206 protein-coding genes, 1 other RNA gene, 2 pseudogenes and 1 CRISPR repeat array (2 of these 210 running past the window's edge) are annotated in these 230,686 nt (G+C 33.3%); of the genes and pseudogenes, 128 read left to right on the forward strand and 81 right to left on the reverse strand.

What is annotated here, in order from left to right:
* From AC2H4K_RS14035 to AC2H4K_RS14045, 3 genes are all read left to right on the forward strand, one after another.
* Window positions 1-1,948 carry the 3' portion of an Eco57I restriction-modification methylase domain-containing protein gene (locus tag AC2H4K_RS14035; protein ID WP_493742520.1) on the forward strand. 1,325 nt of this gene lie to the left of the window's left edge, so the window shows 1,948 of its 3,273 coding nt (coding positions 1,326-3,273); its start codon lies off the left edge, out of view; the stop codon is at window positions 1,946-1,948.
* A 1-nt stretch (window position 1,949) separates the two neighbouring features.
* Window positions 1,950-2,693 carry a hypothetical protein gene (locus AC2H4K_RS14040; protein ID WP_493742521.1) on the forward strand — a complete coding sequence of 248 codons (744 nt, stop codon included), beginning with the start codon at window positions 1,950-1,952 and terminating at the stop codon, window positions 2,691-2,693.
* A 590-nt stretch (window positions 2,694-3,283) separates the two neighbouring features.
* Window positions 3,284-5,983 (forward strand): endonuclease, encoded by a 2,700-nt coding sequence (locus AC2H4K_RS14045; RefSeq protein WP_493742522.1) that lies wholly within the window; start codon window positions 3,284-3,286, stop codon window positions 5,981-5,983.
* A gap of 362 nt (window positions 5,984-6,345) precedes the next feature.
* Here AC2H4K_RS14045 and AC2H4K_RS14050 read toward each other — a convergent pair whose 3' ends face one another.
* The 5 genes from AC2H4K_RS14050 to AC2H4K_RS14070 form a co-directional block, all read right to left on the reverse strand.
* Window positions 6,346-6,672 carry a YegP family protein gene (locus AC2H4K_RS14050; protein WP_493742523.1) on the reverse strand — a complete coding sequence of 109 codons (327 nt, stop codon included), beginning with the start codon at window positions 6,670-6,672 and terminating at the stop codon, window positions 6,346-6,348.
* 65 nt (window positions 6,673-6,737) lie between these two features.
* Window positions 6,738-6,926 (reverse strand): hypothetical protein, encoded by a 189-nt coding sequence (locus tag AC2H4K_RS14055; RefSeq protein WP_493742524.1) that lies wholly within the window; start codon window positions 6,924-6,926, stop codon window positions 6,738-6,740.
* A complete protein-coding gene (locus AC2H4K_RS14060) occupies window positions 6,910-7,152 on the reverse strand; it encodes a hypothetical protein (RefSeq protein WP_493742525.1) in 243 nt (80 codons plus the stop codon). The genes AC2H4K_RS14055 and AC2H4K_RS14060 overlap by 17 nt, the downstream gene beginning before the upstream one ends.
* Entirely contained in the window at window positions 7,139-7,552 is a 414-nt protein-coding gene (locus AC2H4K_RS14065; RefSeq protein WP_493742526.1) for a DUF5675 family protein, read from the reverse strand. Before AC2H4K_RS14065 ends, AC2H4K_RS14060 begins: the two co-directional genes overlap by 14 nt.
* 2 nt (window positions 7,553-7,554) lie before the next feature.
* Window positions 7,555-8,310: a hypothetical protein gene (locus AC2H4K_RS14070; RefSeq protein WP_493742527.1), complete on the reverse strand. Its 756-nt coding sequence runs from the start codon at window positions 8,308-8,310 to the stop codon at window positions 7,555-7,557.
* A gap of 220 nt (window positions 8,311-8,530) precedes the next feature.
* Between AC2H4K_RS14070 and AC2H4K_RS14075 the strand changes: the two genes are divergently transcribed.
* Window positions 8,531-8,731 (forward strand): hypothetical protein, encoded by a 201-nt coding sequence (locus AC2H4K_RS14075; protein WP_229730285.1) that lies wholly within the window; start codon window positions 8,531-8,533, stop codon window positions 8,729-8,731.
* A 295-nt stretch (window positions 8,732-9,026) separates the two neighbouring features.
* Here the strand turns inward: AC2H4K_RS14075 and AC2H4K_RS14080 are convergent, their stop codons facing one another.
* The 3 genes from AC2H4K_RS14080 to AC2H4K_RS14090 all read right to left on the reverse strand — a co-directional run bounded on the left by AC2H4K_RS14080 (window position 9,027) and on the right by AC2H4K_RS14090 (window position 13,331).
* Window positions 9,027-11,657 (reverse strand): glycoside hydrolase family 3 protein, encoded by a 2,631-nt coding sequence (locus tag AC2H4K_RS14080; protein ID WP_281139916.1) that lies wholly within the window; start codon window positions 11,655-11,657, stop codon window positions 9,027-9,029.
* Window positions 11,658-11,799: 142 nt separating this feature from the next.
* A complete protein-coding gene (locus AC2H4K_RS14085; RefSeq protein ID WP_281139915.1) occupies window positions 11,800-11,952 on the reverse strand; it encodes a hypothetical protein in 153 nt (50 codons plus the stop codon).
* A gap of 11 nt (window positions 11,953-11,963) precedes the next feature.
* Entirely contained in the window at window positions 11,964-13,331 is a 1,368-nt protein-coding gene (locus tag AC2H4K_RS14090) for an NAD-dependent succinate-semialdehyde dehydrogenase (protein ID WP_281139914.1), read from the reverse strand.
* A gap of 188 nt (window positions 13,332-13,519) precedes the next feature.
* On the opposite strand from AC2H4K_RS14090, the gene AC2H4K_RS14095 reads away from it, so the two are divergent.
* From AC2H4K_RS14095 to AC2H4K_RS14105, 3 genes are read left to right on the forward strand one after another with little or no spacing between them, the layout of a single operon-like run.
* Entirely contained in the window at window positions 13,520-13,852 is a 333-nt protein-coding gene (locus tag AC2H4K_RS14095; protein WP_281139913.1) for a YtxH domain-containing protein, read from the forward strand.
* 3 nt (window positions 13,853-13,855) lie between these two features.
* Entirely contained in the window at window positions 13,856-14,203 is a 348-nt protein-coding gene (locus tag AC2H4K_RS14100; RefSeq protein WP_493742528.1) for a hypothetical protein, read from the forward strand.
* A gap of 2 nt (window positions 14,204-14,205) precedes the next feature.
* Complete coding sequence (locus AC2H4K_RS14105; protein ID WP_281139911.1) at window positions 14,206-14,409, forward strand: DUF6327 family protein; 204 nt, start codon at window positions 14,206-14,208, stop codon at window positions 14,407-14,409.
* 61 nt (window positions 14,410-14,470) lie between these two features.
* Here AC2H4K_RS14105 and AC2H4K_RS14110 read toward each other — a convergent pair whose 3' ends face one another.
* Window positions 14,471-15,502 (reverse strand): helix-turn-helix domain-containing protein, encoded by a 1,032-nt coding sequence (locus AC2H4K_RS14110; protein WP_493742529.1) that lies wholly within the window; start codon window positions 15,500-15,502, stop codon window positions 14,471-14,473.
* Between the two features lie 504 nt (window positions 15,503-16,006).
* Here AC2H4K_RS14110 and AC2H4K_RS14115 point away from each other — a divergent pair.
* On the forward strand, window positions 16,007-16,456 hold the full coding sequence (locus AC2H4K_RS14115; RefSeq protein WP_493742530.1) for a ferritin-like domain-containing protein: 450 nt from the start codon (window positions 16,007-16,009) through the stop codon (window positions 16,454-16,456).
* A gap of 54 nt (window positions 16,457-16,510) precedes the next feature.
* Here the strand turns inward: AC2H4K_RS14115 and AC2H4K_RS14120 are convergent, their stop codons facing one another.
* Window positions 16,511-17,524: a helix-turn-helix domain-containing protein gene (locus AC2H4K_RS14120; RefSeq protein ID WP_493742531.1), complete on the reverse strand. Its 1,014-nt coding sequence runs from the start codon at window positions 17,522-17,524 to the stop codon at window positions 16,511-16,513.
* A 222-nt stretch (window positions 17,525-17,746) separates the two neighbouring features.
* On the opposite strand from AC2H4K_RS14120, the gene AC2H4K_RS14125 reads away from it, so the two are divergent.
* On the forward strand, window positions 17,747-18,451 hold the full coding sequence (locus tag AC2H4K_RS14125) for an SOS response-associated peptidase family protein (RefSeq protein WP_493742532.1): 705 nt from the start codon (window positions 17,747-17,749) through the stop codon (window positions 18,449-18,451).
* Here AC2H4K_RS14125 and AC2H4K_RS14130 read toward each other — a convergent pair.
* From AC2H4K_RS14130 to AC2H4K_RS14140, 3 genes are all read right to left on the reverse strand, one after another.
* Window positions 18,432-19,481, reverse strand: coding sequence for an AraC family transcriptional regulator (locus AC2H4K_RS14130; protein WP_493742533.1), 1,050 nt, complete (start codon window positions 19,479-19,481; stop codon window positions 18,432-18,434). The genes AC2H4K_RS14125 and AC2H4K_RS14130 overlap by 20 nt on opposite strands.
* Window positions 19,482-19,669: 188 nt before the next feature.
* A complete protein-coding gene (locus AC2H4K_RS14135) occupies window positions 19,670-20,701 on the reverse strand; it encodes a helix-turn-helix domain-containing protein (protein ID WP_493742534.1) in 1,032 nt (343 codons plus the stop codon).
* Window positions 20,702-20,953: 252 nt separating this feature from the next.
* Window positions 20,954-21,424 carry a hypothetical protein gene (locus tag AC2H4K_RS14140; protein WP_281139904.1) on the reverse strand — a complete coding sequence of 157 codons (471 nt, stop codon included), beginning with the start codon at window positions 21,422-21,424 and terminating at the stop codon, window positions 20,954-20,956.
* 163 nt (window positions 21,425-21,587) lie between these two features.
* On the opposite strand from AC2H4K_RS14140, the gene trxB reads away from it, so the two are divergent.
* The 4 genes from trxB (at window position 21,588) to AC2H4K_RS14160 (ending at window position 25,272) form a co-directional block, all read left to right on the forward strand.
* Window positions 21,588-22,571, forward strand: coding sequence for a thioredoxin-disulfide reductase (trxB, locus tag AC2H4K_RS14145; protein WP_281139903.1), 984 nt, complete (start codon window positions 21,588-21,590; stop codon window positions 22,569-22,571).
* 147 nt (window positions 22,572-22,718) lie between these two features.
* Window positions 22,719-23,309, forward strand: coding sequence for a YceI family protein (locus tag AC2H4K_RS14150; protein WP_281139902.1), 591 nt, complete (start codon window positions 22,719-22,721; stop codon window positions 23,307-23,309).
* A 26-nt stretch (window positions 23,310-23,335) separates the two neighbouring features.
* Window positions 23,336-24,613, forward strand: a complete 1,278-nt coding sequence (locus tag AC2H4K_RS14155) for a hypothetical protein (RefSeq protein WP_281139901.1) — start codon at window positions 23,336-23,338, stop codon at window positions 24,611-24,613.
* Window positions 24,614-24,678: 65 nt separating this feature from the next.
* Window positions 24,679-25,272 (forward strand): YceI family protein, encoded by a 594-nt coding sequence (locus tag AC2H4K_RS14160; protein WP_281139900.1) that lies wholly within the window; start codon window positions 24,679-24,681, stop codon window positions 25,270-25,272.
* A 13-nt stretch (window positions 25,273-25,285) separates the two neighbouring features.
* Here the strand turns inward: AC2H4K_RS14160 and AC2H4K_RS14165 are convergent, their stop codons facing one another.
* The 5 genes from AC2H4K_RS14165 to AC2H4K_RS14185 form a co-directional block, all read right to left on the reverse strand.
* Complete coding sequence (locus AC2H4K_RS14165; RefSeq protein ID WP_281139899.1) at window positions 25,286-26,122, reverse strand: GIN domain-containing protein; 837 nt, start codon at window positions 26,120-26,122, stop codon at window positions 25,286-25,288.
* Between the two features lie 251 nt (window positions 26,123-26,373).
* Window positions 26,374-27,102, reverse strand: a complete 729-nt coding sequence (locus AC2H4K_RS14170; RefSeq protein WP_281139898.1) for a head GIN domain-containing protein — start codon at window positions 27,100-27,102, stop codon at window positions 26,374-26,376.
* A gap of 87 nt (window positions 27,103-27,189) precedes the next feature.
* A complete protein-coding gene (locus tag AC2H4K_RS14175) occupies window positions 27,190-28,956 on the reverse strand; it encodes a PspC domain-containing protein (protein ID WP_281139897.1) in 1,767 nt (588 codons plus the stop codon).
* Window positions 28,953-29,294 carry a PadR family transcriptional regulator gene (locus AC2H4K_RS14180; protein WP_281139896.1) on the reverse strand — a complete coding sequence of 114 codons (342 nt, stop codon included), beginning with the start codon at window positions 29,292-29,294 and terminating at the stop codon, window positions 28,953-28,955. The genes AC2H4K_RS14175 and AC2H4K_RS14180 overlap by 4 nt, the downstream gene beginning before the upstream one ends.
* Window positions 29,295-29,414: 120 nt before the next feature.
* The gene (locus tag AC2H4K_RS14185; RefSeq protein WP_281139895.1) at window positions 29,415-29,861 is read right to left on the reverse strand and encodes a DUF4870 domain-containing protein; all 447 of its coding nucleotides are present in this window, start codon (window positions 29,859-29,861) and stop codon (window positions 29,415-29,417) included.
* A 146-nt stretch (window positions 29,862-30,007) separates the two neighbouring features.
* Here AC2H4K_RS14185 and AC2H4K_RS14190 point away from each other — a divergent pair, with 146 nt between their 5' ends.
* The 3 genes from AC2H4K_RS14190 to AC2H4K_RS14200 all read left to right on the forward strand — a co-directional run bounded on the left by AC2H4K_RS14190 (window position 30,008) and on the right by AC2H4K_RS14200 (window position 31,826).
* Window positions 30,008-30,463: a DUF4442 domain-containing protein gene (locus AC2H4K_RS14190; protein WP_281139894.1), complete on the forward strand. Its 456-nt coding sequence runs from the start codon at window positions 30,008-30,010 to the stop codon at window positions 30,461-30,463.
* A 181-nt stretch (window positions 30,464-30,644) separates the two neighbouring features.
* Entirely contained in the window at window positions 30,645-31,472 is an 828-nt protein-coding gene (locus tag AC2H4K_RS14195; protein WP_281139893.1) for a TIGR00266 family protein, read from the forward strand.
* Window positions 31,473-31,628: 156 nt separating this feature from the next.
* A complete protein-coding gene (locus AC2H4K_RS14200) occupies window positions 31,629-31,826 on the forward strand; it encodes a hypothetical protein (protein ID WP_229719255.1) in 198 nt (65 codons plus the stop codon).
* Between the two features lie 27 nt (window positions 31,827-31,853).
* On the opposite strand, the gene AC2H4K_RS14205 is transcribed toward AC2H4K_RS14200, so the two are convergent.
* The gene (locus AC2H4K_RS14205) at window positions 31,854-32,792 is read right to left on the reverse strand and encodes a LysR substrate-binding domain-containing protein (protein ID WP_281139892.1); all 939 of its coding nucleotides are present in this window, start codon (window positions 32,790-32,792) and stop codon (window positions 31,854-31,856) included.
* A gap of 103 nt (window positions 32,793-32,895) precedes the next feature.
* Between AC2H4K_RS14205 and AC2H4K_RS14210 the strand changes: the two genes are divergently transcribed.
* On the forward strand, window positions 32,896-33,375 hold the full coding sequence (locus AC2H4K_RS14210) for a Dps family protein (RefSeq protein ID WP_281139891.1): 480 nt from the start codon (window positions 32,896-32,898) through the stop codon (window positions 33,373-33,375).
* 78 nt (window positions 33,376-33,453) lie between these two features.
* On the opposite strand, the gene AC2H4K_RS14215 is transcribed toward AC2H4K_RS14210, so the two are convergent.
* A complete protein-coding gene (locus tag AC2H4K_RS14215; protein ID WP_281139890.1) occupies window positions 33,454-34,791 on the reverse strand; it encodes a hypothetical protein in 1,338 nt (445 codons plus the stop codon).
* 131 nt (window positions 34,792-34,922) lie between these two features.
* On the opposite strand from AC2H4K_RS14215, the gene AC2H4K_RS14220 reads away from it, so the two are divergent.
* From AC2H4K_RS14220 to AC2H4K_RS14230, 3 genes are read left to right on the forward strand one after another with little or no spacing between them, the layout of a single operon-like run.
* Complete coding sequence (locus AC2H4K_RS14220; protein WP_281139889.1) at window positions 34,923-35,435, forward strand: RNA polymerase sigma factor; 513 nt, start codon at window positions 34,923-34,925, stop codon at window positions 35,433-35,435.
* 49 nt (window positions 35,436-35,484) lie between these two features.
* The gene (locus tag AC2H4K_RS14225) at window positions 35,485-36,411 is read left to right on the forward strand and encodes a FecR family protein (RefSeq protein ID WP_281139888.1); all 927 of its coding nucleotides are present in this window, start codon (window positions 35,485-35,487) and stop codon (window positions 36,409-36,411) included.
* A 2-nt stretch (window positions 36,412-36,413) separates the two neighbouring features.
* The gene (locus tag AC2H4K_RS14230; protein WP_281139887.1) at window positions 36,414-38,717 is read left to right on the forward strand and encodes a FecR domain-containing protein; all 2,304 of its coding nucleotides are present in this window, start codon (window positions 36,414-36,416) and stop codon (window positions 38,715-38,717) included.
* Between the two features lie 55 nt (window positions 38,718-38,772).
* On the opposite strand, the gene AC2H4K_RS14235 is transcribed toward AC2H4K_RS14230, so the two are convergent.
* The 7 genes from AC2H4K_RS14235 to AC2H4K_RS14265 all read right to left on the reverse strand — a co-directional run bounded on the left by AC2H4K_RS14235 (window position 38,773) and on the right by AC2H4K_RS14265 (window position 45,527).
* Complete coding sequence (locus AC2H4K_RS14235) at window positions 38,773-39,195, reverse strand: DUF2141 domain-containing protein (protein WP_281139886.1); 423 nt, start codon at window positions 39,193-39,195, stop codon at window positions 38,773-38,775.
* A 155-nt stretch (window positions 39,196-39,350) separates the two neighbouring features.
* Complete coding sequence (locus AC2H4K_RS14240) at window positions 39,351-40,682, reverse strand: DUF58 domain-containing protein (protein ID WP_281139885.1); 1,332 nt, start codon at window positions 40,680-40,682, stop codon at window positions 39,351-39,353.
* Window positions 40,683-40,704: 22 nt separating this feature from the next.
* Window positions 40,705-41,700, reverse strand: coding sequence for an AAA family ATPase (locus AC2H4K_RS14245; protein WP_281139884.1), 996 nt, complete (start codon window positions 41,698-41,700; stop codon window positions 40,705-40,707).
* Window positions 41,682-42,905 carry a DUF4350 domain-containing protein gene (locus AC2H4K_RS14250; protein ID WP_493742535.1) on the reverse strand — a complete coding sequence of 408 codons (1,224 nt, stop codon included), beginning with the start codon at window positions 42,903-42,905 and terminating at the stop codon, window positions 41,682-41,684. The genes AC2H4K_RS14245 and AC2H4K_RS14250 overlap by 19 nt, the downstream gene beginning before the upstream one ends.
* Complete coding sequence (locus AC2H4K_RS14255) at window positions 42,902-43,636, reverse strand: DUF4129 domain-containing protein (RefSeq protein ID WP_281139882.1); 735 nt, start codon at window positions 43,634-43,636, stop codon at window positions 42,902-42,904. The genes AC2H4K_RS14250 and AC2H4K_RS14255 overlap by 4 nt, the downstream gene beginning before the upstream one ends.
* Window positions 43,637-44,521 carry a hypothetical protein gene (locus tag AC2H4K_RS14260; RefSeq protein ID WP_281139881.1) on the reverse strand — a complete coding sequence of 295 codons (885 nt, stop codon included), beginning with the start codon at window positions 44,519-44,521 and terminating at the stop codon, window positions 43,637-43,639. It abuts the gene before it with no gap.
* Between the two features lie 31 nt (window positions 44,522-44,552).
* A complete protein-coding gene (locus AC2H4K_RS14265; protein WP_281139880.1) occupies window positions 44,553-45,527 on the reverse strand; it encodes a stage II sporulation protein M in 975 nt (324 codons plus the stop codon).
* A 37-nt stretch (window positions 45,528-45,564) separates the two neighbouring features.
* Between AC2H4K_RS14265 and AC2H4K_RS14270 the strand changes: the two genes are divergently transcribed.
* Together AC2H4K_RS14270 and AC2H4K_RS14275 are read left to right on the forward strand one after the other, a co-directional pair.
* Window positions 45,565-46,281, forward strand: coding sequence for an RDD family protein (locus AC2H4K_RS14270; RefSeq protein WP_281139879.1), 717 nt, complete (start codon window positions 45,565-45,567; stop codon window positions 46,279-46,281).
* Between the two features lie 76 nt (window positions 46,282-46,357).
* A complete protein-coding gene (locus tag AC2H4K_RS14275) occupies window positions 46,358-46,969 on the forward strand; it encodes a trimeric intracellular cation channel family protein (protein ID WP_281139878.1) in 612 nt (203 codons plus the stop codon).
* Between the two features lie 16 nt (window positions 46,970-46,985).
* Here the strand turns inward: AC2H4K_RS14275 and AC2H4K_RS14280 are convergent, their stop codons facing one another.
* The 7 genes from AC2H4K_RS14280 to AC2H4K_RS14310 all read right to left on the reverse strand — a co-directional run bounded on the left by AC2H4K_RS14280 (window position 46,986) and on the right by AC2H4K_RS14310 (window position 51,905).
* Window positions 46,986-47,555: a hypothetical protein gene (locus tag AC2H4K_RS14280; RefSeq protein WP_281139877.1), complete on the reverse strand. Its 570-nt coding sequence runs from the start codon at window positions 47,553-47,555 to the stop codon at window positions 46,986-46,988.
* Between the two features lie 59 nt (window positions 47,556-47,614).
* Window positions 47,615-48,187, reverse strand: coding sequence for a hypothetical protein (locus AC2H4K_RS14285; RefSeq protein WP_281139876.1), 573 nt, complete (start codon window positions 48,185-48,187; stop codon window positions 47,615-47,617).
* A gap of 158 nt (window positions 48,188-48,345) precedes the next feature.
* On the reverse strand, window positions 48,346-48,855 hold the full coding sequence (locus tag AC2H4K_RS14290) for a hypothetical protein (RefSeq protein WP_281140287.1): 510 nt from the start codon (window positions 48,853-48,855) through the stop codon (window positions 48,346-48,348).
* A 181-nt stretch (window positions 48,856-49,036) separates the two neighbouring features.
* Window positions 49,037-49,933, reverse strand: coding sequence for a hypothetical protein (locus AC2H4K_RS14295; RefSeq protein WP_281139875.1), 897 nt, complete (start codon window positions 49,931-49,933; stop codon window positions 49,037-49,039).
* Window positions 49,934-50,059: 126 nt separating this feature from the next.
* Window positions 50,060-50,488, reverse strand: coding sequence for a DUF4268 domain-containing protein (locus AC2H4K_RS14300; protein WP_281139874.1), 429 nt, complete (start codon window positions 50,486-50,488; stop codon window positions 50,060-50,062).
* Between the two features lies 1 nt (window position 50,489).
* On the reverse strand, window positions 50,490-51,164 hold the full coding sequence (locus tag AC2H4K_RS14305; RefSeq protein WP_281139873.1) for a ZIP family metal transporter: 675 nt from the start codon (window positions 51,162-51,164) through the stop codon (window positions 50,490-50,492).
* A gap of 9 nt (window positions 51,165-51,173) precedes the next feature.
* On the reverse strand, window positions 51,174-51,905 hold the full coding sequence (locus AC2H4K_RS14310; protein ID WP_281139872.1) for a class I SAM-dependent methyltransferase: 732 nt from the start codon (window positions 51,903-51,905) through the stop codon (window positions 51,174-51,176).
* A 55-nt stretch (window positions 51,906-51,960) separates the two neighbouring features.
* On the opposite strand from AC2H4K_RS14310, the gene AC2H4K_RS14315 reads away from it, so the two are divergent.
* Entirely contained in the window at window positions 51,961-53,118 is a 1,158-nt protein-coding gene (locus AC2H4K_RS14315; protein WP_281139871.1) for a THUMP domain-containing class I SAM-dependent RNA methyltransferase, read from the forward strand.
* A gap of 22 nt (window positions 53,119-53,140) precedes the next feature.
* Here AC2H4K_RS14315 and AC2H4K_RS14320 read toward each other — a convergent pair whose 3' ends face one another.
* The 9 genes from AC2H4K_RS14320 to uvrA form a co-directional block, all read right to left on the reverse strand.
* Window positions 53,141-53,617: a hypothetical protein gene (locus AC2H4K_RS14320; RefSeq protein ID WP_281139870.1), complete on the reverse strand. Its 477-nt coding sequence runs from the start codon at window positions 53,615-53,617 to the stop codon at window positions 53,141-53,143.
* Between the two features lie 76 nt (window positions 53,618-53,693).
* The gene (locus AC2H4K_RS14325; RefSeq protein WP_281139869.1) at window positions 53,694-55,124 is read right to left on the reverse strand and encodes a hypothetical protein; all 1,431 of its coding nucleotides are present in this window, start codon (window positions 55,122-55,124) and stop codon (window positions 53,694-53,696) included.
* 60 nt (window positions 55,125-55,184) lie between these two features.
* Window positions 55,185-56,795, reverse strand: coding sequence for a class I SAM-dependent methyltransferase (locus AC2H4K_RS14330; RefSeq protein ID WP_281139868.1), 1,611 nt, complete (start codon window positions 56,793-56,795; stop codon window positions 55,185-55,187).
* 78 nt (window positions 56,796-56,873) lie between these two features.
* Window positions 56,874-59,285, reverse strand: a complete 2,412-nt coding sequence (locus AC2H4K_RS14335; RefSeq protein WP_281139867.1) for an alpha-ketoacid dehydrogenase subunit alpha/beta — start codon at window positions 59,283-59,285, stop codon at window positions 56,874-56,876.
* 154 nt (window positions 59,286-59,439) lie between these two features.
* Entirely contained in the window at window positions 59,440-62,211 is a 2,772-nt protein-coding gene (locus AC2H4K_RS14340; protein WP_493742536.1) for a gluzincin family metallopeptidase, read from the reverse strand.
* Window positions 62,212-62,276: 65 nt separating this feature from the next.
* Entirely contained in the window at window positions 62,277-63,470 is a 1,194-nt protein-coding gene (locus AC2H4K_RS14345) for a T9SS type A sorting domain-containing protein (RefSeq protein WP_281139865.1), read from the reverse strand.
* Window positions 63,471-63,575: 105 nt separating this feature from the next.
* Window positions 63,576-64,265: an LOG family protein gene (locus AC2H4K_RS14350; RefSeq protein WP_281139864.1), complete on the reverse strand. Its 690-nt coding sequence runs from the start codon at window positions 64,263-64,265 to the stop codon at window positions 63,576-63,578.
* A gap of 167 nt (window positions 64,266-64,432) precedes the next feature.
* Entirely contained in the window at window positions 64,433-64,600 is a 168-nt protein-coding gene (locus tag AC2H4K_RS14355) for a lmo0937 family membrane protein (RefSeq protein ID WP_281139863.1), read from the reverse strand.
* A 124-nt stretch (window positions 64,601-64,724) separates the two neighbouring features.
* Window positions 64,725-67,553, reverse strand: coding sequence for an excinuclease ABC subunit UvrA (gene uvrA / locus AC2H4K_RS14360; RefSeq protein WP_493742537.1), 2,829 nt, complete (start codon window positions 67,551-67,553; stop codon window positions 64,725-64,727).
* A gap of 1,717 nt (window positions 67,554-69,270) precedes the next feature.
* Between uvrA and AC2H4K_RS14365 the strand changes: the two genes are divergently transcribed.
* The 9 genes from AC2H4K_RS14365 (at window position 69,271) to AC2H4K_RS14405 (ending at window position 89,053) form a co-directional block, all read left to right on the forward strand.
* Window positions 69,271-70,356: an adenylate/guanylate cyclase domain-containing protein gene (locus AC2H4K_RS14365; RefSeq protein ID WP_281141645.1), complete on the forward strand. Its 1,086-nt coding sequence runs from the start codon at window positions 69,271-69,273 to the stop codon at window positions 70,354-70,356.
* Between the two features lie 1,755 nt (window positions 70,357-72,111).
* Window positions 72,112-73,449: a hypothetical protein gene (locus AC2H4K_RS14370; RefSeq protein ID WP_281141638.1), complete on the forward strand. Its 1,338-nt coding sequence runs from the start codon at window positions 72,112-72,114 to the stop codon at window positions 73,447-73,449.
* Window positions 73,450-77,860: 4,411 nt separating this feature from the next.
* Window positions 77,861-78,475: a fumarylacetoacetate hydrolase family protein gene (locus AC2H4K_RS14375; protein ID WP_493742538.1), complete on the forward strand. Its 615-nt coding sequence runs from the start codon at window positions 77,861-77,863 to the stop codon at window positions 78,473-78,475.
* A 482-nt stretch (window positions 78,476-78,957) separates the two neighbouring features.
* The gene (cas9, locus tag AC2H4K_RS14380) at window positions 78,958-83,274 is read left to right on the forward strand and encodes a type II CRISPR RNA-guided endonuclease Cas9 (RefSeq protein ID WP_281139850.1); all 4,317 of its coding nucleotides are present in this window, start codon (window positions 78,958-78,960) and stop codon (window positions 83,272-83,274) included.
* On the forward strand, window positions 83,271-84,191 hold the full coding sequence (gene cas1 / locus AC2H4K_RS14385) for a type II CRISPR-associated endonuclease Cas1 (protein ID WP_281139849.1): 921 nt from the start codon (window positions 83,271-83,273) through the stop codon (window positions 84,189-84,191). The genes cas9 and cas1 overlap by 4 nt, the downstream gene beginning before the upstream one ends.
* Window positions 84,192-84,205: 14 nt before the next feature.
* On the forward strand, window positions 84,206-84,550 hold the full coding sequence (gene cas2 / locus AC2H4K_RS14390; RefSeq protein ID WP_493742539.1) for a CRISPR-associated endonuclease Cas2: 345 nt from the start codon (window positions 84,206-84,208) through the stop codon (window positions 84,548-84,550).
* Between the two features lie 96 nt (window positions 84,551-84,646).
* Window positions 84,647-87,348: direct repeats of the CRISPR family, unit length 46 nt; unit sequence CCTGTGAATCATCCATAAAATTAAGGAACTGAAAGCAATTCACAAC.
* A gap of 373 nt (window positions 87,349-87,721) precedes the next feature.
* Window positions 87,722-88,051 carry a YegP family protein gene (locus AC2H4K_RS14395; RefSeq protein WP_281139847.1) on the forward strand — a complete coding sequence of 110 codons (330 nt, stop codon included), beginning with the start codon at window positions 87,722-87,724 and terminating at the stop codon, window positions 88,049-88,051.
* Between the two features lie 281 nt (window positions 88,052-88,332).
* Entirely contained in the window at window positions 88,333-88,479 is a 147-nt protein-coding gene (locus AC2H4K_RS14400; RefSeq protein ID WP_281139846.1) for a hypothetical protein, read from the forward strand.
* 106 nt (window positions 88,480-88,585) lie between these two features.
* Complete coding sequence (locus tag AC2H4K_RS14405; protein ID WP_493742540.1) at window positions 88,586-89,053, forward strand: hypothetical protein; 468 nt, start codon at window positions 88,586-88,588, stop codon at window positions 89,051-89,053.
* A 713-nt stretch (window positions 89,054-89,766) separates the two neighbouring features.
* Here AC2H4K_RS14405 and AC2H4K_RS14410 read toward each other — a convergent pair.
* The 3 genes from AC2H4K_RS14410 to AC2H4K_RS14420 are packed head-to-tail and all read right to left on the reverse strand — an operon-like array spanning window position 89,767 to window position 90,675.
* Window positions 89,767-89,943 carry a hypothetical protein gene (locus AC2H4K_RS14410; protein WP_281139844.1) on the reverse strand — a complete coding sequence of 59 codons (177 nt, stop codon included), beginning with the start codon at window positions 89,941-89,943 and terminating at the stop codon, window positions 89,767-89,769.
* Window positions 89,944-90,002: 59 nt separating this feature from the next.
* Window positions 90,003-90,206 (reverse strand): hypothetical protein, encoded by a 204-nt coding sequence (locus AC2H4K_RS14415; protein WP_281139843.1) that lies wholly within the window; start codon window positions 90,204-90,206, stop codon window positions 90,003-90,005.
* A gap of 52 nt (window positions 90,207-90,258) precedes the next feature.
* Window positions 90,259-90,675, reverse strand: coding sequence for a hypothetical protein (locus AC2H4K_RS14420; protein WP_281139842.1), 417 nt, complete (start codon window positions 90,673-90,675; stop codon window positions 90,259-90,261).
* Between the two features lie 492 nt (window positions 90,676-91,167).
* Here AC2H4K_RS14420 and AC2H4K_RS14425 point away from each other — a divergent pair, with 492 nt between their 5' ends.
* Both AC2H4K_RS14425 and AC2H4K_RS14430 read left to right on the forward strand, forming a co-directional pair.
* A complete protein-coding gene (locus AC2H4K_RS14425) occupies window positions 91,168-91,968 on the forward strand; it encodes a hypothetical protein (RefSeq protein ID WP_281139841.1) in 801 nt (266 codons plus the stop codon).
* A 363-nt stretch (window positions 91,969-92,331) separates the two neighbouring features.
* Window positions 92,332-92,859: a DUF8685 domain-containing protein gene (locus AC2H4K_RS14430; protein WP_281139840.1), complete on the forward strand. Its 528-nt coding sequence runs from the start codon at window positions 92,332-92,334 to the stop codon at window positions 92,857-92,859.
* Between the two features lie 3 nt (window positions 92,860-92,862).
* Here AC2H4K_RS14430 and AC2H4K_RS14435 read toward each other — a convergent pair whose 3' ends face one another.
* The 4 genes and pseudogenes from AC2H4K_RS14435 to AC2H4K_RS14450 all read right to left on the reverse strand — a co-directional run bounded on the left by AC2H4K_RS14435 (window position 92,863) and on the right by AC2H4K_RS14450 (window position 99,340).
* Window positions 92,863-93,594 carry a hypothetical protein gene (locus AC2H4K_RS14435; protein ID WP_281139839.1) on the reverse strand — a complete coding sequence of 244 codons (732 nt, stop codon included), beginning with the start codon at window positions 93,592-93,594 and terminating at the stop codon, window positions 92,863-92,865.
* A 104-nt stretch (window positions 93,595-93,698) separates the two neighbouring features.
* Window positions 93,699-96,958: pseudogene (locus AC2H4K_RS14440) on the reverse strand (S41 family peptidase).
* An 85-nt stretch (window positions 96,959-97,043) separates the two neighbouring features.
* Window positions 97,044-98,741, reverse strand: coding sequence for a gamma-glutamyltransferase (gene ggt / locus AC2H4K_RS14445; protein ID WP_281139837.1), 1,698 nt, complete (start codon window positions 98,739-98,741; stop codon window positions 97,044-97,046).
* Entirely contained in the window at window positions 98,738-99,340 is a 603-nt protein-coding gene (locus AC2H4K_RS14450; protein ID WP_281139836.1) for an acyl carrier protein phosphodiesterase, read from the reverse strand. Before AC2H4K_RS14450 ends, ggt begins: the two co-directional genes overlap by 4 nt.
* Before the next feature lie 74 nt (window positions 99,341-99,414).
* Here AC2H4K_RS14450 and glmM point away from each other — a divergent pair, with 74 nt between their 5' ends.
* Together glmM and AC2H4K_RS14460 are read left to right on the forward strand one after the other, a co-directional pair.
* Window positions 99,415-100,803, forward strand: a complete 1,389-nt coding sequence (gene glmM, locus AC2H4K_RS14455) for a phosphoglucosamine mutase (protein WP_281139835.1) — start codon at window positions 99,415-99,417, stop codon at window positions 100,801-100,803.
* A gap of 23 nt (window positions 100,804-100,826) precedes the next feature.
* Window positions 100,827-102,341 (forward strand): aminotransferase class V-fold PLP-dependent enzyme, encoded by a 1,515-nt coding sequence (locus AC2H4K_RS14460; RefSeq protein ID WP_493742541.1) that lies wholly within the window; start codon window positions 100,827-100,829, stop codon window positions 102,339-102,341.
* A gap of 12 nt (window positions 102,342-102,353) precedes the next feature.
* On the opposite strand, the gene AC2H4K_RS14465 is transcribed toward AC2H4K_RS14460, so the two are convergent.
* Entirely contained in the window at window positions 102,354-103,244 is an 891-nt protein-coding gene (locus tag AC2H4K_RS14465; protein ID WP_493742542.1) for a lysophospholipid acyltransferase family protein, read from the reverse strand.
* Between the two features lie 62 nt (window positions 103,245-103,306).
* Between AC2H4K_RS14465 and AC2H4K_RS14470 the strand changes: the two genes are divergently transcribed.
* Window positions 103,307-103,960 (forward strand): rhomboid family intramembrane serine protease, encoded by a 654-nt coding sequence (locus AC2H4K_RS14470; protein WP_493742543.1) that lies wholly within the window; start codon window positions 103,307-103,309, stop codon window positions 103,958-103,960.
* Here AC2H4K_RS14470 and AC2H4K_RS14475 read toward each other — a convergent pair.
* On the reverse strand, window positions 103,957-105,120 hold the full coding sequence (locus tag AC2H4K_RS14475) for a redoxin domain-containing protein (protein WP_493742544.1): 1,164 nt from the start codon (window positions 105,118-105,120) through the stop codon (window positions 103,957-103,959). The two genes, AC2H4K_RS14470 and AC2H4K_RS14475, sit on opposite strands and share 4 nt — an antisense overlap.
* A gap of 165 nt (window positions 105,121-105,285) precedes the next feature.
* Between AC2H4K_RS14475 and mnmE the strand changes: the two genes are divergently transcribed.
* From mnmE to AC2H4K_RS14695, 44 genes and pseudogenes are all read left to right on the forward strand, one after another.
* A complete protein-coding gene (gene mnmE, locus AC2H4K_RS14480) occupies window positions 105,286-106,671 on the forward strand; it encodes a tRNA uridine-5-carboxymethylaminomethyl(34) synthesis GTPase MnmE (protein WP_281139831.1) in 1,386 nt (461 codons plus the stop codon).
* A gap of 163 nt (window positions 106,672-106,834) precedes the next feature.
* Window positions 106,835-107,254: a helix-turn-helix domain-containing protein gene (locus AC2H4K_RS14485; RefSeq protein WP_255572931.1), complete on the forward strand. Its 420-nt coding sequence runs from the start codon at window positions 106,835-106,837 to the stop codon at window positions 107,252-107,254.
* Between the two features lie 6 nt (window positions 107,255-107,260).
* On the forward strand, window positions 107,261-108,355 hold the full coding sequence (locus AC2H4K_RS14490; protein ID WP_417238079.1) for a phage integrase SAM-like domain-containing protein: 1,095 nt from the start codon (window positions 107,261-107,263) through the stop codon (window positions 108,353-108,355).
* Window positions 108,355-108,699 carry a DUF6617 family protein gene (locus tag AC2H4K_RS14495; protein ID WP_493742545.1) on the forward strand — a complete coding sequence of 115 codons (345 nt, stop codon included), beginning with the start codon at window positions 108,355-108,357 and terminating at the stop codon, window positions 108,697-108,699. Before AC2H4K_RS14490 ends, AC2H4K_RS14495 begins: the two co-directional genes overlap by 1 nt.
* Window positions 108,700-108,731: 32 nt before the next feature.
* Window positions 108,732-109,307 carry a DUF6617 family protein gene (locus tag AC2H4K_RS14500; RefSeq protein ID WP_493743072.1) on the forward strand — a complete coding sequence of 192 codons (576 nt, stop codon included), beginning with the start codon at window positions 108,732-108,734 and terminating at the stop codon, window positions 109,305-109,307.
* A gap of 156 nt (window positions 109,308-109,463) precedes the next feature.
* Window positions 109,464-109,766 carry a helix-turn-helix domain-containing protein gene (locus AC2H4K_RS14505; RefSeq protein ID WP_417238081.1) on the forward strand — a complete coding sequence of 101 codons (303 nt, stop codon included), beginning with the start codon at window positions 109,464-109,466 and terminating at the stop codon, window positions 109,764-109,766.
* Window positions 109,763-110,059, forward strand: a complete 297-nt coding sequence (locus AC2H4K_RS14510; protein ID WP_134200242.1) for a helix-turn-helix domain-containing protein — start codon at window positions 109,763-109,765, stop codon at window positions 110,057-110,059. Before AC2H4K_RS14505 ends, AC2H4K_RS14510 begins: the two co-directional genes overlap by 4 nt.
* A 412-nt stretch (window positions 110,060-110,471) precedes the next feature.
* Window positions 110,472-110,955 (forward strand): annotated as a pseudogene (locus AC2H4K_RS14515) (BT4734/BF3469 family protein).
* Entirely contained in the window at window positions 110,952-111,206 is a 255-nt protein-coding gene (locus tag AC2H4K_RS14520) for a PriCT-2 domain-containing protein (RefSeq protein ID WP_493742546.1), read from the forward strand. The pseudogene AC2H4K_RS14515 and the gene AC2H4K_RS14520 overlap by 4 nt, the downstream one beginning before the upstream one ends.
* Before the next feature lie 182 nt (window positions 111,207-111,388).
* Window positions 111,389-111,715, forward strand: coding sequence for a DUF3987 domain-containing protein (locus AC2H4K_RS14525; protein ID WP_493742547.1), 327 nt, complete (start codon window positions 111,389-111,391; stop codon window positions 111,713-111,715).
* Window positions 111,697-112,704: a DUF3987 domain-containing protein gene (locus AC2H4K_RS14530; protein WP_493742548.1), complete on the forward strand. Its 1,008-nt coding sequence runs from the start codon at window positions 111,697-111,699 to the stop codon at window positions 112,702-112,704. Before AC2H4K_RS14525 ends, AC2H4K_RS14530 begins: the two co-directional genes overlap by 19 nt.
* Window positions 112,705-112,855: 151 nt before the next feature.
* Complete coding sequence (locus AC2H4K_RS14535; protein WP_062618757.1) at window positions 112,856-113,152, forward strand: helix-turn-helix domain-containing protein; 297 nt, start codon at window positions 112,856-112,858, stop codon at window positions 113,150-113,152.
* A 7-nt stretch (window positions 113,153-113,159) separates the two neighbouring features.
* Window positions 113,160-114,389, forward strand: a complete 1,230-nt coding sequence (locus AC2H4K_RS14540; protein ID WP_493742549.1) for an ApeA N-terminal domain 1-containing protein — start codon at window positions 113,160-113,162, stop codon at window positions 114,387-114,389.
* A gap of 163 nt (window positions 114,390-114,552) precedes the next feature.
* Entirely contained in the window at window positions 114,553-115,236 is a 684-nt protein-coding gene (locus tag AC2H4K_RS14545) for an Abi family protein (RefSeq protein WP_493742550.1), read from the forward strand.
* A 95-nt stretch (window positions 115,237-115,331) separates the two neighbouring features.
* On the forward strand, window positions 115,332-115,472 hold the full coding sequence (locus AC2H4K_RS14550) for a hypothetical protein (RefSeq protein WP_493742551.1): 141 nt from the start codon (window positions 115,332-115,334) through the stop codon (window positions 115,470-115,472).
* Complete coding sequence (locus tag AC2H4K_RS14555; RefSeq protein WP_493742552.1) at window positions 115,463-117,265, forward strand: argonaute/piwi family protein; 1,803 nt, start codon at window positions 115,463-115,465, stop codon at window positions 117,263-117,265. The genes AC2H4K_RS14550 and AC2H4K_RS14555 overlap by 10 nt, the downstream gene beginning before the upstream one ends.
* Window positions 117,234-117,608 carry a hypothetical protein gene (locus AC2H4K_RS14560; RefSeq protein WP_493742553.1) on the forward strand — a complete coding sequence of 125 codons (375 nt, stop codon included), beginning with the start codon at window positions 117,234-117,236 and terminating at the stop codon, window positions 117,606-117,608. Before AC2H4K_RS14555 ends, AC2H4K_RS14560 begins: the two co-directional genes overlap by 32 nt.
* A gap of 87 nt (window positions 117,609-117,695) precedes the next feature.
* Window positions 117,696-118,067, forward strand: coding sequence for a hypothetical protein (locus AC2H4K_RS14565; RefSeq protein ID WP_493742554.1), 372 nt, complete (start codon window positions 117,696-117,698; stop codon window positions 118,065-118,067).
* 110 nt (window positions 118,068-118,177) lie between these two features.
* Window positions 118,178-122,593: a CusA/CzcA family heavy metal efflux RND transporter gene (locus tag AC2H4K_RS14570; protein ID WP_493742555.1), complete on the forward strand. Its 4,416-nt coding sequence runs from the start codon at window positions 118,178-118,180 to the stop codon at window positions 122,591-122,593.
* Window positions 122,594-122,609: 16 nt separating this feature from the next.
* Window positions 122,610-123,872, forward strand: a complete 1,263-nt coding sequence (locus AC2H4K_RS14575) for an efflux RND transporter periplasmic adaptor subunit (RefSeq protein ID WP_493742556.1) — start codon at window positions 122,610-122,612, stop codon at window positions 123,870-123,872.
* 114 nt (window positions 123,873-123,986) lie between these two features.
* On the forward strand, window positions 123,987-124,325 hold the full coding sequence (locus AC2H4K_RS14580) for a P-II family nitrogen regulator (RefSeq protein ID WP_493742557.1): 339 nt from the start codon (window positions 123,987-123,989) through the stop codon (window positions 124,323-124,325).
* A 4-nt stretch (window positions 124,326-124,329) separates the two neighbouring features.
* A complete protein-coding gene (locus AC2H4K_RS14585) occupies window positions 124,330-124,743 on the forward strand; it encodes a Fur family transcriptional regulator (RefSeq protein WP_493742558.1) in 414 nt (137 codons plus the stop codon).
* A 58-nt stretch (window positions 124,744-124,801) separates the two neighbouring features.
* Window positions 124,802-126,754: a heavy metal translocating P-type ATPase gene (locus AC2H4K_RS14590; protein WP_493742559.1), complete on the forward strand. Its 1,953-nt coding sequence runs from the start codon at window positions 124,802-124,804 to the stop codon at window positions 126,752-126,754.
* A gap of 1,505 nt (window positions 126,755-128,259) precedes the next feature.
* Window positions 128,260-128,994 (forward strand): hypothetical protein, encoded by a 735-nt coding sequence (locus tag AC2H4K_RS14595; RefSeq protein ID WP_493742560.1) that lies wholly within the window; start codon window positions 128,260-128,262, stop codon window positions 128,992-128,994.
* 361 nt (window positions 128,995-129,355) lie between these two features.
* On the forward strand, window positions 129,356-129,997 hold the full coding sequence (locus AC2H4K_RS14600) for a DUF6266 family protein (protein WP_493742561.1): 642 nt from the start codon (window positions 129,356-129,358) through the stop codon (window positions 129,995-129,997).
* A gap of 239 nt (window positions 129,998-130,236) precedes the next feature.
* Window positions 130,237-131,214, forward strand: coding sequence for an AraC family transcriptional regulator (locus tag AC2H4K_RS14605; RefSeq protein ID WP_281139796.1), 978 nt, complete (start codon window positions 130,237-130,239; stop codon window positions 131,212-131,214).
* A 149-nt stretch (window positions 131,215-131,363) separates the two neighbouring features.
* Entirely contained in the window at window positions 131,364-132,497 is a 1,134-nt protein-coding gene (locus AC2H4K_RS14610) for a type 1 glutamine amidotransferase domain-containing protein (RefSeq protein ID WP_281139795.1), read from the forward strand.
* An 88-nt stretch (window positions 132,498-132,585) separates the two neighbouring features.
* Entirely contained in the window at window positions 132,586-133,311 is a 726-nt protein-coding gene (locus AC2H4K_RS14615; RefSeq protein WP_281139794.1) for a DUF4386 domain-containing protein, read from the forward strand.
* The gene (locus AC2H4K_RS14620) at window positions 133,308-134,531 is read left to right on the forward strand and encodes an alpha/beta hydrolase-fold protein (protein ID WP_281139793.1); all 1,224 of its coding nucleotides are present in this window, start codon (window positions 133,308-133,310) and stop codon (window positions 134,529-134,531) included. The genes AC2H4K_RS14615 and AC2H4K_RS14620 overlap by 4 nt, the downstream gene beginning before the upstream one ends.
* Window positions 134,532-134,541: 10 nt before the next feature.
* Window positions 134,542-134,886 carry a 5-carboxymethyl-2-hydroxymuconate Delta-isomerase gene (locus tag AC2H4K_RS14625; protein ID WP_281139792.1) on the forward strand — a complete coding sequence of 115 codons (345 nt, stop codon included), beginning with the start codon at window positions 134,542-134,544 and terminating at the stop codon, window positions 134,884-134,886.
* A 29-nt stretch (window positions 134,887-134,915) separates the two neighbouring features.
* Window positions 134,916-135,794, forward strand: coding sequence for an ABC transporter ATP-binding protein (locus tag AC2H4K_RS14630; protein WP_281139791.1), 879 nt, complete (start codon window positions 134,916-134,918; stop codon window positions 135,792-135,794).
* Window positions 135,791-138,958 carry a M1 family aminopeptidase gene (locus tag AC2H4K_RS14635; RefSeq protein ID WP_281139790.1) on the forward strand — a complete coding sequence of 1,056 codons (3,168 nt, stop codon included), beginning with the start codon at window positions 135,791-135,793 and terminating at the stop codon, window positions 138,956-138,958. The genes AC2H4K_RS14630 and AC2H4K_RS14635 overlap by 4 nt, the downstream gene beginning before the upstream one ends.
* Before the next feature lie 20 nt (window positions 138,959-138,978).
* Window positions 138,979-140,067 (forward strand): alpha/beta hydrolase family protein, encoded by a 1,089-nt coding sequence (locus tag AC2H4K_RS14640; protein ID WP_281139789.1) that lies wholly within the window; start codon window positions 138,979-138,981, stop codon window positions 140,065-140,067.
* A gap of 139 nt (window positions 140,068-140,206) precedes the next feature.
* Entirely contained in the window at window positions 140,207-140,794 is a 588-nt protein-coding gene (locus tag AC2H4K_RS14645; protein ID WP_281139788.1) for a Crp/Fnr family transcriptional regulator, read from the forward strand.
* 53 nt (window positions 140,795-140,847) lie between these two features.
* On the forward strand, window positions 140,848-141,492 hold the full coding sequence (locus AC2H4K_RS14650; protein ID WP_281139787.1) for a hypothetical protein: 645 nt from the start codon (window positions 140,848-140,850) through the stop codon (window positions 141,490-141,492).
* A 21-nt stretch (window positions 141,493-141,513) separates the two neighbouring features.
* Window positions 141,514-141,885: a DoxX family protein gene (locus tag AC2H4K_RS14655; RefSeq protein WP_281139786.1), complete on the forward strand. Its 372-nt coding sequence runs from the start codon at window positions 141,514-141,516 to the stop codon at window positions 141,883-141,885.
* A gap of 177 nt (window positions 141,886-142,062) precedes the next feature.
* A complete protein-coding gene (locus tag AC2H4K_RS14660) occupies window positions 142,063-142,596 on the forward strand; it encodes an NADPH-dependent FMN reductase (RefSeq protein ID WP_281139785.1) in 534 nt (177 codons plus the stop codon).
* A gap of 199 nt (window positions 142,597-142,795) precedes the next feature.
* Complete coding sequence (locus AC2H4K_RS14665) at window positions 142,796-143,593, forward strand: sulfite exporter TauE/SafE family protein (protein ID WP_281139784.1); 798 nt, start codon at window positions 142,796-142,798, stop codon at window positions 143,591-143,593.
* A 64-nt stretch (window positions 143,594-143,657) separates the two neighbouring features.
* A complete protein-coding gene (locus AC2H4K_RS14670) occupies window positions 143,658-145,073 on the forward strand; it encodes an MBL fold metallo-hydrolase (RefSeq protein ID WP_281139783.1) in 1,416 nt (471 codons plus the stop codon).
* Window positions 145,074-145,208: 135 nt separating this feature from the next.
* Window positions 145,209-145,550, forward strand: a complete 342-nt coding sequence (locus AC2H4K_RS14675) for a rhodanese-like domain-containing protein (protein WP_281139782.1) — start codon at window positions 145,209-145,211, stop codon at window positions 145,548-145,550.
* 6 nt (window positions 145,551-145,556) lie between these two features.
* The gene (locus AC2H4K_RS14680) at window positions 145,557-145,826 is read left to right on the forward strand and encodes a heavy-metal-associated domain-containing protein (protein ID WP_281139781.1); all 270 of its coding nucleotides are present in this window, start codon (window positions 145,557-145,559) and stop codon (window positions 145,824-145,826) included.
* The gene (locus tag AC2H4K_RS14685) at window positions 145,826-146,854 is read left to right on the forward strand and encodes a c-type heme family protein (protein WP_281139780.1); all 1,029 of its coding nucleotides are present in this window, start codon (window positions 145,826-145,828) and stop codon (window positions 146,852-146,854) included. The genes AC2H4K_RS14680 and AC2H4K_RS14685 overlap by 1 nt, the downstream gene beginning before the upstream one ends.
* Before the next feature lie 7 nt (window positions 146,855-146,861).
* A complete protein-coding gene (gene trxA, locus AC2H4K_RS14690) occupies window positions 146,862-147,158 on the forward strand; it encodes a thioredoxin (RefSeq protein ID WP_281139779.1) in 297 nt (98 codons plus the stop codon).
* Between the two features lie 247 nt (window positions 147,159-147,405).
* Window positions 147,406-147,549: a hypothetical protein gene (locus AC2H4K_RS14695; protein WP_281139778.1), complete on the forward strand. Its 144-nt coding sequence runs from the start codon at window positions 147,406-147,408 to the stop codon at window positions 147,547-147,549.
* 66 nt (window positions 147,550-147,615) lie between these two features.
* On the opposite strand, the gene AC2H4K_RS14700 is transcribed toward AC2H4K_RS14695, so the two are convergent.
* Both AC2H4K_RS14700 and AC2H4K_RS14705 read right to left on the reverse strand, forming a co-directional pair.
* A complete protein-coding gene (locus AC2H4K_RS14700) occupies window positions 147,616-149,712 on the reverse strand; it encodes a TonB-dependent receptor domain-containing protein (protein WP_281139777.1) in 2,097 nt (698 codons plus the stop codon).
* A 64-nt stretch (window positions 149,713-149,776) separates the two neighbouring features.
* Window positions 149,777-150,154: a hypothetical protein gene (locus tag AC2H4K_RS14705; protein ID WP_281139776.1), complete on the reverse strand. Its 378-nt coding sequence runs from the start codon at window positions 150,152-150,154 to the stop codon at window positions 149,777-149,779.
* 167 nt (window positions 150,155-150,321) lie between these two features.
* Between AC2H4K_RS14705 and AC2H4K_RS14710 the strand changes: the two genes are divergently transcribed.
* The 20 genes from AC2H4K_RS14710 to AC2H4K_RS14805 all read left to right on the forward strand — a co-directional run bounded on the left by AC2H4K_RS14710 (window position 150,322) and on the right by AC2H4K_RS14805 (window position 176,209).
* Window positions 150,322-150,981, forward strand: a complete 660-nt coding sequence (locus AC2H4K_RS14710; protein ID WP_281139775.1) for a peroxiredoxin — start codon at window positions 150,322-150,324, stop codon at window positions 150,979-150,981.
* Between the two features lie 80 nt (window positions 150,982-151,061).
* Window positions 151,062-152,402, forward strand: coding sequence for an MBL fold metallo-hydrolase (locus AC2H4K_RS14715; RefSeq protein WP_281139774.1), 1,341 nt, complete (start codon window positions 151,062-151,064; stop codon window positions 152,400-152,402).
* An 80-nt stretch (window positions 152,403-152,482) separates the two neighbouring features.
* Window positions 152,483-153,838: a cytochrome ubiquinol oxidase subunit I gene (locus tag AC2H4K_RS14720; RefSeq protein WP_281139773.1), complete on the forward strand. Its 1,356-nt coding sequence runs from the start codon at window positions 152,483-152,485 to the stop codon at window positions 153,836-153,838.
* Between the two features lie 10 nt (window positions 153,839-153,848).
* A complete protein-coding gene (cydB, locus tag AC2H4K_RS14725) occupies window positions 153,849-154,886 on the forward strand; it encodes a cytochrome d ubiquinol oxidase subunit II (RefSeq protein ID WP_281139772.1) in 1,038 nt (345 codons plus the stop codon).
* Window positions 154,887-154,987: 101 nt separating this feature from the next.
* Entirely contained in the window at window positions 154,988-156,463 is a 1,476-nt protein-coding gene (locus tag AC2H4K_RS14730; RefSeq protein WP_281139771.1) for an NAD(P)/FAD-dependent oxidoreductase, read from the forward strand.
* A gap of 45 nt (window positions 156,464-156,508) precedes the next feature.
* Window positions 156,509-156,646 (forward strand): hypothetical protein, encoded by a 138-nt coding sequence (locus tag AC2H4K_RS14735; RefSeq protein WP_162835789.1) that lies wholly within the window; start codon window positions 156,509-156,511, stop codon window positions 156,644-156,646.
* Between the two features lie 160 nt (window positions 156,647-156,806).
* Window positions 156,807-157,439: a DUF2202 domain-containing protein gene (locus tag AC2H4K_RS14740; protein WP_281139770.1), complete on the forward strand. Its 633-nt coding sequence runs from the start codon at window positions 156,807-156,809 to the stop codon at window positions 157,437-157,439.
* Window positions 157,440-157,561: 122 nt separating this feature from the next.
* Window positions 157,562-158,863 carry a TolC family protein gene (locus AC2H4K_RS14745; protein WP_281139769.1) on the forward strand — a complete coding sequence of 434 codons (1,302 nt, stop codon included), beginning with the start codon at window positions 157,562-157,564 and terminating at the stop codon, window positions 158,861-158,863.
* A 4-nt stretch (window positions 158,864-158,867) separates the two neighbouring features.
* Window positions 158,868-159,998 carry an efflux RND transporter periplasmic adaptor subunit gene (locus tag AC2H4K_RS14750; protein ID WP_281139768.1) on the forward strand — a complete coding sequence of 377 codons (1,131 nt, stop codon included), beginning with the start codon at window positions 158,868-158,870 and terminating at the stop codon, window positions 159,996-159,998.
* 64 nt (window positions 159,999-160,062) lie between these two features.
* Window positions 160,063-163,263 carry an efflux RND transporter permease subunit gene (locus AC2H4K_RS14755; protein WP_281139767.1) on the forward strand — a complete coding sequence of 1,067 codons (3,201 nt, stop codon included), beginning with the start codon at window positions 160,063-160,065 and terminating at the stop codon, window positions 163,261-163,263.
* A 12-nt stretch (window positions 163,264-163,275) separates the two neighbouring features.
* Window positions 163,276-163,581 carry a hypothetical protein gene (locus AC2H4K_RS14760; RefSeq protein WP_281139766.1) on the forward strand — a complete coding sequence of 102 codons (306 nt, stop codon included), beginning with the start codon at window positions 163,276-163,278 and terminating at the stop codon, window positions 163,579-163,581.
* Window positions 163,582-163,593: 12 nt separating this feature from the next.
* On the forward strand, window positions 163,594-163,797 hold the full coding sequence (locus AC2H4K_RS14765) for a YgaP family membrane protein (protein WP_281139765.1): 204 nt from the start codon (window positions 163,594-163,596) through the stop codon (window positions 163,795-163,797).
* A gap of 170 nt (window positions 163,798-163,967) precedes the next feature.
* Window positions 163,968-166,700 (forward strand): pyruvate, phosphate dikinase, encoded by a 2,733-nt coding sequence (gene ppdK / locus AC2H4K_RS14770; protein WP_281139764.1) that lies wholly within the window; start codon window positions 163,968-163,970, stop codon window positions 166,698-166,700.
* Between the two features lie 114 nt (window positions 166,701-166,814).
* Entirely contained in the window at window positions 166,815-167,177 is a 363-nt protein-coding gene (locus AC2H4K_RS14775) for a DUF4870 domain-containing protein (RefSeq protein ID WP_281139763.1), read from the forward strand.
* A gap of 237 nt (window positions 167,178-167,414) precedes the next feature.
* Window positions 167,415-170,246 (forward strand): sensor histidine kinase, encoded by a 2,832-nt coding sequence (locus tag AC2H4K_RS14780; RefSeq protein ID WP_281139762.1) that lies wholly within the window; start codon window positions 167,415-167,417, stop codon window positions 170,244-170,246.
* A 3-nt stretch (window positions 170,247-170,249) separates the two neighbouring features.
* Complete coding sequence (locus AC2H4K_RS14785; protein WP_281139761.1) at window positions 170,250-171,002, forward strand: LytR/AlgR family response regulator transcription factor; 753 nt, start codon at window positions 170,250-170,252, stop codon at window positions 171,000-171,002.
* 140 nt (window positions 171,003-171,142) lie between these two features.
* The gene (locus AC2H4K_RS14790) at window positions 171,143-172,375 is read left to right on the forward strand and encodes a hypothetical protein (RefSeq protein WP_493742562.1); all 1,233 of its coding nucleotides are present in this window, start codon (window positions 171,143-171,145) and stop codon (window positions 172,373-172,375) included.
* A 33-nt stretch (window positions 172,376-172,408) separates the two neighbouring features.
* Window positions 172,409-172,915 carry a hypothetical protein gene (locus AC2H4K_RS14795; protein WP_281139759.1) on the forward strand — a complete coding sequence of 169 codons (507 nt, stop codon included), beginning with the start codon at window positions 172,409-172,411 and terminating at the stop codon, window positions 172,913-172,915.
* 163 nt (window positions 172,916-173,078) lie between these two features.
* Window positions 173,079-175,613 carry a T9SS type A sorting domain-containing protein gene (locus AC2H4K_RS14800; RefSeq protein ID WP_281139758.1) on the forward strand — a complete coding sequence of 845 codons (2,535 nt, stop codon included), beginning with the start codon at window positions 173,079-173,081 and terminating at the stop codon, window positions 175,611-175,613.
* Between the two features lie 56 nt (window positions 175,614-175,669).
* Window positions 175,670-176,209: a hypothetical protein gene (locus tag AC2H4K_RS14805; protein WP_281139757.1), complete on the forward strand. Its 540-nt coding sequence runs from the start codon at window positions 175,670-175,672 to the stop codon at window positions 176,207-176,209.
* A gap of 92 nt (window positions 176,210-176,301) precedes the next feature.
* Here AC2H4K_RS14805 and dnaN read toward each other — a convergent pair whose 3' ends face one another.
* The 6 genes from dnaN to AC2H4K_RS14835 all read right to left on the reverse strand — a co-directional run bounded on the left by dnaN (window position 176,302) and on the right by AC2H4K_RS14835 (window position 181,694).
* Complete coding sequence (gene dnaN / locus AC2H4K_RS14810) at window positions 176,302-177,420, reverse strand: DNA polymerase III subunit beta (RefSeq protein WP_281139756.1); 1,119 nt, start codon at window positions 177,418-177,420, stop codon at window positions 176,302-176,304.
* 89 nt (window positions 177,421-177,509) lie between these two features.
* A complete protein-coding gene (gene gldG, locus AC2H4K_RS14815) occupies window positions 177,510-179,177 on the reverse strand; it encodes a gliding motility-associated ABC transporter substrate-binding protein GldG (RefSeq protein WP_493742563.1) in 1,668 nt (555 codons plus the stop codon).
* Window positions 179,164-179,664: a hypothetical protein gene (locus AC2H4K_RS14820; protein WP_281139754.1), complete on the reverse strand. Its 501-nt coding sequence runs from the start codon at window positions 179,662-179,664 to the stop codon at window positions 179,164-179,166. Before AC2H4K_RS14820 ends, gldG begins: the two co-directional genes overlap by 14 nt.
* Before the next feature lie 2 nt (window positions 179,665-179,666).
* Window positions 179,667-180,389, reverse strand: a complete 723-nt coding sequence (gene gldF, locus AC2H4K_RS14825) for a gliding motility-associated ABC transporter permease subunit GldF (RefSeq protein WP_281139753.1) — start codon at window positions 180,387-180,389, stop codon at window positions 179,667-179,669.
* A gap of 122 nt (window positions 180,390-180,511) precedes the next feature.
* Window positions 180,512-180,808, reverse strand: coding sequence for a putative quinol monooxygenase (locus AC2H4K_RS14830; RefSeq protein WP_281139752.1), 297 nt, complete (start codon window positions 180,806-180,808; stop codon window positions 180,512-180,514).
* A gap of 19 nt (window positions 180,809-180,827) precedes the next feature.
* Window positions 180,828-181,694, reverse strand: coding sequence for an SAM hydrolase/SAM-dependent halogenase family protein (locus tag AC2H4K_RS14835; RefSeq protein ID WP_281139751.1), 867 nt, complete (start codon window positions 181,692-181,694; stop codon window positions 180,828-180,830).
* Between the two features lie 110 nt (window positions 181,695-181,804).
* Here AC2H4K_RS14835 and AC2H4K_RS14840 point away from each other — a divergent pair, with 110 nt between their 5' ends.
* Together AC2H4K_RS14840 and AC2H4K_RS14845 are read left to right on the forward strand one after the other, a co-directional pair.
* Entirely contained in the window at window positions 181,805-182,758 is a 954-nt protein-coding gene (locus AC2H4K_RS14840) for a PhoH family protein (RefSeq protein ID WP_281139750.1), read from the forward strand.
* A 93-nt stretch (window positions 182,759-182,851) separates the two neighbouring features.
* Window positions 182,852-183,805 carry a phosphoribosylaminoimidazolesuccinocarboxamide synthase gene (locus AC2H4K_RS14845; protein ID WP_281139749.1) on the forward strand — a complete coding sequence of 318 codons (954 nt, stop codon included), beginning with the start codon at window positions 182,852-182,854 and terminating at the stop codon, window positions 183,803-183,805.
* Here the strand turns inward: AC2H4K_RS14845 and AC2H4K_RS14850 are convergent, their stop codons facing one another.
* The 4 genes from AC2H4K_RS14850 to rlmD all read right to left on the reverse strand — a co-directional run bounded on the left by AC2H4K_RS14850 (window position 183,806) and on the right by rlmD (window position 187,571).
* Window positions 183,806-184,723 (reverse strand): ExbD/TolR family protein, encoded by a 918-nt coding sequence (locus AC2H4K_RS14850; protein ID WP_493742564.1) that lies wholly within the window; start codon window positions 184,721-184,723, stop codon window positions 183,806-183,808.
* Window positions 184,724-184,843: 120 nt separating this feature from the next.
* Window positions 184,844-185,605: a DUF6048 family protein gene (locus tag AC2H4K_RS14855; RefSeq protein ID WP_281139747.1), complete on the reverse strand. Its 762-nt coding sequence runs from the start codon at window positions 185,603-185,605 to the stop codon at window positions 184,844-184,846.
* Window positions 185,571-186,116, reverse strand: a complete 546-nt coding sequence (locus AC2H4K_RS14860; protein ID WP_281139746.1) for a DUF6452 family protein — start codon at window positions 186,114-186,116, stop codon at window positions 185,571-185,573. Before AC2H4K_RS14860 ends, AC2H4K_RS14855 begins: the two co-directional genes overlap by 35 nt.
* 3 nt (window positions 186,117-186,119) lie before the next feature.
* Window positions 186,120-187,571, reverse strand: coding sequence for a 23S rRNA (uracil(1939)-C(5))-methyltransferase RlmD (gene rlmD / locus AC2H4K_RS14865; protein WP_281139745.1), 1,452 nt, complete (start codon window positions 187,569-187,571; stop codon window positions 186,120-186,122).
* Window positions 187,572-187,808: 237 nt separating this feature from the next.
* Here rlmD and rocD point away from each other — a divergent pair, with 237 nt between their 5' ends.
* Complete coding sequence (rocD, locus tag AC2H4K_RS14870) at window positions 187,809-189,053, forward strand: ornithine--oxo-acid transaminase (RefSeq protein WP_281139744.1); 1,245 nt, start codon at window positions 187,809-187,811, stop codon at window positions 189,051-189,053.
* A 70-nt stretch (window positions 189,054-189,123) separates the two neighbouring features.
* Here the strand turns inward: rocD and AC2H4K_RS14875 are convergent, their stop codons facing one another.
* Together AC2H4K_RS14875 and AC2H4K_RS14880 are read right to left on the reverse strand one after the other, a co-directional pair.
* A complete protein-coding gene (locus AC2H4K_RS14875) occupies window positions 189,124-189,456 on the reverse strand; it encodes a CCC motif membrane protein (RefSeq protein WP_281139743.1) in 333 nt (110 codons plus the stop codon).
* 16 nt (window positions 189,457-189,472) lie between these two features.
* Window positions 189,473-189,778 (reverse strand): DUF2752 domain-containing protein, encoded by a 306-nt coding sequence (locus AC2H4K_RS14880; RefSeq protein ID WP_493742565.1) that lies wholly within the window; start codon window positions 189,776-189,778, stop codon window positions 189,473-189,475.
* A gap of 88 nt (window positions 189,779-189,866) precedes the next feature.
* Between AC2H4K_RS14880 and AC2H4K_RS14885 the strand changes: the two genes are divergently transcribed.
* Together AC2H4K_RS14885 and AC2H4K_RS14890 are read left to right on the forward strand one after the other, a co-directional pair.
* Window positions 189,867-190,079, forward strand: a complete 213-nt coding sequence (locus AC2H4K_RS14885) for a hypothetical protein (RefSeq protein WP_281139742.1) — start codon at window positions 189,867-189,869, stop codon at window positions 190,077-190,079.
* Complete coding sequence (locus AC2H4K_RS14890) at window positions 190,069-190,626, forward strand: DUF8465 domain-containing protein (RefSeq protein ID WP_281139741.1); 558 nt, start codon at window positions 190,069-190,071, stop codon at window positions 190,624-190,626. The genes AC2H4K_RS14885 and AC2H4K_RS14890 overlap by 11 nt, the downstream gene beginning before the upstream one ends.
* Here AC2H4K_RS14890 and AC2H4K_RS14895 read toward each other — a convergent pair.
* Window positions 190,623-191,630, reverse strand: a complete 1,008-nt coding sequence (locus AC2H4K_RS14895; protein WP_281139740.1) for a hypothetical protein — start codon at window positions 191,628-191,630, stop codon at window positions 190,623-190,625. The genes AC2H4K_RS14890 and AC2H4K_RS14895 overlap by 4 nt on opposite strands.
* Before the next feature lie 35 nt (window positions 191,631-191,665).
* On the opposite strand from AC2H4K_RS14895, the gene AC2H4K_RS14900 reads away from it, so the two are divergent.
* The gene (locus tag AC2H4K_RS14900) at window positions 191,666-192,811 is read left to right on the forward strand and encodes a cysteine desulfurase family protein (protein WP_281139739.1); all 1,146 of its coding nucleotides are present in this window, start codon (window positions 191,666-191,668) and stop codon (window positions 192,809-192,811) included.
* Here AC2H4K_RS14900 and AC2H4K_RS14905 read toward each other — a convergent pair.
* Complete coding sequence (locus AC2H4K_RS14905) at window positions 192,801-194,642, reverse strand: DUF8693 domain-containing protein (RefSeq protein WP_281139738.1); 1,842 nt, start codon at window positions 194,640-194,642, stop codon at window positions 192,801-192,803. The two genes, AC2H4K_RS14900 and AC2H4K_RS14905, sit on opposite strands and share 11 nt — an antisense overlap.
* Before the next feature lie 189 nt (window positions 194,643-194,831).
* On the opposite strand from AC2H4K_RS14905, the gene AC2H4K_RS14910 reads away from it, so the two are divergent.
* Window positions 194,832-195,503 (forward strand): phage tail-like protein, encoded by a 672-nt coding sequence (locus AC2H4K_RS14910; RefSeq protein ID WP_493743073.1) that lies wholly within the window; start codon window positions 194,832-194,834, stop codon window positions 195,501-195,503.
* Window positions 195,504-195,513: 10 nt separating this feature from the next.
* Here AC2H4K_RS14910 and AC2H4K_RS14915 read toward each other — a convergent pair whose 3' ends face one another.
* Both AC2H4K_RS14915 and AC2H4K_RS14920 read right to left on the reverse strand, forming a co-directional pair.
* Window positions 195,514-197,979 (reverse strand): carboxypeptidase-like regulatory domain-containing protein, encoded by a 2,466-nt coding sequence (locus tag AC2H4K_RS14915; protein WP_493742566.1) that lies wholly within the window; start codon window positions 197,977-197,979, stop codon window positions 195,514-195,516.
* 11 nt (window positions 197,980-197,990) lie between these two features.
* On the reverse strand, window positions 197,991-199,679 hold the full coding sequence (locus tag AC2H4K_RS14920; protein ID WP_493742567.1) for a M23 family metallopeptidase: 1,689 nt from the start codon (window positions 199,677-199,679) through the stop codon (window positions 197,991-197,993).
* Window positions 199,680-199,859: 180 nt separating this feature from the next.
* Between AC2H4K_RS14920 and AC2H4K_RS14925 the strand changes: the two genes are divergently transcribed.
* From AC2H4K_RS14925 to rny, 4 genes are all read left to right on the forward strand, one after another.
* Entirely contained in the window at window positions 199,860-200,150 is a 291-nt protein-coding gene (locus tag AC2H4K_RS14925) for a coiled-coil domain-containing protein (protein WP_281139734.1), read from the forward strand.
* Window positions 200,151-200,174: 24 nt separating this feature from the next.
* A complete protein-coding gene (locus tag AC2H4K_RS14930; RefSeq protein WP_493742568.1) occupies window positions 200,175-200,462 on the forward strand; it encodes a cell division protein ZapA in 288 nt (95 codons plus the stop codon).
* Between the two features lie 62 nt (window positions 200,463-200,524).
* Window positions 200,525-200,654: non-coding RNA, 6S RNA (gene ssrS, locus AC2H4K_RS14935), on the forward strand.
* Window positions 200,655-200,711: 57 nt separating this feature from the next.
* The gene (rny, locus tag AC2H4K_RS14940; RefSeq protein WP_281139859.1) at window positions 200,712-202,289 is read left to right on the forward strand and encodes a ribonuclease Y; all 1,578 of its coding nucleotides are present in this window, start codon (window positions 200,712-200,714) and stop codon (window positions 202,287-202,289) included.
* A 55-nt stretch (window positions 202,290-202,344) separates the two neighbouring features.
* Here the strand turns inward: rny and xerA are convergent, their stop codons facing one another.
* Together xerA and AC2H4K_RS14950 are read right to left on the reverse strand one after the other, a co-directional pair.
* Window positions 202,345-203,253, reverse strand: coding sequence for a site-specific tyrosine recombinase/integron integrase (gene xerA, locus AC2H4K_RS14945; RefSeq protein WP_281139732.1), 909 nt, complete (start codon window positions 203,251-203,253; stop codon window positions 202,345-202,347).
* A gap of 71 nt (window positions 203,254-203,324) precedes the next feature.
* A complete protein-coding gene (locus AC2H4K_RS14950; RefSeq protein ID WP_281139731.1) occupies window positions 203,325-203,672 on the reverse strand; it encodes a TM2 domain-containing protein in 348 nt (115 codons plus the stop codon).
* 223 nt (window positions 203,673-203,895) lie between these two features.
* On the opposite strand from AC2H4K_RS14950, the gene AC2H4K_RS14955 reads away from it, so the two are divergent.
* From AC2H4K_RS14955 to AC2H4K_RS14970, 4 genes are all read left to right on the forward strand, one after another.
* Entirely contained in the window at window positions 203,896-204,666 is a 771-nt protein-coding gene (locus tag AC2H4K_RS14955; protein ID WP_281139730.1) for a hypothetical protein, read from the forward strand.
* Window positions 204,667-204,905: 239 nt separating this feature from the next.
* On the forward strand, window positions 204,906-205,502 hold the full coding sequence (locus tag AC2H4K_RS14960; protein ID WP_281139729.1) for an outer membrane beta-barrel protein: 597 nt from the start codon (window positions 204,906-204,908) through the stop codon (window positions 205,500-205,502).
* A gap of 83 nt (window positions 205,503-205,585) precedes the next feature.
* On the forward strand, window positions 205,586-206,002 hold the full coding sequence (gene aroQ, locus AC2H4K_RS14965; protein WP_281139728.1) for a type II 3-dehydroquinate dehydratase: 417 nt from the start codon (window positions 205,586-205,588) through the stop codon (window positions 206,000-206,002).
* A 183-nt stretch (window positions 206,003-206,185) separates the two neighbouring features.
* Window positions 206,186-206,824, forward strand: coding sequence for a porin family protein (locus AC2H4K_RS14970; protein ID WP_281139727.1), 639 nt, complete (start codon window positions 206,186-206,188; stop codon window positions 206,822-206,824).
* Between the two features lie 77 nt (window positions 206,825-206,901).
* Here AC2H4K_RS14970 and lpdA read toward each other — a convergent pair whose 3' ends face one another.
* The 3 genes from lpdA to msrB all read right to left on the reverse strand — a co-directional run bounded on the left by lpdA (window position 206,902) and on the right by msrB (window position 209,438).
* Window positions 206,902-208,278 (reverse strand): dihydrolipoyl dehydrogenase, encoded by a 1,377-nt coding sequence (gene lpdA / locus AC2H4K_RS14975; RefSeq protein WP_281139726.1) that lies wholly within the window; start codon window positions 208,276-208,278, stop codon window positions 206,902-206,904.
* A 126-nt stretch (window positions 208,279-208,404) separates the two neighbouring features.
* Window positions 208,405-208,956, reverse strand: coding sequence for a DUF1572 family protein (locus AC2H4K_RS14980; protein WP_493742569.1), 552 nt, complete (start codon window positions 208,954-208,956; stop codon window positions 208,405-208,407).
* Window positions 208,953-209,438 carry a peptide-methionine (R)-S-oxide reductase MsrB gene (msrB, locus tag AC2H4K_RS14985; RefSeq protein WP_493742570.1) on the reverse strand — a complete coding sequence of 162 codons (486 nt, stop codon included), beginning with the start codon at window positions 209,436-209,438 and terminating at the stop codon, window positions 208,953-208,955. Before msrB ends, AC2H4K_RS14980 begins: the two co-directional genes overlap by 4 nt.
* A gap of 153 nt (window positions 209,439-209,591) precedes the next feature.
* Between msrB and AC2H4K_RS14990 the strand changes: the two genes are divergently transcribed.
* From AC2H4K_RS14990 to speD, 8 genes are all read left to right on the forward strand, one after another.
* Complete coding sequence (locus AC2H4K_RS14990; RefSeq protein WP_493742571.1) at window positions 209,592-210,998, forward strand: glycogen synthase; 1,407 nt, start codon at window positions 209,592-209,594, stop codon at window positions 210,996-210,998.
* Window positions 210,999-211,006: 8 nt separating this feature from the next.
* Window positions 211,007-212,272 carry a glucose-1-phosphate adenylyltransferase gene (locus AC2H4K_RS14995; RefSeq protein ID WP_281139722.1) on the forward strand — a complete coding sequence of 422 codons (1,266 nt, stop codon included), beginning with the start codon at window positions 211,007-211,009 and terminating at the stop codon, window positions 212,270-212,272.
* Window positions 212,273-212,275: 3 nt separating this feature from the next.
* The gene (gene glgB, locus AC2H4K_RS15000) at window positions 212,276-214,186 is read left to right on the forward strand and encodes a 1,4-alpha-glucan branching protein GlgB (protein ID WP_281139721.1); all 1,911 of its coding nucleotides are present in this window, start codon (window positions 212,276-212,278) and stop codon (window positions 214,184-214,186) included.
* 160 nt (window positions 214,187-214,346) lie between these two features.
* Window positions 214,347-216,764: a glycoside hydrolase family 31 protein gene (locus tag AC2H4K_RS15005; protein ID WP_493742572.1), complete on the forward strand. Its 2,418-nt coding sequence runs from the start codon at window positions 214,347-214,349 to the stop codon at window positions 216,762-216,764.
* 78 nt (window positions 216,765-216,842) lie between these two features.
* Entirely contained in the window at window positions 216,843-217,670 is an 828-nt protein-coding gene (locus AC2H4K_RS15010; protein WP_493742573.1) for a M48 family metallopeptidase, read from the forward strand.
* 70 nt (window positions 217,671-217,740) lie between these two features.
* A complete protein-coding gene (locus AC2H4K_RS15015) occupies window positions 217,741-219,036 on the forward strand; it encodes an MFS transporter (RefSeq protein WP_281139718.1) in 1,296 nt (431 codons plus the stop codon).
* A gap of 69 nt (window positions 219,037-219,105) precedes the next feature.
* A complete protein-coding gene (locus AC2H4K_RS15020) occupies window positions 219,106-219,660 on the forward strand; it encodes a hypothetical protein (protein ID WP_281139717.1) in 555 nt (184 codons plus the stop codon).
* Window positions 219,661-219,678: 18 nt separating this feature from the next.
* Window positions 219,679-220,053, forward strand: coding sequence for an adenosylmethionine decarboxylase (gene speD / locus AC2H4K_RS15025; protein ID WP_281139716.1), 375 nt, complete (start codon window positions 219,679-219,681; stop codon window positions 220,051-220,053).
* On the opposite strand, the gene AC2H4K_RS15030 is transcribed toward speD, so the two are convergent.
* On the reverse strand, window positions 220,046-221,227 hold the full coding sequence (locus AC2H4K_RS15030) for a glutathionylspermidine synthase family protein (protein WP_281139715.1): 1,182 nt from the start codon (window positions 221,225-221,227) through the stop codon (window positions 220,046-220,048). The two genes, speD and AC2H4K_RS15030, sit on opposite strands and share 8 nt — an antisense overlap.
* The gene (locus AC2H4K_RS15035) at window positions 221,190-221,750 is read right to left on the reverse strand and encodes a Cj0371 family chemotaxis-regulating polar lipoprotein (protein ID WP_281139714.1); all 561 of its coding nucleotides are present in this window, start codon (window positions 221,748-221,750) and stop codon (window positions 221,190-221,192) included. Before AC2H4K_RS15035 ends, AC2H4K_RS15030 begins: the two co-directional genes overlap by 38 nt.
* 40 nt (window positions 221,751-221,790) lie before the next feature.
* On the opposite strand from AC2H4K_RS15035, the gene AC2H4K_RS15040 reads away from it, so the two are divergent.
* Window positions 221,791-223,317 carry a polyamine aminopropyltransferase gene (locus AC2H4K_RS15040; RefSeq protein WP_281139713.1) on the forward strand — a complete coding sequence of 509 codons (1,527 nt, stop codon included), beginning with the start codon at window positions 221,791-221,793 and terminating at the stop codon, window positions 223,315-223,317.
* Between the two features lie 91 nt (window positions 223,318-223,408).
* The gene (locus tag AC2H4K_RS15045) at window positions 223,409-224,425 is read left to right on the forward strand and encodes a hypothetical protein (RefSeq protein ID WP_281139712.1); all 1,017 of its coding nucleotides are present in this window, start codon (window positions 223,409-223,411) and stop codon (window positions 224,423-224,425) included.
* A 76-nt stretch (window positions 224,426-224,501) separates the two neighbouring features.
* On the opposite strand, the gene AC2H4K_RS15050 is transcribed toward AC2H4K_RS15045, so the two are convergent.
* From AC2H4K_RS15050 to AC2H4K_RS15065, 4 genes are all read right to left on the reverse strand, one after another.
* Complete coding sequence (locus AC2H4K_RS15050) at window positions 224,502-225,227, reverse strand: head GIN domain-containing protein (protein ID WP_281139711.1); 726 nt, start codon at window positions 225,225-225,227, stop codon at window positions 224,502-224,504.
* A gap of 67 nt (window positions 225,228-225,294) precedes the next feature.
* Window positions 225,295-226,380: a hypothetical protein gene (locus tag AC2H4K_RS15055; RefSeq protein ID WP_281139710.1), complete on the reverse strand. Its 1,086-nt coding sequence runs from the start codon at window positions 226,378-226,380 to the stop codon at window positions 225,295-225,297.
* Window positions 226,358-226,918, reverse strand: coding sequence for a coiled-coil domain-containing protein (locus tag AC2H4K_RS15060; RefSeq protein ID WP_281139709.1), 561 nt, complete (start codon window positions 226,916-226,918; stop codon window positions 226,358-226,360). Before AC2H4K_RS15060 ends, AC2H4K_RS15055 begins: the two co-directional genes overlap by 23 nt.
* An 11-nt stretch (window positions 226,919-226,929) precedes the next feature.
* A complete protein-coding gene (locus AC2H4K_RS15065) occupies window positions 226,930-227,481 on the reverse strand; it encodes an RNA polymerase sigma factor (protein ID WP_281139708.1) in 552 nt (183 codons plus the stop codon).
* A gap of 228 nt (window positions 227,482-227,709) precedes the next feature.
* Between AC2H4K_RS15065 and lon the strand changes: the two genes are divergently transcribed.
* Window positions 227,710-230,163: an endopeptidase La gene (gene lon / locus AC2H4K_RS15070; protein WP_281139707.1), complete on the forward strand. Its 2,454-nt coding sequence runs from the start codon at window positions 227,710-227,712 to the stop codon at window positions 230,161-230,163.
* A protein-coding gene (locus tag AC2H4K_RS15075; RefSeq protein WP_281139706.1) for a LysM peptidoglycan-binding domain-containing protein crosses the window boundary here: on the forward strand, window positions 230,147-230,686 show its 5' portion. 237 nt of this gene lie beyond the right edge of the window; 540 of the gene's 777 nt are visible here — the first part of the coding sequence; its start codon is at window positions 230,147-230,149; its stop codon lies off the right edge, out of view. Before lon ends, AC2H4K_RS15075 begins: the two co-directional genes overlap by 17 nt.

Consider the following 230,686-nt stretch of genomic DNA (forward strand, 5'->3'; position numbering starts at 1 on the left):
TCTTTACATAACATTGCTAGATTACAAAACACATCCAAAAGAAATTGAAAACTTTGAATTTAGGCCATTAAAGAATAGAAACCTATTTGGAGGACACAAAGCAGATTTCTTTAATGAAAACAATGCTTTCAATACATTATTTAAGAAACAAGTTAAATTAGATTTCATTGTTGGTAATCCGCCTTGGGGTATTGTAAAAACATCAAGGTATGTAGACTATATTTCAGAAAGAAGTAGGAAAGAATTATCAAGAAACTTAAAAGAGGGCATATCATTATCTATAGGTAACAAGGAAATATCTCAAGCCTTTATAGTAAGGGTAAGTGATTTAATTCAGAAAGGTTCTAAAACAAAAATTTGTTTTATCGTAACAGGTAAGAACTTATACAATTCCGATGAAAGTGCTTTAAAATGGAGAAAGTACTTCCTTTCAAAATTTAATGTGCACCAGTGTTTCGATTTATTTGGTGTAAATAATAAAGTAGCTGGAGGTAAACAGATATTTGACAATGCCAATCAACCACCTGCTATACTATTGTATAGCATGAAGGACAATATAATTGCTAATAATAAAATAAAACATATTGTAGCCAGAGCTAACAAGTATTATCATTATTTCAAAACTATAGTTATTGAAAAAAATGATGTTAAGCTAATAGATCAAAGCTTATTTATTAAAGATGATAAGTTATGGAAGATAATGCTATATGGTAACACTTTAGATTATTTGTTCATCAAAAAATTAAGAGATGACGGCTTAACTATATCTGAAATAATTAGCAAATTCAATTTAACTATAAAAGGAGGTTTTAAATCCAAAGATTCTGGTGTACCGATTAACAAGAGAAAATCAACAGAACAATATTGGAGTTATGATTATATAGAAGTAGAAAAAAGCAAAGATTTAAGACAGTTTCAAGTAATCTCAAATAAAACTTTCAAACAAAAATTAGATGAGCTCTATCTTAAAGGAGATATACAGGAAGATCTAAAAGTACCTCAAATAACAGAAAGTTCAGCATTTAAAGGAAAAAAACTATTAATAAAAAAAGGTCTCGACAAGTATTTGAATCATAGAGCAGTAAGTGCTTTTTATGATAGAGATTGTGTTTTTTCATCAACTATAGCTTCAATAGTGCCTGTTAACGGAGAAATGTCAGATGAAGTAGAGAATTCACTTCTTTGTATGTCTGCAATATTTAATTCTAAATTATTTACATATTTCCTTTTAATGACAAGTTCTTCATTTGGTGCAGATAGAAACAGAGTTAATTTTGTTGAATTTTTAGAAATGCCATTTAAAGAAGATATTGAGTTATCACATCTGACAAGGGAATTACATGATTTAAAAAAGGATGATTTTTTCAATGAAAATAGAGAAAAGATTTATTCAATCGAAGATCAAATTGAATATAAAATATATGAATTATTCAATGTAAATTCTATTGAGAAAGAATTGATAAATTATGCTTTAAATATCAGTATACCTGTTATGAAGAGAGCTGATAGATTAAATAGTGATCATCTTTCAATTTTTAAAAAAATAACAGAAAAAAATCTAGAGTCTATAGAAAAATATTGTCAAATATTTATCAATCATTTTAGTTCTAGATTTAATAAAACGAATAAGTACTTTATTGTAGATGTATATATCAATAAAAACTTTATTGCCGTTCATTTTGTTGTTTCAAGTAAAGTGAGAAAGGAAATAATAAAATACTTTTTTAATTCTAGTTTAGAAGATTCAATAAATAAAATAGGCGGATTAGGCATGAATAAAGTCAGTACTTGCTTGTTTGCTCAACAAGATATTAGAGGATTTAATAAAAGTTCATTTTATGTAATAAAGCCTAATATATTGAAAAATTGGCACAGTGCTATTGCTCATTTAGATTTATCAGAATTTATTGAGGCTATAGCAAAATCAGAAATAAAAAAAACTAATTAAGATGAACGCAGACAGTTTTATTTATTCTGAAGAACCGTATTATCAGACAAAACTATTTAATCTAGTAGGGTATTCTTATTCTGAATTAAAAAAAGAAAAAAAAATATCCAAATATTCTAGAAAAGAAATTTTAAATAAGCATGTTCAATTTAAAGGAAATAAAGGTGCTAAAACCAAATTAGAACTTGAAGATTATTTAAGAAATGATTTCCTTAAAAATTATATTAACAACAATAAATCAAAATTTAATTTAGATTATTTCCATTTTGAACCTGGTGTTGACGAAATAAAAGATGGTGTAACAATAGGTAGTTTAGATATTAAAGTTTCATTACCAACTAATAAATCGTTGACTGGTGACGAATATTTTGCTATAGAATGCAAAAGAATTAATAAACTAGCAAAAACAAAAAAATATTATATAGATCATGGAGTTAATCGCTTTTTAACTAGACAATATTATCCAGAATCTAATTCTAAAATAGCTTTTATGTTATCATTTATGGAGTGTGAAAAACCATCACATAGAGAGGATTCTAATTCAATAATAATGTCTTTTAATGAGATATTGAATAAAAATTATCAGAAAAGTATTTTGTACTCAATAGGAGATGTAGATTTAGATATCAATATTGATAAAAAATATGAAATAGATATTTATAATTCATATTTCAGAAGAGATGATGGTACCAGTATTCAGATTTATCATATTTTTTTAGATTATTATGACATAATAGATATTTAATCCACACAAACCAAAACCCAGTTTGTTGCAAAAGCAAAAATCCTCTGTCTTTTGGTTTGTTCCGCTCGCCAACGCTAATGTAGTTTTTGGCTGCCATCCCTCACACAGCACATTACTTGTTTTGCTTAAAGTGTTATTTGCAATCATTGGATAAGCAAAAAAGTAAAGAGCTGTTTCCAGCGCTCACGCCAAAAACTACCCAAAGCTATGTTTACATAACGGGTAGTTATAGTAGCATTCATTCACTTTCTGTACTATAACGCCATTATGTAAAATAGCCACCTTGCAGCCGCCTAATTCGGAACTTAAAAGAATAATTGTGGCTATTCATGAGCACTTTTAAAAACAATAAAAAACGAAGCGAACTAAATATCCGCTCACCAGCCGCCAATTACGAACTGACATTGAAGTATAGAACTCACAATTTAGTCACATTGCATGCTATGTTATATAGTTTATGCTATTATTTATCTAGAAACATGGGTTTTTCATAACCTTTACATAAAGGTTTGATAATGTAGCCATAACCACTTAAAGCAGGGATGTTTAATAATTTTACGTCGCTTTTTTAATATCGTAAAACTAAAACAATGTCAAAAAAAATACAGCTCTTAATAGTACTTTCCCTTATAAGTATCAAAACTCTTTGGTCACAATCTGATGTTTTCATCTCAGAATTATGTGACCCACAATCCAATTATGCCAATGACAGGTTTATTGAAATTTATAATGCGGGCTCATCACAGATAGATTTGACGGGATGGACTATTGTGGCAATTGGAAATGGGAATGATATCTTTACTTGGGATTTATCTGGAAATATCCAACCAAATGAAGCATTAGTAGCAGGAAATATTACTACTACAGCAACCTTTAATGTTGATTTTGCGGATGATGGTTGGTCAGGGAGCAATGGTTCTTGGAATGGAAAGGTTGGTGATGGAGCTAAACTATTGGATAATTCAGGGACAATCGTGGATTACATAGAGGTGCCTTCAACCGTTTTTGAAAACAAGGATTTAGTCAGAAATCCTGATATTTTAACTGGCAATACAACATACACTAGCAGTGAGTGGGCATCAGCATCGGTTACCTTAGCTTCAGATGCAAGTCCTGGTGCACATTATGTAGATCAAGAGGAAGAAAATCCTAGTATAACGGACATATTATTTACACCAACTACACCCATTGAAGGAGATGACATTAGTATTTCCGCTACGGTGATAGATACGGATACGACTATTTCAGAGGTGGTTTTGAATTGGGGTCTATCTTCCACTAATTTAAATAACACAATCAATCTATCCATAGATTCAGGTAATATTTATACAACAGATTCAACCATACCTTCTCAAACAGGCGGAACAACAATTTATTATAGTATTACAGCCACAAACGCAAATTCAGATTCAACAACGACAAACATTTTTGAAATATATATTCCCTTAAGTTTGGATATAAATGTAGTACAAGGAGGAGCACAATCCAGTTATGTGAACCAAGAGGTGGTTATTACTGGGGTAGTCATGTCAACATATAATGACTACTATACTGTGCAGGACAATACAGGTGAAAAGGATGGGATTTGGATTGTTTCCTCAACCATACCAAGTATAGGGAATTCTGTACAGCTAAAAGGTAGAGTTTCCGAAAGTGTTGAAGACTATGCTCTAACAACGTTTTTGACCCAAACCGAAATTTTAAGCGAGACAACATCCAGTACTTACAGTCCAACAAACGTTACGATTCCTGAAGTGTTAAGCAATGATGATTATGAGGGCGTTACAGTAACATTAAGTAATGTAGTATGTTCTTCGATTGAAAATTCCTATTGGACAGCTGAAGACCTAGGTGGCACTACAATCAAAATTGGAGATTTGGGAATTGTTTCACAGCCAGTCTTGGGGACAGAATACAATATTACAGGGGCAATTATAGAATCTAATGGCGAATATTATTTACAACCTAGAACATTAAGTGATATAGTATGGGTAAGCGATACTTTTGCACCTGTAATCAACAATATTTCCATATTAAGCAGTAATGACATTGAAGTTGAATTTTCAGAAGAGTTAGAACCTGTTTCAGCGGAAACAGCTACAAATTATTCTATAACAGGACAAAGTGTAATTAGCAGTACGCTTTCACCAGATGGAACAAGAGTAGTTCTTGAGATAAGCACCCTTTCGAATGGGGAACATACATTGACCGTTGACCAAGTAGATGATATTTATGGCAATACATTGCTAAACGAAACCTTTACTTTTAACTATGTCGCTAGTAATTACCCAGATGGGTATTATGACCCTGCAATAGGTTTGCAAGGCCAAGTGCTGAGACAGGCTTTACATGATATTATAGATAACCATACTGTAAAAAGTTATGATTTTGCTTGGACAGCTTATTATACTACTGATATCAAACCTAATGGAAAAGTTTGGGATATTTATTCAGATACACCTGGTCAAACACCACCTTATGAATATGATTTTGGTGTCGATGAAGGTGGTATTGGAGGAGGTGAAGGCAATGGTTATACAAGAGAGCATTCATGGCCCAAAAGTTGGTATGGCGGTGAAGTAACACCAATGTATTCAGATATTTTTGCCCTCTACCCATGTGATGCCCATGTTAATGGGAATAGAGGTAATTATCCTTATGGAGAAGTAGATACACCAGAATGGACTTCGTTGAACGGAAGTAAAAGAGGTACCAACACTTATCCAGGTTATACTGGGACAGTCTTTGAGCCTATCGATGAATATAAGGGGGATCTGGCTAGAACATACTTTTATATGTCCACTAGATATTTTGGTGAAGATGCGGGATGGCCTGGAAGCGATATGGTAAATGGTGCAGAACTGGAACCCTGGGCAGTAAACATGTTATTGGAGTGGCATGAAAATGATCCTGTCAGCCAAAAAGAAGTTACCAGAAATAATGCGGTATATGCTATACAGGCCAATAGAAATCCTTTTATAGACCATCCTGAATGGGTAGAATGCATTTGGGGTGAGTCATGTACTAATTTAAGCATTAATGAGGTTAATACATTTGATTATACAATATACCCTAATCCAGCTATTGATTTTGTTAATATTAAGACAGGGGGGGGTAACAATAACTCTATAGACAGAATAGAAATTTATGATGCTACGGGTAAGTTTGTTAAAGTTTATAATGAAATTCAAAACAATAGAATATCTATTTCCCAATTGGAAGAAGGGATTTATTTTTTAAAATTCTATTCTAGAACCTCTATAAATACTGAAAAAATTATTATTCATTAAACCTATAAAGCATTATAAGTATCAATGTTTGCTTGAATAAAGAGATACTATTTATTGGAGTTTGTAACTTTTGTTTGGTATATAAACTTAAAATAAACGTTTTTCCGCTTTTCCCCACCACCCATTTCAACGGTGTAGGTTACAGCAATTATTAATGTTTTGCCTTGTGTCTGCGGTAGGTAAAAGGCTAAACCATCTGCTTAGAAGGCAGACGGTCATAGCTTTCACCCACCTCAACACCGCGCATAAAAAAAGAGCATTTTTTAGAAAATGCCCTTTATTTATCTTTCCAACCGCTCAACATCAATAATCACTTCCACCTACGACACCTTGCCCCGAGAAAAGCGCTAATCAATGTATATTTAAACTTCTTCGACTGGTGCGCTTGGAGCGTTTGTTTTAACAGATTCAATACCATTTTCCATTCCAGAAGAACTCTCGTACATTTCGCTTGTGGCAATTATCTGGCCATTACTTGCTTTTAGATTAAAATAATGTTTACCGTTACTGGAAACCTTTCGGTCAAATTTGCTATCATCTTGTGAGTTGGTTCTAACAGATTTTATACCGTTCATGCAACCTGCTTTTGCAGAATATCCTTCACTTGCTAATATTTTTTGGCCATTACTTGCCTTTAATCTAAAACGATATTCAGATCTTGCATCCTGATAAACTTCGAATTTTCCCATAATAATATTTGATATAATTTGTATCTAAATATACTAAAAAAGTGCTTCATTTGAAGCACTTTAGATTATGGTTTTCTTCTTTTCCGTATTCTTTGATGAATCCACTTAATTAAAATGGAAACTATGTAACTAACGACAGCACCAACAATAGCCAAAACAACAGTAGTAATCAAATCGGCAACACCAATATTCACGATTGATGAAAAGAAAGTACCACCAATAATGGCAGATTTGGTGTTATAATCCATCGTCATTCTCATCAGTTTCTGTGTTTTCATTATCTGTAACAACTGCTTGACTTACTGCAGTAGCCACAGTCCCGGCAACGGTCATATAAGTAGCAATAGTTACAACAATGGCAGGCATTGTTATAGGTGCAGCTATGATAGCACCACCTGCAGTAGCCAAAGTGATACCAATATTGCGCAAAGTTTTGAAAAATTTGGGAGTTGGTTTTTTATAACGTTCAACAATGTTCATAATTCTGTGATTTAATAGTTAATAAAATGGTTTCTTTTCGGTCTTTAGCTTGATACACCAAAGACAGAAGTTTTTGCATAGCATTTTTAGAGTAAATACCCTTTCCTATACCACTTAAATACATTACTGGAGCTATACAGCCTTGAAGTTCTTTTAAGGCATCATTTGCAGGATGAAAGAGAATAAAACTTCTACCTTTTACATTCTTCAAAATCAGATGATGCTTAAACCGTTTAGAAAAACGTGGTTCAACTTCATAAGTACCTTCAGGAATACAGGAAATGTTTCGCTTGTTATCGTTCCATGGCAATTCAATAGTATGGCAAAGAAATTTACCAGAATTAAAGAGAGCACCATTGGTGCCCTCTTCAAAATAGGCTCTATGCAGCACTAATTCCATACTTACGGCGTATCTACAATAACAATTGCCAAAGCGTTGTAAGCACCGTTCTTAAGCTCATACATTTGTCCGTTTACCTCTTGGTAAAACTCTACACCAAGCACCTGTACAACAGGAAGCGTTGAGTTAGCAGTCACTGTGGTTGTTAAAGCTATGGCAGCAATATCAGCAGCTGTGTATGGAAGAATGGCAGTCTCATCATTTTCAAATGTTGAGGTCTCATTCTCAAAATCCAATTCAGAAGCACCCATTACCACCTTAAAATGGGTTGTTCCTGTCGGAGCTGCAATTCTAACCGTTGGAGAAAACGCATCAAGGTTAACTGTTGCATCCCCAGAAACACGGTCAAAAGCGTTCGTAAACGGAGTAAAAAGCGTTGTGCCTAACTTTCCATTCAAATTGAATTCAAAGCTATTTAATAAGCTTAAATCACCATCTTGCAAGGTTCTTAAACCTCTTTCATTGGTTGTATCAGTTTTGGTAATCGCTACAAGTGTTTTAGTTAAACGGGAAACCACACGTTTATCCTTTGCGTTTTGCAAAAGAATACGGATAGCATTTCGAAGAAGTTTACCCCCTTTACCAGCGCGTCCAAATTCAGACCCATTTTCACGCGTTCTCTGAAACGCAGGATCATTTGCAATACGATTGCCATCAACACCACCTTTTTCACGTGCAAGATGTCCGTCAGTCGTTTTGTAAAAGGAAATACCACCGATAGTTCCTTTTAGTTTAATAATTCCAGTTTGTTTTGCCATAATAATTCGTTTTTTGATTAATGAAACCAAATCACGTAATTTTATGGCACGTTGTTAAAAAAGCAATTCCGTTTTCGGTCATCCATTCCGATACAACCAAAAACGTCATTAAAATATTGAAAACCCTATCGGGATTTCCAACATTTTAACAACGCATCACCATCACCATCATCATAAAAAATAAAGTATGGATGATGTATGGATAAAGTATAGATAAAGTATGATGACCCCAAAAAGAGCTTGCATATACCCAAAGGATATTCAGCGTATCACAGGACGCAGTGAACGTTATGGGCGTAAGCTTTTAAATGATATTAGAAACTACTTTGGAAAGGAATCTTACCAATTTGTCACAATCAAAGAGTTTGTTGAATACAGCGGAATAGAAGAAGAAATTGTCAACAAATATTTAATAGATTAATCATAATATTTGATACAAATTGACTGGTTTTAATGGAGTTAAAATTGTAAATTTGTAGTAAGACGTTCAGATAAATAATACTATTTCAAACTAACAGATAGGTCTACAATTCGGTTAACACTGTTTTAGTCTGCTTCTGGAAGTATTAATTTTACTACATAGTGGCAGTTTAGTTATCATCCTGCCACCCCGACAAAAAGCCTAAGACAATATGTTTTAGGCTTTTTTTATTTAAAATCACAGGTTAGTTGATGCTGTTGTGTTTTATAAAAATTTTAAAGAGTCACTGAGTGAATTATAGATTTTTCATTTCTAAAAAGCCTTTAATTTTGAATTTCTCGGAAATAACTTCGGTAGAAGCTGTGTGGTTACTGTTTTTAAAACCAGGTTGTTCGCCACCTACATACAGCGTGAAATTGCCTTTCTCAATAACGCGTTTTGTTTCCTTGTTTATAATAGAAAGCTGTCTTGGTGTTATTGTAAAGTTAACCGATTTAGATTCGTTTGGTTTTAAATGAATACGGTCAAATCCAACAAGTTGTCTTATTGGTCTTGGGGTAGAGGCTTTTTCATCTGTAATGTAAACTTGAACAACTTCATCACCTGCATAATTTCCAGTATTGGTAACCGTTACCGATAGGTTTAGATTTTCACCAGCATGAATTTGTTTTTCAAATTTCAGATTTGAATAGTTGAAGGTTGTATAGCTTAATCCATATCCGAAAGGATATAGAGGTTCTCCTTCAAAATAGCGATAGGTTCTACCTTTCATATTGTAATCTTCAAAAGCAGGTAAATCTTCCAAGGCATTATAATACGTAATTGGTAATCTTCCTGCAGGATTATAGTCTCCAAAAAGTACATCAGCTAGAGCGTTACCACCTTCTTCTCCAGGGTAACCAACATTAATAATACCATCGATATGTTCTTTAGCCCAGTTTATAGCTAAGGCACTTCCTGCATTAATAACCAGAATCACAGGTTTACCTGTAGCTTTTATAGCTTTTAGTAATTCGGTTTGTTGTTTTGGTAGATCCAAATCTTTTTTGTCACCACCTTCACCTTCCAAACGTTGAGATAAGCCTAAAACTACAATGGAAAGATCTGCTTGTTTTGCTATTTTAACAGCTTCCTGAATGTTGTCGGTATCTGTTTTTGCCCATAACATTTGAGCCAAAGCATTGGTCTCATCACTAAAATAGGAAACTTCTATCTCATACTTTTTTCCTGCCTCTAGATTTAAAACACTTGTAGCATATTTGGGATGATGTGCCGATCCTTTACCATTGTTAATGTCTTGCCCTTCAATTTTTAAAGACATACCACGTTTTGATAAAATCGCTAATTCATAAGAACCAGATGTTGCAGGTACCAAATAGCCTTTCCATAATACAGAGAAATTATCATCTAAATCTTTAGAAATAGGATCATTTTGCCATGAAAAATCAATGTTATCATCAATACGTTGTAGTACAGGTTTGCCTTCCCATTTTACGTTGTTAAAGTAAGACGCTTCTAAACCTTGTTTACCATCCATGGTTTCAAAAAATACAGAAGGAATAGGTTTTAAATTTAAAGCATCTTCTGAAAGATGGCAGCCTTCAGCATATGAAATATTAATAACAGGTTCAACTTTGTTTTTTAATCCGGTTAAAAATGTAACAGGATTTTTTGGTGTGCCATGGTAGTTTCCTAAAAGCGATTCCCAGTTATCGGCATTCGGGCCAATTATAGCAATGTTTTTAAGTTTGGTTTTGTTTAAAGGCAATACATTATTGTCATTTTTTAAAAGTATGATGCTTTCTAGAGCAGCCTTTTTAGCCAAACTATTATGTGCATCAGAGCAAACAATATCATAAGGAATTTTAGAATATGCTACTTTACTATCATCATCAAACATGCCTAATTTAAAACGAGCTAACATAGTTCGCTTTACAGCGATATTAATATCTTCCTCACTAACTAAACCTAACTTTAAAGCTTCGATTAAATAGTTGTAGTATCTACCACAGTTAAGATCGCAACCACCTTTTAGGCCAATTGAAGCGGCTTCAGATTTTGTTTTTGCAATGTGATGTCCTGTATGAATATCACCAATAGCACCGCAATCGGATACCACATATCCTTCAAAACCCCAATCGTCTCTTAAAATTTTATTTAGTAAGAAGTCGCTACCACTGCAAGATTCACCTCTAAAACGGTTATAAGCACCCATAATAGAATATACTTTAGCGTCTACAACGGTTTTTCTGAATGCTGGTAAATAGGTTTCATACAAATCGATATCACTAACATCAATATCAAAAGAATGTCTTAAGGCTTCAGGGCCAGAATGAACTGCAAAGTGCTTTGAGGTTGCTATTGTCTTAAAATATTTAGGATCGTCTCCTTGAAGACCAATAATAAATTGAGAAGCCAATTCTCCAGTTAAGTAAGGATCTTCACCGTAAGTTTCATGTCCTCGTCCCCAACGTGGATCGCGAAAAATATTGATGTTTGGTGACCAAAAGTCTAAGCCTGTATAAATACCTCTTTTGTTTTTCCTAACAAAGTTATGATGTTTAGCTCTGGCTTCGTCTGAAATGACATCTCCTATATCTTTAAGAAGTGATTTATTAAAAGAAGCAGCAACAGAAATTGATTGTGGAAACACTGTAGCATAACCAGCTCTAGCAACACCATGTAGGCTTTCGTTCCACCAATTATATTCAGGTACTTTTAGTCTTGGAATAGCTTCAGCATCATTTACTAGTTGGCTAATTTTTTCCTCATTAGTCATTTGGCTAACTAGGATATCTACCCGTTCGTCAAAAGGTAAATCTGTATTTAAATAAGAAAAATCAATTGCTGTGTTTTGAGCAATTCCGAAATAGTTAATAAGTAAAAAAAGAGTAATGGTACCTAATTTGGATAGATTTGATGTCATGCTTGTTTTTATTTATTCAATAATAATGAAATCGATTACATTGAACAAAATTTGGACATGAAATAGTTAAATCTATATAAGGGTTATACAGGAATTTATAATTAAAAAAAGGTAACCAATATTAGAGTTACCTTTTCTATTTTTAAAACCATTCAAAATGTATTCCTGATGCAACTACTGCTGCTACTAAAATAGCAAGAGTGATAATGATAAACTTTGCTCCAAATTTGGTTTTTGTGTCTTTTTGAAAAATATAATCTCGTCTATCTTCTTCGTCTTCTTTTACAAATTTCATAATTCTCGATTTTATTTATTAATGTATATAGTTTTCGTATTTACAAACTCTAAAATCCCTTCTTTAGAAAGTTCTCTACCATAACCAGAGGCTTTGGTACCACCGAATGGTAATCTAGGGTCAGATTTCACCATTTCATTAATGAAAAAAGCCCCATCTTCTATGTCTAAAATTCTTTCAGTAGCTTTTTCATAATCTTCAGTAAATACCATTGAACCTAATCCAAATCTTGAATCTAATGCTATCTGATAAGCCTCTTCTTCGTTACTGACCTTAATTATTGCAGCAATAGGGCCGAAGGTTTCTTCTCTAAAAACAGGCATTTCTCTTGTAATATTTGTAAGAATGGTTGGCTCATAATAAGCATTACTTCTAGAGTTACCATAATGAACTTTAGCACCTAAATCAATAGATTTTTTAACTTGATCTTCTAACGTATCAGCCAAATCTGGTCTTGCTAAGCACGAAATTGTGGTTTCCGTATTCTCAGGGTTATTGTACTTTAGGTTTTCAACTTTTTCAGTGAACTTTTCTAAAAATTCATCATATATCTCTTCTACGACTACAAAACGTTTTGCTGCAATGCAACTTTGTCCAGAATTCTGCATTCTAGCTTTCACGATAGTGTCAATATGTTTATCCAAGTCAGCATCTTTAAGAATAATACAGGCATTATTACCACCTAGTTCTAATACACATTTTTTTAGATGTTTTCCAGCGGTTTCGGCTATGCTTTTTCCAGCTTTTTCACTTCCTGTAAGTGATACCGCTTTTATAATATCATTTCCGATTAGTTCTTCTATATCTTCATGTTTAGCTAACAGTGTTTGAAAACAACCTTTAGGAAATCCTGCTTTTATAAAAAGTTCTTCAATTGCTAAAGCGCATCCTGTTACGTTTGAAGCATGTTTTAAAAGACCAACGTTACCAGCAGTTAGTGTTGGTATAGCAAATCTAAATACTTGCCAAAAAGGATAATTCCAAGGCATAACTGCTAGGATACAACCTAGAGGGTCGTAACTTATAAAACTCTCATGAGCGTCTGTTTTAATTATGGAGTCAGCTAAGAAATCTTCAGCATTTTGGGCATAAAAATCAATTAAGAAAATACACTTCTCAATTTCAGCAATACTTTCTGAAATAGGTTTCCCCATTTCTTTAGTCATGAGTAAACTGAGGCTGGTTTTATCATTTTCTAATTCATCAGCTAAATTGGATAGTAACTCAACACGATCTGAGATTTCAGTTGTTTTCCAGGATTTAAATTCCTCGTTGGCTAAGTTCAATTTTTCTTTTAGTTCTTCTTTAGAATGAAGTGTGTAAGATTCTAATGTTTCACCATTATAAGGGTTAGTAGTTGTTATTTTATTGTTATTCATGATTTTTTTTTTAAGCTTTTTACCAAATTTAAGTTTAACTCATGGATATTATTAGTTGTTATAATAAAAGTTTTAACGCTAACAATAGATTGTATTTACGTCAATATTAATGTCTTTCGAGTCAAGTAAAACCGCATATAGTTGCGATATTTGAATAAACAAAATTATTAACATAAAAACATTATAAGATGAGTAATAACGGAAATACAGTTTTAGGAATTTTAGCAGGTACAGCAGTAGGTGCAGTTCTAGGAATATTATTTGCACCAGATAAAGGAAGTGAAACCCGTAGAAAAATAGCTGAGGAAGCAGCGGCAAAACGTGATGTTATGGCTACAAAAGCTTCTGAGTTAAGAGATACGGTTGGAAATTCTATTGCTTCACACAAACAGACTTTAGATCACCAAGTGGAGTCTATCGTATCGAATGCGAGTTATAAAGCAGAAGATGTTATAACTACATTAGAAGATAAATTAAAGGAATTAAAGTTAAAGAACAAGAAACTTCAAAAAAACGCCTAATCAATGAGTGTTTTTGAATCTTTAAATAATACAACTGATAAAGCTACAGATATTGGTGAACGCTATATTAAAGCGTCTCACCAATATCTAAGATTAAAAATTTTCCAACAGCTAACGTCTTCTGTTAGTTTAATGGCTAAAGTTTTAATTATTGGTGGTTTTTTATTTGTTGGATTTATCTTTTGTTCCATAGCATTAGCTATTGAAATAGGGCGAAGTCTTAATTCTTTAGCTTTAGGTTGCCTAATTGTAGGCTTAATGTTTATGGTAATAGGTTTTATTCTTTTTAAAACTAGAAAGAAGATCAATTCAATAATTATAAAGAAAATCGGTTTAAACTTTTTTAAATAGAAATGGATAATTATACTTCTTTTGAACAGATAGAGAAAGATCTTAAGCGCTATAAATTAGAGCGAGATATTGCATGGGAAGAATTGAAACTTATGAAAAATGAGTATAAGGAAGATTTAAAACCTATGAATTGGGTGAGTACAGCAATAAAGATTACAAGTAAATATAGTTTTATTGCTTTACTCAGGAAATGGATTTTTAAATAATAAATAAAAAAAAGGCTAACTTTTAAGTTAGCCTTTTTTTTTGCTCTATGCATGGTATTTATTAAGCAACCATTACTTTGGGTATGATCTGTTTTTTAAACTGGTTTGGTGTTACACCATATTTTTCCTTGAATATTTTAGAGAAATAGCTTCTGCTTGTAAAACCAATAGTATATACTACCTGAGAAATGTTTAAATCTGTAGTTCTTAATAAGTGTCTAGCAGATTCCAATCTTACATGTCTTATATATTCAGTAACTGTTTTGGTATGAAGAAATTTAAAACCGTCTTGCAGCTTTGCTTGTGAAAGACCAGATTCTGCGGATAAATCTTCAAGATTGTAATCTACAGAAGGACTTGCTTTAATTTTTTCACCTAATTCTCTAACCTTTTTAAGTTCACTTTTTACCAATGATGTTGGTAAAGGTACACCTTTAGTCTGTTTACTGTATTCTTGAATATGCATTGAGATTATTTCATAAACCTTAGCTTCCATTTTTAGAATACGTGTCATATTCTTTGTCTTTGTTTCATGCAGCTCCTCAACAAAATCTGCCATTTTTAGATTAAGCATTCCATGATGAACAAATCTATTTTCATGGTTTGTATCAGTAAAGATTTCTTTAAGTTGCTTATTAAGGGAAGATAGTTTTGCAGTTTTTTTCTGTAAAAACTCCTTTCTTTCAATTTGTATAATATTTGATTCTACTTCAACATCTTTCTTATAATGAAGATAGTTTACACCTTCAGACTTATTTGAGAAAATCAAGGATTGAAATTGTTCAACCAATTTTTCTTCTTTATGAATACCGAATTTGTGTAAAAATTCACCTTTTAGACAGTAAATAAATCTTAATGGATTATAATCTGAAGGATCAACTTTGAAAATAACGTCTTCAAAGTAAGTCATTTTTTGGATTAATAAATGGATTCCAAAATCAAAATGGATCATTCTAATTGAACCTCTAGCGATGTTATTATTTACAGTTAAAACTGTTTCTCCCCAATCTTCGCTTATTTCACCTCCAATCTTGTCCTTAAATTGGTCAATAACATTTTCGGAGCTATTCGCACTGATAAGTATTTCTTTCATAATCGATTGTTTTGGTGTTATACTTAATATACGCTTTAGCTGTAAGACGAGATGTTAAGGTTTTCTTATAATTTTTTATCATCAAAGCACAAATGCGCATACCTAAAGTATCTATAGAATAAAGTTAGGCTAAAGAGAAGCATTAATCAACTAAATATCTAATACCGCTATTTATTTTTTTAAATGAGCAAATCTTAGTGAAATAAGGGCAGAAATTTTAGGATGATGTTAACATTTGACACGTTTTATTTTATTCAGAATAGAGAAAGCCCTGTTATAAAGTTCAAAAAGAAAGGGTTTTTAAAAATGTTTTAAGCTTGCTTATTTATATTGAATTTATTGGTATTGCGTCAACCTTTACGGCATTTGCATCAAACTAAAATTAGCTATCGGGCTAATTTAGTGGTGTCAAAAAAAGTAAGTGTTATTATTTATTAGCACAAGATGATAAGTGGTATACATCTAAAAAAAAGATATCTATAACGCACAAAAAAATCTTAAATTATGAGTACTTACACAGAAGAAGTAGGAAAAAAGTTAAATGATTTATTGGAAAAAACGTATGACGCAGAAAAAGGTTTTAAGAAAGCAGCTGAGAATGTTGAAAATCCTTCTCTCAAGTCTTATTTTAGTGATAAGGCGCAAGAGCGTTATAATTTTGGACATGAATTGAAAAGTGAGCTATTAAGCTTTAATCAAGAAATTGATAAAGGTGGAAGCGCTACAGGCACACTTCACAGAGCTTGGATGGATGTAAAAAGTCTATTTTCAAGTGAGGATGAAGAGTCTATGCTTGAAGAAGCCATAAAAGGTGAAAGAGCAGCTATCAATGAATACAAAGAAGTTATTAACGAAACAAGTCTGCCATTGAGTACTAAATCTATTTTAGAATCTCAAAAGACTAAAATTGAAAATGGTCTTTCTAAAATTAAAACTTTAGAAAATTTTAGCTAAAAATAGCCTAATATTTTGGTAAAAAAAGAGCGTTGCATAGCGTTCTTTTTTTATTTATTTTTTTCTTTTTCTAAAGGTGCTAGGACTGCATCCAAATCTTAATTTAAAGATTTTACAAAAGTAGCTTCTACTCATTATTCCTATTTTGTAAACCACTTCAGAGACATTGAGATCAGTTGTTAAAAACAGTTGTTCTGCATAGTCTAAGCGTTTACTTCTTATATAATCAGCCACTGTGGTACCATGCATATATTTAAAGCCTTCCTGAAGTTTTACTGGAGATAAACCCGCTTTTTTGCAAAGTGACTTAATATCATGTTGTAAGTCTAGATTTTCAGTAATAAATTCTGAAATTTTCCTAACGCTTTGCAATTCGTTTGTTTTAAGGTTAGAATCTTTTTTCATGATGTACATTTCTTTGTGAAACTCATTCATGAACTGTGCTAATGTCTTTTGATAGTTTCCTTTCATATCCATTATATCCAATAACCCATCACTGATACCAAAAGGTTTTGTTTCATACAAACTTTCAGCAAGTTTTAAATTTTTAGTGCAACTGTAAGGGTATAAATCGAGTTCCTCAAGAGCACTTAAGACCTCTTCTGTTCTAGAGCGTTTTTGGTCATTAGAAGAAAGTGCTTCAAACTCTTTGAATACTATATTTTTATCAATACAAATTATACTTAATCTGAGAGAATTAGAAGGTTTTAATGATAAGTAACTCTTAGTTTCTGATTGACTACCAACAATTGAAGGACAGAGTTCTTCAATACGAAATAGGGTGTTTTTGTTATTGAATTTATGATAAACTATACCTTCAGTACAGTAAATGAAATATAGATAATCTTTGTGATTATTGAAAAGTTCAAGGGTTAGAGCTTGCCTCAACAATACATCAAATTCTAAAACCTTAAATCCGTTATCTAATTTTAAGAATCTAATAATGCCTTTTCCTGTGGTACTTTTTAAATGGTGATCATAGATGTGCCTATTAACCTCTAGATCGTGTAGATAATCTAACGCTAAAATTTGATGCGTATCGATTGAAGAAAATCCTATTTGAGTCATTGACATAAATTCGGTTTTTAATAGGTTATGGTCTGATTATCTGTTATTTGTAAATTTAGCATTGAAAGTGTAGAGTCTTGACATAATAAAATATTTGTTTAACTCTATTGGGAATTTAAATGAGATAATTTGTGATTCCAAATGATTTAATTGAGCCCTTATTTTATGCATATAAGGCAATGTGTTTAATGTTAATATTGGAACTTGCACAAAAAAGTAGGGATGTTTTACAAGTTGTCTAATACAGCTGATTTGCAATGTGTTGAAGAAGTATTTAATACTAAATTTAAATATCCATCACTTTATAAAAAAACTATGGTTATTAATGGTTTGGCTGAAGAGTCGCTGCCAATTATTACTTCAGAACAAAATAACATTATTAATTATGGTATTTGGGGCTTAATGCCAGAGCAGTATAAAGATGAATGGGAAAACTTTCAGAATTTAGATAATACCTTAGATATTTCTTTGTGTGATGTTAATGAATCTGACTGGATTAAGAATATTTTTCTTAACAACCATTGTCTTATAATTATTACAGGTTTCTTTACTTCCTATTTATATGATGGCGAAGTATATCCGTATTATGTTCATCTAAAAGATAATAAACCTTTTGCTGTAGCAGGTATTTTCTCAAAATTAAAAGATGGTTTTATTTCTGTAAGTCTATTAACATCAGCAATTAGTAGTAAGCTGGCAACAGTTCATAATCTTGGTAAGGAGTTCCCGATAATTTTAGAATCTAAAGATTATTATAATTGGTTAAATGATGATTTAGATATCGAAAACTTAGATACTAGAAAATATATAGAAGAATCCTTAGAAGCCTATACAATTTCTAAAGATTTTTTCAAAAATAATATCGTTTATGATACTGTTTTAGAACCAGTAAAATATAAGAATCTACCTATCCCTCTTCTGAAATAGAACTTTTTGACCTTACCAATTCTTTATAGTCTGCAGGCAATATATTATAGTTGTCGTAGAAAATTTTGGAAAAATAACTTCTGCTTTTATAACCTATTTGATATACAATTTCAGAAATAGAAAATTCGGTACTTTCTATAAGTTCTCTTGCTAGTTCTAATTTTTTTGTTCGTATATACTCATTTACAGATTTTCCATATAACAATTTAAAACCGGTTTGCATCTTTTTTGGACTAAAGGCGTGCATATCTGCTAAGTCTTTAACGGTAAAAGAATCGTGAAGATTTTCACATATATATTTGGTAACGGCTTTGGTTTTATTTAAATCTGTTTTTGAAATTGAATTAGGTAAGGAAAGCTTTGTCTCGTAACTTTTGTGCTCAAGGATTTGTAGGGCAAGAATAAGGTTTAACTGTCCTTCAATATTCATGGAGCGCACAATACCATAGTTATCTTCGGCATTTAATGTTTCTATAATATCGGCTAGCTTTAAATTAAAATTTCCCAAGTGTCTATAGGGCAAAAATTCACTTTTTCCACTTAAAATTGACTTAAGCGACTTTTGTAAAGTATCAATGTAGTTATTAGACTTATTGGAATATTGATCTCCAATAATTTTAATAACATTTAATTTGATATCCTCACCACTTGGGAATATAAATGTATTATTAGAGTTTGGTAGATTTGAGAGTATTGTATTCTGGTACCTTTGGAGCTTAACTAAGTTTTGGTTTTTTCCTGTTTGCTCTGAGGTATATAACAGATTACCTTCAGACACAAACAAGAATTCTATTGGATTAGATTGTGCTATTTCAAACACTAACTTTATTTTTTCATTAAAGTAAACATCATAATCCAATAGGGAAATTCCCCAATCAAAAATGATATTTCTAATGGCCCCTTTGCCAATTTCATTATCAAAAGTTAGAATATGTTCATTATATGTGGCGTTGCTTTCGCCATTAATCACTTTATTTATTTGTTCTATTATAGGTTGGTTAAGTGATAAATCTACATGTATTTCTTTCATTTTCAGCTCACCTAATTAACTCATTAATATGAGTATATGTTTATTCAATTTGGTGATGCAAAAAAAATAGTTTAACAAAAAACAGGTTAACAATATTGAAACAAAGAGTAACAGTATTGGGCAGTTTTGTTAAAATTTCATGTGATTTTAATGAACATTCATAAGAAAATACTCTACTTAAAAAGATATTAAGCTGTCTTGTCTTTTCTTACCTGATCTAAGTATTCTTTTGGAGTAAGCTTATATTTTTCTTTAAAAAGCTTAGAAAAGTAACTTCTGGAATTTATTCCTATTGAGTATGTAATTTCGGTAATATTAAGATCTGATTTTTCAATGAGCTCTTTGGCTTTCATAATACGTTTAGATTTCACATAATCATTAACACTACTATTAAACAAGTGTTGAAAACCAGACTGTAGTGTATTTTGGTTTAGGCCAACTTTTTTAGCTAATTGATTAACGCTATAACTTCCTGCTAAGTCTTCGCTTATGATCTTGGCTGCTTTTTCTACTTTATCTATGGTAGAACGTCTTAAAATTTGCCTTTTTTTAGGATCGTTTAAATCGTCTGTGTATTGTTGAAAATGTAAGGTTAGGATCTCATAAGTCTTAGATTCTATAAACATTGACTTTACCAGACCTTCAGATTCACAATTTTTAATAGCATCAATAGCTTCAGAAATTTCCATTGAATATTGACCTTTATAGCTAAAGAGGTTAACTCCATTAACATCTTTAAATATGGTTTCAAGATCAGAACCCATATTATCTTCAAAGTGGTCTAGTTTTTTTTCAAATTCTTTTCTGTTGATATAGATTTTTATAAAGCTTGTGGCTTTGTTTTTATGAATTAAAAGAGTGTTGTAATCTTTCATATCGTTTGAAAACATTAGGCTTTCAAAACGTTCTATTTTGTTTTCATTTTCATTGGAAGAGTTGGAGTGCGTCACCTTAGATTCTACATTAAATAATAGAATCAGCGGATTCAGTTCATCTTTTTTAAAACGAATTCTAAACGATTTATTCAATAAAACGTCAACTTCTATAAGCGAAATACCATTTTCAAAACTAATAGCTTTGATATGACCATCGCCAAGTTCTTTGGGAATATCAATACAATATTCATTGTTCTCCTTTTCAATCTTAACTTCGAGATTTTCAGAAAGAAGTTTTACAATATCTACGCTGTTATCAGCTTTTAAAGTTGCAGATTTATACATGATAGTCCGTTGGTTCAGCCTTTATGCTGAACATTCAGAACATAAATCTAAATCAAAAACTTTAAAAATAATAAACTAAAATTCAATTGAGTCAAATTATTTAGTATTCGAGCATACCTTGAAAGTATTATGAAGGTATCTTCGCCTTAGTTTAGTTAGTATATTAGTAAAGTAACTTTTATTAATTTAGTGGTGGGTTGGTTACCCAGTAGATAAAGCGAATTTCTTATGAAATTCGCTTTTTTATATCTATTATTCTACACGTTTATAGTTTTCTGAGTAGATTCTATTACCATCCTCATCGAGTTCTATTTGTTTAAAACGATTAGAGTCTAGCTCTAAATCAAATCTGAATTGTTTCTTTTCGGCTATGACTTCATCCATAATTTCTGAACCAAAATCTAAAACCTCAGTCAGTTGATTGCCATCATAATCGTAAGTGCCATAACCAAACCATTCCGAAGAATCAGCGGCTCTGTGTTTGCACCACATAACCTTGGTGTCTGTATACATTTTTAATTGCCTAAACTCAGGATTAGTTTTAAAAGAGTCAACTACTTTGTTGTCCTTATAGTTGTAAAATCCTATAAGTTCCCAAGTACCTTTGAGATGATTGGTTTGATCGTTACTGATGTCTGCAGTGGGAGTGTCTTTTTTTGGATTGTTGTTGCATGATAAAGTTAGTACCAAAAACAGACATAAAATTAAGTGCTTAGATTTCATGACGTGTTTATTTTGTTATTAGACCATAATAATTTACAAAATATTAAGCAGATTTTTAAACGTATTTACATTAATTATAATACTATAATTACTGTTGATAACTTAAGTGTAAGGATTTATGCAAAAATCCTACTTTTGTTAAGTATAAAAAAACACACAAAATATGTCAGATACAATTGAAAAAGTGAAGTGTTTAATCATTGGTTCTGGACCTGCAGGCTATACTGCGGCAATTTATGCTTCTAGAGCAAATATGAATCCGGTTTTATATCAAGGTGAACAACCAGGCGGACAGTTAACCACTACAAATGATGTTGAAAACTTTCCAGGTTACCCAGAAGGAATAACAGGGCCAGAGATGATGATGCAATTACAAAACCAAGCAGAGCGTTTCGGGACAGATATACGCCATGGATGGGTTACAAAAGTTGATTTTTCAGGTGAATTTCACAAAGTTTGGATTAATGATGAGAAAGAAATTCATGCATCTACTATTATTATTTCAACGGGTGCTTCTGCAAAATATTTAGGTTTACCATCAGAACAAAAATATTTAAAATTAGGTGGAGGTGTTTCTGCTTGTGCTGTTTGTGATGGCTTCTTTTATAGAAACCAAGAAGTAGTGATTGTTGGGGCAGGGGATTCGGCCTGTGAAGAAGCACACTACTTATCTAAACTTTGTAAAAAAGTAACAATGTTGGTAAGACGTGATGAATTCAGAGCTTCTAAAATTATGGCTGAGCGCGTTAAAAAAACAGAAAATATTGAAATTCTTTACAACACAGAAACCGAAGAAGTTTTAGGTGACGGACAGTTAGTTACCGGTGTTAAGGTTTTTAACAACCAAACTAACGAGAAACATGAAATCCCAGCAACTGGTTTCTTTGTGGCTATTGGACACAAACCCAACACAGATATATTTAAAGGACAGATTGATTTAGACGAAACAGGTTATATTATCAATGCTGTGCCAGGCACAAGTAAAACCAATGTAGAGGGGGTGTTTGTAAGCGGAGATGCTGCAGACCATGTTTACAGGCAAGCAATTACCGCCGCAGGTACAGGATGTATGGCTGCTTTGGATGCAGAACGCTATTTAGCTGCTAAAGATGCTGATTTTGAGGTAGCAACTTCTACCTACAATTAAGGGTAAAAATCATTATATAATAGAAAAGCCGAAGTTTAGACTTCGGCTTTTTTTTGCTTTTAGTTTAAATTTTCTGTGGTATGACTTTTATCATAAAATTTCTTCAATATTATTAGAATCTTTGTCAAACATTAAAAAACCAAAACTATGAGCAATACAATTAAATCAACAGTATTTTACATTACTACACTATTTGTAAGTCTGCTATATTTTCAAGTAGCAACAGCACAAACTTATGTGCTAAACAATACTTCCTCAGAGTTAGAGGTGCATGGCACATCTTCTTTACATGATTGGGAGTTAATAACCGAAGAGCAGTCAGGAAAAGCGGTTGTTGAGAACTCAGGTGATTTTGCAATCACATCTCTTAGCTTTTCTGTAAAAGCAGAAAGTCTAAAAAGTGGAAAGTCCGGTATGGATAAAAACACCTACAAGGCACTTAACACAGGAAAGTATAAGACTATAGATTTTAACCTTACATCTGTAAGTAGCATTGAGAAAATCTCTGAAAATTCATTTAAAGCTACAGTTAAAGGAGACTTAACCATCTCAGGATCTAAAAAGTCTATTTCACTTACATTAAATATAAAATTAGAAGGAGCTAAGTTATTAGTAGAAGGAGAAAAACCTCTGAAAATGACAGATTTTGGAATTGAACCACCAAAAGCACTATTAGGCACAATAAAAACAGGTGATGCTATAAAAATAATTTTTAAATCCGTTTACAACAAAAAATAATAACAATTAACTAAAAAGAATATACAATGAAATCAGTTTTAAAATTTGCAAGTTTTATTCTTGTACTAACATTTACAAGTACTCTATTTGCACAACAAAAAAGTAAAAGAGATCTGGATAACTTTAGGCAACCAGATAAAAGAGGTATAAATGTTTTTGAAGCACCAAAAGATACAGTTTCAACTTTTGAAGATGTTAAGGTAAGAATAGGTGGGTCGTTTGCGCTTCAATATCAAGCTTTAGACAATGATAATTCAGGCGCTGTTCCATTAGCGGAAGTAGGTAGTAACTTTAACTTAGCTACAGCCAATTTAGACTTAGATGTTGCACTTTATGATGGTGTTAATATGCACTTAAGAACTTATTTATCTTCTAGACACCACAATGAACCTTATGTAAAAGGTGGATATTTCCAAATTAATAAATTAGAGTTTATTAGTGAAGGATTTTTAGAAGACCTTATGAAGCATGTGACTATTAAAATAGGACATATGGAAAATAACTATGGTGATGCACACTTTAGAAGAAGTGATAACGCTCAAGCTATTTACAACCCGTTTGTTGGAAATTTAATCATGGATTCTTTTACAACTGAAGTAGGAGCAGAGGTGTACTACAGAACAGATAATGGCTTTTTTGGAATGCTAGGGTTTACCAATGGTAAACTAAACCAAAGCACAAAAGTTTCTAATGGTACAAGTGGTGGTGCAGCTTTCTTAGCTAAATTAGGTTATGATAAGCAAATCACTGAAGACTTTAGATTTAGATTAACAGGGTCTTTGTATAATACTGGTTATGCACCAAATGTATATTTATATTCAGCAGATAGAGCAGGTGCTAGATACTATGATGTAATGCAAGACGCTACAGCAACAAGTGATGACTTTAGAGCGTCTCGTTACAATCCTAATTTTACTAATCAAATTACAGCCGTAATGATTAACCCATTTGTAAAGTATGGCGGATTAGAATTTTTTGGAACAGTTGAGATGACCTCTGGTAGAGCTTTAAGCGAAGCAGATAGGAGAAATGCAGACCAATACGCTGGTGAATTATTGTACAGATTCGGTAAATCTGAAAACTTATTTGTAGGTGGACGTTATAATACTGTAAGCGCAGAGATAATGGGAGGAGATGATATTAATATCAATAGATTCCAGTTAGGTGGTGGTTGGTTTATGACTAAAAATGTACTTATGAAAGTTGAATATGTAAATCAACAGTATAAAGATTTCCCAGTTGGAACACTTCTAGAAGAAGGAGAATTCAACGGATTCATGGCAGAAGCTGTTATTAGTTTCTAAAAACAATTAACTTTAGGCCTTTAGCGTTATATATGCTAAAGGCCTTATTTTTAATTCCAAAGATGATGAGAACAATTTCAATAGTCGTTTTATTTTTTTTAAGCTCAATATTTAGTTTGTTTATTGATGGTAAAGAGGAAGTTAATGAAGCAACTATATATTTTTCTTCTGATAGTTGTTTGAAAATCAATGGAAAAACTAATGTAAATACATTTGACTGTGGTTTTAATATGGAATCCTTTTCAGATGAAATAAAGGTTAGCTATAAAGCGTATAATAGTTCTATTAAGTTTAGTGACGCTACGTTAAAGCTTCCGAATGTAGAATTTAATTGCGGTGGTAAAGCCATCAACAAAGACTTTAATAAACTACTTAATACAGAAAAACATCCTGAAATTATTTTGAGATTAAAAGAGATTTCAGAAATTGATGATAATGATAATTCTGTAACAGCAACTGTAGAAATTGTAATTTGCAAAATTTCAAAAACCTACACCGTTCCTATTTCTGTAACTGGCAAAGATGGTTTGTTTGTAAGCGGAATACTTCCTATAAATATTAATGATTATAGCTTAGAAGCACCTACAAAAATGTTAGGAATGGTTAAAGTTTCCCCTCAAATAGAAATAGATTTTTCTCTTAAAATCTTAAAATCTTAAAATCTTAAAACGCTTATTTTTCTTTCTTTTGAAGCTTTGAAGTGCCTTCAAATTGTTTTATTGTAATAACAGAATTACCATATAGATAAGTTTCGCTATCACCAGAAGAAGTTAATGTAATAGTCTTATTTGCAGCAATTGTTAAATCACTATTGTCTTCTAAACTAGCATCAACATTATTAACCTCATAATTACTACCATTGAAATTAGAAGAATTAATTAATCTAATAACGGTACTGTTTGCAGAGCCTTCAATTGATATATCGGCACGTTGATAAAGATCAAAATTTGACGTTTTAGTATTTACCAAAGCATCAAGTTTACTGTTGTCGCTAAGTTCCATTTTAGTTGAGTCTGCAGTAAGGTTCAATCTAGTTTTAGATTTACCTAAGCTTTTATAATCAAATGTTTTTGCTCTAATATTTAAATAAGCTCTAGAGTTATCTGCAGTTATTAAAGAGACATCAGTTAGTTCCATAGAAGTAAGAGATCTTATTTCTCCATCACCTTTAACCTCTATGTTTTTTAGAGCGTCACCATAATTAACTTTTATGTTAAGTCTCTTTTTAGACGTAATTCTAACTGATTCAGTGAATTTTAGTACTCCATCATTAACATCAAACTGTATAACTTCATGTAGGTTGTCATCAGCTTCTACTTCAACAGAAGGTTTACTGTTATAAACCACTTCTAAAGAAAAATCACCATCAACAACAATTGTATGAAAATCGTCAATGTAGGTTTGTTTAATAGTTACGTTTCTGTCGCCTTTTATTTTATCGTCAGTTTGCGCTTGTATTAATGGCATTCCAACACCAATAAAAGCCAGAATGAGTAATATTTTTTTCATATTCCAAAGTTTATTGTCTTTGTAAAAACAAATAATGTGCCTAATTAAATGTTTAGAGTTATTTAGACTCAAGTAAATGCTTTGTTTATCGCTATTTGAAAAACATAAATATTTTCCAAATTAAAGACATTAAACAAATATATACAAAAACCATCCCAAAGTCTATATAGAATTTGAAATGGCTTGATTTTGATTGGCTTTAAAAATGATAGCTATATTACAACTATCGTTTTTTGATTGATTGATTGATGCTATTGCTGTTTCACACTTCCTGAACTACTATCGGAAGCATTAACTTTTTCTGGGTTTCCAGAATACTTTATATCTCCGCCACTTGTAGCTTTAGCAGTTAGTTCTTTTTTAGTGTTTACAGAAATATCTGCTCCGCTAGTAGCTTTTACATTTGATGTGTTGGCAATGAGATCTGTAGCTCTGATGTCACTACCACTGGTCGCTTCAGCTTTTAAAATATCAGTAGTACCACTAACAATTAGATCGCTACCGCTTGTGGCGTCGCAAGTTAAATTTTTGGTTTTTACTTCAATTTTCATATCGGCACCACTTGTAGTATTAAGCTCTAAATTTTCTGCAACTATAGTGTTGGTAGAATATACATCGCTACCGCTTGTAGCTTTTATACTAGAAACATTGGCAATACTGAGGTTTATTCTTCTTGAAGAAGCACTTCTAATATTTTCTGCAGTATGAATTCTTAAAATACCGTTTTCAACTTCGGTTAAAATAATATCTTGAAGATTTTCATCTGCTTCAACATTCACAGAAACTTCATTAGCTTGTGTAATATATACATCTAGCCCTTCGCTAACTTTTATTTGGTCAAAATCCGAAGAAATAGATCTTTCGGTAGTAACTACGTTGCCATTGCCATCAACTCCAGGTCCGATCTTCATGGAAAAGTTACAAGAAAATAGTGTTAAAGCTAAAATGTTTGTGACGATAATTTTGATTAGAGTATTCATAATGATTGTTTTTTTGATTGATAAATTCTGTTACAAATATGATTTGATTGTAATTGGTTTAAAACTTATAAATGATGAATTGTAGAATTAGTTGTCTGAATTGTCATTAACTTCTATATCTACACCATTTTCATTAACCTGAACGGTTATGTCGTGTTTTTGTTCTTTTTCATTCTCATCATCATCATCATCTTCTTCTTCGTTGTCATCGTCTTTATCATCATCTTCGCAATCTAAACACAATATATCATCACTAAGTATTTTGTAATAATGACCCTTTTTGATTTTAGATAAAATTCTTCCGTAGTAACCATTTAGATTTTTATCCGTTATTAAAGTTGAGCCCTCAGGTAAATCAATCATGACCAAAACATTTTGTTCACTGAATTTATTTGTGATATCTGTAGTGAGATAACGGTTCAGTTTTAAAGTTTTATTCGAAAAAGAATAGCTGTAATTAATATCATTAGCACGTTTCTTAGCTACCTCATAACTGCTTCCTGAAGCTTCTTTTTCAATGATTATTGACGCAACGGAATCTTTAGTTGATCTTACAAGAAATCTTACACTTGTATAAATTAAACTTTTGCCACTTTCATCTTCAATGATTCTAAAATTGCCATCGCTGTAGTAATAACTATTAAGGTCATCCGTAAAAACTGTCGTAAGGTTTAATGTGTCTTTTGCAGTAATATTTAACTCGTTTTTCACATTGATTTTGGTGTCAATAGCATGTTCAGATGCTTGTTTTGCTACCACTATAATGATACCTATTAGAGCCATTAGCCACAATCCAAGTAAAGTGAATTTTGCCACATTACCAATGGATTTTAAATTGTTTACTAAAATTTTAAGACCAAGGTAAAACACAAAGAAAAACGGAATACCAAAAGCGAAAAATAAAAGTAAAGACATTAACCAAATTGGTATATTGGCCGCATTTGCAACATTGAGTAAATCCATACCTGGAAAATGAATAGCATCTGTAATACCTACCGTAAAGAAAGCTACGATTAAACTAATCAATGCACTGATACCTGTAATGATGAGTATAACTCCAATAAACTTGGCAATGACTTTTAGGAAAAACATTAGAATGTTACCTATAGTATCAAAAAAAGTTTGAGAACTAGACTTTAGTTTACTGCCTTGTTTTTGAAAATCAACACTTCTTACAGTTTCAGAAATATTGTCTGAAACACTATCGAAAGTTTCTTTAATATGATCACCATGCTTTTTTAAATCAACTTTTTTTACGGTTTCTGAAACCGAATCAATGCTGTCTTTAATTTTTTTTTCAATGTTACTGATGTTCACAGGATCACCAGTCATGGTCAGCTTTTCTGCTGTAGTCTTAGCTTCTGGTACTAAAGCCCAAAAGATAAGATAGATAACAATAAATGTTCCGCCAGAACCTATAGCAAATAGTAGCCAAATTAACCTGATCCATATAGAATCTATACCAAAATAATGTCCTAAACCTGCAGCCACACCACCTATATAAGAGTTGTCAGTATCTCTATAAAGCTTTTTGTTAGGTTTAGAACTTTGTCTGTGTTTTGGTTGAGGTTCGTCTTCAAAAATTTCGTCATCGACTAAATAGTCTTCTGGCTGTCCCATTATTTCAATAACTTCATCAACTAATTTGATGCCAACAACCTGTTTTTCGTTCTGTATACGTTCAGAGAAAAGCTCAGCAATACGAGCTTCTATATCTGAAATAATTTCTGAGCGACCTTGAGAGTCAGTAAATGAACGTTTTATAGCCTCAAGATAGCGTGATAACTTAAGATATGCATCTTCGTCTATATGGAAGAATATACCTGCTAAATTTATATTGACTGTTTTATTCATTTTTTAGTTGATTTTGTTTGGGTTACTAGGTTAACTGCATTTTGTAATTCACTCCAAGTGGTGTTTAATTCGTTTAGAAACAACTTTCCTGTTTCCGTAAGGCCGTAATATTTTCTTGGCGGTCCAGATGTGGATTCTTCCCAACGATAGTTGAGCAATCCTGCATTTTTTAATCTTGTTAATAGTGGATATATAGTTCCTTCTACAACAAGCATTTTTGCGTCTTTTAGTGTTGAGAGAATTTCTGCAACATAAGCATCCTCATCTTTAAGGATGGATAAGATGCAGTATTCTAAAACACCTTTTCGCATTTGTGCTTTTGTGTTTTCTATCTTCATAGGATGAGGTTCTTAAATTTGATTAAACTGTTCATTTTTTGATTGATTGATTGATTGATTGATTGATTGATTGATTGATTGATTTTTACACCTATTATTTTTAGGTGTATTGATGAAATTTTATTTTAAAAAGTTAATGGTCAAAGGATAATTATAAACACTACCATCTCTAGCGGCTAAACTGGCTCTAACTATTAATGCCAATTCAATTATAAAAGCAATAACAGCTAACACACCTAAACCACCACCAATGTATAATAGAGGTGAAGGTTCACCCATGTTAATATGAAATTCATGAAAACCGTGAAAATCTATAACATCTAGTTCTCTAAATAATTTAAAGATGAAATATGGTACACTAATCGTTCCGATAATTATAGCGTAAAGCAATACACTAATCTGAAAATTAATAGCTTGTTTACCGTGTTTATCTACAAATTCAGATTTATCCTTGTTGGCAGCCCACAACACTATAGGACCAATAAAGTTTCCAAATGGAATAATAAATCTCGAAAACGTTGAAAGATGTATAAACGTTGCTAGGTTTTTATGGTGATTATCTATCATTTTAAAAAGTATATAATAGTTTCTTATACAAATATATGTCTAAAAGAAGGTATTATGTTACGCATAGTACTTAAAATTAACATTTTTTTAACATTGGTTTAGGTTGTATTTTTGAGTTATTTTAGTGGAAAATCTAAATACAATCTATGGCTATTTCACCATCAAAGCTCAATACTTTCTTACTATTTAAATTACCCGCAGCATACTTTACAGGTGTAAGAACGAAGTCTTTAGACGATACCACCTGTGTAGTTTCTGTAAAGCATCGTTGGATTAATCAAAACCCGTTTAATTCTATGTTTTGGGCAGTACAGGGTATGGCAGCAGAACTAACCACGGGTGCTTTAGTAATGACTAAGATTAGACAAAGCGGAAAGAAAATATCGATGTTAGTTGCTAATAATAATGCGACGTTTACTAAAAAAGCAACAGGAAGAATTATATTTAAATGTAACGAAGGTTCTAAAATAGATGAGGCCATTACCCAAGCTATTGAAACAGGTGAAGGACAAACTGTTTGGCTTAGTGCCAATGGTGTAAATGCAGAAGGAGTAGAGGTGTCTTCTTTTAATTTTGAATGGACTTTGAAAGTGAAAAGTTAGAAGTTTAAAGTAAAAAGGAAATGTTATTTAGAGCTGTCAGACTTAGCTTACCTGTACTGAGCGTAGCCGAAGAGTTGAAGTCAAAGCATGTTAATCTCATTAATTAAAAGAATAACATGTTGTAACAAATGTCTCTTTTACTCAACATATAAACAAATCAACTTAAAACGAAAAACAGATTATGGAAAGATTACCAGATTTTAGTGAGAGAAATGCTCACGAAATAGATTACCGTATTTACGGTGAAGAAATGCAATATGTAGAAATAGAACTCGATCCTCAAGAAGCCGTAATTGCTGAATCAGGAAGTTTTATGATGATGGATGATGGTATTAAAATGGATACTATTTTTGGTGATGGTTCAGAAAAGGATAAAGGATTTCTTGGTAAAATCTTAGGAGCAGGAAAACGTATTCTTACAGGAGAAAGCCTTTTTATGACGGCTTTTTATAATGATCTTACAGGAAAGCGAAATGTATCTTTTGCATCTCCGTACCCAGGAAAAATTATACCAATAGACTTAACGGAATTTAGAGGAAAGTTTATCTGTCAGAAAGATGCTTTTCTTTGTGCAGCTAAAGGTGTAAGTGTTGGTATAGAATTCTCTAAGAAATTAGGTAGAGGTATTTTTGGTGGTGAAGGTTTTATTATGCAAAAGTTAGAAGGTGATGGTATGGCATTTGTACATGCAGGAGGAACCATGGCAGAAAAAACTTTACAACCAGGTGAAACGTTACGTGTAGATACAGGTTGTATTGTTGGTTTTACCCAAGATGTAGATTATGATATCGAATTTGTAGGAGGTATTAAAAACTCAATTTTTGGAGGTGAAGGTCTGTTTTTTGCTAAGTTAAGAGGTCCAGGAAAAGTTTATATACAATCCTTACCTTTTAGTAGATTAGCCAACAGAATTATTGCTTCGGCGCCTAAAGCTGGTGGAAAAGATAGAGGTGAAGGTAGTATTTTAGGTGGTTTGGGCGATTTGTTAGATGGTGATAATAGATTCTAAAGTCAATGTGTTTTTTCTGATTTTTAACATAATAGGCTGTTAAACTTTTTAAGTTTTAAATTTGGGTTTCAATTTTTTTTCTAACTTAGAGACTGAATTGAAAATAACAGCTTATAGAAAAAATCTACTTACTAATTTAAAAACTTGAACAAACCTATGGCGAGAGCAATGTATGAGTACACTAAAACTGTACTTAGCAAAGTTAGTTTTGATGCCACATTATTTTGCAAGGAAGTGCAAAAAGCAGTCAGAAGATTACTACCGCACGAACTTGAGGAATTAAGGATTTTCATTCAGTCCCTAATCAATCAAAACCCAGAATTAAATCAATGTCTAATTTATTTAAAAGCATAAAAAAAAGCGACTCACGAGTCGCTTTTTTTATTTAGCCAAAGGACTAATGATTTCTACATTACTAAAGGCAATAGCACCACGAATAACACCAGAGATTACATTGTGCAAAGCATCAATGATCTGCATTTTTAGCTCGCTTTTATGGTAGATTAAGCTTACTTCTCTAGCAGGTGAAGGTTCTTTAAAATGTTTTAGGTTAGCACTAAACCCTTCATTGATATCTAGGGTATGTAAATAAGGCAGTAAGGTCATTCCCATACCTTCATTAGATAGTTTTATTAAGGTTTCTATACTACCACTTTCAAGTTGAAAATGATCTTCTTCATGTGCTTTGTAAGTTTTACAAAGGTTAATAACTCCTTCTCTAAAACAGTGACCATCTTCTAGTAGTAACATGTCTTCAATATCCAAATCTGAAACTTCCAAAGTTTTTAGCTCTCTCAACCTATGGTTATTTGGTACATAAGCAACAAAAGGTTCATAATATAAAGGACGTTCTTTAATATTATCACTTTCTAGAGGAGTTGCAGCAATGGCAGCATCTAAATGACCGTCGTTAATACGTGTCATGATTTCCTCAGTAGTTAACTCTTCAATTTTCAGTTTTATTTTTGGATATTTTTTAATGAAATTATTCAAAAACATAGGTAAAAGTGTAGGCATTATTGTTGGTATAATACCTAGTTTAAATTCACCACCAATAAATCCTTTTTGTTGATCGACTATATCCTGAATACGATCTGCTTCATTTACTATATTTCTGGCCTGATAAACAATTTTTCTACCGACCTCAGTCAGTTCTATTGGCTTTTTTCCTCTATCAAAAATCACAACGTCTAATTCGTCTTCAAGTTTCTGAATCTGAGTACTTAATGTTGGTTGGGTTACAAAGCATTTTTCAGCAGCTTTGGTGAAGTTTTTGTGCTCAGCAATAGCTAATGCGTATTTAAGTTGAGTAATTGTCATGCTTATTCATTTAGGCTATAAAATTATGCAAAGTATTTATAAAAACTATCATGATAAGGGGTCAAAATATCGTAAATTTATATAACGAAAAATTATATCAAAAATGACACTAAATAGTATTGGTTTAGACACCAAAAAAACACAGGATTTAGCTAATGAATTGAATCAGCTTTTAGCAAATTTTCAATTGTATTATCAAAACTTAAGAGGTATTCACTGGAACATTAAAGGACGTATGTTTTTTGATTTGCATGCAAAATTTGAAGAACTCTATACAGACGCCAATTTAAAGGTTGATGAAATTGCAGAACGTATATTGACATTAGGAGCAACACCATTGCATACTTTTGAAGATTATACAAAAGCTGCGAAAGTTCCAGTAGGAAAGAATGTTTCTAAAGACGAAAAAGCAGTAGAGCTTATTGTGGATTCACTTTCAGAATTATTAAAAATTGAAAGAAGCATTCTTAATGCCTCTGATGAAGCTAATGATGAAGGTACTAACTCAATGATGAGTGATTTTATTACCGAACAAGAAAAAACTGTTTGGATGATGAAAGCTTGGTTGGGCGAAACCGTTTAAAATTTTATACATTTTTAGATTAATAAAAAAAGCCTTCATACAAACCTGAAGGCTTTTTACATTACTAACTTAAATTAATTAATCGCATGAACGACTAAGTATCATTGAATCTCCGTTACTTATAGATTGCAAAGTAATAGAGCAAGGTAGGTCACAATCCGTAATCATCCAATCTCCACTTGCTATCTGTAAGTTTGGACCAGAAAAACTTAAAAACAACATGTTTCCGTTAACAGGATTTTCACTAGCAGACCAATTACCATTAAAAGTTGTTCCACTATCTGTCCATTGCAGACTTCCGCTTGCATCAAAAGAAATTTCAAGACTGCTATAATCAGTAGAACCATTATAATCTGTCACAGCCCAACCACTATTGTTTATAAGAGCATCTGAAATGGCACTTGGCAGACAAAGGTCGTTACCAGAATTACAAGCTACAAAATCAGCTTCTGTATAACCGTCACATAATGCATAACAAGCATTGTCGTAAGCATAAGTAATAGTATTTCCTGTAGTATCTACAATTTCTACACAAACAGGATCTATTGGTTGATCTGCACATTCATCACAAGGGTTTTCAACAGTGTAACAATCTTCTAAAACAGCTTCAATATCTCCATGAGAATTTATGGTAACAACAGTTCCATCTTCTAAAGTAATATCAAAAGGATAAGCAAAATTGAAAGCATACATTCCGTATGTTGTATTGTAAAAATCTTCTTCTGAATTGATGACGATTGTGTTATTATTGTCTCCATAGATAGAAACAGGATAGTTTAAAGAAAAACAATCATATTGACTGGTGTAATCAGTTTCACAACTATCAATAAAATTAGTTTGAGTGAATCCATCACATTCAGCATAGCAAGCATTAGGATAGGTTATGGTAAATATAGTTCCGGCTGGATCAGTTATTTCAACACAAACAGGATCATAAACTGTAGAACACTCGCAAGAATTTGTGTTGTCTAGATCCAAGTTTGTAATTAAGTTCGAGAAATCCGTTTCATTTGTTATCGTAATGACTTCAATACTGTTTGTAGTAGTATTGTATGTTTCTATATCAAAAGAAAATTCAATACTATTTATATAAAGATTTTCGCTTGAGTTTAGTAATACATATACCAAATCGTCTAAACTTTCTACAACTACAGTAGCATCATTATTATATGAAAGGTCTAAAGGATAAACGAAGTTAAATCCAAAATCGAAAACAATATTTCCTGCAGGATTACTTTCTCTATTAAAGTTGCCATTGGCATCAAACCTTTGCTGTAAGACATCTAAAGCAGTAACAAGCGATGCACTTTCTTCTGTGTTTTGAGGATCTTCAATAACAGACTCATTATTAGTACAGGAAGAAAACATAATCAATGCTGTAACCATACTAAAAATTGTAAGTTTTAAATTTTTCATTTGTGTTTGTTTTTTTGTGTTGTACAATTTTTTTTGAGGTTAATCAATACTAATACAACTACATAACTTAATACCCTACTTTTTTATCAAATTATTTTTTTTATAGTTTTAGCACATGAATTAAATACTATATGCCTAAAGATAATCGTAACGTTTGTAAGCCTAAAACCTTTGAACATATATATAATACATATGTCAAAGACATTAGACGTTTCTTGTTTTTTAAAACTCAAGATGTTGATATAGCTGAGGATCTTTTGCAAGATACCTTTGTAAAACTTTGGGATAACTGTAGTAGAGTAAACTATGACACAGTAAAAAGTTACATCTATAAAATTGCTAATAATTCATTTTTGAATCTTAAAAAGCATGAAAAGGTAGTAGATAAATACCAAAAAGACTATAAGCCAGTAAATTCTAATGAGTCACCCGAATTTATAATGTTGGAAAAAGAGTTTTTAGAAAAACTAGAAGCAACTATTGCGTCATTACCAGATAGGCAAAGAGAGGTGTTTATAATGAGTAGGATAGAGAAGAAGAAGTATAAAGAAATAGCAGAAGAGTTACGCATTTCCGTTAAAGCTGTTGAAAAACGCATGCATCAAGCTTTATTGACTATGAGAAGCGAAATAGGAAATATTTAAAAATGAAGTAGGGTTTTTATTCAGTTAACTGTATTAAAGGTAGAAGCTAATGGAAAATAAAGATATAAATAGCATTGAAGATACATTTTTAGCCAAATGGCTAGAAGGGAAATTGTCCGATTCTGAGTTAAAACAAAGAGTTGGTGAAGAAGCATATTTGTCTTATTTAAAGCTCCGAAAAGGTATAGAAGTATCAGAAAAATTAAATGCTTCAACAGACGCAACATTTAGAAAAATACAGTCGAGAATAGAACATAAAAGGACTTCTAAAGTTCGTAAGCTAAAAACCAAGATGAGCCTTATTGGTGTGGCAGCTACTATCTTAATATGTTTTGGATTGTTCACCGTACTTAAGGATAGCCATACCATCGTAGAAACTGGTTTTGGTGAAACAAAAACAGTAACTTTAATAGATGGTTCTGAAGTTGTGCTTAACTCGAAGTCGAAACTTACCTATGATAAAAATTCTTGGGATGAAGAAAGACTCATAAACCTAGAAGGTGAAGCATATTTTAAAGTTGCAAAAGGAAAAACTTTTACAGTCGAAACAGACAATGGATTTGTTACTGTGTTAGGAACACAATTCAACGTTATTTCTATGAATAATCTTTTTGATGTTGTTTGTTATGAAGGTAAAGTTGGAGTAAAAACATCAGACTCTCAACATGTTTTAATGCCTTCTCTTAGTATTAGAAAAATAGACACAAAGCCTACGCAAACGTTGTCTACACAATTATCTTCACCAACTTGGATTTCTGGTGAAAGTACTTATAAAAGTTTACCAGTAAGATTTGTCATTAAAGCCTTAGAAAATCAGTATAATATTAAAATTGATGCTGAGTCTATTGACGATTCTGTCTTGTTTACCGGAAGTTTTCCAAACAATGATCTTAAGGTGGCTTTGCAAACAGTTTTTGACCCACTAGACATAAAATTTGATGAAAAAGAAAACCGTAACATTAAACTGAGATATTAAAGATGAGGTTAATCTATGTCTTTGTTTTAATGTTACAACCTATATTGGCCTTTTCGCAAGAAGAGGCCTTTTATCTTGAATTTAAGGACGAAAGTTTAGTCAAAGTTTTTTCTGAGATAGAAAACACATACGATGTTCTATTTTCTTATAAAGATATTGATGTAGATAAAAAACAAATATCCATTGTTGGTAAGAAAAGAACTTTAAAAGAAATTTTAGAACTAATAAAACAAAAGACTAATCTAAATTTTAATGTGCTGAGCAATCGCTATGTTGTGGTTTTAAAAAGTTCAGAAGAAATTATGACTTCGGTCAGGGAATTGGATATGGTAGTCATTAAAAGCTATCTTACCAGTGGTATAGAAAAAAATAAAGATGGTTCATTTAAATTAGTACCATCAGAGTTGGGAATTTTACCAGGACTTACAGAACCTGATGTGCTAGAAAGTATTCAACTATTACCAGGTGTTTTAAGTCCAAACGAAACAGCTTCAGGATTTTTTGTAAGAGGTGGTTCATCAGATCAAAATCGACTGATTTGGGATGGCATCAATATTTACCATAAAGGGCATTTATTCGGAATGATTTCACCATTAGATCCTAATGTGGCATCAAAAATCAATTTTATAAACAAAGGTTCTCATTCCAGATATGGAGAGCGTTTATCTTCAGTCATAGAAATATTTTCAAATGAAAGTATAGATAATACTCTTAATGTTGAATTAGGAGCAAACGGTACCAATGTAGATGCGTTATTAGAATTGCCAATACTTAAAGATAAGTTGAGTTTGCAAGCATCAGTTAGGAGAAGTTATATGGAACTTTTTGAAACTCCAACGTATAACCAACTAGCTGAAAAAGTATTTGAAAGCACTAAAATCAGTGAGGGTGACAGTGGTGAAAACGACTTTTCTTTCATGGATTATACATTGCGATTAAACTATAAACCCAATAGGTCTAATTCATTTTATGTGAGTTTAATAAATATCGATAATCAGTTAGACTACAATTCAGAAGAAACAACTTCCAATAGAATGTTTAATGATAATTTGGTGATTACCAATTCAGGCTATAGTGCAGGTTGGGATATAAAATGGAACGATAAATTGTCTCAAAAAAGTCAAGCCTTTTTTTCGGATTATAGTCTTAATTATAACTTCATTACAAAAGAAAATAATGAGCAGGTTTCGGATTTCGAAAAGCGAAATACAATTTACGATTCAGGTATTTCTACAGAGCTAAATTATCGAAAATCGGATGTGCTGATCTATAATTTTGGTTACCAATATAACTTGAAAGATGTCGCTTATGCATTTATTAATACTGCCGATTTAAGTTTTGTTTTAGATACAGAAGAACGTATCATACAAACACATAGTTTGTATGGAAATGTAGATTATAAAAGTAAAACCAGTTTCAATTTCTCACTTGGATTAAGAGGTTCATATTATAAAGAAATTGATGCTGTAAGATTAGAACCTCGATTGATAATTCATAAAGATATAAGTGATTATTTAAAGCTTCAGGCCACTACAGAAATTAAAAATCAGATTATAAATGAAGTTGATGAAACAGTTTTTAGTGATTTATCTCTAGAAAATAAAGTCTGGCGATTAATTGATGGAAATGATTTTCCAATACTTAATAGTCATCATACGTCATTAGGTTTTATTTATACGAAAGGAAGTTTTAGTGTAGATACAGATGTTTATTACAAGACATTAAAAAATGTTTCTGCGTTATCCTTAGGGTTTTTGAATCCTGAAAACAGTGAGTTTAATGTAGGAAATCAGAATGTATTGGGTTTAGATGTATTTCTAAAAAAACGATTTAATGGTTTTAATACTTGGGTGAGCTACTCTTTTAATAGAGCGAGAAGTAAATTTAAAAATTTGAATGAAAACAAATCCTTCAATTCAAAATCTAATGTTACACATGCTATATCTACAGCAGTTAGTTATAAGAAAGACGGATTTCAGGCATCACTAGGTTGGAAATGGCAAACAGGAAGACCTTATACTATCGCAGAAGAAAGCGATGATGGTTTAGATTTTAATAACGGAATTAATACAGGTAAGCTTCCTGTATATCATAGGTTAGACTTGTCATCTACATATAGTTTTAATTTTTCGAAAAAGAGCAATTTAAAAGGGAAAGTAGGTGTTTCACTTCGCAATATTTACAATAGACATAATTTAATTACAAAAGAATACAGAGGTAATAACAGCTTAAGTGATTCAGTAGAACTTATAGAGTGTTATTCAATAGGTATTACGCCAAACATTATGTTTAGATTGTACTGGTAAATAAAAAAGCAGCTTTTAAAAGCTGCCTTTTTCGTTTTTTGATTGATTATGTTATTTAGAATCTGATGTTAAGGTCTATATCTTCATTTTCAACCTTAAATTTTGCATCATCATATTGAGGTGGACCAAAAGACATTACATTATTGGACATTCCGTAATCTTCTTTTGGCATGCCGTTGGTTTCGTAGTCCATATTCTTGTTGTTGTTTTCATCATGAAGCGCTAAAATGGCATATTCGCCAGGTTTTACATTGTCAAAAGTGATGACAACTTTATTGTTTTCAATTTTAGATTCACCACTCATTACTCCTTTTCCTTTCATAAAAGTTTCCGAAGTATGAAGTGATAATAGAACAGTACCTTCATTATTTTTCACGTTATCTATAGTTACTGTAATTGTAATACCTTTTTCAGAATCTTGAGCAAACGAAAATAGCGTTGTAAAAACTAGAGCGATGGTAAATAGTAAATTTTTCATAATTGTTGTGTTTTATCGGTTAATGACAGTTCAAATATCCGAAGGAACTTCAACTAAAAATAAAAGAAACTACCGAGTTGTAGTTTTGGTAGGATGAATTGTTTTTTTAAGTAGGAAGTAAAAAGTGACAAGTGTATTTAGTAGTTTACTAACAACTATATTAATCCTCTAGCTTTTATCTCTAGATACTTGTTTATAGTATTTATAGTGAGGTTTTCTGGCTTTGTTAGAATAGATTGAATACCATGTTTTTGGAGTTCTTTAACCATCAATTTCTTTTCAAAAGAAAATTTTTCAGCTATGGTTTTGTGATAAATATCTTGTAACTCGGTAGAGTTTTGATTTATAAGCGTTTCTAGCTCTGTGTTTTCAAAAAAGATAACAACAAGCATATGTTTCTTTGATATCGCTTGTAGATAAGGCATTTGTCTTTTGAGAGCACTTAGGTGTTCAAAATTAGTATATAGTAATAATAAGCTTCTATGTGTTACTTTTCGTTTTAACTGAGCATACAATAAGCCAAAATCGCTATCAGTGAATTTTGTTTCAATATTGTATAGAACTTCTAAAATTTTATTTAAATAAGTTAGTTTACTGACTGCAGGTAAAAAGTTTTCGATTTTTTTAGAAAACGATAGCATACCAACTTTATCTTGTTTTTTTAGTGCTATATTACTGAACGCAAGTGCTGAGTTTATTGCATAATCTAAGAGTTTTAATTCATTAAAGGGCATTTTCATTACCCTTCCAGTATCTATAATGGAATATATAGGTTGAGATTTTTCATCTTGAAATTGATTTACCATCAGCTGAGCTCGTTTAGCGGTGGCTTTCCAATTTACTGTTCTAAAATCATCACCAGAGACATATTCTTTTATCTGCTCAAATTCGGATGTATGTCCAATACGTCTTATCTTTTTTAGGCCAAATTCATTTAATGAATTACTAATAGCTAGGAAATCATATTTCTGCATTTGAATGATAGAAGGATAAACCATCACCATTTGCTCGTTTTGAAATTGGTATCTTCTTTTGACTATTTTTAAAACAGAAGATACAAATATGTTGAGGTGACCAAAAAAGTATTCACCACGGTCAACCGGTCTTACCAAATATTCAAAGTTATGATTCTCATTAGATTCTAAAGAGGTCTCATATAAAAAGTCTCTTTTTTGGAATTGAATAGGCAACTCATCAATAACCTTTAGAAAAACTTTAAAGCTATATAGGTTAGAAATAGTTATGGGCACAATATTGTTATCACTATTACTAAATTTATCGGGTAGAATTCTTCTAGCAGTTATTGCGCTCTTAGGTTTGTATAATATAATTAGGTCAAATGTAAGTAGAACAATTATTAGGGTTACCAAAATCCAACCTAATGAGTACAAAAAGTGAATCCAATATGACATAAGAAAACACACCGAGATAATAGCCAAATAAATATATAGCTGTTTATGGATGTATAAAGACTTAAAAAATTTCATATAGGAACTTTTGATTTCTCTATTATCTAGGTACTTCAACAGATTGTACAATCATCTCAATTACATTTTCTGTGGTCATGCCTTCCATCTCTCTTTCAGGCGTTAATATAATTCTGTGATTTAATACGGGTTTTAAAGCTTTCTTAATGTCTTCTGGTGTAACAAAATCTCTACCACTTATAGCAGCAAAAGCTTTTGAAGTATTTAAAATAGCAATAGATGCTCTTGGCGAGCCACCTAAGTATAAATGAGGATGATTACGGGTTTTAGATACAATTTCCGCAATATATTTTATGATTTTTTCCTCTACCACTACGGCTTGAGTTTTAGATTTATAGTCCTCTAAAGAAGTTGTATCTAAAATGGCATTAATAAGGCTTTGTGGCTTTTCACCTTTACGATTATGGTGAGATGCTATAATTTTAATTTCTTCTTCTAATGAAGGGTAATCTACTTTAATTTTGAATATAAATCGATCTAATTGAGCTTCGGGAAGCGCATAGGTTCCTTCTTGTTCAATTGGATTTTGAGTTGCCAGAACCATAAACGGATTATCGAACTTATAAGTTTTTCCATCAATTGTTGCTTGGCGCTCTTCCATAGTTTCAAATAAAGCGGCTTGAGTTTTTGCAGGTGCTCTGTTAATCTCATCTATTAAAACAATATTTGAAAAAATGGGACCTTCCTGAAATTCAAATTCTGAAGTTTTCATATTTAAGACAGAAGTTCCTAAAACATCACTAGGCATTAAGTCTGGTGTAAATTGTATACGGCTAAAATCTGTTTTCAATACTTTAGCAAATAATTTTGCAGTCACTGTTTTTGCTATTCCAGGAACGCCTTCAATAAGTACATGTCCATCTGCAAGTAGAGCAACTATAAGTAGCTCCACAAAACTGTCTTGACCAATAATGACTTTTTGCAGTTCAGATTTGATATTATCTATAGCATTTTTGAGTTCCTCTAATGGAATTCTACTATCAAAATTTAATTCTTCGTTTATGCCTTCGTTTTCCATTGGTTATTGGATTTAAATTGTTCTATTAATGTATTTAACCGCTCTAGTTGAGTTTGGTTAATATTAGTAGAATTGTTTATGTTCTTAATTAATTCAAAAAGACTTCTTGTTTCTTCAATGCTATTATTGCTTCTTGCTGCAAGATTTTTAATAAAAGTGTCATTTATTTCAGCTGTACTCAAATGCATGTTATCTCTAATATATTCTAGGAAATACTGAATTTTATGCTGAGCTATATCCAAATGTTTTCCTTTTTCATAATACATGTTAGAGATAGTTCTAGTGAAATCTAATGTTTGGTTTCTGTGTGGCCTTACAATAGGTATGGCACGTTGTTTTCGTTTTCCTTCAAAAATTATATAGATTAAAACACCTATTAATACAATGTAGTAAGCCCATTTTAGAGATTTTGTATTCAAAAATAAATACATAGGTGAGGTGTAAATCTTTTTACCACTTTTATAATGTGCGTCAATATAAATAGGCTTATCTAAATCTATATATGAAAGCAATGCTGCAGTATAGTCTTGGTTTGGAGATTGAAGAATGAAATAATTAGTGAATGATTGAGGAAAAGTACTTAGGATAATGTTGCCTTTGCCAAAAGGTTGACTAACGACATTTATAAGCGAATCGTTAATTTTTGTATTTTCCTCATCGTACTTATCTATAAAGCCTAAAACTTTTGTATTTAAAGTATCTATTTTGTTGAAATGATAGAATGTAGTAGGACGATCAAACTTATAAGTTATACCATTATTCAAATTAGGGTTAGCTAATTGTACTTGGTATGTATCTGTAAAATGATCAAAATTACTGATTGATCTAGTTTTTAGGTTTAGTGTATCTAACAGTTTTTGCTCAAAAACCATAGAAGAAACAACTAGTGTATTTCCTTTTGATGTCCATTCTAGAAGACGTTCTAATTCTGGTTTTCCAAATTGTACTTCTCCATTGTAAAAAAGGTATGTGCCACTAATATCATTATCATTTAGGTATTCAAATGGTGGGCGTTCTGCTCTAACAAGTTCATTAGATAATCTTTCTAATTGTTCATTGAAAACAAAAGAACCAAAAGGTATTTTGTGATGCGTAGCAAATGACGGAAACCAATTTATTTCTTTCGGTTTTGTCATTTCCAGCACAACTAAAGTCAAAATAGAGAAGACTAATAACCCTATGTATACTTTTCCTTTTTTGCTCAAGAGTTTAAAATAGATTGATTAAGGTTTTCAAAAGGCTTACGTAAGCTTTCAAATTTTAGGTCATTAACACTAAATTCTCCATACCAAACATAATCGTAGATTTTGGTAATGTTTTGGAAACTTATTTTTATTTCATTGATTTCAATTTCATTGATATAGTCGGTATTGGTTTTTTGAGGTTGCCAATTAATGCTTTTATTATCAATGAGATATTTTAGGCTTAGAAGATAATAATAGCGTATTGCTAATCGGTAGTTTTTTTGTTCTATAGCACTCTTGATCAATTCAGGAATATCTTCGTTTTTTATAATCTGTTCTTCTTCAGTGAAATTTACTTTTCCTTTTGATTTAGAATTAGTAAGAACATTTTTAGAGTTAACCTTTACAAAGAATCTTATGAGTAAGAATATCAAAAAGGCAAGTAATAAATAGGGTAGCACACGAAAAACAAAATACAAAAAACCAGACGCGGTCCCAACACCAAAAATAGCTTCCCAGAACTCTCTTAAAAGATTGTTGAGCCATCTGTAAATTTTATCTAAAAAATTTTCGTCTGCTTCTTTCTCAACATAATTAAAAGCTTCATTTTCTTTATAGGTTTTTAGGTCATCCTCAGAAATAGATTGTTTTTTTATTTCAGTATCATCATATTTTACAGGTCTATTTTCAACCTGAGAAAAACACAATTGAGAAATAAAAAGAAAACCAATAAAGAATTTTAAAGCTTGCATTTATTCTTCTGTATTGCCTATTTGGTTAATACGGTCATATGTACCTGTGAAATTGCGCTTTTCATTTAAGTGAAAGTACATAAAAGCACTTGCAACCACGAGGATAAGGTTTAATAAAAACTGAAATAAAGTGCTCAATATATTTAAGATAATATAAATGGGATCTACGAAGCTGTTCATATTCACAGGGTCAAATTCACCAGAAAAAACACCCATTTTTATATACGTATAGATAATAGCAGGTACAGCGAATATTAAGCTTAATATGTATAAAATTATTCCAAAAATTATAATGGCACCAAAAATTGTCCAGAAGTCTTCCTTTACTAAACTAAAGCTTTGCCCAAAAGAATCCATTACATCACTTCTTGAATTAAATACATATATGCAAAGTACAATTGTCATAGGCACCATTGCATATAGAACAGGAAAAACACACATCACCAATGATATGACAATGATTAAGCCTTTTAAAAAACTAACTCCAAGAAACCCCCAAAATGTATTGTAAGTGTTTCGTTTTACTTCCGCCAAGCTTACTTCACCTTTATTCTCTATGTACGATTTAATATAGTGGAGTACCGCAGAGCCTGCAAAAACATAGGCTAAAACAGCAGTTATTAAATAAAACATAGCAGAGATGATTATTAAAAAAGGATTTTTAAAACCAGTAGGGTTAGGTGATGTAACATCAAAATTAAATACATCTCCTGCGGTGTAAGTGTAAAAGGCCATTGCTATTATAAATGCGACAAATGAAGGGCCTGCCACAGTAAAAACTATTTTGATAAATGATTTAAATTCATTTCGAACAAAAGTAAATGTGTCTGATAGCAAAGAACTGAACTCACGCTGTTTTCTAAATTCTATATATTTTTCTGTCATATATTTATGTGTGTGTTTTATTTTTTGATGACTAACTGTAGCTGTCTTTCTCTAAATTTATTCTGTTTAATTTAATAGGATAATATACATAGTAGAATATTATAAGCCCTAAAGAAGAAGAAATTATTAAAATAGCCAACCAATCAGGCATTTCGGTATGTCTGGTTACAAACCCTTCTAAAAACCCAGCTATTATAAAAAAAGGAATGGTACTTATTAGTATTTTTAAGCCATTTATAACACCTCTTTTAAAAGATTCTAATCTTGGTAATGTTCCAGTAAACAATAAGCCATTACCCATAACTAAACCGGCACAACCAGCAATAACTATTACAGATATTTCAATTGTTCCATGAATCCATATAGTTCTTGCAGACTCCCATAAAAGTCCTTGATCATAAAAAAAGTATTGAAAACTACCTAGCATTATACCGTTTTGCATCATTATGTAGAGTGTGCCTACACCAAACATAATTCCATAAGCAAAAGCCATTAAAGCAACTTTTATATTGTTTATAGTGATTCCCAAAAACATATTAAATTCACCTTGTTGTTTGTACACGGCCATAGGGTCTCCTTTTTCAATATTGTTGAGTGTCATGTTAACATAACCATCTCCTAAAAAAGAACGAACAAAATCCCCTTCATTAGCTGCTGAAAAAGCACCAACAATAGTAAAAAGGGTAAATACCAAAAAGGCAACAAGTAATTCCCTATGATGTTGGTAAAACATGGTTGGGAATTCCGTTTTAAAAAAAGAAATCAGTCTGTTCTTGGGCTCTTTTTTTGTTTTGTAAATATTTTGATGAGCTTTTGAAGCAAGTTGATTAAGATATCGCTCGGTGTTGCTGCCCTTGTAAAATGTTTTAGCGTAGCTAAGATGGTCTGTTACTTCAATATAAAGATCAGAAAGCTCACTTGGACTTATCTGGGTTTTATTTGTAAGAACACTTTCAAATTCTAACCATTTATCTTTATTTTGCTTTACAAAAGCTGCTTCTCGCATGCATTAACTTATTTAAGGCTTTCAAAGAAAAGAAAATATGAATGAATATCAAATAGAAACTGCTCAAAATGTAGGCATTCAGCAAAATGTGGCAAGTATTGTAGATCGCATGTTGGGCTACCTTATAGATAGTCTTATTATTTTGTTTTATGTAATTTGTTCGATATTATTATTAGTAGCTCTTGATTTGGATTTTGGGGATATGTGGGCTGTTTATCTTATAGTTTCTCTACCAGCTTTTTTATACTACGTTTTACTCGAAACTATTTTTGATGGAAAAACAGTAGGGAAATTTGCAATGGGTACTCGTGTTGTAAAATTAGATGGTTCTAAGCCAGGCTTTGCAAATTATTTTATACGATGGCTTCTAAGAATTATTGATGTGTCAATTACAAGTGGAGCGGGTGCAGCGATTACGATTTTAATAAAGGGAAATGGACAACGCATAGGAGATATTGCTGCTGGTACTACAGTAATTAGTGAGCGAGAGCGTATTTCCATACAAGATACTCTTCTACGAGAAATTCCTAATGATTATGTTCCAACTTATAGTCAGGTAATGGTGCTTAATGATAAGGACATGCAATTAATAAAGAATCTATATGATGAAGCTGTAAAAAATGGAAACCATAATATTATATTGAATTTACATAATCGACTTATTAAAGTTATGGATATTGAGCCTAAAGAAAAACCTGTCGATTTTGTTTCAAAAGTTATTAAAGACTACAACTACTACACGCAAAGTATGTAAACAAGATCTCAAAGTAGTTCGGGATTTCAGAGTATAAAAACTCTTTTAGGAAGTTTAAGTAGAAATAGCCAATAAAATGTTTTTTCAAACACTAGATATTTTAGGAACCATAGCATTTGCCATTTCTGGTGTGCTAGTCGCTATGCATAAACGTATGGATGCCTTTGGTGTGTTGATTATTGCTTTTGTAACAGCTGTAGGCGGCGGAACATTGCGTGATGTTTTAATCGGTATAGCTCCAGTTTCTTGGATGCGAAATATGACTTTTGTTTATGTTATTCTTGGTTCTGCAATTTTTGCTGTAGTATTTAGAAATCAACTGAAGCATCTTAGGAAATCCCTCTTTTTGTTTGATACTCTAGGTATAGGTTTATACACGGTTGTAGGTATAGAAACCGCTTTAGTAGCAGGTTTACATCCTATAATTTGTATTGCGTTGGGTACTATGACAGCTTGTTTTGGAGGTGTAATCCGTGATATTTTGTGTAATGAAATCCCTGTGATTTTTAGAAAGGAAATTTACGCTACAGCTTGTATTCTTGGTGGAGCTACTTATTTTTTGTTAAGGGTATTTCTTAAAGACGAAAACTACCTTTTTATCATTGCCGGACTTGTGGTAATTGTCGTGAGGTTAGTTGCTGTACGTTTTAAGGTTAGTTTGCCGAGTATTTATAGAGAAGAAAAGTAGTAGTGACTGCTGTATTTTATTTATCTATTAACGCCACAGCTTTAGAATAACTTTCAAGTAATTGCTCTTCTTTAATAATAACATCGGTCATTGAGATAGATAAAAATATCGCTATTTTTCTAAAAGCTTCTTTGTTCTCGTCAAAATCCATCGTTATAAGACCAGACATTAGCAAGTTGGCAAAATCTTCATAAGCCCTTTGCTTAGTATAGATGTCATTGATAGCTTGAACATTCTTTAGTTTCATTTTATTGAATAAACCTGTTTGAATTCCGGTTTGATAAGCGCTATTAGAAAATGTAAGTGTGTTTACACCTTTGAAAAAGGTAGGCTTAAAATTTACTAAATCTTTTTTGTTTAGATAATAGCCTGTACTGTCTTTAATCATACGATGGTAGTCTATAACTTGGCTGACCTTTGTTTGGTTGTCATGTATTTCGGCTTTTATATTCTCAACAAGTGATTTTAGTTTTTCACTTTCCTTACTATTAGCAGACCAATTTGAAATTATATACCCAAGAAATACACCGATTGTCACTGAAATTATCTGAATGAATAAGTCCGAAGTTTTATTTTTCATTTTCATTGAACTATTATTTAGGATGAATAAATATAATGCATTTATTCATAGGTTTTTATGGTGCTTTAGTATGTGTACTTTTTTTTATAAAGTTCAATAGCTTTTAGATATTTTATGCCTCCAGACTTGGTTTGGTCATGTAAAAAACCATTTAATTCTGGGTGATTATCATTTATCCAATTGACGAGGTCTTCAACATTTTTAGAAAATTTCTCAACATTGAAAATATCATAAGTACTCTCAATTTTTGTTGGTTTTCCATTTAGAAAAGTTATTTCTTCAATAGTAATGATTGGCTGTTGATGAAGAAATAATATTCTTTCATCAACTTTTGAGACTTTAACCTTTACATTTTCATTGTCTTCTACAATGTCTAGAATTTTATAAGTCGGATTAAAAACTGAATCCCATTTTAGCCAATCTTCAACATATCTTTTTTTAGAGAACACTTCTGTATAATTGTATTCTGTTATATGAGTTGTAAGACTATCTGCTATTAGCTTGTTCATAAGTGAACTATCAGAATGATCTAATGCTTTGTAATATTGTTTAGCGATGTTGAGGTTTTCATTTTCACTAAATGTATTCTTACAGTTTAGTGTTATGATTGCTAATATTATTAGGATGATCTTTTTCATTCAATGTTAATATACACCTAACGGTTTGTGTATAGTTCCGTTGCGTGAAAATCCGCAGGATTCTTTCCTGCTTAAGCCGAAAGATAGAAAATTACAATGAAATTCCTATCGGAATTTCAGCCGCAATGGATTATAGCCAGTGTTGTGCACAGTTTTTTTTATTCATTTCGTTTATAATTCAGTCCGGTTTTAAATCCGCAATAAGCCAAGAAAATCAGCAGTAATATTTGTGTGTAAAAAAGAACACTTGATAAAATTCCGAAATTATTTTCTTTCGGTTCAATTTCTTGTTCAAATTGTTCTATTCCGTTGCCAGTACTCAAAGGTGGATAAATAGTCCAACCAGAAGTTTGTTGAATAAAATTCTCCACAATTGTGCTAATTCCGTTTAGGATTATTATAAACAAAATTGTTGAAATCATTAAAATCAGATTTGCAGTCAGGTTTTTAAAATTCCTGCGTAATGTTCGGATAAGGTAAATTCCAAAAAACACCAATACTCCGAGTAATAGTATAAAATGAAAATTGGCAATCACAAAATAAGTGTCGTGAACATTTATGTCAAGAGTTGAGTCAGATTTCAGTGCGTCAATTCCGAAAATCAAGGTGTTAAAAATCAATACGAGGATTGTCGTTCCAATCAGCCAAAATATTTCTTTTTTTCTCAAATTTTAATTCAGATTACGCGGGTTTTGGGACATTATGCACAACGGTTTTGGCTATGGTTTCGTTACGGAATGGTACGCGAGTATCATTCCGCCGTAACCATAAATTTAGCAAAAAGGCTTGAAATTCCGATTAGGAATTTCAGCCGTAATAAACTATAGCCGTTGTTGTACGTAGTTTTTTTTATTCATACTCATAAATGTGAGTCATAATCGGTTTGTCCTTTTCAAGATATTTAGTCGTTTTAGCAATTCGATTTTTTCTGTCGTATTCGGTTATTAATTTGCTAATAAATTCTCCTGTTTCTGTCGTTGCTAATTCTTCTAATTCTTGTCCATTATCGTTAAGCTTATACTCACAGATTTTTAGAGGTCTATATTCCCAGCTTTTGCTTTTATCTTTTAGATGTCTTGGATTTCCCTCATAATCGTACCAAGTCATAGTATATTTATAACTGTTTTTTTGATATTCATAGAATTTAGTCCAAATAAGTCTCTCTTGGTCAAAAGATTTCTCTTCTTTGATTCTATTTTGATTGTCATAAGTCCAAACATATCTGTTTTGACTGCTCCAATGTTTTTCAGGTGCATTATATTCTATTTTTCGACCAAGACTATCGTATGAGTAAAAAGTTTCCGAGCTCAATTTCCATTGACGTTCCTTTTCAAAGTCGTCAGAGGTTAAGTTGTCCTTAAATGGCATACCTTTTTTTAATACTCGTCTGTAATCGTAAGCAATTCTTTTTTCCAATAAGTTTTTGTTATTGTAGAAAAATTCCATTTTTGAACTGTCGCAACAAACACCTTTAAGATTAGGGCGATACTTTATAGTTTTTGTCAGCAAAGTATCTTTGTAAATATAGGTTGTATTCACATCGGATATACTATTTGCATTATCAGATTTATAACCTCTATATTCCTCGTAAATGACCAAGCTATCTGAATTAAACTTAACCTTTTTCACAACTTTAGTATTCAAGCTGTCAGTTCCCTCGTATTGAAGTATTTTGTAATTGAAAGATTTTTCTTGACACGAATAGAATAGAGAAAATAGAAATAATAAAATTAGAGGTTTATTCATTAAGTTCTGGGTTTGGTCAAAATTACGTACAACAACCGGATATAAGTATTAACTATATCCATACTATGTATTTATTACAAATCTAACGATTAATTTTCTATAAGTCTAATACAGAGTAATTTGCTTCTAAGGTTGTATCATGTCTCTATATTCCTCAAAAAAAGCTTCAAATAAGCTCATGTTTTCATTAAAGAATTCCATGACCTCTCGCCACGTATTTTTGTTGTGAATAGATGCTTTTTGCTCTAAAGTCAAATAGATACGCGAGATTTCCTTACCGTTTTCTAAAAAATATTCTTCTTCATAAATCACATCTGGTAAATATTCGCTTTTTAAAATACCTTTTAAAGCAACAAGCTTTTCCCAACAATTAATGCGATTTTCCAGATCATCTTCAAGATCTAAAGCCACCAAAGCAGATTTGGTATCAAAATGAAATTTAAAAGAAAAGCCCTTTATTTTAGTATCATAAAGTAACCACTTTCTTGGAAAGGATTTGCCAAAGCTGGTCCAGAATTCTTGTCGTAATAATCGTGATTCTTCTTTAGAAAACATACTAAATAAAATAGGCGATTAAAATACCTAAACAAATCGCAACGAGTTTAGAAAGGTTAAACTTATGGCCTTCACCAGTTTCAAACAAAATTGTGGTAGATATATGGAAAAATATACCAATAACTACAGCATTTACAACGTCTATATATGCGGTTGCTAAGCTAGTGTTATTAGAAATAAAAGTTCCTAAAGGTGTCATTAATGCAAATACAGCTAAAAAACTTATGATTTGTAATTTACTAAAACTCGATTGAAATAAAAATGTAGCAACCAGTATAGCAATTGGTATTTTGTGAATAAGTACACCATAAACCATATCGTTATGCTGGTGAATAGGAAAACCCTCTAAAAAGCTGTGAATGCATAAACTGATGAATAGCAACCAAGGAAATTTAGTATCATCCTTATGAATGTGAATATGGCCATGCTCAGCTCCTTTGGATAAAAATTCTAAAATAATCTGAAGCAAAATACCACACATTATGTACAAGCCTGTAAGTTTAGCTTCAACATGATGGTAGACTTCTGGTAATAGATCAAAAAGGGTTAAGGCTAGTAAAAAGGCACCACTAAACGATAGGAGTAATTTTGTAAATAGGGCATTTTGCTTTTTTGAAAACTGAGCAATTAAAATACCTATTATTACGGCATATAAGGGAAACAAATACTTGTTCATGCTTGCAAGTTACTTAAAAATCATAATCATTCGCTCGGAAGTTTCAGGGTGATATTTTCGTAATTTATAATCACCAAAAACATCCAATAAATAAACACCAGCTTGTTCAAAAAGTTCTTGAAAGTCTTCTAGTTTAAATGCTTTTACGCGTTCTTGAAATTCAAAGGTTTCACCATTAATTTCAAAATTGATGTTCTTAACAATATAACCGTTCTCATAACTGCGTTTTTGATGAAAGTCTATACCTTCAACTGTTTTTATATCTTCTGCCACTAAATGTTCAAGAACGTGGTTAACATTCATAAAATCAATAACACCCAAGCCAAAGTCATTAAGTTCGGTCTTTATAGCTTTAATGGTTTTGAGATTGCAAGTATCATCTTCAAAATATCCAAAACTTGTGAAAAGGTTGAAAACGGCATCAAAAGTTTCAGGGTAAGGCTTGGTCATATCGTGCACATCAAACTTTAATGAGTTGTTTTCATATTGTTTGGCATGCGCAATGCTACGCTCAGATAAATCAATTCCAGTAACATCAAACCCAAGCGAGTTAAGGTAAATAGAATGTCTGCCTTTACCACAAGCAAGGTCTAATATTTTTCCGTTTTCAGGAATATTAAGGTAGTTAGTGAGATTATCCATAAACATTTTAGCTTCGGAATGATCTCTATCTTTATACAATATATGGTAATAAGGTGTGTCAAACCACGAAGCATACCATTGTTGAGTAGATTTTGTCATAATAAAAAATGTCCTGCAAAAATACTGTATTTTTGCATTTCATTAGACGAAGAAGATGGACAATAATTTCAAAATGGTAGCCAAAACATTATTTGGCTTTGAAGATATACTAGCAAAAGAATTAACGCAACTAGGTGCTATGGATGTTGAGAAAGGTGTGCGAAATGTGAGTTTTGTTGGTGATAAAGGTTTTATGTATAAAGCCAATATGGGTATTAGAACAGCTATTAAGATTCTAAAACCTATAAAATCCTTTAGAGTTGCTAAGGAAGACGACCTTTATAAGAACGTAAAAAACATAAAGTGGGAAGACTATTTAAAACCAACAGGTTCTTTGGCTGTAGACGCTACGGTACACCATAGTGTTTTTACGCATTCACAATACACAGCTCTAAAAACAAAAGATGCAGTTGTAGATCGTTTTAGGGAAAATGGAGGTACACGACCAGATGTAGATTTACGCTTTCCAGATTTAAAAATAAATGTGCATATAGACCGTCAGCGTTGTACCATTTCTTTAGATACTTCTGGGGAATCTTTGCATAGAAGAGGTTATAAAATGGCGACTAATATAGCACCTATAAATGAAGTTTTAGCTGCAGGATTAATTATGATGAGCGGTTGGGACGGTCAATCAGGTTTTATGGACCCAATGTGTGGTAGTGGTACTATTTTGGCAGAAGCAGCTATGATAGCCTGTAATATTCCGCCAAACCTAATGCGTAAGGAATTTGCCTTTGAACGCTGGGAAGATTGGGATGTGGATTTGTTTGAAAAAATTGAAGAATCGTTATTGAACAAAACACGAGATTTTCATCATAAAATTATAGGTTACGATAAATCTCCATCGGCTGTAAAAAAGGCTAAGGACAATATTAAGAATGCACATTTAGATGAATTTGTGCATATTCAGCATGAGGATTTCTTTAAAACCCAAAAAGCTGGAAGCGAGAAATTGCATATGGTTTTTAATCCACCTTATGGCGAACGTTTAGAAAATTTGAATGTTGAAGAGTTTTATGGCAATATTGGTACAACGCTAAAACACGGTTACCCAAATACCAATGCTTGGTTGGTAACTTCTAATCTTGAAGCTTTAAAATCGGTTGGATTGCGTCCCTCTAGAAAAATAAAAGTATTTAATGCTAAGCTAGAATCTCGTTTTGTAAAATACGAAATGTATGAAGGCAGCCGAAAGGCTAAAAAACAATAATATTTTATAATAAAAGTTGAAGTTATTTCTTCAAAGCTTCTAATTGCAGATTGTAATCGTATTGTAAATCTTCATGTAAAGCACCAATCTTTTTTTGGATAGAAATCACTTGTCGCTCATACAAATTACTTAGTGTTCGGTTTCTGTGAATGGATGGTCTTAGTTCATTTAAGCGCTCACAAAAATAGAGTAGGAGCTCAACTTCGGTAGATTTTTTTAAGGAATAACGACTGTACACTCTAATTTCTCTTAATATTTTCCGGATGGTCTTTTTCATGTAGAAATAGCTGTTGGTATTCATACCGTTAAAGAGTTCATCTAAGGTAGATTTTACACTTGAGATATAACTGTCTTCATCATTAGCTTCAAACAATAAATATGTTAGTAGTGCTTTATTTTCCTTTTTGAATTTGCCTAAACGTAAACAAAACTCTAATAGATCTTCCTTTGGTAAATGTTGAAGTTCTTTCTTTATGGTGGATATAGATTCTATTTGCATGCTCTAATGTATTATTAAAAAAAGAAAGAAGGTAATTTCACCTTCTTTCTTTATATTTTTCGTTAAGCCTTATATGTTAACTTTTGCAATATTCGTTTATAATTTGCTTTAAGTTTTCTAAGTTACTTAAGTCAAATTCTTCTTCTTCAATATCTTTAGAAAGTGCATCACACTCAGAAATGTATTTAGCAAGTTTCTCAGAAACTTTATCGTTAGATCTGGTATCAATCATAAAACCTTCATCTTTAGTTGAGAATTTTAAGACGTATGTACCTTCTTCACCAGGTTTAGATAATACCATATGATTTCCGTTTTGATAAACAATCTCATAAAAGTAAGAGTTGTCAAAACCAAAGCTAGCAGCATTAGATAATTTTTTTAGAGCGTTACCTTTAGTTTTTAAACCCATAAAACACTTTTCTTCACCATTATCCATAGCACAAAACATTATGTTTTGTTTTGCTGCGAATTTTTTTGTGCGCTCTCTGTTTTTTTCATTGAGGTATTTTATGCTCACAAACTTCCCGAACTTATCTATGGAGTTCATTTCTGCATAATCACTTTGTTGTTTGGTAGGATCTATTTCAAGTTTTTCAAAAATAGCATATACAGTTCCAGAATATTTGGTACCGTCTTCTTCTTGAACGTATCCATCTGCACCATATAAATTAACACTGTTTTCTTTAGCGATTTTTACACGTTCATTATGCAATCGCGCTTTGTAAGCTTTAGCTTCGTGCTGTAATTCATAACCTCTACCCAATAGTTCTTCAACAAATATTTGAGCAAAAGATCTTGAGAATCTACCAGTCATCATTGTACGAGAACCATAATCGAATTTAAACTCTTCGTCAGTATAAGTTTTGGCATCTACATCAGTACAAGTAGAACAGCCTTTAGCTGTACCAATAGTTATTCCATCTAAATCTTTAACAGTGTAAGTATTATCAGAATAGTAAGCTCTACCAGCAATTTTAGTACCTGTAGAACCACCAAAAAGAATAGTACCGTCATCTTTTACAAAAGGATTGTAACGACCAACAGTAGCCTGACGTTCTGCTTCATCAGCTTTTGCAGATACAACAGCTTTAGCATATTTATCACTTAAAACTTCGCGTTCAACCGCAAAGAACTCATCAACTTTAGCCATATCAATACCATTCATTGTTATGAGTTCGTATTTTTCGCTTAGCAATTTAATAACGAGTTTAGTGACGCTGAAAGAAGTCATTAAAACCTCATAAGGTATTTCTGTAACTTTTCCATCAGCAGAAGTAAGCTCTAACCATTGAAAACCTTCAAGGTTATTGGCAGACATACCTTTAAAAACAACATCAAAAGCTTTTTCTCCTTTTAAGGTTGAGAATTTGTAGTTGTTTCTAACATCGTCATCAACTTTTGCAACATCAGTACCATCAAAAGAAACGATACCTTTTTTTACTTTGATTTTTTGAGCAACACCTAATAGTGGAAGGGTTACTAACAGGGCAAGAATTATTTTTTTCATTTTAATTATAAAAATTTGAGTGCAAAGTACAACAAATTAGCTTTAAAGTATCAGAAATGATTATTGTCTACCTTTCAAAAGATTTATACTTACGGTAGCTAATTCGCTATCTGGAAATTTCGCAAAATGATGCTCACCTGGATATAAACCAGCTTCTTTAGCTACAGCTTTAAAAACATCTACTTCTAGAATGTATTGATCGCTATAGCCATGTGTAGCATCATAAGCTGTTGCTGCAGTTTTTCCTAGATTATTAGCCGTGAGTTTGGGGTCTATAGTATGTAATTCTATAATGAGTAAACCAAATTTTTCTACATAAGGTTTCCATTTTTGTAAGTGTTCAAAAAGTGAGGCTTCTACATTATTGTTTGGCAATCGTTTTCCTTTTGAAGCAAAAGCACCAGAAGATTCACTGTTGAAGTTGTAGGCTTTTTTAGGAGCTTCCCAAATACGGTTATGGTCTAAAAATGTTCTTACATTTAAAAGGTCGTGTAGTTCAATATTATAATCTTCTTTTAGATCTGAAGCCAATAAGTCTGGTCTACCAATATCTCCCCAAATGACTTTAGCCCAAATATCTGCTTTAATTAAATTGGCTCTAGTAACCTTTAGTGCAGCTTTGTTGAAATCTGCACCAACCAAAAGTAAGGGATGTTCGTCTAGTAATTTTCCGCGTAGGGTTTGTTGATCTATGATATTAAATATATGCTCTATAAAAGCTCCGTTACCACAACCCATATCAAGAATACCTTTAGGTTGCTCATCAATTGGTCGGTTGAATAAATCTATAATAACTTCATCAATAACCTTAAAATATGTGGTATGAGCGCCACCACTTCCCCAAACATTCATTTCTCTATGAACATGCTTTTCGGTATCATTTGCTGATGAAGTTTGAAGTACTAAAGGATTTCCAAAAATAAGTTCATCGAGTTGTAAAAATGTTGGAATATAAGATACGGTAACACCATAAGCACTGGCGCGCTTGGCAAAAAACAGTCCTTTATCAGTAAACTGATAAGTATTTTTCTTTTTTTTGAACCAACCTAAATGTGCGAGAAAATCCAAAACTTTTTTGAAGCTTTCAGGGTTTTTATGATACTCTTCAGCCGTAAAAGAGGCTTCCATAAAATACTTATGAAATAACCCATTTACACCAAGTAAAACGATAATAGGACCAGCAATAACACCTTCGAGATGTTTTAAAACTTGAAATTCAATTGATGATGAATCTGAAATATCTAAACCATAATTGGTTTCAAACATTTTGAAAACGCGCTCTAAAGCAATAAAAGCGTCAGTACTTATCATTTTTTCTTCAGCAAACTTATCGGAATACTTTAAAAGCTTCACAGCATCTTCATAAATTGGAACCAATTTAAATGCGTCATTAGACCTACTGTTGGTCTCATAGAAAATATGGTCAGTCTCGTTGTCTAAAACTTGCTCTAGCCAACCTTGTGAGCACAATACGCGTAAGGCAACATTAAGGTAACCGTCATTGGCATTGAATTTTCCAACAACTTCATCTAGGGTTACTTTTTTTTGCGCTAAGATGTATTCCAAGACTCCTTTTTTATGGAGTGCATAAGCTGTAGTAGCAGTTGCAATACCATCTAAATGTCTAAAAATGGTGCTTCTTAATTCTGATTTCTCGTTTTTGGTTAGCATAATATGTTGGTTGAGATATAAATATAAAAAAACCATCAGCGATGTGATGGTTCTATATATAACTTTATGATAATATTATTATCTCAATTTAGGAAAGTCAGCCGGACTTAATTCATGCATCACAGCATAGACAGCTTCAAAAATATCTTCAACTGATGGTTTTGAAAAGTAATCACCGTCTGTACCATAGGCTGGTCTGTGTGGCTTGGCAGCTAATGTTTTTGGTTGACTATCTAAATATTGAAAAGCATTCTGTGTGTTTAAAACTTCATTTAATATGTAAGATGAAGCTCCTCCTTCAATATCTTCATCAATGACCATGAATCTATTAGTTTTGGCAATGCTTTTTACAATATCATGATTAATATCGAAAGGTAATAAGGATTGCACATCAATAACTTCAGCATCAATACCAACTTCTAATAATTCTTTAGCAGCTTGTTCAACTAAACGTAGTGTAGAGCCATAAGAAATAAGCGTAATATCTTCACCTTCTCTAACGGTTTCTACAACACCAATAGGAGTTTTAAATTCACCTATATTATTAGGTAGTTTTTCTTTTAATCTATAACCGTTAAGACATTCTACAACAAGTGCAGGCTCATCGGATTCTAACAATGTGTTATAAAATCCTGCAGCTTTAGTCATGTTACGAGGCACAAGGACGTGAATTCCTCTAATTAGATTTAGAATACCTCCCATTTGGGACCCACTGTGCCAAATACCTTCTAAACGATGACCACGAGTTCTAACAATAAGTGGTGCTTTTTGGCGACCTTTAGTTCTGTACTGAACCGTAGCCAAATCATCACTCATTATCTGAAGCGCATACATTATGTAATCTAAATACTGAATTTCGGCTATTGGTCGTAAGCCACGCATAGCCATACCAATACCTTGCCCAACGATTGTCGCTTCTCTAATTCCTGTATCTGAAACTCTGAGTTCACCATGTTTTTCTTGTAAACCTTCTAGACCTTGGTTTACATCACCAATATAACCTGCATCTTCACCAAAAATAAGCGACTCAGGATATTTGCTAAAGATAGCATCAAAGTTTTCTCTTAGCACAATACGACCATCTACTTCTTTAGCATGAGTATCGTAAGTAGGTTCAACTTCAGCTTGATTAAAAACACTTAGATCAGACTCACTATATAAGTGAGAGCTATATTTTGGTTGAACTTGACTTAGGTAGTTATCAATCCATTGCTGTAATGAGCTTCTTTCTACAGAATTTTCAGCAACCACATAGCGAAGTGCTTTTCTGGTAGCAGAAACGATGTCTCGTCGTAATGGCTCATCTATAGCAGATAAATCGTTTTTCAGTTTTGTAATAAAGACACCATTAGGACTAGAAGCCGCTAATTTTTCAAGCAATTGAATAGCTTGTTTGCGTTCTGCAAGAATTGGATTTATAAAAGCGCTCCAAGCGGCTTTCTTACCATCTCTTACCTCTTTTTTGATTTGTCTTTCTAAGGCTGTTAAATCTTCGTCTGTAGCAATGTTATTGCTAATCATCCATTCTCTAAGCTGTGTATTACAGTCATACTCTTCTTCCCAAGCTAAGCGTTCACTATTCTTGTAGCGCTCATGAGAACCTGAAGTTGAATGCCCTTGTGGTTGCGTTAATTCCTGAACATGAATCATTACTGGTACATGTTCCTTTCTAGCAATTTTCGCAGCACGCTGATAAGTGTCTATCAATTCAGGATAGTTCCAACCGTCAACTCTTAAGATTTCGTAACCTTTATTATTTTCATCACGTTGAAATCCTTTTAAGATTTCAGATATATTTTCTTTTGTAGTTTGGTGTCTGGCATGTACCGAAATTCCGTATTCATCGTCCCAAATACTTATAACCATAGGTACTTGTAAAACACCAGCGGCATTTATGGTTTCAAAGAATAAACCTTCACTAGTACTGGCATTTCCAATAGTTCCCCAAGCAATTTCATTACCTTCTTTCGAGAATTTTGTAGTATCAATGCCTTTAACATTCCTATAGATTTTAGAAGCTTGTGCTAAACCTAATAATCTTGGCATTTGACCTGCAGTTGGCGAGATATCTGAACTAGAATTCTTTTGTTCGGTTAAGTTTCTCCAATGCCCATTTTCATCTAAGCTAAACGTAGAAAAGTGGCCACCCATTTGTCGACCAGCAGACATTGGTTCTTCTTTTATATCAGTGTTGGCGTATAACCCAGCAAAGAATTGCTCTATGGTTAATTCACCAATAGCCATCATAAATGTTTGGTCTCTATAGTAGCCAGAACGGAAGTCGCCATTTTCAAAGGCTTTTGCCCAAGCTATCTGAGGGATTTCTTTTCCATCTCCAAAAATTCCAAACTTGGCTTTACCTGTTAGAACCTCTCTACGACCGAGTAAACTACATTCTCTGCTAGTGACTGCAACTTTGTAGTCATTTAAAACTTCTGTTTTAAAATCTTCAAATGTAATTTCGGTTTTGGTATTAGGGTTCATCTTCATAGAGCGTACTTTTAAGATGCACAAAATTACTAAATTCCATTATCTTTTGCAACTAGTAAAAACGTTATAATATTGAGTAATTCTCAAAAAAGATTAATTTTTTTAAACTTTTATTTAAAAAAACTCATAATATTAACTTTTTGATAAGAATATGTTAATACCATTTGCGTCTAAATAGACCTAAAAGTACCTGAGGATCAACGGTAAACATAAAGCGTATTTTTTGATCATAATTAGGTTGACCAACTTCCCAACCAAGGTTAGAATACATAGGGAAGTATATTTCAAAATAATCTTCTACTAAATTAAGTCTTATACCAGAATCATAAACAAATTTTGTAGAATCGTACTTGTTTTTTACCAAACCAACATCGCTATAAAATTGAATATAGCGCCATATAGATGTGCTAAAATTAGCCGTGGTCATCCATTGATTGGCAAATTGCGTTTCTAATTTAGATTTAAAGCCACCTTCGGCAATAATAATCTGTTGACTGAATAAACCAGTATCTTCAGAACGGCCTAAGTAATTAAGGTCGAATAAATAATCCTTTGGTCTATCTAAGGCAAAACTGAAATAGTCAGAACCTGGGTCTGAATTGTTCTCTAGAAAAAAACCAGCAAAAATCCTTAGATTGATATTTCTATTACTTCTAGTCAACTTTCTAAATTCATAATTAAAAGAGAGTTTACTGAATTTGTTTGCTAATTGAAAATCGGTATTAAATCTAGAGTAACTGATTATGCCAGGATTGGAATGTGTATAGCGTAAATTGAAAACACCATAATCGGGTTCATCAACTTCAACGGTAGCTAGTTCTCCAACATCTCTTGTAATGCTAACATATCTTGAAGAAATCTGATCGATTTGATCTGATCTAAAGTCATCATTATCTCTAAATGAAAATGAAATAGAAGGTCTTATTCTGGTAAAAAAGGCATCTTCAGCAAACGACTGGTAACCTGCAGACAAACCATAAGTAATGTCGAATAGATTTTGGCCTTCTAAGTTGTGAGTATAAAAGATAGAGGTAGAGCCTGTTAATGATTTGGATTTTGTAGCGTACTGAGGAGAAACCCTATAGTTGAGGCGTTTTCTCAATATTGTCTTGTTATAAACCTTTGTTCCTAAAGTTAAACCATCATAAATATTATTAAACTCTACTAAGGGCATAAAAAATACTTGGTTGTAATCAGGATCTTCAACATCTTTAAAGAGTCTAAATTGTAATGGCTTGTTGTTAAAAAAAGAGCTCTTTACTGCTTTATGATTATCGCGCTGATTGTATTCTGGAATCACGTTATCATAATCTAAAACAAACTTGTCAGTGCTATCTTTTGGAAGCATAACAGTTTTGGACTTGTTGATGTTTTCAATCCAAAGCTTACCAATAACGGTATCATTTTTAAGTTTAAATAATGATACTGGCATTGTGTTTTTTCGTTTGTTTTTTATAACCAGTTTTATGGAGTCTTCAGTAGTTTCAATAGACTTAATTTTGAAATCAATCTTCTTTCGAGTGTTCACGTAATCGTTAAAGAACCAGCTAACATCTTTATCGGTTTTTGATGAGACGTAGTTTTCAAAGTCTTTTATATTGATATGCTTTAGTTTGTTATCTTTTAGAAATTCAGTAAAGGTTGCTGTTAAGTCAGTATCTGTGGTGAATTCATTCAGGTAATTTAAGCCAACACCAGCTTTGTATTTTCCTGCAATATTTGCATTGAACTTGGTTAAAGAATCTCTAGAAGTTGTTAATGATTGATCTAAGTTTTTCCTAGCAATCTCCATCGAATAAAGGAAATATTGAAAGTTAAAATCTAAATCAGAAGCATGAAAAGATCTAATACCCCAAATATTAGCTAGTGTTCCTAACAGTTTGGTGTCGCTATAGTACCGTTCAACATATTTTATTAAAAAATAGATTTGTAAACCTTCGCTTAGCCAATGTTCTTTTCGTGGGTTTAACAATAAAGTATTGTCTAAATAATTCTTTAAAGATGTTTTTAAGAGTTTCAATTCATACTGAAAATCATCTGGAAAAGGACGAAGAAAATCAGGTAACTGATTGATGCCGTACAATGGATTTTTATTGTAATCAATTTTAGAAACCAATAATTTTCTATGTGGATAAGGTCCAAGATGTTCGGTTAAAAATCGCGTAATTCTATCTGTAATTAAAGCTTTATTTCTCGGATCTAAATTCTTTTCGGAGATATTAGATATTACTGTAAAATCATCTGTTTGTATATAACTAAATCTTGGAAGTTTTTTTAAAGACAAATACGTGTTTGTTCTGTCTTTACCAGTAAATACTGTGGTTTGTAATTTGGTGAGATTATTTGGGCTTAAAGAAACAAGATCTAATTCTGACGTAGCTTGGTAGTTTAAAGGATGTTTCAAACTTATGGTAACATCTGATTTTGGAACAAATAAATCATCGAGATTTTTATTGCTGTAGTAGTTCCATTTGCCATCATAAACTGTAGGTGTAATGTACCAATACTTCAGTTCAAAATCCTTTTCTTTTGTAAAACCGTAATCAGTAAAAGTCGCATCAGGAATCATTAGAATATAATTCAAATCTATATGATAAGATTCCTCTGGTAATAAAGGTGTTTTTAAAGTAACCTTTATAACATCAGGATGCTCTTTTAAGCTGTAGTAATCTAAAGTTCTATGCTGATCGTCCCTAATTGATGTTACTACCGTAAAACCTCGCTGTTCGTTTTTTGCCAAATGAAATTTTGTGCTGTACTCTTCTTCAAAACGTTTTGCTAATGGTGTGTTTTTGGTAGAATAACTATCGTTCCAATCGTTAAGATATATTTCAGAAAGCGTGTCTTTAGATTCGTTTTTGTAAATTATGGTTTGAGAAATTGCAATTGATTTGGCTTCTACATCTACTACAGCATTAATATCCATTTTGTTCTGTGCACAAATTTTTGGACAAAAGGAAACAAAAAGTACAAGTATGAGTAAAGCTCTTATCAATTAGCAATTATAAATTTAAGAGGTTCTAAATTCAATTTTGGTACTGCTAAAAGATAAATACCACCTTGGAGATCAGAAATATCAAAACGTTGAACACTTTCAGTATTTGTTTTTAACGTTTTAATTTTTTGACCAAGACTATTGTAAATCTCCAGCGTTTCGTTAAAAAGCTCTTCTGAACTCAAACGAACCGTTAAGACATCATCAAAAAGTGTTTTTTCTAGTAGCAATTTTTTAGAATTCTCAACATTACTTACGTAAAGTAAGGTAGCATTGGTTTCCAATAACACTGTAACGGGTAAATGGTCACTAAAATTGTGCAGAGCATCTCTAATATTAGACGAAAATTCTGAATTTGAATCACCACAATAAACAGAGTTTATTGAACTGTTGTGGCACGATGCTAAACCATTGTTACCATAAACTTGATAAGAATCATCAACGTAAGAGATATCCGGATTTGCAATCATAGATTCTGATCCTAAGATAAAATCAAACCGATCATCAAAACCTCCAGTTGTGCCACCCATTCCTGTTTGTGTTCTTGTAGATTGAGAAAATACATCAACATAATTAACATTATTATGCCAACTACCAATACGATCAGCTAAATCTAAAAAGGTAATATTGTTATTAGTGCTCAACAATTCTTGAAATGCTGGTTCGCTCGAAGTATACAAATTTAAATCTCCACCTAAAATTACGTTAGCATCGCTTGGTAGCGTATCTAAATAATCTTCTAGATCTTCTACCATGTCAAATCTACTTTGAGCATTTGTAGTACCACTTGAAGCTTTTAAATGTCCTATGATAACATAAAACTCTACTGGATTTGTAGCCTGGTCTGTTGAGTTTAATTTCAACCTATAGACATTAAAATCCCTTAGATAAGTAGGGACAATAATTTCTTCTTCAAGTATAAACTTTGAACTGTTGTAGTAAAGTAAATTCTGTAAATCATTCTGATCTCCATAGTTATCATCTGAAGTATTGGAAACGTATGTTGCCATCTCAAAATCAGTACTTATGGCATTTCTGGTAATATTTAAAATATTATTTGCGCCAGTACTATTGTTTAGTTCACAAACTAAAAACAAATCAGGTTGATAGTCTGAAAGTATGAATTGCAAATCTTGTTCTCTATTTGGTACAGCCGTTTCAAGAGGGTAGTTGAGTAAGTTATAAAACATAACTTTAAACATCTCTTGAGCAGAAATATAAAAACTGTTACAAAAACAGAGAACTAAGAAAATGACAACGTTTTTCCTCATAAAACCAAAGTGGTCAGAAAATCATTAGAAATTAGGGCTTAGGTTGTACTCTTTGTAGAAATCATTTAGGACATCTAAAACCTCATCAGCAGAATCTACCAAATGAATTAAGTCTAAATCTTTTGGACTAATATTATTATTTGCTTCTAATAGCGTTGTTTTTATCCAATCCATTAATCCGCCCCAAAACTCAGTACCAACTAAAATGATAGGAAACGTCTCTATTTTGTGGGTTTGTATAAGAGTCATGGCCTCAAATAGTTCATCCAAAGTACCAAACCCTCCAGGCATTACTACAAATCCTTGAGAATACTTTACAAACATAACTTTGCGTACAAAGAAATAATCAAAGTCTAGACTCTTATCACTATCTATATATGGGTTGTCGTGTTGTTCAAAAGGGAGTTCAATATTAAGACCTACGGAAGTTCCGCCTGCAATGTGTGCTCCTTTATTTCCGGCTTCCATAATACCAGGTCCACCACCAGTAATAACACCGTAACCATGTTCTACAATCTTTTCTGCAACTTCTTCGGCTAGTTTGTAGTATTTATGATCTGGCTTTGTTCTTGCTGAACCAAAGATGGATACACACGGTCCTATTTTACTTAGTTTTTCATAACCATTTACAAACTCTCCCATAATCTTGAATATGGCCCAAGAGTCATTTGTTTTTATTTCATTCCAGCCTTTATGCTTACTTTCTTTTCTCATAATTAGTATAACTTATTGTTTCATTATAAAAGCCATATGGAAAATATGGCTTTTGTAATTTGATGCGACCAAATTTAAGTTAAATTGAGATAAATAGATAATTATGGCAAAAAAATAAGCATATAGATAAAATCCATATGCTTATTTTTATTTATTGATGTTGAGATCTATAAAGGTTTTCTTCCTGAAATTATATTGTATAGTATTACAATTACTGCAATAACTAATAAAATATGGATAAGACTATTGCTGCTCATTCCTGGTACTACACCTAATAATCCTAGAAGCCAAACAACTATACAAATCACGGCTACAAGCCAAAGTATACTTTTCATAATGTCTAAGTTTTTGTGTTAATACCAACAAGTTAAGTAATCTGTTTGAGATTCAATTACTCTAAAATTAATAGCGTTAACAATAATTGCATTTAAGCTATTTTTCGATATTTATTGTAAGAAATTACGACAATTCTTTCTTCAGGAACCTAGCAGTATGACTCTTTTTGTCTTTAATAATATCTTCTGGTGTACCTGAGGCAACAACTTGTCCACCACCTTTACCGCCTTCGTATCCAATGTCTATAATATAGTCTACAGTTTTAATAACATCAAGATTATGCTCAATAATGAGGACGGTATTACCTTTGTCAACCAGCTTGTTCAATACTTTCATTAACACTCTTATATCTTCAAAATGAAGTCCGGTTGTAGGCTCGTCAAGAATATAGAAAGTGTTTCCTGTATCGCGTTTGCTTAATTCTGTAGCTAGTTTTATACGTTGTGCTTCTCCACCAGAAAGGGTAGTGCTTTGTTGCCCAAGCGTGATGTAGCCTAAACCAACATCTGCTATAGTTTTAAGCTTTCGGTATATTTTAGGGATATGCTCAAAGAAATTTACAGCTTCTTCAATGGTCATATCTAAAACATCACTAATAGATTTACCCTTGTAGCGAATTTCTAAAGTTTCTCTGTTGAAACGTTTTCCTTGACAGGTTTCACACTCTACATAAACGTCTGGTAAAAAATTCATCTCTATAACCCGAAGACCTGCACCTTGACAAGTTTCACAGCGCCCACCAGCTACATTAAAACTAAAACGACCAGGTTTGTAGCCTCGGATCATAGCTTCAGGAATCTGAGCAAACAGCTTTCTTATTTCATCGAAAGTTTTAGTGTACGTTGCTGGATTGCTTCGAGGTGTTCTACCTATCGGAGATTGGTTAATATCTATTACTTTATCAATATGTTCTAAACCTTTGATACTTTTGTAGGGCATAGGTTTTTTTACACCATTGAAATAATGTGCATTTAGAATTGGGTAAAGCGTTTCGTTGATTAGTGTCGATTTTCCACTTCCTGAAACACCTGTAACACCAATCATTTTTCCCAGAGGAAATTCAACACTAATATTTTTAAGATTGTTACCTGTACAACCTTTTAAACTTATGGTCTTACCGTTACCTTTTCTTCGTTCTTTAGGAACTTCAATTTCCTTTTTACCATTAAGGTATTCAGCAGTTAAGGTGTGTTCTTTTAAAAGTGCTTTAGGTGTGCCTTCACTAATAATTTCACCTCCATGCTTTCCTGCGAAAGGACCAATGTCTATAACATGATCGGCACGCTCTATCATATCTTTGTCGTGCTCTACAACAATAACAGAATTCCCTACATCACGAAGCGATTCTAAGGAATTAATCAGCTTTTCATTATCGCGTTGGTGTAAACCTATACTAGGTTCATCCAGAATATATAAAACGCCTACCAGTTGCGATCCTATTTGAGTAGCCAATCGAATACGTTGCGCTTCTCCACCAGAAAGCGATTTTGAGCTTCGGTTTAGGGTTAAGTAAGTTAAGCCGACATCCAATAAGAATTGTACACGACTACTAATTTCCTTTATAATTTCAGATGAAATCTGTTGTTGTTTGTTTGATAATCGTTTTGTGAGACCGTTTAACCATTGGTCTAACTCAACAATATCCATCTTTATAATATCAGCAATACTTTTCCCATCAACTTTAAAGTAAAGTGACTCTTTGCGTAATCTAGAACCTTCGCAAACATCACATTCTACTTTATCCATATATTCCTTAGCCCAACGTACTAATGATGTAGAATCTGAATTGTATTGGCTCTCAATAAAACTGGCAACACCTTCAAAATCTATTTTATAGTCTCTGGTTACTCCAAGAAGCTTGCTTTCTACAGTAAAGCTATCTTTGCCACCGTATAAAATAATTTGTTTTGCCTCATCTGGAATGTCTTTCCAAGCATCAGTTAATGCAAAGTTGAAGCGTTGTGCAATGGTTTCAAATTGCTTGAAAATCCAGCTTTTCTTTTGAGGTCCATGAGGTGCAAGGGCGCCGTTTTTTATGGATAAGGTTTCGTCTGGTACTAACTTTCTTTCATTAACAACATAAAGCTCTCCAATACCATTACAGTTTGGACAGGCACCTTTTGGCGAATTAAACGAGAAATTGTTAGGCTCAGGGTTGGGGTAAGATATACCTGAGGACGGACACATTAAGTTACGACTAAAGTAACGTGGTTCGTTAGTGTCTTGGTCTATAACCATTAGTACATCGTCACCATGATACATAGCCGTGTTGATGGACTCCATCAAACGCTTTTCATTGTCTTGTGTGTCGTCTATTTTTAAACGATCAATGACGATTTCAATATCATGGGTTTTGTAGCGGTCTAGCTTCATGCCTTTTTCAAGGTCTACAATCTCGCCATCTGTACGTACTTTAACGAAGCCTTGTTTGGCGATTTGCTCAAATAACTCACGGTAATGGCCTTTACGTGATCGGATAACAGGCGACAGAATATTGATGCGCTTACCATTGTATGATTCTAGAATAAGGTCTTTAATCTGTTCATCGCTGTAGCTCACCATCTTTTCACCAGTTTCATAACTGTAGGCATCAGCGGCTCTAGCATAAAGCAAACGAAAGAAATCATAGATCTCAGTAATGGTTCCTACGGTAGAGCGTGGTGATTTACTGGTGGTTTTTTGCTCTATAGCAATAACAGGAGATAGGCCATCAATCTTATCAACATCTGGGCGTTCTAAACTACCAAGGAACTGACGTGCGTAGGCAGAGAAGGTTTCGATGTAGCGACGTTGCCCTTCTGCATAAATAGTGTCGAAAGCTAAGGACGATTTACCACTACCAGACAACCCTGTGATGACTACAAGTTTTTCCCTTGGAATGGTAACATCAATGTTTTTTAGGTTGTGTACGCGTGCACCTTTTACTTCAATAGAATCGTCGAAATGGCTCATATATGGTTATAGTCCTCCTGTTGTTTTTTGCAAAGTTGCAAAGGTACAAATTATACTTATCAAAATGAACTATGCTTATGTATAGTAGAAGTTGTGTGTTTAGTTCTTTTTTGAGTTTGTGTTTTGCTGAGGACTCTGCTTTATAGTTCTGAATTTTTTGTAGGAAAAAACTATATGGAAGCCGCTTATGATCCGCTTATGACCCGAGTTTAATCCGATTATGACCTGCTTGTGGTTGTTGGTTGTTGGTGTTTGGTGTTTAGTTTATGGTGTTTTGTTGCTTAGGGAGATTTGTTAGGGGTGCGTAAATTGTATTTAGAGGTTGTTCTGTGTTATTCTGAACTTGAGTCAGTATCTAAGTTTAGTTTGTTTCTTTCTTATGTTCATTTTGTATTCGTCCATATTCATTGTTTAGGAACTCATGATGTGCTTCGCAGTTCTTGATACAAAACGAACCAAAAAATCAAAACGATTTATAGGAAGTTGCAAAGCACCATTCGCTAATAACTGCTTATGTTGTAGTAAAATTGGTGATTGTACTTCAATCCTAGATTTTAACTCTTAAAATTGATTTGTGCTCATTACTTCTGAAAATCGTTGGTTCCGACGCTGTCGGAATTGGGTTTGAGCTGCTTTCTCTTTTTGATTTGTAGTGTCATTCTGAATTTATTTTAGAATCTATTGTTTGTGTGAAAATGAGATGCTGAAACGAGTTTAGCATAACATTAATTGTTTTGGGATTGCTTTGCTTTGTTCACAATGATGGTAGCAACTTAAAGATTGTTTCGTTTGTTTCTTCTTGTTCATTTTTATTCGTCGATATTCATTGTTTAAGAACTCATGATGTGCTACGCAATTGAAAGACCAAAAACGAACCAAAAAGTCTATTACTGTCGATAGGTATTTTCAATAGCACTGTCGTGCTTTTGAAACCATAATCAAAATCCTAAATAGCGTCCAAGGCTTCCGCTATTTTTAACGTATTTTGATTATATATACTTACGACAGCGGGTTCCGACGCTGTCGGAATTGGGTTTGAGCTGCTTTCTATTTTTATTTGTGTTGTCATTCTGAATTTATTTCAGAGTCTATTGTTTATATGAAAATGAGATGCTGAAACTAGTTCAGCATTACAGTTGCTATTTGGGATTGCTTTGCTCTGCTCACTATAATGTATAATTGATTATTAAGATGTCTCACTGAGCGCAGTCGAAGTGCCTCTTTTATGTTCTTTTTGTATTCGTCCATATTCATTGTTTAAGAACTCATGATGTGCTGCGCAGTTCTTGATAAAAAAATGAACCAAAAAAATCAAGACTGCCGATGATTTCGCTAAACATATTGTTTGCTACGGCACAAAAATGGTGGTCATTGTTTTAGTGAAAACATAAGGTCTATTTATTGATTGGTGTCTGTTGATTGTATTTTCGTTATCAAGATTTTTGTTTAACCCTACGCTTCACTACATGTTTTACGCTAAATAATCGGAGGTCGTTTGTAAACGCATAGGGTATTTTTGAATAGATTTTTTTTGCTTGTATCCTAATCGAAGTTTGAGCTGCTTTCTCTTTTATTATTTGTTTGTCATGCTGAACTCGTTTCAGTACCTTAATTGATTGGTGTTAGGGTATCTCAATCATCTGTGGAAAGAGAAATAACATCCAGTGTTACAGAATGATATCTTTTGGTATTTTTGTGAACGCTTATTCATATCACTATGCTTTCAGCTAAACACAAACGTCTTTTAAGTCAGATAGTGCCTATCGGTATTATTTGGTTGGTGACGGGTTGGGTGTTCTTGTGGACGGAATATGCGATTATCGGTTCGGCTGAAAATACTCCGGATTCGGCTATTGCCATTACAGCTGAAGTCTTTGTTTTTGCAAGTATCAGTGTAATTGCTGTTGGACTACTAGTTGGGCTGGTTGAGTTTACCTATATCAACCGTATTTTTCAACGTTATAGCTTTTTGGTAAAGCTTGTAGGGAAGTTCTGCTTTTATGTGGTCTTTATGGAGCTTATCATTTTGATTACTTTCATCAGTGCTGCGGCTATAGAGCTTCATGCTTCGGTGTTTGATGCAATAGTGTGGCAGAAATTTATAGTTTTCTTTTTGAGTATTACCCATATTTCTACGCTGATACAATTGGCATTTTCGCTATTGTTGTCCTTGTTTTATGTTGAAATAAGCGAGAATCTAGGGCATTCGGTTATGGTCAATTTCTTTACTGGGAGGTACCATAAACCTAAATATGAAATGCGACTGTTTATGTTTAGCGATATGAAATCCTCAACTCAAATTGCGGAAACACTTGGTCATAAAACCTATTTTGAATTCTTGAAATCCTATTACAATGATCTTTCGGATGCTATTCTACGTCATAAAGGTGAGGTGTATCAGTATGTGGGTGATGAGATTGTATTGTCTTGGCAATGTCGCACCAAAAACTATGCTCAGTTGAGTTTGGATTGTTTTTTTGCTATGAAACAAGATTTAGAACAGCGACGTTCGTTTTATACAAAGCATTATGGTGTGTATCCAGATTTTAAGGCGGCTATTCATATTGGGGAAGTTACTACAGGTGAAATCGGCGCGCTTAAAAAAGATATTTTCTTTACGGGTGATGTGTTGAATACTACGGCTCGTATGCAGGCGGCGTGTGCAACTTATGGTGTAGATTTATTAGTTTCTGAGGCTGTGGTCAATGCTGTTGCTGATGATGCTTATCGTTTTGAAGCTTTGGGTTCTTCGGCTTTTAAGGGGAAACGGGAAATGGTTGCGGTGTTTTCGGTTGTGGGGTAGTGTTTGTTTTTGATTTTTGGTTTTTGGTGTTTTGTTACTTGGTGTGATTTGTTAGAGGTGCGTAAATTGTATTTAGGGGTTGTTTTGTGTTATTCTGAACTTGATTCAGTATCTAAATTTAGTTTATTTCTTCTTGTTCATTTTTATTCGTCGATATTCATTGTTTAAGAACTCATGATGTGCTACGCAATTGAAAGACCAAACCCTTCGACTTACGTTGTAAGGTATCTTCATTCAAAATATATTTTGAATTCGATAATGCTCAGGGCAGGCTACTAAAAAAGTCTATTACTGTCGATAGGTATTTTCAATAGCACTGTCGTGCTTTTGAAACCATAATCAAAATCCTAAATAGCGTCCAAGGCTTCCGCTATTTTACTTATGTTCATTTTGTCTTGATACAAAACGAACCAAAAAATCAAGACTGCCGATGATTTCGCTAAACATATTGTTTGCTACGGCACAAAAATGGTGGTCATTGTTTTAGTGAAAACATAAGGTCTATTTATTGATTGGTGTCTGTTGATTGTTTTTTCGTTATCAAGATTTTTGTTTAACCCTACGCTTCACTACATGTTTTACGCTAAATAATCGGAGGTCGTTTGTAAATGCATAGGATATTTTTGGATAGATTGTTTTGCTTGTATCCTAATCGAAGTTTGATTTGCTTTCTTTTTTATTTGAAGTGTCATTCTGAATTTATTTCAGAATCTATTGTTTATATGAAAATGAGATGCTGAAACTAGTTCAGCATTACAGTTGCTATTTGGGATTGCTTTGCTCTGCTTACTATAATGTATAATTGATTATTAAGGTGTGACACTGAGCGCAGTCGAAGTGCCTCTTTTATGTTCTTTTTGTATTCGTCCATATTCATTGTTTAAGAACTCATGATGTGCTACGCAGTTCTTGATAAAAAAATGAACCAAAAAAATCAAGACTGCCGATGATTTCGCTAAACATATTGTTTGCTTCGGCACAAAAATGGTGGTCATTGTTTTAGTGAAAACATAAGGTCTATTTATTGATTGGTGTCTGTTGACTATTTGTTCTTTATCAAGATTTTTGTTTAACCCTACGCTTCACTACATGTTTTACGCTAAATAATCGGAGGTCGTTTGTAAATGCATAGGATATTTTTGGATAGATTGTTTTGTTTGTTTCTTCTTGTTCATTTTTGAAAGACCAAAAACGAACCAAAAAGTCTATTACTGTCGATAGGTATTTTCAATAGCACTGTCGTGCTTTTGAAACCATAATCAAAATCCTAAATAGCGTCCAAGGCTTCCGCTATTTTTAACGTATTTTGATTATATATACTTACGACAGCGGGTTCCGACCGTGTCGGAATTGGGTTTGAGCTACTTTCTCTTTTTGATTTGTTTTGTCATTTTGAATTTATTTCAGGATCTATTGTTTGCGTGAAAATGAGATGCTGAAACGAGTTCAGCATGACAGTATAGAGGTGAGATTGCTTCACTGTGTTCGCAATGACGGTAATAGTTTGAAGGATGCTGTCAGTCTGAGCCTGTCGAAGATGTGTTTGCGGTTCTCGATACATTTTATTCTCATGCTTCGAATAAAACACTCGAACTGACGTGTGGTTTTGTGTGTTTGGTGTTTTGTCATGTTGTACTTACTTTTTAAGCTTTCACTAAGTTTTTGGTCTTACTGACTAAAAAATAGAGGTCTTCTTTTTAGCTATTTGTTAGCTTTTGTGTCTATTAATCTATAACATTTCAATTTCTAAAATTTATGAAGCATTCTATATTGGTTTTGGCACTTTTAGCCGTATTCACAAGTCCAAACCTATTCGCTCAAAACACTTCACCTAATTTCGCTAACAAGGGTCGTGATTGGTTTATTAGTAAAACCACAGGATCGGGTCAGATGGGCACTAAGGAACGTCCTGCAAAAGATTTAGGAAACATCATTCATCATCTCAAACCTAATGACCGTATTCATATTGCGGAAGGTGTTTATATGAGTAAGGGCAAGAATGGTTCGGACGAAATCACAGTTCCCGTACAAATCTATGGAGGTTACAATACCGACTTTAGCTACCGCGATCCTTGGGATGCTCATAAAACTATATTCACAGGGACTAACGATTATATGAAATCTACCTTGCCTAGAATTTATATTCACACCGACAAATCGCGAGAAAGTAATGGGCATAAATCTACGGGTTCTGCGATTGTAGTAGATGGTATCATTATCGATAACGGTCCACGTAACCGCTATCATAAAGACGAAAACTTAGCTATACGTCGTACAGCGCATCCTCCGACAAATAAAAATCCTTCACCAGAATCAGGCGGCATTGTTGTTGTGGGGAGTAAGTACACTAATATTTCGGTAGTGAATTGTGTGGTTATGAATACCGCACCAACACAGGGAGTGATTTCGGTTCAGGTGTTTGAAGGTGGTAAGGGACTTATTCAGAATAATTTCTGTATCAACAATACTGGCTACGGTATTCATGCACGTACGGGTTATATGGGTACGGACGAGAGTAAATTACCTGTTTTTGATATTAAATATAACACGGTACTATTTACGTGGAAACACGATGCTGTTGCTTCTTATGGCGGTGATGCTTTAGCGCTGGAACAAAATTTAATTGCAACGGTAGAGCGTAACACCTTGGCGTATGGACATATGGGTGGACTGTACAGCAAAGGTGCAAAGCTGAAGTTGATCAACAATATATTTGCAGGAAACTCTAAATACGACTACAAGGAAATCAATGATAAAATGGCCATTGCCGATGTGGTAGATGAGGCTATGTATCTCGATCCTATGAGTGATGGTAATAAAGGTATGCTGATTAAAATTCCGGTAGGGGAGCGTTGGGCAGCGCTTTATGCCGATCGTAAGGAAATGAGCCGTGAGCAAGTCGACGCAGCTGTTACCGTGCCTAATACAGGTGCCAACCAATTGCGTAGTATTTTTGGGCTTAATGTTCAAGGTACGGGAGTGTCAGCCGATGCAGAAATCTTTTTGCCATTAATTACTATTGAAGAGGCTTTACCTGCGGGTAAGTATCCTTGGGAAAGTGCGGGTTGTACTATTCCGAAGCAGAAGTCTTAGGGTTGTTGGTGTTTGGTTTTTTTGTTCATTTTTGAAAGACCAAAAACGAACCAAAAAGTCTATTACTGTCGGTAGGTATTTTCAATAGCACTGTCGTGCTTTTGAAACCATAATCAAAATCCTAAATAGCGTCCAAGGCTTCCGCTATTTTTAACGTATTTTGATTATATATACTTACGACAGCGGGTTCCGACGCTGTCGGAATTGGGTTTGAGCTGCTTTCTCTTTATTATTTGAAGTGTTATTCTGAATTTATTTAAGAATCTATTGTTTGTATGAAAGTGAGATGTTGAAACGAATTCAGAATCTCATTTGTTTTGAGTAAATTCTTTTTACTTCAATTATGCTATTGTTCTTATGTTCATTTTGTATTCGTCCATATTCATTGTTTAGGAACTCATGATGTGCTTCGCAGTTCTTGATACAAAACGAACCAAAAAATCAAGACTGCCGATGATTTCGCTAAACATATTGTTTGCTACGGCACAAAAATGGTGGTCATTGTTTTAATGAAAACATAAGGTCTATTTGTTAATTTGTATCTGTTGATTGTTTGTTCGTTATCAAGATTTTTGTTTAACCCTACGCTTCACTACATGTTTTACGCTAAATAATCGGAGGTCGTTTGTAAACGCATAGGGTATTTATGGATAGATCATTTCGTTTGTTTCTTCTTGTTCATTTTTATTCGTCGATATTCATTGTTTAAGAACTCATGATGTGCTACGCAATTGAAAGACCAAAAACGAACCAAAAAGTCTATTACTGTCGGTAGGTATTTTCAATAGCACTGTCGTGCTTTTGAAACCATAATCAAAATCCTAAATAGCGTCCAAGGCTTCCGCTATTTTTAACGTATTTTGATTATATATACTTACGACAGCGGGTTCCGACGCTGTCGGAATTGGGTTTGAGCTGCTTTCTCTTTATTATTTGAAGTGTTATTCTGAATTTATTTAAGAATCTATTGTTTGTATGAAAGTGAGATGTTGAAACGAATTCAGAATCTCATTTGTTTTGAGTAAATTCTTTTTACTTCAATTATGCTATTGTTCTTATGTTCATTTTGTATTCGTCCATATTCATTGTTTAGGAACTCATGATGTGCTTCGCAGTTCTTGATACAAAACGAACCAAAAAATCAAGACTGCCGATGATTTCGCTAAACATATTGTTTGCTACGGCACAAAAATGGTGGTCATTGTTTTAATGAAAACATAAGGTCTATTTGTTAATTTGTATCTGTTGATTGTTTGTTCGTTATCAAGATTTTTGTTTAACCCTACGCTTCACTACATGTTTTACGCTAAATAATCGGAGGTCGTTTGTAAACGCATAGGGTATTTATGGATAGATCATTTCGTTTGTTTCTTCTTGTTCATTTTTATTCGTCGATATTCATTGTTTAAGAACTCATGATGTGCTACGCAATTGAAAGACCAAAAACGAACCAAAAAGTCTATTACTGTCGATAGGTATTTTCAATAGCACTGTCGTGCTTTTGAAACCATAATCAAAATCCTAAATAGCGTCCAAGGCTTCCGCTATTTTTAACGTATTTTGATTATATATACTTACGACAGCGGGTTCCGACGCTGTCGGAATTGGGTTTGAGCTGCTTTCGCTTTATTGTTTGTAGTGTCATTTTGAATTTATTTCAGAATCTAATGTTTATATGAAAATGAGATGCTGAAACGAGTTCAGCATGACAGTATAGAGGTGAGATTGCTTCACTTTGTTCGCAATGACGGTGGCTTTTGGTGTTTAGTGTTTTGTTTTTAGTTTTTGGTGTTTCGTCACTTCGAGTGATTTGTAAGGTACGAGCAAATTGTATCGAGAAGCTGTTTCGTGTTGTGTCATTCTGAATTTATTTCAGTATCTAAATTTAGTTTGTTTCTTATGTTCATTTTGTATTCGTCCATATTCATTGTTTAGGAACTCATGATGTGCTGCGCAGTTCTTGATACAAAACGAACCAAAAAATCAAGACTGCCGATGATTTCGCTAAACATATTGTTTGCTACGGCACAAAAATGGTGGTCATTGTTTTAGTGAAAACATAGGTCTATTTGTTAATTTGTATCTGTTGATTGTTTGTTCGTTATCAAGATTTTTGTTTAACCCTACGCTTCACTACATGTTTTACGCTAAATAATCGGAGGTCGTTTGTAAATGCATAGGGTATTTATGGATAGATTGTTTTGTTTGTTTCTTCTTGTTCATTTTTATTCGTCGATATTCATTGTTTAAGAACTCATGATGTGCTACGCAATTGAAAGACCAAACCCTTCGACTTACGTTGTAAGGTATCTTCATTCAAAATATATTTTGAATTCGATAATGCTCAGGGCAGGCTACTAAAAAAGTCTATTACTGTCGGTAGGTATTTTCAATAGCACTGTCGTGCTTTTGAAACCATAATCAAAATCCTAAATAGCGTCCAAGGCTTCCGCTATTTTTAACGTATTTTGATTATATATACTTACGACAGCGGGTTCCGACCGTGTCGGAATTGGGTTTGAGCTGCTTTCTCTTTATTATTTGAAGTGTCATTCTGAATTTATTTTAGAATTTGTTGTTTGTGTGAAAATGAGATGCTGAAACTAGTTCAGCATGACAGTACAGAGATGAGATTGCTTCGCTTTGTTCGCAATGACGGTAGCAACTTAAAGATTGTTTCGTTTGTTTCTTATGTTCATTTTTATTCGTCGATATTCATTGTTTAAGAACTCATGATGTGCTACGCAATTGAAAGACCAAACCCTTCGACTTACGTTGTAAGGTATCTTCATTCAAAATATATTTTGAATTCGATAATGCTCAGGGCAGGCTACTAAAAAAGTCTATTACTGTCGGTAGGTATTTTCAATAGCACTGTCGTGCTTTTGAAACCATAATCAAAATCCTAAATAGCGTCCAAGGCTTCCGCTATTTTTAACGTATTTTGATTATATATACTTACGACAGCGGGTTCCGACGCTGTCGGAATTGGGTTTGAGCTGCTTTCTCTTTATTATTTGAAGTGTCATTCTGAATTTATTTCAGAATCTATTGTTTGTATGAAAATGAGATGCTGAAACGAGTTCAGCATGACAGTATAGAGGTGAGATTGCTTCACTTTGTTCGCAATGACGGTGGCTTTTGGTGTTTAGTGTTTTGTTTTTAGTTTTTGGTGTTTCGTCACTTCGAGTGATTTGTAAGGTACGAGCAAATTGTATCGAGAAGCTGTTTCGTGTTGTGTCATTCTGAATTTATTTCAGTATCTAAATTTAGTTTGTTTCTTATGTTCATTTTGTATTCGTCCATATTCATTGTTTAGGAACTCATGATGTGCTGCGCAGTTCTTGATACAAAACGAACCAAAAAATCAAGACTGCCGATGATTTCGCTAAACATATTGTTTGCTACGGCACAAAAATGGTGGTCATTGTTTTAGTGAAAACATAGGTCTATTTGTTAATTTGTATCTGTTGATTGTTTGTTCGTTATCAAGATTTTTGTTTAACCCTACGCTTCACTACATGTTTTACGCTAAATAATCGGAGGTCGTTTGTAAATGCATAGGGTATTTATGGATAGATTGTTTTGTTTGTTTCTTCTTGTTCATTTTTATTCGTCGATATTCATTGTTTAAGAACTCATGATGTGCTACGCAATTGAAAGACCAAAAACGAACCAAAAAGTCTATTACTGTCGGTAGGTATTTTCAATAGCACTGTCGTGCTTTTGAAACCATAATCAAAATCCTAAATAGCGTCCAAGGCTTCCGCTATTTTTAACGTATTTTGATTATATATACTTACGACAGTGGGTTCCGACGCTGTCGGAATTGGGTTTGAGCTGCTTTCTCTTTATTATTTGTAGTGTCATTCTGAATTTATTTCAGAATCTAAATTTAGTTTGTTTCTTATGTTCATTTTGTATTCGTCCATATTCATTGTTTAAGAACTCATGATGTGCTACGCAGTTCTTGATACAAAACGAACCAAAAATTACTCAAGATATATTTATTTTATTGATTTCGTGAATCTTTGATTTCAAAACGATTTATAGGAAGTTGCAAAGCACCATTCGCTAATAATTGCTTATGTTGTAGTATAATTGGTGATTGCTCTTCAGTCCTAGCTTTGAATTCTTAAGATTGATGGAGCTCATTACTTCTGAAAATCGTTGGTTCCGACCGTGTCGGAATTGGGTTTGAGCTACTTTCTCTTTATTATTTGAAGTGTTATTCTGAATTTATTTCAGAATCTATTGTTTGAATGAAAATAAGATGCTGAAACAAGTTCAGCATGACAGTAGTTGTTTTAGATTGCTTCGTTAGTAACTACAATACAATAAAAAAAATCATTGTACCAGAATCTTACATTATCTATCTTTAGTGCCTTAAAAAACTAACCCATAATTCCTCATGAAAATAATAGGCATAGGCAAAAATTACGTAACAGAACCTTCAGAAATAGACGCTCTAAAAACAGGTGCGCAAACCATATTTACAAAGCCAGAATCTAGCTTAGTCACCAACAACCAAGACATACCGTTTCCTGGTATCACCAATCAACTGGCCTATGAGGTAGAGTTGGTCGCCAAAATAGGCAAGCAAGGTAAGGCCATTGCTTTAGAAGATGCCGATGCTTACATTTCGGAGATTGCTGTTGGTATAGATTTCACAGCAAAAGACGTCCTTAATGCTAGTAGAGAACAAAAAGGCCCTTGGGCTTTGGCCAAAGGTTTTGATGGTGCCTCACCAATGTCGGCATTTAAGCCTATCGCGGAGTTTAAGAACTTAGCGGATATCAACTTTGATCTTAAAATCAACAATGCGCAAACGCAAATCGGTAACACCAGTCTTATGATTTATACCTTTGCAGAAATCATTTCGTACGTCTCTTCATTTATGACCTTAGAACCAGGAGATCTTATCTTTACAGGTACACCAGCAAGTGGTACAGGTTTGGTGGAAAAAGGCGATCACCTACAAGCCGCTATAGAAGGCGAGTTGTTGCTAGATTTTAAGCTGGTGTAGGCTCTCTATTCAAAAGACTACCAAATAAGTATAACGTTAGCCCTTGCACAATCAAGGGCTTTTTTATATATTTAGAATCCCTTAATTAATTAACAGCGACTCTTGCCTGAGGAGCTTTTTTACATAACTAATTAATTCTTTGTTTAAATTTATTGGTGCTACTTTTCTATAAAAGTAGAGTGACTTTTATGATATGTTCCCGAAAATAAACATGTCTCTTAGAGTATACCTAAGCACTTAAAATTTAGCGATGTGATAAAAAAAACGACACTTGTTATACAAATGCCGCTTTAAATGTTTTCACAACGGAATAATCCTTATTGTGAATTGCTTTTATGGTAAACCGTAAAATAAAAATGAAATGATGGGATACTTTTAAAAAAAGTAACGACTACCTAGGCAGTCGTTTAGAATTTTCTGTGGCTTTTAAGCCTTGTTGTGAATTGTCTTTCAGTGACACTAAATTAAGAAAAAAATATAATATGGCAAAATTGGGTTTAGATTTAGGAAGCTCTTCATTAGGTTGGGCAATTAGAGATGGGGAAGAAATTTCTAAAAAAGGAGTGATAACATTTCCCTCAGGAATGGTTAAGGGGCAAGGTGGGTATAGCTCGCCTACGAGAGATAGAAGAGAAGCACGCTCTAAACGAAATCTTATTAGGGCTAGAAAATACAGGAAATGGAAGTTACTTGAAATTCTATGTAAAAATAGTGAATATGTGCCTTTAAATATTTTACAGTTAGAATCTTGGAGCAAGTATAAGAAAGGGCAGGTAAGAATGTTTCCTGAAAATGAAAAATTTTTAAGCTGGTTGTCATGTGATTTTTCTTACCAAGGAGGCAAAAAGTATAAAAATCCATACGAATTGAGAGTAAAGGCACTAGACGAGCCATTAACCAAGCATGAATTTGGAAGGGTTTTATACCATCTCGTCCAAAGAAGAGGGTATAAGGACATTGGGGAATCTGATAAAGAGACCGAAACTCAAATTAAAAGAAGAGGTGAAAGTGGGTTTCAAAAAGCACTTGATAATAACCGAACCATTGCTGAAGCCTTAAAAAACGAATTTTTAGACAAAGGTATTAGAGCACGAAATGAATATCCTTACAGAGAGGAATACCAAAACGAACTTGAATTAATTTGTAAAGCACAAGGGTATAATGTTTCCAGAGATGGCAAATATGGCTATCACGACCAATTTGTACTGAGCCTGTGGAAATCCATTATTTGGCAACGTCCTTTACGTTCCCAGAAAGGAGCCATTGGAAAATGTACGTTAGAACCTTCAAAATTAAGATGTCCTGTCTCTCATCCAATTTTTGAGATTTCAAGAGCTTGGCAATTCATAAATACCATAAAGTATTATGATAAAGATGATGAAAAACAAAGCTTGCCTCAAGATTTAAGGGAATTGCTTTTTAATGATGTTTTTATAAAAAAGGACAATTTTAAGTTTGAAGATATAAGAAGGTATTTAGACAAAAAACTTAAGCAAAAAACAAAATACAATTACCCTTTAAGCAAAAAAACAGGAAAGTACGAAACAAGTGTTTCGGGTATGCCTTTTTGTAATGGGATAATCAAAATATTAGGAGAGTTGGTATATGACTCTCTAATGAATATTGAGAATTACCATATGGGCAATGCACCAAAAATTATAAAAGGTTATTCCATTTTGGATATTTGGCATGCCGTTTTTGATTTTGACGAAGAATACCTAGAAAGTTTTGCAATTGAGAAACTTAACATTGAGAATGTTACTGTTAAGCGCAATAAGAAAGAAGTGTCTTTATCGCCATTAGTTATTCTAAAAAATAAGCTAACTGTAGGTTATGGCGACCTAAGCTTAAAGGCACTGAAGAAAATCATTCCGTTTTTAAAGCAAGGTTATTTGTATAATGACGCGGTTATGTTGGCTAAGTTTCCGGAATTAATGGAGAATGAATGGGAATATCAAAAAGGAACCATCCTAAAACTGGCTAAAAGCAGCCGTGAGTTATATAACTGGCATAAAATGATTGTTGGAATTACCAATAATTTAATTGATGCTTATAAAGGAGAGGTGGAAGACTGGAGGGAAACTGGAGAACCAGTAAGAGCATGGAAAGATTTTGAGTACCTACTCACCGAGGAAGATAAAAGGGACATAATTAATGCTTGTATGGGTTATTTCGGTAAAAATTCTTGGGATAGAAGAGAAGATAAAGAGACCATTATCAATGAAGTAGGGAAGGAATACCAAGAATTTTTCTTCGATTCTAAAAGGGCATATCGAGAAGTGTCTACATTGACTAGTTTGTTCAGTGAAGCACTATCAAAACATGGTATAAACTTAAACGGAGAATTATACCACCATTCCAACAGAAAAAATATATATGGTACTAAAGTAACCGACAAAAATACAGGCAAAGACATACTACCTATACCATTGATAGACAGTATAAAAAACCCAATGTTCAATAAATCCATGAGCATTTTAAGACGTTTGGTTAATGAGCTTATTCTAGAAGGGGAAATAGATGAAGATACTGAAGTGGTGGTTGAAGTGGCAAGAGAACTGAATGATAACAATAAGAGAGCAGCTATTGAACGTTATCAAAATGAACGACGAAAAAAACGGGAAAAAATCAGAGCTTTCCTTGAAGAGTTTAAGACTAAGGAAAACAAATCATTTAATGTTGAAGAGCGTATTCGTGATTTTGAATTGTGGTGTGAACAATCCTTTGAAGAGACTTTTGATGAATCAGGAAAGAAAATTGTCAACAAGAGAAACAGTGAGATTTTAAGCGAAAAAAAAGCTATTAGACGATATGAATTATGGATGGAGCAAAAAGGACAATGTATGTACACTGGAAAAATGATTTCCATTGCTCAATTGTTTTCAAGTGATATTGATGTGGAGCATACTATTCCAAGAAGTCTATTACCAGATAACACAATGGCAAACCTTACAGTTTGCTATGCTAAATACAATAGGGACGATAAAGGAAAATTAATGCCTTTCTTTTGCGAAAATTATGAAGAAGATGTAGCGGGTAAAGGTACTGCCATAAAACCACGCTTAAGGGAATGGGAAAAAACTAGGGATAATTACAAGTCCTTATTCGAAAGCAGGCTAAAGTCCACTGGAAACGAAGATGAGGCCAAAAAGAGCAAGCGTATCCAAGAAAAGCATTACTACAGGATGCATTATGAGTACTGGAAGAATAAAGTAGAGCGATTTACAACTGATGAGGTAAAAGATAGTTGGGCAAGAAGACAATTGGTAGATACGCAAATGGTAAGTAAGTATGCACGAGAGTTTTTAAAGACATATTTTAAAAAAGTAGCGGTACAAAAAGGGGAGGTAACTGCTCAGTTTAGAAAAATATATGGTTTTCAGGAAACCGATAAGATAAAAAGCAGGAATAAGCATACACACCATGCTATTGATGCTGCTGTGCTTACACTCATACCAGTTAACAGTAGCCGAAGGGATGCCTTGTTGGATAAGATGTATAAGATGGAAGAAAGAGAAGGTAAGCAATTTACCACTAAACCTTTCGATTCATTTAACTCGCAAAAATTAATAAATAGCATTGAAAACCAGATACTTATTGTTAATTATGAAAAAGATAAAATCTTGCAACAGACTATAAAAAATGTAAGAAAGCGTGGCAAATTACAGTATGTGAAAGACAAATGTGAAAATTTTGTGACAGATGAAAAAGGGGAAAGAATCATAAAAAAATCACAAGGTGATACTGTTAGAAGTACTTTGTACAAACAAACATTTATAGGGAAGATAAGAGATGTAGAACGTTATCCCGACGGTCAACCAATACGTGAAAACGGAGATTGGAAATACAAAACAGGTGAAGATGAATTTATGTTTACCGAACGTAAACCATTAAAAGATGTGCTGTCTAAAGTGGATGATATTATAGACCCTGTCATTAGGGAAATAATAAGAACTCAAAAAAGTCAAGCAACAGACCCTCAAGGTAATAAAATAAGACATGTTAGGGTAAAATCAAAAGCAGGGCAAGTTGTAAAGCAACGTGTCAATTACCGTTCGGAACATGAGCATAAGAACTATTATTATTCAGCAGCAGGTTCAATTCCTTATGCTGTAATGCTTCAAAAAAACATAAATGATAAGATTGAGCGTAAAATGATTCCGGTGGCTTCTTTTGAGGTTTCCAAGGTGTTTATGGCGCATAAAAAGTTCTCACCAGAGTTGTATATGGAAATGTTTCATCCAAATTTAAGTGGTTACCAAGACACTAAATTATTAAAAGTTGGACAAAAGGTTTTGATGTTGAATGACGACAGTGAGTATGAACAAAGGGAAGATGTGGAGTTTCAAAAGAACAGACTCTATCGTATAACCCAATTTGCAAATGATGGAAAAAGGATTATGCTTCAATATCATTTAGAGGCTCAAGCTATAACAGATGTAAGAAAAAATGTTAATGAACAAAAACACAAAATATTAACAAGTGAAGAGGTGAAAATGGGCATATCTAAAATACTGGAAAACACCACTATAACGAATTTAGCTGATAGAAAGAAAGATTTTGAAAAACGAAAATACAATTTTAACGATAGGTTAAATAAGATCGAGAGTGTTTCTGACAAGTTGATAAAAGAGCAAGTAAAAAAGATGATTAATAATTATCAAACAGAATATTCATCATTTCCAGAAAACATAATTCCATCTTTTTTAAAAATCTCAAATAATAATTGGAACTTTCTTTATGAAAATTATGATTTTGAGGTTTCGATATTAGGTAATTTAATTTGGCTTAGTAAATGATAAAACGCACCCTCTTTTTCGGCAATCCCGCCTATCTCAGTACCAAAAATGAACAATTGGTGGTTAATTTTCCTGAAGCGGATAAAAAAGAGGTGATCCTACCTATTGAAGATTTGGGTTATGTGGTATTGGAAGATCCACAAATTACCATTACCAATGGGTTGCTTATGAAGTTGGTACAAAATAAAACAGCCGTTATTACTTGCGATAAGCAGCATTTGCCTTGTGGTTTTTTGCAGCCTTTAGTGGGACATAGTGAGCAGACCGAACGTATGCGTCATCAGCTTAATGCTAGCGTACCTTTAAAAAAGAATCTGTGGCAACAAACTGTTACGGCCAAGATAGATAACCAAGCTCAACATTTTTTGGCACGAGGGAAAAATGCGCTGCGTTTAAAGCGCTATGCTAAAGATGTTAAAACAGGGGATTGGAACAATCAAGAAGCCTTAGCTGCTGCATATTATTTTCAGAATTTATTTGATATTGATGGGTTTAGTCGTAACCAAAAAGGTGTACCACCCAATAACCTGCTCAATTATGGCTATGCCATTTTACGTGCGGTTACGGCAAGGGCATTGGTGAGTAGTGGCTTGCTGCCATCGGTTGGTATTTTTCACCATAATAAATATAATGCGTTTTGTTTGGCAGATGATGTTATGGAGCCTTATAGGCCCTTTGTAGATGTTTTGGTTTACGATATTGTAGAAACAGGGTGTAATTTAGAGGGTCTTAATACCAATATAAAGTCTGATTTGTTGATGATCCCAGCTATGGATGTGGTCATAGATGGTAAGCAAAGTCCATTAATGAATGCCATGAGCCGTACCACAGCGAGCCTTTACGAATGTTTTGAGGGGAGTCGTAGAAAAATACTATATCCAGAACTTAAATCGTCTCTAGAAACTTTTGCCAATTAATATGAATATCAATTATGGATTCTTATTTAACCCGACTCAACCAATATAGATGTATGTGGGTATTGGTGTTTTTTGATTTGCCTACCGAGACCATTACAGAACGTAAGACAGCTACACGTTTTCGCAAAAATTTGCTCAATGATGGGTTTGGAATGTTTCAATTTAGCATCTACACAAGGTTTTGCCCTAGTAGAGAAAATGCAGCAGTACACATTAAGCGCACTAAGAACGCTCTTCCTAAAAAGGGCAAGGTCTGTATAATGCAAATAACCGACAAACAGTTTGGGATGATGGAACTATTTCATGGCCAAAATGAAGCCGATTTAGAACCCCCAAGCCAACAATTAGAATTGTTTTAAACGAGTGACTGTCCCCTCGAGGGGACTTTAGGGGTGTTTTTGCTAATTTCTATAAGCTTCGTAAAAAACAGGATACCAGCTTTTTATAGAAAGTATCCTGTGAATCATCCATAAAATTAAGGAACTGAAAGCAATTCACAACATACAAGTCTTTGGAAACGATGCGGATAACCCTGTGAATCATCCATAAAATTAAGGAACTGAAAGCAATTCACAACCAAAAACCATTAAAAGGAAAATACAATAGTCCTGTGAATCATCCATAAAATTAAGGAACTGAAAGCAATTCACAACAATTCCTCAATCCATGTATCAGACCAAAACCTGTGAATCATCCATAAAATTAAGGAACTGAAAGCAATTCACAACTACTTTTAGTTTACTGTATAAGCGACATAACCTGTGAATCATCCATAAAATTAAGGAACTGAAAGCAATTCACAACGAATCTACGCCACAAATAGGCGACGAAATACCTGTGAATCATCCATAAAATTAAGGAACTGAAAGCAATTCACAACTGATTTAAATAAATTACGACCATATTTTCTCCTGTGAATCATCCATAAAATTAAGGAACTGAAAGCAATTCACAACGGACTAAACCAAGAACTCACCGAGCAGGTTCCTGTGAATCATCCATAAAATTAAGGAACTGAAAGCAATTCACAACCAGTATGCAGTACACTCTTACGAAGATAGACCTGTGAATCATCCATAAAATTAAGGAACTGAAAGCAATTCACAACGACTTAGGTACATAAACCTTCTGTTTAAACCTGTGAATCATCCATAAAATTAAGGAACTGAAAGCAATTCACAACTGGTGGGGTGAAGAAGCTAACCAAAAAAAGCCTGTGAATCATCCATAAAATTAAGGAACTGAAAGCAATTCACAACTGTATACAAGTCTTTGGGCTACGTCTAACACCTGTGAATCATCCATAAAATTAAGGAACTGAAAGCAATTCACAACCCGCTTGGTGTTATTGGTGAATTTAAAAGACCTGTGAATCATCCATAAAATTAAGGAACTGAAAGCAATTCACAACCCAGACATAGCAGATGGTGACTATGCTTATCCTGTGAATCATCCATAAAATTAAGGAACTGAAAGCAATTCACAACGACAGCTCAAAGTTAACTACGAGGTTTTCGCCTGTGAATCATCCATAAAATTAAGGAACTGAAAGCAATTCACAACCTAATATATGATTACCTGCTCTCTATGATACCTGTGAATCATCCATAAAATTAAGGAACTGAAAGCAATTCACAACTGTGTCCTTTTTGACATACCCACTTTACGGCCTGTGAATCATCCATAAAATTAAGGAACTGAAAGCAATTCACAACTGAAACTTACAAATCCGCATTGTTGTAATGCCTGTGAATCATCCATAAAATTAAGGAACTGAAAGCAATTCACAACATAGAATATATTACTGTGCAGTGTGTAAATCCTGTGAATCATCCATAAAATTAAGGAACTGAAAGCAATTCACAACTGAAACTTACAAATCCGCATTGTTGTAATGCCTGTGAATCATCCATAAAATTAAGGAACTGAAAGCAATTCACAACCCAATCTTTGACAATGCTTTTTTAATGATCCCTGTGAATCATCCATAAAATTAAGGAACTGAAAGCAATTCACAACCGATGAATTGCTGAACATGTTTATCATTACCTGTGAATCATCCATAAAATTAAGGAACTGAAAGCAATTCACAACTTAATGGCAATCACTGTTCAAGAAACTATACCTGTGAATCATCCATAAAATTAAGGAACTGAAAGCAATTCACAACTTTGGCAGATGCTAATTACGCAGCGGGTGCCCTGTGAATCATCCATAAAATTAAGGAACTGAAAGCAATTCACAACATATAGTAGAGTCTATATAAGACTAACAAACCTGTGAATCATCCATAAAATTAAGGAACTGAAAGCAATTCACAACCGCACATCATTTCATAATAAAAAAGTAGGTCCTGTGAATCATCCATAAAATTAAGGAACTGAAAGCAATTCACAACTAATGATAATCGTGTTAGTCAAGTTGAGATCCTGTGAATCATCCATAAAATTAAGGAACTGAAAGCAATTCACAACGTTTCATAAATAACTGATGCCCTGTATATGCCTGTGAATCATCCATAAAATTAAGGAACTGAAAGCAATTCACAACGTTAATGCTATCTTTAGATATTTCGGTTTTCCTGTGAATCATCCATAAAATTAAGGAACTGAAAGCAATTCACAACAAAGAACAAAAGGATGTTCCATCGCTTAAACCTGTGAATCATCCATAAAATTAAGGAACTGAAAGCAATTCACAACAATGCTTCTATTGCAGAGATATTCTTTAGTCCTGTGAATCATCCATAAAATTAAGGAACTGAAAGCAATTCACAACCAACAGTTGCTATAAACTATTATTCGCACCCCTGTGAATCATCCATAAAATTAAGGAACTGAAAGCAATTCACAACGTACCAGAATAACGGAACCGTTTTCCTTTCCTGTGAATCATCCATAAAATTAAGGAACTGAAAGCAATTCACAACAGAGTTTATGCAGCTTCAACACAACATTCACCTGTGAATCATCCATAAAATTAAGGAACTGAAAGCAATTCACAACACCGATGGTGAAGCTCCTAGCGGTGGAGAACCTGTGAATCATCCATAAAATTAAGGAACTGAAAGCAATTCACAACAGCCACAAGCATAATCCAAAGCTCTGCACCCCTGTGAATCATCCATAAAATTAAGGAACTGAAAGGGATAAAAAAAACATAGCAACATCACATAAATAAAATAGATTCCGTGTTAAGCATAGAATGACAAAGGAATAATTTTAAAACAACAGAAAGATTGCCACGCTCGTTCCTCACTCGCAATGACATTAGCCTTGTCATTCTGAACTAGTTTCAGAATCTCATAGTGTATAAAAAAACAGGTTGACACTCTTTTTTCCACACTTTCAATGACTTTATGGTGTGCTCGCCATGACAGTATCGAGAACAAGCAAAACAACTTAGTATACTATTTGTAGTACTAACTATCCTATACTGAATTTGCTTTAGTAAGTTGACATCTCATTTAAGTACAATGATTTACCAATAAAAATAACTATCTTAGGACATCTTATAAAATAATAAACAGCATGGGAAAATTTGAAATGTACACAGACAAAAGAGGGGAATTCCGCTTCCGATTAAAAGCATCAAATGGGCAAAATATTTTAGCTAGTGAAGGTTATAAAGCTAAAAGCAGTTGTGAAAACGGTATCAAATCAGTAAAAACTAATGCTACAGACGATAGTAAATATGAGCGCCTAGTATCAAAATCTGGCGCCCCTTACTTTAACCTTAAAGCATCTAATGGGCAAGTTATAGGTACAAGTGAAACATACTCATCAAACAGCGCTATGGAAAATGGTATTACATCAGTAAAGAACAATGCACCATCTGCCACAATAGACGATTTAACGTAGTCTTGTTGTATTAAAAAAATAGAAAATAAAATACGTCTTCGACAAGCTCAGACTGACAGTAAGGTGAGATGAGATGCTGAAACAAGTTCAGCATGACAGTCGCTAATTTGAGATTGCTTCACTGTGTTCGTAATGACGTTATGGTGTCTCGCAATGCCGGTTAACCACTCCTTAATGTTAACACAATGCTAAATCTTTGATTTTAAGTGAAATTAAACCACAATTAGGCATCCAAACCGATAGGAATTTCGTAACTATAGTATTAACGAAAAAACAAGACTATGAAATTTCCACAATTCTTTCAGAACAGATGGCAAAAGTCCAAGACTAGACCACAACCAGATGCTACAAAAGCAGATCAAAAAAACGCAACGACTAGAATCTCTAAAGGATTTTCTAAAGAAGAGTTAGCATTTTTATTTATCTAGCCGCTGGCTATCAGTATGTATATAAAGCCTATGTGATGTTTACAGAACGCTCTGTAACAAAATAGCATAATAGGCTACCTATAGTTATAAGAACAGTATTATAACTATGGTCTTTATAGAGATTACACATCAAGCAGCGCAAAACCCTAATCCTAAGTTTAAGGACAAGCTTAGTACACTAAAAGCTTTGTTACAAGAACTAGTGCAACGGGACCTGCCAGATACGGCCATAACTTATATAAATACTCAGCTTGAGGAACTGAATGCTAAAGCTACTACAGATCCTAAGCTGTACAAAACGGTTTGGGCTAAACAGAACTGTATCCTTAAATATTTAGAAAAACATTTAAAGCTTGTACCCCAAGGCTATTATCAAAAGCTTTGGACAGTATTGGGCATGTCTACCTTTGGTTTGCCGTTAGGGGTTGTTTTTGGTACGACCATGGGTAACATGGCCTTTTTAGGTATTGGCTTACCTATAGGCATGGCTATTGGTATGGTTGTGGGTTCTAATATGGATAAAAAAGCAGCTAAGGAAGGGCGTCAGTTAGACTTTAAGGGTAATGTGATGTAGTGTTTGGTGTTTGGTGTTTGGTTGTTGGTGTTTAGTATACAGGGTTTCGTTACTTCGAGTGATTTGTGAGTTTCGAGCAAATTGTATCGAGAAGCCTTCCGTGCTTATCGTCATTGCGAGCGAGGCACGACCGAAGCAATCTTTAACTTGCTACTGTCATGCTGAACTTTATTCAGCATCTCACTTTCATTCATGTAACAGATTCTGAAATAAATTCAGAATGACAAATCATCAAAAGCAATATGGCTCAAATTTAATTCCGACACGGTCGGAACCAACGATTTTAAGAAGTAATGAGCACACATCAATCTTAGGAACTCAAATCTAGGATTGAAGAACAGTCACCTATTTTAATACCATATAAGCAGTTATTAGCGAATGGTGCTTTGCAACTTCCTATAAATCGTTTTGATTTTTTGGTTCGTTTTGTATCAAGACAAAATGAACATTAAAGAAGGACTTTGACAGGCTCAGTGTGACAGCGCGAATAAATAATAGTTTAATAAATAAAGAAGTAAAGTTTTATCGAGATCACCTAAAAGATCTCAAACACATAGCCGAGTAGCCAGTACAGGATAAAAAACACTACAATAGTGCCTATGCAGCCGCATTTGCCACCGCCAATTTTCTTGGCACCCCAAGCGGCACCTATGATACGTAATAGTTTTTCCAAAATAATGTATTAAAAAAAATCACGCCTTTTAAGTCTGTAGTTACAAACTTAAGTAGGTGTGATATAATAAACTTGCTCCCAAGTATAGGAAGCCTGCTAATAGGACAAGGCCTGTTATAAAATAAAATTGTTTCTTTTTTTCTTCTTTTGACTTCGCTTTTCTTAAAGTTCTGTCGTTTACTGCTTGTTGGTTAAGACTTGTTGCATGTGTTGCCATTGTAATACATTTTTAAGATTAACACCGATTTGTTGCTTAGTTGTTGTTGTCTATATATATTAATCTAAAATGTTCTTAGGGGGTAATGGGTCAACTTGTGATTCTAATTTTAATACGTGTTTATGGTTTAACGTTTCTATTAATATGGCTCTCTGGTGTTTAAGCGCATATTCCTTAGATACAAATTTATAATAATCTTTGACAATTCCAACATCAGGGGACTCTTTTCTACCCCATTTTACTGTGGTTCCTATAGCAATCATATGTTATTGTTTTTAAAATTTATATCTATTTTACGCGCTCTACCACATGGTGTTACACCGCTTTTTTATTGATTTTTGTTCGCGCTGTACCTAAAAGCCCATTATAGAATTGTAAAACCTCTTCTTCAGACTTAATCTGTTTTACTACAGTACCATCAATTGCAATAGGGTATTGTAGTATATAAGGCTTTTGGTTAATTAGCCTAAGCCAATCGCCTACCGTATTGTGTTCTGTACCTAGGTGTTGTAATGCTGGTGATACCTCAGGGTTTAAAAGCCCTCCTAAATCTACATTCATCATCGTGGTAATCTCTAGCCATATCATATCCGATAGCGTTTCACTATCAATATCTATACACCGTATTGGGGTGTCCATTGATGCTATGAGGGTCTCACAAGCTTTACCTACGTTAGAGCTTTCAGAATAGATGAGAATGGATTGTTTGTTTTCTTTTGATAAAAAAGCCATAATACGATATTGTTTTTTCCAAAACTACTTCCAATACACCTAACCTGTTAACTCTAAAACTTATAAAGTTGACTCATACAAATTTACCTCTAAGTCTTGTGTAAAGTGTAATTTACTGGTTAATAAAGTGTTATTTGCATATAAATTTAGTGTTAAGGCATTTTTATGATATTCTTAACAGGGATTCGGGTTGAAAAGTGAATCTGTTAAAATTGTAAGATAATTAATACTTCAAATTATGTAATTCTCTGAAAACAAGGGGTTTTTGTGATGATGTGACTTTTGGATCGACTTTTCTATTAAAAATTATTTTATATGTTTGACGCACAGTGGTTTAGCAAAACGATCGATTGCTAAGGATAATAACTAGTGTTATCAGCTACTGTATCATCCCCTTAATTTATTAACTGTCCCAAAACGAGTTTGGAACAACTTAACCAGACATGGTATGGCTACAAAATGCCAGCTATACATGTCACAAAACCATTAAACATGGCAAAGAATAATTCCTTTATTCAATTAGAAGGAACGTTAGACGGATTAACGTTCTACAGAAGCAACGGTGAAAACTTGGTAAAAAAGAAAAGTCAAGTTAATCGTAACCGTATGAGAAATGACCCTGCTTACCAACGTACACGAGAAAACAATCAAGAATTTGCTGGTGCCACACAAAGTGGTAAGGCGTTCAGAGAGTGCTTTCCTAATATTATACGTTTGGTAAGCGAACCTAACATCAGTGGTAAAATTGCAGGTGTTATGCGTAGAATTATTAATAATGGTGCTGGTCTACGTGGTCAGCGAACTATTAACCTTGTTGATAACCGTGAGCCTTTTGTTGGTTTTAATTTCAATAAAGCCAAAATGTTTGATAGTCAGTTTATGGCAGCTTCAGCTTTACCTGCTATCAATGCTAACCGTGACACAGTCACGTGGAGTATACCAGACTTTAATACTAGCAATGCGGTAAAAAAGCCCGAAGGAGCTACGCATTTTAAGTTGGCTTTAGCGGCTGGATATGTAAGCAATTATGAATGGGTTTCTGCTGTTCATGCTTATGAGCCTGTTGAAGATACACCAAATGGTGTAGGAAGTATTACATATAGTGATGCTATTGAGATAGGCGGAATGGTTGGTAGTGCTACAGACATTGTAGTAGACCTTACAGCTTACGCACCGATACCTGTAACAACAGCATTGTATGCTGCAACCGCTATTGTGTTTTATCAAATGGTTAACGGTGAGCTTTACGAACTTGCCCAAGGTCATTGCATGAAAATAGCAACAGTAGGGTAGTAGGTATTTAGTGTTTGGCTTTTGGTCAAAGGCTATTGCTAACTACTTTATTGTATTAAGTTTTATATCCCGTATGGTTTTGCTGTACGGGATTTTTTTTTGCTTTTATAAGTCGAACACATTAGCTATTATAAACCGTCTATTAACCAATGATCTTAGCCGAGGCTAAGCCGAGGTTAAGCCGACGTTGTGCCGAGGGAAACCCAAGGGGCTACAGAGGAGAAGTCAAGATAATTTTGAAGGGCTATTGCTCCTCATCACAAAGAAATAATAAAGAGTAACATTGTATAGACCACATTCTAAGCAATAATTATTATAATTGTAATAGAGATTAAACAAACAAATTAAAGCATATATACAACGATGAAATTACTAGGAATAGGCTCTAGAATTGAACATTCAGAATACGGAAAAGGTGTGGTAACAAACGTAACGTCCAAACACTATTGGGTAACCTTTATAGATCAAGGATTAGAAACCATAGATATTGATAGTGAGTACGAGGTTATAGAAGCCACAGAAGATGATGTCGATACAGTAAGTTTTTACGAAGTAGAACGCAGCCTAAAAGCAATACTAAAGCAATGGTCAGATGTGTCTGAGGTAGTTGCCATAGCCGACAAATGGAAAGGTGGAAAAATTATCATGGAACCAGGTGATCCTAACCTACAAAGTAAAGAATTACCTATTGACACTTTCTTTCATAAAATCACTATGGTGCGCGATCGCTTAAGAGTAATGGAACAGAAAATAAACTCTAGCAATAACCTTGACGAGCAAGAAAAAATAGACTTACAGCAATACATCACCAGAAGTTATGGAAGTCTTACAAGCTTCAATGTGTTATTTAAGCTGAAGAGTCAGCAGTTTGTAGGCCAGAAATCTAAATAGTTTTTATAGCTCTGTTCCTTTGATATCCTCAAGTTCTAATCCAAATATCAAGAACTTGTGAAAGGTAGGGAGTAGTGCTCCTGTGTCTGTAGTTGTCCAATTTTCCCATGTGGCCTCAAGGCCGTCAATAGGAAGGATGTCTACCCACATCTGAAAGCTTTTGGGTTTACCATCCTTATCTAAGTGCCACAAATAAGAATCACCAGGTGTTGATCCACCAGTAGTATAAGTCACTAAGAGTGCCTCCTCATTGGAGTCTGTAGTGACTAGGCGTCTTTCAACACCTTTATCAAACACTTTATAAGGGGCAACCAACCAAAAGGAATCATTATTAAAAAAGTTGATGGCTTTGTCTATATACTTTTGTTGTTCCACACCATTGTATTCCTGTTGCGCTACAAATACTTTAGATTGACTATAGTCCTTAAGGTCTAAGATGACTGTGAAATCATCCCAATAGACTTCACATTTTCCGTCACGCTTATACCATTTGTAATGATGCCTCCCTTTGAAAGTCCACTCTAAATAATCTGTATTCAAATAGGCGTCTTCGTTTAAGGCATCGAGCATTTTTGTAGCAAGTGCATCTGCTTTGGCTCCTTGTTGCCCTGTTGGTAAATCTTCATCATATTTTAAGTACATAAAACCAAACAGTAGGAGAGACGGTAGGGTAAAGAAAATGATAATGCCTCCTATTATTTTTAATGCTTTTTTGAATATGCTTTTTTTTGCCAATGCTATGTTGATTAAGCTTTACAGTACTTCAACTAATAAAGCGGTTATTATTTTAAAATTTTATGATCTCTACATGATGTGATATCAAAACTAAAGCGATACTCTTAGTTATCTGATTTATAGCCTTGAGGACGTTTCCATCTTACAGGTGCTTTTGGTTCTGGTTTCAACTCAAATTCATTGTTTTCTAACAATTTCATAGCTTCCTTTACAGCACGCTCCAATTGTGGATCGATGCCTTGTGTTGTCAACTTTGGGTCTTGTATAACTTCAATATCTGGAGCAACTCCTTCACCTTCAACAGCCCAATTACCATCTACATCATAGAATCCACCACGTGGCGCCACCATGTGTCCACCATCAATAAAATAGGGTGTATCCCAGGTACCTACTAAGCCTCCCCAAGTTCTGGTTCCTATTAAAGGGCCAATATTTTTCATCTTGAACATGTATGGTAATAAGTCACCACCAGAGCCAGCACGTTCGTTTATAAGCATTACTTTTGGTCCCCAAATACCAGCAATTGGTGTGGTCCAAGGTCTGTTGTCGTTAGCCTTACTATTAAAATAGCCAAGCAGTTCACGAGACATCACATCTATCATATAATCTGCTGCGGAACCACCACCATTATTTCTTTCGTCAATAATTACACCTTTCTTATCTTGTTGCGAGAAATAGTATCTGTTGAAAGCTGTAAAACCAGGGCCACCAGTATTTGGAACATAGACATAGGCTAGCTTTCCATTAGATAATTCGTCAACTTTTCTGCGATTGCTTTCCATCCAGTCGATAGTTCTTAAGCCTCGCTCGTTATTTACAGGCTTAACTAAAATAGTTCTAGCATCCGTTTCTGAAGGTTTATTATTTACAGTAATGTTTATTTCTCTCCAAGCGGTTTGCTCTAGTAATTTATATGGATTGGTTTCAGATGTCAATTTTTGACCATTAATTTCAAGAATGTAATCCCTTCTTTAACGTTGATTCCTGGTTGTGCTAATGGTGATACAATATTAGGGTTCCAGCGTTCGCCTGTATAAATTTTCGCAATTCTGTATGTACCGTTTTCCGCTTTTAGGTCACAGCCCAAAAGACCAACTGGCACACGATCAATATCAGGGAAATCACCACCAGAAACATACGAGTGTCCTACGGCAACTTCACCACTCATAATATCTACAACATAATTAAGGTCGGTTCGGTGACGCACATGATCTATCCAAGGCGCATACCATTTGTAAATATCATCCCAAGGTGCTCCGTGCACATTATCTACATATAAGAAGTCTCTCATAAACCTCCAGCCTTCTTTGAAAATTTGATGCGCTTCAGCTTTAGGATCTATTTTTACTTTTATATCGAGCTTTAAATTGTCTTTTCCTGGTTTTGGTGGTGCGGAAGCATCTGTTAACACCCAGCTCCCTTTTTGAAATAGTAAAATTGAGTTTCTATCTTCGGACGCTACCATTTGAAATACTCCATCTGTAAAATCAGATGCTTCATTTTTTTCCACATCATAGGTGTGTACTTTTAGTCCTGTTGCGTTAGGTATAGCTTCAGCAACAAATACTTTGTTTTTTGGACCTTTCAGTAAGCCTACATAGTTTCTGTCTGGCATGTCTAAAGCCACAGCACGGTCAAAAATGCCATCTTCATCTATGGTTACAGTGATACCATTATCTTTTTTCTCTTCTTCTTTTTTGTCTTTGTCTTTTGAATTTTCTTCCTCTTTTTTAACGTCTTCCATATCATTTTTTGGAAGGTTAGGAGCTTTATCATTTTTGCTCAGTACTACAGCATAAAGACTACGTGTTAAGTTAGCTGCAGGATCGTAATTACTCATATCTAACCAACCTGACTGTAAACCGTAATTGGTACTAGCCAAAGTATATAGGTATTTTCCTGAAGCATCCCAAACCGTTGTAATGGCATCGGCAATTGGATCTGTAATCTGAATCGTTTTTTTGGAATCTACATTGCAAGCAAATATAGCTTTGAAGTGACTTTCTAATTGTTTAGGGAATGCAATCCATTTACTGTCTGGTGACCAAACAGGATTCATAGTACGGTTTGGATGTGCATAACGGTCTGTGGCAACGATACTCGTTTTTTTTGTATCTAGATTCAATATCCAAATATTATAATCTGTATCTGAGTAAGCAATATATTTTCCGTCTGGTGACCAATCAGGTTGAAAATAAAATGTAGGGTTGGGTAGCTTAATGGTTTCAACATTTTCACCATTTTGATCTGCTAACATTAATTGATATTCTCCACTTTCATCAGAAAACCAAGCAATTTTATCTCCTTTTGGAGACCAAATAGGGTTTCTGTCAGCTACACCTGGCGAATTGGTAATGTTTATCCAGCTTCCGTTTTCTTTTGGTACCGTAAATATTTCCCCACGATATTCAAACAAGGCACGCTTACCTGTTGGAGAAAGATTAGGATTAGAAAGTTGTCTGGCAGACACATCTTCCCATTTTGTTCTGTAGAAGTTTAAATCTGCTTTTACATCAATATTTAATTGTTCAGTTTTTTCTGTTGAGGGATTGTATACATGCAAATAACCTCCTTGTTCGTATACGATTTTATCATCACTAGCATCAAGACTTTTGACATCAAACTTTTTATGAAACGTAATTTGCTTTTCTTCTTTTGTTGAAGGGTTGAAAGACCAAATATTCATAGTAAAATCACGTTCAGACATGAAATACACTGAACCATTTAACCAAACAGGATCTAAGTGACGTTCTTTAGTTGGTTGAGACGTTCGTACAAGTGCTTTCGTTTTCAAATCTACAACCCAAATTGGCATAGCTTGTCCACCACGATAGTTCCTCCATTCTGCATCCCAGCCTGTGATAGGAGTGTAGGCAACGTATTTTCCATCTTTGGACATTTCACCATAGGCAGCTCTTGGTATTTCTAGGGCTTCTGGTAAACCTCCGTTGGTGGCAACCGTAAAAAACTTATTGGTCATTGTTGGTTGACTTTCTCTATTAGATCGAAAAAGTACTTTACCATCGGGAGTCCAGCCCTGTACATAATCACCACTTGGGTGGTATGTTAATCGTTTAGGTTCTCCACCTTCAGCAGGCATTACAAACACATCAACATTACCATCATATTCTGCAGTAAAAGCAATTTGTTTACCATCATTAGAAAAGTGAGGGCTAGATTCGTAACCATCATCGCTAGTTAAACGTACGGCTGTTCCTCCTTTTGTTGAAGCTTTCCAAAGGTCGTTTGCATAAACGAAAACAACATCATCACCGTGAAGGGTTGGTTGTCTTAGTAATTGTGTGCCTTGAGAAAAAGAAAATAGCGAAAGGCATAACGCCGTAATGGCAGTGAAATTTTTCATTGTGGTTGATTTAATGAGGTAAGTCTTTTGATGATTGGCGAAGTTAAATATACAAAGAAGTACTGTTGAATTTTGTAAAAGGGTGTTAAAAACCTACGGCAATATCATCTCCTCTTGGATCTGCACCTCCTTCAAGCATGCCGTTGTCTAATACCAAAATGCCATCTACAATACCAATAATAGGCGATTTGGTTTCGTTGATGGTATATCCTAATTCCTGAAGTTCTTTTATTAGGGACCTGCTAAATCTGTTGGGTTCCATTCGGATTTCGTCTGGTAACCATTGGTTATGAAAACGTGGAGCTTCAACAGCTTGCTGCATGGTCATCTCAAACTCATGAACGTTAAGGATAGTTTGAAATACAGAAGTAATTATTGTAGAACCTCCAGGTGTTCCGACGGACATATAAAGTTCACCGTTTTTTTCAACTATAGTTGGTGTCATAGCACTTAACATTCGTTTTTCTGGAGCAATGCTATTCGCTTCTGCTCCAATAAGGCCGTAGTAATTTGGTTCGCCTGGTTTACTACTGAAATCGTCCATTTCGTTATTAAGAAAAAAGCCGAGTTCATCAATATATACTTTTGAACCATAACCTCCATTTAGTGTTGTGGTTACCGCAATAGCATTTCCAAATTGATCAACAATAGAGTAGTGGGTCGTTTGATCACTTTCATAACCTGTAATTTTTCCACGTGCTATAGAATCCACAGGAGTTGGCTTTTCAAACGAAAAATTTGCCATACGTTTTGAGAGGTACCTTTTGCTTGTAAGGGTATCAATTGGCATATCCACAAAGTCTGGATCTCCAAGATAATGACTGCGATCTGCATAAGAACGTTTTTCAGCTTCTACCAAAACTTGAGTATATTTTACACTATTATGACCAAGTTCTTTTAAGTCAAAAGGTTCTACCATGGTCATGATTTGGTTGAGGCAAACACCACCAGAAGAAGGAGGTGACATAGATGTAATAGTTAAATCATCATATTGAAATGAAATAGGATCTCGCCATTTGGCTTCATATTTAGCTAAATCTTCCATCGTAATAATGCTTCCTCTAGCTTGGAGTCTTTTAACCAAAATTTCGGCAATCTTTCCTTTGTAAAACTCATCTCTACCATTATCTGCAATACGTTGAAGGGTTTCAGCTAAAGCACTATTTTTTATGGTGTCGCCTGACTTTAGCTTATTGTTGTAAAGAATTTCTTTTCCGTTTACGGCTCTGATTAAACTATCGTAATGAGCAATACGTAATTCTTGCTTTTCTGTAATTACATAACCGTTTTGAGCAAGTTCTATTACAGGTTTTAAGATGATAGAAGGCTCTAGTTTACCAAATCGCTTTTGAGCTTCAAAAACACCAGCAATAGTTCCAGGAATACCAATAGCCATACTACCAACCGTACTTTTATTTGGGATGATATTTTCATCATCATCTAAGTACATGTTTTTTGTTGCTGCTAAAGGTGCTTTTTCTCTGTAGTCCAACGCTCCTTTTGAACCATCAGCCAGTCTGTAAACTAAAAATCCACCACCACCAAGATTCCCAGCATATGGATAAGTTACAGCAAGTGCCATTTCGGTAGCCATCATAGCATCAAAAGCATTACCACCTTGTTTCAAAATTTCAACACCAATTTTAGAAGCCTCTTCTCTTGCACTAACTACCATGGCATTTTTTGAAGTAACACCTCGTAAGTTTTGCTCTTTAGATTCAACATTGCTTTTACAGTTAACAAGACATAGTGCTGCAATGCAAAAGGAAAGAAAGTGCTTCATAAATTATATTGTTTCTCGATTTCTAGACGTTTGTCTTCACTGAATTTTATTAAATCATCAAAGAAAATTGTGAATTCTTTTTCGAATAAATCATAATATTTCTCAAGTTCATAAGTCGCGTTATTCATTTTAGAACGCCCTTTAGTTCGGTGATTCATCCCATTTAAGATTCCCTGAATACCTTCAATAGAAGCATAGCTTAATAGCCAATTGCTTTCAATCATTATAGGTGTCAGTTTTTTGAAACGTTCGGGTAAAACATCTAAATGTCTCACCAACATTTCGTAAAAATCATTCACATATTCAGCTAAAGGAATGTTGCAATAGTTTTTCCAGTTTTTGGCCAAAAAATGATCGTAAAATATATCAACGATTACACCACTGTAATGCCCATAATTTTCATGAAGGCGCTTCTTACTTTGCTTAACCACCAAATGGCTATCCGTAAATGTGTCAATTTCACGATGTAGCTGTATACCAGCTTGCATAGGTACAGGAAATCGGGTATAATCTTTACCTCTAACGCCATCTCCGGCAAAATTTCCGATGGTTAAAAGTTGGTTGTCGCTAGAGAGATAAATGTGGGCCAAGAAGTTCATAATTCGAATTTACAAATTCATAATAACATTATTTACTATAACCCTTATATTTGTTGAAAATCTAAAAACAAACTATGACTTTAATAAAATCTATATCAGGAATACGTGGCACCATTGGTGGTGCTGTTGAAGATAATTTAACGCCAATTGATGCGGTAAAGTTTGCAGCAGCTTATGGGACTTGGATTAAACAACAACGTGATAAGGAAAACTATAGGGTTGTAGTAGGGAGAGATGCACGTATTTCTGGAGAAATGATTCAGAGTTTAGTAATGAATACCTTGGTTGGTCTAGGAATACATGTTATAGATTTAGGATTATCAACAACACCAACCGTTGAGGTGGCTGTGCCAATGGAACATGCCGATGGTGGCATTATTCTTACCGCAAGTCATAACCCAAAACAATGGAATGCTTTAAAATTATTAAATGCTAAAGGGGAATTTTTGAATGGTGAAGAAGGCAAAAAAATTCTTGATATCGCAGCATCAAATGAGATGATATTTTCTGAAGTTGATGATTTAGGAAAAATCACAAAAAATGATGCCTACATCGATTTACATATCGATGAGGTTTTAGCATTGCCTTTAGTCAACAAAAAAGCAATTGAGGCTGCAAATTTTAAAGTTGTTGTCGATGGAGTAAATTCTACAGGAGGTATTGCTATTCCTTTACTATTAGAACGTTTAGGAGTTGAAGCGGTAAAATTATATTGTGATCCTACAGGCCACTTTCCTCATAATCCAGAACCACTTAAAGAGCATTTAGGTGATTTGGCAAAAGCTGTTGTTAACGAACATGCCGATTTTGGTATTGTGGTAGATCCAGATGTAGATCGTTTAGCTTTTATGGATGAAACAGGAGAAATGTTTGGTGAAGAATATACTTTGGTTGCTTGTGCGGATTATGTTTTGAGTAAAAATCCAGGAAATACGGTCAGTAATATGAGTTCTACAAGAGCTTTAAGAGATGTTACAGAGAAACATGGCGGCATGTATGAAGCTAGTGCTGTAGGAGAAGTGAATGTAGTGGAGTTGATGAAAAAGAATAATGTAGTTATTGGAGGAGAAGGTAATGGAGGTATCATTTATCCTGAATTACATTACGGTCGTGATGCTTTGGTTGGTGTGGCTTTGTTTTTAAGTCTTTTAGCCGAAAAGCAAATGAAAGTTAGTGAGTTAAGAGCTACGTATCCTAATTACTTTATGAGTAAGAAAAAGATTGAATTAATTCCAGGATTAGATGTTGATGGTATTTTGAGCACAATGGAAACAAACTACAGTCACGAAAAATTAACCACAATAGATGGTGTAAAAATTGACTTTGCAAATAGTTGGGTACATCTTAGAAAGAGTAATACAGAACCTATTATTAGAATATATACCGAAGCCCAATCTCAAACTGAAGCAGATGAGTTAGCCGATCGTTTTATTGCTGAAATAAAAGCTGTCGCTAATATTTAGTATCTTTATAATTATAGAATATAATGTCGATGATTTCTGAAAACTTAACAAAAAAAGTCAGTGAATTAGAAGTTTACTTTAACCAATTTAGACGACATATTATTGGTGAAGGGCAGACTTTTGAATCTCCTTTTGGAAAGCAAAAAATCATTTATACAGATTGGACAGCCTCTGGACGTTTATACCGACCAATTGAGGAAAAGTTATGCAATGAGTTTGGACCTTTTGTTGCCAATACACATACCGAAACTACAGTTTCAGGCACTGCAATGACCAAGGCTTACCATAAAGCTAAAAAGATTATAAAAGACCACGTTAACAGCAATGACGATGATGTTTTGATAGTTGCTGGAAATGGAATGACAGGTGTCGTTAACAAGTTTCAGCGTATTTTAGGACTTAAAATTCCAGAGAATTTAAAGAGTTTTACGACAGTTCCAGAGGAAATGCGACCTGTGGTTTTTGTATCGCATATGGAGCACCATTCTAACCAAACCTCATGGTTAGAAACGATGGCCAAAGTAGAGGTCGTACCACCAGATGAAGATGGACTATTCAGTATTGAAAACTTAGAAAAGCTTTTAGAAGATTATAAAGACTATACTATAAAAATTGCGTCCATAGTTGGCGGCTCTAATGTTACAGGACTTCAAACACCTTATCATGATGTAGCTAAATTAATGCATCAAAATGGAGGAGTTTGTTTTGTAGACTTTGCGTGCTCTGCACCTTATGTTGATATTGATATGCATCCTGAAGATGAAGAAGCTTACTTGGATGCTATTTTCTTTTCGCCACATAAATTTTTAGGTGGTCCAGGAACTTCTGGAGTTTTAGTTTTTAATAAAAAACTGTACAAAAATATGGTGCCTGATTGTCCTGGAGGTGGAACCGTAAGTTGGACTAATCCTTGGGGCGAACATAAATATATTGATAGTATTGAAGATCGTGAAGATGGTGGTACGCCAGGATTTCTTCAAACCATAAAAACAGCTCTGTCCATTAAGCTCAAAGAGCAAATGGGAGTAAAAAATATGCTTAAGCGTGAGCATGAATTACTGGATATTGTTTTTTCTAAATTAGGTTCGGTTTCTAACATCAATATTTTAGCTGGTCAGCATAAAGATAGGTTGGGAGTTGTTTCATTTTACATAGATGATTTGCATTATAATCTTGGTGTAAAATTATTAAATGATCGTTTTGGTATTCAGACCAGAGGAGGTTGCAGTTGCGCAGGTACTTACGGACACTTTTTACTTCATGTGGATCAACAAATGTCTCATGAGCTTACCGATGAGATTTCGATTGGAGAATTAGTAAGAAAACCGGGTTGGATAAGGATGTCTATTCACCCAACAACAACTAATGACGAAATTAATTACGTGTGCGATAGTATTATTGAACTGGCTAAAAACCATAAAGCATGGTCACTAGACTATGAGTATTCTAAAAGGAATAATGAATTTATACATAAATCTATAACTACTGGAGAAAGCTCAAGTAATGAGGCTGTAGATTCTTGGTTTAGTTTAGATTAAAAACTATTTCTATTACTGAAATTGAGCAGGAACTTTGTTTCTGTGCTTCCAGCGTTTATGTGTCCATAAATAATATTGTGGAGCTTCCAAGATTTGTTCTTCAACCAGTCTGAAAAACATATCTGTGATTTCATAGTCTTTATAATCATTCGGATTTTCTGTAATGGTCTTAAATGAGGTTTGGTAATAACCGCGTTTAATTCGTTTCACACCAAAAAATACTACTGCCATATCCAGTTTTTTGGCTAAGGTTTCAGCACCAGTGTACATTGGTACTTTTATACCCATAAATTCATTCCAATGAAATGCTTTTGTGGCTTTTGGTGATTGATCGGAAGCAAAACCATTTATGGTGAGTTCTCCACGTTTCTTACATTCACTCAGTATATTGAATGTTTCTTTGGTTGTGATAAGATGTGTATCAAACTTTGCTCTTATGCGTTTTACAAGCTTATCGAAGTGTTTGTTTGCTAATCTTTTATAAATAGCATAACCTTTGTAATTTATATACTTCTGCATTATAAAAATCCACTCCCAACTTCCATAATGTCCACACATTAAAATGATACTACGTTGTTTCTCTTCGAGATTATTTATAAGTTCAATATTTGTGAATTTATAACGCTTTTTAAGCTCTTTTTCAGATATGGTCATAGATTTTATAGCTTCTAAAATCATATCACATAAGTGATGGTAAAATTGACTTGTAATCTTAGAAATCTCTTTTTCTGACTTTTCAGGGAAAACCAACCTCAAATTTTCTTTCACAGTAGATTTTCGATATCCAAAGATTTTATAAAGAAATAGCCACAATACATCGGATAAGCCGTAAAGTAATCTAAATGGCAAAATAGAAATCAACCAAAGAATAGGATAAATAAGAATATAGGCAATAAGTTGCATGAAAGTATGTTAATTTAGCAACAGCAAATATATGCTATATTTGATTTATAAGATTAGAGTTTATGTACAATTTAGATATCGTAACTATTGTCATTATTGCAGCAAACGTCATTATTTCCTTTAAAGGTTTTGAAGATCGTTTATTTTTTGAAAAATATAAGTTTAATGTTGGTAGTATAAGACGAGGCGAACAAATACGTATGTTTAGTTCAGGTTTTTTGCATGCGGATGTTACGCATCTATTGTTTAATATGATAACGCTTTACTTTTTTGCTGACGCCGTAATTTTTGAGCTAGACAGAGTTAATTTTATGATTATTTATTTTGCCAGTTTAGTGTTTGGAAATTTACTATCTCTATATTTTCATAAAGATGAATATTGGTACAGTGCAATAGGGGCAAGTGGTGCGGTCACGGGAATTTTATATTCAGCGATTTTGTTACAGCCAGAAATGAGCTTGTATATGTTTTTTGTACCTATTCCTATTCCTGGTTATGTGTTTGGTATAGGCTATTTACTTTATTCTATTTATGGTATGAAAAATAGGATTGGGAATATTGGCCATGATGCGCACTTTGGTGGAGCTGTTGGTGGTTACGCAATAACCTTAGTACTTATGCCTAGCCTTTTTAGAACAGACCTTGGATATGTAGGATTATTGGCTATACCTATTGTTATATTATTTGTGCTTTATAAAACAGGAAAATTGGATTAAAATTTTTGATTAAGTGATTCCATCACTTTTTTCCTTAAAGCATCACCTCTTATGTTTTTGTCGATTATTTTACCATCTCTATCTAAAAGATAATTAGTTGGAATAGACCTGATGTTATAAAGTAAAGCTATAGGGTCATTATAATATTTTAGATTAGAAACATGAATCCATGGTAAGTTATCTTTTTTTATAGCTGATAACCAATCCTCTTTTGGATTAGACTGTGATTCTTTGCCATCTAGAGAAACACTAACGATTTCAAGTCCTTTATTTTGAAAGTTTTTATAAATTTCTAAAAGTTCAATATTGTCTCTTCTGCAGGGTTTACACCATGATGCCCAAAAATTCAAAATAGTTATTTTTCCTTTAGTATCCGTAATGTTAAAGACATTTCCATCTGATTTTATGGCCTCAAAATTAGGAGCAACTTTACCTATTTCTAAAGGTGCTAGTCTTTTATAGCGTGAATATAAATGAGTAATTTTTTTACGAACTTCGATACCTTTTCGTGAATTTTTTATACTGTCAGATAAAGTGTTGTATAGATTGTAATAGGACTCTATATCAGAATTTTCCTTGTTAGTCTCTAAATCAATTAGGTTTAAACTAAAGAAGCTGTCGCTGTTATCTGCAATAAAATTTAATGGAAATTGATGCATCTCTTTACTACGCATTTCTAAAACTTTTAAAATTGAGTCAGCTTTTTTAGTTTCCTGTAGTTCTATAGCTTTTTTGTAGGCTTTTTCAATATTTCTAATATTTACTTTTAGTTCATTGATACTATCTTTGAATTTTATAAAAACAGTGTTGGATTTAGACCCATTAATATAGGACTGGTTTATGTTTTCAGTATTTATTTCTATGGAAATATCACTATTTTCAAGCATAAAAATTAATTGTCCGTTATAGCCATCAACGATTAATGAGTTAGCTACAGGTGTGTCAACACTACCATTCATTTTAAAAATTTCATTCATAACAATAGCAGAGTCTATCATTATTTGTTTTCCTTGTTCGTCATTGGCTTTTAAATATACTCTTGTACCGTTGTAAATATTTTCAGCCTTACCAATTATGTTGTATTGTGGAATCTGTTTTTCTTTCTCCTTACAGGACGTAAATAGCAGATTTAAAATCAATAATAAAAATAGTATTCTCATAAATTAAAAGTATTTTACTTATCATATTGAAAATAAGATTTAACAAAGATAAATACTGAAATTAAGAATATGTTAGATTTCTAATTTAGTTTGATGTTAAATTTCATTGTTGCTATTAATGAGGTTAAAAGTAATTTACAATACTTTTGTAGTAAAAGAAAGAAAATGAACAACGATACCATAGTAGCATTAGCAACACCATCTGGTGCAGGAGCCATTTCAATCATTAGGTTGTCTGGCACTGAAGCTATTGTTATCGCAGATAAACAATTTAAATCTGTTGTAGGTAAAAAATTATCTCAACAAAAAACGCACACTATTCATTTAGGACATATTGTTGATGAAGAAAAAACGATAGATGAGGTTTTGGTATCGGTATTTAAAAACCCAAATTCGTATACGGGAGAGGATGTTATAGAAATTTCATGCCACGGTTCTAATTATATTCAACAAGAAATTATCCAATTGTTTTTACGTAAAGGTTGTAGAATGGCAACAGCAGGTGAATTTACGCTCCGCGCTTTTTTGAATGGGAAACTAGACTTGAGTCAAGCAGAGGCAGTTGCAGATTTAATAAGTAGTGATAATGAAGCTTCACACCAAATTGCTATGCAACAAATGCGTGGAGGTTTTTCTTCTGAGATAGCCAAGTTAAGAGCAGAGCTTTTAAATTTTGCGTCTCTAATAGAGTTAGAATTAGACTTTGCTGAAGAAGATGTTGAGTTTGCAGACAGAACTCAATTTAAAGAATTAATAGAGCGCATCACTTTTGTATTAAAGCGTTTAATAGATTCTTTTGCTGTTGGTAACGTTATTAAGAATGGAATTCCTGTAGCTATTGTAGGTGAGCCAAATGTTGGTAAATCTACACTTCTCAATGCGCTGTTAAATGAAGAGCGTGCTATAGTTTCTGAAATTGCTGGTACTACAAGAGATACTATTGAAGACGAAATTTCCATTGGAGGCATCGGTTTTCGATTTATTGATACTGCAGGTATAAGAGAGACTAAGGATGTGGTGGAAAGTATTGGTATAAAAAAGACCTTTGAAAAAATAGAGCAATCCCAAGTTACGATTTATCTCTTTGATGCTAGTAAAGCTATAAACACTCTTGAAGACGTAAGAATAGAGATTGAAAAGATTAGAAATAAATATCCGCAAAAACCTTTGTTGGTCATTGCTAACAAAATAGACCGATTGGATGATATTCAATTGGCGAATATTAATACAACTATTGCAGATGTTTTACTACTTTCTGCTAAAACAGGATTTGGTGTTGAGCAATTAACAAATTCATTATTAAATCTTATAAATACTGGTGCTTTACGAAATAATGAAACTATAGTCACCAATACACGACATTATGATGCTCTTTTAAAGGCTTTTGAAGAGATTCAAAAAGTAAAATATGGTCTAGAAACAGGTCTTTCGGGCGATTTATTAGCCATCGATATAAGACAAGCCTTGTATCATTTTGGTGAAATTACTGGTGAGATTACTAACGATGATCTACTTGGAAACATTTTTGCAAATTTCTGTATCGGAAAGTAACTTATTTTCTTTTGTTTGTTAATGTATTGATTTTATTGACTTTACAAGTTTTTATCTTCTCTTTTTTGTTGCTTTTTTGCTCTTTTTTAACTAAATTTGTTGTATATCTGTTGCCTTAAATACGGATTTGTTGCCCAAATCTGTTGGCTAAAAGATTGGCGAAATGATGCACCATATTGCCCCACGTTGCACCATAACGCTACATAAAGCACCATTTATGAGCAGTAATTTATACATCCCAAAAACCTGTAAACATTGCGGTAATGCTTTTACAGCACGTACAACAGTAACTAAATACTGTGGTGATACCTGCGCTAAAAAAGCCTATAAGGCACGTAAGCGTAAAGAAAAAGTACAAGCTACTCTTACAAAGGATATGCAGCAGCAAAAAGAAGCTGTTCAAGTTCCAAACCTCAACACGGTAAATAATAAAGATTTTTTAAGCGTTACTGAAGCCTCACAATTGATTGGTGTTAGTAGATGGACCATTCAAAGAATGATTCAACAAGGGCGTTTAAAAGCAGTCCCTTTTGGAAGAAAACGTATTGTAGCCAGATGGCAAATAGAAAATCTTTTTAATTAGCATCCTATGAAAGTAACTTTAAGACAACGCAAAAAGAATGATAAAATAAGTCTGTATTTAGATTACTATCATAAAGGAAAACGCAAGACCGAGTATTTGCGATTATACCTTACACCTAATCCTAAAACTAAAACCGAAAGAGAGGTTAACAAGAAAACCAAGCAATTAGCAGAAACCATTTGCGCGCAACGCCAAATAGAAATACAAAATGGTATTTATGGCTTTCAGGATATAGAGAAATTAAAAGGCAGTTTTATTACTTATGTTACAGCTTTAGCAGAAAAGAAAAATACAAGCTCTGGCAATTATGGGAATTGGAACAGTATGCTAAAACATTTGAAAACCTTTTGTCCTACAGATGTTAGTTTTCAAGATTTGGATAAATCATTTGTAGAGCGTTTCAAAGAGTATTTAGATAAAGATGCTATGGCAAGAGCGGGTAAAAAATTGTCTCAAAACTCTAAATATTCATACTATGGTAAATTTTGCGCAGCTTTAAAGCAAGCGGTAAAGGATGGTATTTTAAAAGTCAATCCTGCTAATGGTGTAGATTATTTCAAACAAGGAGAACCTCAACGAGAATTTTTAACTCTTGATGAATTACAAAATGCAGTTAACACAGAATGTGAATTACCATTATTAAAAAATGCTTTTATATTTTCAGCACTTACCGGATTGCGTTGGTCAGATATTGAAAAATTGTTGTGGTCAGAAATCCAACATTCTAAAGAAATGGGTTATTACATACGCTTTAGACAGAAGAAAACCAAAGGTGCTGAAACTTTACCAATATCAGAACAAGCAAGAGAATTATTAGGAGAAGAAGGAAAACCCGAAGCAAAAGTTTTTGAAGGCTTACATTATAGTGCCTGGTCAAATCTAAAATTGCAACAATGGATGTTAAAAGCAGGTATTACTAAAAATATTACCTTTCATTGTGCGCGTCATACTTATGCAACTTTACAGTTAACATTGGGTACAGATATTTACACTGTATCAAAATTATTAGGGCATAAAGAATTAAGAACAACACAGATTTACGCCAAAGTAATTGATGATAAAAAGAAAGAAGCTGCTAACCGTATTCAATTGGATTTATAATGAAAGGAAATGTATTTGCAAGTTTGGTATCTATTACCAACGGATTACATAGAGACAATAGATCAGAAAGAGAATTTGATATTCTGAACTCTGAATTAAAGGAAACATCAAAAGTTAACAATGCGGTTTTTAAAGTAAACTTTAAAAGACCTTTAAACAGTAAAAAAGAATATTACTTTAAGCTGATTTCAAATGATACTGAAACTGAATTAGGAGCATTAAAATCTCATTTCCCAAAAGATGCTACTGAACCCGAAAACAAGTATAACTATACCGTACAGTTTAATAAGCTAAATAAATATTTAAAGGATATTGCCAATTACATCAAAAAGCAGTCTATATAAGTAACGATTTAAGCAACGATATAGATTACATCATCAATTACTTAAAAGTATCTGCAATTCGCTTATACATCGAACTACAAGAACAATACGGACAATTTTCAGAAACTACTTTATTCTCAATTCAAGAAATAGCGGAAAAGTATTTTAACGATACTGATTTTGATACGTCAGTATTTGTAAAATTAGAAGTAGATAAAAAAGAGGTAGTTAAAAAGCCATCTAAACCGAAAAGCAAACTAAAAACCTCATTTGGTTATAAAAATAGAGATACTTCAAATTTACTTCCAGTTATAAAGCAATTACATTTTAGAATTGAACTATTAGACAATAGAACAACCCCAGAACAATTGGAAAAACTGTTATTGGCAGACAACTTCAACAATATAGATTACAAGATTTACCTGCAATGTGAAACCACACAGTTTAGTTATATAGTAGATGTTTTAAAACCTTTTTTTACAGGATTTAATCCAACTTCAATTGAGCGTTCTGGAAAGTTTATTACTAAAACAGGAACACCTCTAAAGGCAAATAATCTTCATAAAAACAAAGTCCACAACCCAAAAGAAAAGGAAGAAATAGACAATATTATCCAACAACTGCAATAAAAAACAGTAAGATTAGTAAGAAATCTTACTGTTGTCTTACTCTCATTTTACACTCTTACTAAAATCCGATAGCCAATTTTAAACCTTTGTCCTGTTCTTGAAAACCAAGAATGACATTTGCGCAGATGTCCTCATTTATTTAAATCAAAATAAACGATGGACACAAATATCATCGAAAAGTTAGACCGCATTGAAAAACTCTTATTAGAGCAACAAACAATGCAAAAGCAAGTATTAAACTTTAACGAAACTTGCAAGTATTTAGAATTATCACAATCGCACTTGTATAAACTCACAAGTACGGGAGCCATTCCACACTATAAACCGAATGGCAAAAAGATTTATTTCCAAAGAGAAGAATTAGACCATTGGTTACTTCGTAACCGTATGGACTCACAAGACGAAATCGAACAGCAAGCTGCCGATTACTTAATTAAGAAAGGAGCGGTGAAGTTATGACTGAAATAATCGATTTACTCTTGGCGCTCTCGCAAGAAATAAAGGACTTAAAAGCACGTATAGAGTTGTTGCGACATTCGAGAGCAGAAGTATTAAAAGATACGTGGATAGACAACCAAGACGTATTGCAGACCTTACACATCAGTAAGCGAACCTTACAGACCTTTAGAGACAACGGAACACTGCCTTATAGCAAAGTAAAGGGTAAGTTTTATTATAAGGTTTCCGATGTAGAGCAATTGCTTCAAGATAACTACTACAACCATAATTTCAAGCAAGATGGAAGTAAGTAGAGAGGCAATTTTAAACAAAACACATTACGGCTTAAAGATTTATGCCTACGTGTTAAGACACTATTATCCTGAAACAACAGTCCTTTCTGTAAAAGGAAGGGACTGCGAGATAACCCGAAACCCTTTTAATGGTGGTAAAGAAACTTTACGGATTCATATTGATGACGTTATAGCAACACATCGAGATACAGAACTAAAAACTTTTAACGGTGATGTATTCGATTTTGCGCAATACCATTTCAGAATAACCAATGAAGAAGAATTGTTACTCAAGATTAATCAAGAGTTGCATCTCAATTTAGAGGTCAAGGAAAAAGACGAGTTAGATTGGTTGAATGGTCCAGACGATACCTGGTATGGGTATTGTAGCTTTTTCAAAGCCCCAGTTCGCAATGTGTTTCCTTCGGGAACTATGCAATTACATCAAGTATTTGCATTAATCACAAGTGATAAATACAAAAAGATTACAGAAGATTTAAGGGCAATAACCGATGTAAAAGAAGCACGTAAATTCAAAGCGAATTGCTTTGATTACGTAACCTTTTCAGGAACGTTTGAAAAACGTAATGATAACAATTTGTTAGAGCATTCCAATCTATTAACAATTGATTTTGACCATTTAGATAATCTTTCAAGAGTTAAAAACGCAATTGCTGAATGATGAATATTTTGAAACCGAAATGCTATTTACATCACCATCTGGTGATGGCCTAAAATGGATTATCAGAATAGATGTTTCAGAAGTAACACATTCAGAGTATTTCACGGCAGTAGCCAATTACATTAAGCATACTTATAACATAGAGGTTGACCAGTCAGGTAAAGACGTTTCCAGAGCGTGTTTCTTACCATACGACCCAAAAGCCTTTTTACATAAAAGACACCAAGCATTATGACCAAAATATTTAATCCAAAAGAATGGTTGGAAGTTCCAGAAGAACAACCGCAACCAAAAAGCAACAACGCAACAACTAATGTTGTTGCTGTTGCTGATAATGACATTGAAACCTACATTTCAGCAATTGAGCAATCAGGTATAGACATAACAGGAAATTATGCCACTTGGAGAGATTTAGGATTTGCTTTGGCTGAAGAATATGGAGAGATAGGAAGAGATTATTTCCACAGAATAAGCAAAACTATGTAGGTTATGATTCAAAAGAATGTGACGAACAATTTAACAAATGCTTAAATGCAAAAGGTCACGGCATTACCATTGCTACCTTTTACCATTTTGCGCATCAGGCAGGTATAAAACCGATAAAGCAACAAAGCAACAACGAGGTTGCAACAAATGTTGCAACTGTTGTTGATGCACCAGAGCAAGCAATGCCAACAATACCGGATGAGGTATTTAATACCTTACCGCAGTTTTTACAACAAGTTGTAAACCCTTCGAGCAGTCAAGAGGAAAAGGATATTTTGTTGTTAGGAGCTTTAACGGCTTTTAGTGCCTGCTTTCCTAAACTCTTTGGTATCTACGACCAGCGTAAGGTCTTTGCTAATTTATACCTATTTGTAACTGCACCTGCATCTGCAGGTAAAGGCAGGCTTAACCAAATTAAAAATTTGGTAGATCCTGTTCATAAATTAAAACGTGAGCAAGCCAAAGTATTGAAGCAACAATTTAATACAGAATGGCAACCTATAATATGAACAAGGGTAAAGATGAAAACTTGGAGAAACTAGGTAAGCCACCTGAAAGAATGTTGTTTATCCCAGCCAATAATAGCGTAACTGGAGTATATCAACTAATATCCGATAATGAAGGCAAAGGGCTGATTTTTGAAACAGAAGGAGATACCTTGGCGCAAGCCTTTAAAAGTGATTACGGTAATTATAGCGATGGTTTTCGTAAAGCCTTCCATCACGAAACCATTAGTTATTATCGTAGAACAGACAGAGAGTACGTAGATATTGAAAAACCGTGCTTATCAACTGTATTGTCAGGAACACCCAAGCAAGTGGCAACCTTAATACCGAATGCAGAAAATGGTCTGTTCAGCCGCTTTATGTTCTACTATATGAATATAAAACCCACTTGGAAAAACGTGTTTTCAAGTAATAACAATGTTGGTTTAGATGATTATTACACACAATTAGGAAATGAGTTTTTAGGCTTATATAAAACATTAAAGAATAATCCAGAAATTGAAATTAGACTAACAACACCTCAACAACAGCAATTCAATACTTTTTTTGAATCCTTACAAACCAAATACATCAACTTACAACCGGAAGAATATATTGCAACCATTAGACGATTAGGCTTAATAGCATTTCGATTAATGATGTTATTTACAGCATTTCGCATTATGGATGATGGTGATGTTAATCAAGTAAAAGAATGTGAGGATGTCGATTTCCAAAATGCACTAACAATCATTGCTATTTTAGTAAAGCATAGTAGTAAGGTATTTAATGATTTACCAATTGAACAAAAAGCTGTAAAACGCCTAAATCGTAAAGAACGTTTTTTAGAAAGTTTACCAAAGCAATTCAGTAGACAAGAGTATTTAGATTTAGCAACCAAACAAAACATCCCACATAAAACGGCAGAGGGCTACATTACCAAGTTTGTTGATGTAGGTTTAATATACAGAGAGGCACATAATAGCTATTCAAATTCTGCAAAATCATTATAAGGAAATAGAGGAAATAAAGGAATTAACATATGTGTCCCCTTAAATCCTTAACTTCCTCACTTTCTGTTAATAACTGTTTATATCTTTTTGTTTTCCTTTAGGTTCCTTTTCTTAAATTAGACAAAATCTGACAAGTCTAATAAATGCTATTATGGAGTTTGGTGAATACATACGCTCATTGCGCGAAAAGCGCAATTTGTTATTAAGGGAAATGGCTGCAAATATCAATATGGATGTCGCTTATTTAAGCAAGATTGAACGAGGAAACCGTATGGCAAGACGAGAGCAGGTAATAGCATTTGCAAAAGAATTAAAAGAAGATGAAAACAAATTAATTAAGCTTTGGATGTCCGAACAGATTGTACAAATGATAAAAAACGAAAAGGACAGTACGGAAATCCTCAAAATAGCTGAAGAAAAAATTAGTAAGATTGTTAAAAAGCAGTAAAAATTAAATGTTTAAAGAGAATAAATATTTCGGTGAGGTTTGGTTTGAGGAATCACAAGATGTGAAGTGCTTCTGCGTACTTGAGCTAAAAGATAACAAGATATTTATAACCACAAATTTGAATAAGAAATATGCAGCATACCAAATTGAAGTGATTTATGGAATGTTCACAGGTTTAGGTTATGTAACCTTTGTTAATTGTAATATACAAAATAGTAGTACAGGTATAATTGAAACTAAAGTATATCACCCTAAATATACATTTGTGTGTGCTCATCACTTAATAGAGCCAGTGAATTTAAAAGTGAGTGAATTTCAAATTGACAATGCAGCAATTGTAAAGTGGGTTAGAAAAATGAACTGGTATAATTCAATCGAAGATAAGGTTGAAAAACAAGAAGACATAAAACACCAAACAGTTATTTCACAAGACTTAATTTTAACAATAACAAAATCTACTTCATACACTTCCAATCACGACTTTTTAAGAATGGATAACATAGGCTATGTAGACTTTAAGTCTACAAAGAATTTGAGTATTCTGGAAAGCATTGAACTTTACAATTCATTTCAAAAAATATTTCATTTCATTTACGGTAAATCTGTTCAGTTTAAGTCCTTTAATTTTAAGTGTTTAAGTTGTGGTGAGTGGGCTTCATTATATTATAAGGATGATTTTAATAAGGAGAACATTTCTGGTTTTATTACACTTGATTATGATACAATTAATGAAGACTTATCAAAATTAATCAAACATTGGTTTACGAATCCAGACATTACTTATTGTGCCGATATAATAATTGAAAATTTGCTATCTGTAAAGACAAGTCATAGTAGAAGGTTCACTAATTCATATTCAGCCTTTGAAGCTTACAGTTTTAAATTTGGTAAAACTCATAAAAACCCAACTGTAGAAAAATATTTATTAGAACATAAAGAGTTAATTCATAGAATTACTTCAATTCCAGAAAGCGAAATCAAAGGTTATGTTTCTAAAATAGTAAGACATAGGGATTATCTAACTCATCGAAATAAGACAAAGAATAACATTTTTTCTCAATTTGAGTTGCTATACATTTCCTTTTTATTGGATTATATAGTCGGTATAGGTTTAATGAAAAAGATGGAAGCTTCAGAAGAAGTAATTGAGAAGATAATGTTAAGGGCAAAATCTACTTATCAAGATATGCAGTCGGTTAATAAATTGTTGAATAAAGATATTTTAGAGAACTCATAAATGAGTATAAAAACAAAAAATATGGTAAAAAGTAGTAAAATATGGTATAAAGTTTGTACTTTTGCAGTAACAGTACACACCACGCTACCCATTAGAACAGCGTCCCAGGGTGTGTCTTTTGCTTTATATACCTTCCTTTTGTTAAACAATAAGACGTTTTTATATGTTTAGCAAAAAGCCCACTACCATACAAGAGCAGATTGCCCAATTACAAAAGAGGGGCTTGCAAATTCCCAATGTTCCATTAGCAGAAAAGTACTTGGCTAATATAAGTTACTACCGTCTCGGTGAATATTGGTATGTGATGCAGGAAGATAAAGAGAAACATACCTTTAAGCCAAACAGTAGATTTTCAGATGTAATTGCCTTATACAATTTTGATGCAGAATTACGATTATTGTTGTTTGATGTAATTGAAAAAATTGAAATCAGTTTACGCACCAAACTGATATATAACTTATCTCACGAAATAGACCCTTGGTGGTTCTCTAACTCAAGTATTTTTATTGATACCCTACAATTCACCAGAACCCTCTCAAAAATTGAAGAAGAAATTACGAGAGCAAGAAGTAAGGATGTAACTATTAAAAGCCATTATAACAAGCACAAGGATGATTTAAGGTTTCCACCCTCTTGGAAAAGTTTAGAACAAGTAAGTTTTGGTAACTTATCAAAGCTCTATGGTAATCTCATACATACAGTTAAAGCAAAAGATGGTATAGCACAAGAATTTGGAGCAGTAAACCATACCTATTTACCAAGTTGGTTGCAATCTATTGCTCAAATTCGCAACTTTTGTGCACACATCATTCAAGATTATGGAATAGAAACCTACCCGGAACGGTAAAGTTACTACCTAAACCACCAAATCCTTGGATTATAGATAGCGACAATGTCCCAAAACAGAACGAGTTCAGTAAACTCTATGTACATATGTGTTTAATGAAATATTTATTAAATACCATTCAGCCTAACAACCAATTTACAACACGTTTAAATGATTTATTTATAAAGTACCCTAACGTAGACCCTAATGCATTAGGTATGAAGCCTGATTGGGATAAAGAACCATTATGGCAATAGCTAAAAACACCTCTTTATTTATGCAAGAACACTTAAAAACCAACATACTCAATTTTAAATGGCCAAGTAGTACACCTGTCATATATCTATCGTTAGAAGATATTGAGGGTAGCCATCCCATCCATAAATCAAAGTTTTCAAAGCAGATAAAAGAGGCGTTTCCAGATACAGATATATCAGGTTTAGAGCATATTTTCACCACATTTACTCAAGAAATACCCAATGCCCCAAGTATCAAAATAAACTTGGTAAAGGATAAAGAACTACGCATATACAAGCAATTCCTTAAACACCAATTAAAAACCTACTTTTTAGAAAAGGGCTATATCGTAGTCAAAAACTTTGTACGCGATGTACAGGTATGGATGCCTTCAAAAAAAGGGAATACAGCAGACTATAATTTATACTATAAATTCTCATTTAAAATTCTATTTGCTACACTCACAGACTTACCAGAACTTGTAGTATCGTATGATGGCACATCAAAAGTCCTTACAAAATCAGTTAAGGATATTGAGGAAACAGAGTTTATAAAGCGTTGTGTATATGGTCAAAAAACCTTCAATTACCAAATGAATCTCGATACGGAGGACAAAGAAGAGTTTTACAACAGCATAGAATTTGATAAAGCATTTCCAATATTCAATTTACAATTGGCAAGAGCCTTAAACATCCCTATTGAAGAACCAGACAGACCAAAGAACAGATACCAAAAGTATGTAGCACTCATCACTACATTTGCTAAAAACTACTTGTTTACAGAAGAATTTAAAACCTTGTTTCCATTTAAGCAAGATGCATTTATAGATGTTCCTGGTAATCGCATTAATCACATTAACCCTAACCTGGGCTTATTAGAGTTTGGAAAAGACCAATATGGTAATAAAAGAACCCATTTAGTGCCTAAAAAGGCAATGAACATTCTAAACCCTTACAGACGCCCAAGCAATCAAAATATCAAGATATTTTTCATTTGCCATACCTCTCATAAGGATTCGGTATTGTCTTTCTATCAAAATTTAAAAGAAGGTGTAAATACTGAAAAGAACTATTATAAAGGATTAGAAGCCTATGTAAATATAAAGGCTACAGCATCAAGAGAACATTTTATTGAGTTTACTAACGAAAACGACCCAATACCTGAAATAGTTGAACAGCTTGAAAGTTTAACTTTTGACCACGACAATATAAAGTATGCAGCATTTTACATCATCAGTCCCTTTGATAAGTTTACACCAGATCCTGACGATAGGGAAATATACATCCGAATTAAAGAACTGTTTTTAAATGAAGGCATTGTAACCCAAGTGGTCGATTATGAAAAAATGATTGTAAACATCCAAGACCAATACAATTTTCAGTTTTCATTACAAAATATGGCATTAGCTATTCACGCTAAATTAGGTGGTGCACCTTGGAAGCTGGCAGTAACTGATAAAAAAGAATTGGTAATTGGAGTAGGAGCATTTACCAATCAAGGGGAAAACAGAAGGTATATAGCAAGTGCATTTAGTTTTCAAAATAATGGATTGTTTAGAAATTTTGAATACTTCAACCAAAATGAAACAAAACTATTAGCAGGTAGCATATTAAAGGCAATTAGAGATTTTACATCAGTAGCTCAAGCAGACAAAGTAGTGATTCATTTTTATAAAGAAATGAGTTACGAAGAACTTCAGCCTATTGTAGATGGGATGAACAAACTAAAATTAGGAGTGCCTTTTTATATTTTTGAATATAAACAAAACCGAAGCAGAAGATATGATTGCTTTCGATGTAAATTGGGGAGATAAATTAATGCCTGTAAGTGGTACATACATTCGCATAGGTGTAAATAAATTTTTACTATTTAATAATGCACGTTACCCAAATGATATTTATTATGCAGATACAGATGGTTACCCATTTCCTATAAAGATAAAAATAAGCAGTCCGGATGATGATGCTTTTGAAGATGTTGAGGTGATTGAAGAATTGTTAACCCAAGTGTATCAATTTAGCAGATTATACTGGAAATCCTTACGTCAACAAAATGTACCAATTACCATAAAATACCCTGAAATGGTAGCCCAAATTGCACCACGTTTTGAAAACGGTGTTCCAGAGGATGCAAAAGATACCTTGTGGTTCTTATAATAGAAATCACTCTTTTCTTTGCACAGCCATTGCATCCAATTATTTGTATATTTGTACATATTTATGAAAATATTCGTTTCCATATCAATGTCTATAGTGTTCCTTTTTCAAGGAATGAGCCTTGATTTGGACTTTTGTGGTTCAATTAGAGAAATGTCAAAAGTTATTAGCCATTTTCAAGATCATAAAGCTTATGGAGATTCTTTTATTGAATATGTATTTGAAGATTACATCGATAATGACACCAAAAGTGAAGAACATCATAATGATTCTGATGAACAGGGCATACCAGCGCATTCTCATCATCAGTGTTGCCAATCTGTACTGTTATATATTGCTAATGGCAAAATTTTCTCAATCAATCAATTAAATTTCGAGGAGAGAAAGCAAATTAATTCTCATAAAGAAACCATTAGTTCCAGATACTTGGAATCCCCTTTCCAACCCCCACAAGTTTAGTTCAGTTTTTTAAGGATAACTATATCCTAACGTGATGCTTTTAGCTTCACAACATAAGCGCATTGTATCTAATGACATTGCGAAGTTTAAACTGAATTAACATTTTTTCCATGATTAACAAAATCATTTCATTTTCCATTAATAACAAGTTTATTATTGGACTCTTTATAGTGGCACTTATAGGTACAGGCATTTGGTCTATGGCTACTATAAATCTGGGTTCCGTACCCGATATTACCAACAACCAAGTACAAGTTATTACCGTTGCCCCAAATTTAGGCACTGAAGATATTGAGCAATTTGTTACCTATCCAGTAGAATTAGCAATGGCAAATCTTCCAGATGTAGTTGAATTACGTTCGGTATCTCGTTTTGGTTTATCAGTTGTTACCATTGTCTTTAAGGACGAGGCAGGCACTTATCTTCCACGGCAGTTAGTACAAGAAAAATTAACCGAAGTTGCTGAAGAAATTCCTGAAGGCTTCGGTACGCCATTTATGGCACCAATTACTACAGGTTTGGGTGAAATCTATCAATACACTTTAAAACTAAAAGAGGGCTATGAAGATAAATACGATGCAATGGCACTTCGTACCATACAAGATTGGATTGTAAAACGTCAAATGGCATTAGTACCAGGAGTGGTCGAGGTCAACGCTTTTGGTGGCTATGTCAAACAGTATGAAGTAGCAATAAATCCTGATAAATTAAAAAGCTTTGGGATTACTATGAATCAGGTTTTTGAAGCCCTAAAAGTGAACAACGCTAATACAGGGGGTGCTTATATCGAAAAAAACCACCAAGCAAATTTCATTCGTGGAGAAGGTTTGGCCCGTAGTCTTGAAGATTTAGAAAGTACCGTTGTAACCACACAAAACGGAAGTCCTGTTTTAGTTAGAGATGTCGCAGAAAAAGTGGGATTTGGGAATCAGGTGCGTTATGGTGGATTTACCCAAGATGGACACGAAACAGTAGGTGGGCAAATACTGATGCTAAAAGGTGAAAGCCCAGGCAATGTAGTTGAAAATGTAGAGAAACGCATTGCCGAAATACAGAAGTCCCTACCAGAAGGCGTTTACATAGATACATTTTTAAGTAGAAGTGAACTTATTGGAAGAACCACGAGCACTGTTGAAAAAAACCTTATTGAGGGTTCATTGATTGTGATTTTTGTGCTTGTTCTGCTTTTGGGAAGTTTCCGTGGCGGATTAATAACAGCTTCGGTTATTCCATTATCATTATTATTTGCATTCATCTTGATGAAACAATTTGGGGTGTGGGCAAATTTAATGTCTTTGGGAGCAATAGATTTTGGTATCATCGTGGATGGCGCGGTAATTATAGTTGAAGGTATGGTATTTCACATCCATCAACGAATGAAGAAAACTAAAACCACCATTGGTCAATCAGAAATGGATGAAATTGCCTATGAATCGGCAAGCACCATGATGAATTCCGCATTTTTCGGTCAGCTTATTATCCTTATCGTATTTACACCGATTCTCTTTTTGACTGGTGTGGAAGGAAAAATGTTCCGTCCAATGGCATTTACTTTCGGATTTGCAGTTTTAGGAGCTATTATCCTTTGTCTTACTTATGTGCCAATGGTTTCTTCAATGTTCCTAAAACCTGCTAAAAATCAGAATGGTTGGTTTGCCAAATTTGAAAACAGGATTGATAAGTTCAGTGATAAGATAATGTCAGGGTTAAATAAGGCGTATGTACCTATACTCAATTTTGCACTTCGTTTTAGAGCTGGTGTCATTATTGGAGCAGTTGGGTTGTTATTGATTGCAGGATTTATTTTTAGTAATATGGGTGGCGAATTCATACCTAAATTTGATGAGGGCGACATTGCTTTTCAAGCGTTGATAAAACCAGGGAGCAGTCTTACAGAATCTATTGAAGCTTCAAAAAAACTTCAAAATTTAATTAATGAATTTCCCGAAGTAAAAACAGTGGTTTCAAGGATTGGTGTGGCTGAAATACCAACAGACCCAATGCCAATGGACATTGCCGATAGCTATATTATTCTTGAAAAGGATAAAAGCAAATGGACTTCGGCAGATAGTAAAGAAGAACTCATAGAAAAAATACAGGAGAAAATTTCAGTAGTTCCAGGCGTAAATTTCGTGTTTACACAACCCGTTGAACTTCGTTTTAATGAATTGCTTACAGGTGTTCGAGAGGACGTAGCCATTAAATTATATGGAGAAGATTTGAGCGTTTTGGCGGATAAAGTGCAGGAAATCGCAGCAGTTATTAGAACTGTTCCCGGAGCGGCTGACCTCAATGTGGAAGCTACAAGCGGTTTGCCACAAATGACCGTTGAATACAATCGTGCAAAAATGGCACAATATGGTGTAACCGTTGATAAACTCAATGATTATGTAAGTGCTGCCTTTGCAGGAGAAACAGCAGGTGTGATTTTTGAGGGAGAAAAACGCTTTGATGTTGTTATTCGGTTGGCAAAGGACTTCAGGCAAGATATCAATAGTCTTAAGAATTTGTATATCGATTTACCAAGTGGTGCACAAGTGCCACTAAAGGAAGTAGCTAACATAAGTTACAAACCTGGTCCAATGCAAATTTCAAGAGATAATACTTCGCGTCGTATTTCTGTAGGTGTCAATGTTCGTGGCCGTGATGTGAAATCCATGGTCGAGGAAATTCAACAAAAATTGGAAACGGAAGTAAAACTGCCACCGGGTTATTTTGTAACCTATGGTGGTTCATTTGAAAACTTGCAACGTGCATCAGACCGCTTGATGATTGTTGTGCCTATTGCTCTTTTTCTAATATTCATACTGCTTTATTTTGCCTTAAGCTCGTTCTCGCAGTCAGTAATGATTTATATGGCAGTGCCTCTGGCGGCTATTGGTGGAGTATTTGCTCTTTGGTTAAGGGGAATGCCTTTCAGTATTTCCGCAGGAGTCGGATTTATCGTGCTCTTTGGAGTAGCGGTTTTGAACGGGTTGGTACTGATTAACAAATTCAATGAATTAAAAGAAAGTGGAATGACAGACTTAAAAAAACGAATATACGAGGCAACACACGAACGGTTACGACCAATTTTGCTAACTGCAACGGCGGCTATTATGGGCTTTATCCCAATGGCAATTTCCACCTCTGGTGGTGCAGAAGTGCAGCGACCATTGGCAACAGTAGTAATTGGAGGATTGCTCACGGCCACATTTTTAACACTTGTAGTCCTTCCTGTATTGTATTATTGGTTGGAATCAAGAAAGGAACGAAACAATACTGATGGCGACGTAAGCTATATCAACAAATCCACGAACATAGCAACCGTATTGTTAATAGTTGGTAGTTTGATGACTTCTGGAACTGTGGTGGCTCAAGATATTAATAAAGGAGTTACTATTCCAAAAACATTGACGGTTGATGAAGCCATTGCAATGGCAAAAAAGAATTATCCATCACTTAAGGAAAGTGAAGCATTTATTGAACGGGAAAAGGCTATGAAAGGCACAAGTTTTGACCTCGGTAGTACTCAAGTATTTACAGGTAAGGAAGAATATGGTAATAATCTTCCCGGAGTACAAACTACCATAGGCGTGCAACAGGGCAACATAGATTTACTGTCCGGATTTTCAAAATCCAAGTTTTATAAAAAGCGCATTGAATTGGGAGAAAAATTTTATGTGGCCAGTGAACAACAGTTGGTGCGTAATGTGATGCAAGCTTATGACCAAATTAATTATTATAAGGCACAATTGCGTTTTGCAGACCAATTGGATAGTATTTATGCCAATTTCAAGACCGCTGCCCAACTTCGTTATGATACGGGGGAAACTGGTAAGTTGGAATTTATTTCCGCCTCTTCCGAGTTTCAACAGATTCAAGTATTAAGACAACAAGCCTATGATGATATTGAAATAGCCAAACGTGCACTAAAACAATATTTGGGAACGGAAGAAAGCATCGAAACGGTAGACGGTGTTTACGAATCATTGGATTTTATGGCAACATTGGATTCAACTTCCATTGCCAATAACCCAATGTTACAATATGCGTTGCAAAATGCCGAAGTAAGTAAGGCAAATGTGGGTGTTGAGAAATCCCAATTCCTACCGAAATTTAATTTATCGTTTGGCAGGCAAGTTGTGGATGATGTTTCAGGATTCAACACTTATCAGGCAGGTATTAGTATTCCATTGTGGTTCTTTCCGCAAAAATCAAGGGTAAAGGCCGCCAAGGCAGATGCAATGATCGCAGAGAATCAATATTTAGAGCAAAAGGCAACCACTGAAAGCAAGGTGTCGCAATTGTTCAAATCCCTTGAGAAAACAAGAAAAATATTGCAGTATTATCAAGAAGGTGCATTGCTTTTGGCGGAAGAACAAATAACAACCGCAGAACTGGCATCTAAAGAGGGTGAAATAGATTATGTCAACTATATTATCATTCTAAATAGTGCCATCCGCATTAAACAAAACCATTTGCAATACATTAACCAATATAACCAACAGTCTATTGAGGTACAATATCAGTTGGGTAATCTATAATATAAAAAGAAGAAAAATGAAAAATATACTATTAGTAAGTACCATATTATTTACACTTATGTTTATGAGTTGTAACGATAGTCAAAAATCTGAACTTGGGCATAACGAAACTGAAGGCGTATCAAAAACTGAAGCTCGTGGCGAAGATGCACACGACGAAGGTGGTCACAGCGAGGAAGAAGGAGAAGAAGGTGGTCACAGCGAGGAAGAAGGAGTTGTAGAACTTACAAAGCAACAAGCCGAAACCATTGATTTGGAAATGAAACCTCTTGAGGAACGAAATTTAGGGAACAACATTAAGGTAACAGGAACGCTGGAACTTTACCCACAGGACAAGGCGAACATCAGTCCGTTTGTTGGTGGAAATGTGAGTTCCATAAAAGTTGTACCTGGAGATAACGTAATCAAAGGACAGGTACTTGCGTATATTGAGCATCCAGATATCATTGCAATGCAACAGGATTATCAGGAAAAAAATGATGAACTGGTCTTTTTGAAACAGGATTTTGAGCGCAAGCAGACCCTTTATGACAAAGGTGTTTCTTCAGGCAAGGAATTTCAGATGGCGCAGTCAAAATTTCGTTCTACAACATCCAGCGTCAATGGTCTGCGTTCCCAATTGAGATTGTTGAGCATAAACCCGGACAAGGTGGCTGAAGGCCAAATATATTCCGCAGTTCCCATTACTACGCCCATAAGTGGCTATGTGGATGAAGTAATGATTAGCCTTGGGGATTACGTGGCGCAGCAATCCAAGATGTTCTCAATTAGCGATAACTCGAAGATTTATGTAAACTTTAAAGTATATGAGAAGGACATAAAGCAAATCAAGAAAGGGCAACAGATATATTTTTCAACAGCTTCCCGTCCGGACGAACTGCTTAAAGCAACCGTTCGGTCTGTGGGCAAAACCTTCAATACCGACCCAAAGGCATTGGAAGTTCTTGCTGACATTGAGAACAAGGATAAAAACCTGTTGCCAGGTATGTATGTAGAAGGACGCATAATACAAGGAGAGAAAAAGGGTTTTGCCGTACCAGAAGCTGCCATTATAAAACAAGGCGAACAATCCTTTATTTTTATTTTGGATGAAGATGAAGAAATGGAAGCTAACAAAATAAAATTTAAAATGATACCCGTAACGGTTGGTATTACCGATTTGGGCTTTGTGGAAGTTAATCTACCGGCCGAAGTTTCAACGGATGCTAAAGTGGTCATCAAAGGAGCTTATAATCTATCTTCAGAAATGGTAAAAGGAGAACTGGAACATGGACATTAATTATTAATAGCAGTTTTGAAACCAAGTTTGGCAAAGCTTTTAATTTTAGTTAAAATTCAAAAACCAAACTTGGTTCAAAATATAATTACAACAAGCATAATTAAAATTTAAAAAATGAAAGAAATTAAAGCATTTATAAAACCTAACAGAATCCAAAAAGTCATTGAAGCACTATCTTCAAATGGATTTAAAAGTATGACCCTTTCTCAAGCGGAGGGTACAGGGGCGTTTAAGGCAAAAGGGGCAAGACCATCGCTAGATTTCCATGTTACAGATAGTCCAGTGGTTAAGTTAGAATTAGTCTGCCAAAATAAGGAAGCCAAAGATGCCATTGAAATAATTTTAAACAATGCCAAGACAGAGGAACCTGGAGACGGCATTATATACATAGCAAATGTAAATGATGCATTTCAAATTAAGTCAGGCAAATCCTTGAATAGACAAAATCAATAATACTATGTCAAGTTTAGAAAAAATATTAATTAAAAATAATGTAAAACCCACGGCAATGCGCTTGTTAGTATTACAGTTTCTTTCCAGTAAAGAAATAGCGGTAAGCTTAACCAATATTGAAGAATATTTTGATAATTCGGAGAGAACCACTTTGTACCGAACACTAAAAACCTTTGTCGAAAATGGTATTGCGCATCAAATTGATGATGGGACGGGAATAACAAAATATGCCCTGTGTGAAGAAAACTGTGATTGTGATATTAATAATGATTTACATCTACACTTCCATTGCACAAATTGTAATGAAACAACTTGTCTTACAGACCATAAAATACCACAAATCAAAGTTCCTGAAGGTTTTGTAGCAGAAAATGTAAACTTGGTAGTAAAAGGTGTTTGCGATAAATGTAGCGGTTAATAATGCACTTCAATTGCATCCCATTTTTACGAAACTTTGAATTTAAGACAAATTAAAAATGAAAAAAAAGAAAATTAATTTAAGAGATTTAAAGCCTGATTCTGATAAAGGGCATAATCACGATGATGGGCACAACCACGGAGACCAACCCAATAATTTTAAAGTATATATACCTGCCATTATAAGTTTTACAATGCTTATTTTGGGAATTATATTAGATTATTTTGACATTACTTTTTTTAAAAGTTGGATACGAGTTATTTGGTATGTGGCGACTTATGCACCTGTTGGTTTACCAGTTATCAAAGAGGGTTGGGAAAGCATAAAGAAGGGAGATGTTTTTACAGAGTTCTTTTTAATGTCTATAGCAACTATTGGGGCATTTATAATTGGTGAATATCCCGAAGGCGTTGCGGTTATGTTATTTTATGCAGTAGGCGAACTCTTTCAAAATGCAGCAGTTAATAGAGCTAAAGGAAATATTAAAGCCTTATTGGATGTAAGACCAAAGGAAGCCAATGTTTTTCGAGATGGTGATTATAAAAGTGTGTCACCTGAAAGTGTCGAAATAGGCGAAAAAATCCAAATACGTGTGGGTGAAAAAATCCCATTGGATGGCATTCTACTATCTGAAAAAGCGTCTTTAAATACCGCAGCTTTAACAGGCGAAAGTAAACCCGACACAATAAATAAAAAGTCAAAAGTATATGCAGGAAGCATCAATTTGGAAAGTGTGATTGAAGTTGAAGTTACCAGCAAGTTTGAAGACAGTTCCATTGCAAGAATATTGGATTTGGTACAAAATGCCACAGCAAGAAAGTCCAAAACCGAACTGTTTATTAGGAAATTTGCCAGGATATACACACCAATTGTAGTTTTTCTTGCTATTGGTTTAACTTTTCTACCGTATTTTTTTGTAGATGATTATGTGTTTAGGGATTGGCTGTACAGAGCATTGATTTTCTTGGTAATATCCTGTCCTTGTGCGTTGGTAATTTCTATTCCGTTAGGTTACTTTGGTGGATTGGGTGCAGCTTCAAAAAATGGCATTCTTTTCAAAGGAGCTTCCTTTTTGGATGCTATGACCACGATAAATACATTAGTAATGGATAAAACAGGAACGGTAACCAAAGGAGTTTTCAAAATCAAAAACATCAAGACCTTTGATTGGGATGAAAAAGAATTTATGAACTATCTAATGGCAATGGAAGAGCAATCTACACATCCTATTGCTAAAGCTATTATGGAATACCAGAAAGGAACCAACAATTTTGAAGCAAATAAGGTTTCTGAAGTTGCAGGAAAAGGGTTAAAAGGTATGGTAAAAGGTAAAGAAGTTTTGGTTGGAAATAAGGCTTTAATGGTATCCAATAATATAGAAGTGCCTAATGAAACCGAATCTATCGTGGAATCTATTGTCTTGGTAGCTATTGATAATGTTTTTGCAGGTTATGTGGTAATTGCGGACGAATTAAAGGAGGATGCTAAAGAAACCATATCAAGTTTACATAGGGTAGGGATTAAAAAAATAATGATGCTTTCAGGAGATAAAGATTCCATAACTCAACAAGTGGCAAAGGATTTAAATATAGAAAATGCCAAGGGAGGTTTATTGCCAGAGGATAAATTAAATGAAGTTGAAGCATTAAAGAAAAATTCAGAAAATAAAGTAGCCTTCATTGGTGATGGAATTAATGATGCACCCGTGTTGGCAGCAAGTGATGTAGGTATAGCAATGGGCGGATTAGGTAGCGATGTAGCCATAGAAACAGCCGATGTTATCATTCAAACCGATCAACCTTCAAAAGTAGTGAGAGCCATTAAAATAGGCAGTTCCACACGAAAAATCGTATGGCAGAATATCATTTTGGCTTTTGGTGTTAAAGTAATTGTACTGATTTTGGGAGCAGGTGGTTTAGCAACAATGTGGGAAGCAGTATTTGCAGACGTAGGAGTGGCATTGTTGGCAATATTAAATGCAGTAAGGTTACAGAAAATAAAATGGGAATAATTTATGTATAAGAAAAGAGGATATAGAAAAGGAAAAAAGCATAAAAACAAAACAAGAAATACTATTACTCAAAAAGATAAAGTAGTTGGTATTATTTCATTATTTTTTTTAATTATTTGTGCATTCTTACTATACTTTTTTGTGTTAAAAGGTAATATTCATAAGCACTAATACAATGCTGTTATCTAATTTTCAATGCGACCATTTATTCAATAGCTTATTTGCGTTTAGAAATGATCAGCTAGCATTAATATGTAAATATTGAAATTAAATGTCACAAAAAAGGAGAAACAGGCGCAAAGGCAAAAAAAAACAACCTCTAAAAAATAATGTTAGCAATAAAGACAAAATAATTTGGTTCGGTATCGTTGGTGTTGTAATACTATTATTTTGTTTTCTATTGTTCCTACAATTCATCAAGTACTTCATATCAATTGAAGATGGGTAAACATTTTTAACTATTTTTTGTCTTGTACAAAATATAAAAGTTGTTAGAGTATGTGGGCAGGTAATAAGGTGTTCGTCAGTTGTTCCATTTTGTTCCATAAAGCATAATCACAAATGCGTTGCATTGGTGCTTACCATACATAGTACTACTGCGGTGGCACATCCTCGTTAGCACTATGTATTTGCTTTACTTCACACACTTCACATCTTCCTCACCCGCAGCTACTCTTGCACCCCAAGCCCCAATAAGGTGTGTGCTTGTGGCACACAACATATAAATTGGGGTACAACCGCTGCTTCATATTTTGGCTCGCCTGCTGCTCGCTGCGGGCAAAACCCACAGGTGGTATGAGAGCGTCGTAATGAGAAATGTAAAACACAAAAAAATAAATCATATTGAAGTTTGAGCATAACAAGACAGTATGTGATGACTTCAAAATGAAGCGTAGTGTTTTATTTTGAAGTGGTTTCATTTCGGAATAGATGGGCTTATGCCACCTGTGGGTTCACGGGTGTCACAGTTTTTGATGGCAGCCATTTTGCATATACAATAACCGCTTCAAGAAATTTGAAGTATCCGAATACTTTTAAAACCGCTTTAATAACTGATTAAATAGTCTTTTAAATCCAAAAGCGGATTATTCTATATTGCAAACGCACAGCAAGAGTAACGCTTTCAATCAGCTATTTCAGCCACCACACAACCCATTTTTAAATTGGCAATTGCTCATTAGGTAAAAACAAAATCCTCAATTTCCTTAATCCACTTAAATACTTATAAATTATATCACGTTAAGTACTCACAATTGCTAAAATTTAAAAACGGTAGCCATCCTTCCATAGCTTCATTCAATTGTTACACTTGCTTCCCAACGCTACACCCAAGCTGTATCCAACGGCATCAAAAACTTGCGCCACCCTTGCGTTTTCAACGTAGGCGTGGTAGCCCTATCGGGCTATTTTCCCACACCACCCTTGCTCAACTCGCTGGCGGCTCGCTATTATGGCTATCGCCATACGCTACGCGATTACCTGCCTAAAATGAGTAACTTTGAAATATGATTGATGATTTAAAAAAATTATTTCTGCGTTTTAATTATACCGATGAAAAAGGATTCATCCTTAATGTTCCATCTTTAAATAATGGAGAACACTTAACATTGGGTTTTGATAATAAAAGAAAAGAGTTCAATATTCATTTTACCAATGAAAACATAAATGAACCAGGTGCAAAACGTCGGGAATTTATATTTGCAATGTCTGCTTTTCGTTTTTTCTTATTTTTAAAATGTTTTGAAGTATTCTACAATCAAAGCATTGTCAACCTTATCTTATCATCCAAAACTAATCTTGGAAAGCTCAAAAAGCATAAACTAATCATTAATATTTTTACTGATTCGGTTGATATTGAAGAAAAAATTATTTATCAAAAACGTAAAGGAAAAGGCAGACAGTGGAGATTTAGAGAAAATTTCGATTGGAATTTACTAGCAGATAATTTCAAATACCTTGAAAAATCAGATTTAAATTCAGATAAAGTTTTAATAGCATATAAGTATAATAAAGGTCATTTATCACTTCAAGGCTTCATATATAAGTTTGAGCATCTAAAAGGTGTTTATTTTATTCCGATTAGAAAATTCAATCGTTTTGCAAAGAATATGGCTATTGCAATGTATAATTACCTTAATGCATATCCAACTGAAGAAACCTTACCTTTTAGACAACTAATGTTTGAGCGCCTTAAACATCCTTATATGAACAAACAAGAAGAAAAAAGTTTGCAAAGTTAGCTGGCTTCCTTCATCCCACGCTCATCATACTATAAAGTTCAAGCCCTACGGGTTTTGAAAAAAATATTGCACCTGTGGTCAGGCACAAATTTCAAAACCCTTTCCATCAGCAATATTTTTTCCAAAAAACTTGACAGTATGTCAACGCCATCAAAGAAACGGCATTCTTTTTTCTCTTTTTCTTTGTAAAAAAAATATTCATTTTTTTATTTCTGATGCAAAAGGAAGCAATCTAAAGCAACAAAATCCATATCTAACGAATAGCATAAAAGTTGCCATATATTTCAACGGAAGGTACAACTTCGTGTCAAGTCCGTACCAAGTCCGAAGAAAAGTAAGTTTCATTTAAATTATTTATGTTATGGGTAAAATTGCTCAAGGAATTTTAGGAGGGCTTTCTGGTAAGGTTGGAAACGTTATCGGTGGAAGCTGGAAAGGTATTGACTACATCAGAATTAAACCTTCAAGTGTAGCCAATCCAAGAACTGTAGGTCAGGTAAACCAAAGAAATAAGTTTACAGTGACTTTAGAATTTATTCAAGCTGTTAAACCGTTTATCCAAAAAGGGTATAAGTTTTTAGCAGTGAAGAAAACAGCGTTTAATGCTGCGATGTCTTATGTGTTAAATAATGCCATTACAGGTGTAGAACCTAACTTTAATGTGGATTATGCAAATGCATTAGTAAGTAGAGGTGGTTTATCAGCTGCTCTGAACCCTTCTACAGATCTTGCAACAGCTGGAGAAGTAACTTTTAACTGGGATGATAACTCTGCTGAAGGTAACGCCAATGCTACCGATAAAGCAATGTTATTGGTTTATAATCCATCAAAGAAAGAATCTATTGCTTTAACTGATGGAGCAGACAGAACAGTAGGAACTCAAATTGTTGCTATACCAACAACCTATGCAGGAGATACTGTAGAGCTATTTATGGCATTTATTACTGCTGATGGTAGCCAAGTATCAAACAGTACTTATTTAGGCTCTGGGACAGCCAATTAATAGCTTGGTGCTTTTATTTGAAAACCGCTCAATTCGAGCGGTTTTTTTATGCTATATTCGTAAACGAATTTATTAATGATTACTCTTTAGTTACTCTTTTTATGTGTTTTTTGTATCCTATTTGTTGCCCGAACATTATAACACCACTAAATATGGGAGTAGTTAAATATTGTATCGGAAAATAGATTTTAGGATATGACTGTATTAGTTTTTAATTTTAAAAAATTAATAAAAGAGTTATGCCATTTGTTTCTTCATCAATTTATATAAAAGCAATTGAATTAGCATTAAAGGAAGGATTGCCGTCAAAATTACTTGGACGTCATTATCCTTTAAATAAAGGTAATACATATGTGCCAATGGCTTCGCTTTTAGAAGTATATGAAATTGCTGAAGAACACTTATCACCAAATTTTGGGTTACGACAAGGAAAACAACTAAACTCTAATGATTATGGTACATTGGGTTTGTCTTGGAAAACCTGCTTAGAAGCTTCAGATGTATTACGAAATGTTAAACGTTATATGGTTTTAGTAACTAATGATGGAACTATTGATATACATGAGAATGCATCAACAATAACACTAACTTTAGACCGTGATATTTATAGAAAAGGCATTAAAACAACTATTGAAGCTCCTTTTGTAATGCTTCTTGAAGTTATTAAGGAAGTAACAGGAAGACAAGTAAAACCTATTAAGGTTTGTTTTAAACATAGCATTTCTGTCTTAGAAGATTTTACAGACTATTTTAGATGTCCTGTATATTCAAATGCTGAAGAAAATTCCATAACGTTTGATGCAGAAACACTTAAAATGACAACACTTAAAGCAGACCGATTTATCCATGATTTCTTAACTCAGCGAATGGATGAAGAAAAGAAAGAGTTGTCTCAAAAAGAAGATGAACTTACAGAAGAGATTAATAAAATTCTTAAGGAATCTATGGCTAGTGGTATTCCAAGTTTAACTCAAATAGGCGATTACTTAGGAATTAGTGGTCGAACACTAAGAAGAAGGCTTTCTGATCGGGATTTAACTTTTAGAGATTTAGTTCAAAAGAATCGAAAGGAAACAGCAATAAGTCTGTTGTCTAATTCCTCACAGTCCATTGGGGAAATAGCGTTTTTAACTGGTTTTTCTGAACAAAGTGCTTTCAATAGAGCGTTTAAAAAATGGACTGGTCAAACTCCCAATGACTACAGAAAATCCTTGTAGTAATCTACTGTCCTTATATGTCAAATCTATGGCGCAATAGGTCAAAATATCAAGAATATTACTTCTGATATTTGCCATAGATTAAAAACACTCACTGTAACAATAAGCTGTTTGATTCGTGTTTTTTATCTAAACATAAAACATCAATCATGAAAAACACAGTATTATTAATTTCACTATTATTCCCAGTTTTAATATTTGCACAAACAAGCAGTCAACAGAAAAAAGTCTTGATGGTAGTTAGTAGCTACGGAAAAGATAAGGGAGCTGAAAGACCAGGCTATGAATTTGACGAATTTTCACAAGCCTATTTAGTATTTAAAAACAATAATTTATTAGTAGATGTGGCTAGTCCTAAAGGCGGAAAAGTTGAGCCTGATCAATACAATAAAGAAAAACTTTACAACCAAAATCTTTTAGAAAATCAAGAAGCATTAGACCTATTGGATAACACAAGACCTACGGCTAGTATTAATGCAAATGAATACGATGCTATTTACATTGTAGGAGGAAAAGGTGCCATGTTTGATTTACCTTTTGACCCATCACTTCAAGATATTATATTAAATCTCTATAAAAGAGAAAACACAGTAATAGCTTCAGTTTGTCATGGACCAGCTGTATTTGCTAATGTTAAAAATAATGATGAGTACATTATTAACGGTATAGAGTTAACAGGTTTTAGTAATGTAGAAGAAGAACTTTTTGGTAAAAAGTGGGTTAAAGAGTTTCCATTTAGTTTAGAGACTAAATTAAAATCTAGAGGTGCTCAATTTCTTCAGACAGACTTTATGCTATCTAAAGTGGTTGTTTCTAAAAATTTTGTTACCGGACAAAATCCTTTTTCAACCGCAAAATCTGCAGAAGCAGTAGTACAATCTTTGGGCTTAAAACCTGTAGAGAGAGAATTGTATACCGATGAAAACAGTGTTCTTCTAATACAGGAAATTCTAGATGAAACTATCACTATTCAAAAAGCCGAAGACTTATTGGCTAAGGATACAAGTATTTACGACATGCCGCTAATGGCAGTATACGGATACTATAAAATTTTAGCGTCTAAGGATAATATGGATAGTTTGATAAAAGGTACAAAACTTATTGAGTTAACTTCACCTTACTTTTTTAATGAAAACCTTCAACTTTTACTGGCGAAGACTTACCTCTCTTTAGATGAAAAAGGAAAGGCAAGAGGTATTGCAAAGGATTTAATATCAAAAAAATTGCTTGTAGAACAATCTGAAGCTCTACTGAAAGAATTGAATTCTGGTATAGAAGATTAATGTCCTCAATTGTCAATTGTTTGGGATTTACAGTCAACAATTAGTACTCCCTGTTATAGAAATTTGTCTTATTAAAAAACCAAAAGTTATGGAAAGCAATCGTTCGTTTGCCAGTTTAAAGTTAATACGTATTATTGGTTTGTTTTACTTGTTTGTAATTATATGTGCAGGCTTTAGTCAAGGTTATGTTAGGGGCACTTTAGTTGTGCCGGGAGACGCCGTTGCAACTGCAGATAATATTTTGCAAAACAAAGCTCTATTTCAACTTGGCTTAACTACAGATCTTATTGCATTTCTTTTTGATTTAGTTATCTCTATATTATTATATAAAATTTTTAAACCTTTTCATAAAGGTCTGGCATTACTTAGTGCTGGTTTTAGACTGATAGCTCATCCAGCAATAGCAAGCATCAATCTGCTAAATCACTATATGGCAATGAAGGTATTAGATACTAATGCCTTTGCAGGTTCTTTTAGTATCGAGCAGGTTCAGGAAATGAGTAGTCTGTTAATGGAAGCTCATCATTATGGATACCTCATAGCAGGAGGTTTTTTTGGTGTCCACTGTATATTATTTGGTGTGCTTATTTATAAATCTAACGTTTTTCCAAAATTGTTTGGAGGTCTATTGTTAGGTTCAGGTGCAGGATATCTTATAGAAACATTCGGAAACTTTAATTTTCCCGGATACGAAAACCAAACAGCTCTAATTGTTGGTATAGCCGCAGCCATTGGCGAAATTGGAATTACAATTTATATGCTAACAAAAGGCGCAACTAGTTCTTATAAACGTTTAAAAGAGTTAACGCGATGAAGAAACTTATTTTAACAGTAGCGATCTTTTTGGTTTTAGGATTCTTGCAAGGTAGGTTATATGGACAGGTAGCCAATAAGATTGATTTAACTGAAGATGGTCAACTTTTGGGTTTGGGCACTCAGCATATTCTCAAATCAATCATTTTAGAAGAAGAACGACCAATTATTGTTTCATTACCAATTGGGTATAACAATTCTAAAGCTAATTACCCTGTGCTTTATGTATTAGATGGACTACAGAATATAAAACATACGGTTGGAACTGTAGAACTTTTAACGGAATCAGGACTAATTCCACCTTTAATTGTAGTAGGTATCGAAAGTTTAGATAGAACAAGGGATTTAACACCATCTAATGCTGGACAGAATGTTCATGGTGGTACAGGCAATTCTGGAATACCACAAAGTGGAGGAGCATCAAAATTTCTTGATTTTCTTAGAAATGAGCTGATTCCTTTTGTTGAGACCAATTATAGAACACATCCTTATCGAATATTGGAAGGACATTCACTAGGAGGTCTATTTGGTGTTTATGCACTTATGGAAAGCAAAGATCTTTTTGATGCGTTTATAGTTGAAGCACCAGCACTTTGGTGGAATAAGGAAGAAATGACGGAAAAAGCAAAAACCTTTTTTAAATCTCATGATACCCTAAATAAAACAGTCTACTTTGGAATTGGTGGAGGAGATGGTTGGGGAATGCGACAGGAGCTAAAGCGGTATGTTGATGTTGTAAAGCAACACAATCCAAAACAATTTAAATGTCTACATGAAGAGGTTGGAGATGAAGGTCACATGGCATCTCGACTGTTATTGAACTACAATGGTTTAAGGTTTTTATTCTCAGACATAAAAATAAATGAAGACTTGACTAATGATTTTAGTATCTCATCATTTTTAGAATCAGAGCAACGGTTAAAAAACAAATATGGAGAATTGGCACGACGACCAGCTGAAGAGTATTTCAATCTTGTTTCAATCTTGGTTGAAAAAGGCAACGAATTAGGTGCCATTTCGGTACTCAAAAGTGCTTCAGAAGCATATCCTATGTACATTGGGTTATTAACCTATTTGGCAAAGTTATATGAAAAGACAGATCAAAAGGATAAAGCAATTGATACCTATCTACTTGGAGTTGAAGTTTCAAAACAATATAAGCTTGGACAAGAAGATGATTTACTCAAAGCAGTAGACAATTTAAGAAAAACAAATAACTAAATATTAAGTAATGCCACATTTTATAATTGACTGTTCTGAGGGAATCTTAAAACAAAAGTCGCCAGAATATATTATGCAAGTAGTGTACGATACAGCAAAATTAACTAAGCTTTTTGCGCCTGAAGAAATTAAGGTGCGAATCAACCCTTTTCAGCATTACAATACAGGTAATAAGGATGAAGATTTTATCCACATTTTTGCCAATATCATGGAAGGAAGAAATACCAATCAAAAAGCGAATTTATCAAGACAAATTATAAAAGAACTAAAAACAATTTTTCCAGATGTTCTTGTAATTTCTATGAACATAAGGGATTTTGAGAAGGCTACATACTGCAATAAAGCTATGGTATAATTAACTGTCATCAATCAAAAACGAACGTTATGAATCATTTAAAAATTACAAACCTTAACCTTACATACAAGAATGGTTACAACGCTATTAATGGTATTTCATTAAACATTAAAAATGGGATGTTTGGTTTATTAGGACCAAATGGTGCTGGGAAATCATCATTAATGAAAACCATTGTAGGGTTACAAAAGCCATCTTCTGGAACTATAGAATTTAATGATATAGATATCGTTGCGCAAACGGATTATATTAAAAAGAATCTAGGGTTTTTGCCACAAGATTTTGGAGTGTATCCAAAAGTAAATGCTTATGATTTATTAAATCATATCGCCATTTTAAAAGGTATTAACAATAAAACAGAACGTCAAAACCAGATTCAATACTTATTGGAAAAGGTGAATCTATGGCATTTTAAAGATAAAGAGGTGCACACGTTTTCGGGTGGAATGAAACAGCGTTTTGGTGTGGCACAAGCTCTATTAGGTAATCCTAAAATTATCATCGTAGACGAACCAACGGCTGGATTAGACCCTGAAGAGCGTAACCGTTTCAACACACTGCTAAGCGATATCAGTAAAGAAGTTGTTGTGATTTTATCTACTCATTTGGTTGAAGATGTGAAAAACTTGTGTTCTGAAATGACTATAATGAATAGAGGTCGAATTCTTAAAACAGGAAAACCTAAAGAATTAATCAAAGAATTAGAAGGTAAAGTTTGGTCAAAATTTATTGAAAATGATGAATTAGAATGTTACCAAGCAAACCTGAAGGTTATTAGTCAACAACTTATAGAGCGTCAACTTCAAATTACAGTTTTTGCAGGTACTCAGCCTGAAGGGTTTTCAAAAGTTAATCCAATACTGGAGCATGTTTACTTTAACGTGCTTTCTCAAAACAGCTCATTATGAACGCCGTATTTCAGTTTCAACTAAAACATGGTAGTAACCGTTGGGTTTTAGGATTCACAGGTCTAATACTTTTGTTCATAGGATGGTTTTCAGGATACAAATTCAACTTAACTGCTGGCGAAGGAATTTATCTTAATTCACCTTATACCATAGGCTTTATGGTTGCGTTACTGAGCCTTTCAGTCATATTTTTAGCGACATTATTCGCACTAGAAATTCTGTACAAGGAATGGGATGCAAAATTTGATATCATATTGTTCTCTTACCCAATTTCCCTCAAGACGTATTTAATAGGAAAGTTTTCATTTTTTGCTACTAAAACACTATTGTGCTTTTTCCTATTGATGGTTGGTTTTGTAATTGGTCAAAATTTACGTACAGGCAGTGAAATACAACCAGGTTTCAACCTGTGGTCCTATGCGTATCCTTTCTTGATTTTTGGGGCATTGAATTGTTTTTTTGTATGTAGCTTCCTGTTTATGGTTGCCTATACTACGCGAAAAAAATTATTGGTCGTTATCGGTGGGTTATTGCTTTACGTACTATATATGGTGCTTTTAGTGTTTTCTAATTCCCCATTCATGGCTGGTAGCATGCCACAATCTATTGGGGTGCAACAATTATCATCAATTATAGACCCTTTTGGTGTATCTGCTTACTTTTTTGAAGCCAGACATTTTAGTGTATCAGATAAGAATCAGTTCGTTACGCCATTATTAGGATTTTTAGCTTTAAATAGAGCAGTTTATGTGTTGTTATCACTAGTCTTTTTGTGGATTTCTTATCGTTATTATGCGTTTACAAAAACAATAGGCAAAAAGGAATTTAAGCGGAAAAAAATAAAAACACCTGATAAAACTAACATACTACAGAACGTTAAAACACCATTCAATTTTAATAATGCATCAGAAGTCAAAGCCATTCTTTCCTTTGCAAAAGTAGATTTAATATACCTCTTTAAAAGTGTAACGATTGTAGCAGTCTCAATTTTGCTGGTGTTTTTTGTAGGAATGGAAATGTATGCAGAAATTGACAAAGGCATTCGTTTGCCTGAATACTATGCAAGTTCAGGACGTTTAGCCACGTCCATTTCTCAAAGTTTTCATTTGTTGGGAGCTTTAATACTAGTCTATTTTGTTAATGATTTGTACTGGAGAAGCTATGCTGCTAATTTTTACTTAATCGAACAGAGCACATTTTTTTCAAAGGTAAAATTAAAAGGACACCTGATTTCGGTAAGTGTATTAATCCTATTCCTTACAGTATTACTCGTATTATTGGCTTTGATATTTCAAGTAAGTTACGGCTATTTTCATATAGATTGGTTGGCTTATTTAGGTGTTGTTGTTTTCAACGCGATTCCTCTTATGTTATTGACTGCTTTTTTAATAATCATCAACAGCCTTCTAAAACATAAATATGCTGCGCTTGGAATCTCTATTTTGGCTGTAATCGTTCTTACTACACCATTAATAAAAATGGTGTTACCTTATCCTTTACTGCATATCTTTTCTGGATTTAAGGGAGTTTATAGTGATTTAAATGGTTATGGAGTTTACCTTTCAGCGTTTACCTACCGTTTATTTTTTGGAATAGGTTTATTGGGTCTTTTGTGGATGTTGCATTTCTATTTTAAAACAAGAACATGGACAAAATTAAAATTGGGTCTTGTGATTGTCTTTATTGGATTGGGAATTTTTAGTGGTTCTAAATTTATGAAAGGATATATTCCCAACGATGAAGAAACCATAACTACGGAAGCTGCTAGTTATGAAAAAAACTATCGCCATTATCAGAATATAGAGCAGCCAACCATTACTGATGTTGACACTAAAATAGATTTGTATCCCTATGAAAACGCCTATCAAATTGAAGGAACCTATATTCTGGAAAATTTAGCTGATGAACCCATAGAGAAAATATTGCTCAACTTTCATTCAGATTTAAGGATAGATGAAGCGACATTAAGTGTTCGCGGTGAAAAAATTTCAATTGATCAGTTAGTGTCAGAGATTAAGCTGAATAAGCCTTTAATGCCAGGTGAAACAGCGACTCTAGAGTTTAACTTATCGTATAAATGGTATGCTGTTAATGGACATGAATCTTTTAATGCCATCGTTGATAATGGTTCATTTATGAGGATTAGCAATTACTATCCAACTCTAGGTTATCAGTCTGATAAAGAGTTAGAAGACGCACAAAAACGCAAGGAATATGGTTTAGGAGATCCAACAGCATTAAAACCATTAGAGATGCCAGAAGTATTTAAACATGACTTTATTAATCTAAACTTGGTTGTGTCTACGGAAGTTGGACAAATGCCAATTGGTATAGGAAATCTAAAAAAGTCTTGGACAGAAAACGATAGGGCATACAGTCATTATAAAACTAATACCCTTCCATTCCGGTTTGCTGTAGCATCTTCAAAATATCAAAAGAAATCTATAACTCATAGAGGCATCAATATTGAAGTTTTATATGATGAAAAGCATCCAGAGAATGTAGATCGATTATTAAACAATGTGATGTTGAGTTTAGATTATTGTGTCGATAATTTTGGTGCTTACCCATTCGAAAAAATGAGCTTTGTTGAAGTTTCAGCTTTTACAAGTGGATTTGCGGCTACAGCGTATCCAGCCACCATTTTTATGACCGAAAACATGATCTTCCATACTAATATAGATAGTGACCCAAGCAAAGATGTTATAAATGAACTGGCAGGTCATGAACTGTCTCATATTTGGTGGGGAAATAGTTTAATTAATCCTGATGAAAGAGAAGGTGCGTCCATGCTTACGGAATCTTTGGCCATGTATACCGAAATGATGATTTATAAAAAGATGTATGGAACGGAACGTATGATGGAACGCGTTAAAATACACGAGCAGATTTATGATAATGAAAAAGGCCTTTATGGAAATTCACCGTTGTATAAAGTACCATATGGTGCAACACATATAGCTTACTCAAAAGGAGCTATTGCAATGGTAAAACTATCCGAATTAATAGGTGAAGACAAAGTAAATCAAGCACTAAGAGGTTTTTTAACCAATAACAAATACCCAAAAAAACCAACCTCTTTAGACTTACTTGAAGAATTTTACAATGTCGCACCAGATGAGGATACTAAGTCTGAAATCGTCAAACTGTTTAAGGCAATATGACAAAAACTTGATAATTAAAAATGAAAAAATTAGTAACTCTAGCAATAATTGGTTTACTGTGGAATCATAACATAATAGCTCAAAATATTGGTGATAATCATAAAGATTTAAAAGAGGTTGACTTAATATTACAAGCAGATAAAATTAAAATTGGCGGTACTCTGACTTTGCCCGCAACTTTTAATACATCATCTTTAGTCATTTTGAGTTCAGGTAGTGGGCCGCAAGATAGGGGCGAAACATTAGACGGATTCAAAATATTTAAAGTTATAGCAGACCATTTAGCTACAAAAGGAATAGCCTCTTTTCGTTATGATGACAGAGGTGTTGGAAGTAGTACTGGAGACTTTGTGAATAGCACAATCGAAGACCATTCGAAGGACTTGGAGCATATTATAAATTATTTTAAATTCTCTGAAGCACACCCATTCAATGAGTTTATACTATTTGGACATAGCCAAGGCGGTATACTTTCCGCTAAGGTTGCAGCCCAAAATGAATCCGTAAAAAAGCTGGTTTTAATGGCTGCACCAGCAGTACCTTTGATTGAAATTGTTACCTACCAAATTAGACAAGAATATAGTCAGACTAATATTTCCAAATCATTAATCGAAGCAGATGTATCGGCACACAATCGATTAATGAGAGCTATTGCAGATGATAAGACGATTGAAGAGGCGTATAAACTATTTCGTCAAACAACCGAAACTATTTTATATGAAATGAACTCAAAAAGCAAAACAGATTCGACAAAAATTAAGCAAAAAGCTATTACTAAAGCAGACGAATTTAAAATCATATATAAACTACCTTCGTTAACTTCATTTCTTTATTACGATCCTTTCGAAGATTTAGAAAATTTATCTATTCCTGTATTAAGTCTTTTTGGGGGATTAGATTTTCAAGTTCCTATTGAACTAAATAAGGACAGAATGGAAAATGCGCTTCTTAAATCGCGAACAAAATATGATTTTGTAACCTTTGATAAGGCTAATCATTATTTTCAAGAGGCTAAAACAGGTGAGCGAGAGGAATATGCTGCACTTGAAAAGAATTTTGTCCCTAATTTTTTAAATCAAATTTCAGAATGGATTCTTAAATCTAAATAGTTTCCAATCGTTTTACCCATGTTTTGATATATACTTCTTGAGATTAGACAAGCTTTTACATTTTAAGCGTTTAAGAAAACGCACAAAGCTTTTTCTAGGTAACGCACAAATGCTTAATTTTAAGAAAAGTATATAAGCATTGGAATATTTTCATCAACTCATTATTGATAATGTCAGCCGGTTTATTGATTTGACCGAGATTGAAAAACAGAAATACATTTCTCTTCTTACAAAAGTTAGCATTAAACGGAAAGCATTTTTGATGCAAGCTGGTGATATTGCCAAATACGAATACTTTATAACCAAGGGTTGTCTTAAAGTATACACCTTGGATGAAAATGGTGCACCTCATATATCTATGTTTGCTGTTGAGGATTATTGGACAGGAGATATGGCTAGTTTTATAACCAAAGAACCTTCAAGTTACTTCATTAAAGCTACCGAGGATTCAGAATTACTTGGAATATCTAGAACAAATTATGAATTGCTTTTCCAGGAGATACCCAAATTCGAAAGATTTTATCGTATTCTTTACCAAAGATCTCTTATAAGTTATATAAGACGCTCTAACCAGAGCATATCTTTAACTGCAGAAGAGCGTTACATAAAATTTAAAAAGAAATATCCTCACATTGTCAATAGAATAACCCAAAAAGATTTAGCTGCTTATATTGGTATTACGCCAGAGTTTATGAGCAAAATTGTTACTAAGGTCAACAGAATGTAAAAGTCTTAAACTAGTTCATTTTTTTTCATGTCTTCAAAAGGGAACTTTGAAACATGAAAAAATTAAGAATCATATCTCTCTTATTTACAATTGGTTTTACCAACTTAATGCAGGCGCAATTCACACAAATTGAATTGTTTTCAGGCTTTGAAAAAACTGATTTTACAGCATATTCAAGTTACTTTATTAATGATAGAAAATCACTAAGCATTAATACTTTGGCTTTCTTCCAAAAATATAACGAAGAAGAAAACCAAGGTTTCGATGAGGTAGGTGTTCAACCTACCTTATTCTGGAATATTACCAAACATATCTCAATTGGGTCATCTTTATACTACAATAGTATTGCTGGTTATTCACATCGTTTATCAGGAAAGTTCACACTAAAAAATTCACGAGTATTATTGGTCGTCATTCCTTCAATTGCACATTCTAAAAAAATGGATGCTGGCTATGCAGAGGCATTTGCACAATTTCAGTTCAATATACCATTGAATAATAAGATATCACTTTGGTTCAATGGACAGTTTTTAACCGTATGGGACAAATTCGATATGCATTCAAGAAGTTTTCAGCAATTACGTATGGGATTATCTATAAAAGTACACCAATTTGGAGTTGGTGCAGACTTTGACCAGTATGGACCCAACCCAATAGAAAAAACATCTTTCGGTGTGTATTACCGAAAAACTTTATAAACAATTTAAAAATTAAATATTATGAAAAATTTAGTACGAGTTTCACATTGGTTAGCATATGGATATTTAATCTATGCCTTTGGTTATGCAAGTCTTTTTAAAGTGTTCCAAAAACAAAGTATGGTGGAAAATATGAGCAATTTTGGTTTTGGAAAAATATGGACATTAGGTATTGGTTATGGCGAATTGCTGGGAGTAATTGGTTTGGTTGTTGGGTTTTGGATACATCAAGTTAAAAATCTGTCAACTTTATGGTTATTGCCATTCGCAATTGGCGCATTGATAACTCATTTTGCACATAATGACTATGAATACTTTTACACAGCTTTATACTGTTGTATTGCTGGCATGGTTCTACTTCTTACTGATAAAAATTTCAAAATTACAGTATAGGGTTCAATCTCCGAAGTTTTAAGAGAAGGTACGGTTATTAAGAGAGTTTCTTCAGGAACTAAGTGCATGAAGGTTTTAAATTTTTCCTTTTGGTAACTGGCCTTCCCTTAAACATAGAAGTAAATAGCGCAGAAAAATATTAAATAGATAATTAAATCTCTTAAAAAAACATAAATCATGAAAAAAATAATCACAATAGCAGCGAGTAACAGTCAAAAATCCATAAACAAAAGTCTAATCAATTATACGTCGAGTTTATTGGAAAATCTAGATATCATTTCAGTTGACTTAAACGATTATATATTGCCGATTTACGGTGTTGATTTTGAGACTGAAAATGGTATTCCAACAGCTGTTAAAAGATTATGTGAACTCTTTAATACAGCTGATGGATTTATTGTATCCTTGGCAGAGCATAACGGATCTTATTCTGCAGTGTTTAAAAACACGGTAGATTGGTTATCTCGAATGGAAATGAAAATTTGGAAGGAAAAACCAATGCTACTAATGGCAACATCACCAGGTGGTAGAGGCGGTACTACTGTATTGCAAGCTGCTAATTCGTATTTTCCATTTATGGGTGCCCATATTACAGATACGTTTTCCTTACCGTCATTCTATGATAATTTCAATAATGGAGAAATTAATAATGAAAACTTAAAAGATGATTTATATTTGAAGGTTAATAAATTTCAAACCATAATTGAATAAGATTGCTACAATGTTTTTGATATAGTTAGATTTTAGTTGTACCGATTTTGTACTGTGTATCAGTTATGATAATGAATAGAAGTAATGGTACTTTCTGCATCGCTAAATAATAATTCAGTTATTCATTAATCACTTATGTAACATTAGTTACTTACTTTGCATGATAAAGATTTTAGCTTTGAAATGTAAAAACTAATACATGACTACTGAAATTTTCGGTTATTTAGGAGCTCTAATTATAGGAATTGTTTTAGGGCTCATAGGTGGAGGCGGCTCCATTTTAACCGTTCCTATTTTGGTTTATTTACTTTTTGTCAATCCTGTCACAGCAACTGCATATTCTCTTTTTGTGGTTGGTGTCTCTTCATTAGTTGGTGCTATACGTAATATTCAGAAAGGGTTGGTGGACTTTAGAACAGCTATTGTTTTTGCCATTCCGGCTTTTATTGCGGTTTATGCAACACGACGCTATTTAGTACCTGCAATACCAGATGAGCTGTTTAGTATTAGTGACTTTCTAGTAACAAAGAATATTGGTATCATGATATTTTTTGCCATTATCATGTTAGTGGCTTCTATATCAATGATTAAAGAAAGAAAGGCTAAAGCCGTTGCAGATGCTGTTGTAGTTTTTAACTACCCGTTAATTGTTACTGAAGGTTTAATTGTTGGAGTGATAACAGGAATTGTTGGAGCCGGAGGCGGATTTTTAATTATCCCAGCACTAGTATTATTAGCAAAGCTGCCCATGAAAAAAGCTGTTGCAACATCGCTGCTCATCATCGCAATAAAATCATTGATTGGTTTTATAGGTGATGTTGAAAACCTTGATATTGATTGGACTTTCCTTTTAACATTTACTGGAATTTCGGTCGTTGGTATTTTTCTAGGTATTTATCTATCCAACTTCATAGAAGGTAAGAAGTTAAAAAAAGGTTTCGGTTGGTTTGTTCTAATTATGGCGGTTTACATCATTTATAAAGAACTAACAATGTAACTAAAGTTACGGCCATTAAATAAAATTGAATTATTTTAGAAGGCATTTTACTAAAGAATTAATTATGAAAGTAGAACAAATTTATACTGGTTGTTTAGCACACGCAGCCTATTATATTGAAAGTAAGGGTGAAGCAGCGATAATAGATCCACTACGTGAGGTACAACCTTATATTAAACGAGCAAAATTAGACGACGCAAAAATTAAATATATTTTCGAAACGCATTTTCACGCTGATTTTGTTTCAGGTCATTTAGACTTAAAAGAAAAAACAGGTGCAAAAATTGTGTTCGGTCCTACGGCAAAACCAAATTATGATGCAATTACAGCAGAAGATGGTCAGGTTTTTGAAGTTGGTGACTATAAAATAAAGGTCATTCACACACCAGGTCACACTATGGAAAGTACAACGTATTTGCTTATAGATGAGAATGGCAAAGAGCATGGTATTGTAACGGGTGACACGTTGTTTATTGGTGATGTTGGAAGACCAGATTTGGCGCAAAAAGTGGCTGCCGATTTAACACAAGAGAAGCTAGCAGGTTATTTATATGATTCTTTACGTAATAAGATTATGCCTTTAAGTGATGATCTTATTGTGTATCCTAACCATGGTGCTGGTTCTGCCTGTGGTAAAAATATGAGTAAAGAAACTACCGATACTTTAGGCAATCAGAAAAAGACAAATTATGCGCTTAGAGCAGACATGACTAAAGAGGAATTTATTGAAGAAGTGCTTGATGGTTTATCAGAACCACCTGGATATTTCCCACAAAATGTCATGATGAATATTAAAGGTTACGAGAGTTTTGATAAAGTAATGACAAAATCTCAAAAACCATTATCTCCAAAAGCTTTTGAAACAGCTGCAAATGAAACCGAAGCTATTGTTTTAGATGTGCGTCATCAATCAGATTTTGTAAAAGGTCATGTGCCACGTTCTATCTTTATTGGTATTGATGGAAGTTTTGCACCATGGGTAGGAGCTTTAATTGTAGATGTGAGTCAGCCAATTTTATTAGTTGCTCCAAAAGGAAGAGAAGAAGAAGTCATTACAAGACTATCTCGTGTTGGTTTTGATAATGTTATTGGTTATTTAGATGGAAGTTTTGATGCCTGGAAAGATGCCGGAATGGAGTTTGATACCATTACTTCAATTTCAGCTGAAGAGTTTGCAAAACATTACGATGAAGAGAAAGATAATATTTTTGATGTAAGAAAAGATGGAGAGTTTACTGCCGAGCATGTTGATGGTGCAAAACATACACCTTTAGATTATATCAATAATTATTTAAGTGAATTTCCAGAAGATAAAACATTCTATGTGCATTGTGCTGGTGGTTATCGTTCTGTAATAGCAGCTTCAATTTTAAAGAGTAGAGGTATACACAATTTGGTGGATGTTGCTGGTGGTTATGGAGCAATAAAAAATACTGATATTCCTAGGACAGATTTCGTTTGTCCTTCAACATTAAAGTAGATAAAAAAAGAATTTTTTTTGGTTAGTAAAAGCACGTCATGTCAATTGTGGTATGGCGTGCTTTTTTGTGTAACAAAGGTTACTAATTAAAATTGTAGAATGGCATATTTTTATTGTTAATAAACAAAATAAAATATGTCATTTTTTTCAGCATTATTCGGGTCTAAAACTTCACAAAGTAACGCGGTTACTAGGCTTAATCCAGAAGACTTTAAAAAACAAGTAGAAGGTAAAAAAGTTCAGCTTGTAGATGTAAGAACACCAAGTGAATTTAAATCTGGTCATATCAAAGGTGCTAAGAATATCGATTTTTTCTCGGGGAAATTTAATGTAGAACTTGATAAACTAGATAAGGAAAAACCTGTTTACGTTTATTGTAGAAGTGGTAATCGAAGCAGACAAAGTGCTAAGAAAATGGAAGCTATGGGCTTTGTGGTAATTTATGACCTCAAAGGTGGAATATTTAATTTAAGATAAAACATTATGAGAACTTCAGTAATAGTACAAAACTTAAAATGTGGTGGCTGCTCCAATACTATAAAAACTAAATTATCAGATATTGAGAATATCTCTGATGTTGCCGTTGAAGTAGAAGAAAATAAAGTATCATTTAATTTTCAAAATAAAAGCGATGCTATTATAGTTAAAGATAAACTTAGAACCTTAGGTTATCCTTCCATTGAAGAAGAAAATAGTTTGGGCTCAAAAGCTAAATCTTTTGTGAGTTGTGCAACTGGTAAATTTTCAAGCTGATGAAACCACTAATTTTAATTTTCACATTATCTGTTCTTATGTTTAGTTGTAAAGATGCTAAGGGTAAAGAACTTTCTGCTTTTGAAAAAAATATGCAGGCCAATAATCATCCAGGCAAAAAATTAATGGAAACCAATTGCTATGTATGTCATAGTCCAACAGCAAGTCATGAAGATAGAATTGGACCACCAATGGTTGCTATTAAGAAACATTACATAGATGAGAACACCACAAAGGAAGAGTTTATTGATGCTATGCAAGCGTGGATAAAAAATCCTAATAAGGAAGATGCCAAAATGTTTGGTGCTGTTAAGCGTTTTGGAGTAATGCCTAAGCAAGCCTTTTCAGAGGAAACTATAGAGCAGATTGCTGATTATATGTACGATTTTGATATTGACCAACCCGAATGGTTTGAAGAACATTTTAATGAGGAAAAAGGAAAGCATAAAGGTATGGGTAAAGGCAATGGAAATGGAAACGGAAACGGAATGAAAGGTAAAGGGGTGCACCAACAACAAGCGCAAACAAATTTTGAAGAATTACCCTATGGTGAACGAGGCTTAAAATATGCATTATCAACAAAAGCTATTTTAGGTAAAAACCTTATGGGAACTATCCAAAAAGAAGGAACTCTTGAGGCTCTTGAATTCTGTAATACAAAAGCTTATCCATTAACCGATAGCATGGCTACAGTTTATAATGCAAAAATTAAAAGAGTTAGTGATAAGCCTAGAAATAAAAAGAATACAGCAAACACAGAGGAAGTTGAATATATAAAAGCTTTTAAAACGCAATTAGCTAATAATGTAGAAATTGAGCCTTTGGTGAAAGAAGAGGGAGAGGAAGTTCATGTATATTCCCCAATTGTAACAAATACAATGTGTTTGCAATGTCACGGTAAACCAAATGAAAATATAAAGCCAGAAATTTTAAAAACACTAACTTTGTTATATCCAGATGATAAGGCTATTGGTTATTCCGAAAATCAAGTAAGAGGCATCTGGAATGTTTCTTTCAGTAAAAACTAGGTTAGGTATGAGCAAATTTTCAGATATCATAAATCAAGATAAACCAGTTTTGGTTGACTTTTATGCAGATTGGTGTGGCCCATGCAAAATGATGGCTCCAATTCTAAAACAAGTAAAAGATAATCTTGGTGACCGAGTTTCTATTATTAAAATTGATGTAGATAAAAATCAGGCTTTAGCTGCAAAATATCAGATTAGAGGAGTGCCTACATTGATTTTATTTAAAAACGGAACACAACTTTGGAGACAATCAGGTGTACTTCAAAAGAATGAGCTCATTAACGTTATTACTTCTAATGATTAATTTAATTGTAGGTTTAAAATTTTTAAGAAAATACAGATGATTGTTGATGCTCAAAAAAGTATAAATTATCATAACTATAGAGGAAAATAATAATGAAATTTAAAGAGGTGTAAAATCCTTAATTCTTGATTGATAGCTAAGCATCTTAAATATTTAAGATGCTTTTTTTCATTAACTGATAAATGTCATCTTTATTAAAGTTTTTACGTAGTATTTTAGCTTACATAAACGATAATATACTAATCAGATGAAGAATACTTTACTAATATATGACCATAGTAATGGTGTTGTAATGATAGCTGTATTCGCTCTTGTATGCCTAATTTTGGTAGGTGTGCTTATAAATTTTATGGCAGGAGGAAAAAAGGACAAAGACAACAACGAAAACTAACTAAGCTCAATTTTTCATTTTTTTGGAAATAAAAAGAGGACAGTAATAAACTGCCCTCTTTTTTTATTAAAATTTATATTGAATGAATGCTGAAAAATTTCTGCCAGGTTCGGTTATAGGAACTCTTCCAAAATCCGCTTGATTTGTGAAAGAGAAATTGAGATGATTGTTATAGGCTTCATCAAAAATATTTAATGCAGCAACACCTAGCGTTAGGTTTTTAAGAAACTTCATACCAAAACGTGCATCTAAAGTTTGGTAACCAGCAGTTCTTGTCTCTCCAAAACTTTCAGAGATATTATCTTGCTCGGATACTAAATTGTATTGAAGATTAGCCCAATAGTTTTCTTTGTTCAACCCCAGAGAAAAACGTGTGGTAAATGGCGGAGTCAATGGTAAAGATTCGTTTAAACCCTTATTCTTAGCATAGACATATGAGAATTCGCTCTTAAAGAAGAAGTCATTCAAAAAGTCTAATTCTACCATAATTTCGAAACCTGTTTTGTAAGCTTCGTCTAGGTTTCTGAAAACTTTTGCAAACTGAGGATCTGCCATCGGGTTGAATTTACGACTCACATTTTCGTCAACTATTCCAACAATGTAATTTTCAAAAAATGAATAATAAAAAGAGGTTTCATATTTAAAAGCATTAAAACCATTTTTCAAAGTTTCGTTGCCCTTAAAGCCTATTTCAAATTGATTGTTAACTTCAGCTTTTAGGTTTGGATTCCCAACATATTCATATGGATCTTGACCAACAGTAAAATGGTTGATAAAACGTTCAATCATATTGGCAGAGCGCACGCCACGACCATAAGCCGCTTCAATGGTAAAGTTATCCGAAACTACTTTCTTTACAGAAACTGTTGTGCTGATATTGTGCTCGGTACGTTTTTCCAAATCATACATAGCTTCAAAATCAGCTTCAGGATCCTGAATGTTTGATACAACATTGTCATATCTTATACCAGCAGTAAAAATTGTGTTTTTACCAAGACTGTATTTTGCTTCAGTAAAAATACCTAAGTCATTGATATAAGAATCTTGCCACACCTTATCATTAAAAAGCATTGGTTCAGGTAAAACATTACCGTTCATAACTTTTACCAATCGTGTTCTTCCACCATCTCTAGCCACATTAAAAACATCAATACCCGAAAATACATTCAGGTTTGTTAAGGGTTTCCAATGTAATTCTATTTTACCACCTAATGTTGTTGCATCAACATTTGAAGCCGCTTCCATTATGTTAAAAGTCGGTCGGTTAGCATTGGTCATTAGATGATCTACATAACTATAATAAGCCTTTGCTGTAATAGCCTTAGCGACTTTACCAATATTATCGAGTTTATAATCTAAAGAAATAATGCTGCTATTATCGTATTCGGTATCCATTGGTAAGGCTGCGTGAAGCACATCTCTTCCAAAAGATTGTCGCCAGTGTGCTTGTAATCTTTGGTTTTCTGAGAAATTATAGCCCATTTTAATACCATAATCTGTACTTCTGAAGGATGAAGGAATTTCAATACCATTACCATCTTCATAATTTCCAAAATCTCTATAGCCTGCGTTGGCAACAATATCATAATTGTCTTTTATGTATTGTAATTCAGCCATATTTACAAAAGAATTGCCATTGCTTTCATAACCTGCAGAAACTTTACCATGTATACCTTGGTCTTGGTAATTTGGTTTTTGGGTTACCATATTTATAATACCTCCAAAAGTGGCACCATACCTTACAGTATAAGGGCCTTTTATAATTTCAATTTTTGAAATTTCTTCAGGAATAATATGGGTAGTAATAGGATCCATACGGTTCGGACAAGCATGCATAGCTTTTGTACCTCCATCATATTGTATATTAAGCTGTTCGTATTGAGCAGCTCTGAACGAAGGATCTATAGCATAATTACCTCGTTTTATTGTTGAAAAGCCATTTATGTTACTGAATAAGTCGGCGACATTTTTAGGCTGAACAATGTTTTCAACATATTTATTAGACACGATAGTTAATACAGGATCAGTTTTAATATTTCCGGTAACTACGACCTCGTTTAGCTTTGTTGTTTTTTCTTTTATAGTATCCTTTTCGGTCTTTTTTTGAGCATAGGATACGTTTATCATAAGCGCGCATAACAACGCACTATAGAATGTTTTCATTTATAGTGAAATTAAAATTTTTAAAATAGTTTGTGTAGACAGTGCTACAATCTAGAAATGAAAACTATGCACGTGGTGGGTGAAAACAATCCATAACATTTATATAGGAATACAAATTTTGATATGGATTAGGACTTTGTTTTTTATAAGAAATTCTATAAAAAAGAGGTGTTTCTTCTTTAGGATTGGTAAATAAAATGAGCTCTTTAAAATCTACAATACTTTCAGGTGTTTTTTTGTTGCTGTCTTGAGATTCTGCCACTTTTTTAAGATGACATTTACCATTACAAGCTAACTCAGGCTTATCTTTATTTTCACACAAAGCTTCAATAAAACCTACAGTATCAAGTTCGAAATAGGCATAAGTTAAAGAGGCTCTAATACTATTCGAAAAGATAAGAGCAGTAAGAAAAATAGATAGAATGTAGTAGCCTATTTTCATTTTTGCAAATATAAGCAGGCATGCTAGTTTATGAGTTAATTTTCATCTTTAAATTTGTATATGAAATGTTAAATTTCTTCACAAAAATTTATAGAAATAGTAACATTTGTTACATAGTTTTTAGCTATTATTTTTTAAATTTGAATAAATTATGTAAATAAAATATTATGAGTGAAGAAACCACAGAAAAAGTATATGCAATGCCAAGAATAGGCGATCAAGCACCAGATTTTGAAGCAGTAACTACGAAAGGAAAAATTAAATTTTCAGATTTTGCTAAAGATAAATGGACAGTAATGTTTTCGCATCCAGCAGATTTTACTCCAGTTTGTACCACAGAAATGAGTGGGTTTGCAACAAGAAAAGGTGAATTTGATGCACTAAACACAGAACTTATTGGGTTAAGTATAGATAGTATTCATGCACATTTGGGCTGGGTACAAAACGTAAGAGAAAACACAGGAGTGTATTTCGATTTTCCTATCATTGCTGATTTAGACATGAAAGTGTCTAAGCTTTACGGCATGTTACAACCAAATGAAAGTGAAACTGCTGCAGTACGAGCTGTATTTTTTATAGATCCAAGTAAAAAGATTCGTTTAATTATGTATTACCCACTAAATGTTGGTCGTAATATGGACGAAATTTTAAGAGCTTTAGAAGCGCTTCAGACTTCTGATAAATATAAAGTATCAATGCCTTTAGATTGGAAAAAAGGTGATAAAGTAATTGTTGGTCCTCCAAAAACTTTAGATGAATTAAACGCAAGAATAAATGATGATTCTCTAGAAAAAGTAGATTGGTATTTAGCTAAGAAGAATTTATAAAATAGTCTTAAATAGTCGGTCTTTTCATCAAGTTAAGACCGATTTTTTTTATCTTAAAATCACAGTAAAAAGAAAGGAAAATGAATATAAAGCAATTTGAAGATAAACCATTAGCACATTATTCTTATGCTATTATTAGTGATGGTAAAATGGCTGTTGTAGATCCTTCAAGAGACCCAAAACCTTATTACGAATTGGCAGAAAAGGAAAATGCAAAAATTGTTGCGGTTTTTGAGACGCATCCGCATGCCGATTTTGTGAGTAGTCATTTGCAGATACATGAGGAAACTGGAGCAAATATTTACGTCAGTAAATTGGTCGGTGCCAATTATCCACATAAAACTTTTGACGATGGAGATAAATTTAAGTTGGGGAACGTTGAGTTCTCTGCTATAAACTCACCAGGCCACTCACCAGATAGTATCACAATAATAGCAAAAAACCATGCGGACTATGCTATGTTTTCAGGAGATACCTTGTTTATTGGTGATGTCGGTCGACCAGACTTACGCGAAAAAGCTGGCAATATGAAGGCTAAACGCGAAGAGTTGGCCAAAAGCATGTATGAAACTATGCAAACAAAATTTAACGATTTACCAGATAATACCATTGTTTATCCAGCGCATGGAGCCGGTTCGCTTTGTGGAAAAAACATGAGCAAAGATGCTTCAAGCACCTTGGGAAGAGAGCGAGAAGAAAATTGGGCTTTCAAAAAACTATCTGAAGAAGACTTTGTTAACCATATTTTAGCAGATCAGCCTTTTATTCCCTCTTATTTTGGTTTAAATGTAGATATCAATAAAACGGGAGCAGATAATTTTGAAACCAATGTCGCCAAACCGAAATTTCATTTTAAAGTTGAGTCATTCGATGATAAAGAAGCAGTGGTTGTAGATATACGACCTCAAGAAGACTTCAAAAAAAATCATATCAAAGGAAGTATTAATATTATGGCGCAGTCCGAAAATGATAAACTCGAAACTTGGTTGGGTTCTATAGTAGAGCCAGAAGAGCCTTTTTATGTGGTTTTGGATTCAGTGGACGATAAAGAAGATATTCTAAATAGAATTGCAAAAATTGGTTACGAAAAACAATTAGAAGCACTTTTAACTTTAGGAGACACCGATTTTGATAGTACAGAAAAAATCGATTTGCAAGATTTTAAAAATAACCTAGAAGACTATACGATTATTGATATTAGAAACAAAAGTGAAGTTGAAGAAGGTAAAATATTCGATTCGGCAATTTCAATTCCTTTGAATGAATTGAGAGATTCTGGTGATGATATTCCAACAGATAAACCTATCGTTGTGCATTGTGCTGGTGGTTACCGTAGCGCAGCAGGAAGTAGTATCGTTTCTAACTTAAAAAAAGGCGCAAAAGTCTACGATTTAAGTGACGCAGTCAAGGATTTTTATTAAGGTAAAAATTGGACTACATAAAGGTAACATTCGTTACTTAAGAACGGTATTTAACCCGTATCTTTGAAAAAACATTTCTTATGGATACCGAAATTCTCGCTAGAATCCAATTTGCCTTCACCGTTGCTTTCCATTATATCTATCCACCATTAAGTATTGGTATTGGACTAATCATGGTCATTTTTGAAGGTTTATACCTAAAGACAAGAAAAAAAGAATACGAAATTTTAACCCGTTTTTGGTTAAAGATTTTTGCTATAACCTTTGGTATTGGTGTAGCGACAGGAATCATCATGGAGTTTGAGTTTGGTACCAATTGGGCTGTATATTCTAAATATGTCGGTGATATATTTGGAAGTGCTTTAGCTGCAGAAGGTCTTTTTGCCTTCGGATTAGAAAGCACATTTTTAGGAATTCTAATTTTTGGTTGGAACCGTGTATCACCAAGAGTCCATTTTATTTCCACAATAGGAGTGTTTTTAGGTTCGATGTTCTCAGCAGTTTGGATTGTTGTGGCTAATAGCTGGCAACAAACTCCAGCTGGTTATCATATTGTTGGTGAAGGTATGGAAGCTAGAGCAGAAGTTACCGATTTTTGGGCTATGGTGTTCAATCCATCAAGTGTAGATAGAATTATTCACGTTTGGCAAGGTGCATTTTTAGCTGGCGCATTTATGGTATTGAGTGTTCATGCCTATTATTTACTAAAAGTTCGTTATACTGAAATTTCTAAAAAAGCTTTTAAAATTGCCTTATCTGTAGCAACTATTATCTCTTTAACGCAATTAGCTTCAGGACACAGTTCCGCAGAAGGAGTAGCAGAAAATCAACCTGCAAAATTAGCAGCTTTAGAAGGTCATTTTGAAGCTAATGAACCTGCAGATATGTATTTGTTTGGTTGGGTAGATAAAAAGAATCAAGAAGTTACTGGAGTTAAAATTCCTGGTGGATTATCATTTCTATTGGATTATGATTTTGATACACCTGTAAAAGGGCTTAATGCTTTTCCAAAAGATGAAATACCAACACAAATTAATGCTGTATTTCAATTTTATCATATCATGGTCTTTATCGGCATGTTTTTCATTGGTTTAACGCTTTATGCTAGTTATTTATGGTGGAAAGGCAAACTGTTTGAAAGAAAATGGTTACTCAGAATATTCGCATTCTCAGTGTTGTTACCTCAAATAGCAAATCAAGTAGGTTGGTTTGCTGCAGAGATGGGAAGACAGCCTTGGGTTGTTTACGGACATTTGAGAACAAATCAAGCATTTTCGCAAGAGGTGTCTTCAAATCAAATATTGTTCTCACTTATTCTATTCTTTGTGGTTTATGCAATTTTGTTTTTACTGTTTTTATATTCTGTAGATAAGAAAATAAAGCACGGTCCTTATGAAGAAGCACAGAATCCAGATGAATTTTTAAAATATACTTAATAGCAGGATTATGGAAACATTTTTAGGAATAGATTATCCAACATTGTGGTACTTAGTAGTAGGACTCTTGTTTTCAGGCTATGCTATTTTAGAAGGATTTGATTATGGTGCAGGAGCGTGGCACTTATTTTTAAGAAAAGATTTAAGCAGACGAATTGCTATAAACGCTATTGGGCCTCTTTGGGATGCCAACCAAGTATGGCTAATTATTGGTGGAGGTGCATTATTCGCTGGTTTTCCAGTTATGTATGCAACCATGTTATCGGCAATGTATATTCCATTTATGTTGTTTTTAATGTTACTTGTTTTACGATCGGCAGCTATAAAATTTAGAAGCGCAGAAGAAATGAAATGGTGGAGAAAAACTTGGGACATCATCTATTTTGTGTCTAACACCTTAATTGCTTTTTTACTTGGTGTAGTTTTAGGAAACGTTTTGCAAGGTTTTGAAATACACGACAATTTTGTTTACAAGGGAGGGATTTTCTTTTCGTTTTTGAATCCTTATGCATTGATGGTAGGGTTTACAACATTATCAATTTTCATGACACAAGGTGCTATCTTTTTAATGTTGAAAACAGAAGGTAGATTGCATGAAAGATTATCATTTTTATTAAAAAAAGGAATGATTTTCTTCATTATAAGTTTTGCGATTACTTCTTTATATACATTAACATTTTTACATGGTGTAACCGATAAGTTTAAGGAGCAACCTGTATTTTTTGTATTACCTGTTTTAGCATTTTTAGCTGTAGCCAACGTACCAAGATTGGTATCAAAAAAGAAATATATGTATGCGCTGGTATTTTCGTCATTAATAATGGCTTTTTTATTAATGCTAGTGGCATTTCAATTGTATCCCGTATTATTACCATCTACTATAAATCCAGAGTATAGTGTCACGATTTATAACGCAGCCTCTTCACAAAAATCTTTAGGTATTATGCTAACCATCGTTTTAATTGGTGCGCCATTATTAGCAGGCTATTTCTTGTTTTTATATAAAACATTCAATGGAAAAGTAGAATTAGATGATACTAGTTATTAAGGTATGAGCAATAGCTAGGTTAATGAAAAGAGCATCAATTTGATGCTCTTTTTTTGTGTAACATTTGTGACCATCAAAAAATATTAATCAAACTAACTTTGATGGAAACAAAAGGAAAAATGTCAAAAATAGTCATTTTAGGAGCTGGAATTTCCGGACACGTAGCTGCTTCGCATTTAAGACGAAAGCTATCTAAAGATCACGAAGTTGTTGTGATCTCTCCTAATAGTAATTACCAATGGATTCCGTCCAATATTTGGGTTGGAATTGGCAGGATGAAATCCAAAAAAATCTTATTCCCATTAGCGCCATTATATAAAAAGAAAGGCATTGGATACAAGCAAGCCAAAGCATTAACTTTTCATCCAGAAGGTGATAAAACAGAACAAAAACCTTATGTTTTAGCCGAATATGTTGCAGGTGAAAAGAAAGGAACTCAAGAAAAAATCACTTACGATTACTTGATAAATGCAACAGGGCCAAAGCTAAATTTTGAAGCAACAGAAGGCTTGGTTCCTGGTGAAAATAAAACGTATTCCGTTTGTACTTATACACATGCAGATCATGCTTGGCATGGTTTAAATGAAGTCATTCAGCAAATGAAAAACGGAAAAAAAGCCAAAATTTTAATAGGAACTGGTCATGCCAAATCAACCTGTCAAGGTGCAGCTTTTGAATATATTTTAAATGTAGAACAAGAGTTGCGAAGACATAATGTTCGTGATATGGCAGAAATCACTTGGATATCTAATGAATATCAATTAGGCGATTTTGGTATGGACGGCATGCTTATGAGTTACGGAAGTATGACCATGAAGTCTAGCGAAATGGTAGAGATGATCTTTGAAGATCGAGATATAAAATGGATTACAGGAGCAGGTGTAAATAAAATTGAAGAAGGAGTAGCACATTATGAAAATTTAGATGGCGAATACAAAACCGAAACTTATGATTTCGCAATGTTAATTCCAGCATTTTCAGGTCACGGTTTTAAAGCTTACGATAAAAATGATAATAACATAACAGAAAAGCTATTTAAAGGCTTTATGATTGTAGATGCTGATTATACACCAAAACCTTATGAGCAATGGAGTGTACAAGATTGGCCAGAAACGTATCAAAATCCAAGCTATAAAAATATTTTTGCACCAGGTATAGCATTTGCGCCACCACATACCATCTCAAAACCTAGAGAAAGTAAAAATGGTACAGCTATTTTTCCGTCTCCACCACGTACAGGTATGCCATCAGGTATTACAGCAAAATTAGTAGCAGATAACATTATTGATAGTATAAAATCAGGTAAAGAATCCTTACACCATAAAGGATCAATGGGAAATATGGGAGCAGCTTGTATTGCTTCTGCGGGTTATGGTATGACTCAAGGTAGCGGTGTAAGTATCACCACATACCCAATTGTACCAGATTATGAAAAATATCCAAAAACACAAGGTAGACAACTAGGAAAAACCTTTGGTGAAATAGGTTTAGCAGGACATTGGTTAAAACTAGCCTTACACTATGCCTTTATTTACAAAGCAAAAATGAAACCATTTTGGTGGTTTATTCCAGAATAAGAATCAAATCTAGAATGATTGATTACTGAATAAAAACTTAAGATTATGACACAAAGAATATCAAAATATCAACGTTTTAAAATGATGAATCCAATACTTCAATTTTTTAAATTCATCTATTTAAGTATTAAAATAATGATTGTTGTCGCTGGTGGACATGGCGGCACAAGAAAAGTAAACTGATGTGGTGATCAGTTTTTTTTGGTTGGTTAGTGTTAAGGTGATTTTGCCTTGATCAAAGAGAGAGCTTTCATTGAAAGCTCTCTTTTTTGTGTAACATAAGTAGCAGCCATTTTTGGTTTTATTTCAGAACTTTAAGTGTTAATTTCAAAATTAAAGAGAAATGAAAAAGTCATTGTCAACCCAGTTAACACTATTATTGGTGTTCGTGCTATCATTATCTTTTTTATCAGCATGTAGCGATGATGATGGAGATAATACTAATGGAAATGTTCTAAACCAAACCTTAACAGAGTCAGATATAAATGCTTTGTTGTTTATGTTGGAAGAAGAAAAACTCGCAAGAGATACTTACAGATATTTAAATAATGAGTGGTACCTAAATCAGTTTGCTAATATTAAAAATAGCGAACAAGCGCATATGGATGCTGTTGAAAATTTATTGATTCAATATGATATAGAATATACAATTTTACCAGAAGGTGTGTTTGCAAATCAAACGCTTCAAAACTACTATAATCAATTTATTTTGGATGGTTCTTTAAGTCAGGCAAACGCTCTTCAAATCGGAGCAACTATTGAAGATTTAGATATAGTTGATTTGAGAGATCACTTGGAGGCTACAACAAATTCAGATTTAATTTCAGTATTTAATAGTTTACAATGTGGTTCTAAAAACCACCTTAGAAGTTTTGTTTTTGGTATTGAAAATACTGGTAATACTTATTTACCTCAATTTTTATCATTAGAGGAATACAATGCTATTATAAATGGAAGTCATGAACAATGTTTTTAATAGATTCTAATTTTTATTGATAGATAAAGCATCCTAAACAAGGGTGCTTTTTTTCTTTAGTAACCTTTGTTACTAAGCAAAATGAAGTCCATATATACTTTTGTGTCAAATAATTTAAACTAATGAAACAAAAAGTAAATATTATTTTAATGATTCTGATTTTTGGGATTGGTCAAGCACAAGAGGTGACGTCCATTTCAAAATCAGAAGTGCTATCTAAAGTACAAGAGCATAACACATCAATTAAAATTTCTGAGGAGTCGTTTAATGAAGCAAAGGGAGATTTTAGACAGACCAATGCTATTTTTCTACCTAATATTTCGGTGTCTCATACTGGGATTTCAACTACAAACCCATTAATGGCTTTTGGTTCTAAACTCAATCAGGAAATTTTAACCCAAAACGATTTCAGTCCAGCATTGTTAAATGATCCAGATCAAACTCAAAACTTTGCGACACGTATTGCTGTACAGCAACCTCTAATAAACCTTGATGGGTTTTATCAAAGAAAAGCAGCAAATAGTAAGATGAAAGCAATGGAATTGCAATCTGAGCGCACAAAGGACTATATGAATTTTGAAGTCGAAAATGCCTATATGCAATTGCAGTTGGCGTACAAAGCAGTTGATGTTTTGGAAAAAGCATTATCGGCTGCTCAAGCTAATTTAGAACTGGCAAACAATAGTTTTAAACAAGGCTATTTACACAGGTCTGATGTATTGTCTGTAGAGGTTAGGGTAGGTGAGGTGAAAAACCAACTTCAAGTAGCAAAGAGCAATGTGAAAAATGCTTCTAATTATTTGTCGTTCCTTATGAATGAAAGTTCAGAAACGATTTACAGACCGTCTGATAGTCTTACCGTAAGTGTAATGAATTCAGAATTGGTTTCTGGTATAGAGAATAGAGCGGATGTTAAGGCTATGGAACTGGCTTCAGATGCCAGAGCATCTATGTATAAGGCGGATAAAATGACATTTTTACCAACGCTGAATGCTTTTGCAAGCTATGAACTTTATGACGATCAAATTTTTCAAGCAGATGCTAATGGTTATTTGTTTGGTGCCGAATTAAAATGGAATATCCTAGAAGGAACTAAACGTTTTGGTAAAGCTCAAAAAGCAAAAGCAACATACGAAAAATCAAAGTTGGAATACAATCAATATGTTTCTAAAAGTCAACTTGAAATTAGCAAAACCAAACGTGCTCTAGAGGATGCATATAACAAATTGGCATTAGCACAATTGGCTGTTGAGCAATCAAAGGAAGCTCTTAGAATTAGAACCAATCGTTTTGGTGAAGGCTTAGAAAAAACAACAGATCTGTTAATGGCAGAAACGATGTACGCCCAAAAACAATTAGAATACTACCAAACCATTTTTCAATATAACAGCACAAAGGCTTACTTACAATTCTTAACAAAATAATACTATGAAAACACTATATAAATCTTTATTACTTGGACTGATTATCGTTTTTAACTCTTGTGGAGAGAAAGAAAATACGGTTACAGTTGGTAATTCAAAACCTGTAAATGTTAAGGTGGCAACCGTTTCGCCCGATGATAATAACCCTTTTGTAACAGCAAGTGGTACAGTTGAAGCTGTAGATAATGCAAACCTAAGTACCAGAATGATGGGCTATGTAGAACGCATTTATGTAAAAGTAGGAGATAAAGTTAACAAGGGTCAATTATTACTGGCTATAAACAATTCAGACTTACAAGCTAAAAGGGCTCAAGTTAATGCGAGTATTACAGAGGCTAAAGCGGCTTTTGCAAATGCTGAGAAAGACTATAATCGTTATACCAACCTTTTCAAAGAAAATAGCGCTTCTCAAAAAGAGTTAGATGATATCACTGCTAATTATAATATGGCAAAGGCACGATTAGAAGGTGCAAAACAAATGAAGAATGAAGTTGAAGCACAGTTTGCCTATGCAAATATAAGAGCACCATTTAGTGGTGTGGTAACAGCAAAATTTGTTGAAGAAGGCACTATGGCAAATCCAGGAATGCCGTTACTATCTGTAGAATCTCCAAAACAATTTGAAGTTGTTGCTCGTGTAGCAGAAAATAGTATCAATCAACTAAAAACAGATATGGAAGTTGATGTTGTGATTTCGTCAATAAGTACTACTGTAAAAGGAAAGGTAACAGAAGTGAGTTCTTCATCGACTAATACAGGAGGTCAATATTTGGTTAAAGTCATTCTGGATGAGAAAAATGACAAGATTAAATCAGGTATGTTCGCTACGGTACAATTTCCACTAGAGAAGTCAGAAACTCAAAAATCAGATGCAAAAATTTTGGTTCCTCAAGACGCTCTTGTTTACAGAGGTCAATTAACCGGAATATATACAGTAAGTCAGCAAAATACAGCAGTATTAAGATGGTTGCGTACAGGTAGAACCTTTGGTAATCAAGTGGAGGTGTTGTCAGGTTTATCTACTGATGAATCTTACATAGTATCATCTGAAGGCAAACTATATAATGGAGCAAAGCTAAGCCCATCCTCAATCCTTCCCCAAGGGAAGGAAGTTACAGACGAAACCAATCAATAATTATTAACTAAAAAACTACCCAGTAGAATTTTTCCCTTTGGGGAAATTAAAAGGGGCAAATAAGATGAAAGAAGGATTAGCAGGAAAAATCGCCAAAGGCTTTATAAGCTCAAAGCTTACAGTGCTCTTGATGATTGTATTCATGGTTATTGGAGTTTACAGTTCATTTTTAATTCCAAGAGAAGAAGAACCACAAATTGACGTGCCAATGGCAGACATATTTGTCGGTTATCCAGGTGCAAGCCCAACAGAAGTAGAGTCTAGAGTTATAAAACCGCTTGAAAAGCTTATCTCTAATATAAAAGGTGTAGAGTATGTTTATTCTACGTCTATGCAAGAGCAAGGGATGGTTATTGTGCAGTTTTATGTTGGTGAAGATATTGAACGTTCATTTGTAAAACTCTACAACGAAATCAATAAGCACATGGATCAAATGCCACAAGGAGTAACTTTTCCTTTGGTGAAAACTCGTGCTATTGACGATGTGCCAATGCTAGGTTTAACACTTTGGAGCGAAACTTATGACGATTTTCAGATAAAGCAAATTGCACAAGAATTAACCGATGAAATAGAAAAAGTTAATGATGTTGCGGTAACTCATAAAATCGGTGGTAGAAATCGTGAGTTAAGAGTGGTGTTAGACAAAAGTAAAATGGCTTCTAGTGGTGTAGATTTTTTATCTATATCTGAAATGATAAAAGCCAACAATCAACAATTAAGCGCTGGTAGTTTTGATAATAATGATACTGAGTTTTTAGTAAAAACGGGTGAGTTTTTAAAAACAAAAGAAGATGTTGAAAACTTAGTTGTAGGTGTGCAACAAAATCAACCTGTATATCTTAAACAGGTAGCTTCCGTTGTTGATGGACCTGAGATTCCAGTGAATTATGTAAGTCTTGGTTTTGGTTCTGCAAGTTTGAAAAGAGATGATTTCAAATCGGAATATCCAGCTGTAACTATTTCCGTAGCGAAGCGCAAAGGTGCAGATGCTATGAAAATTTCTGATGTTATTATCGATAAGGTAGAACATTTAAGAACCACTTTAATTCCAGATGATGTTCATGTGGAAATTACTAGAAATTATGGTGAAACAGCTTCACAAAAGGTTTCGGAATTATTAATGCACCTCATTGGAGCTATCATTGCAGTAACCATTGTAGTGATGTTAGCAATGGGCTGGAGAGGTGGATTGGTCGTGTTTTTATCAGTGCCAATTACTTTCGCATTAACATTATTGAGTTATTATTTACTCGACTATACATTAAACCGAATTACACTTTTCGCATTAGTATTTGTAACAGGTATTGTGGTAGATGATTCTATTATTATTGCAGAAAATATGCATAGGCATTTCAAAATGAAACGTCTACCATTTAAACAAGCGGCTTTATATGCGATAAATGAAGTTGGTAACCCAACAATTTTGGCAACTTTTACAGTTATTGCTTCGGTATTACCAATGGCATTTGTATCTGGTTTAATGGGACCTTATATGAGTCCGATGCCAATAGGTGCTTCAATTGCAATGTTGTTATCACTGTTTGTGGCATTAACGATAACTCCGTATTTAGGATATATTTTCCTAAGAGAAAAAGATAAGAAGGCTGAAGCTATAGAAGATGATGAAACAGCAGGTCTCTCGGATTCCTTTATTTATAAGGTATATTCAAAATTTGAAACACCGTTAATTGAAAATAAACTGAAACGTTGGTTGTTCTTAGGTATTACTTTCGTTTTACTTCTAGGTTCTGTAGCATTATTCTTTACGAAATCAGTGGCTGTAAAAATGTTACCATTTGACAACAAGAATGAATTCCAAGTGGTGATTGACATGCCAGAAGGTACAACCTTAGAGCGTACAGCTCTAGTGGCAAAAGAAATAGGCCAATATCTAGCAACACGACCAGAAGTAGTGAATTATCAAAGCTATGTTGGTACATCAGCACCAATTACCTTTAATGGATTAGTTCGTCATTACGATTTAAGAGGCGGAAGCAATATGGCTGATATCCAAGTAAATCTTACTGATAAGCACGATAGATCTGCGCAAAGTCATGATATTGCAAAGTTGATGCGACCAGATATTCAAAAAATAGCTTTAAAATACAATGCGAATGTTAAGCTTGTTGAGGTGCCACCAGGACCACCAGTACTCTCTACAATTGTAGCTGAGGTTTACGGACCAGATTATAAAGAGCAAATCAGAGTAGCAGATTCTGTTCAATCTATTTTAAGAAGAACTGACGATGTGGTTGACATCGATTGGATGGTTGAAGCAGATCAGAAGGAATTCAACTTTGTTATAAATAAAGAAAAAGCAATGTTGTACGGTATAGCTCCACAGCAAATTGCTTATACCATGAATATGGCATTGTCTAATAGAGCTATAACTCAACTTTATGATGAAGATGCTTCAAATCAAGTAGGTTTGGTATTGTCACTAGCTGAAGAAGAAAAATCTACGATTAATGATATTACCAATTTGAAGATTAAATCTAAAATGGGACAGATTATTCCAGTAACAGATTTAATTACTGTAAAAGAAGATGCAAAACCTAAGAGTATTTACAGAAAAAATCAAAAGCGTGTAGTGTACGTTATGGCAGATATGGCAGGTGAATTAGAAAGTCCTGTTTATGCAATTCTTGGTATGTCAGATAAACTTCAAAATATCAATTTACCAGAAGGTTATACTATGGACGAACTGTACATAAAGCAACCAGAATTTGAAGATGACTACACTGTAAAATGGGATGGTGAATGGCAGATTACTCTGGAAGTATTTAGAGATTTAGGTATGGCATTTTTAGGTGTTATTATCATTATCTACATTTTGATTGTAGGTTGGTTCCAGAACTTTAAGGCTCCAGTGGTTATGATGGTGGCAATTCCATTATCGTTGGTTGGAATCGTTTTAGGACACTGGATGCTCGGCGCATTTTTTACAGCAACCTCTTTCATCGGAATGATAGCTTTAGCGGGAATTATGGTGCGTAATTCAGTTCTACTCATCGACTTTGTAAATCTTAGATTAGCAGAAGGTATCCCATTAAAACAAGCTGTTATTGAAGCAGGTGCGGTAAGAACAACACCAATTCTGTTAACAGCAGGAACTGTGGTTATAGGCGCATTCGTGATTCTTTTCGACCCAATTTTCCAAGGCCTGGCTATTTCATTAATGGGCGGAACCATAGTATCGACAGTATTAACACTTCTAGTGGTGCCATTAGTCTATTATATGATTGAAAGAAAAAATTATAAATAAAACTCAGAAGCTATGAAATTAGTCATTGTTACAACCGTAGAAGAATTTGAGAAAGATGTTCTAAAGCTTTTTAAACAAGCAGGTATAGAAAGTTTTAGTAGTTCAGAAATTGATGGTTACAAAAATGCTCCAACATTATTGGCAACTTCAAGTTGGTTCCCTAATGTTAAAGGAGGAAACGAGTCTAGAATGTTTTTTTCATTCACAGATGATAAGCATATAGATACATTATTTGAAATGATTTCAGAATTCAATAAAAATTTAGAAACAAATAACCCAATGAAAGCCGTTGTGCTTCCTATTGAAAAATACATTTAAAAATTTAAAATTATGATTAATAGATATATCAGAGCAATTGCAGGAACATTCGTGATTATTAGTGTCCTTTTAGGTATGTACGTTAATGAAAATTGGTTGTGGTTTACCATTTTCGTCGGTGTCAATTTATTACAATCATCCATCACTAAATGGTGTTTAATGGAAGATATTTTGAGAAAAGTAGGAATCAAAGATTCAAAAGAATCTTGTAATTGATTATTAGCAAACTGAGTGTTCTAAGAAAGTCCAGTACCTATTTTAGGTCTGGGCTTTTTTTTTGTTTATAAATATTTGAAATTGAGTTGGAAACATGATTTATATCATAATCTATGGACAGTTCTCTTTGTAACTTTAAGTGCATAAAGAGAAATTAAAATTTCATGATTATGGAACTTGCGAATAAAACAAAAACAAGAGTGTATACCTTCGGAAATAAGAAAGCCGATGGTAATAGCTCTATGCGGAATTTACTAGGAGGTAAAGGTGCCAACCTAGCAGAAATGAGCGCAATTGGTATTCCTGTGCCTCCAGGATTTACCATTACTACAGAGGTGTGTACAGAGTACAATCAGTTAGGAAAAGATGAAGTTATCAATCTTATTCAAAAAGATGTAGAATTGGCCGTGGCTAAGATTGAAAAAACTATGAATACCAAATTTGGTGATGCCAAAAATCCATTGTTATTATCAGTACGTTCTGGAGCCAGAGTTTCTATGCCAGGAATGATGGATACTGTATTAAATTTAGGCTTGAATGATGATGTCGTTGAAGGTCTTGCTAAGAAAACCAAAAACGAACGCTTCGCATGGGATTCTTACAGACGCTTTGTGCAAATGTATGGAGGTGTTGTTATGGGAGTTAAAGCCATAAATAAAGAAGATTTAGACCCTTTTGAAGAAATCATAGATAATTTAAAAGAAAAACGAGAAATCGCTCTAGATACTGAATTTACAGTTCAAGATTTAAAGGATTTAGTTTTCGATTTCAAAAAAGCGATTTACAGACGTATAGGAAAAGAATTCCCAACCAACCCATGGGATCAACTGTGGCTAGCTGTTATGGCAGTTTTTGATAGTTGGAACGGCAAACGTGCGGTTTATTATAGAAATATGCATGGTTATCCAGCAGATTGGGGAACAGCAGTGAATGTTCAAGCAATGGTATTTGGGAACATGGGTGAAAATTCAGGAACAGGTGTTTGCTTTACCCGCGATGCTGGCTCTGGCGAAAATTTATTTAATGGTGAATATTTAATCAATGCTCAAGGTGAAGATGTGGTTGCTGGTGTTCGTACTCCACAACAAATCACTAAAATTGGATCTCAACGTTGGGCGGAATTAGCACAAATTACAGAAAAGCAAAGAAAAAATTCCTATCCTTCGTTAGAAGAAGTAATGCCAGAAATATTCAAGGAATTAAATGGCTACCAACAAATTTTAGAAAACCATTATCGCGATATGCAGGATATGGAATTTACCATTCAAGAAGGTAAGTTGTGGATTCTTCAAACTCGTAACGGTAAGCGTACTGGTGCTGCCATGGTTAAGATCGCTATGGACTTATTAAAACAAGAAATAATCTCTGAAGAAGAAGCATTATTACGAATTGAACCAAATAAACTAGACGAATTATTACATCCTATTTTCGATCCTACAGCTTTAAAATCAGCGCATGTCATAGCTCAAGGTTTACCAGCTTCTCCTGGTGCTGCTACAGGTCAATTGGTATTCTTCGCTGAAGATGCGGATAAATTTAAAAACTCAATACTTACTAGAATTGAAACTTCTCCAGAAGATTTGGAAGGTATGAATTTAGCTAAAGGTATTCTTACCGCTCGTGGAGGTATGACATCACATGCTGCTGTTGTTGCTAGAGGTATGGGTAAATGTTGTGTGTCTGGTGCAGGTGCTTTAAAAATCAATTATAAAACAAAAACCATGTGGGTTGAAGGTAAAGAATATCACGAAGGTGATTGGATTTCTATCAACGGCTCTACAGGTAATATTATTGATGGAAAAGTGGCTACTGTAGAACCAGAATTAACTGGTGAGTTTGCTGAAATTATGAAGCTTTCTGACAAGTATAGTAGCATGAAAGTGCGTACCAATGCTGATACACCAGAAGATGCTAAAGTAGCACGTAATTTTGGTGCGACAGGTATTGGATTAACACGTACCGAACACATGTTCTTCGAAGTAGATCGTATCAAGGCGATGAGAGAAATGATCCTTTCTGACACAGTAAAAGGACGTAAGCAAGCTTTGGCTAAACTGCTTCCGATGCAGCGTGAAGATTTCGAAGGCATCTTTGAAGCTATGGAAGGTCTTCCTGTAACCATTCGTTTGTTGGACCCACCATTACATGAGTTTGTGCCTCACCAATTAGCCACTTTAAGAGAGTTGGCAGATGAGATGCATGTGTCTTTGGAGTCTGTTAAAATTAAAGTTGCAGATTTGGAAGAATTCAATCCAATGTTAGGACATCGTGGTTGCCGTTTAGGAAATACTTATCCTGAAATTACAGAAATGCAAACACGGGCTATCATTGAAGCAGCTTTAAACTTGAAGAAAAAAGGTATTGACACCAAACCAGAAATTATGGTGCCATTAGTTGGTACTTATGATGAGTTTGTGGCTCAAGAAACGATTATTAGAACTACAGCAGAAGCTATTTTTGCTGAAAGAAAAGATAAAGTGGATTATTTCGTAGGAACCATGATTGAGATTCCTCGTGCTGCACTCATGGCAGATAAGATTGCAAAACGAGCAGACTTTTTCTCTTTCGGTACTAACGATTTAACACAAATGACCTTTGGCTATTCTAGAGATGATGCTGGTAAATTCTTACCTATTTATCTAGAGCAAGGTATCCTAAAACATGATCCTTTTGAAGTATTGGATCAAGAAGGTGTTGGTCAATTAGTCACCTTAGGTACACAACGCGGACGTAGCACCAATCCAAGATTGAAAGTCGGAATTTGTGGAGAACATGGAGGGGAACCATCCTCTGTAGAATTCTGCTACAATAATGGCTTGGATTATGTAAGTTGCTCTCCTTATCGAGTTCCAATTGCGAGAGTTGCCTCTGCACAAGCAGCTATCAAAGCGGTATTTAACTAATACCTTCTTTACAGTGTTTTTTAACTTCCTGAGGTTTTTACCTCAGGAAGTTTTTTTATAAAAATATGTAACGTTTTAAACCTATCTGCGTCCTATAAGTGTAAATTAATAACTATGGAATCAAATTATCACACATTAAAAAGAACCGACAATCAATTGTTAATGATTACGCATTTGTCACAATTATTGACATATATAACAGGTTTTGGCGGATTAGTAGTTCCATTAATTTTGTGGGCTACTCAAAAAGAGGCTGTTGACGGTATGGATGCTCATGGAAAATCCATCTTAAATTTTCAATTAAGTATAATAGTCTATTGTATTATAAGCATACCACTAATTCTAGCTTTTGGGTTAGGAATTATAACACTGGTTTTAGTTGGAATTTTGGCTTTTATAATGCCAATAGTAAACGCTATAAAAGCTAGTAATGGGGAATTACCTAGCTATCCTTTATCTCTTAATTTTATTAGTTAGTTATCAGTTCTGAATTTATTCAAGACATAAGATGAAGGTAAAAACGCTCACAGAAATGTGGGCGTTTTTGTTTGTTCAGAAAAAAAACAGGCAATTACAGAAGAATCAAATTTAGATTAGGTAATTAAATATTATGTTTGTTTTTGCTTAGTTATGTTCAATAATTTCAAACATATATTATTTTTTCTGTTGTTCAGTCTTTCAGTGGTTTACTCTCAAGACCCTGTAGTTGAGCACATGTCTAAAATATCTAATTTACCTGATGTAGAATTTTATGATATTTTAGAGGATGATGACCATTATATCTGGCTTGCAGCAGATAAAGGCTTGTATAGGTATAACGGAAAAAACTACAAAAAGTTTACAAATCCAAACCAAAAAGTAAACTCATTATTTCAATTAAAATTAGATGAAAACGGTAGACTTTGGTGTATTAACCTTTACGGTCAACTGTTTTATGTCGAAAACAATACATTAACCCTTTTTTATGATGCTAATAAGCTAGTAAAAGGGCAATTATCACCTTTTGAAATTACAGACAAAGCCATACGTTTATTTACCGTAGACGGTATTTATGACATTAATTTTGAAGATAAAAGCGTTGTTAAGCTTTTTGAAGGTATGTCCGTTAGCGAGAGTTCTTATAATAAATTGTCTTATGTCATTAAGATGGATTCTGATGATAAACCTTCAAAAGAGAAGCAAAATTGGTATCAAATTAAGGATGATAAACTAAAACTACTAATAGAGCTGACTTCAAAGTTCAGAATGCAGTCACCAAAGGTATATGCTTTTAAAAATTCAGCACTTTTAAATTTTAAAGAACAAGGTAAAAATCAACTTTATTATTACAACACTCAAGCTGATAAAGTCAAGCAGCTAACAACACCAAAAAACCTTGAAGATGTAACTATTTACAACATTATATCTTTAAATAATGACTATTGGTTTTTAACAACTTCTGGTGTTTTTATATTTCAATTAAAACAAAATCAATTAATTTTTAAAGAACAATTATTTAGTAACGAATCTGTTACTGATGTGTTAGTAGATTTCAATAAAAATTATTGGTTCACTACCTTAGATAATGGTGTTTTTGTGTCATCTAATTTAAGCATAAGACGTCTTAATTTAGACCTTACAAAAGATAAAATCACAGCAGCTTGTGCGCTAAATAATAATCAATTTTTACTTGGTACCAATAGTGGTAAATTGTTATTTTATAACAATAAAGAAGTGTTTAAAACCCTAAAATTACCAGGCTCTAAGATTATTGGTAATTTGTTTTTTGATGCCTCACAAAACCATGTTATTGTTAGTATTAATGCTTCTGAATCTTATAGTGTAGACTTAAATACATTCACTTTAAAAGACCAAAAAAATAAATACTCTGTAGCCAAAACATTTTCTAAAATAAATGAAGAAAACCTTTTTTATGGTAGTTATAAGGAAGCTGTAGTTTACAATAAACCTTACACTTCAGATTCAATACGAATTATTAGAGAAAGCAGAGTGAAAACTTCTGAAGTCTTAGAAGAAAAAATTTTCGTTTCTTTCATTGATGGATTATATCAATTTGATGTAAAGAATTTTAATTCAAAAGAAATTAAATTAGACAATGAAAGCGTTTTAGTTAATTCAATAGCAAAAATTAATAATGAAGTTTGGCTTGCCACACAACACAATGGTTTGTTGTGTTTTAAGGACAATCAATTGATTTCAAAACAAGATATTTTACCAAAACAAGTTCAGATAAATACACTAAAATCTGATGGTGAATTTCTATGGATTTCAACAGATGAAGGTTTTTATAGATTTCAACCAAAAACCAAACAAATTAAGAGTTTAAATACGCAAGATGGATTGACTTTGTCGGTTGATAAATTCATCATTCTTCAAGATTATTTGGTCGCAACTTTCCCTAATTCATTTTATTTAATGCCTAAAAATGAAGCACTTTTTAAAGACTTTAAAACATCTAAAGTGTGGATGGAATCTGTAAAAATTAATGATAAAGATACCGTAGTTAATACCAATTATAATTTACCATATAATTTTAATAATTTAAGGTTTGATTTTAACTCTAATGGCTTTCAATCTAATAAGCACGTTGGTTACAAATACCGCATAAAACCTATTGATACCACATGGCGAGACGTTCCTTTAAATACACATTTTGTAGTGTTTAATAGTTTGTCTAGCGGTAAATATACTTTTGAGTTACAAGGTCAAAATATTGGTAGTAAAGATATACAATTTGCAAGTCCAATTACCTTTACCATCAACAAACCTTTTTGGGAAACATACTGGTTTTATGCGCTTGTTTTATTGGTCGTAGCTGGTTTAATATGGTTGTATTTTAGGTGGCGACTTAGACAAAAAGAAGCACAACGAATTGCCGAAATTGATAAGATATTAATCGACAAAAAAATCACTAATTTGAAGTTAGAAAACCTGCGATCTCAAATGAATCCGCACTTTATTTTCAATGCTTTAAATTCCATTCAAGATTATATTATTTCCAATGAAAAAGAGCTGGCAAGTTCATATTTAGTGAAGTTTAGCCGATTAATCAGAATGTATTTGGATTATAGTCAACAAAACGAAATTACTTTAGAAGAAGAACTAAATGCCTTAAAACTGTATTTAGAATTAGAAAAAGTTAGATTTGAAGACGAGCTGACGTATAGTTTAAATGTAGATGAAAAACTAAATGTTAGACAAATAAAAGTTCCGTCGTTATTCATTCAACCTTATGTGGAAAATGCATTAAAACATGGACTTTTACACAAATCTGGTGAACGATTATTAAAGATTGAAGCTAAAGCAACCAATGAAAATACGCTTGTAATTACAGTAGAAGATAACGGAATTGGAAGACAGCAATCTGAAGCCTTAAAACGAAGTGATAAACCACACAAACCCTTTGCTACCAAAGCAAACGAAGAACGTGTAAGGCTTTACAAAAACAAATTAAAACGAAATATTAATATAGAAATTATAGATTTATATAATTCTAACCAACAACCAACTGGTACAAAAGTGGTAATCACCATGCCAATACAATAAATTATGAAGGCTATAATCATTGACGACGAAAAGCGCGCAAGACATTTATTGTCTAATTTAATAACAGAACATTGCCCAAGCATAGAAGAAATTAATGAAGCTTCAGATTTAAAATCTGGTGTAGATTTAATTAAAACAGAGCATCCAGATATCGTATTTTTAGATATTGAAATGCCAAACCAATCAGGTTTAGATATTTTAGAATATTTCCCAAATCAGATAGATTTTAAAATCATTTTTGTTACAGCATATAACCAATATGCAATAGAAGCTTTTAAACTTTCGGCAGTAGATTACTTACTAAAACCTGTTGATATTACAGAACTTAAAGAAGCGGTTACAAAAGCAAAAGAAGCTATAGAAGCCAACAATTTAAGTGGTCAATTAAATAAGTTACGTGACTCTTTAAGGCAATTATCAATGGATAAAATTGCTTTAGAAATTCCTAAAGGCATTCTTTTTGCATCGCATAACGACATTGTTTATTTTGAGGCAGATGGTATGTATACTAATGTACAATTGGTAGAAGGAAAGCAAAAAACCATTTGCAAACCGTTAAAGCATTTTGTAGAGCAATTATCTAAAAACGCTATGTTTTTTAAGTGTCATCGTTCGTATTTAATCAACTTAAAATATGTTGAAGAATTAGTGAAAGACGATGGTGATTATCTATTGATGAGTAATCAAAAACGTATTCCTATTTCTAAGTCAAAACGCGATCAGTTTTTAGAAGTTGTAAAAGAAACTTTCTTATAGTTTTTTTGACTATTTTGTCATTCAGAGCGTAGCGAAGAATCTGTAAAACTCTTTCAGAAAAAAAATAACTGCTTTTAGAAAAAACTACTTTAATCTGCTAGTGTTTAGTTTTTTATTTGACAAAAACTAAAAATACTATCATGAAAAAAGTTGTCCTATTTATTGCTTTAGCGTTATGCTACGGTACATCTCAAGCTCAATTTGGTAAAATGTTAAAAAAGAAAGCCAAAGCAGCGGTAGAGAAGAAGTTAGATAAAAAAGAAGATACAAGCTCGTCTTCAAAAACTGAAAATTCTTCAGGAATGGTTGACAGTTCATCAACATCTAACCAAAATTCTTCAAAAATAGAATATACAGATGAAGAATTTAAAGCAGAATTAGCCAAAAAATATCCAAACGATCAAGCTAAACAAGATTTATATTACCAAAAATATCTTGAAAAAAAGCAACAACAAGCAGAAGCTAATAAACCAAAAGCAGCAGCAAAAATAGGAGACGAATTCTTATACATGTCTTATCCTTTTGCCATGACTAAAGGGATGAGCGCAGTTGGTGTAGACCGTGTAAAACTTAGACGTCAAATGACAGATATGGGCGATAATGTAGATCTATTACCATATCAAGATCCAGAATATGCTTGGTTACGTTTCTTAACTACACCAGAATTAGTAATGATGTCACCAGAAGGCTATATTGGTTACGAGTTAGTTTCTGGTATGTTTACAACAAAAATCGGTGCAGACAGATCTAGAACAATAGAGCTTGGTACAGGTATGCCAATACTTGTTAGAGGTATGCTTATAGCAGAAGATGTATTTGTTATTTACGCAGGTTCTCATCAAGGTGGGCACGCTTTTAATGTGCCATCATACATGTATCAAAACGATATTACAGTTTTAAATATCATAGGAAAAGGCGAGCAACAATTTCATCTAGATTGGTTAGAAAAAGCAAAGCCAATCGTACAAGAGTTTGAAGCCACGTTAAAAGCAAATTACGATGCAGCTGCAAAAGCAAAAACAGATGCTATAAAAATGCCAAAAGCAGGAGCAATGAACAGCAATACCTCTTTAGTCAACTTTGCTAAAGAAAAAGTATCTGCAACAATAGCAAAAGATGGCGCAAAACTTTTAAAGTTAAATATAGAATCTAACGACTGGAATATCGTTAAAAACAAATACACAGGACATATTATGTACCGTTGGATTAAAGGTGCATTTACAGAAAAAAATAAAAATAATGAGTGTTATCTGCAAGGATTTTTAATCAAACAACAATATAACGGAAGCGGTTACAGTAGTTCTGAGTTTGGTGGAATTATCCACGGACAAATGCCTTACGGACAAATCATGAGCTGTGAGAATGCTAATTAAAACGATAATAGAATAATTAATACATTTTAAAAGATGAAAAAGCTACTAATACTTTTAACTATAATATCCATAGGAGCAACACAGCCTACACATGCTCAATTCTTTAAAAAAATAAAAGAAAAATTAGATAAACCTCTTATTAAAAAGAAAGACAAAAAAATTAGTGAAGAGGAGTTAGAAAAAAGAAAAAACATTAAGCTTCCAGATGCAGGTGCTTTAGATAAAGATGAAGCGTTAAAGGCAATAGCTGTAAATGGTTTGAATAATTATTACGGTAAACTAAGCATGAGTAATACACATCAATATATAACATCAAACACTTGGTCTACTGTAAAGCATAAGGACACAGGATTACCTTTATACCAATGGGCTGTAGGAGCTGTTGTTCAGAAAAATTCAGACGGACAATGTATGCTTTATGAGTTTATTTTAAGAAGAGATTATACAGGTGGTGGTAACTATGGAGAAGCTTTTTTTAACGGTATAAATCGAGGAACAATCAAAGCGCCTTACGGTGATTACATAGCTTGTGTAGAATAATATCTATTATAAAAGTTCAACTAAAGTTTTTAAAAGAGTTTACAAGGTGTAGGCTCTTTTTTTGTTTAGAAAAAAATAGAGGAGTTTCAGAAAAACCCAAATTGAAAAACTAGGTAATACCAGTTGCTTTGTACTCGATTAATCATAAAAATTCTCAACTACAATGAAAAGAACATTACTATTATTAACAACCTACCTATGTTTGGGAGTATCTGCATTTTTTGCTCAAAATGTAAATATTCCAGACGCTAATTTTAAAGCATATCTCGTAGGAAATGCATCAATTAATACAAATAACGATGGTGAAATTTCTGTTGCTGAAGCACAAGCATTTTCAGGTCAATTATTGATAAATGGGTTATCAATTTCAGATTTAACAGGTATTGAAGCTTTTGTAAATATTACACGATTAGATTGTTATAGCAATAATTTAACGTCTTTAGATGTAAGTAATAACCTTGCATTAACACGTTTACATTGTGCTGCTAATCAAATCGAAACATTAGATATTAGTGCAAACACATTAATTACAGATATTCAATGCCATAACAATGGTGTGTTATATCAATTAAATATTGCAAATGGTAATAACGTTAACATCAATTGGATGAAAGCCTATGGTAATAGCTTATCATGCATTCAAATTGATGCCGGTATTATACCACCTGCAGAAGCTGGTCTTTATAGTCAAGGATGGACAAAAGGAAGTTCTGCATTTTATAGCGACGATTGTGCTGCGTTAAATCAAATTGTAAGTATTCCAGATACTAATTTTAAAAGTTTTTTAGTAAACGATAGCAGTATCAATTTAAATAACGATTCTGAAATTACAATGGCAGAAGCACAAGCTACTACCGAGTTAATTATGAATGGTATTGGTATTGCAGACTTAACAGGTATAGAAGCTTTTACCAATTTAACACGTTTAGATGTTCCAAATAACAGTATAGCCACAATTGATGTAAGCAACAACTTATCTCTAACACGTTTACATGTTGCTGAAAATAATCTAACAAGTCTTGATATTCGTTTAAATACAAGTATTAACGAAATTTTCTGTTATAATAATAGTCAGTTAGAGACTTTGCTGATTTCAAACGGAAATAATAGCAATTTCAACTATATGAAAGCTTACAGTAACCCAAGCTTATACTGTATTGAGGTTGATAACGGATTCTCGCCACCAGCAAACAGTGGTCAGTATGTAGCAGGTTGGACTAAAGATGGTCAAGCAAGCTATAGTATTAATTGTATTCCTTCGGTATTCTATGTAGATGCTACTGCAACAGGAGCAAATGATGGTAGCTCATGGGCAGATGCTTACACAAATTTAGGAGATGCTTTACCAAATACTAGTTTAAATGATATTATTTGGGTAGCAAAAGGAACCTATACTTTGGTTGATAAAAACACTCCATTAACTGTTAGTACAAATGAAGTTGATATTATTGGAGGTTTCTCTGGAACAGAGACAACTTTAGCAGATAGAGATTTAGCTTTAATACATACAACTAATGCAACCATTTTTACTGGAGATATTAATGGAGATGATATTGCTGGTGATTTCACTACTAATAAAACTGATAATGCAGAGCGTTTATTTGAAATTAGAGCTCACAATGTTACTTTTGATGGTATTGTGTTTGAAAATATTTACGACACATCGCAATCTGGTGGTGTAGAGGAAAATGGTATCATATTCATTCCGAATAGTTTAGGTATTACAAACTTAAAAATTAAAAATTCGCTAATTCAAAATAATTATTCAAACGGTTATTTGCTTAAAATGCGAAAGTTAAGCGGTGGTTTATATTTAGAGAATACAAAATTTATAAATAACACATCGGTTAATTTAGGGTTAGTTTACGTACAATCTGATAATACAAACGGTTATATTTTTACACGTTGGGCTAATGTATTGGTAGCTGATAACGATATTAATGTTGCGGCCTTAGATATTTACAGATCAGATTGGAATAACGGAAACACTTTAGATGTTGTAGTTACTAATAGCACGTTTGTTAATAACGACTATAATAGTACTCATGGTAATTCGATTATAGCATCAGGAAATGGAAGTGTTAATTTAAATGTTTATAATTCTATTTTTTGGCAGAATACCACTAGTGGTGTAGCAGCAACCAGAGATATTTCTAACGGAGCTGAAACTAATTATGATGTTGTTATAGCAAATACTGTTGCTAATGTATCATCAAACGCTGGAACTTACGGCTCATTCTCTGCAACAAACGTAACAACCTTAGATCCTGCAACAGATAATTTAAATTTAGATAGCGATTACAAACCTACATCAGCTTCAAATTATGTTATCGATTCAGGTGATAATGCATATTATGATAATGCTTTATACGGTGCTTTAGATTTAGCAGGTAATACAAGATTCTTTAACACTACAATAGATTTAGGAGCTTATGAATACAATTCTACATTAGGATTAGATGATGATATTAATATCTCAGAAGTAAGGTTATATCCTAATCCAGCTACTCATAGTTTATTTATAGAGTCTTCTCAAGCTATAGAGAAAATAAGCATTTATAACGTAAATGGTCAAGTAATAAAAGAGCTCAATTCTGTAAATAACAGTATAGATGTTTCTGAATTCCCTGTTGGCTTATATTTTCTTCGTATGAGTACGGAAGGAAAAACACTAACAAAGAAATTCCTTAAAAATTAATTAAATAAACTCCTTAAAAGCACCCTTTTTTTGGGTGCTTTATTAAATTTTTTTATATGAAAACTATAAAGTTCTTAGCAATTATATTATTGGTTTTGTCAACCGTATCATGCTCATCAGACGATGATACTAACACTAATGAAAATAATTATGTAAAAGTAGGTAACACAACTTTTGGTATGACCTCTGCCACTGTTGAAAGCTCGTTCAATAGAACATATATTGAACTAATCAACAAAACAGAAGCAGAAGTTTTAGCATCTATTAATAATGGTTTTAATCTGAATAGTTTAGACTATATGAGTATTACTATTAATGAAAACTCTATTGGCGAATTAACTTATGACTTTAATGATATATTAGATTATGAGTTTTTTGTTAATGGTAGTGTGGTCAATGGTGAGCTAGAAGTTGGTGTAATACAATTACAAGAAGGTGAATCAAATAATTTATATGCAGTATCTGGTAGTGTAACTATTACGTATTACTCTGTAGATAGAATTGCTTTCACTTTTAATTTTGAAAGAGAAGATGGTACAATAATTACTGGTTCTTTTGATGGTGGTTATATTTTTCTTGAGGATAGTTTAGATTAAGTTTCAAAAAAGAGAAGTAGTAGTAATCAAAAAAGCTCACCAAAACGGTGAGCTTTTTCTTTATCGTTGAGATAATTTTGCAAGAAATCCTTTTAATTGTTGAGCATCACAGGCATTACAAGCATAGTCACGTGCTCGCCTTCATCCAATCCATCGATAGGAGTAAGGATACCTGCTCTGTTTGGTAAACTCATTTCTAACTGTACGTTATCAGAGTTTAAATTGTTTATCATTTCTGTTAAGAAACGTGAGTTAAAGCCTATTTGCATATCGTCACCTTGGTAATCACAAGATAAACGCTCTTCAGCTTTATTACTGTAGTCTATATCTTCTGCTGAAATATTAAGTTCTGCACCAGCAATCTTTAAACGGATTTGATGTGTAGTCTTGTTAGAGAAAATACTAACACGGCGTACAGAGTTTAAAAATTGGGTTCTGTCTATAACTAATTTGTTAGGATTTTCCTTAGGTATTACAGCTTCGTAGTTAGGATATTTTCCATCAATCAATCGACAGATTAATACTGAATTTTCAAAAGTAAACTTAGCGTTAGAGTCGTTGTATTCAACTAAAACATCATCATCACTTCCTGCTAAAATCCCTTTTAATAAATTTAAGGGCTTTTTAGGCATTATAAATTCAGCTGTTTCAGATGCACTTACGTCATCTCTAGTATATTTTACCAATTTGTGTGCGTCAGTAGCAACAAAAGTTAAATTCTCTTGAGAAAACTGAAAGAAAACACCACTCATTACAGGTCTTAAATCATCATTACCTGCAGCAAAAATAGTTTTGCTAATTGCTGTAGCTAAAATGTCTCCCATTATGGTTGTTTTGCTAGCATCTTCTACAGAAACAGCATTTGGGAATTCAGCACCATCAGCATAAGCTAAAGCATATTTACCATGATTAGAACTGATTTCTACAGTATTGTTTTCTTCAACCACAAACGTTAATGGTTGCTCAGGAAATGTTTTTAAAGTATCTAATAATAACCTAGCTGGTAATGCAATACTACCTTCAGAATCACTTTCTACATCAATTGTAGAAGACATTGTAGTTTCTAAATCGCTAGCAGAAATTGTTAGTTTTGATTGGCTAAGTTCAAATAAGAAATTATCTAAAATTGGGAGTGTATTACTATTATTAATAACACCTCCTAAAACTTGAAGTTGTTTTAATAAATAAGTACTAGAAACAATAAATTTCATATTGAATATATAAGTTTTTAACTTTTAAATAGTGTCTTACAAATATATTTCAATAGATGGGTTTTATAAAACAAACTTATTAACAATAGTTAGGTGTATTTTCGTTTTCTGAAGTAATTAAAAGCAAAACCAAAAACAGCTAGCAAAGCCAATGGTAACGCTATATTAACGAGCTGCCAAGTACCTTTTGATTCCTTAATTTTCTCCGAATCTAGGAAAGCGATATTGATTTCCTTGGCTCTAATGTTTATAAGTCCGGTATCGTCTAATAAATAATTGACCGTATTTAGCAAAAATTCTTTGTTTCCAAATGCTTTTCCTGTGAGCTGATCAAAGCCTAGTTCTTGTGGTCTATTTCTAATGACTTCGTTTTTAATAACGTCTCCATCCGAAATAATGACCATTTTAGTAGGTGAGCTTTTAGATTTAAAATCTTTTATTTTGGTTGGTAAGATACGCTTGTCATAAACAGATGTAAACTCACCTTCTAATAAAACCGCTAAGTTTTGTGGTCCTTTATTGTAGCTTGCTTCATCTGGTGATTTTGTAACATCAGCAAGTGAAATGGTTTTTAAAGCACCTTCAAGCTTTGATTGTGGCGAACTTTGTAATAAAATAGTCTTCTTAACTCCGTTTTTCAGTGTGTCTATCGGACTTGCAAAATCATACTTTACTAAGTTGATGTTTTTTGTAATAGCGTTTTCAGAATTAGACTTTGCTAATGGAGAATATTGCCATTGTATAGGTTGCATTTGGGTTTGACTTCCTTCACCAATAGCCAGCATAATTGGTGCAGAATATAAATCCTTAACTAAACTAGGATTGATTCTAAATCCATATTTAAAAAAGAAATCTTTAAGGTTTAGATCTCTCATAATGGATACAGAAGAACCAGAATCATTATAAAGACTGTCTTTATCCATAATTACGGCTTCTGTTAGCCAAAGACTTTTTCCTCCATTCATAGTGTATTGATCCAGAACCAGTTTTTCATTTTCGGTAAATGCTTCACTCGGTTTTGCAGCAACAATAAGGTCGTAGCTTTCTAGATTTTTTAAGGTGCCTTCAAGGTTTGTTGCCACACTATCTAACGTAAAAGGAGCAAGGTTATAATAAGGTTGAACTGTTTTTAAGAAATCTTGAATATAAATATCACCTAGTTCACCGTTACCTTTTAAAATGGCAATTTTTTTAGACTTTTCTTTTACTAGTTTGTTAAAAGCATCGGCAAAAGCATATTCTAAAGACTGTACAGAATTATTGATTTGAGTTGGTAAATCTTCCGTAATGCTGCGCTTTAATAATGGAATTTTTACCGTTTGGTCTTTATAACTGGCAAATGCCCAAGGAAAGATGATTTCTTGCGTTACTTTTCCTGTACTATTATCTGTATTTATATAAGGCTCTAACCCAGATTTTGTTAACTCTTGAATGTTACGTTCTCTGGTGGTTTCATCTTCGATAGGGTTAATATAATTGATGAAAATTTGATCGGATTGCAACTGAAATTCTTCAATAAGTTGTCTCACTTCAGTTCTAAGTAATCTAAATTCCGAAGGAAAATCACCTTCTAAAAACACATCAATAACCAGAGGTGCATCTAAATTTTCTACCAATGATTTTGATACTTTAGAAAGTGTGTAGCGTTTGTCTTTAGTTAAATCGAAACGCTTATATATGTTGCTAGAAATGACATTAACGATTATTAAACCAATAATGACAGCAAGTATGTATATTAAGGTTTTATTCTTCTTCATTTTTCTCAAAAGTTATGATTTCCTCATAAGGTCTCAATTCCGCAACCTTATTATCCTTAAAGATTATTTCTACACAATCTCTTTTGTCGTTAAATGCGCCAGGCTCTATGCCAAGTCCGTAGTTCCATTTATTGATATCATGATTTTTAATAGCATCGTTCCATGATAACCATTCTTCTTTACCAAGTAAATTTCTAACAGTTTCTTTTGAAGCTCCAATTAGTGTGTCTGATTCTATGGTATTATCAATCATTTCGTAACGTAGTGCTGGCTTTTCTATCCAAGCTTCACTATCGAAATATTTTTGATGATGGTGGTTGCTGATAATATTTATAAAAGGATAAAAAACATAAAAGTAAGCGAATGGCGTAAGCACCAAACTTATAATTGCGGTTAGCCATTTACGTTTATCTACTGTATTAAAAAACAAAAACAATAGTACGAATACTATAATCATGAAAATGACTAAAAAAGGCGTGATAATCATTGTTATTGTTTTTGAATTCTAAAAGTTGTGAAAAATAAAAACGCTAAAGCAATACTTATAAAATATACTAAGTCTCTAGAGTCAATCACACCACGGCTCATACTATTGTAATGTGCTGCCATACCAAGATTTTCAATGTAAACTAAATCTCCTAAAATATTGTAATTGGATAAACCTTCGAACCCGAAATAAAAGAAGAAGCAAATAAATACAGCAATTATAAATGCCACAATTTGATTATCTGAAAGTGTAGAAGCAAACACGCCGATGGCTGAGTAAGAAGCAATTAAAAATAACAATCCAAAATAAGAACCAAGTGTGCTTCCCATATCTAAATTGCCTTCAGGGCTACCAAGTTTAGAAACCGTGTAGACGTAAAGAAAAGTGGGAATCAATGCCAAAACAATCAATACTAAAGCACCAAAATACTTACCTAATACAATCTGAAAGTGAGAAATAGGTTTGGTAACCAAAAGCTCTAAAGTCCCTTGCTTTTTTTCATCACTAAAACTTCGCATCGTTACAGCAGGAACTAAGAAAATAAGAATCCAAGGTGCTAAAAGGAAAAAAGTAGATAAACTGGCTACACCAGTATCTAAAATATTGAAATCTCCTTTAAAAACCCAAAGAAAGAGTCCATTTAATAATAAAAACACACCAATTACCAAATAGCCGATAGGCGAGGCAAAAAATGTATTTATTTCTTTTTTTAAGATTGCTAGCATAAATTAGTATCAAGTAATTAGTACAAAGTATTAAGTACAGTGGTTATGTGTTTAATCATAATTTTTTTTCTTTGCGACTCTGCGACTCTGCGACTTTGCGAGCATTTTTAATTCGTAATTAATCAATCTAAAGTCGTCAATTTATCTACACTCCAAGCTTCAGGTTTAGCATTAAACAATGGTTTGGTTTTAGACCATACATTTTTAAATAATTCAGAATGTCTGTAATTGTTTAAATCCGCTTCAGAATCCCAATAGCTATACGTAAAAAAGATATTGGTATTGTTTTGGTCTCTATATAGTTCTAAAAAATTACAACCTTCAAAATGGCGTATCTTTTCTTTGTTAGCTTCAAAATTAGCTAAGAATTCTTCAATTTTAGAAGGATCAAAACTCATTTTTACAATTCTTACTAACATCTTTTTATCTTAATTTTATTTATAAACTGTTTTCTCTTTGTAAAGTGCTTGGTACAGGCAAAAAGTTAACAGTTACAGTGTCCATAGTTTTTAACCCCATCAATGTAGAAGCACTACCAACAGTTTTACAATTACTTTTATAAACAGCAATTTCTAAGTGCCCAGAAGAGTTAAAAACAACCATTCCTTTACCTTCATCATTACGTTTAGATTCCTCAATGTCAAAATTTACAATATCACTATATTTTTGATATATGGTTTTGAACTTATGGTTTCTTGCCGAAATTTCAAAGGCTCTAGTTTTTTGTACCGACTCAAAGAATTTTCGTTTAATATTGGTAACTACATTACCGTAATTATCTATGTAGATTACACTACCTATAATCTGATTATTATCGTCATTAACAAAAGGGTTTAAATTTTTAATAGGCTTAATAGTGTTAATAACTTTTCCGATAACCTCAAGTGTACCTCCTCTAGCAATATGGCAAGCCACTTTAACAAATACATCAAGTACAGGGAAGCTCGTTTCAATCTTATCGTGTATGTTAATCTCAACAATCTTCTCTGGTGCTATCTCAGTACAAATCATACTCATAATACCATTGTTAGCACATATAAAGTAATGGTCGTCTAAACTAACTGCAATATGTTTGTTTTCAGGGCTTAACTCGGAATCTATTCCTATAATATGAATCGTTCCTTTCGGGAAACTATTGTAGGCATTTAAAATTATATAAGCAGCTTCCGAAGTATCAAAAGGAGATATAGAATGTGAAATATCAACAATATTTATATCAGAAAGTTCACTATGAATAGCACCTTTTATGGCTCCGGCGAAGTGATCTTTTTCTCCAAAATCAGTCGTTAAAGTGATTATAGCCATAGATTGATTGTTGATATTTTTTTAATAATCGTGGTTGTAAAATTGTTAGATTTGTGTGTACACAAAACTAATAAAAGAAAACAGATTAACACACTAAATAGAGCACGCTTTTGAACGAACTTATCCTAGAACTTGAAGAGATAACACCAAAGGAATTCTTCGGTGCGCACAATGCTAATATTGAACTTTTAAAAAAGTACTTTCCTAAATTAAAAATTGTAGCTAGAGGTAATAAAATAAAAGCCTATGGTGATGAAGAGCTTTTAGAAGAGTTTGATACCCGAATGATGATGTTGATGAAGCATTTTGGTAAGTACAACAAACTTGATGAAAATGCTATAGAACGTGTTTTAACAAGCAATAGTAGTGAAGATTACAATACATCAGCTACAAGTGGCGAGGTTATAGTGCATGGTGTTGGTGGTAAGTTGATAAAGGCACAAACTGTTAACCAACGTAAGCTTGTAGAAAGTATTCGTAAAAACGATATGGTTTTTGCTATTGGTCCGGCTGGTACAGGTAAAACATATACAGGTGTGGCATTGGCTGTACAAGCTTTAAAGAATAAAGAGGTTAAGCGAATTATTCTAACACGTCCTGCGGTAGAAGCTGGTGAAAATTTAGGTTTTCTTCCTGGCGATTTAAAGGAAAAGCTAGATCCTTATATGCAACCACTTTACGATGCGTTAAGAGATATGATTCCTGCAGAAAAGTTAGAAAGTCATATTGAAAAAGGTATTATTCAAATAGCACCTTTGGCGTTTATGCGTGGTAGAACCTTAGATAATGCTTTTGTGATTTTGGATGAAGGTCAGAATACAACGCATGCACAGATGAAGATGTTTCTAACACGTATGGGTAAAAATGCCAAGTTTTTGTTGACTGGAGATCCTGGTCAGGTAGATTTGCCACGTCGTACAATTTCTGGACTAAAGGAAGCTTTATTAGTACTTAAAAATATCGAAGGCATCGGTATGATTTATTTAGATGATAAGGATGTTATCCGTCATAAACTCGTTAAGAAGGTTATTGACGCTTATAAAAGTATAGAGAATCGCGACTAGTTATCAGTCTTTACTGTGCAGTATTCAGTGAAAGTTCACAATACATTTTAATTAACTAACAAATAAATAATTAAACGCATAAACGTTTAAAAAATGAATAATACAATTACAGATACCAATTTCAACTTTCCAAATCAAAAAAGTGTTTATAAAGGAAAAGTAAGAGAGGTTTATAATATAAATGATGAGCAATTGGTAATGATTGCTACTGATAGACTAAGTGCTTTTGATGTTGTTATGCCAAAAGGAATTCCCTACAAAGGGCAAATCCTTAATCAGATTGCAACTAAAATGATGAAAGACACTGAAGATTTGGTACCAAACTGGTTGGTAGCAACTCCAGATCCTAATGTTGCTGTTGGACATTTATGTGAGCCTTTTAAGGTTGAAATGGTAATTCGTGGATATATGTCTGGTCATGCGGCACGCGAATATAAATCAGGTAAACGATTACTTTGTGGTGTCTCTATGCCAGAAGGCATGAAGGAAAATGATAAATTTTCAGAACCGATTATAACTCCAGCTACAAAAGCAGAAATGGGAGACCATGATGAGGATATTTCAAAAGAAGATATTCTTAAGCGTGATATTGTCTCAAAAGAAGACTACGAAGTTCTTGAAGATTATACCAGAAAGTTGTTTCAACGAGGCACTGAAATTGCCGCAGAACGAGGACTGATTTTAGTAGATACCAAATACGAATTTGGGAAAACTAAAGAAGGAAAAATTGTATTGATTGATGAAATCCATACACCAGATTCTTCACGTTATTTCTATGCAGATGGTTACCAAGAGCGTCAAGATAAAGGAGAAGCACAAAAACAATTATCTAAGGAGTTTGTACGTCAATGGTTAATTTCTAATGGTTTTCAAGGTAAAGAAGGTCAAGAAATCCCATTTATGAGTGATGAGTACATAGAAACTGTAAGCGAACGCTATATTGAATTATACGAAAACATTACAGGAGAAACTTTTGTAAAAGCTGATGTTTCTAATATTCAGAGTAGGATAGAGTCAAATGTTCTAGGGTATTTGAAAAGCTCTTAACTAATCAAGGCTTTTTTCTATAAGGTTTAGAGGGTATTTTTCTTTGATTGTTGTAAGCTCTTCTCTAGTTAAGCTATCTAAATCTTTCTTATAAAGTTTTAAGGCAAGCTTTTCTCGTAAGCTATTAATTGCATTTGTGATTTCATTTTGTAAAGCTATATATTTCGAAAAGCTGGTTCCACTATTGTAATTAAGAGTTACTATGGATTCTGAGGTGTTTTTTAAGTAATAATTTCTTACCGTTTCTCTAATTTCTTTTAGGCTAGATTTTTCATCATTGATAGAAATTGTATTCTTTTCATCAATATAAATAGATAAGGCATTAGATAAATCTTTCTCTTTTGTAGATTCATAGTTTGCCTTAGGTAAAGTTCTTAAAAGTCCTCTATCTATTATAAACAAGGATAAAATATTGAATGTTTGAAGTTTATAATAATGGTTTTCATAGTCATTCTCACTTAATATAGAATCCATACTTCGTAAAATGGAGTGTGGATTTATTTCTGAATAAGAAATTTGATTTTCTACTGTTTTTTTAAAGGCATTTAACTTAGTTAAATCATATACTGAAGAATCAATGAAAACTTTTTGACATTCAATTAGTTTGAGAATATTAGGTCGTACCTTGGTACTAACAAAAGTATTAAATGAAGTCGATGGTAAATATTCTAAATCTTTATTCTCGATTAACAAACCAATAGCTTCTTTATAATTTTTACCAGATTTGCCTTTTAAAAATTCTTGTTGAATCAGTAAGTTTTCGTAATCTAATATTGCTTGTTTGAATTCTACACCTTTATCTTCATATGATTCGTAAAGGCACTTCATTATAATATTTTCAGCTCTTTCTTTTTGGGAAGAACAAGAAGTAACTATTAAAAAACATATAATAAATGTGATTAAATTTAATTTAGGCATTAATAATTTTCTTTTATAATTAAAATCAAATGTTCAAGATGATGAATTATTTCAATTTCATTTTTATCAATAAAAGTTGAAAAAGATAAAGCTACTGTTAGTTATTTCTATAGCTTTTAATTACTCTTCAGCTTCCTTTTCCTGAAGAACAATTTTATCCTTTTTAAAAATAGGAACTAAATAGGATAGGTTAAACCCATAACCAGTTCCAAATCTTCCACTGTCATAAGTTCTATTAAAGCCTGGTATGTATAGATTTTCAAAGTTGCCTGGTGCTTTTTCAGAAACCAAGACTTTTAGTTGAGCATTAATTCCAGCAAAAAAGTTATTGAATAATTCGGCCTTAATCCCAATTTGAATTTCACCGAAGAGCGCTGTTAAACCACTGAATTCTCTATTTTCTCCAATAGTGATTTGTTCATCCCAATATTGATTATAAGCATTGTAAATACCGTAATTATTCAGAGTTTGGCTAAATGTACTTGCTCCAACTCTAAAACCAGCATAAATCATGTTCTCCATATCTAGCCAGTTTTTGTACATATTAAGATCTATACCAGCTTTAAAATAACTACCTTTTGTTGTGTTGTCTAGAGTTTCGTTAATAATGGTACGTTCTTCATTACCGATTTCACCAGCTAAATATACATTTTTAGTCAGACGGTAATCGCCCATTACCTCAAAGCCCGTGTAATCCTCTTCGAAGAATGTTCGCGCTATTTTACTAAGATCAACACCTAAGCGCAGTCCGTATTTTTGTTTATAGACCAAAGTATCCTTAACAGTTTCCTTTTTTTGCGCAAAGGTTACAGTAGAAAATAATAGTAATAGTAAAAGAATAAAACTTTTAGTGATAGATGTAGACATGTACGTTGTTTTCATTTTCTATTTCTGTAACTAAGGTTTCAATTGAGCTAATCCATGTATCACCATCAGCATTTCTACTGACATCTATGTCGTTGAAAACACTTTTATACCCACAAGCTCTAGATACATAAACATATTCTGAGGTATAACTTATTTCTAAGATGTCTTCGTTAGAATTTGTGTCAACATCATCGTCTAACCTTAAATGAGTGTCTTTTTCTAAAACAAACCTTATAGTCGTTTCAGATTCTTCTTCACCAATCAATAAAGGGAGAGCTATTGAGTTTGTATTATTATCATTATAAACCAAAGTTTCATCAACACTAGATGTTGGTGGTTCTGTTAGTAACCCTTCACCATAGACGGTTAATCTTGGCACGTTTTTTAAAACATCATTATTATCAACGTCATAAAACTCTATAATTAATCTAGGCGTTGTCGATGTAGTTTCTGCACAGATATCATCACGCTCACAACTTAGTAATATTAGTGTTATGGTAAGAACTAAAAACTTTAACTTTTTCATTAATTATTTTTCAAATAAAACCACAGTTTCTATGTGTGCTGTATGCGGAAATTGATCCACAAGACTTAGCTTTTTTATCTCATAGCCAGCCTGCATTAATTGTTCCGTATCTCTAGCTTGAGTGGCTGGGTTACAAGATACATAAACCAAACGTTCTGCGCTGAGGTTTATTATTTTATTTAATGTTTTTGGAGCAATACCTGCTCTTGCTGGATCTAAGATTATAGTTCTAATTTTATTTTTGAATTCTGGGTGTTCGGTTAAGAATTTTCCAACATCAGCAGCGTAAAACTCTAAACCTTCAATGTGATTGCGTTTTGCATTTTCTTTAGCATCAGCAATGGCTGAGGCTACAATATCTACTCCAACAATTTTAGCATTGTTAGATTTGCTAGCAACAATTTGACCTATGGTTCCTGTACCGCAAAATAAATCGAGCACAACAGTATTGTCTATAGCTTCCTTATTTTCTAGAGCATAGTCAACTACTTTAGAGTATAGTTTTTCGGCACATTTAGGATTGGTTTGAAAAAAGCTTTTCATGCTAATTTCAAAATTAAGTCCTAATAGTTCTTCAACGATTTTATCTTCACCATAAACTAAACTAATACTTCCTGTAGTAGCGATGGTTCTATCACCAATTTCGTCATTAATGGTATGTAGTAAGCCAGCGACTCTATTGCCAAATAATTCAACTAAGTAATTAGCAAATGCATCTAAATCAAACTGATCCAAATCATGAGATGTAGTCACTAAATTGAAAAGCAATTGATTGGTTTTATAAGATTTTCTAACTACAAAATAACGAAAGAAGCCTTCTTTCTTTGGAGCATGCCAAGGAGCTAACCCAATATTTTCACAATAGGTTCTTATGTCTTTAAGATAGTTCTCTAACTCGGCATCAAACAAACCAGAATCACTATTCAGGTTATCTCCACACCACCAAAGGCCTCGACGTTTAAAACCTAAGGTAAACTCATCAACATCTGTATTGGTATTTCTATCAAAGCCAATAGCAGAAAAGCCATATTCCATTTTATTACGATAATGAAATGTGTTTGGGGAACTTACAAATTCATCAAATTTGGATTCTATATCTTTTACTTTACCAATACGTTTAAAGAGTTCTAAAGTACTCTGTTTCTTATAATCATGTTGCTTATCAATCGGTAATTGAATATACGGAGCACCAGGAATGTCTTGATAAGGCATTTCTATCTCATCTTCGGAAGGTTTTAATACATCAAGTAATTTACATTCAGCATACTTTTTACTCGATTTCTTAACCTGAGCTTTTACTAGTTGTCCAGGTAAGGTATTTGGTACAAAAACAACAAACTCTCCATGTTCATTTCTAATTCTGCCGATACCCTTTCCACCAAAAGCATAATCTTCAATTAAGATCTCAATGATTTCTCCTCGTTTTACAAATTTATTGCGTTCTCGTCTTGGCATTTACTATTAATTTGGCTGCAAAGATAGTTGCATTTTATAAATGATGCTACTGAAAAACATAAAGCATCATTTAAAAATTATCTAGAAATTATTAAATTTACAACCTCTAGGGATGATTTCTCTCCCACGCTGCTTTTTCAAAGCTTCACCATAACTTCATAAATGGTTGCGCTAAGCTTTTGAAGGAATAAAGGTAGAGCAGGAATGGTTGTTTTATTCACAATTAAATTATTTAAAATGGCTGTTTTAGACCAATTAACATCGCAACAAGCGATAGATTTAGAAAACAAGTATGGTGCACATAATTACCATCCATTACCAGTTGTACTTAGTAAAGGTGAAGGTGTGTATGTTTGGGATGTAGAAGGAAAGAAATATTATGATTTTCTTTCTGCATATTCTGCAGTAAACCAAGGACATTGTCATCCTAAAATTGTAGGAGCAATGACAAGTCAGGCACAAACTTTAACCTTGACTTCTCGTGCTTTTTATAACGATATGCTAGGGAAGTACGAAAAGTTTGCCACTGAGTATTTTGGTTTCGATAAATTATTACCAATGAATACTGGTGCTGAGGCTGTGGAAACTGCTTTAAAACTTTGTAGAAAATGGGCATATGAAGTTAAAGGTATCGATGAAAATGAAGCTGAGATTATAGTTTGTGAAAACAATTTTCATGGACGTACCACAACAATCATTTCATTTAGTAATGATCCTATTGCACGTAAAAACTTCGGTCCTTATACAAAAGGTTTTATTAAAATTGAGTACGATAATTTAGAAGCTTTAGAGGATGCTCTAAAAAATAATAAAAATGTTGCTGGGTTTTTAGTAGAACCAATCCAAGGTGAAGCTGGTGTTTATGTGCCAAGCGAAGGTTACCTAACAAAGGCAAAAGACTTATGCGAAAAGTACGGAGTTTTATTTATAGCAGACGAAGTACAAACGGGAATCGCTAGAACAGGAAAATTATTAGCTGTTCAACACGAAAACGTAAAACCAGATGTTTTAATTTTAGGGAAAGCGTTGTCTGGTGGTGTTTATCCTGTTTCTGCTGTTTTAGCGAACGACAGTATAATGAATGTCATCAAGCCAGGTAACCATGGTAGTACGTTTGGAGGTAACCCAGTGGCTGCTGCTGTAGCAATTGCAGCTTTAGAAGTTATAAATGATGAAAGTTTGGCTGAAAATGCCGAACAACTTGGACAACTATTCAGATCTGAATTGAATAAATATATTGAGAAGAGTTCTATCGTTAATCTTGTTAGAGGTAAAGGATTGCTAAATGCTATTGTTATCAATGATGACGAAGATAGTGATACCGCTTGGAATATTTGTTTGAAGTTGAGAGATAACGGATTATTAGCAAAACCAACTCATGGAAATATTATAAGGTTTGCGCCACCACTGGTGATGAATGAAGAGCAATTATTAGATTGTGTATCTATCATCACTAATACATTAAAAGAATTTGAAGTTTAATGTTTTTTGTCAATAAATAAAAAAGCGACCATTTGGTCGCTTTTTTTATTTTAAGAGTAAGTAAACCACCTTACTGATTTTGCATTTCCTCCATTCTTTTCATTAGTTGTTCAGGATCTTGTAAAGCCTCCCAACCAACTTGACCAATAAACCAAGCCATGTAAGCAGCAAATAATACACTTAGTATTAATCCAATAATACCCATTATTTTACCTGCTTTTACATTACCGTAGCCTGAATAGCTTTCAGGATCTTGTTTATAGAGCTTTTCAGCTTTTAGAGAAATAATTATAGCGACAATACCAAAAATGACTCCTGGCACACCATAACAGCAACAGCCAACAATAGATAAAATTCCCATTACTAGAGCCAAAGTTGCATTTGGTAACATTTGTTTTTCCATATCGAATAAATTTTGATTAAAAGGTTTTGATTAAATAACTAATTACAATAATACTAATATTTAATATAAACAGGCCTAAAATAATTTTATGGCCAATTTTAAATTGAAATTTTAAGTGAAGTAAAAAAAACGCAAACATACCTATTAGAGTATAAATTGCAGGATACATATAGAAAGCCGAAACAAATTCACCTTTCGTAATTAAGGCTATTGATCGTTGTATACCACAGCCCATACACTCAACATTGAATGTTTTTTTCCACATGCATGGCAGCATGTAATCTTCAAGTCCTTTGGAAATTAAAAACATAGCATTAAACATAAGGCTAAATTAATAATTAGATAAATACTTTTAGTAAAAGAACTAATAATTATTGTAAACTGTATTTTTGTATCAAAATTTGAATTGTATGAATTTTTCCAGATTAATAAATTTCATTTGTGTTGTTGCTGGCGGAATTATAGCCTTATATGCACAAGCTCAAGAAAAACAAAACCTATATTTGTTACTAGGTGGTATTGTTTTATTGATGTTTGGTATTTATAGAACTTCAAGAAATATTCCGAGCAAGTTTGATAAAAAGGAAGAAGAAACTTTTGTAAAGTCTGAAGATGAAGATTAAAATAGGAGATAGAGTAGAAGCGATAGATGATGCTATTTCAGGAATTGTAACCAAAATTTCAGGACATACTATTTTTATTGAAGACAATGATGGTTTCGAATTTCAATTTGAAGCTCATGAACTTATGGCAGAAAGTAATGAAGCTACTTTAGATAACGCTGTGTACAATTCAGATTTAGATGCTGTAAAACAAGAAAAAGAATCTAAAAAGCGGAGGTCTGCAGCTAAAGTGAAACCTAAAGAAAGACACATTCCAAAATTTGAGGTGGATTTACATATTCATCATTTAACCGAATCCACCAAAGGCATGACCAATTTTGATATGCTTAATCTACAATTAGATACAGCAAGAAGTCAATTGGAGTTTGCTATTCGAAAACGTATCCCAAAAATGGTGTTTATCCATGGAGTGGGAGAAGGAGTTTTACGTCAAGAACTAGAAACAATGCTTGGGCGCTATAATAACGTACAGTTTTATGATGCAGATTACAAAACCTATGGTTTAGGAGCTACAGAGGTTAGAATTTTTCAGAATATTGAGCCTTAGTCTTCTTCTGGTTCATTTGTTATTATGAACGAATTTTCGTAAGTCCCTAAATCAATGTAAGTAGAATTAATAATTTCTAGGTTTACGTCAAAGATTTCAAAACGTATTATTGCTGCTCTAGTATATTCGTTATAAATAAAACCAGAATCTTCAAAAGCTTCAGAAGCACCTTCTTCATTAGATAAATAGCGATAAGTTGTGTTTCCGCCAATAACAGTTGTATATTCGTTTGCAGAGTCTCTAGGATTCTGACCGTCCTCACTCATATCTTCAAGTCTTGTTAAGATGCCATCACCATCATCATCATCATCTAAATAATCTGGGGTTCCATTACCATCTGTGTCTAAAGGATTTGTTTCCGGATTATCATCATCGTCATCACTATTGAGTTCGTTTCTTGTAGGTACATTATCATTGTCATCATCTTCATCAATATAATCTGGTATGCCATCTCCATCCGAATCTTGAGGGTTTTCTATACCTCCAGGTCCATATTCAAACTCACTTGGTATGCCGTCATTGTCGTCATCAATAAAAGTAAACGTTACTTCCACTGTGCCAGAATCAGCTATGTATTCGTTTACAACAGATAAATTATTAGGTGGTAAAATGGCACATATATCATTTAAAGATATATTTCTATTATAAGTTCTATAAATAAACTGAACATCTGAGCTTGGGTTTATAGTAAAGTTGTAAGTTACACTATTGCTGTCTAATTCACTTCTAGAAGTGCTGTTTGTAAAATATTCTTCAGTAGTAGCATTTTTAGGAATGATTAAAATCAGAGCTTCACTAGGATCGTCTTTGGTATCAAAAATAATATAGGAATCTTCAAAATTATCACAACGTTGAAGCTCTTGGTCAAAGTCTAATTGAACTGTTAAAATATCGCCATCATCACAGGCAACCAAAAAAACTAAACAGAAAAGGATATAAAAACGACGAATCATAGCTTCAATTTTCAACAAAAATAATGGATTTGTAAAATTATAACGCTTCATTATCTAAATAATTTTATTTGCGATATTTTTGCAGAATGAAGTCCGTTTATTTAGATAATGCTGCTACAACAGCATTAAGGCCAGAAGTTATTGAAAGCATGACGCACGTCCTGAAGGATAGTTATGGAAATGCGTCCTCTACCCATAGTTTTGGGAGATCCTCGAAAGCTCTATTGGAGCAATGCCGTAAAAATATAGCGTCTTATTTTAATGTGTCAGCTGCTGAAATTATTTTTACTTCAGGCGGAACAGAGGCTGATAATTTAGCATTACGAAGTGCTGTAAGGGATTTGGGGGTTACAAAAATAATTACATCTAAGATTGAGCATCATGCTGTTTTGCATACTGTTGAACAATTGCAGAAGGAATATGGTGTTGAAATTGATTTTGTAAATCTTGATCATTGTGGACATATAGATTATAAACACTTAGAAGGCTTATTGTCTGTATCAAACAAGACTTTAGTAAGTTTAATGCATGTTAATAATGAAATAGGTAATGTTTTAGATATAGAACGTATCGCAAAACTTTGCAAAGAAAACAATGCTCTGTTTCATTCTGATAGTGTACAATCTATTGGTCATTATAAAATTGATTTGAGCCAAATCCCTATCGACTTTCTAGCTGCTAGTGCACATAAATTCCACGGACCAAAGGGTGTAGGCTTTTGTTTTGTAAGGAAAGAATCTGGTTTAAAACCCCTAATCTTTGGTGGTGAACAAGAACGCGGTTATAGAGCAGGCACAGAATCTATCCATAATATTGTTGGTATGGCTGAAGCTTTAAAACTCGCTTATACCAATATTGAAATAGAAAAGGCTTATGTGTTAGATTTAAAAACTTACTTTATTGAAGAATTAAAAACTTATTTACCTAATGTAACTTTCAATGGAGGTTGTGAAGATCCTACGCAAAGTACATTTACATTATTAAATCTATGTTTACCATTTGCTCCAGAAAAAGCAGCTATGCTTCAATTTCAACTAGACCTTAAAGGTATAGCTTGCTCAAGAGGTAGTGCATGTCAAAGCGGAAGTAGTCAGCAATCACATGTGCTTACAGCAATTTTGGATGATGAAAAACTAAAACAACCATCAGTACGTTTTTCCTTTAGTATTTATAATACAAAAGAAGAAATTGATTATGTTGTTCAAGTACTAAAAGACTTTGCTAGTTCTTAACAATTACCTTTTGTGATTTTAATGCATTGTTGTTATTTGAAATCACATTAACAACATATACACCCTCACTCAAGTTTGCTGTTGAAATTTCGTAACGATCAGCGACGCTTTTCGTGTTAAATTGAATAACTCTTTTACCAGAAACATCATAAACTTCAACTTTTTTGATGTCTAGATTGTTTGGATTACTAACCAATAACTGACTAAGATTGTTATTTTGATTGATACTTAAAGTAGAAGCTTCAATATCATTAACATTCAAAGATTGGTTAGGTTGAAAAACAATCTCAAAACGATTGGTATAATTTCCTGGGGCAACGTTTAACTCATAGTCTAACTCTCTAAGGTTAACATAAACATCTGTTGCTGTATCATGAATATATATGCCTTGAGTATCTTCAAAATTTTGAATATCAAATATTCTAAAACGTAATGGTTGTTGTTCTTCGATATCCACTATTAATGGAATTACTAAGGTCTCTTCAAAAGGATAAGCCAGACCAGAGAAAGATTTATCGTTATAAGAGAAATAAGCATCAGTAGGATGGTTGCTAGATCTTGCAAGTTCTAAACCGTAATCAAAACCAGCAGTTGCTGTATCATGAAAGTTTAATAAGACTTGTCTTGTGTATTGATCGTTACCTACTGTAAAATCTACGTTAATTCTAAATCTTTTAAAGTCAGAAGGAACTATTGGTAAGCCATTATCTTGATATTGAATACCGTCATTAGAAACTTCATCTGAATTCGTTTGTTGCGTTGGTGTAGAGCTTCTAAAGAAGTAACTGTTAGTACCTTCTTTTTCATACACACGATGAGCATTTTTCACAGTAACATCACCTGTTGTACCAGTACTACCTTCAACCATAAATCCTTGTCCTATAGGTATATAACGTCTAGCTGTTTTAGAGCCACCTGCAGGAGGTCCTGGAGGCAAAGAATAGGTGTTGTCTTGTGCGTCGTAAGTATAAAATGTGGCAGGTGTATTAGAGATTATTGTACCAGCAGCATTTATAGTAAATTCAGAATAACCACCAACAATTTCTACAAGTACGTGAGATGGAATATCTCCATATTGTTCCCAATAAAATAAAGTACCTGTTATATCAGGTGCATTATCTGTATCATGAACAAAAGCAGCAGAGTCTATAGCACTTGGGTAAGGGTTGCCTACCAGCGTAAACTGTCCTGTAGCAACAGGGTTGGTGATATCACCATTGTTAGGTTTACCTCTAAAATCATAAGTTTGGTTTCCTGTAGTTCCGGTTCCCATACCTTTCATTGTGAAGCCTAATCCAGGATTAATATCGTCTGTGGCACCACCTACATAAGTCCATTCACTATATTCGTCAGAACTTACAAAAGTATAAGTCCAATAGGTGGATAGTGTAATAGGTGTAGTACTTGGATTTCCATTATAAATGAAAGAAAAAACAGGGTCACTGCTATCAATTAAATCAGTAGTAGTATCTAGCCTAGGATCATCAATCAATCTATATCTAAAAGGATTATTGATGGAATTATTTGTAGCATTATTACCAACAGGTGAACACCAATAATTATAAGACCATTGGTTGGTAGTACCTTCTTGGTATACACTTAGTTCTCCGACTCCTGAATTACCTGTTGTTCCGTCTCCTTGAATAAGTTGAGACTCTTCTCGTAAGTAAATTTTAGAATCAGATTCTGTAAGGTTAACATTGTCCTTTACATAAAGGAGTTGATCCTTTACATAGACATATGCGTCATTTCTTACAGTTAATTGGGCAAAAATTTGTAGGGAAAAAAACAAACTAAAAACGATAGTTAATGTTTTAGAAATCAAATTCATACCTTTTTGGTGTTAAGATTTATAAAGTGCAAATGTAATTTTTTTTATTTATAATTTTGGATTTTTCCTTTAAAATACAGTAATTTCGGATGTATTTCATTAATTAAATCCCCAAATTATTATGAAATTTCGTTCCCTTATAACCTTATTTTTTTATTCACTTTTTTAGTTTCTTTTTCTCAAGTTGGTATCGGTACCAGTAATCCTGATAGTTCTGCTATTTTAGAAGTGGAATCTGATTCTCAAGGTATGTTAACACCAAGAATGACCACAGCTCAGCGTAATGCTATTGCAAATCCAGCAGATGGTTTGTTGGTTTATGATACTGATGAAAGTGCCTTCTATTTTTATAAAAATAGTAGCTGGTCTAAACTAGAAAGTGAAAATAGCGCCAGTGATTATACGGGCTGGGCTGATTATACAGATGGCACATATACTTCTGCAAGTCCATTTGTTGTAGGCACAACTAAAGTAACCTTGCCAAATGATGCTGCTACTGTAAGGGATAGTCAGAAACCGGTTGATGTTACAACATTTTATGATTCAACAAATTCTACTATTACAGGAAGAGATGGTGATGGTATCAACATTGTTATAGAATTTAAAGCTAGGCCTAATACAGCTTCAACCACACGACTAACGGTGGCTATTGATATAGGTGGAGTTGTAGGTGAAATATATATTAGAGATTTTGTCTTAGCAAAAGGAAATGGAGTTGAACACTATTATTTAAGTTCATTTAATGCCTATACATTGAATACTTGGGAAGCTAATGGTGGAACGGTAAAAATTGTTTCAACAGCATCAGCAGATATATACGATATACGTTACGTTGTGACAAGAACTCACAAAGCTCGATAAGTCTCCGAATTTAAAATCTTGCCGATAACCTTAAGTTAAAAACACGAGGCGTTAAGTAATTAGGAATAGCAAATTGTCTCTTAGAATACACATCTCTTACCCAAGTATTGGTAATTGAATTTTGGTTGTTGAACATATTGTAGATTTCAAAACCTAAAGACAATTCTTTGAATGCTTTTTTCCATTTAGCTGTATAATTTTTTTCAGGATTCACAAGTTCTAGAGAAATACCTAAATCTGCGCGTCTGTAATCTCTTAGTCTTATTTGATAGTTATAAGGATCAGCATAACTTGGTGAACCACCAGGAACACCTGTGTTGTATACTAAATTAAGATACATTTTTAAGTGTGGCATATTAGGAACATAATCTTGAAAAAGTGCTCCAAATTTTAAGCGCTGGTCGGTTGGTCTAGCAATATAGCCTCTATAATCAATATTTTCTTCGGTTTTTAAATACCCGAAACTAAACCAAGACTCTGTACCAGGAACAAATTCTCCATTCAGTCGCATATCTAAACCATAAGCATAAGCTTCGGCATTATTCTTTGCTCTGTAACGAATCCTTACATTTTCGAGAGTATAGGCATTAACATCTGATAGACCTTTGTAGTAGGCTTCAGTTACAAGTTTGAAAGGTCTATCCCACATTTCAAAACTATATTCATTTCCTAATACAATATGAAAAGATTGTTGAGCTTTAACTTTTGGTTGAACAACTCCAGAAGAATCTCTCAACTCTCTGTAAAAAGGTGGTTGGTAATACAAACCTCCTGCAACCCTAAAAAGCATATCTTTTTCCCAATCTGGCTTTATGGCAAATTGAGCTCTTGGACTAAAAACAGTTTGTGATGTGCTTTCTACTCTATCTCCACTTACAGCCCAACTATGAGAACGTACACCAACATTATAGAAAACCTCGTCATTTCCCCAATTTGTACGTTTACTATATTGCGCAAAAGCTTGTAAGCGATTAATCTGAACATTGTTTAAAGCTCTTATATTTTCAAAAGCTGTTAAAGGACCAGAAAAAGGAGTGTAAGGCTGTAAGTTTGGGTTACTAAATCTCGGAGGACGAATAGAAAAACCTGCAGAATCTATCATTTCCCATTCTACAAGACGGTCTCTAATATCCTCATGTGTATATTTTACTGACCATTCTACGGTAGATTCTTCATCAATTTTATGATCACCTCTGTGTTCAGCATTAACAATAAAAGCATCTAAGTCATTTCTAGCATGTGTTAATTGCGAACCAATACCTTCACTAAACTCAACTTCACCTAAATTTTCATCTCCAATACTGGTATTAACTTCACCAAGGCGGTATTGTGCTAAAATATCAAAATACTCTTGCTCTACAGTATGATAAGCAGAAGCAATCAATTTTAAGGTTAAATCATCATTTACAAAATAATTAGCTTTAAAAGCCCCAAAATAGGTTTCGTATTCATCTTTTTCCTGACCTTCATAAAATACTAAAAGCGCCACAGGATCGTCTATGGTACCAAAGTTGGTTTGTCTATTTTCTGGTTGAAAGTGGTATCTGTTTAATGAAATATTACCAAGAAAATTTAAATGAAATTTATCTGAAAAACGGTAGGTTAAATAAGTTTGAGCATCAGCAAAAACAGGTTCAACATTACCAGAAGTTTCAAGATTATTTAAGATTAAACTGTTGTCACGATAGCGTAATCCGGCTATTCCAGAGAACTTTCCGTTTTTAGAAACCGTTTCAGCAGCAATACTTCCGCCTAATAAGCTAAGGTCTGTTCTAATGCCAAAATCTACAGGATTTCTATAAGTGATATCTAATACTGAAGACATTTTATCACCATACTTAGCTTGAAAACCACCAGCTGAGAAATCAACATTCTGAACCAAATCCGTATTGACAAAACTTAAACCTTCCTGATTACCAGAGCGGATTAAAAAGGGTCTGTAAACTTCTATTTCATTGACATAAACTAGGTTTTCATCAAAATTTCCACCACGTACGGAGTATTGAGTACTTAGTTCGTTGGAGATATTAACTCCAGGTAATGTTTTTAAAATATTTTCTACACCAGGCTGCGCTCCTTTTATAGTTCTTATAACTTCGGGTTCAATGGTAGTAACTCCATCTACTTTTTGTCTGGTATTAGTATTAATAACAACGGTTGCAATCTGTTCTATGTTGATATTCATCACAGGATTAAACTCTAATTCCTGCCCGTTTTTCAAATTAAAAGGTACTTCAACGCGCTTATAATTAACATGAGAAAAAACTATAGTTACGTCTACATCTGATGGAATTTTTAGCTCGTAAAAACCATTTTCGTTTGTGGCTGTGCCTTCACCTGTACTGGCTTTGATATTAACTCCGTTAATAGGTTGATTGGTTTCATCTAAAATAACACCTCTAAGAATTGCGGATTGTGAGAAGGAAAGCAGACTGAAAAGTGAGCTTAGCAGAACTATAAAATGTAAGCGTTTCAAGTAGTTTAGTTTTATTTTCTGAAAAATGTTGCCTCAAATGTAGAACTATTTCCAACATTATCCGTAACAATTATCTTTAATTCGTTCTTGGTATCTTTAACGACATTATCATTAAAATCGTGTACAAGTGTATTGGTTTTATAATCGTACTCCATTAAGATCCATTTTCCATTTACGGTAGCTCTATATTTGCTAATCCCAGAAAGTTCATCATCAATTTTTAATTTTAGATAACGGTATTTGCTCAACCACTTTTTGTCTTGAAAATTTATAGGCTTAATTGTTGGTGGCTCAGTATCCATAGCTAAGGCATAGGTTCCAAAGGTTTTGGTTCCTGCGCTTAGAGTGTTACCTTTTCGTTTGGTATTTACGTAATAAGGCTTTTTGTAATAACCATATAGGTGTGCAATGTATACTTTATCTAAATGTTCAGATTTATAGTTGCTAAGGTCGTAATTGATGTAATAATTTTTCTGGAGTGGTATGGTATCTTCATGCAGATAGAGCGTATCAGAACTAACTTTGTAATCTACATACACATCATCATAAACTGTATTGGCATAAAAATTAACAGTTATGTTTCCTGAATTTAAAGTTGTTGGTTTATCACTATAAATTAAGGTTTTATTGGATAAATCTTCTGCTTCAGGTTTTTTTAAAACATCTTTTTTTCCTTCTATAGGTATGGTTATCCAAGCCTCATTTTGATTAAAGTCTAGAATTCTGATTTTATAAACCGAAGAGGTGCTATCTTCAACCATAATATAGCCTTTGTCATAGGCGTCTTTGTAAAGACTCAGAGGATTGTTGGGCTGAACAAACAATTTTTGAATCCTAGTTTTTTTTGTTTTATAGTATTCGTAATCAATAAGTCGTTTTATGTGTTTGCTCTCATCAAAACTGAAGCGTTTAAAATCTATTTCTAAACTTTTATTTCCATTATAAAACGTCTGAATATTACTAACACCATTTTTGTTAGGTGCACCATCTAGTCTGTCGTGTGTAGATACACCAAAACCAATATTTCCTAAGGCAATAACTTTTTCGACCATAAAATCTCCATTATTTTGAGGTATTAATCGAAGTGGTACGCGCTCATTTTTACCATTAATTGTAGCATTCTCATCTTTAGGATACGCAAAAACACCTAACACACTAGGAGTTGTGGTGTCTTTCGCCGTAATACCAAAAAGCATAGGATTCATTGGTCGTTCTTGGTTGTCTCTTATTTCAAAATGTAAATGAGGACCACCAGAACCGCCAGTATTTCCAGAAAAAGCAATAACCTCGTCAGCTTCAACTATTAATTCTTCGGAATTTGGAAATACTTCAACCTCATAACTTTCCTTATCGTACTGGCAAGTTTTAATATATTTCTCTAAACGATCCGAAAATTTTTGAAGATGACCATAAACAGTAGTATAACCATTAGGGTGTGTAACATATATAGCTTTACCGTAACCGTAATGAGAAACTTTTATTCTACTTATGTATCCAGAGGCTGCTGTGTAAACTCTTAAGCCTTCTTTTCCTTGAGTTTTTATATCTAAACCACCATGAAAATGAGACGGTCTAAGTTCTGCAAAAGTACCAGCAAGAATTACAGGTATATCTAAAGGGTTTCTAAAATAATCTTGAGGATATTCTGATTGGGAATAAGCAGAACAGGTAATAAAAAGGATAATTAAAAATTGTCTCATATAAGCTTTCTGTTGTTGCTAAAATATTAATTTGAATACGATATTCAAACCTTCTAACTTTATATTTTTTTCTTAACGGTTTAGTTTTATTGATGTTATTTCAATTAAAAATAATTGTAAAAGAATTGTGTTTTTTCAATAGGTATGTTAACTTTGTTAAAATAGTATTGAATTACTTTAATGAGTAAAATAGAAGACATTGTTGATGCATTAGAGAATAAAATCAGTAAGATTTTACACAAGCAAGAGGTTTTAAAACAAACTAATGCAAAGCTCTCTGAACAATTAGAAAAGCAACAACAAAAGCTACTAGAGCAACAAGAGGAGATAGCGTCTTGGGCAGAAAAGTATGATACACTCAAAATAGCAAATTCAATGCTTGGTAGTGACGAAAATAAACGAGAAACAAAGCTCAAAATAAATGCACTGATTAGAGATATAGACCATTGTATAAGTCAATTATCAGAATAAAAAGTGTAAAATTTAAAGACTTTTATGTCAGAACAATTAAAAATTAAACTTTCAATTGCTAATAGAGTTTATCCATTAACAATAAACCCTAAACAAGAAGAAGGTTTACGTGCGGCCACAAAGAAGATTGAGGCCATGATTGGTCAGTTTGAGCAAAATTATTCTGTTAGAGATAAACAAGATGTATTAGCAATGTGTGCATTACAATTTGCATCTCAAGTAGAACAAAAGTCTATAGATAAAGAATATGTAAATGAAGAGGTTCAAGAAAAGTTAGAAGCTTTAAACGAACTTTTAAGTAAACATATCTAATACTCGTACGTTCTTTAAAATACAAAAAGGTTACTGCCTACATTAGTTATATTTTTTGATAAACTCAACGTTAATTCTTTAAAAAGGGTGAGTTTAAACTGTAAAAGCAAGCCGCTAGTGCTGAATTTATTTCAGTATCTAAGGCGGATCCTTGATCAGTTTGTTAGCCCTAAACTTGTTTTTAAGGAGTTTATACAAAATCCAAAACTGATGTAGGCTTTTTTTATATACTAAACTAAATAATTAATGATGGACACTAATACAATTATATATATAGTTGGAGGAGTAGTATTAGGAGTAATACTAGGATATATTATAGCAAAATCTTTAGAGAAAGGTAAAGCATCTAAGCTTATTGCAAATGCAGAAAAAGAATCTGGTTCTATTTTAAAGCAGGCAAAAGCAGATGCAGAATCTTTAAAAAAGGATAAAATACTTCAAGCAAAAGAAAAGTTTATTGAGCTGAAGGCTGAACATGAGAAAGTTATTCTTTCGCGTGATAAAAAAATGGCTGAAGCCGAAAAACGTATCAGAGATAAAGAATCTCAGGTATCTAATGAACTTTCTAAGGCAAAAAAATCAAACCAATCTTTAAGTGATAAAATTAAGGATTACGACTTTAGACTTGAGTTTCTAGATAAGAAAAAAGAAGAAATAGAAAAGGCACACAAAAGCCAAATTAAACAACTCGAAGTCATTTCACAACTTTCAGCAGAAGAAGCTAAAGAACAATTGATTGAATCTCTTAAAGAAGAAGCTAAGACAGATGCAATGGCTTTTATTCAAGACCATGTTGAAGAAGCTAAATTAACTGCGCAACAAGAAGCTAAAAAGATTATTATAAACACCATTCAACGTATAGGAACTGAGGAGGCTGTTGATAACTGTGTTTCTGTATTTAATATTGAATCTGATGATGTTAAGGGTAGAATCATTGGTAGAGAAGGTAGAAACATTAGAGCGATTGAAGCAGCTACAGGAGTAGAAATTATTGTAGACGATACTCCAGAAGCAATTATTTTGTCTTGTTTTGACTCTGTAAGACGTGAAATAGCACGTCTATCACTTCATAAATTAGTGACTGACGGTAGAATTCACCCAGCAAGAATTGAAGAAGTTGTAAGAAAGACTGAAAAACAAATAGAACAAGAAATTATTGAAGTTGGTAAGCGTACAGTTATTGATTTGGGTATTCATGGATTAAATCCTGAATTAATAAAAATGGTTGGTCGTATGAAGTACCGTTCTTCATATGGACAAAACTTACTACAGCACTCGCGCGAAGTTGCTAAACTTTGCGGTGTAATGGCTGCAGAATTAGGATTGAATCCAAAATTAGCAAAACGTGCAGGTTTACTTCACGATATAGGTAAAGTACCATCTTCAGAAGCAGATATAGAAACACCTCACGCTATTTTAGGTATGCAGTGGGCAGAGAAGTATGGTGAAAAACCAGAAGTTTGTAATGCTATTGGTGCTCACCATGATGAAATAGAAATGAATACCTTATTATCTCCAATAATTCAGGTTTGTGATGCCATTTCAGGTGCAAGACCAGGCGCAAGACGTCAAGTTTTGGATTCTTATATTCAACGTTTGAAAGATTTGGAAGATGTAGCTTTTGGCTTTACAGGAGTTAAGAAAGCTTACGCCATCCAAGCTGGTAGAGAGTTACGTGTTATTGTAGAAAGTGAAAAAGTATCGGATGATAGAGCTTCAAGTTTATCGTTTGAAATTTCACAGAAAATTCAAACAGATATGACGTATCCTGGGCAAGTTAAGGTTACTGTAATTAGAGAAACAAGAGCAGTAAATATTGCTAAATAAATTTTGACTAACTCAAGTATTGAAAGAGGTATTCTATTAGTTTAGAATGCCTTTTTTATTTTCTAGGGTGAAATTTATTGAGAACATCACTTAAATGTGAGCGATCTACATGCATGTAGATTTCTGTAGTGGTAATACTTTCATGACCCAACATCATTTGTATTGCTCTAAGATCAGCACCATTTTCTAAAAGATGAGTAGCGAATGAATGTCTGAAAGTATGCGGCGAAACCGTTTTGTTTAGCCCAATTTTTTCTACCAGATTTTTTATAATGGTAAAAATCATGGCGCGTGTAAGTTTCTTCCCTTTATAATTAAGGAATAAAATGTCTTTTGAATTTGCTTGTACATCAATGTGGTTTCTAATGCCTTTCCAAATACTGATATATTTTTGAGTAGTTTCACCAATAGGAACAAAGCGTTGTTTGTCTCCTTTTCCGGTAACTTTTATAAACCCTTCATCAAAAAATAAATCTGATATTTTGAGTTCCGTAAGTTCGCTAACACGTAAGCCACAACTGTAGAGCGTTTCTAAAATGGCTCTGTTGCGTTCACCTAAATTCACACCTTTGTATTGATAACTCAAGTCAATGGCGTTTATAAGATTGTCTATGTCGGTAACGGAGAGTGTGTCAGGAAGTTTTCTGCCAATTCTAGGAGATTCAATTAAATCTAAAGGATTAGTGTCTCTATAATTTTCAAAAACCAAGTAATCAAAGAAATTCCGTAAACCTGAAATAAGTCTTGCTTGAGATCTTGGATTAGCTGTTTTAGAAATCTCGTAAATAAATTGCTTTATAGTTTCGTTACTGATTTTAACAGGTGAAATGGAAAGATTATGTTCTTCAAGATACGATATCAGTTTTTTTATGTCATAAGTATAGTTTTTTATGGAATTTTCAGAAAGCCCACGTTCAAGTTTTAAAAAAATTGTATAGTCTGTAATTAAATTATCCCACTTCATTTTCTCAAAATAAAAAAATCGCTTGAAGATAATTGTTCAAGCGATTTTATTAGACTTTTTAGGAACTCATTTTAAAGGCCGTCCCAATTATCTGTAAGAATGTTTATGATATCAACAATTGCCCAAACACCAATACCAGCAAAAGTGATGATGAAAAGTACGTTCCAATACCATGGGCTACCAAGGTACCATCTATGGGCAGCAAAAGGCCAACCAAGTACAAACCATAAAGCAGCAGCAACCCATTTGTCTTTTCCTGATGAAGCTGCAGGAATAGCTTCTAAAACGTCTTCTTGTGAAATGTCAGTTGTAATTGTGTTCTCTGTAGTTACAGAAGCTCTCTTTACTGGGAATGAAGCATAAGCAGCAGTCATTGTCATAAAAATTGCAATAGCTGAAAGTAATAGTTTAATTTTCATATAAATTGATTTAAGTTTGTCCGAAAATAACACAAAAAAATGAAATGTCAAGTTTTTTTTCTTGATAGTCAGCAAACTGATGTTATATTACACCCTCAAAATAAATAAAATTACACAAATGAAATTTTTAAAAATTCTTATAGTTTCAATAATTTTTTGCCAAATTATTTATAGTCAAAATGAAAATAAATATGTCGGTTTAATAAAAATAAAAGATACCTTAATGATTAAGTACAGAGTTGAGTTTGATGAATCTGACGGTGTTATTTCGGGATTTAGTATATCAGACTTAGGAGGTGAGCATGAAACTAAATCTAAAATCTCTGGATTTTATGACGAAGAAAAAAAAGAACTTTCATTTAAAGAGGTCGAAATCATTTATACCAAATCACCAGTGTCATTAGATGACTTTGATTTTTGTAATGTCCATTTAGAGCCTTCAAAATTTAAATTAGGTTCAGATAAACTTATGGGTAACTTTAAGGGGAAGTTTAGTGATGGTGTAGAATGTGTTAATGGTGAATTGGTTATGAGTTCAGTAGAAAAAATAGCTAAGCGCGTAAGTAAGTTTAGTAAAAAAGTTCAAAAATCAAGAAAAATAGAAGATAGTATAAAGGATAGATTAAAGGGAGTTAAGGTTTTAGATACACTCAACCTTAACGTTCTTAAAAAAGATGAAGTAACATCAGTGTTTACTAAATCTAAACTTATGAAGTTTTACATTTATGACGGAGGCCAAATAGATAACGATGAAGTTACTGTACTCCAAGATGGAAAAATTATTTTATTAAATTATAAGATTTCTGAAAAAAAGAAATTATTAGAAGTTCCTGTAGCCAACAAGAAAACTACAATTACCATTATTGCAAACTCTGTTGGTGATATCGGAACAAATACAACAGTAATAGAAGTAGTAGATGGAAATAATACAATAAAAACACTTACTAATTTAAATAAAGACGAGAAAACCAAAATAGATATTCTTAAGCATTAGTACTTATCCTTCTAATGGTTGTGTTTTTTAATTCTATTATGTATGAGTTTTTTTAGTTAATATCACGTGAATGTTATTTGGAGTTACCCTAAATTATTCTCAAGGTTATAGATTACAAGTTTTTTATTTGCTTTTTTTAATATCGATGAAATACTTAAACTGTTAACATTTTTTTACAAATTGGTTGTGGCTAACCACTTACATTTGCCGTCCAAATTAATTTAAACAAAATTCAAATCATGAAAAAATTATTATTTATGGCTGCTGTTGCAGTTTTTGGACTTACTAGTGTGAATGCTCAAGAAGAAGCTTCAACTTCTGGATTCGCTCAAGGAGATGTTTTTGCTACTGGAACTATCGCTTTTGTAAGTGAAAGTACTGGTGATGTTAAAGATAACGGTTTTACTTTTTCTCCTAAAGCAGGATACTTCGTTTCTGAAAACATAGCAGTAGGTGTAGCATTAGGTTATACAACAACTAAAAGTGAAGTACCAAATGTAGAAGATTATAAAACTAATATGTTTGAAGCAGGTGTATTTGGTCGTTATTATTTTACACCAGCGAGCCAATTCTCATTTTTTGGTGAATTAGGAGTAAATTATGAGTCTTCAAAAGAAGAGCAAGGAAACGCAGAAGCAAAAGCTAACGGGTTTAATGTTGGTTTAGCTCCTGGTATTAGCTACTTTGTTTCTAACAGTTTAGCTTTAGAAGCTAGCTTCGGAGTTTTAGGTTACAGAACTAATGAGCCAGATGTAGATAACGCAGAATCAACTGATACTTTTGCTGTTGGTTTAAATTTGTCAGATATCAACTTTGGTATTACTTACAAATTCTAATATTTTAGAATAATAAAATATCTAATAAAAAACCGAAGCAACTGCTTCGGTTTTTTTATGCGCTTATTTCATATATTTACTTTATGAAAAAACTAATTATTATAAACGGTCCTAACCTGAATTTATTAGGAAAGCGTGAAACTAACATTTATGGCAATCTTACTTTTAATGAGTTTTTTGAAACAATACTTAAAAAGTATCCTAATGTTGAGTTAGAGCATTTTCAATCTAATATAGAAGGTGAGTTAATTGATAAAATTCAGGAAGTTGGCTTTTCTTATGATGGTGTTATTTTAAACGCTGCAGCTTATACACATACGTCTGTGGGTATTGGTGATGCCGTTAAAGCTATAAAAACTCCTGTTGTTGAAGTTCATATTTCCAATACATTTGCCCGTGAAGAATTTAGACATCAGTCTTATATTTCGCCAAATGCTAGAGGTGTTATTTTAGGATTTGGGCTTCAAAGTTACGAATTAGCCATTCAGAGTTTTATATAATTTTTAACACAATTTTTCTTATCGGATAAGTCTTTTAAGCAAACGAGCAAAACTCGTCTATTTGTAATTATTATTAAATTTTACTGCTTTTCAAATTTTTGTTAAACCAGCGTTAATCTAGCTTGGAGGGGCAATTTCAACTCCTAATTTTAAGGTATTAACCCAAATAAAAAAGACAAAAAAATGAAAAAATTATTTCTTTCCGCAGTAGTATTATTTACTACTACAGCAATTGCAAATGCCCAATCAGATTCAACAACTCCACAATTAGGTATTAAAGGTGGACTCAACTCTTCGTCAATTACAAGTGATGATTTTGGTGATACCAAATCTAGAACAAGCTTTAATATAGGTTTATTGGCTGAAATTCCATTATCAGAACGTATTTCTATTCAACCAGAGCTATTGTATTCAGGTCAAGGATTTGATATTGAAGAGCGCGATCAAGATAATATCTTTGATACAGATGAAAATATAGAATATCAATTAGATTATATTCAAGTGCCAGTTTTACTAAAGTTGTACTTAGTAAAAGGACTTAGTGTAGAGGCAGGACCGCAGTTCGGATTTAAAATACATGAAGAAATCGATTATCAACCAAATGCTGATGGAGGAGATGTAGAGATTAGCGAAGATGATTCTTATGTAAAGGATGTAGATACAGGAGTAGCGCTAGGTGCTTCGTATAAGTTTGATAGTGGATTTTTTATTAACGGACGTTATACTATTGGTTTAACCGATATATATAAAGACGATACTATTTTTCAAAATGTAGATGCAAAAAATAAAGTGTGGCAAGTTGGTTTAGGGTTTATGTTTTAGTTAAACCCTAGAGTTTTAAAAACGAAAAAGATCCAGATTATTCTGGATCTTTTTTACTTTATATATGTTTTGTAGTTTTACAAATGAATAACTTCATCATAAGCTGCTGCTACAGCTTCCATAACAGCTTCACTCATTGTTGGGTGAGGGTGAACTGCTTTTAAAACTTCATGACCTGTAGTTTCAAGCTTTCTTCCTAATACAGCTTCAGCAATCATGTCGGTTACACCAGCACCAATCATGTGGCAACCTAACCATTCACCATATTTAGCGTCAAAAATAACTTTTACAAAGCCATCTTTATTTCCACCTGCACTAGCTTTACCAGATGCAGAGAATGGGAATTTTCCAACTTTAATATCGTATCCTTTTTCTTTAGCCTGTGCTTCAGTTAAACCAACACTAGCAACTTCAGGAGTACAGTAAGTACATCCAGGAATATTGCCATAGTCTAAAGCTTCTACATGCATTCCTGCTATTTTTTCAACACAAAGAATACCTTCAGCAGAAGCTACGTGAGCTAATGCTTGTCCTGGAGTAACATCTCCAATAGCATAATATCCAGGTATATTGGTTTGGTAATAATCGTTAACCAAAATCTTATCTCTATCTACAGCAATACCTACGTCTTCAAGACCAATATTTTCTATGTTAGATTTAATACCAACAGCAGAAAGAACGATATCAGCTTCTAATGTTTCTTCTCCTTTTTTAGTTTTTACAGTAGCTTTAACACCATCTCCTGAGGTGTCAACAGAAGTCACTTCAGAAGAAGTCATTATTTTGATACCAGATTTTTTAAAGCTACGTTCTAATTGTTTAGAAACTTCATCATCTTCAACAGGAACAATTTTGTCCATATATTCTACGATAGTCACTTCAGTTCCCATAGAGTTATAGAAGTAAGCAAACTCAACACCAATAGCACCAGAACCCACAACAATCATTTTCTTTGGTTGCTTTTCTAAAGTCATAGCTTGTCTGTAGCCAATTACTTTTTTACCATCTTGAGGTAAACTTGGCAACTCACGAGAACGTGCACCAGTAGCAACTATAATATGGTCTGCAGAATATTCAGTACCATCAACATCAATTTTCTTTCCGGCTTTAAGTTTTCCAAAACCTTCAATAACATCAATCTTGTTTTTCTTCATTAAGAATTTAACACCGTTACTCATACCTTCGGCAACACCACGACTACGTTTTACAACAGCATCAAAATCGTGTTCAGCATCCTTAACTTTTAATCCATAATCTTCTGCATGCTTTAAATATTCAAATACTTGAGCAGATTTTAAAAGGGCTTTTGTTGGGATACAGCCCCAATTTAAACATACACCACCAAGACTTTCTTTTTCTACTATGGCAGTTTTAAACCCTAATTGAGATGCTCTAATCGCAGTTACGTAGCCACCAGGACCACTTCCTAAAACTATAATATCATATTTACTCATGCGTAAGTTTTTTAGTTGAATTTTCGAAGTTACAAAAGTAAGAAATTCTGAAACTATATTCTAAAAACCAAAAGCAAAATGCCTAACTAAAATGTCATCAAAGAATTAAATGCTTAATGAACTGAACTATACATCATCAGTAAAATGCTTTCGACTTTTTTCTTTGCTAAACTTATCTTTATTGTAAGCTTTTGATTTTCCTTTTGGTATAGATAAAGATACCCAATCGCTACCTTTGGTAAGTTTTCCTAAAAATACAATTTGTCCAACGTGATAGGCATAGTGCATCATTTGTCTATTAATGGCTTCGGTAATACTATGACCTTGATTTCTGATATAGATAACACGTTCTAAGTCGTCTTTTTGTAAAGGTTTAATGGCATTGAAGAGACAATTCCATCCTTTTTCCCAAGCTTCAAGAAATTGGGCTTTGTTTTTAAAACTGTCTATAAATTCCTCATCGCGTTTTCTCCATTCTTTTTCACCGTCTTCGGTTAAAAAGTTGGTCCAACGGCTAAGCATGTTACCAACCATATGCTTAACGATTATAGTTATGGAATTAGAGTCTTCTTCAAATTCTCTTTGAAGTTCATTAAAGGTGAGTTGTTCAAAGGTTTTGTCTCCAAGACTTTTGTAATACTCAAACTGTTTTATGGAGCTAGATAAGTAACTTTTCATTCTTCTGAAGGTACAAATTTTAAAGCAACACCATTTATGCAATGACGTTTTCCTGTGGTTGCTTTAGGACCATCATTAAAAACATGTCCCAAGTGACCGCCACAAGTAGCACAATGCTCTTCGTCTCTAACATAGCCTAGTTTACTATCTGTTCCGTAAGCTACGTTACCTTCAATAGTTCTATCAAAACTTGGCCAACCAGTGCCAGAATCAAATTTATGTTCACTTTTAAATAATGGAGTGTTACAGGCAGCACAATGGTATATGCCTTTTTCATAGTTTTTGTTCAGTGGACTAGAGAACGGACGCTCAGTACCTTCTTCAATAAGAACATAATACTGTTCTTTGGTAAGTTCTTTTTTCCATTCGGCATCTGTTTTTGAGATTTCAAAAGTTTCTTTTTCTTTTTTCTCGTTTTTTTGAGCATTACCATTACAATTAAGTAACGTCATGGCAATTACTAATAGAAGTGTCTTTTTCATATACTTATTTTTTATTTAGAATCAGGATTTTTAAGTCGTAGCAATTCTAAAATTATTACATAATTTAAGAAAAATTAAACTAAGTATAACTTATGAAGTTGTTAACTTAATCTTATATTTAGTAAATTTATAATCGAGACTTAAGACTATTAAATGAGAATCATTCATGTCAGTGCAGAATGCTACCCAGTGGCTAAAGTTGGTGGGCTTGCAGATGTAGTTGGGGCTTTGCCAAAATATCAAAATCGATTAGGTGCTAATAGTAGTGTTATTATGCCTTTTTATAATAATAGCTTTACAAACGAGCACCAATTCGAAGTAATTTATACTTCAAGTTTAACGCTTAGAAATTCAGAATATCCTTTTGATGTACTTAAATTAAAGGATGATAAACAAGATTTTGATATTTATTTTATTGACGAGAAACAGCATATTTATAAAGACTATGTGTATTCATCTGATGACACAGATCGTTTTTTAATTTTTCAAATTGCTGTTATGGATTGGCTTTTGACTTTAAAGACTAAGCCAAATTATATTCATTGTCATGATCATCATACGGGTTTAATTCCATTTATGGCGCAAGAGAGTTTTAAGTATGAAAAGCTCAATAAAATACCAGTTATAACTACCATTCATAATGCGCAATATCAAGGTTGGTTTGGATATGAGAATTTAGATAAAATTCCGCAATTCAATCTTCAGAATATCGGACTTTTAGATTGGAATGGTATTATAAATCCGCTTGCAGCCGCAATAAAATGTGCTTGGCGTGTCACTACTGTTTCGCCTAATTACATGGAGGAATTAAAAGAAAATGCTAACGGACTTGAAAATCTTTTAAAATATGAAAGCGGAAAATGTGTGGGAGTTTTAAATGGTATTGATGCTGAAGTTTGGAATACCGAAACTGACAGTTTTCTTATTGAAAACTACACAAAAGCAAAAGTTCAGTCTGGAAAAAAAGCTAATAAAGAATGGATTTGTAAAGAATTTAATTTAGATAAAAATAAACCACTATTTGTGTTTATTGGAAGATTGGTAGGAGAAAAGGGCGCAGAGTTGCTTCCTCAGGTTTTTTATGAATCCTTAAAAGAGAGAGCAATATCCATTTTGCTTTTAGGATCTGGTTTTAAAGACATTGAAGAAGGATTAGATAATTTAAAAACTATATATTCTGGCAACTATAATGCTTACATAGGCTATAACGAAAAATTATCTCACATACTTTATGCTGGTGCAGATTTTTTATTGATGCCGTCTCGCGTAGAACCATGTGGATTAAACCAAATGTATGCATTGCGTTATGGAACCGTTCCAATTGTAAGGTCAACCGGAGGTTTAAAAGATACGGTTACTGATATTAAGGAAGGTGGTTTTGGATTTTGCCATAACCACGTTTCTATTGAAGATGTCGTAGAAGCTATAAATAGAGCTAAGGACTATTATAATGAAAAGCCCTCAGATTTTAGAAAAAACAGGAAGACGATTATGAATATAGATCATTCATGGGAAGCTTCGGCAAAAACCTATATCGAACTTTATAAAACTATAAAATAAATAACATTATGATTAATGATAAGGTATTATCTATAATTCTAGGCGGAGGACAGGGTTCAAGATTGTATCCGCTTACCGAAAAGCGTTCAAAGCCAGCAGTACCAATTGCAGGAAAGTATAGGTTGGTAGACATTCCAATTTCAAATTGTATAAATTCAGAGATCAAACGTATGTATGTGTTAACTCAGTTTAATTCCGCATCGTTAAATAGACATATAAAGAATACCTATCATTTCAGTTTTTTTAGTCATGCTTTCGTTGATGTGTTAGCAGCAGAACAAACCATAAAAAGTGATAAGTGGTTTCAAGGAACTGCAGATGCTGTAAGACAGAGTATGCATCACTTTTTGCAACATGAGTTTGAATATGCTTTAATTCTTTCGGGTGATCAATTATATCAAATGGATTATAACGAAATGATTGATGCTCACATAAACTCAAAAGCTGATATTTCAGTGGCAACCTATCCTGTAAATGCTAAGGATGCTACGTCTTTTGGAATTTTAAAAACAGATGAGGATAACAGAATTACATCATTTATAGAAAAACCATCTTCAGATTTATTAGGAGATTGGAAATCTGATGTTAGTGATGAAATGAAAAGTCAAGGTAGAGAATGGTTAGGGTCTACAGGGATTTACATATTCAATAGAGAACTACTTATTCAGTTAATGGATGATGAAAGTACGGTAGATTTTGGTAAGGAAATTATACCCCAAAATATAGATAAGTATAAAACCATGAGTTATCCTTTTGAGGGTTACTGGACAGATATAGGAAATATAGATTCTTTCTTCGAAGCTAACCTTGGATTGACAGATAGTATTCCAGAATTCAATCTATTTGATTCCAAACAACGTGTCTATACTAATGCTAGAATTTTGCCAACGTCAAAATTATCTGGTACAACTTTAGATAGAGCAGTTATAGCAGAAGGTTGTATTGTAAGCGCAGCAAAAATCGAAAAATCAGTAATTGGTATTCGATCTCGAATAGGTAAGGATTCAACTATAATCAATACTTACATGATGGGTAGTGATGATTATGAATCTTTAGAAAGCATCAATAAAAATCATACCGAAATTTTAATGGGAATAGGTGAGCGATGCTACATTAAAAACACTATTATAGATAAAAATGTAAGAATAGGTGATGATGTTAGGATTAATGGAGGTAATCATCTAGAGGATGCAGAAACAGAAAATTATGTAATAAAGGATGGTATTGTGGTTATAAGAAAAGGTGCAGTTATTCCTAAAGGATTTGTACTTTAATATATGGCTGAAGTATTAGTTTATAGTCGTTTTACAGAGTTTGATATTAATTTATTCAAAGCAGGAAAGCATTATCGTCTTTATGAAAAATTTGGTTCTCACATTACAACCGTAGATGGTGTTGAGGGAGTCTATTTTTCGGTTTGGGCTCCAAGTGCAAAAATGGTTTCTGTAGTTGGTGATTTTAACTTTTGGACCGAAGGAGAGCATCAGCTTAATGTACGTTGGGATTCGAGCGGTATTTGGGAAGGTTTTATTCCAGGAGTTGGTAAAGGTACTAAGTATAAGTACAAGATACAGAGTAATCATAATGATATAAAAACCGAAAAGGCCGATCCTTATGCCAGGCGTGCAGAGCATAATCCTAGAACGGCTTCAATAGTTTGGGACGAGCCCTACACATGGAAAGATAAAAAATGGATGTCTAAACGAAAAAAGCATAATGCTTTGGATGCTCCGTTTTCGGTATATGAAGTTCATCTTGGATCTTGGAAAAAGCAGATTGAAGAAAATAGGTATTTGTCTTATTTTGAAATGGCAGACGATCTTGTTACCTATGTTAAGGAAATGGGATTTACGCATGTAGAGCTAATGCCTGTCATGGAGTTTCCTTATGATCCATCTTGGGGTTATCAAATTACAGGATACTTTGCACCAACGTCTCGTTACGGCTATCCAGAAGAGTTTAAATTATTGGTAGATAAACTACATCAAAACGATATAGGAATTATACTAGATTGGGTACCTTCTCATTTTCCAGAAGATGCTCACGGACTTGGTTTTTTTGACGGTTCTGCGTTATATGAACATCCAGATCCTAGAAAAGGCTATCATAAAGATTGGAAAAGCTTAATCTTTAATTATGGCAGAAATGAAGTAAAGTCCTTTTTAATTAGCAATGCTATTTTTTGGTTAGATCAATTTCATGTTGATGGTTTAAGGGTAGACGCAGTAGCTTCAATGCTTTTTTTAGATTATAGTAGGGAAGATGGTGAGTGGGAACCAAATATGTTTGGTGGTAGAGAAAACCTAGAAGCTATGTCGTTTTTAAGGGAAATGAATGAAGCTGTTTATGAGTCGTTTCCAGATGTGCAAACTATAGCTGAAGAATCCACGGCATTTCCAATGGTATCTAAGCCTACATTTATAGGTGGTTTAGGTTTTGGAATGAAATGGATGATGGGTTGGATGCATGATACTCTACAGTACTTTTCTAAAGAACCGATTTACCGAAGATATCATCAAAACGATTTAACGTTCTCAATGACTTATGCTTTTACGGAAAACTTTATGTTGCCATTAAGTCATGATGAAGTGGTTTATGGAAAGCGATCTATACTAGGTAGAATGCCTGGTGATGAATGGCAGCGATTTGCCAACCTAAGATTGCTTTACAGTTATATGTTTACACACCCTGGAACAAATCTATTATTTCAAGGAGCTGAAATCGGACAATACGATGAGTGGGATTTTCAAGGAAGTATTGATTGGCATTTGTTACAATATGAGCCACATAAAGGCGTACAAGAACTTTTGAAAGACTTGAATGCGTTATACAAAAATGAACCAGCACTTTATGAAAAACAGTTTTCTTCCGAAGGCTTCGAGTGGATAGATTATAACGATCATGAAAATTCTGTATTGGTTTATATAAGAAAGGGAAATGAACCCAAAGACAACCTAATTATAGCTTGTAATATGACTCCTGTTCCTAAGGAAAAATATAAAATAGGAATTTCTGTAAAGGGAAAATTAAAAGAAGTCTTTAATAGTGATTTAAAAAAGTACTATGGAAGTGGTGAGTATAAAAACAATGTGAAAATCACAAAGGAAAAACCGTGGCATTTTAGAGATCACTCAATCGAAATAGATATTCCACCTTTGGGAATGGTGGCGTTTAAGTACTCTAGTTAATTTATTAATTCAACCAAATTTATAGATAAAATTGTTTTTTTAATAAAAACTAATGTCTAAAACGTTATAGTTGCTAAATCCTTATAAATAGAGGTTTAAACTCTTTTAATAATTCTATTTTTTCCGTTTTTTTACAGACATTTTTACAAAATGCGATTATATGATTGTAAATACAGAATTAGAGCATAAAGGAAATTTATTTCCTTCCAAAATAATAGACTTCAAAAAAGATGTAGATAAGCTTTACTTTTCTACAGATAATGATGTCATTTTAGAACTAACAGTTGTAAGAGATAGTGTTTTAAGATTTAGATATACTACAGTAGGAAATTTTAATAACGACTTTTCGTATGCTATAACTAAATACGCAAGTATAGGTTATAATAAGCTAGAGATTGAAGAGAAGGAAAGTAGTTATGAGGTTTTAACGAGTAAGCTTCGTTGCGAAATTTCTAAAGAAACTCTCAAAATCTCAATATACGATGCTGTTGATGGTACACTCATCAACCAAGATGAGAATGGTTTTCATTGGGAAGAGAGTTACGAGTTTGGTGGTAACATCGTAAAAATGAGTAAAATCTCTAACGATGGAGAGAGTTATTATGGGTTGGGAGATAAGCCAAACCATTTAAATCTCAAAGGAAAACGATACACAAATTGGGTGACAGATTCTTATGCTTATGGTAAGGATACAGACCCTATTTACAAAACTATTCCTTTCTACACAGGACTTCATCATGGAAAGGCTTATGGTATTTTCTTTGATAATACATTTCAATCTTCATTCGACTTTTCATACGAGCGAAGAAATGTAACAAGTTTTTGGGCACAAGGAGGTGAGATGAATTATTATTTCTTCTACGGGCCAAAAATGGGAGATGTAGTAGAGAGTTACACAGATTTAACAGGGAAACCACATCATTTGCCGCCACTTTGGGCTTTAGGTTTTCATCAGTGTAAATGGAGCTACTACCCAGAAAGTAAGGTTAAAGAAATTACATCTACATTTAGAAAATTACAAATTCCTTGTGACGCTATCTATTTAGATATAGATTACATGGATGGTTTCCGTTGCTTTACATGGAATAAAGATTATTTTCCAGATCCAAAACGTATGGTTAAGGAATTGGCAGAAGACGGTTTTAAAACCGTAGCAATCATAGATCCAGGAATCAAAATAGATAAAGATTATTGGGTGTTTAATGAAGCTTTAGAAAATGATTATTTCTGTAAGCGTGCCGATGGTGATTACATGAAAGGTAAAGTTTGGCCAGGAGAATGTTACTTCCCAGATTTTACAAATCCTGAAGTTAGAGATTGGTGGTCTGGTTTATTCCAAGAATTAATTGAAGACATAGGAATTAAAGGAGTTTGGAATGATATGAACGAACCTGCAGTTATGGAAGTTCCTAATAAAACATTCCCTGACGATGTTCGTCACGATTATGATGGTAACCCTTGCAGTCATAGAAAAGCGCATAACATTTACGGTATGCAAATGGCTAGGGCTACGTATCAAGGTTTAAAGAAATATTCTCATCCAAAACGTCCTTTTGTTATTACACGCTCAGCATATTCAGGGACGCAACGTTACACATCAACTTGGACAGGAGATAATGTGGCAACTTGGGAGCATTTATGGATTGCAAACTTACAAGTGCAGCGTATGGCTATGTCTGGCTTTTCTTTTGCAGGAAACGATATTGGTGGTTTTGCAGAGCAGCCACATAGTGAATTGTTTACGCGTTGGGTACAGTTAGGAGTTTTCCATCCTTTCTTTAGAGTACATTCTTCAGGAGACCATGGAGATCAAGAACCTTGGACTTTTGATGAAGATGTTACAGATATCGTTAGAAAGTTTATTGAGATTAGATACCAGTTGTTACCGTATTTATACACAGCATTTTGGAAATATACAGACCTAGGAACTCCATTATTAAAATCTTTAGTGTTGTATGATCAAGAAGATGTTCAGACGCATTATAGAACTGATGAATTTATTTTTGGCGAACAGATTTTAGTATGTCCTGTTTTAGAGCCAAATGCCAAAGGAAGACGTATGTATATTCCTAGAGGAAAATGGTACAATTTCTGGAATGATGAGATTGTAAAAGGTGGTAAAGAAACTTGGGTTGATGCAGATATAGATAGTATGCCAATCTATGTTAAAGAAGGTGCTATAATTCCTAAATTTCCAGTACAACAATATGTTGGTGAAAAGGAAATTGAAGAAATTACTTTAGATGTATACTATAAAAAAGGTAAAGAGGAAAGTGAGTTCTTTAGCGATGCTAACGATGGTTTCGATTATACTAAAGGAAGATATAGTCTTAGAAACTTCAGCCTTACAGGTAGATCTGATGAATTGATTATAAATCAATACAAAGAAGGTAAATATATAACAGAGTATAAAACCTTTAAAATTCAATTCCACGGGTTACCTTTTGAAATTCTTGAAGTACAAATAGACAATAAAACTATTGATTATGATACAATAAAAATCAATGGAATAGACTCTATTAGAGTAGATAAGAATTTTTCTGAGTTACATATTAAAGGAAAACAGCTAAATGCTTAGTGACTTATTGACTATTTTCGTTTCAAATAAATATAAAACGATTTTGTATTTTAGTATTAAACTTAAAAACCATCAGAAATGAAAATAAATAAAACCATATTCAGCTTTGCTATCTTGTTTATAGTATTGTCTTGTGCAACAAATCCATTTACAGGAAAGAAAACAATGGCTTTTGTATCTAATGATCAACTTTTTCCTTCCTCTTTCGCTCAATATAATCAAGTTCTAAATGAAAGCAAGGTTATTACAGGTACAAACGATGCGGAAATGATAAAAAGAGTAGGGCAACGTATTGCAACTGCGGCTGAAAGATATTTAGATGCAAATGGATTTCAAGGTTATTTAGACGAATATAAATGGGAATATAATCTTATTCAATCAGAGCAAGTTAATGCTTGGTGTATGCCTGGAGGTAAAATAGCTTTTTATACTGGTATTTTGCCAATTGCAAAAAATGAAACAGGTGTTGCTGCTATTATGGGACATGAGGTAGCTCATGCCTTAGCAAATCATGGGCAACAGCGTATGAGTGCGGCATACATTCAACAAGGTCTGGCAGTAGCAGGTAATGTAGCTTTAGCAAATGATGAACAAAAACTAGGTATCTTCAATCAGTCTTTTGGTGTGGTTTCTAATGTAGCTGGAATGTTACCATTTAGTAGAAGTCATGAAACAGAAGCAGATGAAATAGGAATTTACCTTATGGCTATTGCAGGTTATAATCCTGATGAAGCTGCACAATTATGGGAGCGTATGAAAGCAAATAGTGGAGGTCAAGCTCCACCAGAGTTTTTAAGTACACACCCAAGTAATGACTCTAGAATTGCCAATTTAAAATCATTAGCTCCAAAGGCAAAAGCTGAAGCAAAGAAATTTGGTGTAACATCATTTAGACCGATAAATTAATATTAGGTTAATAATATTTACCTATTTTAGAAGCTGCTCAAAAAGAGCAGCTTTTTTATTACTATAATTTATGAGCGAACTTAAAAAAGGAAGCAAAAAACTTTTAAATGCTTGGGCGTTTTACGATTGGGCAAATTCTGTATATACCTTAACTATTGCGTCTTCAATATTTCCAATATTTTATTCAGCATTATTTGTGTCAGAAGTCAAGAAAATTTTGGCTTTCGGATATGAATTTAAAAGCACAGCATTAATCACTTTTGTTACAGCTTTTACTTTTATGGTGGTTGCAGTTATGTCACCAATTTTATCTGGTATTGCCGATTATATTGGTAATAAGAAAAATTTCATGAAATTCTTTTGCTATGTAGGTTCAGCTGGCTGTATTGGCTTATATTGGTTTAGTTTGGATAGAATTCACCTAAGCTTATTGTTCTATTTTATGGGACTCATTGGGTATTGGGGAAGTTTAGTATACTACAATTCATATTTACCAGATATCGCTTTTGAAGAACAGCAAGATAGTATAAGTGCCAAAGGATTTTCATTAGGATATATTGGTAGTGTATTGTTGTTAATTGTTAACCTTGCAATGGTGATGAGTCAAGAGGATGGTACGGATAAGATGCAAATGATGCGCTATTCTTTTATAACTGTTGGAATTTGGTGGGCTGGATTTAGTCAATATACTTTCTATATTTTACCAAAAGGAGTTTCTTCAGGTCATAAAGTGACAAAAGATGTTGTGTTAAATGGTTTTAAAGAACTAAAAGGGGTTTGGAAGCAATTAAAAGGCAACTTAAGGTTGAAACGTTACCTAAATGCATTTTTTGTATTTAGTATGGCGGTACAAACTATAATGTTAGTAGCGGTTTATTTTGGTGAAGAAGAAATTGATTGGGGAAGTGATGAAGCTAAAACAACAGGTTTAATAGTCAGTATTTTAGTTATACAATTGGTTGCCATATTAGGAGCTTTTTTAACTTCGAGAGCATCCTCAAAATTTGGAAATATTCCTACGTTAATAGCTGTTAACTTTATATGGATGGGCTTGTGTTTTTATGCTTATTTTATGGAAACACCAATTCAGTTTTATATAGCGGCATCTTTGGTAGGTTTGGTTATGGGAGGCATTCAATCCTTGGCGCGTTCAACATACTCTAAATTTCTACCTGAAACCGAAGATACCACATCTTACTTCAGCTTTTTTGATGTGGCAGAAAAAATAGGAATCGTAATAGGTATGCTTATTTATGGGTTTATAGATCAAATTACGGGTAGTATGCGTAACTCAATTCTCTTCTTATTTGTATTCTTTTTATTAGGTATTATTTTATTGTTTAGAGTACCAAAACAAGAATCGTAAAAATTAAATTCATCACTAAATACATAGTTGACAAATATTATTATATTGCAACGAACTAAATAACCTATAATGAAAAAATATCTTGTATTATTAGCTCTACCTGCATTGTTATTATCATCATGTAGTCAAACTGTTGATTTAGCAATTGATAATCCTACAAAATTTGACCTTGAAATCATGGTGGATACCTTAAGAGTTAGTGTACCGCCAAAAGAAGTAGTTTGGGTAGAAATGGGACCAGGTGAGCATAAGCTTACACTTGAAAATGATAGTGTAATCAAATACAATTTTACAGAGCCTGTATACATGATTAACGCTTCATTATCAGAATATTTAGTTACTGATGAATATTATGGGCCTCCAATGTATGAGGACAGTTATGTTTCTACATTACCTAATAAGGAAATAACATATTTAGGAATTCCGATGGAAGGAAATTTTGATGTGGTTAGAGATGTTATTAATAAAGTAACTTGGGATTATGGACCAAGAGAAGACTTACCAGGAATGGTTGAGGTAGATGCTGACGAATCTTACACAACTCTAGTTAAAGTTTATGATCCTAGAGAGTTTATGGATTTAATGCAAAATGCTTACGATAATTATTCTGAAGACGAAGAATAATAACCTGAATTCAGAATTTTGAAAAACTCATTAGGAACTCATATTACTTGGGATGTCTACAATTGTAATCCAGACAGTATTTCTTTCGTGCCAGAAATCAAACAGGTTTTAAACGATATTGTAAAAGAATTAAAACTGTCTAAAGTCAACGAATCCTTTAAACAATTTGAACCTATTGGTGCTACCGGATTTATTTTATTAGAAGAAAGTCATGTAAGCATTCATACTTGGCCAGAGCATCAGTTTGCAGCTGTAGATATTTTTTCTTGTAGAGCTTTTGATGCCAATAAAATTCAGAAGTTGTTAATGCAGTCTTTTGAATCTAATAATGTTGTTATCAAACAAATTGAAAGGGGAGAAGCTATCTCAATTATTTCCCCAGATCTTATATAATATAATGAGACATAAACTCACAATCATCGGTTATAATAGATGATTCTTGAGCTCTTAAGTTAATAGCAGAAGCTTTTGATGTGTAAAACATGCCTATTTGGTAAGAATAGGCTTCCAAATCTAAGTCTAAAGGGTAATATTTTTGATAGATCATATCCTGATTACCAAAATCTCCCTGTGATTCTAATCTTGCCTTAGATGTCGTTTCAACTGTAATATTTTCGCCCAAACGACCATAAGCAGGTTTTTTTACGTAATCTCCTAAATACGGTTGTTGTGTGATATAAGTTTCTGCCAAAACAGAATTAGGAAAGTTTTTAGTGATATAAGCCAAAAACTTTTTATTCTGCCAAACAGCTGTATAAGGTGGGTTTAATACTACTACTTTTTCGTTTATAATTAAATCAGATAGTGTTTTGGCAAGTTCAGGTTCGTCATTAAAAATCCAATCCCAAGGAATCATTTTAAATAAAACATCTACATCTTCATATTCATTACCAACCTGATGAAAAACTCCTTCATCAGAAAAAATAACATTTTCAAGATTTGTATAAAAAGGTTTGTATCCAGATTGATATGCTATGTCTATTATGCAGTTTACATTTTCAACATCTTCAATGTATCCAAAAGAAGTCCCTAGAAATACAGGTTTATCTTTTCCTAGATAAGATTTTAGAGTGGAAAGTGTAGCGGTAATATCGTCTTTAAGCGAATTAAAACTTTGAGGTGTTCCTTTTAATTGTTGAAGTTGAAGTGGTTGCCATAAAAGCGTTTCTGGTAGTGTGCTACACGTATCTGCATTAAATTCTATAATACGACTACGATCAGATTTTAAGCCTCCATTAATATCAAAACGTCCATAAAGAAACGGATGTTTGTTTTTATTTTTCCAACTGTGAATAATACATTGATGAAATGATTGCGGAATACCAAGTTCACTAAGCTTATTTTCTGAAATAATTTTATCCGTCGCACGCTGAAATAAATAAAAAGCTTCATCAGAAACACGACGAAATTGCTCAACTTCTGAACGGTAAATACCTAGAAGCTCTTCAGAAAAATAATCTTCCTCTAAAAACCAATGTAATCTGTGTGGTGTATGTTTTTTTTTGAGGCGTTTAATTTCTTTAAATCGACTATCCGCCAAACGACCTAAACGATTTTCCACTGCCATATCCTCTAGATGATGTTCCTGGTACGCTAACTCTACGAGATGTAGCTGTACTTCTTAAATCGTTTTTAAGTCCTGTAGACTTGTTGTAAGCCGAAGCGTTTTTATAGTTACTTTGGTTTGGCGTTACATTACTGAGTCTTCTATTAAAATAAGAGGCTGCTAATGAGTAATAAAGGATACTTCTTAATCCTGAATGGCGAGTGTAAGATGAATTGTCTTCTTTCATTTTTCTTAATGAAAGTGTGTCTACATTACCTTCAAGTGTATGAACAATGGCAATAGACTTATCTTTTTCATCAATAATACGCTCGTCTATAATTTTGTAGTCATTTCCTGGTTCAACTTCTTCTACTTCGGTAATAACACCTTTTGTAGATTCATAAATGGTTTCTTGCTGTGCGTCCTTAATTCTTGGACTTGCATCTGCCTCACCACAACTCTGAAGGATTACCGAAGCAGAAATTGCCGTAGCTAAAGTTATTTTTTTAGTTAAAGAAAGACCTGTTATAATTTTTTTATTCATCTTTGACCAGTTATTTGTCCTCAAACATAGTTAAATTTTAATGAATAAAAAAGCCTTAATTCCATTTGCAGTTTTTATTGCAGGATTGTGTTCCATTATCTATGAATTACTGATTAGTACTACAGCAACGTATTTTTTAGGTGATGGTGTTAGACAATTTTCTATAATCATTGGTGTTTACCTGTTTTCAATGGGTATTGGTGCGTTTCTGTCAAAATTTTTCAAAGACAAACCATTGCAGTTTTTTATTAATGTAGAATATGCTTTAGGATTAATAGGAGGTATTTCTGTACCGTTATTATATATGTTGTTTGTATATGTCTCGCCAACTATTCTGCAGATATGTTGCTTGGTATTAATTTTTGTAATAGGTCTATTAACAGGAATGGAAGTGCCTTTGTTGACCTTTGCCCTCGAAGAAAGTAATATTAAAAACAATCTATCTAATGTACTGTCTTTAGATTATATAGGAGGACTTATAGCAACGTTAATTTTTCCATTTATAATTCTGCCTTTTGTAGGGCTCTATTATTCATCTTTAATTTTTGGTATTGTAAATATTCTTTTAGGCATTGCTTTAAATTATACTGTACTAAAGCATAAAAAAAGAAACAGTATTTACGGGTTTTTAATAATTATTGCACTTTTGGTTTTAGTTGTTTTTGGAGGAAGATTATTAAAAGTTTGGGATCAAAAAATTTATAAGCGTCCCATAGTTTTAAATGAGCAAACACCTTATCAAAAAATAGTGATGACAAAGAACAATGATGATGTAAGGTTGTATCTAAATCGAGTAATACAGTTTTCGTCAGCAGATGAGCATCGTTATCATGAATCTTTGGTGCATGTTCCGCTAAGTATGCATACTAATGCTAAACGTGTTTTAATTTTAGGTGGAGGAGAAAATTTAGCAAGCAGAGAAGTTTTAAAACATGAAACTGTAGAGCGAATTGATGTTGTAGATATTGATAGTACTATGTTTTATCTGGCAAAAGAAAACAATTATTTAAAGACTATAAATAATAATGCTGCGACTAACAAAAAAGTAAATTTAATAACAGAAGATGCCTTTACATTTTTGTTTAATAATGAGGAACCTTATGATATTATAATCGCAGATTTACCAGATCCAACAAATCAAGCTATTGCGAGATTATATAGTAAGCAGTTTTTTTTAATGGCTAAACGAAATCTAAAAAAAGAAGGAGTTTTTGTGACGCAGTCTGGTGAAATATATTTTAGTAATACAGTTTTTAGCTGTATAAAAAATACACTTAGTTCAGTTTTTGAGATTGTAGAACCTTATCACACCTATATTCCGTCTTTTGGAGATTGGGGATTTATTATTGCTAAGTACAAAGACAATGATGAGGTTATAGATGTGAGTTCTCTACCCAAAGATTTAAAGTACCTTAATGCAAACCAGGTTGAACAGTCGTTTATTTTTCCTAAGGATATTACCATAGCAGAAACAAAGCTGAATACTTTGGATAACCCTATAATTTTAAATTATTTTCTTGATGATTGGGAAAAGTGGAAAGTTGATTTTGAAGCTGGTACTAAATAATAGATGAAAGTTTACAGGACTATAAATCTTAATTTTATTTTCCTAAATTGCCGAAGAAGAAAAATAATAAAACATTTAACCTATCGTATCAATGAAAAAAATAAGCATACTATTTACTCTTTTTATATTGCTTACTGCATTTACTTGTGAAGATGAACCAATAGATCAAGATCTTTTAGATAATCAAGAAACAGATTTGTCCTGTCAAGAAGCATCTTTAAATACAGCAGATGCAGCATTAGCATTTATTAACAATATGGCTTCAGGCGGAAACTACACTGAGCTTTGTAGTGCTTACAAAGAAGCTCTTGAGAATCAAATTTTAGCTTGTGGTGACCCTGATGGTTCCATACAGCAATCCATAACTGCTTTAGGTGATTGTATAGATCCAAATGATTTTACAGACTGCCAAGCAGCTGAGAACGCAGTGAATTTGGCTCAGATAAATTTTGAAAATGCCTCAGATGAAAACTATGAAGACCTTTGTGTAGTTTATAAAACAGCTTTAGAAAATCAGATAGCAGAGTGTGGTGATGATGGGAGTTTACAAGCAGCAATAAATGCATTAGGTAATTGTGTGTCTGAATCTGTTGGCTCATTTGCTTTAATGACAGCAAATTTAGATGGTGTTCAATACAATGATATGAAACCGAATGGATACAATATATTTAATAGTGCCATTAGTATAGTTACCTTTTCTTATGCCAACGACTATGATTATATATCTATTGACGGAAACAGTACTTATCAAGAAATAATACCAGACGTTACATCTACTAAAGAAATCAAATTATATATTCCTGAAAATACGTGGGAAGAAGGAACATATGTTTTACAAACAGATCCAGTGTATGATAATGATGGAGAAGAAGTAGTTCCTCATTTTGATATCAACTTCTTTTATGTGAATAACGCATTGGGTTACCCTGATTATGACAATCCAGGTACAATAACTATAACCAATTTCGATTTAGAAGATAGAGTTATTTCAGGAACATTTGAATTTGAATATCGGATTGTTGATAATAGTAATAACGAAGAAACAGGGCCTTTTCAATGCATAGATGGGACATTTAATTATTCCTTAGATGATGAATATTTTAATTAATTTTTAACCATAAAAGAAACATAAAACAGTAAGGGTAGCCTTGCTCCTTTATGTTTCTTTTATGGTTGATTAAGCTCTAGTTATGTACACTTCCAGAGCCTGTTACTTTAGTATCTCTGTTTGTTGGATTTCCTGAGTACCTCAGGTCTCCAGAGCCTGTAATTCTTACTTTTAATTCTCCATTGCAAACTACATTTGCACCACCAGAGCCTGTAATTTTTGCTGTAACATTAGTGCTGTCTAAGTCACTACCATCAAAATCACCAGATCCTGTGATTTTTGTTGTCAAATCTTTTGTAGAACCATTTAATTCAATGTCACCAGACCCAGCAATACTACTCTCAACAGAATTACTGCTAATTTTTAAATCAATATCTCCAGAGCCTGCCAAGGATACATCAAAATGATTAGCTTTAATAGTTCCTGAGTTTTTAATGTCTCCAGACCCAGCTAAAGATACTGAGTTGATAGATTGGTAAGGGACTGTTACAACAATAGTCTTTGTTGGTCTAAGGTTAATGCCATTCTCAACTTTCACAATAAGTTTACCTCCTTCAACTTTGGTAATAATATATTGAATAAGGTTTGCGTCACCTTCAATGGTAATATTTCCTTCTTTACCTTCGACCAACTTAAAGTTCATTGGTCCAGATGATTTTAAGCCATCATAATCACCAGTAGATCGGTTTTCTGTAGTAATGTTTCCATCTCCTTTAACTCTTTTAGATTTTCCCCATTGTGCACAAGATGTTGTAACACTAAATAGAAATACAACTAACGTGATTGATTTTAATAATTTCATTTTTTCTAATTGATTAGTTACTGTTCGTTTTGATTGTTCACCATAACTTTTAGTAAGGGTGAATTGATTATAATTGTTTAAAGCTTACACTTCCGTACTCTGATTTTATTCTTACATAATTACCAGATCCTTTTGAATTATAGTAGCCTCTATACTTTTTACCTGTATGGTTAATATCTTTTACAGTGAAATTAAATCCGTCAGATTCTCTTAAAGAAGCATAATCTAGATCGATGTCAAAATCAAAATTAAAGTTGGCATCATGTCCGATTGTTATACCTGTATAATCTGAGTTAATATCCAAATTATTAGCTTTAGAAGCAATGCGGTCAATTTTTATAGATCCAAAATTTGCCTTTATAGAGGCACTTTTATAAACATTTCCTAAACGGAGAGATAGATAGTCGCCATTACCGTCAAGGTTGTTAATGTTTTCCACTTTCAAAGAGCCATAATCACAGTTGTATCTTACATTTTCTGAAATTTCTATAATGGATTTTGTATAATCTGCGTTAATATCTAGGTTTTTAGTTTTTGCCACTGTAAAACCACTATAGTCAGCATTTATTTTACCACTATTAATGTATTCAAAATAGCAGTTGTTACTGTAATCAAACTTTATGTAGTTATTTTCAGCCATCAGTTCTTTTGTGGTGATTTTTCCATAATCACAATTAATTTTAGCGAGACCTTCAAGTCGGTCTAGATTAATAGATCCATAATCATTGTTTAGGTCAACACTATTGGTGATTGGCATTTTTACGCGGTAGTTAACTTCAATTTTAAGATTGTTATTGTTTCCCCAACTCCACCAAGATTTTTTGCTTTTACTGAATTTTGTTACTGCAGAAACTATATTACCTTCATTAGAAAACGCTACATCGATGTCTTCAAGTTTGTCATTAACTTTATCTGAATTTCCACCAGTTACTTTTATTGTAATGTCAAATTCTACGCGGTTTTCGTTCCAGGTAACAATATCTAAATTGCCATAGCTATTATTAATTTTTACAGTTCCGTTAGAGGAGGTGTTAAATGATTTTTTAATATTTTTTTCCTTGGTTGTTTTAAGTGTGATGTCATTATTTGCAATTAGCAAAGTAGGCATCAATAAGAGCAAAAGCCCTAATCTAAATTGTATTTTTAGTTTCATCGGTGTTGATTTTTAGATTTTTAACATCTTCTATTTGTTCCAAGACAGTATTTAAAATATCTATCCTGGTTTGAAAGTTTGAAATCATAGCATAAATAACACGCTGATCTTTTCCACTTTCGGTTAAATCTGTTTTTAATTTTTGGTATTCATTTTCTAATAATTGAATCTGTTCTAAAGCATCATTGATGATAGCTTCCGTTAACGGTGAACGCTCTTTGTTGAGTTTTTTTAGTTCGTCTTCAATTGTAACAGTAAAGAAATCTTGAGTCTCGGACATTTCAGGTGAAACACTTGCTAAATCCAAAGTTTTAGGTTGGTTTTGAGCTGTAATAAAAACACTAAAACAAATGACTAATGAAGCCGCAACAGCTAATAAAGGCTTCCAGTTAAATCTCGATTTTTCGATATCATTGATAACAGCTTTATCAGCATTCAATTTTTCTAAAAATCGGTTTTCATGCCCACTTTTAGGTACGTTGATATCAAATTCATCTTTAAGTTCTTCAAATAAATTGTCTATAGTATCTTTTTTCATACATCAATAATTTAGACTGTTAGCTCTAATTTCTTTCTTAAACTTTCTTTAGCTCTAGAGATCATTGTTCTGCAATTAGCATAAGAAATATCCATAATTTCACAGATTTCCTCATAATCATAACCTTCTATAAGATGTAGTGTTAAACCTAAGCTATAGTTGGTTTTTAAACTTTTCATAGCCTTAAGTATTTGCTTCACTTTTTCAGAGTTATGACTTTGTTCTTCAATACCGTTGTCATTTTCAACTTTGTACATTACATGTTCTAGAGGTACTTCATTTTGCTTTACGGTTTTGTTGTAATGAGCTATACTGTTGTTTACAACAATGCGCTTTAACCATGCACCAAATAATTTAGTGTCCTCTAACGTTTTTAACTTTGTAAACGCGGTTAAAAAAGACTCTTGCATTATGTCTTCAGCCTTAAAGGAATCTTTTACAATCCTTAGGGCTGTGTTATACATTGCTTTGTTGTACCTGTTGTATATTTCCAACTGCGCACGTTGGTTCCCAGAGCCACAAAGCAAAACTAACTGTTCGATATCTTGATTGGTTGATGTCAAAAAAACAATTGCTTTGGTATAAAGATGAAGCGTTTCATAAACTGTTACACTTTTAGAGAAAAAAGTTTTAGTGGTTATAAAGGTAATGGCATAACAATTGAAAATATACTAGTGTGAATAACTTTGAATATCTTATAAGTTGTTGATATTCAATATAAAGTTAAATATTAATACATTTAAACAAACGCTAATGTGCTCATATGAGTGACATAATGGCTTAAAAATATTATGAAGAAATCAAATTTTATGAACCTTGACAGTTTGTCATTACAGGATTTTGACGAGAATTCAGAGTTAATTCCTCTAATGACGCCTGAGGATGAGGAACAAATAAATAATGAAGTTTTACCCGAATCTTTACCAATTTTACCTTTAAGAAACACAGTATTGTTTCCAGGTGTTGTTATTCCTATTACTGCTGGTAGAGACGCATCTATTAAGTTGATAAATGATGCTAATAATGGAGGTAAAGTAATTGGTGTGGTAGCGCAGAAAGATGAATATGTTGAAAATCCGACAGAAAAAGATATCTACAAAACGGGTACGGTTGCTAGAATTCTGAAAGTATTAAAAATGCCTGATGGCAATACTACAGTGATTATTCAAGGTAAAAAGCGTTTTCAAATCAATGATATAATTTCTCAAAAGCCTTACCTAACGGCAACAATATCAGATATTCCAGAGGCTAAACCAGCTGCGGATAATGAAGAGTTTAAAGCAATCATAGATTCTATTAAGGATCTATCTTTAGATATTATTAAGGAAAGTCCAAACATTCCGACAGAAGCTTCTTTCGCGATTAAGAATATTGAGAGTAACTCATTCTTGGTAAATTTTGTGTCTTCAAACATGAATTTAAAAGTTGAAGAAAAGCAAGAATTATTAAAAATTAATGATCTTAAGGATCGTGCACTTCAGACTTTAAAATACATGAATATCGAATATCAAAAGCTAGAGCTTAAAAATGATATTCAAAATAAGGTTCAAAGTGATATGAACCAACAACAGCGTGAGTATTTCTTACATCAACAGATGAAAACTATCCAAGAAGAATTAGGAGGTGGTGTTTCTTCTGGTGAAGAAATTGAAGATATGAAAGCGCGTGCCAAAGAAAAGAATTGGGATGAAAAGGTAAAAACCCATTTTGAAAAGGAATTGGCCAAAATGCAACGTATGAATCCTCAAGTTGCTGAATATTCTATTCAGAGAAACTATTTGGATTTGTTTTTAGATCTACCATGGAATGAATTTAGTGAAGATAAATTCGACCTAAAACGTGCTAAGAAAATTCTAGATCGTGATCATTTTGGTTTAGATGATGTAAAAAAACGCATTATTGAATATTTGGCTGTTTTAAAACTTCGTAATGATATGAAGTCGCCAATCCTTTGTTTATACGGACCTCCAGGTGTTGGTAAAACCTCATTAGGAAAGTCTATAGCTGAAGCTTTGGGAAGAGAATATGTAAGAATCTCACTTGGTGGTTTACGTGATGAAGCCGAAATCCGAGGACACAGAAAAACCTACATTGGTGCTATGCCAGGTAGGATCATTCAAAGTTTGAAAAAAGTTGGTACATCTAATCCGGTTTTTGTTTTGGATGAAATAGACAAGTTATCAGCAGGTCACCAAGGAGACCCTTCATCAGCGATGTTAGAGGTGCTAGATCCAGAGCAAAATAATGAGTTCTATGACAACTTCCTAGAGATGGGTTACGACCTTTCTAAGGTGATGTTTATAGCGACTTCTAATAGTCTCAATACAATTCAGCCAGCATTGAGAGATCGTATGGAAATCATCAATGTAACAGGTTATACAATTGAGGAGAAGGTTGAAATCGCTAAACGCCATTTGCTACCAAAACAGTTAACAGAGCATGGTTTGGATGAAAAAGCTTTAAAGATAGGTAAACCACAATTAGAAAAAATTGTTGAAGGTTATACACGCGAATCTGGTGTTAGAGGTTTAGAGAAGCAAATCGCAAAAATGGTGCGTTATGCAGCTAAGAACATAGCGATGGAAGAGGAGTACAATATTAAAGTAACCAATGAAGATGTTGTTGAAATTTTAGGAAGCCCAAGATTAGAACGCGATAAATACGAAAACAATAACGTAGCTGGTGTTGTAACAGGTTTAGCATGGACTAGAGTAGGAGGTGATATTCTGTTTATTGAATCTATTTTGTCAAAAGGAAAAGGCAATCTTAGTATTACCGGTAACTTAGGAAAAGTAATGCGAGAGTCTGCAACAATTGCTATGGAGTATATTAAGGCAAACGCAGATAAGTTTGAAATTAATCCTGAAGTCTTTGATAAGTATAACGTGCATATTCACGTTCCAGAAGGTGCAACACCAAAGGACGGCCCAAGTGCAGGTGTAACTATGCTAACATCTTTAGTATCTTTATTCACACAACGTAAAGTGAAAAAGAGTATTGCTATGACGGGTGAGATTACGCTACGTGGTAAAGTATTGCCAGTTGGTGGTATAAAAGAAAAGATTTTAGCTGCGAAGCGTGCTAGAATAAAAGAAATATTACTTTGTGAAGATAACAAAAGAGATATTGATGAAATTAAACCAGAATATCTTAAAGGTTTAAAATTTCATTATGTTAAAGATATGAGTGATGTGCTAGATATAGCCATTACAAATCAAAAAGTAAAAGATGCTAAAAAGCTGTAAAACCATACTAGGATTACTATTTCTATTAACGTTAAATCATTTTGCTTTCGGGCAAGCTGATGGAAAATATAGAGATGTAATCCTAGATGGCAAACCAGCTAAGCTGAATATTGTTACTGGTGAAATTACTCTGATGAAATCTGAAGCTACTAAAGCTGAAGAGAATAAGGATAATACATCGCCTGATCCAATTTTAGTTACAGACAATACAGTAATTACGTCTTCTGTAAAAAGTCAAGATAATATTCCTATATATCATATTGTAAAGCCAGACGAAACATTACTTGATGTCTCCAGAAAATATAATGTTACCCTTGCAGAATTAAAGCAAGCCAATAATTTACAAACTACTTTGGTGGACGAAGGTCAAAAGCTTTTGGTTAAAAACTTTGATTTGGTAGATAAAAATAGTTCTAATTTAGATGCTGATTCAAAGGAGACAGCTTCTAATTATCATGTGGTTGTTAAAGGAGAAACCTTATATAGTTTGGCTAAACGTTATAATTTAAGCTTAGAAGAGTTA

This window comes from Winogradskyella sp. 266wxhm, assembly GCF_058964685.1.

Excerpts from the sequence above, each read along its gene's own strand:
- AC2H4K_RS14850 (WP_493742564.1), bottom strand. The coding sequence starts at position 184,723 with ATGCCTAAATTAAATTTAATCACATTTATTATATGTTTTTTAATAGTT.
- uvrA (WP_493742537.1), bottom strand. The coding sequence starts at position 67,553 with ATGAGCCATTTCGACGATTCTATTGAAGTAAAAGGTGCACGCGTACAC.
- AC2H4K_RS14240 (WP_281139885.1), bottom strand. The coding sequence starts at position 40,682 with ATGAAATTTTTTAAGTCTTTATACATCCATAAACAGCTATATATTTAT.
- AC2H4K_RS14740 (WP_281139770.1), top strand. The coding sequence starts at position 156,807 with ATGAAAAAGTCATTGTCAACCCAGTTAACACTATTATTGGTGTTCGTG.
- AC2H4K_RS14715 (WP_281139774.1), top strand. The coding sequence starts at position 151,062 with ATGAATATAAAGCAATTTGAAGATAAACCATTAGCACATTATTCTTAT.
- AC2H4K_RS14260 (WP_281139881.1), bottom strand. The coding sequence starts at position 44,521 with ATGACAGAAAAATATATAGAATTTAGAAAACAGCGTGAGTTCAGTTCT.
- AC2H4K_RS14040 (WP_493742521.1), top strand. The coding sequence starts at position 1,950 with ATGAACGCAGACAGTTTTATTTATTCTGAAGAACCGTATTATCAGACA.
- AC2H4K_RS14685 (WP_281139780.1), top strand. The coding sequence starts at position 145,826 with ATGAAACCACTAATTTTAATTTTCACATTATCTGTTCTTATGTTTAGT.
- AC2H4K_RS14395 (WP_281139847.1), top strand. The coding sequence starts at position 87,722 with ATGGGAAAATTTGAAATGTACACAGACAAAAGAGGGGAATTCCGCTTC.
- AC2H4K_RS14485 (WP_255572931.1), top strand. The coding sequence starts at position 106,835 with ATGATGCACCATATTGCCCCACGTTGCACCATAACGCTACATAAAGCA.
- AC2H4K_RS14375 (WP_493742538.1), top strand. The coding sequence starts at position 77,861 with ATGAAAATAATAGGCATAGGCAAAAATTACGTAACAGAACCTTCAGAA.
- AC2H4K_RS14460 (WP_493742541.1), top strand. The coding sequence starts at position 100,827 with ATGTCGATGATTTCTGAAAACTTAACAAAAAAAGTCAGTGAATTAGAA.
- AC2H4K_RS14475 (WP_493742544.1), bottom strand. The coding sequence starts at position 105,120 with ATGAGAATACTATTTTTATTATTGATTTTAAATCTGCTATTTACGTCC.
- AC2H4K_RS14285 (WP_281139876.1), bottom strand. The coding sequence starts at position 48,187 with ATGAAAAAGATCATCCTAATAATATTAGCAATCATAACACTAAACTGT.
- AC2H4K_RS14305 (WP_281139873.1), bottom strand. The coding sequence starts at position 51,164 with ATGAACAAGTATTTGTTTCCCTTATATGCCGTAATAATAGGTATTTTA.
- AC2H4K_RS14775 (WP_281139763.1), top strand. The coding sequence starts at position 166,815 with ATGGAATCAAATTATCACACATTAAAAAGAACCGACAATCAATTGTTA.
- AC2H4K_RS14215 (WP_281139890.1), bottom strand. The coding sequence starts at position 34,791 with ATGAAAAATTTAAAACTTACAATTTTTAGTATGGTTACAGCATTGATT.
- AC2H4K_RS14170 (WP_281139898.1), bottom strand. The coding sequence starts at position 27,102 with ATGAATACTCTAATCAAAATTATCGTCACAAACATTTTAGCTTTAACA.
- AC2H4K_RS14175 (WP_281139897.1), bottom strand. The coding sequence starts at position 28,956 with ATGAATAAAACAGTCAATATAAATTTAGCAGGTATATTCTTCCATATA.
- AC2H4K_RS14845 (WP_281139749.1), top strand. The coding sequence starts at position 182,852 with ATGAATAATACAATTACAGATACCAATTTCAACTTTCCAAATCAAAAA.
- AC2H4K_RS14930 (WP_493742568.1), top strand. The coding sequence starts at position 200,175 with ATGTCAGAACAATTAAAAATTAAACTTTCAATTGCTAATAGAGTTTAT.
- AC2H4K_RS14200 (WP_229719255.1), top strand. The coding sequence starts at position 31,629 with ATGGCGAGAGCAATGTATGAGTACACTAAAACTGTACTTAGCAAAGTT.
- AC2H4K_RS14125 (WP_493742532.1), top strand. The coding sequence starts at position 17,747 with ATGTTTTACAAGTTGTCTAATACAGCTGATTTGCAATGTGTTGAAGAA.
- AC2H4K_RS14090 (WP_281139914.1), bottom strand. The coding sequence starts at position 13,331 with ATGAATAACAATAAAATAACAACTACTAACCCTTATAATGGTGAAACA.
- AC2H4K_RS14800 (WP_281139758.1), top strand. The coding sequence starts at position 173,079 with ATGAAAAGAACATTACTATTATTAACAACCTACCTATGTTTGGGAGTA.
- AC2H4K_RS14720 (WP_281139773.1), top strand. The coding sequence starts at position 152,483 with ATGGATACCGAAATTCTCGCTAGAATCCAATTTGCCTTCACCGTTGCT.
- AC2H4K_RS14560 (WP_493742553.1), top strand. The coding sequence starts at position 117,234 with ATGATTGCTTTCGATGTAAATTGGGGAGATAAATTAATGCCTGTAAGT.
- AC2H4K_RS14880 (WP_493742565.1), bottom strand. The coding sequence starts at position 189,778 with ATGTTTAATGCTATGTTTTTAATTTCCAAAGGACTTGAAGATTACATG.
- AC2H4K_RS15035 (WP_281139714.1), bottom strand. The coding sequence starts at position 221,750 with ATGAATAAAAAAATTATAACAGGTCTTTCTTTAACTAAAAAAATAACT.
- AC2H4K_RS14805 (WP_281139757.1), top strand. The coding sequence starts at position 175,670 with ATGAAAACTATAAAGTTCTTAGCAATTATATTATTGGTTTTGTCAACC.
- AC2H4K_RS14925 (WP_281139734.1), top strand. The coding sequence starts at position 199,860 with ATGAGTAAAATAGAAGACATTGTTGATGCATTAGAGAATAAAATCAGT.
- AC2H4K_RS14875 (WP_281139743.1), bottom strand. The coding sequence starts at position 189,456 with ATGGAAAAACAAATGTTACCAAATGCAACTTTGGCTCTAGTAATGGGA.
- aroQ (WP_281139728.1), top strand. The coding sequence starts at position 205,586 with ATGAAAAAACTAATTATTATAAACGGTCCTAACCTGAATTTATTAGGA.
- AC2H4K_RS15005 (WP_493742572.1), top strand. The coding sequence starts at position 214,347 with ATGATTGTAAATACAGAATTAGAGCATAAAGGAAATTTATTTCCTTCC.
- AC2H4K_RS15050 (WP_281139711.1), bottom strand. The coding sequence starts at position 225,227 with ATGAAATTATTAAAATCAATCACGTTAGTTGTATTTCTATTTAGTGTT.
- AC2H4K_RS14265 (WP_281139880.1), bottom strand. The coding sequence starts at position 45,527 with ATGCGAGAAGCAGCTTTTGTAAAGCAAAATAAAGATAAATGGTTAGAA.
- AC2H4K_RS14075 (WP_229730285.1), top strand. The coding sequence starts at position 8,531 with ATGATGACCCCAAAAAGAGCTTGCATATACCCAAAGGATATTCAGCGT.
- AC2H4K_RS14115 (WP_493742530.1), top strand. The coding sequence starts at position 16,007 with ATGAGTACTTACACAGAAGAAGTAGGAAAAAAGTTAAATGATTTATTG.
- AC2H4K_RS14410 (WP_281139844.1), bottom strand. The coding sequence starts at position 89,943 with ATGGCAACACATGCAACAAGTCTTAACCAACAAGCAGTAAACGACAGA.
- AC2H4K_RS14830 (WP_281139752.1), bottom strand. The coding sequence starts at position 180,808 with ATGTTAGTAAGAATTGTAAAAATGAGTTTTGATCCTTCTAAAATTGAA.
- AC2H4K_RS14835 (WP_281139751.1), bottom strand. The coding sequence starts at position 181,694 with ATGGCTATAATCACTTTAACGACTGATTTTGGAGAAAAAGATCACTTC.
- AC2H4K_RS14400 (WP_281139846.1), top strand. The coding sequence starts at position 88,333 with ATGAAATTTCCACAATTCTTTCAGAACAGATGGCAAAAGTCCAAGACT.
- AC2H4K_RS14225 (WP_281139888.1), top strand. The coding sequence starts at position 35,485 with ATGGAAAATAAAGATATAAATAGCATTGAAGATACATTTTTAGCCAAA.
- AC2H4K_RS14160 (WP_281139900.1), top strand. The coding sequence starts at position 24,679 with ATGAGAACAATTTCAATAGTCGTTTTATTTTTTTTAAGCTCAATATTT.
- gldG (WP_493742563.1), bottom strand. The coding sequence starts at position 179,177 with ATGAAGAAGAATAAAACCTTAATATACATACTTGCTGTCATTATTGGT.
- AC2H4K_RS14595 (WP_493742560.1), top strand. The coding sequence starts at position 128,260 with ATGATTGATGATTTAAAAAAATTATTTCTGCGTTTTAATTATACCGAT.
- ppdK (WP_281139764.1), top strand. The coding sequence starts at position 163,968 with ATGGAACTTGCGAATAAAACAAAAACAAGAGTGTATACCTTCGGAAAT.
- AC2H4K_RS14580 (WP_493742557.1), top strand. The coding sequence starts at position 123,987 with ATGAAAGAAATTAAAGCATTTATAAAACCTAACAGAATCCAAAAAGTC.
- AC2H4K_RS14650 (WP_281139787.1), top strand. The coding sequence starts at position 140,848 with ATGAAAAAATTAAGAATCATATCTCTCTTATTTACAATTGGTTTTACC.
- AC2H4K_RS14735 (WP_162835789.1), top strand. The coding sequence starts at position 156,509 with ATGACACAAAGAATATCAAAATATCAACGTTTTAAAATGATGAATCCA.
- AC2H4K_RS14180 (WP_281139896.1), bottom strand. The coding sequence starts at position 29,294 with ATGAAGATAGAAAACACAAAAGCACAAATGCGAAAAGGTGTTTTAGAA.
- AC2H4K_RS14065 (WP_493742526.1), bottom strand. The coding sequence starts at position 7,552 with ATGGAATTAGTGCTGCATAGAGCCTATTTTGAAGAGGGCACCAATGGT.
- AC2H4K_RS14340 (WP_493742536.1), bottom strand. The coding sequence starts at position 62,211 with ATGGATATTAATGCTGTAGTAGATGTAGAAGCCAAATCAATTGCAATT.
- AC2H4K_RS14620 (WP_281139793.1), top strand. The coding sequence starts at position 133,308 with ATGAAGAAACTTATTTTAACAGTAGCGATCTTTTTGGTTTTAGGATTC.
- AC2H4K_RS14190 (WP_281139894.1), top strand. The coding sequence starts at position 30,008 with ATGGCTATTTCACCATCAAAGCTCAATACTTTCTTACTATTTAAATTA.
- AC2H4K_RS14320 (WP_281139870.1), bottom strand. The coding sequence starts at position 53,617 with ATGCAAATAGAATCTATATCCACCATAAAGAAAGAACTTCAACATTTA.
- AC2H4K_RS15060 (WP_281139709.1), bottom strand. The coding sequence starts at position 226,918 with ATGAAAAAAGATACTATAGACAATTTATTTGAAGAACTTAAAGATGAA.
- AC2H4K_RS14165 (WP_281139899.1), bottom strand. The coding sequence starts at position 26,122 with ATGAAAAAAATATTACTCATTCTGGCTTTTATTGGTGTTGGAATGCCA.
- AC2H4K_RS14230 (WP_281139887.1), top strand. The coding sequence starts at position 36,414 with ATGAGGTTAATCTATGTCTTTGTTTTAATGTTACAACCTATATTGGCC.
- AC2H4K_RS15045 (WP_281139712.1), top strand. The coding sequence starts at position 223,409 with ATGAAAAAAATAAGCATACTATTTACTCTTTTTATATTGCTTACTGCA.
- AC2H4K_RS15010 (WP_493742573.1), top strand. The coding sequence starts at position 216,843 with ATGAAAATAAATAAAACCATATTCAGCTTTGCTATCTTGTTTATAGTA.
- AC2H4K_RS14570 (WP_493742555.1), top strand. The coding sequence starts at position 118,178 with ATGATTAACAAAATCATTTCATTTTCCATTAATAACAAGTTTATTATT.
- AC2H4K_RS14535 (WP_062618757.1), top strand. The coding sequence starts at position 112,856 with ATGGAGTTTGGTGAATACATACGCTCATTGCGCGAAAAGCGCAATTTG.
- AC2H4K_RS14710 (WP_281139775.1), top strand. The coding sequence starts at position 150,322 with ATGAGTGAAGAAACCACAGAAAAAGTATATGCAATGCCAAGAATAGGC.
- AC2H4K_RS14895 (WP_281139740.1), bottom strand. The coding sequence starts at position 191,630 with ATGAAGCGTTATAATTTTACAAATCCATTATTTTTGTTGAAAATTGAA.
- AC2H4K_RS14905 (WP_281139738.1), bottom strand. The coding sequence starts at position 194,642 with ATGAATTTGATTTCTAAAACATTAACTATCGTTTTTAGTTTGTTTTTT.
- AC2H4K_RS14205 (WP_281139892.1), bottom strand. The coding sequence starts at position 32,792 with ATGACAATTACTCAACTTAAATACGCATTAGCTATTGCTGAGCACAAA.
- mnmE (WP_281139831.1), top strand. The coding sequence starts at position 105,286 with ATGAACAACGATACCATAGTAGCATTAGCAACACCATCTGGTGCAGGA.
- AC2H4K_RS14760 (WP_281139766.1), top strand. The coding sequence starts at position 163,276 with ATGAAATTAGTCATTGTTACAACCGTAGAAGAATTTGAGAAAGATGTT.
- AC2H4K_RS14700 (WP_281139777.1), bottom strand. The coding sequence starts at position 149,712 with ATGAAAACATTCTATAGTGCGTTGTTATGCGCGCTTATGATAAACGTA.
- AC2H4K_RS14465 (WP_493742542.1), bottom strand. The coding sequence starts at position 103,244 with ATGCAACTTATTGCCTATATTCTTATTTATCCTATTCTTTGGTTGATT.
- AC2H4K_RS14730 (WP_281139771.1), top strand. The coding sequence starts at position 154,988 with ATGGAAACAAAAGGAAAAATGTCAAAAATAGTCATTTTAGGAGCTGGA.
- lon (WP_281139707.1), top strand. The coding sequence starts at position 227,710 with ATGAAGAAATCAAATTTTATGAACCTTGACAGTTTGTCATTACAGGAT.
- xerA (WP_281139732.1), bottom strand. The coding sequence starts at position 203,253 with ATGAAGTGGGATAATTTAATTACAGACTATACAATTTTTTTAAAACTT.
- AC2H4K_RS14105 (WP_281139911.1), top strand. The coding sequence starts at position 14,206 with ATGGATAATTATACTTCTTTTGAACAGATAGAGAAAGATCTTAAGCGC.
- rny (WP_281139859.1), top strand. The coding sequence starts at position 200,712 with ATGGACACTAATACAATTATATATATAGTTGGAGGAGTAGTATTAGGA.
- AC2H4K_RS14855 (WP_281139747.1), bottom strand. The coding sequence starts at position 185,605 with ATGAAAACAACGTACATGTCTACATCTATCACTAAAAGTTTTATTCTT.
- rocD (WP_281139744.1), top strand. The coding sequence starts at position 187,809 with ATGGCTGTTTTAGACCAATTAACATCGCAACAAGCGATAGATTTAGAA.
- AC2H4K_RS14780 (WP_281139762.1), top strand. The coding sequence starts at position 167,415 with ATGTCTAAAATATCTAATTTACCTGATGTAGAATTTTATGATATTTTA.
- AC2H4K_RS14750 (WP_281139768.1), top strand. The coding sequence starts at position 158,868 with ATGAAAACACTATATAAATCTTTATTACTTGGACTGATTATCGTTTTT.
- AC2H4K_RS14950 (WP_281139731.1), bottom strand. The coding sequence starts at position 203,672 with ATGAAAATTAAACTATTACTTTCAGCTATTGCAATTTTTATGACAATG.
- AC2H4K_RS14095 (WP_281139913.1), top strand. The coding sequence starts at position 13,520 with ATGAGTAATAACGGAAATACAGTTTTAGGAATTTTAGCAGGTACAGCA.
- AC2H4K_RS14680 (WP_281139781.1), top strand. The coding sequence starts at position 145,557 with ATGAGAACTTCAGTAATAGTACAAAACTTAAAATGTGGTGGCTGCTCC.
- AC2H4K_RS14545 (WP_493742550.1), top strand. The coding sequence starts at position 114,553 with ATGTTTAGCAAAAAGCCCACTACCATACAAGAGCAGATTGCCCAATTA.
- AC2H4K_RS14055 (WP_493742524.1), bottom strand. The coding sequence starts at position 6,926 with ATGACGATGGATTATAACACCAAATCTGCCATTATTGGTGGTACTTTC.
- rlmD (WP_281139745.1), bottom strand. The coding sequence starts at position 187,571 with ATGCCAAGACGAGAACGCAATAAATTTGTAAAACGAGGAGAAATCATT.
- AC2H4K_RS14615 (WP_281139794.1), top strand. The coding sequence starts at position 132,586 with ATGGAAAGCAATCGTTCGTTTGCCAGTTTAAAGTTAATACGTATTATT.
- trxB (WP_281139903.1), top strand. The coding sequence starts at position 21,588 with ATGTCAGATACAATTGAAAAAGTGAAGTGTTTAATCATTGGTTCTGGA.
- AC2H4K_RS14520 (WP_493742546.1), top strand. The coding sequence starts at position 110,952 with ATGACCAAAATATTTAATCCAAAAGAATGGTTGGAAGTTCCAGAAGAA.
- AC2H4K_RS14310 (WP_281139872.1), bottom strand. The coding sequence starts at position 51,905 with ATGACAAAATCTACTCAACAATGGTATGCTTCGTGGTTTGACACACCT.
- AC2H4K_RS14530 (WP_493742548.1), top strand. The coding sequence starts at position 111,697 with ATGGCAACCTATAATATGAACAAGGGTAAAGATGAAAACTTGGAGAAA.
- AC2H4K_RS14415 (WP_281139843.1), bottom strand. The coding sequence starts at position 90,206 with ATGATTGCTATAGGAACCACAGTAAAATGGGGTAGAAAAGAGTCCCCT.
- AC2H4K_RS14900 (WP_281139739.1), top strand. The coding sequence starts at position 191,666 with ATGAAGTCCGTTTATTTAGATAATGCTGCTACAACAGCATTAAGGCCA.
- AC2H4K_RS14705 (WP_281139776.1), bottom strand. The coding sequence starts at position 150,154 with ATGAAAATAGGCTACTACATTCTATCTATTTTTCTTACTGCTCTTATC.
- AC2H4K_RS14060 (WP_493742525.1), bottom strand. The coding sequence starts at position 7,152 with ATGAACATTGTTGAACGTTATAAAAAACCAACTCCCAAATTTTTCAAA.
- AC2H4K_RS14295 (WP_281139875.1), bottom strand. The coding sequence starts at position 49,933 with ATGAATAAACCTCTAATTTTATTATTTCTATTTTCTCTATTCTATTCG.
- AC2H4K_RS15040 (WP_281139713.1), top strand. The coding sequence starts at position 221,791 with ATGAATAAAAAAGCCTTAATTCCATTTGCAGTTTTTATTGCAGGATTG.
- AC2H4K_RS14490 (WP_417238079.1), top strand. The coding sequence starts at position 107,261 with ATGAAAGTAACTTTAAGACAACGCAAAAAGAATGATAAAATAAGTCTG.
- AC2H4K_RS14525 (WP_493742547.1), top strand. The coding sequence starts at position 111,389 with ATGCCAACAATACCGGATGAGGTATTTAATACCTTACCGCAGTTTTTA.
- glmM (WP_281139835.1), top strand. The coding sequence starts at position 99,415 with ATGACTTTAATAAAATCTATATCAGGAATACGTGGCACCATTGGTGGT.
- cas2 (WP_493742539.1), top strand. The coding sequence starts at position 84,206 with ATGGATTCTTATTTAACCCGACTCAACCAATATAGATGTATGTGGGTA.
- cas9 (WP_281139850.1), top strand. The coding sequence starts at position 78,958 with ATGGCAAAATTGGGTTTAGATTTAGGAAGCTCTTCATTAGGTTGGGCA.
- AC2H4K_RS14790 (WP_493742562.1), top strand. The coding sequence starts at position 171,143 with ATGAAAAAAGTTGTCCTATTTATTGCTTTAGCGTTATGCTACGGTACA.
- AC2H4K_RS14550 (WP_493742551.1), top strand. The coding sequence starts at position 115,332 with ATGAAATATTTATTAAATACCATTCAGCCTAACAACCAATTTACAACA.
- AC2H4K_RS14255 (WP_281139882.1), bottom strand. The coding sequence starts at position 43,636 with ATGCAAGCTTTAAAATTCTTTATTGGTTTTCTTTTTATTTCTCAATTG.
- AC2H4K_RS14590 (WP_493742559.1), top strand. The coding sequence starts at position 124,802 with ATGAAAAAAAAGAAAATTAATTTAAGAGATTTAAAGCCTGATTCTGAT.
- trxA (WP_281139779.1), top strand. The coding sequence starts at position 146,862 with ATGAGCAAATTTTCAGATATCATAAATCAAGATAAACCAGTTTTGGTT.
- AC2H4K_RS14070 (WP_493742527.1), bottom strand. The coding sequence starts at position 8,310 with ATGGCAAAACAAACTGGAATTATTAAACTAAAAGGAACTATCGGTGGT.
- AC2H4K_RS14785 (WP_281139761.1), top strand. The coding sequence starts at position 170,250 with ATGAAGGCTATAATCATTGACGACGAAAAGCGCGCAAGACATTTATTG.
- gldF (WP_281139753.1), bottom strand. The coding sequence starts at position 180,389 with ATGCTAGCAATCTTAAAAAAAGAAATAAATACATTTTTTGCCTCGCCT.
- AC2H4K_RS14350 (WP_281139864.1), bottom strand. The coding sequence starts at position 64,265 with ATGAGAAAAGAAAGTAAGCATAAAGGCTGGAATGAAATAAAAACAAAT.
- AC2H4K_RS15015 (WP_281139718.1), top strand. The coding sequence starts at position 217,741 with ATGAGCGAACTTAAAAAAGGAAGCAAAAAACTTTTAAATGCTTGGGCG.
- AC2H4K_RS14960 (WP_281139729.1), top strand. The coding sequence starts at position 204,906 with ATGAAAAAATTATTATTTATGGCTGCTGTTGCAGTTTTTGGACTTACT.
- AC2H4K_RS14300 (WP_281139874.1), bottom strand. The coding sequence starts at position 50,488 with ATGTTTTCTAAAGAAGAATCACGATTATTACGACAAGAATTCTGGACC.
- AC2H4K_RS14135 (WP_493742534.1), bottom strand. The coding sequence starts at position 20,701 with ATGTATAAATCTGCAACTTTAAAAGCTGATAACAGCGTAGATATTGTA.
- AC2H4K_RS14120 (WP_493742531.1), bottom strand. The coding sequence starts at position 17,524 with ATGACTCAAATAGGATTTTCTTCAATCGATACGCATCAAATTTTAGCG.
- AC2H4K_RS14820 (WP_281139754.1), bottom strand. The coding sequence starts at position 179,664 with ATGATTATCACGCCTTTTTTAGTCATTTTCATGATTATAGTATTCGTA.
- glgB (WP_281139721.1), top strand. The coding sequence starts at position 212,276 with ATGGCTGAAGTATTAGTTTATAGTCGTTTTACAGAGTTTGATATTAAT.
- AC2H4K_RS14080 (WP_281139916.1), bottom strand. The coding sequence starts at position 11,657 with ATGACATCAAATCTATCCAAATTAGGTACCATTACTCTTTTTTTACTT.
- AC2H4K_RS14540 (WP_493742549.1), top strand. The coding sequence starts at position 113,160 with ATGTTTAAAGAGAATAAATATTTCGGTGAGGTTTGGTTTGAGGAATCA.
- AC2H4K_RS14345 (WP_281139865.1), bottom strand. The coding sequence starts at position 63,470 with ATGTTTTATAACTTACTCAACTACCCTCTTGAAACGGCTGTACCAAAT.
- dnaN (WP_281139756.1), bottom strand. The coding sequence starts at position 177,420 with ATGAAATTTATTGTTTCTAGTACTTATTTATTAAAACAACTTCAAGTT.
- AC2H4K_RS14045 (WP_493742522.1), top strand. The coding sequence starts at position 3,284 with ATGTCAAAAAAAATACAGCTCTTAATAGTACTTTCCCTTATAAGTATC.
- AC2H4K_RS14110 (WP_493742529.1), bottom strand. The coding sequence starts at position 15,502 with ATGAAAGAAATACTTATCAGTGCGAATAGCTCCGAAAATGTTATTGAC.
- AC2H4K_RS14510 (WP_134200242.1), top strand. The coding sequence starts at position 109,763 with ATGACTGAAATAATCGATTTACTCTTGGCGCTCTCGCAAGAAATAAAG.
- AC2H4K_RS14555 (WP_493742552.1), top strand. The coding sequence starts at position 115,463 with ATGGCAATAGCTAAAAACACCTCTTTATTTATGCAAGAACACTTAAAA.
- AC2H4K_RS14920 (WP_493742567.1), bottom strand. The coding sequence starts at position 199,679 with ATGAGACAATTTTTAATTATCCTTTTTATTACCTGTTCTGCTTATTCC.
- AC2H4K_RS14155 (WP_281139901.1), top strand. The coding sequence starts at position 23,336 with ATGAAATCAGTTTTAAAATTTGCAAGTTTTATTCTTGTACTAACATTT.
- AC2H4K_RS14370 (WP_281141638.1), top strand. The coding sequence starts at position 72,112 with ATGAAGCATTCTATATTGGTTTTGGCACTTTTAGCCGTATTCACAAGT.
- AC2H4K_RS14625 (WP_281139792.1), top strand. The coding sequence starts at position 134,542 with ATGCCACATTTTATAATTGACTGTTCTGAGGGAATCTTAAAACAAAAG.
- AC2H4K_RS14235 (WP_281139886.1), bottom strand. The coding sequence starts at position 39,195 with ATGAAAAATTTACTATTTACCATCGCTCTAGTTTTTACAACGCTATTT.
- AC2H4K_RS14575 (WP_493742556.1), top strand. The coding sequence starts at position 122,610 with ATGAAAAATATACTATTAGTAAGTACCATATTATTTACACTTATGTTT.
- AC2H4K_RS14990 (WP_493742571.1), top strand. The coding sequence starts at position 209,592 with ATGAGAATCATTCATGTCAGTGCAGAATGCTACCCAGTGGCTAAAGTT.
- AC2H4K_RS14185 (WP_281139895.1), bottom strand. The coding sequence starts at position 29,861 with ATGATAGATAATCACCATAAAAACCTAGCAACGTTTATACATCTTTCA.
- AC2H4K_RS14140 (WP_281139904.1), bottom strand. The coding sequence starts at position 21,424 with ATGAAATCTAAGCACTTAATTTTATGTCTGTTTTTGGTACTAACTTTA.
- AC2H4K_RS14220 (WP_281139889.1), top strand. The coding sequence starts at position 34,923 with ATGCCTAAAGATAATCGTAACGTTTGTAAGCCTAAAACCTTTGAACAT.
- AC2H4K_RS14635 (WP_281139790.1), top strand. The coding sequence starts at position 135,791 with ATGAACGCCGTATTTCAGTTTCAACTAAAACATGGTAGTAACCGTTGG.
- AC2H4K_RS14655 (WP_281139786.1), top strand. The coding sequence starts at position 141,514 with ATGAAAAATTTAGTACGAGTTTCACATTGGTTAGCATATGGATATTTA.
- AC2H4K_RS14860 (WP_281139746.1), bottom strand. The coding sequence starts at position 186,116 with ATGAAAAAGTTAAAGTTTTTAGTTCTTACCATAACACTAATATTACTA.
- AC2H4K_RS14245 (WP_281139884.1), bottom strand. The coding sequence starts at position 41,700 with ATGGAAAACGAAGGCATAAACGAAGAATTAAATTTTGATAGTAGAATT.
- AC2H4K_RS14100 (WP_493742528.1), top strand. The coding sequence starts at position 13,856 with ATGAGTGTTTTTGAATCTTTAAATAATACAACTGATAAAGCTACAGAT.
- msrB (WP_493742570.1), bottom strand. The coding sequence starts at position 209,438 with ATGAAAAAGACACTTCTATTAGTAATTGCCATGACGTTACTTAATTGT.
- AC2H4K_RS14980 (WP_493742569.1), bottom strand. The coding sequence starts at position 208,956 with ATGAAAAGTTACTTATCTAGCTCCATAAAACAGTTTGAGTATTACAAA.
- AC2H4K_RS14430 (WP_281139840.1), top strand. The coding sequence starts at position 92,332 with ATGAAATTACTAGGAATAGGCTCTAGAATTGAACATTCAGAATACGGA.
- AC2H4K_RS14195 (WP_281139893.1), top strand. The coding sequence starts at position 30,645 with ATGGAAAGATTACCAGATTTTAGTGAGAGAAATGCTCACGAAATAGAT.
- AC2H4K_RS14495 (WP_493742545.1), top strand. The coding sequence starts at position 108,355 with ATGAAAGGAAATGTATTTGCAAGTTTGGTATCTATTACCAACGGATTA.
- AC2H4K_RS14675 (WP_281139782.1), top strand. The coding sequence starts at position 145,209 with ATGTCATTTTTTTCAGCATTATTCGGGTCTAAAACTTCACAAAGTAAC.
- AC2H4K_RS14365 (WP_281141645.1), top strand. The coding sequence starts at position 69,271 with ATGCTTTCAGCTAAACACAAACGTCTTTTAAGTCAGATAGTGCCTATC.
- AC2H4K_RS14405 (WP_493742540.1), top strand. The coding sequence starts at position 88,586 with ATGGTCTTTATAGAGATTACACATCAAGCAGCGCAAAACCCTAATCCT.
- AC2H4K_RS15055 (WP_281139710.1), bottom strand. The coding sequence starts at position 226,380 with ATGAAACTAAAAATACAATTTAGATTAGGGCTTTTGCTCTTATTGATG.
- AC2H4K_RS14890 (WP_281139741.1), top strand. The coding sequence starts at position 190,069 with ATGAAGATTAAAATAGGAGATAGAGTAGAAGCGATAGATGATGCTATT.
- AC2H4K_RS15030 (WP_281139715.1), bottom strand. The coding sequence starts at position 221,227 with ATGGCAGTGGAAAATCGTTTAGGTCGTTTGGCGGATAGTCGATTTAAA.
- AC2H4K_RS14315 (WP_281139871.1), top strand. The coding sequence starts at position 51,961 with ATGGACAATAATTTCAAAATGGTAGCCAAAACATTATTTGGCTTTGAA.
- AC2H4K_RS14755 (WP_281139767.1), top strand. The coding sequence starts at position 160,063 with ATGAAAGAAGGATTAGCAGGAAAAATCGCCAAAGGCTTTATAAGCTCA.
- AC2H4K_RS14565 (WP_493742554.1), top strand. The coding sequence starts at position 117,696 with ATGTCTATAGTGTTCCTTTTTCAAGGAATGAGCCTTGATTTGGACTTT.
- lpdA (WP_281139726.1), bottom strand. The coding sequence starts at position 208,278 with ATGAGTAAATATGATATTATAGTTTTAGGAAGTGGTCCTGGTGGCTAC.
- AC2H4K_RS14600 (WP_493742561.1), top strand. The coding sequence starts at position 129,356 with ATGGGTAAAATTGCTCAAGGAATTTTAGGAGGGCTTTCTGGTAAGGTT.
- AC2H4K_RS14275 (WP_281139878.1), top strand. The coding sequence starts at position 46,358 with ATGTTTTTTCAAACACTAGATATTTTAGGAACCATAGCATTTGCCATT.
- cas1 (WP_281139849.1), top strand. The coding sequence starts at position 83,271 with ATGATAAAACGCACCCTCTTTTTCGGCAATCCCGCCTATCTCAGTACC.
- AC2H4K_RS14505 (WP_417238081.1), top strand. The coding sequence starts at position 109,464 with ATGGACACAAATATCATCGAAAAGTTAGACCGCATTGAAAAACTCTTA.
- AC2H4K_RS14745 (WP_281139769.1), top strand. The coding sequence starts at position 157,562 with ATGAAACAAAAAGTAAATATTATTTTAATGATTCTGATTTTTGGGATT.
- AC2H4K_RS14995 (WP_281139722.1), top strand. The coding sequence starts at position 211,007 with ATGATTAATGATAAGGTATTATCTATAATTCTAGGCGGAGGACAGGGT.
- AC2H4K_RS14885 (WP_281139742.1), top strand. The coding sequence starts at position 189,867 with ATGAATTTTTCCAGATTAATAAATTTCATTTGTGTTGTTGCTGGCGGA.
- AC2H4K_RS14050 (WP_493742523.1), bottom strand. The coding sequence starts at position 6,672 with ATGGGAAAATTCGAAGTTTATCAGGATGCAAGATCTGAATATCGTTTT.
- AC2H4K_RS14970 (WP_281139727.1), top strand. The coding sequence starts at position 206,186 with ATGAAAAAATTATTTCTTTCCGCAGTAGTATTATTTACTACTACAGCA.
- AC2H4K_RS14765 (WP_281139765.1), top strand. The coding sequence starts at position 163,594 with ATGATTAATAGATATATCAGAGCAATTGCAGGAACATTCGTGATTATT.
- AC2H4K_RS14470 (WP_493742543.1), top strand. The coding sequence starts at position 103,307 with ATGTACAATTTAGATATCGTAACTATTGTCATTATTGCAGCAAACGTC.
- AC2H4K_RS14610 (WP_281139795.1), top strand. The coding sequence starts at position 131,364 with ATGAAAAACACAGTATTATTAATTTCACTATTATTCCCAGTTTTAATA.
- AC2H4K_RS14355 (WP_281139863.1), bottom strand. The coding sequence starts at position 64,600 with ATGAAAAGTATACTTTGGCTTGTAGCCGTGATTTGTATAGTTGTTTGG.
- AC2H4K_RS14150 (WP_281139902.1), top strand. The coding sequence starts at position 22,719 with ATGAGCAATACAATTAAATCAACAGTATTTTACATTACTACACTATTT.
- AC2H4K_RS14130 (WP_493742533.1), bottom strand. The coding sequence starts at position 19,481 with ATGAAAGAAATACATGTAGATTTATCACTTAACCAACCTATAATAGAA.
- AC2H4K_RS15020 (WP_281139717.1), top strand. The coding sequence starts at position 219,106 with ATGAAAAAATATCTTGTATTATTAGCTCTACCTGCATTGTTATTATCA.
- AC2H4K_RS14640 (WP_281139789.1), top strand. The coding sequence starts at position 138,979 with ATGAAAAAATTAGTAACTCTAGCAATAATTGGTTTACTGTGGAATCAT.
- AC2H4K_RS14660 (WP_281139785.1), top strand. The coding sequence starts at position 142,063 with ATGAAAAAAATAATCACAATAGCAGCGAGTAACAGTCAAAAATCCATA.
- ggt (WP_281139837.1), bottom strand. The coding sequence starts at position 98,741 with ATGAAGCACTTTCTTTCCTTTTGCATTGCAGCACTATGTCTTGTTAAC.
- AC2H4K_RS14280 (WP_281139877.1), bottom strand. The coding sequence starts at position 47,555 with ATGAAAATGAAAAATAAAACTTCGGACTTATTCATTCAGATAATTTCA.
- AC2H4K_RS14585 (WP_493742558.1), top strand. The coding sequence starts at position 124,330 with ATGTCAAGTTTAGAAAAAATATTAATTAAAAATAATGTAAAACCCACG.
- AC2H4K_RS14425 (WP_281139841.1), top strand. The coding sequence starts at position 91,168 with ATGGCAAAGAATAATTCCTTTATTCAATTAGAAGGAACGTTAGACGGA.
- AC2H4K_RS14665 (WP_281139784.1), top strand. The coding sequence starts at position 142,796 with ATGACTACTGAAATTTTCGGTTATTTAGGAGCTCTAATTATAGGAATT.
- AC2H4K_RS14325 (WP_281139869.1), bottom strand. The coding sequence starts at position 55,124 with ATGAAAAAAATAATTCTTGCCCTGTTAGTAACCCTTCCACTATTAGGT.
- AC2H4K_RS14335 (WP_281139867.1), bottom strand. The coding sequence starts at position 59,285 with ATGAAGATGAACCCTAATACCAAAACCGAAATTACATTTGAAGATTTT.
- AC2H4K_RS14630 (WP_281139791.1), top strand. The coding sequence starts at position 134,916 with ATGAATCATTTAAAAATTACAAACCTTAACCTTACATACAAGAATGGT.
- AC2H4K_RS14695 (WP_281139778.1), top strand. The coding sequence starts at position 147,406 with ATGAAGAATACTTTACTAATATATGACCATAGTAATGGTGTTGTAATG.
- AC2H4K_RS14955 (WP_281139730.1), top strand. The coding sequence starts at position 203,896 with ATGATTAAGTACAGAGTTGAGTTTGATGAATCTGACGGTGTTATTTCG.
- AC2H4K_RS14795 (WP_281139759.1), top strand. The coding sequence starts at position 172,409 with ATGAAAAAGCTACTAATACTTTTAACTATAATATCCATAGGAGCAACA.
- AC2H4K_RS14420 (WP_281139842.1), bottom strand. The coding sequence starts at position 90,675 with ATGGCTTTTTTATCAAAAGAAAACAAACAATCCATTCTCATCTATTCT.
- cydB (WP_281139772.1), top strand. The coding sequence starts at position 153,849 with ATGGAAACATTTTTAGGAATAGATTATCCAACATTGTGGTACTTAGTA.
- AC2H4K_RS14330 (WP_281139868.1), bottom strand. The coding sequence starts at position 56,795 with ATGCTAACCAAAAACGAGAAATCAGAATTAAGAAGCACCATTTTTAGA.
- AC2H4K_RS14270 (WP_281139879.1), top strand. The coding sequence starts at position 45,565 with ATGAATGAATATCAAATAGAAACTGCTCAAAATGTAGGCATTCAGCAA.
- AC2H4K_RS14450 (WP_281139836.1), bottom strand. The coding sequence starts at position 99,340 with ATGAACTTCTTGGCCCACATTTATCTCTCTAGCGACAACCAACTTTTA.
- AC2H4K_RS14605 (WP_281139796.1), top strand. The coding sequence starts at position 130,237 with ATGCCATTTGTTTCTTCATCAATTTATATAAAAGCAATTGAATTAGCA.
- AC2H4K_RS14085 (WP_281139915.1), bottom strand. The coding sequence starts at position 11,952 with ATGAAATTTGTAAAAGAAGACGAAGAAGATAGACGAGATTATATTTTT.
- AC2H4K_RS14210 (WP_281139891.1), top strand. The coding sequence starts at position 32,896 with ATGACACTAAATAGTATTGGTTTAGACACCAAAAAAACACAGGATTTA.
- AC2H4K_RS14670 (WP_281139783.1), top strand. The coding sequence starts at position 143,658 with ATGAAAGTAGAACAAATTTATACTGGTTGTTTAGCACACGCAGCCTAT.